This window comes from Nonomuraea sp. NPDC049758 (genome assembly GCF_040674635.1).
Lineage (GTDB): Bacteria > Actinomycetota > Actinomycetes > Streptosporangiales > Streptosporangiaceae > Nonomuraea.
Window position 1 is genome coordinate 328,484 of record NZ_JBFAMZ010000002.1, and the last position, 222,056, is coordinate 550,539.

At 70.4% G+C, this 222,056-nt stretch carries 226 protein-coding genes, 2 tRNA genes and 3 pseudogenes (2 of these 231 running past the window's edge); 80 read left to right on the top strand and 151 right to left on the bottom strand.

Annotated elements, in window-relative coordinates:
* Positions 1–897, top strand: partial view of a hypothetical protein gene (locus AB0J46_RS05960; RefSeq protein ID WP_364328039.1) — the 3' portion only. Its footprint begins 333 nt before the window's first position; only the last 897 of its 1,230 coding nucleotides appear in the window; the start codon falls outside the window, past its left edge; it ends in the stop codon at positions 895–897.
* Here the strand turns inward: AB0J46_RS05960 and AB0J46_RS05965 are convergent.
* The 4 genes from AB0J46_RS05965 to AB0J46_RS05980 form a co-directional block, all read right to left on the bottom strand.
* On the bottom strand, positions 819–1,709 hold the full coding sequence (locus AB0J46_RS05965; RefSeq protein WP_364327040.1) for a nucleotidyl transferase AbiEii/AbiGii toxin family protein: 891 nt from the start codon (positions 1,707–1,709) through the stop codon (positions 819–821). The two genes, AB0J46_RS05960 and AB0J46_RS05965, sit on opposite strands and share 79 nt — an antisense overlap.
* The gene (locus AB0J46_RS05970) at positions 1,709–2,950 is read right to left on the bottom strand and encodes a hypothetical protein (RefSeq protein WP_364327043.1); all 1,242 of its coding nucleotides are present in this window, start codon (positions 2,948–2,950) and stop codon (positions 1,709–1,711) included. The genes AB0J46_RS05965 and AB0J46_RS05970 overlap by 1 nt, the downstream gene beginning before the upstream one ends.
* Before the next feature lie 250 nt (positions 2,951–3,200).
* A tRNA-Tyr gene (locus AB0J46_RS05975) sits at positions 3,201–3,282 on the bottom strand.
* A gap of 87 nt (positions 3,283–3,369) precedes the next feature.
* Positions 3,370–4,050, bottom strand: coding sequence for a sulfotransferase family protein (locus AB0J46_RS05980; RefSeq protein ID WP_364327046.1), 681 nt, complete (start codon positions 4,048–4,050; stop codon positions 3,370–3,372).
* A 219-nt stretch (positions 4,051–4,269) separates the two neighbouring features.
* Here AB0J46_RS05980 and AB0J46_RS05985 point away from each other — a divergent pair, with 219 nt between their 5' ends.
* Positions 4,270–4,767, top strand: coding sequence for a YajQ family cyclic di-GMP-binding protein (locus AB0J46_RS05985; RefSeq protein WP_364327049.1), 498 nt, complete (start codon positions 4,270–4,272; stop codon positions 4,765–4,767).
* Between the two features lie 102 nt (positions 4,768–4,869).
* Entirely contained in the window at positions 4,870–5,340 is a 471-nt protein-coding gene (locus AB0J46_RS05990) for an NUDIX domain-containing protein (protein WP_364327052.1), read from the top strand.
* Between the two features lie 151 nt (positions 5,341–5,491).
* Here AB0J46_RS05990 and htpX read toward each other — a convergent pair whose 3' ends face one another.
* From htpX to AB0J46_RS06025, 7 genes and pseudogenes are all read right to left on the bottom strand, one after another.
* Positions 5,492–6,343, bottom strand: a complete 852-nt coding sequence (htpX, locus tag AB0J46_RS05995; protein WP_364327055.1) for a zinc metalloprotease HtpX — start codon at positions 6,341–6,343, stop codon at positions 5,492–5,494.
* A gap of 179 nt (positions 6,344–6,522) precedes the next feature.
* A complete protein-coding gene (locus tag AB0J46_RS06000; protein WP_364327058.1) occupies positions 6,523–8,082 on the bottom strand; it encodes an NADH-quinone oxidoreductase subunit N in 1,560 nt (519 codons plus the stop codon).
* Complete coding sequence (locus AB0J46_RS06005) at positions 8,079–9,722, bottom strand: NADH-quinone oxidoreductase subunit M (protein ID WP_364327060.1); 1,644 nt, start codon at positions 9,720–9,722, stop codon at positions 8,079–8,081. The genes AB0J46_RS06000 and AB0J46_RS06005 overlap by 4 nt, the downstream gene beginning before the upstream one ends.
* Positions 9,719–11,662 (bottom strand): NADH-quinone oxidoreductase subunit L, encoded by a 1,944-nt coding sequence (locus AB0J46_RS06010; protein ID WP_364327063.1) that lies wholly within the window; start codon positions 11,660–11,662, stop codon positions 9,719–9,721. Before AB0J46_RS06010 ends, AB0J46_RS06005 begins: the two co-directional genes overlap by 4 nt.
* 146 nt (positions 11,663–11,808) lie before the next feature.
* A pseudogene (nuoK, locus tag AB0J46_RS06015) lies at positions 11,809–12,111 on the bottom strand (NADH-quinone oxidoreductase subunit NuoK); the annotation flags it as partial.
* Positions 12,111–12,671, bottom strand: a complete 561-nt coding sequence (locus AB0J46_RS06020) for an NADH-quinone oxidoreductase subunit J (protein ID WP_364327066.1) — start codon at positions 12,669–12,671, stop codon at positions 12,111–12,113. The pseudogene nuoK (AB0J46_RS06015) and the gene AB0J46_RS06020, both read right to left, overlap by 1 nt.
* The gene (locus tag AB0J46_RS06025; RefSeq protein ID WP_364327069.1) at positions 12,668–14,329 is read right to left on the bottom strand and encodes a 4Fe-4S binding protein; all 1,662 of its coding nucleotides are present in this window, start codon (positions 14,327–14,329) and stop codon (positions 12,668–12,670) included. The genes AB0J46_RS06020 and AB0J46_RS06025 overlap by 4 nt, the downstream gene beginning before the upstream one ends.
* A gap of 153 nt (positions 14,330–14,482) precedes the next feature.
* On the opposite strand from AB0J46_RS06025, the gene AB0J46_RS06030 reads away from it, so the two are divergent.
* The gene (locus tag AB0J46_RS06030) at positions 14,483–15,718 is read left to right on the top strand and encodes a serine/threonine-protein kinase (RefSeq protein WP_364327072.1); all 1,236 of its coding nucleotides are present in this window, start codon (positions 14,483–14,485) and stop codon (positions 15,716–15,718) included.
* A gap of 594 nt (positions 15,719–16,312) precedes the next feature.
* Here the strand turns inward: AB0J46_RS06030 and AB0J46_RS06035 are convergent.
* The 6 genes from AB0J46_RS06035 to ndhC all read right to left on the bottom strand — a co-directional run bounded on the left by AB0J46_RS06035 (position 16,313) and on the right by ndhC (position 20,974).
* Complete coding sequence (locus AB0J46_RS06035) at positions 16,313–17,257, bottom strand: hypothetical protein (protein ID WP_364327075.1); 945 nt, start codon at positions 17,255–17,257, stop codon at positions 16,313–16,315.
* Positions 17,258–17,336: 79 nt separating this feature from the next.
* Positions 17,337–18,278 (bottom strand): NADH-quinone oxidoreductase subunit NuoH, encoded by a 942-nt coding sequence (gene nuoH, locus AB0J46_RS06040; protein WP_364327078.1) that lies wholly within the window; start codon positions 18,276–18,278, stop codon positions 17,337–17,339.
* Positions 18,271–18,813, bottom strand: coding sequence for an NADH-quinone oxidoreductase subunit C (locus AB0J46_RS06045; RefSeq protein ID WP_364327081.1), 543 nt, complete (start codon positions 18,811–18,813; stop codon positions 18,271–18,273). The genes nuoH (AB0J46_RS06040) and AB0J46_RS06045 overlap by 8 nt, the downstream gene beginning before the upstream one ends.
* Positions 18,810–19,283: an NADH-quinone oxidoreductase subunit B family protein gene (locus AB0J46_RS06050; protein ID WP_352322499.1), complete on the bottom strand. Its 474-nt coding sequence runs from the start codon at positions 19,281–19,283 to the stop codon at positions 18,810–18,812. The genes AB0J46_RS06045 and AB0J46_RS06050 overlap by 4 nt, the downstream gene beginning before the upstream one ends.
* Before the next feature lie 129 nt (positions 19,284–19,412).
* The gene (locus AB0J46_RS06055) at positions 19,413–20,558 is read right to left on the bottom strand and encodes a M48 family metallopeptidase (protein WP_364327084.1); all 1,146 of its coding nucleotides are present in this window, start codon (positions 20,556–20,558) and stop codon (positions 19,413–19,415) included.
* Between the two features lie 44 nt (positions 20,559–20,602).
* Complete coding sequence (ndhC, locus tag AB0J46_RS06060; protein WP_357966531.1) at positions 20,603–20,974, bottom strand: NADH-quinone oxidoreductase subunit A; 372 nt, start codon at positions 20,972–20,974, stop codon at positions 20,603–20,605.
* Between the two features lie 85 nt (positions 20,975–21,059).
* Between ndhC and AB0J46_RS06065 the strand changes: the two genes are divergently transcribed.
* The 6 genes from AB0J46_RS06065 (at position 21,060) to AB0J46_RS06090 (ending at position 27,376) form a co-directional block, all read left to right on the top strand.
* Positions 21,060–22,547, top strand: a complete 1,488-nt coding sequence (locus AB0J46_RS06065; protein ID WP_364327087.1) for a polysaccharide deacetylase family protein — start codon at positions 21,060–21,062, stop codon at positions 22,545–22,547.
* Positions 22,548–22,580: 33 nt separating this feature from the next.
* Positions 22,581–22,670, top strand: coding sequence for a putative leader peptide (locus tag AB0J46_RS06070; RefSeq protein ID WP_352322479.1), 90 nt, complete (start codon positions 22,581–22,583; stop codon positions 22,668–22,670).
* A 120-nt stretch (positions 22,671–22,790) separates the two neighbouring features.
* On the top strand, positions 22,791–24,635 hold the full coding sequence (locus tag AB0J46_RS06075) for a 2-oxoacid:acceptor oxidoreductase subunit alpha (protein WP_352322478.1): 1,845 nt from the start codon (positions 22,791–22,793) through the stop codon (positions 24,633–24,635).
* Positions 24,628–25,674: a 2-oxoacid:ferredoxin oxidoreductase subunit beta gene (locus AB0J46_RS06080; protein WP_364327091.1), complete on the top strand. Its 1,047-nt coding sequence runs from the start codon at positions 24,628–24,630 to the stop codon at positions 25,672–25,674. Before AB0J46_RS06075 ends, AB0J46_RS06080 begins: the two co-directional genes overlap by 8 nt.
* 61 nt (positions 25,675–25,735) lie before the next feature.
* Complete coding sequence (locus AB0J46_RS06085) at positions 25,736–26,659, top strand: NAD-dependent epimerase/dehydratase family protein (protein ID WP_364327094.1); 924 nt, start codon at positions 25,736–25,738, stop codon at positions 26,657–26,659.
* Positions 26,660–26,719: 60 nt separating this feature from the next.
* Positions 26,720–27,376 (top strand): class I SAM-dependent methyltransferase, encoded by a 657-nt coding sequence (locus AB0J46_RS06090; protein ID WP_358290033.1) that lies wholly within the window; start codon positions 26,720–26,722, stop codon positions 27,374–27,376.
* A gap of 18 nt (positions 27,377–27,394) precedes the next feature.
* Here AB0J46_RS06090 and AB0J46_RS06095 read toward each other — a convergent pair whose 3' ends face one another.
* The 3 genes from AB0J46_RS06095 to AB0J46_RS06105 form a co-directional block, all read right to left on the bottom strand.
* Complete coding sequence (locus AB0J46_RS06095; protein WP_364327097.1) at positions 27,395–28,789, bottom strand: hypothetical protein; 1,395 nt, start codon at positions 28,787–28,789, stop codon at positions 27,395–27,397.
* A gap of 163 nt (positions 28,790–28,952) precedes the next feature.
* Positions 28,953–29,873 (bottom strand): hypothetical protein, encoded by a 921-nt coding sequence (locus AB0J46_RS06100; protein ID WP_364327100.1) that lies wholly within the window; start codon positions 29,871–29,873, stop codon positions 28,953–28,955.
* Positions 29,870–30,685, bottom strand: a complete 816-nt coding sequence (locus AB0J46_RS06105; RefSeq protein ID WP_358290041.1) for a 2OG-Fe(II) oxygenase — start codon at positions 30,683–30,685, stop codon at positions 29,870–29,872. Before AB0J46_RS06105 ends, AB0J46_RS06100 begins: the two co-directional genes overlap by 4 nt.
* Before the next feature lie 106 nt (positions 30,686–30,791).
* Here AB0J46_RS06105 and AB0J46_RS06110 point away from each other — a divergent pair, with 106 nt between their 5' ends.
* Positions 30,792–31,715, top strand: a complete 924-nt coding sequence (locus AB0J46_RS06110) for a glycosyltransferase family 2 protein (protein ID WP_364327103.1) — start codon at positions 30,792–30,794, stop codon at positions 31,713–31,715.
* Between the two features lie 70 nt (positions 31,716–31,785).
* On the top strand, positions 31,786–32,334 hold the full coding sequence (rfbC, locus tag AB0J46_RS06115) for a dTDP-4-dehydrorhamnose 3,5-epimerase (RefSeq protein ID WP_364327106.1): 549 nt from the start codon (positions 31,786–31,788) through the stop codon (positions 32,332–32,334).
* Here rfbC (AB0J46_RS06115) and AB0J46_RS06120 read toward each other — a convergent pair.
* Genes AB0J46_RS06120 through AB0J46_RS06130 form a run of 3 tightly spaced genes read right to left on the bottom strand, consistent with a single transcriptional unit; the run spans position 32,223 to position 35,227 of the window.
* Positions 32,223–33,617 (bottom strand): O-antigen ligase family protein, encoded by a 1,395-nt coding sequence (locus AB0J46_RS06120; protein ID WP_364327109.1) that lies wholly within the window; start codon positions 33,615–33,617, stop codon positions 32,223–32,225. The two genes, rfbC (AB0J46_RS06115) and AB0J46_RS06120, sit on opposite strands and share 112 nt — an antisense overlap.
* Positions 33,614–34,345 carry a hypothetical protein gene (locus tag AB0J46_RS06125; RefSeq protein WP_364327112.1) on the bottom strand — a complete coding sequence of 244 codons (732 nt, stop codon included), beginning with the start codon at positions 34,343–34,345 and terminating at the stop codon, positions 33,614–33,616. The genes AB0J46_RS06120 and AB0J46_RS06125 overlap by 4 nt, the downstream gene beginning before the upstream one ends.
* A 9-nt stretch (positions 34,346–34,354) precedes the next feature.
* On the bottom strand, positions 34,355–35,227 hold the full coding sequence (locus AB0J46_RS06130) for a hypothetical protein (protein ID WP_364327115.1): 873 nt from the start codon (positions 35,225–35,227) through the stop codon (positions 34,355–34,357).
* Between the two features lie 142 nt (positions 35,228–35,369).
* Between AB0J46_RS06130 and AB0J46_RS06135 the strand changes: the two genes are divergently transcribed.
* Positions 35,370–36,497, top strand: coding sequence for an acyltransferase (locus AB0J46_RS06135; protein WP_364327118.1), 1,128 nt, complete (start codon positions 35,370–35,372; stop codon positions 36,495–36,497).
* Between the two features lie 6 nt (positions 36,498–36,503).
* On the opposite strand, the gene AB0J46_RS06140 is transcribed toward AB0J46_RS06135, so the two are convergent.
* From AB0J46_RS06140 to AB0J46_RS06185, 10 genes are all read right to left on the bottom strand, one after another.
* Complete coding sequence (locus tag AB0J46_RS06140; protein WP_364327120.1) at positions 36,504–37,349, bottom strand: hypothetical protein; 846 nt, start codon at positions 37,347–37,349, stop codon at positions 36,504–36,506.
* Positions 37,350–37,470: 121 nt separating this feature from the next.
* Entirely contained in the window at positions 37,471–38,292 is an 822-nt protein-coding gene (locus AB0J46_RS06145) for a hypothetical protein (RefSeq protein ID WP_364327123.1), read from the bottom strand.
* 7 nt (positions 38,293–38,299) lie between these two features.
* Complete coding sequence (locus AB0J46_RS06150; RefSeq protein ID WP_364327126.1) at positions 38,300–39,178, bottom strand: glycosyltransferase family 2 protein; 879 nt, start codon at positions 39,176–39,178, stop codon at positions 38,300–38,302.
* A gap of 15 nt (positions 39,179–39,193) precedes the next feature.
* On the bottom strand, positions 39,194–40,669 hold the full coding sequence (locus AB0J46_RS06155; RefSeq protein WP_364327129.1) for an oligosaccharide flippase family protein: 1,476 nt from the start codon (positions 40,667–40,669) through the stop codon (positions 39,194–39,196).
* A gap of 8 nt (positions 40,670–40,677) precedes the next feature.
* On the bottom strand, positions 40,678–41,658 hold the full coding sequence (locus tag AB0J46_RS06160) for a hypothetical protein (RefSeq protein ID WP_364327132.1): 981 nt from the start codon (positions 41,656–41,658) through the stop codon (positions 40,678–40,680).
* Entirely contained in the window at positions 41,655–42,920 is a 1,266-nt protein-coding gene (locus AB0J46_RS06165) for a DUF4910 domain-containing protein (RefSeq protein WP_364327135.1), read from the bottom strand. The genes AB0J46_RS06160 and AB0J46_RS06165 overlap by 4 nt, the downstream gene beginning before the upstream one ends.
* A complete protein-coding gene (locus AB0J46_RS06170; protein ID WP_364327138.1) occupies positions 42,917–43,933 on the bottom strand; it encodes an SDR family oxidoreductase in 1,017 nt (338 codons plus the stop codon). The genes AB0J46_RS06165 and AB0J46_RS06170 overlap by 4 nt, the downstream gene beginning before the upstream one ends.
* Positions 43,933–44,580 carry a PIG-L family deacetylase gene (locus AB0J46_RS06175; protein ID WP_364327141.1) on the bottom strand — a complete coding sequence of 216 codons (648 nt, stop codon included), beginning with the start codon at positions 44,578–44,580 and terminating at the stop codon, positions 43,933–43,935. Before AB0J46_RS06175 ends, AB0J46_RS06170 begins: the two co-directional genes overlap by 1 nt.
* Positions 44,577–45,356 (bottom strand): sugar phosphate nucleotidyltransferase, encoded by a 780-nt coding sequence (locus tag AB0J46_RS06180; protein ID WP_364327144.1) that lies wholly within the window; start codon positions 45,354–45,356, stop codon positions 44,577–44,579. The genes AB0J46_RS06175 and AB0J46_RS06180 overlap by 4 nt, the downstream gene beginning before the upstream one ends.
* Positions 45,353–46,558: a class I SAM-dependent methyltransferase gene (locus AB0J46_RS06185; RefSeq protein ID WP_364328022.1), complete on the bottom strand. Its 1,206-nt coding sequence runs from the start codon at positions 46,556–46,558 to the stop codon at positions 45,353–45,355. The genes AB0J46_RS06180 and AB0J46_RS06185 overlap by 4 nt, the downstream gene beginning before the upstream one ends.
* Before the next feature lie 96 nt (positions 46,559–46,654).
* Here AB0J46_RS06185 and rfbC (AB0J46_RS06190) point away from each other — a divergent pair, with 96 nt between their 5' ends.
* The gene (gene rfbC, locus AB0J46_RS06190) at positions 46,655–47,212 is read left to right on the top strand and encodes a dTDP-4-dehydrorhamnose 3,5-epimerase (protein ID WP_364327147.1); all 558 of its coding nucleotides are present in this window, start codon (positions 46,655–46,657) and stop codon (positions 47,210–47,212) included.
* Positions 47,206–48,036, top strand: coding sequence for a glycosyltransferase (locus AB0J46_RS06195; protein WP_364327150.1), 831 nt, complete (start codon positions 47,206–47,208; stop codon positions 48,034–48,036). Before rfbC (AB0J46_RS06190) ends, AB0J46_RS06195 begins: the two co-directional genes overlap by 7 nt.
* Here the strand turns inward: AB0J46_RS06195 and AB0J46_RS06200 are convergent.
* The 15 genes from AB0J46_RS06200 to AB0J46_RS06270 all read right to left on the bottom strand — a co-directional run bounded on the left by AB0J46_RS06200 (position 48,033) and on the right by AB0J46_RS06270 (position 63,266).
* The gene (locus AB0J46_RS06200) at positions 48,033–51,848 is read right to left on the bottom strand and encodes a LamG-like jellyroll fold domain-containing protein (RefSeq protein WP_364327153.1); all 3,816 of its coding nucleotides are present in this window, start codon (positions 51,846–51,848) and stop codon (positions 48,033–48,035) included. The genes AB0J46_RS06195 and AB0J46_RS06200 overlap by 4 nt on opposite strands.
* Positions 51,849–51,917: 69 nt before the next feature.
* Positions 51,918–53,033: a hypothetical protein gene (locus AB0J46_RS06205; protein ID WP_364327156.1), complete on the bottom strand. Its 1,116-nt coding sequence runs from the start codon at positions 53,031–53,033 to the stop codon at positions 51,918–51,920.
* Positions 53,030–53,800 carry a WecB/TagA/CpsF family glycosyltransferase gene (locus tag AB0J46_RS06210; protein ID WP_364327159.1) on the bottom strand — a complete coding sequence of 257 codons (771 nt, stop codon included), beginning with the start codon at positions 53,798–53,800 and terminating at the stop codon, positions 53,030–53,032. Before AB0J46_RS06210 ends, AB0J46_RS06205 begins: the two co-directional genes overlap by 4 nt.
* 52 nt (positions 53,801–53,852) lie before the next feature.
* Positions 53,853–54,812, bottom strand: a complete 960-nt coding sequence (locus tag AB0J46_RS06215) for an endonuclease/exonuclease/phosphatase family protein (RefSeq protein ID WP_364327162.1) — start codon at positions 54,810–54,812, stop codon at positions 53,853–53,855.
* Positions 54,797–55,648, bottom strand: coding sequence for a dTDP-4-dehydrorhamnose reductase (gene rfbD, locus AB0J46_RS06220; RefSeq protein ID WP_364327165.1), 852 nt, complete (start codon positions 55,646–55,648; stop codon positions 54,797–54,799). The genes AB0J46_RS06215 and rfbD overlap by 16 nt, the downstream gene beginning before the upstream one ends.
* 13 nt (positions 55,649–55,661) lie before the next feature.
* Positions 55,662–56,591, bottom strand: coding sequence for a dTDP-glucose 4,6-dehydratase (gene rfbB, locus AB0J46_RS06225; RefSeq protein ID WP_364327168.1), 930 nt, complete (start codon positions 56,589–56,591; stop codon positions 55,662–55,664).
* The gene (locus tag AB0J46_RS06230; protein ID WP_364327171.1) at positions 56,588–57,655 is read right to left on the bottom strand and encodes a glucose-1-phosphate thymidylyltransferase; all 1,068 of its coding nucleotides are present in this window, start codon (positions 57,653–57,655) and stop codon (positions 56,588–56,590) included. Before AB0J46_RS06230 ends, rfbB begins: the two co-directional genes overlap by 4 nt.
* 2 nt (positions 57,656–57,657) lie before the next feature.
* Entirely contained in the window at positions 57,658–59,112 is a 1,455-nt protein-coding gene (locus AB0J46_RS06235; RefSeq protein WP_364327174.1) for a sugar transferase, read from the bottom strand.
* 270 nt (positions 59,113–59,382) lie between these two features.
* Positions 59,383–59,733 (bottom strand): hypothetical protein, encoded by a 351-nt coding sequence (locus tag AB0J46_RS06240; RefSeq protein WP_364327177.1) that lies wholly within the window; start codon positions 59,731–59,733, stop codon positions 59,383–59,385.
* 72 nt (positions 59,734–59,805) lie between these two features.
* On the bottom strand, positions 59,806–60,435 hold the full coding sequence (locus tag AB0J46_RS06245) for a GntR family transcriptional regulator (protein ID WP_358290759.1): 630 nt from the start codon (positions 60,433–60,435) through the stop codon (positions 59,806–59,808).
* On the bottom strand, positions 60,435–61,343 hold the full coding sequence (locus AB0J46_RS06250) for an EamA family transporter (protein WP_364327180.1): 909 nt from the start codon (positions 61,341–61,343) through the stop codon (positions 60,435–60,437). Before AB0J46_RS06250 ends, AB0J46_RS06245 begins: the two co-directional genes overlap by 1 nt.
* Positions 61,344–61,361: 18 nt before the next feature.
* Positions 61,362–61,739, bottom strand: a complete 378-nt coding sequence (locus tag AB0J46_RS06255) for a hypothetical protein (RefSeq protein WP_364327183.1) — start codon at positions 61,737–61,739, stop codon at positions 61,362–61,364.
* A 190-nt stretch (positions 61,740–61,929) separates the two neighbouring features.
* Positions 61,930–62,424 carry a GNAT family N-acetyltransferase gene (locus AB0J46_RS06260; protein WP_364327185.1) on the bottom strand — a complete coding sequence of 165 codons (495 nt, stop codon included), beginning with the start codon at positions 62,422–62,424 and terminating at the stop codon, positions 61,930–61,932.
* Between the two features lie 22 nt (positions 62,425–62,446).
* Positions 62,447–62,806: an MmcQ/YjbR family DNA-binding protein gene (locus AB0J46_RS06265; RefSeq protein WP_364327188.1), complete on the bottom strand. Its 360-nt coding sequence runs from the start codon at positions 62,804–62,806 to the stop codon at positions 62,447–62,449.
* A 40-nt stretch (positions 62,807–62,846) separates the two neighbouring features.
* Entirely contained in the window at positions 62,847–63,266 is a 420-nt protein-coding gene (locus tag AB0J46_RS06270) for a VOC family protein (protein WP_364327191.1), read from the bottom strand.
* Positions 63,267–63,421: 155 nt separating this feature from the next.
* Between AB0J46_RS06270 and AB0J46_RS06275 the strand changes: the two genes are divergently transcribed.
* The 3 genes from AB0J46_RS06275 to AB0J46_RS06285 are packed head-to-tail and all read left to right on the top strand — an operon-like array spanning position 63,422 to position 65,532.
* A complete protein-coding gene (locus AB0J46_RS06275) occupies positions 63,422–63,844 on the top strand; it encodes a hypothetical protein (protein WP_364327194.1) in 423 nt (140 codons plus the stop codon).
* A gap of 32 nt (positions 63,845–63,876) precedes the next feature.
* Positions 63,877–64,548, top strand: coding sequence for a hypothetical protein (locus AB0J46_RS06280; protein ID WP_364327197.1), 672 nt, complete (start codon positions 63,877–63,879; stop codon positions 64,546–64,548).
* A gap of 30 nt (positions 64,549–64,578) precedes the next feature.
* Positions 64,579–65,532, top strand: coding sequence for a helix-turn-helix domain-containing protein (locus AB0J46_RS06285; protein ID WP_358290138.1), 954 nt, complete (start codon positions 64,579–64,581; stop codon positions 65,530–65,532).
* Positions 65,533–65,567: 35 nt separating this feature from the next.
* Here the strand turns inward: AB0J46_RS06285 and AB0J46_RS06290 are convergent, their stop codons facing one another.
* The 3 genes from AB0J46_RS06290 to AB0J46_RS06300 form a co-directional block, all read right to left on the bottom strand.
* The gene (locus AB0J46_RS06290; RefSeq protein ID WP_364327200.1) at positions 65,568–69,311 is read right to left on the bottom strand and encodes a S8 family serine peptidase; all 3,744 of its coding nucleotides are present in this window, start codon (positions 69,309–69,311) and stop codon (positions 65,568–65,570) included.
* A gap of 145 nt (positions 69,312–69,456) precedes the next feature.
* Positions 69,457–70,374, bottom strand: a complete 918-nt coding sequence (locus AB0J46_RS06295; protein WP_364327203.1) for an RNA polymerase sigma-70 factor — start codon at positions 70,372–70,374, stop codon at positions 69,457–69,459.
* The gene (locus tag AB0J46_RS06300; protein ID WP_364327206.1) at positions 70,371–71,582 is read right to left on the bottom strand and encodes an FAD-dependent oxidoreductase; all 1,212 of its coding nucleotides are present in this window, start codon (positions 71,580–71,582) and stop codon (positions 70,371–70,373) included. The genes AB0J46_RS06295 and AB0J46_RS06300 overlap by 4 nt, the downstream gene beginning before the upstream one ends.
* 127 nt (positions 71,583–71,709) lie before the next feature.
* On the opposite strand from AB0J46_RS06300, the gene AB0J46_RS06305 reads away from it, so the two are divergent.
* Positions 71,710–72,312 carry a hypothetical protein gene (locus tag AB0J46_RS06305; protein ID WP_364327209.1) on the top strand — a complete coding sequence of 201 codons (603 nt, stop codon included), beginning with the start codon at positions 71,710–71,712 and terminating at the stop codon, positions 72,310–72,312.
* Here the strand turns inward: AB0J46_RS06305 and AB0J46_RS06310 are convergent.
* From AB0J46_RS06310 to AB0J46_RS06320, 3 genes are read right to left on the bottom strand one after another with little or no spacing between them, the layout of a single operon-like run.
* Entirely contained in the window at positions 72,309–73,505 is a 1,197-nt protein-coding gene (locus AB0J46_RS06310; protein WP_364327212.1) for an MFS transporter, read from the bottom strand. The genes AB0J46_RS06305 and AB0J46_RS06310 overlap by 4 nt on opposite strands.
* On the bottom strand, positions 73,502–73,861 hold the full coding sequence (locus tag AB0J46_RS06315) for a thioredoxin domain-containing protein (protein WP_364327215.1): 360 nt from the start codon (positions 73,859–73,861) through the stop codon (positions 73,502–73,504). The genes AB0J46_RS06310 and AB0J46_RS06315 overlap by 4 nt, the downstream gene beginning before the upstream one ends.
* Positions 73,862–73,887: 26 nt before the next feature.
* On the bottom strand, positions 73,888–74,841 hold the full coding sequence (locus AB0J46_RS06320) for an NAD(P)/FAD-dependent oxidoreductase (protein WP_364327218.1): 954 nt from the start codon (positions 74,839–74,841) through the stop codon (positions 73,888–73,890).
* A gap of 93 nt (positions 74,842–74,934) precedes the next feature.
* Here AB0J46_RS06320 and AB0J46_RS06325 point away from each other — a divergent pair, with 93 nt between their 5' ends.
* The gene (locus AB0J46_RS06325; protein ID WP_364327221.1) at positions 74,935–75,528 is read left to right on the top strand and encodes an XRE family transcriptional regulator; all 594 of its coding nucleotides are present in this window, start codon (positions 74,935–74,937) and stop codon (positions 75,526–75,528) included.
* A gap of 3 nt (positions 75,529–75,531) precedes the next feature.
* Here AB0J46_RS06325 and AB0J46_RS06330 read toward each other — a convergent pair whose 3' ends face one another.
* Positions 75,532–75,921, bottom strand: coding sequence for a PPOX class F420-dependent oxidoreductase (locus AB0J46_RS06330; RefSeq protein ID WP_358290172.1), 390 nt, complete (start codon positions 75,919–75,921; stop codon positions 75,532–75,534).
* A 70-nt stretch (positions 75,922–75,991) separates the two neighbouring features.
* Here AB0J46_RS06330 and AB0J46_RS06335 point away from each other — a divergent pair, with 70 nt between their 5' ends.
* Positions 75,992–76,414: a MarR family transcriptional regulator gene (locus AB0J46_RS06335; protein WP_364327224.1), complete on the top strand. Its 423-nt coding sequence runs from the start codon at positions 75,992–75,994 to the stop codon at positions 76,412–76,414.
* A gap of 20 nt (positions 76,415–76,434) precedes the next feature.
* On the opposite strand, the gene AB0J46_RS06340 is transcribed toward AB0J46_RS06335, so the two are convergent.
* From AB0J46_RS06340 to AB0J46_RS06355, 4 genes are all read right to left on the bottom strand, one after another.
* Entirely contained in the window at positions 76,435–76,716 is a 282-nt protein-coding gene (locus AB0J46_RS06340) for a hypothetical protein (protein WP_364327227.1), read from the bottom strand.
* A gap of 98 nt (positions 76,717–76,814) precedes the next feature.
* Positions 76,815–77,468 (bottom strand): GNAT family N-acetyltransferase, encoded by a 654-nt coding sequence (locus tag AB0J46_RS06345; protein ID WP_364327230.1) that lies wholly within the window; start codon positions 77,466–77,468, stop codon positions 76,815–76,817.
* A gap of 180 nt (positions 77,469–77,648) precedes the next feature.
* On the bottom strand, positions 77,649–77,921 hold the full coding sequence (locus AB0J46_RS06350) for a hypothetical protein (protein ID WP_364327233.1): 273 nt from the start codon (positions 77,919–77,921) through the stop codon (positions 77,649–77,651).
* Between the two features lie 233 nt (positions 77,922–78,154).
* On the bottom strand, positions 78,155–78,457 hold the full coding sequence (locus tag AB0J46_RS06355) for a hypothetical protein (protein ID WP_364327236.1): 303 nt from the start codon (positions 78,455–78,457) through the stop codon (positions 78,155–78,157).
* 488 nt (positions 78,458–78,945) lie between these two features.
* Between AB0J46_RS06355 and AB0J46_RS06360 the strand changes: the two genes are divergently transcribed.
* Entirely contained in the window at positions 78,946–79,401 is a 456-nt protein-coding gene (locus tag AB0J46_RS06360) for a hypothetical protein (protein WP_364327239.1), read from the top strand.
* 162 nt (positions 79,402–79,563) lie between these two features.
* Positions 79,564–80,160, top strand: a complete 597-nt coding sequence (locus AB0J46_RS06365; protein ID WP_364327242.1) for a hypothetical protein — start codon at positions 79,564–79,566, stop codon at positions 80,158–80,160.
* 380 nt (positions 80,161–80,540) lie between these two features.
* On the opposite strand, the gene AB0J46_RS06370 is transcribed toward AB0J46_RS06365, so the two are convergent.
* Positions 80,541–80,987 carry a hypothetical protein gene (locus AB0J46_RS06370; RefSeq protein ID WP_364327245.1) on the bottom strand — a complete coding sequence of 149 codons (447 nt, stop codon included), beginning with the start codon at positions 80,985–80,987 and terminating at the stop codon, positions 80,541–80,543.
* 56 nt (positions 80,988–81,043) lie between these two features.
* Between AB0J46_RS06370 and AB0J46_RS06375 the strand changes: the two genes are divergently transcribed.
* A complete protein-coding gene (locus AB0J46_RS06375) occupies positions 81,044–81,382 on the top strand; it encodes a hypothetical protein (RefSeq protein WP_364327248.1) in 339 nt (112 codons plus the stop codon).
* A gap of 249 nt (positions 81,383–81,631) precedes the next feature.
* On the opposite strand, the gene AB0J46_RS06380 is transcribed toward AB0J46_RS06375, so the two are convergent.
* From AB0J46_RS06380 to AB0J46_RS06405, 6 genes and pseudogenes are all read right to left on the bottom strand, one after another.
* Positions 81,632–82,150, bottom strand: a complete 519-nt coding sequence (locus tag AB0J46_RS06380) for a type II toxin-antitoxin system RelE/ParE family toxin (protein ID WP_364327251.1) — start codon at positions 82,148–82,150, stop codon at positions 81,632–81,634.
* A gap of 3 nt (positions 82,151–82,153) precedes the next feature.
* Positions 82,154–82,462 (bottom strand): type II toxin-antitoxin system prevent-host-death family antitoxin, encoded by a 309-nt coding sequence (locus AB0J46_RS06385; protein WP_237103413.1) that lies wholly within the window; start codon positions 82,460–82,462, stop codon positions 82,154–82,156.
* Positions 82,463–82,518: 56 nt separating this feature from the next.
* Positions 82,519–82,626: pseudogene (locus AB0J46_RS06390) on the bottom strand (peptide-methionine (S)-S-oxide reductase); the annotation flags it as partial.
* A gap of 28 nt (positions 82,627–82,654) precedes the next feature.
* Entirely contained in the window at positions 82,655–83,209 is a 555-nt protein-coding gene (locus AB0J46_RS06395; RefSeq protein ID WP_364327254.1) for a PIN domain-containing protein, read from the bottom strand.
* Positions 83,210–83,212: 3 nt separating this feature from the next.
* Positions 83,213–83,668, bottom strand: a complete 456-nt coding sequence (locus AB0J46_RS06400; RefSeq protein ID WP_364327257.1) for a helix-turn-helix domain-containing protein — start codon at positions 83,666–83,668, stop codon at positions 83,213–83,215.
* 300 nt (positions 83,669–83,968) lie between these two features.
* Positions 83,969–84,844, bottom strand: coding sequence for a GNAT family N-acetyltransferase (locus AB0J46_RS06405; RefSeq protein WP_364327260.1), 876 nt, complete (start codon positions 84,842–84,844; stop codon positions 83,969–83,971).
* Positions 84,845–85,288: 444 nt separating this feature from the next.
* Here AB0J46_RS06405 and AB0J46_RS06410 point away from each other — a divergent pair, with 444 nt between their 5' ends.
* Complete coding sequence (locus tag AB0J46_RS06410) at positions 85,289–85,495, top strand: hypothetical protein (RefSeq protein ID WP_364327263.1); 207 nt, start codon at positions 85,289–85,291, stop codon at positions 85,493–85,495.
* A gap of 13 nt (positions 85,496–85,508) precedes the next feature.
* On the opposite strand, the gene AB0J46_RS06415 is transcribed toward AB0J46_RS06410, so the two are convergent.
* Together AB0J46_RS06415 and AB0J46_RS06420 are read right to left on the bottom strand one after the other, a co-directional pair.
* Positions 85,509–85,985 carry a hypothetical protein gene (locus tag AB0J46_RS06415; protein ID WP_364327266.1) on the bottom strand — a complete coding sequence of 159 codons (477 nt, stop codon included), beginning with the start codon at positions 85,983–85,985 and terminating at the stop codon, positions 85,509–85,511.
* Between the two features lie 251 nt (positions 85,986–86,236).
* A complete protein-coding gene (locus tag AB0J46_RS06420) occupies positions 86,237–87,013 on the bottom strand; it encodes a hypothetical protein (protein ID WP_364327269.1) in 777 nt (258 codons plus the stop codon).
* A gap of 112 nt (positions 87,014–87,125) precedes the next feature.
* Between AB0J46_RS06420 and AB0J46_RS06425 the strand changes: the two genes are divergently transcribed.
* The gene (locus AB0J46_RS06425; protein ID WP_364327272.1) at positions 87,126–87,341 is read left to right on the top strand and encodes a hypothetical protein; all 216 of its coding nucleotides are present in this window, start codon (positions 87,126–87,128) and stop codon (positions 87,339–87,341) included.
* A 788-nt stretch (positions 87,342–88,129) separates the two neighbouring features.
* Here the strand turns inward: AB0J46_RS06425 and msrA are convergent.
* Positions 88,130–88,792, bottom strand: coding sequence for a peptide-methionine (S)-S-oxide reductase MsrA (msrA, locus tag AB0J46_RS06430; RefSeq protein ID WP_364327275.1), 663 nt, complete (start codon positions 88,790–88,792; stop codon positions 88,130–88,132).
* A gap of 170 nt (positions 88,793–88,962) precedes the next feature.
* On the opposite strand from msrA, the gene rarD reads away from it, so the two are divergent.
* Positions 88,963–89,892: an EamA family transporter RarD gene (rarD, locus tag AB0J46_RS06435; RefSeq protein ID WP_364327278.1), complete on the top strand. Its 930-nt coding sequence runs from the start codon at positions 88,963–88,965 to the stop codon at positions 89,890–89,892.
* Here rarD and AB0J46_RS06440 read toward each other — a convergent pair.
* From AB0J46_RS06440 to AB0J46_RS06525, 18 genes are all read right to left on the bottom strand, one after another.
* The gene (locus AB0J46_RS06440) at positions 89,854–90,843 is read right to left on the bottom strand and encodes a polyprenyl synthetase family protein (RefSeq protein ID WP_364327281.1); all 990 of its coding nucleotides are present in this window, start codon (positions 90,841–90,843) and stop codon (positions 89,854–89,856) included. The genes rarD and AB0J46_RS06440 overlap by 39 nt on opposite strands.
* A gap of 11 nt (positions 90,844–90,854) precedes the next feature.
* Positions 90,855–92,444: an NADH-quinone oxidoreductase subunit NuoN gene (gene nuoN / locus AB0J46_RS06445; RefSeq protein ID WP_357966364.1), complete on the bottom strand. Its 1,590-nt coding sequence runs from the start codon at positions 92,442–92,444 to the stop codon at positions 90,855–90,857.
* Complete coding sequence (locus AB0J46_RS06450) at positions 92,441–94,000, bottom strand: NADH-quinone oxidoreductase subunit M (RefSeq protein ID WP_364327284.1); 1,560 nt, start codon at positions 93,998–94,000, stop codon at positions 92,441–92,443. The genes nuoN and AB0J46_RS06450 overlap by 4 nt, the downstream gene beginning before the upstream one ends.
* Positions 94,000–95,850, bottom strand: coding sequence for an NADH-quinone oxidoreductase subunit L (nuoL, locus tag AB0J46_RS06455; RefSeq protein ID WP_364328025.1), 1,851 nt, complete (start codon positions 95,848–95,850; stop codon positions 94,000–94,002). The genes AB0J46_RS06450 and nuoL overlap by 1 nt, the downstream gene beginning before the upstream one ends.
* 73 nt (positions 95,851–95,923) lie before the next feature.
* The gene (gene nuoK / locus AB0J46_RS06460; protein WP_352322504.1) at positions 95,924–96,220 is read right to left on the bottom strand and encodes an NADH-quinone oxidoreductase subunit NuoK; all 297 of its coding nucleotides are present in this window, start codon (positions 96,218–96,220) and stop codon (positions 95,924–95,926) included.
* On the bottom strand, positions 96,217–96,999 hold the full coding sequence (locus AB0J46_RS06465) for an NADH-quinone oxidoreductase subunit J (protein WP_364327287.1): 783 nt from the start codon (positions 96,997–96,999) through the stop codon (positions 96,217–96,219). Before AB0J46_RS06465 ends, nuoK (AB0J46_RS06460) begins: the two co-directional genes overlap by 4 nt.
* On the bottom strand, positions 96,992–97,507 hold the full coding sequence (gene nuoI / locus AB0J46_RS06470) for an NADH-quinone oxidoreductase subunit NuoI (RefSeq protein WP_352357245.1): 516 nt from the start codon (positions 97,505–97,507) through the stop codon (positions 96,992–96,994). Before nuoI ends, AB0J46_RS06465 begins: the two co-directional genes overlap by 8 nt.
* Entirely contained in the window at positions 97,494–98,798 is a 1,305-nt protein-coding gene (gene nuoH / locus AB0J46_RS06475; protein WP_352322507.1) for an NADH-quinone oxidoreductase subunit NuoH, read from the bottom strand. The genes nuoI and nuoH (AB0J46_RS06475) overlap by 14 nt, the downstream gene beginning before the upstream one ends.
* Positions 98,795–101,182: an NADH-quinone oxidoreductase subunit G gene (locus AB0J46_RS06480; protein ID WP_364327291.1), complete on the bottom strand. Its 2,388-nt coding sequence runs from the start codon at positions 101,180–101,182 to the stop codon at positions 98,795–98,797. The genes nuoH (AB0J46_RS06475) and AB0J46_RS06480 overlap by 4 nt, the downstream gene beginning before the upstream one ends.
* Entirely contained in the window at positions 101,179–102,471 is a 1,293-nt protein-coding gene (gene nuoF / locus AB0J46_RS06485) for an NADH-quinone oxidoreductase subunit NuoF (protein WP_352322509.1), read from the bottom strand. Before nuoF ends, AB0J46_RS06480 begins: the two co-directional genes overlap by 4 nt.
* Complete coding sequence (gene nuoE / locus AB0J46_RS06490; protein WP_364327294.1) at positions 102,468–103,124, bottom strand: NADH-quinone oxidoreductase subunit NuoE; 657 nt, start codon at positions 103,122–103,124, stop codon at positions 102,468–102,470. The genes nuoF and nuoE overlap by 4 nt, the downstream gene beginning before the upstream one ends.
* On the bottom strand, positions 103,121–104,446 hold the full coding sequence (locus tag AB0J46_RS06495; RefSeq protein ID WP_358290248.1) for an NADH-quinone oxidoreductase subunit D: 1,326 nt from the start codon (positions 104,444–104,446) through the stop codon (positions 103,121–103,123). The genes nuoE and AB0J46_RS06495 overlap by 4 nt, the downstream gene beginning before the upstream one ends.
* Positions 104,443–105,048, bottom strand: a complete 606-nt coding sequence (locus AB0J46_RS06500; RefSeq protein ID WP_364328028.1) for an NADH-quinone oxidoreductase subunit C — start codon at positions 105,046–105,048, stop codon at positions 104,443–104,445. The genes AB0J46_RS06495 and AB0J46_RS06500 overlap by 4 nt, the downstream gene beginning before the upstream one ends.
* A gap of 98 nt (positions 105,049–105,146) precedes the next feature.
* A complete protein-coding gene (locus tag AB0J46_RS06505; protein ID WP_352322512.1) occupies positions 105,147–105,698 on the bottom strand; it encodes an NADH-quinone oxidoreductase subunit B family protein in 552 nt (183 codons plus the stop codon).
* 2 nt (positions 105,699–105,700) lie between these two features.
* Positions 105,701–106,096, bottom strand: coding sequence for an NADH-quinone oxidoreductase subunit A (locus AB0J46_RS06510; RefSeq protein ID WP_364327297.1), 396 nt, complete (start codon positions 106,094–106,096; stop codon positions 105,701–105,703).
* Positions 106,097–106,160: 64 nt separating this feature from the next.
* Positions 106,161–107,414 (bottom strand): geranylgeranyl reductase family protein, encoded by a 1,254-nt coding sequence (locus tag AB0J46_RS06515; protein ID WP_352322514.1) that lies wholly within the window; start codon positions 107,412–107,414, stop codon positions 106,161–106,163.
* Positions 107,415–107,597: 183 nt separating this feature from the next.
* Positions 107,598–107,759, bottom strand: a complete 162-nt coding sequence (locus AB0J46_RS06520) for a DUF397 domain-containing protein (RefSeq protein ID WP_364327300.1) — start codon at positions 107,757–107,759, stop codon at positions 107,598–107,600.
* Positions 107,760–108,194: 435 nt separating this feature from the next.
* Entirely contained in the window at positions 108,195–108,911 is a 717-nt protein-coding gene (locus tag AB0J46_RS06525; protein WP_364327303.1) for a demethylmenaquinone methyltransferase, read from the bottom strand.
* Between the two features lie 150 nt (positions 108,912–109,061).
* Between AB0J46_RS06525 and AB0J46_RS06530 the strand changes: the two genes are divergently transcribed.
* Entirely contained in the window at positions 109,062–110,267 is a 1,206-nt protein-coding gene (locus AB0J46_RS06530) for a hypothetical protein (RefSeq protein ID WP_364327306.1), read from the top strand.
* Here the strand turns inward: AB0J46_RS06530 and AB0J46_RS06535 are convergent.
* Positions 110,264–110,482, bottom strand: a complete 219-nt coding sequence (locus AB0J46_RS06535) for a DUF4229 domain-containing protein (RefSeq protein WP_352357263.1) — start codon at positions 110,480–110,482, stop codon at positions 110,264–110,266. The two genes, AB0J46_RS06530 and AB0J46_RS06535, sit on opposite strands and share 4 nt — an antisense overlap.
* Positions 110,483–110,739: 257 nt before the next feature.
* Between AB0J46_RS06535 and AB0J46_RS06540 the strand changes: the two genes are divergently transcribed.
* Positions 110,740–110,961 carry a BldC family transcriptional regulator gene (locus tag AB0J46_RS06540; protein ID WP_026214226.1) on the top strand — a complete coding sequence of 74 codons (222 nt, stop codon included), beginning with the start codon at positions 110,740–110,742 and terminating at the stop codon, positions 110,959–110,961.
* 165 nt (positions 110,962–111,126) lie between these two features.
* Here the strand turns inward: AB0J46_RS06540 and AB0J46_RS06545 are convergent, their stop codons facing one another.
* The gene (locus AB0J46_RS06545; RefSeq protein ID WP_364327308.1) at positions 111,127–111,369 is read right to left on the bottom strand and encodes a hypothetical protein; all 243 of its coding nucleotides are present in this window, start codon (positions 111,367–111,369) and stop codon (positions 111,127–111,129) included.
* A gap of 10 nt (positions 111,370–111,379) precedes the next feature.
* The gene (locus AB0J46_RS06550) at positions 111,380–112,357 is read right to left on the bottom strand and encodes a hypothetical protein (protein WP_364327311.1); all 978 of its coding nucleotides are present in this window, start codon (positions 112,355–112,357) and stop codon (positions 111,380–111,382) included.
* A 123-nt stretch (positions 112,358–112,480) separates the two neighbouring features.
* Here AB0J46_RS06550 and AB0J46_RS06555 point away from each other — a divergent pair, with 123 nt between their 5' ends.
* Complete coding sequence (locus AB0J46_RS06555; RefSeq protein ID WP_352322521.1) at positions 112,481–112,768, top strand: PLDc N-terminal domain-containing protein; 288 nt, start codon at positions 112,481–112,483, stop codon at positions 112,766–112,768.
* On the opposite strand, the gene ccsA is transcribed toward AB0J46_RS06555, so the two are convergent.
* The 5 genes from ccsA to AB0J46_RS06580 all read right to left on the bottom strand — a co-directional run bounded on the left by ccsA (position 112,765) and on the right by AB0J46_RS06580 (position 117,264).
* On the bottom strand, positions 112,765–113,724 hold the full coding sequence (ccsA, locus tag AB0J46_RS06560) for a cytochrome c biogenesis protein CcsA (RefSeq protein ID WP_364327314.1): 960 nt from the start codon (positions 113,722–113,724) through the stop codon (positions 112,765–112,767). The two genes, AB0J46_RS06555 and ccsA, sit on opposite strands and share 4 nt — an antisense overlap.
* The gene (locus tag AB0J46_RS06565) at positions 113,714–115,276 is read right to left on the bottom strand and encodes a cytochrome c biogenesis protein ResB (RefSeq protein ID WP_364327317.1); all 1,563 of its coding nucleotides are present in this window, start codon (positions 115,274–115,276) and stop codon (positions 113,714–113,716) included. Before AB0J46_RS06565 ends, ccsA begins: the two co-directional genes overlap by 11 nt.
* Positions 115,276–115,998, bottom strand: a complete 723-nt coding sequence (locus tag AB0J46_RS06570) for a cytochrome c biogenesis protein CcdA (protein ID WP_364327320.1) — start codon at positions 115,996–115,998, stop codon at positions 115,276–115,278. Before AB0J46_RS06570 ends, AB0J46_RS06565 begins: the two co-directional genes overlap by 1 nt.
* Positions 115,991–116,554, bottom strand: coding sequence for a TlpA disulfide reductase family protein (locus AB0J46_RS06575; protein WP_357966320.1), 564 nt, complete (start codon positions 116,552–116,554; stop codon positions 115,991–115,993). Before AB0J46_RS06575 ends, AB0J46_RS06570 begins: the two co-directional genes overlap by 8 nt.
* Positions 116,555–116,625: 71 nt before the next feature.
* A complete protein-coding gene (locus tag AB0J46_RS06580) occupies positions 116,626–117,264 on the bottom strand; it encodes a histidine phosphatase family protein (RefSeq protein WP_358290273.1) in 639 nt (212 codons plus the stop codon).
* A 241-nt stretch (positions 117,265–117,505) separates the two neighbouring features.
* Between AB0J46_RS06580 and AB0J46_RS06585 the strand changes: the two genes are divergently transcribed.
* Entirely contained in the window at positions 117,506–118,366 is an 861-nt protein-coding gene (locus tag AB0J46_RS06585) for a DMT family transporter (protein ID WP_364327324.1), read from the top strand.
* Between the two features lie 31 nt (positions 118,367–118,397).
* Here the strand turns inward: AB0J46_RS06585 and AB0J46_RS06590 are convergent, their stop codons facing one another.
* Complete coding sequence (locus AB0J46_RS06590) at positions 118,398–119,318, bottom strand: LysR family transcriptional regulator (protein ID WP_364327327.1); 921 nt, start codon at positions 119,316–119,318, stop codon at positions 118,398–118,400.
* 183 nt (positions 119,319–119,501) lie between these two features.
* Here AB0J46_RS06590 and AB0J46_RS06595 point away from each other — a divergent pair, with 183 nt between their 5' ends.
* Positions 119,502–120,401 carry an EamA family transporter gene (locus AB0J46_RS06595; RefSeq protein ID WP_364327330.1) on the top strand — a complete coding sequence of 300 codons (900 nt, stop codon included), beginning with the start codon at positions 119,502–119,504 and terminating at the stop codon, positions 120,399–120,401.
* On the opposite strand, the gene hemL is transcribed toward AB0J46_RS06595, so the two are convergent.
* The 7 genes from hemL to AB0J46_RS06630 all read right to left on the bottom strand — a co-directional run bounded on the left by hemL (position 120,343) and on the right by AB0J46_RS06630 (position 127,792).
* Positions 120,343–121,632 carry a glutamate-1-semialdehyde 2,1-aminomutase gene (gene hemL / locus AB0J46_RS06600; protein WP_364327333.1) on the bottom strand — a complete coding sequence of 430 codons (1,290 nt, stop codon included), beginning with the start codon at positions 121,630–121,632 and terminating at the stop codon, positions 120,343–120,345. The genes AB0J46_RS06595 and hemL overlap by 59 nt on opposite strands.
* 48 nt (positions 121,633–121,680) lie before the next feature.
* Positions 121,681–122,310, bottom strand: a complete 630-nt coding sequence (locus AB0J46_RS06605; protein WP_364327336.1) for a bifunctional DNA primase/polymerase — start codon at positions 122,308–122,310, stop codon at positions 121,681–121,683.
* Between the two features lie 128 nt (positions 122,311–122,438).
* Positions 122,439–123,422, bottom strand: coding sequence for a porphobilinogen synthase (hemB, locus tag AB0J46_RS06610; RefSeq protein ID WP_364327339.1), 984 nt, complete (start codon positions 123,420–123,422; stop codon positions 122,439–122,441).
* Entirely contained in the window at positions 123,419–124,924 is a 1,506-nt protein-coding gene (locus AB0J46_RS06615; protein ID WP_358290288.1) for a bifunctional uroporphyrinogen-III C-methyltransferase/uroporphyrinogen-III synthase, read from the bottom strand. Before AB0J46_RS06615 ends, hemB begins: the two co-directional genes overlap by 4 nt.
* Positions 124,925–124,959: 35 nt before the next feature.
* Positions 124,960–125,865 carry a hydroxymethylbilane synthase gene (hemC, locus tag AB0J46_RS06620; RefSeq protein WP_364327342.1) on the bottom strand — a complete coding sequence of 302 codons (906 nt, stop codon included), beginning with the start codon at positions 125,863–125,865 and terminating at the stop codon, positions 124,960–124,962.
* Entirely contained in the window at positions 125,862–127,118 is a 1,257-nt protein-coding gene (locus AB0J46_RS06625) for a glutamyl-tRNA reductase (RefSeq protein ID WP_364327345.1), read from the bottom strand. The genes hemC and AB0J46_RS06625 overlap by 4 nt, the downstream gene beginning before the upstream one ends.
* On the bottom strand, positions 127,115–127,792 hold the full coding sequence (locus AB0J46_RS06630; RefSeq protein WP_352357297.1) for a redox-sensing transcriptional repressor Rex: 678 nt from the start codon (positions 127,790–127,792) through the stop codon (positions 127,115–127,117). The genes AB0J46_RS06625 and AB0J46_RS06630 overlap by 4 nt, the downstream gene beginning before the upstream one ends.
* Positions 127,793–127,905: 113 nt before the next feature.
* Here AB0J46_RS06630 and AB0J46_RS06635 point away from each other — a divergent pair, with 113 nt between their 5' ends.
* Positions 127,906–128,139 carry a glutaredoxin family protein gene (locus AB0J46_RS06635; RefSeq protein ID WP_364327348.1) on the top strand — a complete coding sequence of 78 codons (234 nt, stop codon included), beginning with the start codon at positions 127,906–127,908 and terminating at the stop codon, positions 128,137–128,139.
* A gap of 10 nt (positions 128,140–128,149) precedes the next feature.
* Here AB0J46_RS06635 and AB0J46_RS06640 read toward each other — a convergent pair whose 3' ends face one another.
* Positions 128,150–129,550 carry an antibiotic biosynthesis monooxygenase gene (locus AB0J46_RS06640; protein ID WP_364327351.1) on the bottom strand — a complete coding sequence of 467 codons (1,401 nt, stop codon included), beginning with the start codon at positions 129,548–129,550 and terminating at the stop codon, positions 128,150–128,152.
* 288 nt (positions 129,551–129,838) lie between these two features.
* Here AB0J46_RS06640 and AB0J46_RS06645 point away from each other — a divergent pair, with 288 nt between their 5' ends.
* The 3 genes from AB0J46_RS06645 to AB0J46_RS06655 are packed head-to-tail and all read left to right on the top strand — an operon-like array spanning position 129,839 to position 132,005.
* Positions 129,839–130,402, top strand: coding sequence for a sigma-70 family RNA polymerase sigma factor (locus AB0J46_RS06645; protein ID WP_357966288.1), 564 nt, complete (start codon positions 129,839–129,841; stop codon positions 130,400–130,402).
* Positions 130,403–130,462: 60 nt separating this feature from the next.
* On the top strand, positions 130,463–131,113 hold the full coding sequence (locus AB0J46_RS06650) for a DUF5667 domain-containing protein (RefSeq protein WP_364327354.1): 651 nt from the start codon (positions 130,463–130,465) through the stop codon (positions 131,111–131,113).
* Positions 131,114–131,135: 22 nt separating this feature from the next.
* Entirely contained in the window at positions 131,136–132,005 is an 870-nt protein-coding gene (locus tag AB0J46_RS06655) for an HAD-IB family hydrolase (RefSeq protein ID WP_358290304.1), read from the top strand.
* An 83-nt stretch (positions 132,006–132,088) separates the two neighbouring features.
* Here the strand turns inward: AB0J46_RS06655 and AB0J46_RS06660 are convergent, their stop codons facing one another.
* The 9 genes from AB0J46_RS06660 to AB0J46_RS06700 all read right to left on the bottom strand — a co-directional run bounded on the left by AB0J46_RS06660 (position 132,089) and on the right by AB0J46_RS06700 (position 139,304).
* Complete coding sequence (locus AB0J46_RS06660) at positions 132,089–133,102, bottom strand: LCP family protein (RefSeq protein WP_364327357.1); 1,014 nt, start codon at positions 133,100–133,102, stop codon at positions 132,089–132,091.
* Between the two features lie 2 nt (positions 133,103–133,104).
* Positions 133,105–133,686 (bottom strand): sigma-70 family RNA polymerase sigma factor, encoded by a 582-nt coding sequence (locus AB0J46_RS06665; RefSeq protein WP_364327360.1) that lies wholly within the window; start codon positions 133,684–133,686, stop codon positions 133,105–133,107.
* A 58-nt stretch (positions 133,687–133,744) separates the two neighbouring features.
* The gene (locus AB0J46_RS06670) at positions 133,745–134,530 is read right to left on the bottom strand and encodes an SDR family NAD(P)-dependent oxidoreductase (protein ID WP_364327363.1); all 786 of its coding nucleotides are present in this window, start codon (positions 134,528–134,530) and stop codon (positions 133,745–133,747) included.
* Between the two features lie 71 nt (positions 134,531–134,601).
* Complete coding sequence (locus AB0J46_RS06675; protein ID WP_358290771.1) at positions 134,602–135,471, bottom strand: lysophospholipid acyltransferase family protein; 870 nt, start codon at positions 135,469–135,471, stop codon at positions 134,602–134,604.
* Positions 135,472–135,497: 26 nt separating this feature from the next.
* Positions 135,498–136,493 carry an NAD-dependent epimerase/dehydratase family protein gene (locus AB0J46_RS06680; RefSeq protein WP_358290316.1) on the bottom strand — a complete coding sequence of 332 codons (996 nt, stop codon included), beginning with the start codon at positions 136,491–136,493 and terminating at the stop codon, positions 135,498–135,500.
* Positions 136,494–136,515: 22 nt separating this feature from the next.
* Positions 136,516–136,614 (bottom strand): AURKAIP1/COX24 domain-containing protein, encoded by a 99-nt coding sequence (locus tag AB0J46_RS06685; protein WP_018654693.1) that lies wholly within the window; start codon positions 136,612–136,614, stop codon positions 136,516–136,518.
* 175 nt (positions 136,615–136,789) lie between these two features.
* A complete protein-coding gene (locus AB0J46_RS06690; protein WP_026214222.1) occupies positions 136,790–136,993 on the bottom strand; it encodes a helix-turn-helix domain-containing protein in 204 nt (67 codons plus the stop codon).
* Between the two features lie 312 nt (positions 136,994–137,305).
* Positions 137,306–138,088, bottom strand: coding sequence for a phosphatase (locus AB0J46_RS06695; protein WP_364327366.1), 783 nt, complete (start codon positions 138,086–138,088; stop codon positions 137,306–137,308).
* Positions 138,089–138,140: 52 nt separating this feature from the next.
* Complete coding sequence (locus AB0J46_RS06700; protein WP_364327369.1) at positions 138,141–139,304, bottom strand: acetoin utilization protein AcuC; 1,164 nt, start codon at positions 139,302–139,304, stop codon at positions 138,141–138,143.
* A gap of 205 nt (positions 139,305–139,509) precedes the next feature.
* Here AB0J46_RS06700 and AB0J46_RS06705 point away from each other — a divergent pair, with 205 nt between their 5' ends.
* The 4 genes from AB0J46_RS06705 (at position 139,510) to AB0J46_RS06720 (ending at position 142,928) form a co-directional block, all read left to right on the top strand.
* On the top strand, positions 139,510–140,559 hold the full coding sequence (locus tag AB0J46_RS06705) for a histidine kinase (RefSeq protein ID WP_364327372.1): 1,050 nt from the start codon (positions 139,510–139,512) through the stop codon (positions 140,557–140,559).
* The gene (locus AB0J46_RS06710) at positions 140,556–141,215 is read left to right on the top strand and encodes a response regulator transcription factor (RefSeq protein WP_364327375.1); all 660 of its coding nucleotides are present in this window, start codon (positions 140,556–140,558) and stop codon (positions 141,213–141,215) included. The genes AB0J46_RS06705 and AB0J46_RS06710 overlap by 4 nt, the downstream gene beginning before the upstream one ends.
* A gap of 82 nt (positions 141,216–141,297) precedes the next feature.
* Positions 141,298–142,188: an ABC transporter ATP-binding protein gene (locus AB0J46_RS06715; protein WP_364327378.1), complete on the top strand. Its 891-nt coding sequence runs from the start codon at positions 141,298–141,300 to the stop codon at positions 142,186–142,188.
* Positions 142,185–142,928: an ABC transporter permease gene (locus AB0J46_RS06720; protein ID WP_364327381.1), complete on the top strand. Its 744-nt coding sequence runs from the start codon at positions 142,185–142,187 to the stop codon at positions 142,926–142,928. The genes AB0J46_RS06715 and AB0J46_RS06720 overlap by 4 nt, the downstream gene beginning before the upstream one ends.
* Before the next feature lie 34 nt (positions 142,929–142,962).
* Here AB0J46_RS06720 and proC read toward each other — a convergent pair whose 3' ends face one another.
* Both proC and AB0J46_RS06730 read right to left on the bottom strand, forming a co-directional pair.
* Positions 142,963–143,757, bottom strand: a complete 795-nt coding sequence (gene proC / locus AB0J46_RS06725) for a pyrroline-5-carboxylate reductase (protein WP_352357328.1) — start codon at positions 143,755–143,757, stop codon at positions 142,963–142,965.
* A 39-nt stretch (positions 143,758–143,796) separates the two neighbouring features.
* The gene (locus AB0J46_RS06730) at positions 143,797–144,678 is read right to left on the bottom strand and encodes a proline dehydrogenase family protein (protein ID WP_364327385.1); all 882 of its coding nucleotides are present in this window, start codon (positions 144,676–144,678) and stop codon (positions 143,797–143,799) included.
* 81 nt (positions 144,679–144,759) lie between these two features.
* Between AB0J46_RS06730 and AB0J46_RS06735 the strand changes: the two genes are divergently transcribed.
* The 7 genes and pseudogenes from AB0J46_RS06735 (at position 144,760) to AB0J46_RS06765 (ending at position 153,113) form a co-directional block, all read left to right on the top strand.
* Positions 144,760–145,203: a hypothetical protein gene (locus AB0J46_RS06735; RefSeq protein ID WP_364327388.1), complete on the top strand. Its 444-nt coding sequence runs from the start codon at positions 144,760–144,762 to the stop codon at positions 145,201–145,203.
* Positions 145,204–145,640: 437 nt separating this feature from the next.
* Complete coding sequence (dnaK, locus tag AB0J46_RS06740) at positions 145,641–147,512, top strand: molecular chaperone DnaK (RefSeq protein ID WP_364327391.1); 1,872 nt, start codon at positions 145,641–145,643, stop codon at positions 147,510–147,512.
* Positions 147,512–148,111, top strand: coding sequence for a nucleotide exchange factor GrpE (gene grpE / locus AB0J46_RS06745; protein ID WP_357966251.1), 600 nt, complete (start codon positions 147,512–147,514; stop codon positions 148,109–148,111). Before dnaK ends, grpE begins: the two co-directional genes overlap by 1 nt.
* Before the next feature lie 20 nt (positions 148,112–148,131).
* Positions 148,132–149,313: a molecular chaperone DnaJ gene (dnaJ, locus tag AB0J46_RS06750; RefSeq protein WP_364327395.1), complete on the top strand. Its 1,182-nt coding sequence runs from the start codon at positions 148,132–148,134 to the stop codon at positions 149,311–149,313.
* 3 nt (positions 149,314–149,316) lie between these two features.
* Positions 149,317–149,598: pseudogene (locus AB0J46_RS06755) on the top strand (helix-turn-helix transcriptional regulator); the annotation flags it as partial.
* A gap of 72 nt (positions 149,599–149,670) precedes the next feature.
* A complete protein-coding gene (clpB, locus tag AB0J46_RS06760; RefSeq protein ID WP_358290347.1) occupies positions 149,671–152,241 on the top strand; it encodes an ATP-dependent chaperone ClpB in 2,571 nt (856 codons plus the stop codon).
* Positions 152,242–152,459: 218 nt separating this feature from the next.
* Complete coding sequence (locus AB0J46_RS06765; RefSeq protein WP_364327398.1) at positions 152,460–153,113, top strand: hypothetical protein; 654 nt, start codon at positions 152,460–152,462, stop codon at positions 153,111–153,113.
* Positions 153,114–153,266: 153 nt separating this feature from the next.
* Here AB0J46_RS06765 and AB0J46_RS06770 read toward each other — a convergent pair whose 3' ends face one another.
* Positions 153,267–153,797, bottom strand: coding sequence for a tetratricopeptide repeat protein (locus AB0J46_RS06770; protein WP_352357346.1), 531 nt, complete (start codon positions 153,795–153,797; stop codon positions 153,267–153,269).
* Positions 153,798–153,970: 173 nt separating this feature from the next.
* On the opposite strand from AB0J46_RS06770, the gene AB0J46_RS06775 reads away from it, so the two are divergent.
* Positions 153,971–154,264, top strand: a complete 294-nt coding sequence (locus tag AB0J46_RS06775) for a hypothetical protein (RefSeq protein WP_358290353.1) — start codon at positions 153,971–153,973, stop codon at positions 154,262–154,264.
* Between the two features lie 190 nt (positions 154,265–154,454).
* Here AB0J46_RS06775 and AB0J46_RS06780 read toward each other — a convergent pair whose 3' ends face one another.
* The 3 genes from AB0J46_RS06780 to AB0J46_RS06790 form a co-directional block, all read right to left on the bottom strand.
* Positions 154,455–155,123, bottom strand: a complete 669-nt coding sequence (locus tag AB0J46_RS06780; protein WP_364327402.1) for a TetR family transcriptional regulator — start codon at positions 155,121–155,123, stop codon at positions 154,455–154,457.
* A 493-nt stretch (positions 155,124–155,616) separates the two neighbouring features.
* The gene (locus AB0J46_RS06785; protein ID WP_364327405.1) at positions 155,617–156,690 is read right to left on the bottom strand and encodes a CapA family protein; all 1,074 of its coding nucleotides are present in this window, start codon (positions 156,688–156,690) and stop codon (positions 155,617–155,619) included.
* A 59-nt stretch (positions 156,691–156,749) separates the two neighbouring features.
* Positions 156,750–157,577, bottom strand: coding sequence for a helix-turn-helix transcriptional regulator (locus AB0J46_RS06790; RefSeq protein ID WP_364327407.1), 828 nt, complete (start codon positions 157,575–157,577; stop codon positions 156,750–156,752).
* A gap of 109 nt (positions 157,578–157,686) precedes the next feature.
* Here AB0J46_RS06790 and AB0J46_RS06795 point away from each other — a divergent pair, with 109 nt between their 5' ends.
* The gene (locus AB0J46_RS06795) at positions 157,687–159,096 is read left to right on the top strand and encodes an MFS transporter (protein WP_364327409.1); all 1,410 of its coding nucleotides are present in this window, start codon (positions 157,687–157,689) and stop codon (positions 159,094–159,096) included.
* A 254-nt stretch (positions 159,097–159,350) separates the two neighbouring features.
* On the opposite strand, the gene AB0J46_RS06800 is transcribed toward AB0J46_RS06795, so the two are convergent.
* Entirely contained in the window at positions 159,351–159,575 is a 225-nt protein-coding gene (locus AB0J46_RS06800; RefSeq protein ID WP_364327411.1) for a DUF397 domain-containing protein, read from the bottom strand.
* 56 nt (positions 159,576–159,631) lie between these two features.
* Complete coding sequence (locus AB0J46_RS06805) at positions 159,632–160,495, bottom strand: helix-turn-helix transcriptional regulator (protein WP_364327413.1); 864 nt, start codon at positions 160,493–160,495, stop codon at positions 159,632–159,634.
* Positions 160,496–161,161: 666 nt separating this feature from the next.
* Here AB0J46_RS06805 and AB0J46_RS06810 point away from each other — a divergent pair.
* The 6 genes from AB0J46_RS06810 (at position 161,162) to AB0J46_RS06835 (ending at position 166,771) form a co-directional block, all read left to right on the top strand.
* A complete protein-coding gene (locus AB0J46_RS06810; protein WP_358290371.1) occupies positions 161,162–161,377 on the top strand; it encodes a hypothetical protein in 216 nt (71 codons plus the stop codon).
* A 1-nt stretch (position 161,378) separates the two neighbouring features.
* Positions 161,379–162,029, top strand: a complete 651-nt coding sequence (locus AB0J46_RS06815; protein WP_364327415.1) for a hypothetical protein — start codon at positions 161,379–161,381, stop codon at positions 162,027–162,029.
* A gap of 119 nt (positions 162,030–162,148) precedes the next feature.
* Positions 162,149–164,347, top strand: coding sequence for a molybdopterin-dependent oxidoreductase (locus AB0J46_RS06820; protein ID WP_364327418.1), 2,199 nt, complete (start codon positions 162,149–162,151; stop codon positions 164,345–164,347).
* A gap of 1 nt (position 164,348) precedes the next feature.
* Positions 164,349–164,960: an HD domain-containing protein gene (locus tag AB0J46_RS06825; protein ID WP_352319099.1), complete on the top strand. Its 612-nt coding sequence runs from the start codon at positions 164,349–164,351 to the stop codon at positions 164,958–164,960.
* Between the two features lie 120 nt (positions 164,961–165,080).
* Positions 165,081–165,902 carry a Rieske (2Fe-2S) protein gene (locus AB0J46_RS06830; protein WP_364327421.1) on the top strand — a complete coding sequence of 274 codons (822 nt, stop codon included), beginning with the start codon at positions 165,081–165,083 and terminating at the stop codon, positions 165,900–165,902.
* Between the two features lie 29 nt (positions 165,903–165,931).
* Entirely contained in the window at positions 165,932–166,771 is an 840-nt protein-coding gene (locus AB0J46_RS06835) for an NmrA family NAD(P)-binding protein (RefSeq protein ID WP_364327424.1), read from the top strand.
* Here AB0J46_RS06835 and AB0J46_RS06840 read toward each other — a convergent pair.
* The 3 genes from AB0J46_RS06840 to AB0J46_RS06850 all read right to left on the bottom strand — a co-directional run bounded on the left by AB0J46_RS06840 (position 166,768) and on the right by AB0J46_RS06850 (position 168,860).
* Positions 166,768–166,998: a hypothetical protein gene (locus AB0J46_RS06840; protein ID WP_352319104.1), complete on the bottom strand. Its 231-nt coding sequence runs from the start codon at positions 166,996–166,998 to the stop codon at positions 166,768–166,770. The genes AB0J46_RS06835 and AB0J46_RS06840 overlap by 4 nt on opposite strands.
* Positions 166,999–167,049: 51 nt before the next feature.
* Entirely contained in the window at positions 167,050–167,976 is a 927-nt protein-coding gene (locus AB0J46_RS06845) for an SPFH domain-containing protein (RefSeq protein ID WP_358009675.1), read from the bottom strand.
* A gap of 95 nt (positions 167,977–168,071) precedes the next feature.
* Complete coding sequence (locus tag AB0J46_RS06850; protein WP_352319106.1) at positions 168,072–168,860, bottom strand: ABC transporter ATP-binding protein; 789 nt, start codon at positions 168,858–168,860, stop codon at positions 168,072–168,074.
* A gap of 89 nt (positions 168,861–168,949) precedes the next feature.
* Between AB0J46_RS06850 and AB0J46_RS06855 the strand changes: the two genes are divergently transcribed.
* The gene (locus AB0J46_RS06855; protein ID WP_364327429.1) at positions 168,950–169,666 is read left to right on the top strand and encodes a hypothetical protein; all 717 of its coding nucleotides are present in this window, start codon (positions 168,950–168,952) and stop codon (positions 169,664–169,666) included.
* 5 nt (positions 169,667–169,671) lie between these two features.
* Here AB0J46_RS06855 and AB0J46_RS06860 read toward each other — a convergent pair whose 3' ends face one another.
* Positions 169,672–172,338 carry a serine/threonine-protein kinase gene (locus tag AB0J46_RS06860; protein ID WP_364327432.1) on the bottom strand — a complete coding sequence of 889 codons (2,667 nt, stop codon included), beginning with the start codon at positions 172,336–172,338 and terminating at the stop codon, positions 169,672–169,674.
* Between the two features lie 170 nt (positions 172,339–172,508).
* Here AB0J46_RS06860 and AB0J46_RS06865 point away from each other — a divergent pair, with 170 nt between their 5' ends.
* Positions 172,509–173,165, top strand: coding sequence for a hypothetical protein (locus tag AB0J46_RS06865; RefSeq protein WP_364327435.1), 657 nt, complete (start codon positions 172,509–172,511; stop codon positions 173,163–173,165).
* Between the two features lie 8 nt (positions 173,166–173,173).
* Here the strand turns inward: AB0J46_RS06865 and AB0J46_RS06870 are convergent, their stop codons facing one another.
* Together AB0J46_RS06870 and AB0J46_RS06875 are read right to left on the bottom strand one after the other, a co-directional pair.
* Positions 173,174–173,797, bottom strand: coding sequence for a response regulator transcription factor (locus tag AB0J46_RS06870; protein ID WP_352357384.1), 624 nt, complete (start codon positions 173,795–173,797; stop codon positions 173,174–173,176).
* Positions 173,794–174,912 carry a GAF domain-containing sensor histidine kinase gene (locus tag AB0J46_RS06875; protein ID WP_364327438.1) on the bottom strand — a complete coding sequence of 373 codons (1,119 nt, stop codon included), beginning with the start codon at positions 174,910–174,912 and terminating at the stop codon, positions 173,794–173,796. The genes AB0J46_RS06870 and AB0J46_RS06875 overlap by 4 nt, the downstream gene beginning before the upstream one ends.
* A gap of 112 nt (positions 174,913–175,024) precedes the next feature.
* On the opposite strand from AB0J46_RS06875, the gene AB0J46_RS06880 reads away from it, so the two are divergent.
* From AB0J46_RS06880 to serB, 4 genes are all read left to right on the top strand, one after another.
* On the top strand, positions 175,025–175,681 hold the full coding sequence (locus tag AB0J46_RS06880) for an SDR family oxidoreductase (protein WP_364327441.1): 657 nt from the start codon (positions 175,025–175,027) through the stop codon (positions 175,679–175,681).
* A complete protein-coding gene (locus tag AB0J46_RS06885; protein WP_364327444.1) occupies positions 175,678–176,688 on the top strand; it encodes an S-adenosylmethionine:tRNA ribosyltransferase-isomerase in 1,011 nt (336 codons plus the stop codon). Before AB0J46_RS06880 ends, AB0J46_RS06885 begins: the two co-directional genes overlap by 4 nt.
* A gap of 96 nt (positions 176,689–176,784) precedes the next feature.
* Entirely contained in the window at positions 176,785–177,363 is a 579-nt protein-coding gene (locus tag AB0J46_RS06890) for a hypothetical protein (protein WP_364327447.1), read from the top strand.
* Between the two features lie 79 nt (positions 177,364–177,442).
* Positions 177,443–178,660 carry a phosphoserine phosphatase SerB gene (gene serB, locus AB0J46_RS06895; RefSeq protein WP_352357394.1) on the top strand — a complete coding sequence of 406 codons (1,218 nt, stop codon included), beginning with the start codon at positions 177,443–177,445 and terminating at the stop codon, positions 178,658–178,660.
* Here the strand turns inward: serB and AB0J46_RS06900 are convergent.
* Entirely contained in the window at positions 178,650–179,864 is a 1,215-nt protein-coding gene (locus AB0J46_RS06900) for an FUSC family protein (RefSeq protein ID WP_364327450.1), read from the bottom strand. The two genes, serB and AB0J46_RS06900, sit on opposite strands and share 11 nt — an antisense overlap.
* Positions 179,865–180,191: 327 nt before the next feature.
* On the opposite strand from AB0J46_RS06900, the gene AB0J46_RS06905 reads away from it, so the two are divergent.
* Positions 180,192–180,404 carry a hypothetical protein gene (locus AB0J46_RS06905; protein WP_364327453.1) on the top strand — a complete coding sequence of 71 codons (213 nt, stop codon included), beginning with the start codon at positions 180,192–180,194 and terminating at the stop codon, positions 180,402–180,404.
* 171 nt (positions 180,405–180,575) lie between these two features.
* Here the strand turns inward: AB0J46_RS06905 and AB0J46_RS06910 are convergent, their stop codons facing one another.
* From AB0J46_RS06910 to AB0J46_RS06925, 4 genes are all read right to left on the bottom strand, one after another.
* Positions 180,576–181,043 carry a histidine phosphatase family protein gene (locus AB0J46_RS06910; protein ID WP_364327456.1) on the bottom strand — a complete coding sequence of 156 codons (468 nt, stop codon included), beginning with the start codon at positions 181,041–181,043 and terminating at the stop codon, positions 180,576–180,578.
* Positions 181,044–181,353: 310 nt separating this feature from the next.
* Positions 181,354–183,666 (bottom strand): sodium-translocating pyrophosphatase, encoded by a 2,313-nt coding sequence (locus AB0J46_RS06915; protein ID WP_364327459.1) that lies wholly within the window; start codon positions 183,664–183,666, stop codon positions 181,354–181,356.
* Positions 183,667–185,750: 2,084 nt separating this feature from the next.
* Positions 185,751–186,176, bottom strand: a complete 426-nt coding sequence (locus AB0J46_RS06920; RefSeq protein ID WP_352357402.1) for an ATP-binding protein — start codon at positions 186,174–186,176, stop codon at positions 185,751–185,753.
* A gap of 1 nt (position 186,177) precedes the next feature.
* Positions 186,178–186,528: an STAS domain-containing protein gene (locus AB0J46_RS06925; RefSeq protein WP_043629845.1), complete on the bottom strand. Its 351-nt coding sequence runs from the start codon at positions 186,526–186,528 to the stop codon at positions 186,178–186,180.
* Positions 186,529–186,937: 409 nt separating this feature from the next.
* On the opposite strand from AB0J46_RS06925, the gene AB0J46_RS06930 reads away from it, so the two are divergent.
* Complete coding sequence (locus AB0J46_RS06930; protein ID WP_364327463.1) at positions 186,938–189,259, top strand: DEAD/DEAH box helicase; 2,322 nt, start codon at positions 186,938–186,940, stop codon at positions 189,257–189,259.
* Positions 189,260–189,838: 579 nt separating this feature from the next.
* On the opposite strand, the gene AB0J46_RS06935 is transcribed toward AB0J46_RS06930, so the two are convergent.
* Complete coding sequence (locus AB0J46_RS06935) at positions 189,839–190,297, bottom strand: MarR family transcriptional regulator (RefSeq protein WP_364327466.1); 459 nt, start codon at positions 190,295–190,297, stop codon at positions 189,839–189,841.
* Between the two features lie 63 nt (positions 190,298–190,360).
* On the opposite strand from AB0J46_RS06935, the gene AB0J46_RS06940 reads away from it, so the two are divergent.
* On the top strand, positions 190,361–190,729 hold the full coding sequence (locus AB0J46_RS06940; protein ID WP_357966181.1) for a VOC family protein: 369 nt from the start codon (positions 190,361–190,363) through the stop codon (positions 190,727–190,729).
* A complete protein-coding gene (locus AB0J46_RS06945) occupies positions 190,716–191,579 on the top strand; it encodes an NAD(P)H-binding protein (RefSeq protein ID WP_364327469.1) in 864 nt (287 codons plus the stop codon). Before AB0J46_RS06940 ends, AB0J46_RS06945 begins: the two co-directional genes overlap by 14 nt.
* A 277-nt stretch (positions 191,580–191,856) precedes the next feature.
* Here AB0J46_RS06945 and AB0J46_RS06950 read toward each other — a convergent pair whose 3' ends face one another.
* The 8 genes from AB0J46_RS06950 to AB0J46_RS06985 all read right to left on the bottom strand — a co-directional run bounded on the left by AB0J46_RS06950 (position 191,857) and on the right by AB0J46_RS06985 (position 198,816).
* Positions 191,857–192,405: an Rv3654c family TadE-like protein gene (locus tag AB0J46_RS06950; RefSeq protein ID WP_364327472.1), complete on the bottom strand. Its 549-nt coding sequence runs from the start codon at positions 192,403–192,405 to the stop codon at positions 191,857–191,859.
* Positions 192,406–192,447: 42 nt separating this feature from the next.
* A complete protein-coding gene (locus tag AB0J46_RS06955; protein ID WP_364327475.1) occupies positions 192,448–192,828 on the bottom strand; it encodes a TadE family type IV pilus minor pilin in 381 nt (126 codons plus the stop codon).
* Positions 192,825–193,241: a DUF4244 domain-containing protein gene (locus AB0J46_RS06960; protein ID WP_364327478.1), complete on the bottom strand. Its 417-nt coding sequence runs from the start codon at positions 193,239–193,241 to the stop codon at positions 192,825–192,827. The genes AB0J46_RS06955 and AB0J46_RS06960 overlap by 4 nt, the downstream gene beginning before the upstream one ends.
* Before the next feature lie 148 nt (positions 193,242–193,389).
* Positions 193,390–193,950, bottom strand: coding sequence for a type II secretion system F family protein (locus tag AB0J46_RS06965; RefSeq protein WP_364327481.1), 561 nt, complete (start codon positions 193,948–193,950; stop codon positions 193,390–193,392).
* 425 nt (positions 193,951–194,375) lie between these two features.
* On the bottom strand, positions 194,376–195,089 hold the full coding sequence (locus tag AB0J46_RS06970; protein WP_364327484.1) for a type II secretion system F family protein: 714 nt from the start codon (positions 195,087–195,089) through the stop codon (positions 194,376–194,378).
* 13 nt (positions 195,090–195,102) lie between these two features.
* Entirely contained in the window at positions 195,103–196,266 is a 1,164-nt protein-coding gene (locus AB0J46_RS06975) for a TadA family conjugal transfer-associated ATPase (RefSeq protein WP_364327487.1), read from the bottom strand.
* Positions 196,263–197,303, bottom strand: a complete 1,041-nt coding sequence (gene ssd / locus AB0J46_RS06980) for a septum site-determining protein Ssd (protein WP_364327489.1) — start codon at positions 197,301–197,303, stop codon at positions 196,263–196,265. The genes AB0J46_RS06975 and ssd overlap by 4 nt, the downstream gene beginning before the upstream one ends.
* Before the next feature lie 733 nt (positions 197,304–198,036).
* A complete protein-coding gene (locus tag AB0J46_RS06985) occupies positions 198,037–198,816 on the bottom strand; it encodes an oxidoreductase (protein WP_358290459.1) in 780 nt (259 codons plus the stop codon).
* 392 nt (positions 198,817–199,208) lie between these two features.
* On the opposite strand from AB0J46_RS06985, the gene acs reads away from it, so the two are divergent.
* The 4 genes from acs to AB0J46_RS07005 all read left to right on the top strand — a co-directional run bounded on the left by acs (position 199,209) and on the right by AB0J46_RS07005 (position 203,175).
* On the top strand, positions 199,209–201,182 hold the full coding sequence (gene acs / locus AB0J46_RS06990) for an acetate--CoA ligase (RefSeq protein WP_364327492.1): 1,974 nt from the start codon (positions 199,209–199,211) through the stop codon (positions 201,180–201,182).
* A 186-nt stretch (positions 201,183–201,368) separates the two neighbouring features.
* Positions 201,369–201,809 (top strand): phage holin family protein, encoded by a 441-nt coding sequence (locus AB0J46_RS06995; RefSeq protein ID WP_352321392.1) that lies wholly within the window; start codon positions 201,369–201,371, stop codon positions 201,807–201,809.
* The gene (locus AB0J46_RS07000) at positions 201,799–202,716 is read left to right on the top strand and encodes an alpha/beta hydrolase (RefSeq protein WP_364327495.1); all 918 of its coding nucleotides are present in this window, start codon (positions 201,799–201,801) and stop codon (positions 202,714–202,716) included. Before AB0J46_RS06995 ends, AB0J46_RS07000 begins: the two co-directional genes overlap by 11 nt.
* A 15-nt stretch (positions 202,717–202,731) precedes the next feature.
* Complete coding sequence (locus AB0J46_RS07005; protein ID WP_364327498.1) at positions 202,732–203,175, top strand: DUF309 domain-containing protein; 444 nt, start codon at positions 202,732–202,734, stop codon at positions 203,173–203,175.
* Here AB0J46_RS07005 and AB0J46_RS07010 read toward each other — a convergent pair.
* On the bottom strand, positions 203,172–204,362 hold the full coding sequence (locus AB0J46_RS07010) for a MarP family serine protease (protein WP_364327501.1): 1,191 nt from the start codon (positions 204,360–204,362) through the stop codon (positions 203,172–203,174). The two genes, AB0J46_RS07005 and AB0J46_RS07010, sit on opposite strands and share 4 nt — an antisense overlap.
* An 82-nt stretch (positions 204,363–204,444) precedes the next feature.
* Between AB0J46_RS07010 and AB0J46_RS07015 the strand changes: the two genes are divergently transcribed.
* Positions 204,445–204,957, top strand: coding sequence for a HEAT repeat domain-containing protein (locus tag AB0J46_RS07015; protein ID WP_364327504.1), 513 nt, complete (start codon positions 204,445–204,447; stop codon positions 204,955–204,957).
* Positions 204,958–204,972: 15 nt separating this feature from the next.
* On the opposite strand, the gene AB0J46_RS07020 is transcribed toward AB0J46_RS07015, so the two are convergent.
* Positions 204,973–205,638, bottom strand: a complete 666-nt coding sequence (locus AB0J46_RS07020; protein ID WP_364327507.1) for a CoA pyrophosphatase — start codon at positions 205,636–205,638, stop codon at positions 204,973–204,975.
* Between the two features lie 49 nt (positions 205,639–205,687).
* Entirely contained in the window at positions 205,688–206,410 is a 723-nt protein-coding gene (gene nth, locus AB0J46_RS07025; protein ID WP_364327510.1) for an endonuclease III, read from the bottom strand.
* A gap of 76 nt (positions 206,411–206,486) precedes the next feature.
* Here nth and AB0J46_RS07030 point away from each other — a divergent pair, with 76 nt between their 5' ends.
* Together AB0J46_RS07030 and AB0J46_RS07035 are read left to right on the top strand one after the other, a co-directional pair.
* Entirely contained in the window at positions 206,487–206,915 is a 429-nt protein-coding gene (locus AB0J46_RS07030) for a hypothetical protein (protein WP_364327513.1), read from the top strand.
* A 133-nt stretch (positions 206,916–207,048) separates the two neighbouring features.
* Positions 207,049–207,729 carry a Crp/Fnr family transcriptional regulator gene (locus AB0J46_RS07035; RefSeq protein ID WP_125644033.1) on the top strand — a complete coding sequence of 227 codons (681 nt, stop codon included), beginning with the start codon at positions 207,049–207,051 and terminating at the stop codon, positions 207,727–207,729.
* Here AB0J46_RS07035 and AB0J46_RS07040 read toward each other — a convergent pair.
* From AB0J46_RS07040 to AB0J46_RS07055, 4 genes are read right to left on the bottom strand one after another with little or no spacing between them, the layout of a single operon-like run.
* A complete protein-coding gene (locus tag AB0J46_RS07040; protein ID WP_364327516.1) occupies positions 207,711–208,499 on the bottom strand; it encodes an MBL fold metallo-hydrolase in 789 nt (262 codons plus the stop codon). The two genes, AB0J46_RS07035 and AB0J46_RS07040, sit on opposite strands and share 19 nt — an antisense overlap.
* Positions 208,496–209,314: an NUDIX hydrolase gene (locus AB0J46_RS07045; RefSeq protein WP_364327519.1), complete on the bottom strand. Its 819-nt coding sequence runs from the start codon at positions 209,312–209,314 to the stop codon at positions 208,496–208,498. The genes AB0J46_RS07040 and AB0J46_RS07045 overlap by 4 nt, the downstream gene beginning before the upstream one ends.
* A gap of 49 nt (positions 209,315–209,363) precedes the next feature.
* Positions 209,364–209,822: a RidA family protein gene (locus AB0J46_RS07050; RefSeq protein WP_358290489.1), complete on the bottom strand. Its 459-nt coding sequence runs from the start codon at positions 209,820–209,822 to the stop codon at positions 209,364–209,366.
* The gene (locus AB0J46_RS07055; RefSeq protein WP_352321370.1) at positions 209,819–209,974 is read right to left on the bottom strand and encodes a hypothetical protein; all 156 of its coding nucleotides are present in this window, start codon (positions 209,972–209,974) and stop codon (positions 209,819–209,821) included. The genes AB0J46_RS07050 and AB0J46_RS07055 overlap by 4 nt, the downstream gene beginning before the upstream one ends.
* A gap of 131 nt (positions 209,975–210,105) precedes the next feature.
* On the opposite strand from AB0J46_RS07055, the gene AB0J46_RS07060 reads away from it, so the two are divergent.
* Positions 210,106–211,110: an ArsA-related P-loop ATPase gene (locus tag AB0J46_RS07060; RefSeq protein ID WP_364327524.1), complete on the top strand. Its 1,005-nt coding sequence runs from the start codon at positions 210,106–210,108 to the stop codon at positions 211,108–211,110.
* A complete protein-coding gene (locus AB0J46_RS07065; protein WP_364327527.1) occupies positions 211,107–212,234 on the top strand; it encodes an ArsA family ATPase in 1,128 nt (375 codons plus the stop codon). The genes AB0J46_RS07060 and AB0J46_RS07065 overlap by 4 nt, the downstream gene beginning before the upstream one ends.
* 53 nt (positions 212,235–212,287) lie before the next feature.
* Here AB0J46_RS07065 and AB0J46_RS07070 read toward each other — a convergent pair whose 3' ends face one another.
* Positions 212,288–212,584, bottom strand: coding sequence for a WhiB family transcriptional regulator (locus tag AB0J46_RS07070; RefSeq protein WP_090771382.1), 297 nt, complete (start codon positions 212,582–212,584; stop codon positions 212,288–212,290).
* A 244-nt stretch (positions 212,585–212,828) separates the two neighbouring features.
* Between AB0J46_RS07070 and AB0J46_RS07075 the strand changes: the two genes are divergently transcribed.
* Positions 212,829–215,162 (top strand): transglycosylase domain-containing protein, encoded by a 2,334-nt coding sequence (locus AB0J46_RS07075; protein WP_364327530.1) that lies wholly within the window; start codon positions 212,829–212,831, stop codon positions 215,160–215,162.
* 389 nt (positions 215,163–215,551) lie between these two features.
* Here AB0J46_RS07075 and AB0J46_RS07080 read toward each other — a convergent pair whose 3' ends face one another.
* On the bottom strand, positions 215,552–216,007 hold the full coding sequence (locus AB0J46_RS07080) for a GatB/YqeY domain-containing protein (RefSeq protein ID WP_364327533.1): 456 nt from the start codon (positions 216,005–216,007) through the stop codon (positions 215,552–215,554).
* An 89-nt stretch (positions 216,008–216,096) separates the two neighbouring features.
* Between AB0J46_RS07080 and AB0J46_RS07085 the strand changes: the two genes are divergently transcribed.
* From AB0J46_RS07085 to AB0J46_RS07105, 5 genes are all read left to right on the top strand, one after another.
* A complete protein-coding gene (locus tag AB0J46_RS07085; RefSeq protein ID WP_352321394.1) occupies positions 216,097–216,960 on the top strand; it encodes a metallophosphoesterase in 864 nt (287 codons plus the stop codon).
* Between the two features lie 64 nt (positions 216,961–217,024).
* A tRNA-Pro gene (locus AB0J46_RS07090) sits at positions 217,025–217,098 on the top strand.
* Positions 217,099–217,305: 207 nt separating this feature from the next.
* Positions 217,306–217,926 (top strand): TMEM175 family protein, encoded by a 621-nt coding sequence (locus AB0J46_RS07095; protein ID WP_364327536.1) that lies wholly within the window; start codon positions 217,306–217,308, stop codon positions 217,924–217,926.
* Positions 217,927–218,141: 215 nt separating this feature from the next.
* Entirely contained in the window at positions 218,142–219,128 is a 987-nt protein-coding gene (locus AB0J46_RS07100; protein ID WP_364327539.1) for a hypothetical protein, read from the top strand.
* A 36-nt stretch (positions 219,129–219,164) separates the two neighbouring features.
* On the top strand, positions 219,165–219,701 hold the full coding sequence (locus AB0J46_RS07105; RefSeq protein ID WP_364327542.1) for a hypothetical protein: 537 nt from the start codon (positions 219,165–219,167) through the stop codon (positions 219,699–219,701).
* A gap of 81 nt (positions 219,702–219,782) precedes the next feature.
* Here the strand turns inward: AB0J46_RS07105 and AB0J46_RS07110 are convergent, their stop codons facing one another.
* Positions 219,783–222,056 carry the 3' portion of an AAA family ATPase gene (locus AB0J46_RS07110; RefSeq protein ID WP_364327545.1) on the bottom strand. Its footprint extends 1,464 nt past the window's final position, so 2,274 of the gene's 3,738 nt are visible here — the last part of the coding sequence; its start codon lies off the right edge, out of view; it ends in the stop codon at positions 219,783–219,785.

Below are 222,056 nucleotides of genomic sequence, written 5' to 3' on the forward strand. Positions count from 1 at the left end.
CAGCGGAGCCTTGAGGAGTGGCGCGCCCAACGGCCGAATCCATGTGAACACGAGGTCGCGTCGATGCTCGCAGCGGTGCTGGTCAGGCCCTACGGCGCCCAGGAGGTAGCAGTCGGCGACGGGGATGATCCCCGCTGGCCAGGAGTTCGGCGGGGCGACCGAATCGGGGAGCTTGCTAGCGCGCCGGAAATGCCGTTCTACGTGATCACTGATGTCCATGGCGTTGAGTGGGGGCTGAAGAAGGAATCAGCACCGACTGTCGGGACGAATGCGACAACTTCAGCCGAAGGCAACGCCACACGACTGTTACCCGTGGCACGCGCATGGCTCGCAGCCGAGCGAAGCACAGCCATGACGTTGGACGCGGCGTACAACGACCGCTTGGATCGTGAGCAATCCCTAGCTGTCCACCTCCGCTCTCTCAGTTGTCAGCCAGGGATGCTTTTCGGGACGTTGGGCGACGGCCTCGAAGGGATGGTGCCATCCAAGGATTACTTCAGGACGATCTTGACAGCTACGAATGCCTCCAACGAAGGGCGGCTTCGCAGTGGAGCAGGAGCAGCGAGGGCACAGAAAGCCGATGCGGCAGGTCGGGACGTTGCGCGACGACAGGCTGAGTTCAGCCTCCACGTGACGAAACTGCTCACGCCAGAGGACACACCCTTCGCAGAGTTGCACGTGTTCGGAGAACCCCTGCCAGCCCGCGAAAGCCGAATCGTCCTCGATCGGTTACTGCACCTGCGTGATCACCCCAGTCACCACTGGCATCACGCTCGCCGCCACGCGGACCACTGGCTACGACACCTTCCTCCCGCGTCTCACCGCGAGTTCATCGATGCGCTTGGGACACCTCTCCACCGCCACGAGGCGGAGTCCCAATGGAGCGACGCGCCCTGATAAGAGAGGACAGGATCCCAGAAGTGCGTCAGGCGAGCCGCTGCGGTGCTCAGGGAGCCAAAGGAGGACCTCGACTGGAACGAGTGCGCGTCCCAATAGTCCAGCCACTCTACGGGTGGCTCTGGGAGTGTGGTTGGAATCGTCCGACCCATATGCGAAAACTCGATCTCGACGTCATCCCTCAACACCGACGTATCCAGTTGCGCGGCGGCGGGACTCGATGCCGCCACGAGAAAATCCCACAAGTCCGACCAACGAGTATTCACCCGGTTGTCGCTACGCCGCTTGGTATAGCGGAGCAGCTTCTGCGCTAGGCACCTGCTGAGAGTCGCCGCAGGAGCACACGTTGTGGACGTCGGGAACGTTATGGGTATCACCCGCGTGTCAGCGAGTGCGCCTTCCTCCGGGACCGTCAGGACATCTACGGTGATGAAGGCCACTACTGGGTCGCGCCCCACTCCTAGCAGTACTCGGTACACCTGTGGCTTTGCTCTTGGGTCGCTGAACCGCATGGCCTCAGACCCGAGGATGTCCACTGAACCACCTTCGTCATCCATCAGTGACACGGTGTGACGGAGGAGGGCATCAGCAGCGGGTGCTGCGATGCTGACGTCGAGGTCACGAGGAAGTCTGGCAGTCGGCCCAACATGCGCTAGGAGGGCGGCGGCGCCCTTGACATGCCAAAGGCCGGAAGGCAGCGCATTCGTCAGGCCCTCAATAGCGGACGCATATGCCCGGATGGATGTCCGGCTGATGAGCGGAAGGACCTCGTATTCGTGCTCGCCCCAGGCGGCCGTCTCGGCGGGATACATCACAGCAGAGTTTCCACGCTAGGCAGATCAGCCCCCCGTCCGCTCAACCACCCACTATCCCGTGCCCATGAGGACAGACGCTTCGTAGGCGCGGGCGTGATCCGGCCCTGCTCAAGTGAGGCCCGCCATGCCAGTGCACGTACGGCTACCACATCGGAGTTCGCTGCGTCTTGGACTGTTCGTTTGGGCAAGGTCACGAGAAGGGCCGGATGACGTATCGCCAAGGCAAGCAGTCGTGCCTGAGGCCACGGTGCTGGCTCTCGTTCCAGCCACTGATGGAAGATTTCCATCCCCTTCGTCGTCTCCGCGAAGTGGTCTAGGTAGTGGATCGCACGCGGAAGCAGGTAAGGATGCGCACCTGTTATCGCGACAAGATCTCTCAGGGCGATGGCGTCTCCCAAGGGGCCAAGCCGGGACAGCGCATAGCGCGCCGCCCGTACGTCATCGTGTTCAACGGCGAGACGCCAAACCTCCGCAGGCTGACCAGCAACGTTTCTGGCGGGGCCGGCCAGCGGCCATGCTGCCGACCGGATGCCTGTCTTGGCATCGGAAAGTCTGAGCCCCTGGTTAGCCAGTTCCTCGGCGATGAGTTGACGAACTTGCTGGGCTTCGTCGTCGTCGGTGACGAACACGTGGATGTCGTCCGACCAGCGAACCCATCGAGGCCCTACAGCTCTTTCAAGTGCCGCATCAAGCGGCTCTAGTACGGTGCCACAGAGTCGGTTAGCCCAGATATGGCCTCGCAGGCAACATCTGCCGGCGACAGCGTGAAGGGCGGTGAGTTCCTTGGCAAGCGCCGAAGTCATCCACGGCTGCCGCACCAAGATCTCCAGGGACACCGAGGCGGAGAACCGATGCACATCGGCGTACAGCACAAGCGGGTAACGGTCGTCTGTGGACAACTCTCGAAGACGCGCGGCGCGCTTCCAGTAGCCGGCGTGGTAGTCCGAGTAGCTAGAGCGATAGCTGAATACGCCTGGGGGCGGCAGGTGACCCGTGAGTGCCTCGTCCACGAGCCAGTGCAGGCGAGCACGCAGCATCACGTCGATGATTGCGAGTCGCTCCGAATGCATGGCCATCTGCACCGTGATCTCGTCCGCCTCAACAGGGCTGGCGGAGGGCGTAGAGCCTTCACTCAGTGCACCTACGGCGTCTACGGCACCGATGGCATCAGGTACCCAATCCGTCAAGAGGTCGGCCACAAAGCCGCGTGCCAGAGCACCATGCCGCTGGTCGGTCACGCCCCACCTACTCCGACGCCTTCGATCGCCACTCATTCCATACGCCAGCTCAACGAGGTGAGGAGGCAAGGGGGAGGCCGGCCGCTCACCCAGTTCCTCCTCCCTACTCGCGTCGAATCCGTGCCTAGAACTTGGCCGCGTATTAGCCGTGGCTGCCCGCTAAGTACCGGTGACCGTCGTAGACGGTCGGACACAACGCGAGAGGCCCGTCACCGCGTTTCCGCTGGTGACGGGCCTCTTCCCGCTGGTGTGGCAGGTGCAAGGTTCGAACTTGCGTAGGCTGAGCCGACGGTTTTACAGACCGCTCCCTTTGGCCACTCGGGCAACCTGCCGTGCCATCCGCTCTCGCGGCGACAGACAGAAGAATAGCGGACTTCCGAGGTGTACGTGACACCAGTTTGTCCCCAGCCGGATCGTGGTCACCGGCTGCGCCGGAACAGCATGCGTCCCATCCCGCGTGCGTGCTGGTCGAAGCCTGCCGCGTCGTTGGTTCTGGGGAAGGGTTCGTCCGGGACGGGTACGCCGAGGAAGTCGCACAGCGGCTGCCAGCCCTGGGCGACTTCGAACACCAGCAGGCGGTCCTGGGGGATGGTGGCTTTGACCTCCTCCACGTGTTCGGTGAAGATCTTGAGGGCGAGTTCGGTGTCGGGGATGCCGCCGCCGAAGACGCGCTCGCTCACGACCAACCGGGTCATCCGGATGAATGCCGCGAAGTCCGTGTCGAGGAGGCGGGAGAGCGTGGCCATCGTCCGGCCCGACCAGGTGCGGGCGCGGGCCGACTGCTTGAAGATGGTGGCGTTCATGCTGGCCAGCCAGCGTTCCGGGTCGCGGACGGTGAGGATGACCTTGGCGTCGGTGTAGTGGTGGGCGAGTTCGCGCCAGTACGCGGCGGCCGGCCAGTCGACGCAGGAGTCGTACCCCGACATGAGGGTTTCCCAGGTGACCGGACGGCCTTCGGCGAGGTCCAGCCAGCGTCGGATGTGGACGGGATTCTGGAGCACCTCCGTCATGTGATGACATGGGCCGAAGCCCAGACGTTCCAGCGCGGTCTTCGTGGACAAGGTTCCGGTACGGCCGAAGCCGGCTCCGATGACTCGCATGATCCCTACCAATACGATCGGAAACTGCGAAATGTGGGTCCACAGGCATGATCCGTCGCCAAGGGCCCGGCATCAAGCCGCCTCGCACCCACGTGGACTGCACGGCGCGCCGATGCTGGCTAGGCTCGTTCGCTGGGTCCGCGCATTCGGCGTACGACGGAGCGGTTTCGCGTACGGCGGAGAGGCGGGATCCCGAATAACGCTTTCACAGCCGAGAGGATGGGTGTTTTGGCCGATTCATCTTTCGATATCGTCAGCAAGATCGACCGCCAGGAGGTCGACAACGCGCTGAACCAGACGGCCAAGGAGATCGGACACCGCTTCGACTTCAAGGGCACCGGGGCGAGCATCAGCTGGACCGGTGAGAACATCGAGATCAAGGCGAACAGCGAGGAGCGCGCCAATGCCGCACTCGACGCGTTCAAGGACAAGGTGGTCAAGCGCGGGCTCTCGCTGAAGATCCTCGACGCGGGCGAGCCCAGGCTGTCGGGCAAGGAATACCGCATGCTGGTCACCCTCAAGGAGGGCATCGACCAGGAGAACGCCAAGAAGATCTCCAAGCTGATCCGCGACGAGGGCCCCAAGGGCATCAAGGCGCAGATCCAGGGCGAGGAGCTGCGGGTCAGTTCGAAGAAGAAGGACGATCTGCAGGACGTCATTTCTCTGCTCAAGGGCAAGGATCTCGACATCGCTCTGCAATTCGTGAACTACCGCTAACAGGTCGGCATCCGGGGCACATGGCGGCGTACGCGCCTTCTTGTGCCTCGGGCCTGCATTCGCGGTGGAACGGGCGAATCCGGCATCGTAGGCTCGACCACCGTGACGAAGATCCCCCTGCGCCGCTTCACGGCACGCGTCCTGCCCCTTGATGCGAAAGACCGAGTGCTGCTGCTGCACGGCTTTGATCCGCAACTGCCGGACAAGCCGTTCTGGTTCACCATCGGGGGCGCGGCGGAGGCCGGCGAGGAGCTTCGGCAGGCCGCCGCGCGCGAGCTGTACGAGGAGGTCGGGATCCGGCGGGAGGTGGCGGAGTTCACCGGGCCGTACGGAACGAGCACGATCGAGTTCTGCTGGTCCGATTATGCGATCACACAGGACCAGACCTTCTTCGCGATCCGCGTGCACGACACCGCCGTGTCGTTCGAGCACATGGAGCAGATCGAGAAGGAGACGACGACCGGGCATCGGTGGTGGAGCGCGGAGGAACTCGAGAACACCCAGGAGACCTTCTTCCCGGAGGACCTGCCGGCCATCCTGAGGAGGATCGCTGCGGCCGGAGAGCTCGGGTAGCCCCGACGTCGCCGGAAGGCCCTGATCGCCACAGCAGGACCGCTGAAGGGCACGATGACGGGTGAGCCCCGTTCGGGGCTCACGGTCGATTTCGGAGGCCCTGACGCATTCGGCGCGGACGCGTCCCCCGCACTTCGCCTGGCCGGGAAGGTCAGCGGCGGTAGCCGGCCATGCGCTCCAGCCTCGCCACCCGCTCCGACGTGGGCGGATGCGTCGAGAAGAGGCGGCCGAAGCCGGATCCGCTGAACGGGTTCGCGATCATCATGTGGGACGCCGACGTGAGACGGCTGTTCTCGGGAAGCGGCAGCCTGCGCGCGCCCATCTCGATCTTGCGAAGGGCCGAGGCCAGGGCCAGCGGGTCGCCCGTGAGCCGCGCTCCCGACTCGTCGGCCTGGAACTCTCTGGTGCGGGAGATCGCCATCTGGACCATCCCGGCCGCCACGGGCCCGAGGATCATCATCAGCAGGGCGCCCACGAACCCGGGCCCCTCGTCGTCGTCGGAACCGCCGAAGAAGACGGCGACGTAGCTGAGCCACGTGATCATCGTGGCCAGCGCACCGGCCACGGACGAGACCAGGATGTCCCGGTTGTACACGTGGGACAGCTCGTGCCCGATCACGCCGCGCAGCTCGGACTCGTCGAGCAGCTGGGTCAGGCCGTACGTGACGCAGACGGCGGCCTTCCGCGGGCTGCGGCCGGTCGCGAAGGCGTTGGGCTGGACCGTCGGGGAGATGTACAGCCGCGGCATCGGCTGGCGCGCCTCGGTGGAGAGCTCGCGGACGATCCGGTAGAGCGTGGGGTGCTCGACCTCGCTGACCGGCCTGGCCCGCATGGCCGACAACGCGATGCGGTCGGAGAAGAAGTAGGCGACGCCGTTGCTCACCAGGGCCAGCACGAGCGCGATCTGCAGGCCCGTGCCACCCCCCAGCCACGCGCCCATCACGATGATGAACGCGGACAGACCTCCCAGGAGGATGGCGGTACGCAGACCGTTGTGGTGCAAGGTCTCCCCCCTTCGTGGTCCGGGTTTCACCTCGTCCAACGATGATGACCCGCTCTATCGTTCCCCGGCGTGCTCAGCTGCGGGCGGAGCGCGACTTACCGCCGTGTCCGCCCGGGGAGCAGGCGGGGTGCGGCCCGGCTGCCCGCATGAGGACAGCCGGTGTCATGACCTGCCTACGGTCAGCTCGTGGCCGATAAGGACGTCATGTCCAGCACGAGCTGCGGAGCGACCGAGAAGAGGATCGCCACGGCCAGGGCCAGCCCGACGGCGAGCCACGCCGACGGGGACGAGCCACGCAGGCGCGTCTCCCCGGGAGAGGCGAAGAGGCGGGCCGCCCAGGCGGCGTAGTAGTAGAGGCCGATCACGGTGTTGACGGCCATGACCAGCGCGAGCCAGCCGAGGCCGCCTTCGACGATCGTCCGGAACACGAAGACCTTGGCGAAGAGGCCGGCCAGCCCCGGCGGCAGCCCTGCCAGGCAGACCAGGCAGAAGGCCAGCGCGATGCCGGCCGCCGGGCTGCGGAGGACCAGGCCGCGATAATCGTCGAGCTCGTTGCGCGGGGCGGCCTTGGAGACGAGCATGACGACGGCGAAGGCCCCGAGGTTCATGGCCGCGTAGATGACCAGGTACGCGACGGATGTGCCGGTCGCGGCCTGGGACGGGGCCTGGGACGTGGCCGCCGTGGCGGCGATCGCCAGCGGGGCCAGGACGTAGCCGGACTGGGCGACCGAGGACCAGGCCAGCATGCGGACGGCCGACCGCTGACGCATGGCGAGCAGGTTGCCCACGGTCATGGTCAGCGCCGAGATGACCGCGATCACCGGCCCCCAGGTGGACGACTGGCCGGCCAGCCCGGTGACCAGGACCAGGATGAGCCCCGCGAACCCGGCCGCCTTGGAGATGACCGAGAGCAGGGCCGCCACCGGAACGGGCGCGCCCTGGTAGACGTCCGCCGCCCAGGAGTGGAACGGCACGGCGGCGATCTTGAACGCGAACCCGGCCGCCACGAGGACGACGCCCACCGTGACGACCGCGGGCAGCCCGTGGGCCGTCTCCAGGGCGGTGGAGTGCGTGCCCGCCGCCCCCGGTGCCGGGATCCGGCCGCCCAGGACGGCCGCCACGCGGGACAGGTGGACCGCCCCGGAGACGCCGTAGAGAAGGGAGACGCCGAACAGCATGACGGCCGTGGACACGACCGACACGACGAAGAGCTTGACCGCGGCCTCCGAGGCGCGGCCGTCGTAGCGTCTGAGCGCGGTGAGGGCGAACACCGGCAGCGAGACGAGTTCGAGTGCCACCACGAGCATGATCAGGTCGCGGGAGGCGGGCAGGGTCACCGCGCCGACGAGGGTGCACAGCAGCAGGAAGTACCACTCACCGGCCGGGATGCCGCCCCCGGCCAGCTCCGTCATCGACATCAGCACGACCACCAAGGCCGCGACGAGCACCAGCCCCGCGAAGACCGTCGTGAACCGGTCGGCGACGAACGAGCAGAGCGTGCCCGCTCCCCCGGTCGCGAGGTCCGGCGGCACGCAGAACGTCGCCCGGGACGTGCCGCCTGCGGTCTGCGCGACCACGAATCCGAGGGCCACGACGACCCCCGCCAGGGTCACCAGCCCGAGCGCGGTGCGGGTACGCGTCGAGGCAGGCAGGAACACGTCGAGCAGCAGCACGAGCCCGGCCACCACCGCCAATGCCAGCGGCGGCGCGATCACGAAGTAGTCGATCTGCTGAGTCATGGCAGGGCTCCCAGCAGGGTCTGCGCCACCGGCGTGGTGAGTGAGAGCAGGAGACCGGGCCAGAGCCCGAAGAGCACGATCAGGACCACCAGCGGGGTCCACGCCGCCGCCTCATAGGACCGGAGGTCGTCGATGCGCTGCGTGGCGTTCCCGGCTTCGAGGGTGGCGGTCGCCGGCTGCCCCGGGAACGACTCCTCCGAGCCGAGAGGCACAACGGGACGTTCGTCCGGAGTCGCCCCCTCCGGCGGGGTCTCCCGCCGCCGCGCGGCTCCCGACGGACGGCCGTGGGTGACGCGGGACAGCATGAGCACGAAGTACGCGGCCGTCAGGACCGCCCCCAGGCCGCCGATCACCATGTACGTGCGGAAGAGCGCACGTGGCAGGCCGCTCGCCGGCTGGAACGACCCCAGCAGCGCCAGCATCTCCCCCCAGAACCCGGCCAGGCCGGGCAGCCCGAGGGAGGCGATCGCGGCGAACGTGAGCACCGATCCCAGTCGCGGCATCGTGGCCAGCAGGCCGCCGCCGAGGCTCGGCATGTCGGCCGTGTGATAGCGGTCCTTGATCCCACCGGCGAGAAAGAACAGCAGGCCGGTGATCAGGCCATGGGCGACGTTCGCGAACAGGGCGCCGTTGACGCCGACCGGGGTCAGGGTGGCGAAGCCGAGCAGGACGAAGCCCATGTGACCCACGGACGAGTAGGCGATCATGCGTTTGAGGTCACGCTGGGCCAGGCACGCCAGGGCGCCGTAGACGATGCCGGCCACGGCGAACGCCCCCAGCCACGGCGCCACGGCGGTCGCGCCCTCGGGGAGGACGGGGATGGCGATCCTGGCGAAACCGTACGTGCCCATCTTCAGCAGCACTCCGGCCAGCAGCACCGAGCCGACGGTCGGGGCCTCGGTGTGGGCGTCGGGCAGCCAGGTGTGCAGGGGCCACATCGGCGTCTTGACCGCCAGGCCCACACCGATCGCCACGAACGCCAGGATCTGCACGGACCTGGACATTCCTGCGCCGTGGGCGGCGGCCAGCTCCGCCATGTCGAGCGTGCCGGTCCGCGCCCAGACGAGCAGTAGACCGAGGAGCATCACGACCGAGCCGAGCAGCGTGTACAGGATGAACTTGACCGACGCCGCCCGGCGCCCTGCGCCGCCCCAGATGCCGATCAGGAAGTACATCGGGATCAGCACGATCTCGAAGAAGACGAAGAAGAGCAGCAGGTCGAGGGCGAGGAACGTGCCGATCATGCCGACTTCGAGCACCAGCAGCGTGAACACCAGCGCCCTCGGCCTGTTCCCCAGGAACCGGCTCGGCGTGCGGGGCCGGCCCCAGGACAGGTAGCCGAAGCAGAGGAACGTCAGCAGCGCGGTGAGCACGATCAGCGGCAGCGAGATGCCGTCGACGCCCAGATGGAAGCGGAGCTCCAGGCCGGGGATCCATGGCTGGTCGACCGCGAACTGCAGGCTCGTCGGCCGCCCGTGGTCGAACGTGGCCGCCATGACCAGGGCCAGTGCCAGCGTGACCCCCGAGAGGATCAAACCGTACGTGCGCAGGGCCGGGCGGAGCGCGCCGGGGGCGAGGAGGAGCACGAGCGCGCCGAGCAGGGGCACGGCGAGCAGTGCGACCGACAGCCAGCCCGTCATGTGAGCATCACCGCCCCCACCGCGATCAGGATCACGCCGGCGAGAACGCCGCTGACATAGAGCTGCACGTTGCCGTTCTGGACCAGGCGCAGCCATCCGGACAGGCCGCGGGCGGTGCGGCCCGACCCGCGGACTGCGCCGTCGACGACCACGTCGTCCGTTCTGACGACCAGCCGGGCCAGGGCTGTGATCGGGCGGACGAACAGCGCCGCGTAGACGTCGTCGACGTAGAAGGCGCGCTCGCAGGGCACCCGTAGAGGGCCCAGCAGGCGGGCCGGGTCGGTGACGGGATCGCCGCGCCAGACGGCGTAGATGACGCCCGCGCCGAGCAGCGCGAGCACGACGCTGATCGCGGCCACCGCCAGGTCGACGTGCGGCTGCCCCGCGAAGCCCAGCAGCAGAGCGGGGACCGCGAGGAGCACGACGGGCACGAGCATGGTCTTGGGGGCCTCGGTGACGTCGACGACGTGGGCCGTGCCGGGCTCGGGCTCAGGGAGTGCCACCACGCGCGGCGGCCCGAAGAACGTGCGGAGCCAGGCTCTGGTGGCGTACGCGCCGGTGACGGCGACGGTCGCGAGGGCGCAGCCGTACAGGAGCAGGGCGGCGGCGTCCGTCAGGCCGCCGCCGGCCAGCGCGGCGTCCATGGCCGCCAGGACGCCGTCCTTGCTGAAGAAGCCGCTGGCCGGTGGGAGGCCCATCAGAGCGGCGAACCCCACCGTCATCGTCACGAACGTGACCGGCAGCTCGCGACGCAACCCGCCCATCTGGGTCATCAGGTTGGAGCCGACGTGGTGGATCACCACTCCCGCGCACAGGAACAGCAGTGCCTTGAACGCCCCGTGGGTCACCAGGTGGAAGATCGCCGCCCGGTCGGAGCCCGCGGCCAGGCCGCCGGCCATGTAGGCGAGCTGGCTGACCGTGGAGTAGGCGAGCACCCGTTTCAGGTCGTCCTGGGCGAACGCGGCCAGTGCGGCGCCCAGCATGCCGATCGCGGCGATGACGGCCAGGGCGTCGAGCGTGGGACGGGCGGCGAGGAAGGCGGGAAAGAGCCTGGCCACGATGAAGATGCCGGCGGCGACCATGGTGGCGGCGTGGATCAGCGCGCTGATCGGGGTCGGGCCGGCCATGGCGTCGGGGAGCCAGGTGTGCAGCGGCACCTGGGCGCTCTTGCCGGCGACGCCGCACAGCAGCAGCATGGTGGCCGTCGTCAGGGTGGCCGCGGACATGTCGGGCACCTTCGCCAGCACGTCGGCGACGCGGAAGCTGCCCGCCGCCGTGCCGAGGACGAAGATGCCGAACAGGAAGCCGACGTCGCCGAGCCGGGTGACGAGGAACGCCTTGACCGCCGCGCGCGAATTGCCCCGGTCTTCCCACCAGTGACCGATGAGGAGGTAGGAGCACAGGCCCATGATCTCCCAGCCCACGTAGAGGACCAGGAGGTCGCCCGCGTAGACCACCAGGAGCATGGCGCTGGTGAACAGGCTGATGAACGCGCTGTAGGAGGGGTAGCGGGGATCGTCTTTGAGGTAGCCGACCGAGTAGACCTGCACGGCCAGCGCCACCAGCGTCACCAGGACGCCGAGGACGGCCGACAGGTCGTCGGCCAGCAGGGTCAGCGAGATCGGGACGCCGCCGGTGACGATCGAGCCGTACGTGCGGCCCACGGACGCCGAGGGAGCGCCGCCTTCGAGGAACGTGAAGCCCGGCCCCCAGGCCAGCCAGAGAGCCAGGACGGCCGACGCCGCGGTCGGGATGACGGCGATCCAGGCGGCTCGGGCGTTGGCGCGTTCGCCGGCGGTCTTCTCGGCCGCGGCGAGCCGCGCTTCGACCGGTGGTTGTTCCTGGACAGCGGGGCGGGCGTGCGGCCAGCGGGAGAGCAGCAGGCCGGTGGCGGCGGCGAGGGCGGGCAGCAACACGGCCAGCAGCGGGAACGTCGTCACAGCTCGCCCCCTCTCCGGGCGCGGCGGTCGTCCGAGAGGGGCTGGCCTGGGCCGGTCGGCGAGGCCGGATGGTGGTCGTTGAGAGAGGGCGGGGTGGTGCCGGAGGGGGTGGCGGTCGGGACCAGGTCAGGGCGTTCGTCGGCGGGCTCGGACAGGTCGCGGAGGTGGTCGAGGTCGACGGTGCGGCGGTTGCGGTAGAGCGCCAGGACGATCGCCAGGCCGAGGCCGACCTCGGCGGCGGCGATGACGATGACGAAGAGGGTGAGCACCTGACCGCTGTGCAGCCGGTCGCGCAGCCACACGTCGAACGCCACCAGGTTGAGGTTGACGGCGTTGAGCATCAGCTCGACCGACATCAGCACGAGGATCGTGTTGCGCCTGGCGAGCACGCCGTAGACGCCCACGGAGAACAGCAGCGCGGAGACGACCGCCGGGTAGACGATGTGCACTAGTGGCCCCCACTCTGATCGGGCGGCGAGCCGGGAATGTCCGTTCGGGACAGCACGATGGCTCCGATCAATGCGGCGAGCAGCAGCACGGACAGCGCCTCGAACGGCAGCACCCAGGTGGCGAAGACGCTGGCGCCCAGTTCCTTCGCCGCCCCCTGGCCCGGTGTGAGCGGGGTGTACGCCGTGCGGAAACCGTCGATCACGACCGTGACCAGGACCGCGGCGGTCGCCACCGCCACCAGGGCGGCCACCGGCCGGTTGCCGCTGTCGAGGTCGGCGGAACGACCGATCGGCGCACGGGTGAGCATGATGCCGAACAACATCAGGACCACCACCGCGCCCACGTAGATGAGCACCTGGACCCAGGCCACGAACTCGGCGGTCAGCACCAGGTAGCCGCCCGCGAGCGCGCCGAAGGAGACCACGAGCCACAGGGCGGCGTGGACCAGTTGCCGGGTCGTGACGACGAGCAGCGCCGATCCAACCGCTACCGCTCCCAGCAGCAAGAAGACGATCTCTTGCCCGGTGGGTGACAGGTAGGATGGCACCGCCTCGGTCACGACTCCTCCTCGGACTCCTCTGTGTCGTCAGGGCCGAGCCGCCCCGGCGGTCGGATGGACCTCGGGTCCGCCATCCGGCGCCTGCGGGGGCTCGCGGAAGAAGTCTGCTCGTCCGGGCCGGGTTCCGGAGACGGTTCACCCGCGCCTGTGGAAAACCTGTTCGAGGGCGGCTCGCCTGTGGATGAAGGCGTTCGCGGCGGGTGCTCGTCCGAGGCCGGGGCGTCCTGGTCCCCTGTGGTCGGGCGGTTCGGCTCCTCGCCTGCCGGAGCTGCGGCGTCGTCGTCATGGACGTGCGGCGCGTCGCCCTCCGCCGCGGGGGGAACGTCGCCTTCCGTCACGTCTGATGGGCTTGCCGCTATTGACGGTTTCGGGGTGGTTGTGTCGGACGGGCGGGTGTCTTCCGGCTCATTGTTCTGTGCATCGGCGGACGGTTCGGCCGCTTGCGTGCTGGGCGGGAGAGCGCCTGGAGGACGGATGCCTCGTACGTTGGACATGGGCCTGCGCGTACGCTCCCGGCGGCCCGCAGGGGGCGGGGGCGCGGCAGGGCCCTCACCTGGCGCGGCTTCGGGAGCTTCCGCGGAGCCGGCCTTCTCACCTGCCTGCTCTTCCCGGTCGGCGCCGGCGCGCTCTTCGACGCCTCCGACCGACGGGCCCGCGTCGGTGCGCCCAGAAGGCGGAGTTGCGCCGGCCCGTCCGGCCTCACCCGCTGCGGCCCCCTCGGGGCCAGGGGCGGCTTCCCCGCCTTCGGGACGGCGCGCTGCTTCGGCGCCGGGGGTTGCGCCGACTGCGGGGCCGGTGCCGGGTGTTGCGCTCGCGGCGGAGTCGGGGCCGGGCGTGGATGTGGCGGCGGCCTCGGAGTCGGCGCCCGCGTTCGCGCGGGCGGCAGCCGTCCCCGGCTCTCCGCTCCGCGGGGGCACGGCGCCCGGCTCGGCGGCGCTCGGCTCGGTCACGCCCCCGCCCGGGACGCCCGTCGCTCCCCTGCGGGCACGCTCGCCCTGCGGGCCTACGTCCGGTCGCGCTGTGCCCGTTCCCTGGGGGGCCGTTGACGGTGCTTCGCCCGTGGTGCCCTCCCGCTCTCGCGGGGCGCGGCGGGCGGCTCCGGCGGGGCCGGGCGCTTCAGGCGCTGCTCCGGGGCGGGTGGTTCCGGTACGGGCCGCGGGACGGCGAGGGGCCGCCGTGAGCTCCTTGGGAGGTTCGGCGCCGGGATCGTGGGCGGGCGGCGGCGGGACGGTCTGGGTCCAGGACGCCAGCTTGTCCTTCTCGTGAAGAAGGTTCCGGATGTCACCCTCGGCGTACTCGAACTCCGGAGACCAGAAGAGCGCGTCGAAGGGACAGACCTCGATGCAGATGCCGCAGTACATGCACAGCGCGAAGTCGATGGCGAACCGGTCGAGCACGTTGCGCTGACGGGGACGCCCGCCCTCAGGTGCCGGGATCGTCTCCTTGTGGGAGTCGATGTAGATACACCAGTCGGGGCACTCTCGGGCACATAGCATGCAAGAGGTGCAATTTTCCTCGACGAGGGCGATAACGCCTCGACTGCGCGGCGGAAGAGCCGGCTTGACCTCGGGATACTGCTGGGTGACGGATTTGCGCAGCATGTGGCGAAGGGTGATGGACAGCCCTTTCGCCAGTCCGACTCCCGGTATCCGCGCCATGGTTCAACATCATGACGTACTTGGCGGCGGAGGTGAATGAGCCAAGACCGTTGTCCCCAGTTTTTCCACAGCCGTCCACAGGTTCGGTGGAAGTTATCCACAGGCTGGGTGACTGTCCGATATGAACGACTGCATGGCGATAGTCTCTCGGCCATGCCGTACAGCCATCCGGTCCGTCCCAGCAGCGGGGCGTGGGCGGCCGCCATCGGGTGGGCCAGCCTGGCCCTGATCTCGTGCGGGCTGGCGACCCCGTTCACGATCGGGTTCGCGGCATTCTGGCTGCGGAGCACCTGGCAGGCCATCGGAGCCTGCGTCTACCTGGTCCTGATCGGCTCGTTCGTCATCGCCATCATGTTGTACGACGACTTCGACAACATCCCCGAGCCGATGTCCACTCTGATCTCGTTCGGGTTCGTGATCGCCTGGATCGGCGGGATCGCCCATTCGGCCGTCCTGGTGCCGGCGATGGCCCGGGCGCGGCACCGGCCGCCGGTGCACACGCAGGGCCCTGTGCGCACGCAGGCGCCCATGCACGCGCCCGCGCAGACGCCCGTCCCGCAACACCGGCCCGCCGACCTGCATCAACGGACCACGGCCCCGACCCATCAGCAGCATCGCGGGCAGCCGGAGTGGATCGGGCACTACCGGGTGCTGCACCAGCTCGGGCGCGGCGGGCAGGGCGCCGTCTACCTGGCCATGGCGCCCAACGGGGCGCGGGTGGCGGTCAAGGTGCTGCACGACCTGGTCGACGAGACGGCCCGCACCCGGTTCGCGCGGGAGGTGGACGCGGCTCGGCGGGTCGCCACGTTCTCCACAGCCCGGGTGCTCGATGTGAACATCAACGGGCAGCACGCGTACATCGTCTCGGAATACGTGGAGGGGCCGTCGCTGGAGCAACTCGTACGGCGCCACGGGCCCCGCGACGAGGACGGCCTGACGCGGCTCGCGTTATCCACAGCCGGAGCGCTGGCGGCCATCCACAAGGCCGGGGTGGTGCATCGTGACTTCAAGCCGAGCAACGTCCTGATCGGGCACGACGGGCCGCGGGTGATCGACTTCGGGATCGCCCGGGCGCTCGACCGGATGACCATGACGTCCGGGAAGATGGTGGGGACGCCGCCGTACATGTCGCCTGAACAGCTGACCGGGGAGCCTGTGGGGCCGGCGTCCGACGTGTTCAGCTGGGCGGTCACGATGATGTTCGCGGCCACCGGGCGTCCGGCGTTCGGGGAGGACACCGTGCCTGCCGTCTTCAACCGGGTGCTCACGTTCCATCCAGACCTGTCGCCGTTGCCGCCCGCCTTGCGCGGCGTGGTGGGGGCATGCCTGAACAAGCGCCCCCAGGAACGCCCATCGGCTTCGGACGTGATGGTCGCAATCGTCCACTGACCGCGAACCATCTCCGCACAGGCCGGCAACCACCGCACAACCGACCGCAGGCGGATGGCCGCCGCTTACGCTCGCCCACCGGTGGCCACGGCCGAACGACTGCCTACTGGTAAGGCCACCAAACGACCGCGAACCGATGATCGAATCGACCCACCGCAGACTGGTAACCGCCGCCGAAAACCGGTGGCCGCCGCTGACGAAAGCGGGCCGATGACCATCGCCGCCTGACCGTTTACCAGTGACGCCACTGAACGACTGCGAACCGGTGATCGCCGCCGTCCCTCCGAAGGCCACTGGCAGCCGCCGTACGAGCGCGGACCGGTGATCGCCGCCGAACCACCGAAGGCCAGTGGTCGCCGTCGGGCAACTGCGGACCGGTGATCACCGCCGACCAACCGGCCGCCCATGGGTGACCGCCCGTGGGAGGGCCCTTCCAGCCGGGTCGGGAGGGCTCGAAGCGAGTCGCCCACCACGAAGCGCCGTACGACGCAAGGGGGTCACCCCCTGTCCAAAGGGACAGGACGGGAGATGGAGTAGGGCGCCCCTCACGATCTGGGCGAAGGGTTCGTGGAGGGCGGCCTGATGAGGAGGGGGTCAGGGGAAGGCTTGGCGGGCGTGGGTGGTGAGGGTCAGGTATTCCTCGCGGGAGACCCGGTGCATCGCCAGGCCCAGCCCGTGGCGTTCGGTGAAGCGGTGGAGAGAAGCCGGGGGCCAGCGGCCGGGCAGGTGGAGCAGGGGGTTCCCCGCGGGGTCGAGGAGGAAGACGCCACACAGGTCGTCGTGACGGTACCGGAGGAGACTGCTGCCCGGTTCGACCGGAACTTCGGTGATGACCCCCGAACGGCGGTACACCGTCAACGTCCCGGACGACTTCATCCGCAGATACGGCCCTCCAGGCGGCCCCACGACAAGGCCACGCTTCTCCTGCCACCGATGCACCCCGCCCAGCACAGGCCGCACGACGAGCAACGCGGGACTGAAAGCCACCATCAGCCATTTGGCGTGGAGCAGGTCCGTCAGGAAATGTCCGAAGGTCGATAAGCCGCGCCAGGCGACCCACATTCCGGTGCCCCCCAGATACACCATCAACGCCAGCCCGGCGATTCCCGCGCACACCCCCAGCGCCAGGTTCCATCGGGCCGTCCGCGGCGCCGGGACTCCGCGGATGCGTTCCCAGCCGGGGGCGCGGGCGGCGAGAATCCGGCGCGCCCGCTCGGAGCTGTCGTCCCGGCCGTCCCGGAGCGGGATGCCGGCCTTGGCGGCGAAGTCCCGCAGGTGGGGTGGGTGCCAGTCGCCGGGCAGGTCCAGCAGGACGAGCCCGTCGGGGTCGAGGGCGGCGACCCCTTTCAGGAACCGCGACCTCTTCCCGGAACCGTCTGTCGAATAGTCGTAACGGTAGAGCGACGCGGGCGACAGGGTCGCGGAACGGCCCCTGGCTTCGTCGGTGACGGTCAAGGTGCGGCCGTCGGAGGTGAGACTGACTTTCGGGCAGCGGGCGCCTTTCATCGCACCCGCGACGGGCAGGATTTGCGCGTTCACGAATCGTCCCCTTCATCCGGGGCCCCCTATGCCGGGTATGACGGATAAGAGCGGCATAAAGTTTCCGCCGGCGGGAAATTCAGATGAGGACCTTCACCACTCCGGTGAGCGCGAGCTGCACGAGTGCCAGCGGCACCAGTCCGGCCCAGGCGAGCTTCTGGAGCTGGTCCTCACGCAGCCGCGGATAGGTGACGCGCAGCCAGATCACCACGAACGCCAGCGCGAAGACCTTGATCAGGGTCCAGATCCAGCCGGGCAGGAACGGCCCGTGCCAGCCGCCCAGGAAGAGCACGGTGGTCAGGAGGGACAGGACGACGATCCCGGCGTACTCGGAGAGCATGAACAGGGCGAAACGCATGCCGGTGTACTCGGTCATCGGGCCCATGATGATCTCGGACTCGGCGATCGGCATGTCGAACGGCGGACGGCGCAGCTCGGCCAGCCCCGCCACGAAGAAGACCACGCCGCCGATCGCCTGCCAGGGCAGCCACCACCACTGCCACGCCTCGACGATGCCAGGCATCGACAGCGTGCCCGCCGCCATCGCCACGGACGAGGCCGCCAGCACCAGCGGCAGCTCGTACGACATGAGCTGGGCCGCCGCCCGCATGCCGCCGAGCACCGAATACTTGTTGGCCGACGCCCACCCCGCCATGATCGCGCCGAGCACCCCGACGCCCATGACGGCGAGCACGAAGAACAGCCCGAGATCGAGGTCGACGGCGACCAGGCCGCGGTCGAGCGGAATGACGATCAGGACGACCAGGTACGGGACCAGCGCCACGCCCGGCGCGATCATGAAGACGCGGCGGTCGGCCGCGGCCGGGATGACGTCCTCCTTCTGCATGAACTTCACGCCGTCGGCGATGAGCTGCGCCCAGCCGTGGAAGCCGCCGGCGTACATGGGGCCGAGCCTCGACTGCATGTGGGCCATGACCTTGTGCTCGGTCTGGCCGACGATCAGCGGCAGCACCAGGAACACGATGAGGATGACGACGAAGCTCAGCACCACTTCAAGCATCAGGCGGACCCCAATCGGCCGGTACTCCGGGCGGAAGCGTCTTGCGGCGGCTCGGGGCGCCGTGCCCTGACTCGCCCGGCTCCTTGGCGCCCGGCCACGGCTTGGCCACGCGGGCGGCCAGCACGAAGTCCTTGCGCAGCGGATGGCCCTCGAAGCCGTCGGGCAGGAGCAGCGGCACCAGGTACGGGTGCCCCTCGAAGATCACCCCGAACATCTCGTACGTCTCGCGCTCGTACCAGTTCGCCCCCCGGTAGACGCCGACGGCGGACGGCAGGCGCGGGTCGGCGCGCGGCACCCGGGTGCGCAGCAGCAGCCGCTCGCGGGTGTCCAGGTTGTAGACGTGGGCGACGACGACGAAGGCGTCGGGCGGCTCGTCCACGCCGGTCAGCCAGTCGAAGAAGGCGTGGCCGAGGTCGTCGCGCGCGAAGGTCAGCAGTTCGATCCAGTCGGCGGGGGCGACGTCGACCGTGGTCTCGCCGTAGGACTCGCTGATCTCGGCGCGCTCGCCGAACCGGGCGGCGACGGGGGCGTTCACGCCTGGTCCTCGGAGCCGTGGGAGCGGGACCAGACGTAGCGGTCGCTCAGCTTCTCCCCCGCGATCTTCTCCTGGAGCTTCATGATCCCGTAGAGCAGCGCCTCGGGACGGGGAGGGCAGCCGGGCACGTAGACGTCGACGGGGATGATCTGGTCGACGCCGTTGGTCACGCAGTAGGAGTCCCAGTAGGGACCGCCGGTGTTGGAGCAGGCGCCGAACGAGATCACGTACTTCGGGTCGGGCATCTGCTCGTAGAGGCGCTTCACGGCGGGGGCCATCTTGTCGGTGACCGTGCCGGAGACGATCATCAGGTCGGCCTGACGGGGGCCGTTGGCGAACGGGATGACCCCGAACCGGATGAAGTCGTGCCTGCTCATGGAGGTCGCGATGAACTCGATGGCGCAGCAGGCCAGCCCGAAGTTGAACACCCACAGCGAATAGCGCCGCCCCCAGTTGAGCACGAACCGCATGGGTTTGGGCGCGAGCCTGGAGACAGGTCCGACGGTGGGCATCGGGAGATCCGTTGCTGCCATGTCGCCCATTCTTGCGCGAATCGCAGGTCAGGCAAAGGACGCGCCCGCGGCCGCCCGGCGGCTTCCTCAGTAGTACAGAGCCGACTGGGCGTCTTCCTTGAGGCCGCGCGCCACGCGTTCGGCCGGCAGCGCCAGCTCCTCCTCGATCTCCTCCATGGCCTCCGCCCGCACCCGCGCCTCCATGTACGGCAGCGCCGCCAGATGCTCCTTCCGCAGGTGCGCGGGCGGGTGCGTCCTGTCCACCCGTAGTTCGTCCAGCCCGGCCTCCACGCACAGCCGTTCGATCTCCGCCTCCGAGAGGCCGGCGACGTGGGCCCGCAGTTCCGCCCACAGGTCCTGCCGGCCCACCGCGAGGGTCTGCGTCATCAGGAAATGGTCGGCGGGCACGACCCGGGTGCTCAGGGCGTCCATCAAGGAGAGCGCCGCCTCGGTCCCGCCCACGCGGGCCTGGATGGCGTCGGCCCGGTACTCGGCCCGCTGCGACGACCGATGGACCAGCAGCTCCAGGACGACGATGAGCCCTCGCACCGGCAGCCCGACGACGGCGAGCAGGCATTCGGCGGCCAGCCGGGACAGGCCGTCGCCCGGCTGCCAGCAGAACCGGGTCACCTCCCGCAGCTCGCCCAGCGAGTACAGCGCGCCGCCCACGGCGAGCCCATGCCTGGCGTCGCCGTTGCGCGAGTGGGCCATCTCGTGGGCGATCACCGATACGCGTTCTGCCGGGGTCAGCAGCATCCAGAGGGGGTAACCGATCTCCACCAGGCGGCGTCGGCGCCAGCCGTACGTGGTGAACGCGGCGTTGGCGGCGCCGCTGAGCACGACCAGGTCGGTGCGCGGCGCGCCGACCTCCGCGCCGATCCGGTCGATCAGCTCGTACAGGCGCGGGGCGTTCTGCCGGGTGAGGGTCTCGGCTCCTCCCGGGACGCGCATGACGCGGGGACGCAACAGCCAGGCGACGTCGAGCGCGATCACCCCGAACGGCACGCTGAGGATGGTGAACCTGGTCACCAGGTAGCCGCCGAGGAGGACGAAGGCGAACGGGAGCAGATGGACCAGCGCGGCGAGCGCGTAGCCGGCCGCCCGCGCGGCCCCGGCCAATCCGCCCGCGCAGGCGGCGTCATTCTCGCGGGCGGCTCGCATCACGTCACGGTGGAGGCTGTGGACGACGGCCGCCTGCCGGCGCGCCGCCCATCCCTTGCCGGTGCTCGACACGGCAGACAAATGTGCCGAGGCGGCACGAGAACGTCAAGAGTGATCTACGTCCAGCTGAGGACGCGTTTGCGCCAGGCGTACAGGATGCCGAGGGCGATGAAGCCGAGGAACACGAACATCTCCACCAGCGTCGTCACCCCGTAGCCGGGCGCGTCGAAGATCGTGGCCCACGGGAAGAGGAAGACGGCGTCCACGGCGAAGACGACGTAGAGGTAGGTGAAGACGTAGTAGCGGACCTGCGACTGCGCCCAGCCGTCGCCGACGGGGTCGACGCCGCATTCGTATGTGGTCAGCTTCTCGGGGGTCGGCCTGGTGGGCCGCAGGAGCCGGTTGGCCATGAGGGCCCCGGCGACGATGGCGACACCGATCGCGAACAGCACGGCGACCAGCACGTAGGACCCGAAGTAGCCCTCCATGACGTGATCGTAACCCAGTCAAACCTCAGACCCCATAACCCCAAGACGGGGCAAAAGGTAAGATCCCCCACATACCCTGACAGACATGCACCAAACGCGATTCTTTGCTGGAATCGCTCTGCTGGCCCTCTCGGCCGGGGGTTGCGGACTGGCCGCCGCCGCACCCGAGCGGGACGTGCTGGTCCCGGCAGAGCCGACCGCGATCGACTTCGTCGACCCCGCGACAGTCGTCGGCCTGTCCACCGCGACCATCACCAACGAGGACGACGACCACAGCAGATACGTGCACATCAGCTACCCCGAACTGACCGACGCGCCGGGCCTGAACCGCGCGCTGCGCGCGGACGCCGAGCGGCAGCTGCGGGACTTCCGGGCCGCCAAGAGCGTCAACGGCGACTACCCGCGTCCCGAGCTGAACGTGGACTGGCAGCTTGCCGCCCGTTCCCCGGAGGCCGTCGCGGTTCGGCTGCGCACCGGCGAGTTCCTGGGCGCGAGCTGGGGCAACTCCACCCGTACCTTCTGGTTCGACCCGCGTACCGGCAGGGCGGGCGGGTCCACGGCGCTGCTGGGCGGGCCGCAGGCGCTGGACCGGCTCGCGGTGCTGGTCAAGGAGCAGCTCAAGGGACGCGGGCCGCAGGTCGAGCGGGACGGCGTGCGGGCCGACCCCGGCCAGTTCGACTCCATGGCCTTCAACCGGAGCGGTGACCTGGTGGTCGAGTTCGACGACTGTCAGATCGGGCCGTGCTCGCTCGGCCGGGTCGCGGTGGCCGTCCAGGCTGGACGGGTCACGCCGCTGCTGTCCGAGCTGGGACGCCGGGCGCAGGAGAGCGTGCGGGAGGCCGCCCGCAGCGCCCCTCCGGCCGGGCCGACGACGACGCCGAAGACGGCGCCGACGGCGAGCCCCGAGGCGTCCAGCAACCGGGCCGGGAGCGTGAACTGCGCCAGGACCAAGTGCGTGGCGCTGACGTTCGACGACGGGCCGGGGCCGCGGACCGGGCGGCTGCTCGACCTGCTGGCCGCCGGCAAGGCGCGGGCCACCTTCTTCACCGTCGGGACGAACGCCGTCGCCCAGCCGGGCCTGCTGCGCCGGATGAGCGCGGAAGGCCACCTGGTCGGCAACCACTCCTGGTCGCACCGGGACCTGTCGAAGCAGGCCACCAGCAAGATCGCCGACTCCTTCCGGCGGACCGACGACGCCGTCCGGGCGGCGATCGCGCAGGAGCCCACGCTGGCCCGCCCGCCCTACGGCGCTATCAGCAAGGACGTGCGCGACGTCGCCCGCGACCTGGGACTGGCGCTGGTCGGCTGGGACGTGAACTCCAGGGACGAGCCCGGGGCGACCGCGTCGGAGATCACCGACCGCGTCGTGCGCAAGGCCCATCCGGGCGCGATCATCCTGATGCACGACACCAACCCCGAGTCGATCGACGCGATTCCGGGCATCCTGAAAGAACTCAGCGGGAAGGGTTACACCTTCGTGACCGTTCCAGAGTTGTACGGCTCCGCAGCGATGCGCGCCGGACGCCTGTACGAGTCGGGGAACCAGCAGTCGCGTAAGCAGCCCCTGACGTAGCACACGTGTTGGGGGGACGTATCATTGGCGCTCGTGACCCGAACCGTCCTCTTCGCACGCCTGCATGTAGACCTCTGCAGGCTCGCGTCAGGGCTGTGTCGTCGTTCTCCCGCCTCACCCTGACTTCCGACCGCGTTACCCGCTTTCGCGGCTGGCAAACGCGTGACCTTCCGAGGATCTAGCATGGAAACAGAGAACGCGCCCAACGCAACCGCGCCTTGGCGCGTCGAGGAGGACTGAGCTGTGACGAAGCAGGTCCAGCAACTCGACCGCGTGATCATCAGGTTCGCCGGCGACTCCGGCGACGGCATGCAGCTCACCGGCGACCGCTTCACCGCGGGGACGGCGGAGTTCGGCAACGACCTGTCGACGCTGCCCAACTTCCCCGCCGAGATCCGCGCCCCCGCAGGAACCCTGCCCGGCGTGTCGAGCTTCCAGCTCCACTTCGCCGACCACGACATCCTGACGCCCGGCGACGCGCCCAACGTGCTCGTGGCCATGAACCCGGCGGCGCTGAAGGCCAACCTCGGCGACCTGCCGCGCGGCGCCGACATCATCGCCAACACCGACGAGTTCTCCAAGCGCAACCTGCAGAAGGTCGGCTACGCGGCCAACCCGCTGGAGGACGACTCCCTGAGCGAGTGGCGCGTGCACGCGGTGCCGCTGACCTCGCTGACGGTCAAGGCGCTCGAAGGCTTCGAGATCTCGAAGAAGGACGCCGAGCGCGCCAAGAACATGTTCGCCCTCGGCCTGCTGTCGTGGCTCTACCACCGGCCGACCGAGCAGACGATCTCGTTCCTGCAGCAGAAGTTCGCCAAGAAGCCCGACATCGCCAAGGCGAACATCGCGGCCTTCCAGGCGGGCTGGAACTACGGCGAGACGACCGAGTCGTTCTCGGTCTCCTACGAGGTCAAGCCGGCCCGGCTGGCTCCCGGCGTCTATCGCAACATCTCCGGGAACCAGGCCCTCGCCTACGGGCTGATCGCGGCCAGCGTGCAGTCGAAGCTGCCGCTGTTCCTGGGCTCGTACCCGATCACGCCGGCCAGCGACATCCTGCACGAGTTGTCCAAGCACAAGCGGTTCGGCATCCGCACCTTCCAGGCGGAGGACGAGATCGCGGGCGTCGGCGCGGCGCTGGGGGCCGCGTTCGGCGGGGCGCTGGGCGTGACCACCACCTCCGGCCCCGGCGTGGCGCTGAAGGCGGAGACGGTCGGCCTCGCGGTCACCACCGAGCTGCCGTTGATCATCGTTGACGTCCAGCGCGCCGGTCCCAGCACGGGCATGCCGACCAAGACCGAGCAGACCGACCTGCTGATGGCCATGTTCGGCCGCAACGGCGAGTCGCCGGTGCCGATCGTCGCGCCGCTCTCGCCGAGCGACTGCTTCGACGCGGCCGTCGAGGCGGCCCGCATCGCGGTCAAGTACCGCACACCGGTCATGTTGCTCTCGGACGGCTACCTGGCCAACGGCTCGGAGCCGTGGCGCCTGCCCGAAGTTTCCGACTTGCCCGACATTTCGCAGGAATTTACGACTGAGCCCAACGGTGAGGGCGGCGAGTTCCTGCCGTTCAAGCGTGACACCGAGACGCTGGCCCGCCCCTGGGCCATCCCCGGCACCCCCGGCCTCGAACACCGCATCGGCGGCATCGAGAAGGCCGACGGCACCGGCAACATCTCCTACGACCCGGACAACCACGACCTGATGGTCCGCACCCGGGCCGCCAAGATCGCCGGGATCGACGTGCCCGACCTCGCGGTCGACGACCCCGACGGCGACGCCAAGGTCCTGGTCATCGGCTGGGGCTCGACGTACGGGCCGATCGCGGCGGCCGTGCGGCGTATCAGGCGCGAGGGCGGCAAGGTCGCCCAGGCGCACCTGCGCCACCTCAACCCGCTGCCGGCCAACACCGGCGAGGTGCTCAAGAGCTACGACAAGGTGCTGCTGCCCGAGATCAACCTCGGCCAGCTCGCGCTGCTGCTGCGGGCCCGCTACCTCGTCGACGTGATCAGCTACAACCGCGTGCGCGGGCTCCCGTTCAAGGCCGAGGAGCTGGCCGGAGTCATTCAGGACGTGATCGACAGTGACTGAGCTGGTGAACGGGAAGGGCCTGAGCCTGGTTCCCAAGACCGACGTCAAGCAGAGGCTGAAGGACTTCAAGTCCGACCAGGAGGTGCGCTGGTGCCCGGGTTGCGGCGACTACGCGATCCTGGCCGCGGTGCAGAGCTTCCTGCCCGAGCTGGGGCTGCGGCGCGAGAACATCGTGTTCGTCTCCGGCATCGGCTGCTCCTCGCGCTTCCCGTACTACCTCAACACCTACGGCTTCCACTCGATCCACGGCCGCGCGCCCGCGATCGCGACCGGCCTGGCCGCCTCGCGGCCCGACCTGTCGGTATGGGTGATCACCGGTGACGGCGACGCGCTGTCGATCGGCGGCAACCACCTGATCCACGCCCTGCGCCGCAACGTCAACCTGAACATCCTGCTGTTCAACAACAGGATCTACGGTCTGACCAAGGGCCAGTACTCGCCCACCTCCGAGGTCGGCAAGATCACCAAGTCGACCCCGATGGGCTCGCTGGACAAGCCGTTCAACCCGATCTCGCTGGCCATCGGCGCCGAGGCGTCGTTCGTGGCCCGCACGATCGACTCCGACCGCAAGCACCTGCAGTCGGTGCTGCGCGAGGCCACGGCCCACCGCGGCACGTCGCTGGTGGAGATCTACCAGAACTGCAACATCTTCAACGACAACGCCTTCGAGCAGCTCAAGGATCCGGCGGTGCGCGATGACATCACGCTGCGCCTGGAGCACGGCGAGCCGATCGTGAGCGCGTCCAAGGCCGTCGTGCGCGGCGCGAACGGCGGCATCGAGGTCGTCGCCAGGGACGGCGTGAGCGAGGAGCAGATCCTCGTGCACGACGCCCACAACCCCGACCCGTCGGTGGCCTTCGCCCTCAGCAGGCTCGACGAGCCGGCCTTCGAGCACGTGCCGATCGGCATCTTCCGCCAGGTCGACCGCCCGGCCTACGACGTGCTCATGGCCGACCAGCTGGAGGAGGCCGTGGCGCAGAAGGGCCCCGGCGACCTGAGCGAGCTGCTCATGGGTGGAGACACCTGGCGCATCGGCTAGTTCGTGTATTAGATGGAGCCGTCGGCCCGACGGCTCCATCTTCCACGGAGGTCAATCCACGATGTCGTATTGGCCTGAGGCCGTGGTGCTGGTGACGGGTGCGGCCGGGTTCATCGGATCGCACCTGGCCGCGCGTCTGCGCGTGCTCGGCGCGCAGGTGCACGCGGTCAGCCGGCGGCCCCAGCCGGCCCGCCACGGGGAGATCTGGCACCAGGCCCGGCTCGACGACGCCGGCGACACCGCGCGGCTGTTCCGGTCGGTACGCCCCAACCTGCTGTTCCACCTCGCCGGCGAGGTCACCGGGTCGCGCGGCGACGAGGTCGTCCGGGCCACGCTGGAGAGCAACGTCGTGGGCGCGGTCAACGTGTTGTCGGCCGCGCGCGAGCACGGCGTCCGGACCGTGTTCACCGGCTCGATCGAGGAGCCGCGGCCGGGCAACGACCATGCGCCGCCCTCGTCGGCGTACGCGATGTCCAAGTGGGCCGCCACCGGCTACGCGCGGCTCTACCACCGGCTCTGGGACCTTCCCGTCACCGTGCTGCGTCCCAGCATGGTCTACGGCCCGGCCCAGCCCGACACCACCAAGCTGGTGCCGTACGTGACGCTCAGCCTGCTGCGCGGCGAACGTCCCCGGCTGACCAGGGGCGCCAAGCTCGCCGACTGGATCTACGTGGACGACGTCGTCGACGCGTTCGTGCTGGCGGGCGAGTCCGACAAGGCGGTCGGCCACACGCTCGACGTCGGCACCGGCGTACGGACCGCCGCCCATGAGGTCGTCGAACGGCTCTACCGCATCGCGGGCGCAGGCACGCGGCCCGAGTTCGGCGCCGCGCCCGACCGCCCGCACGACATCACGCAGGTCGCCGACATCGTCCCGGCGGCGGACCGGCTCGGCTGGCGCCCTGCCACGGAATTGGACGAAGGGTTGCGCCGGACGGTCAATTGGTATGCATCCCAAGAATGTCACGAAGAAAGGCCCTCTTAGCCGGACGGGCGAAATTCTGCGAGCATGGGGCTACTTATTCCGGCCGGAGGAGTTGCCTTTATGAGCCGCCTGAACGCCCTGCGCAGTCGTTTCGTGGACGCTCCCGACTCGCTGGGAGCCAAGGCGCGGGCACGCAGGTGGCAATGGTTCGCCGCCCGCTTCCCCGACCTCGACCGGATGAACGTCCTCGACCTCGGCGGCACGGCCGGGGCCTGGATGCGCGCCCCGGTCAGGCCCGCGCACGTGCACATCGTCAACCTCGAACAGCCGCCCGCCGACCTGCCGTCCTGGCTGCGGGCCGACGTCGCCGACGCCTGCGACCTGCCGCCCGCGATCCGCGGCAGCCGCTACGACCTGGTCTTCTCCAACGCCGTCATCGAGCACGTCGGCGGACACCAGCGCCGGCAGCGGTTCGCCGACACCGTGCACGAGATGGCCGATCGCCACTGGGTGCAGACGCCCTACCGGTACTTCCCGGTCGAACCGCACTTCCTGTTCCCCGGCTTCCAGTTCCTGCCGCTCGCCGCGCGGACGACGATCCTGCGCCGCTGGCCGCTCGTCCACACGCCGACCTCCGACCGGGACGCCGCCCGCATGATCGCCATGGAGGTCGAGCTGCTGAGCGTGACCGAGATGCGGCACTACTTCCCGAAGTCGCGGCTGCGCTTCGAGCGGCTGGCCGGGCTGGTGAAGTCGGTCATCGCGGTCCGCAGCTAGCGCTGAGGCTTGCCGGGGTCAGTCCGTGCCCATGATGCTCGCGCCGCCGCCCTCCCAGGAGTTGCCCTTCCAGACGTTGCCCGGCCCGTTCGCGTCCCAGTACGACACCGGGCCGGCGTAGCCGCCCTTCGGCCAGACCCTGCGGCTGAAGACGTTGTCGATCACCTTGATGTTGGACGACTTCCCCTTCGCCCCGGCCCCGGCGTACAGCGACCAGCCGCCGCCGGCCAGGAAGTTGCCCTGGACGGTGACGTTCCTGGTGACGCCGAAGTCCTGGAAGAGGGCGATGGCGCCGGTCTGGTCGAGCGTGTTGATCACCGTGTTGTGCCGGATGACCAGCTCGGTGCCGGGGGCGGCGGTGCCGGTGGACATGATCATGTCGGTGTGGTCGCCGGAGTAGTACTTCGGGTCGTGCACGTAGGAGTCCTCGACCAGCCCCTGGTCGGTGAGGATGCCGTTGGAGATCGTGTGGATGTCCACGCGGCGGATCGTGATCAGCTTGCCCTGGTTGAGGATGCCGAACTGGGTGCGTACCTTGCCGTTGCCGAAGATCTCGCTGTCCTCGACCGTCAGGCCGGAGAAGCCCTCGCGCTGGAGGATGCCCCAGTAGTCGCTCTGGCCGCGGACGCGGGTGTTGCGGATGGTCACGTTGTCGGCCTCGACGGTGATGTCACCGGTGACGTCCCAGCCGTCGATGACCTTGCCGTCCTCCTTGATGACGATCGAGCCGGTCTTCTTGACCAGGTCGGTGCCGTCGGGGACGCCGGTGTTGCCCGCGCCGGGCCAGCCACCGCCGGGGGGCGGGGTGGAGGTGGGGGTCTTGGTGGGCGTCTGGGGTGGGGTTTGGGTCGGCGTCTGAGGTGGGGTCTTGGTGGCCGTGGGGGTCGCCGTATGGGTCGCCGTCGGGGTGCCGGTGGGCGTCTTGGTGGGCGTCGGGGTCGGCGACTCGCTGGGCGGCGTGCCCGTGGGGGTCGGGGTGCGGGTGGCCGTGACGGTCGGCGTGGCGGGAGGGCTCACCGTGGGCGTCGTCGTGGGCGTCCCGGGTGAGGTCGCCGGTGGGGTGCCGGGCAGGGTGCCGGTCGGCGTCGGGCGGTGCGTCGGCCGGTGGGTGGGACGGCGCGTCGGGCGCGCGGTCGGCTTCCTCGTGGGCCGCCTGGGCCACCACCTGGGCTCCTGGCTCCGGGTCCTGGTGGGCCGGGGCTTGTGGGTGGTGGGACGCGGCCGGGCTCGCCGGCCGGCGGCGGCCTGCGGCGAGGCCGCGCTGCTCGCCCCACCGGCCTCCGTCAGGACGGCCCGGGGCTCCAGTACGTCGGAGACGACGAGGCCGTACCCGCCGGCCAGCAGCGCCACCACGGAGACCCCGGCCAGGGATAACCAGCCGGTACGTCTCTTCCCTCTTCGATGCCGCGACACAGGCGACTCCTTCCGATCGTGGCCGAGTCCGAGTCCCCCAAGGGGAGAGAGTAGCCATGCCGAAAGAAGAAGTGATGCCTTTTACCGAAATAAACTCGTTATCCTCCAAATTCACAACAAGCTCATGTTTCTCATCTATCGCGGCAAATCCGGCAGAGAGGCGTCATCCCGGCGACACTGTGCCGCCGTTTTCCCAGGTGTTCCCCTGCCACCGATTTCCGGGCCCGTCTTTATCCCAATATGAAACCGGCCCCGCCGCTCCGCCCTTGGGCCAGACGCGGCGGCTGAAGACGTTGTCGATCACCTTGATGTTGGACGACTTCCCCTTCACCCCGGCCCCGGCGTACAGCGACCAGCCGCCGCCGGCCAGCAGGTTGCCCTCGACCGTCACGTCCTTGACCACGCCGAAGTCCTGGAAGAGGGCGATGGCGCCGGTCTGGTCGAGGGTGTTGATCACCGTGTTGCGCCGGATGACCAGCTCGGTGCCGGGCGCGGGCGGCCCGGTGGACATGATCATGTCGGTGTGGTCGCCGGAGTAGTACTTCGGGTCGTGCACGTAGGAGTCCTCGACCAGGCCCTGCTGGGTCAGGATGCCGTTGGAGATGGTGTGGATGTCCACGCGGCGGATCGTGATCAGCTTGCCCTGGTTGAGGATGCCGAACTGGGTGCGCGCCCTGCCGTTGCCGAAGATCTCGGTGTCCTCGACCGTCAGGCCGGTGCGTCCCTCTCGCTGCAGGATGCCCCACCAGCCCTTGGTGCCGCGCACCCGCGTGTTGCGGATGACCACGTCGTCGGCCTCGACCGTGATGTAGCCGGTCACCTCGACGCCGTCGATCACCGTGCCGTTCCTGGTCACCCGGATCGATCCTGACTTGCGCAGCGCCACCCCCTCGGGCACGCCGGTGTTGTGCGCGCCCGGCCGGCCCTGCTCGGCCGGCTTCGACGGCGGCGGCGTGCCCGGCCTGGACGTGGCCGCGGCGGGCGACCGGGTGACCTCGGGCCCGCCGGGGGACCCGGTGCAGCCGCCCAGCAGCACGACCAGGACCGCGACGAGGCACCAGGCCCCTCGGACGTACGGCCTCACTCGCCCTTGGTCCTCCGGCCGCCGACGAGGTCGGCCAGCGCGGGCGGCGTCCAGCGTTTGGCGACCTGGCGCAGGTTGCTCTTCCACGCCTCGCCGGGCCGCTGCTTGAACAGGGTGGTGTGGTCGTCGGTGACCTCGTCGTCGGGTCTGCCGTTGGAGTAGTAGTAGAGCGCCATCGAGCGGCGGGCCCGGTCGTCCGGGCAGGTGAGCGGGTCGGGGTGGCCGTGGTTGGCGTCGTCGGTCGTGGCGAACAGCACGAACCGGTTGAAGACCGGGAGGATCTTGCCCTCGCACTCGGTCATGTCCTTGTTCCACAGCTGCAGGTGGCCGCCGTAGCTCTCCTGCCAGTCCTTGTTGAGGTAGAGCAGGCCGTTGAGCCGGCGGTCGAGGTTGAGCCGGCGGCTGCGGTTGAAGTCGGCGTGCACCTTCAGGAAGCCGCCGGGCCGGATCTGGTGCAGGCCGCCGCCCTCGAAGTGCGGGTCGGAGACCAGTTGCGTGATGCCGGTCAGCCGCTCCAGGAACTCGACGAACACGCCGCTGTTGAACTCGGCCAGCAGGCGCCGGGTGGCCGGCCCCATGCGCTCGGTGTCGGCCAGCGCCAGCTTCACCTCGCGCGCGCTGTCGAACCGCTGCCAGGTGGCGTCGCGCGGCTCGGGGAACTCGTCGAGGACGGGCTCCAGCACCTCGGGCGGCAGGAAGTCGTCGATGACGACGTGACGGAACGGCGAGGCGGTACGGAACTGCTCGGAGTACTTGTCCGCCAGCGGGAACAGCTCGTCCCGGTGGAAGGTGAAAGCCTGCAGATCCTGCATGGAATGTGTCTCCGTCTCCTACGACACCCGGCCCCTACCTCCTCATCGCCTCATCAGTGCCTTCTGTTACCTGTAACGATCCATTCCCGGCCGCCGATGGCGACATGTGACGCCCGGCCCTCCCCGAGTCGCGATCGTGATCGTGACCTACAACAGCGCGCCGGTCCTCGGCGGTTGCCTGGCCTCCCTGCCCGAGGGTGCGAAGGGGGTCCGGCTCACCGACGTCGTCGTGGCCGACAACGCCTCCAAGGACGACTCGCTCGCCATCGCCGAACAGGCCGCCGGCCTGCCCGTACGGCCCCTTCAGGTGGGCCGGAACGCCGGGTACGCCGCGGCGATCAACGCCGGGGTCGCCTCGCTCGACCTGGACGACCTCGACGCGGTGCTCGTCCTGAACCCGGACTGCCGCCTGCGCCCCGGCGCGCTGGCCGTGCTGGCCGCGGCCCTCGACCGGCCCGGCACCGGCATCGCGGTCCCCCGGCTGGTCAGCACCGAGGGGGTGCTCCACCACTCGCTGCGCCGCACGCCCGCGGTACGCCGCGCGCTGGCCGAGTCGCTGGTCGGCGGCCGGTTGGCGGGCCGGATCGGCACGCTGGGCGAGATGGTCGTCGATCCGGCCCGCTACGAACGTCCCGGGCCGGCCGACTGGGCCACCGGCGCCGCCATGCTCGTCTCGGCCACGACGCTGGCCCGGCTCGGCCCCTGGGACGAGTCCTTCCTGCTCTACAGCGAGGAGACCGAGTACGCGCTGCGCGCCGCGGACGCCGGCTGGACCCTCTGGTACGAGCCCGCCGCCGTGGTCGAGCACATCGGCGGCGAGGCCAAGACCAGCCCGATGCTGGCCGCGCTGCTCACCGTCAACCGCGTCCGGCTGTTCCGGCGGCGCCGGGGCCGGGTCGCGACCGCCGGCTTCTACCTGGCGGTGCTGCTCGGCGAGGCGATGCGGGCGGCGGCCGGGCGGCGTACGGCCAGGGCCTCGGTCGTGGCCCTGCTCAGGCCGTCCCGCCGGCTGCGGGCCCTGCCGGGCTGAACCTCGGGCCCATCCACAGGAGCCGCGGACCGTTGCACAGCCGCGGGCCCTTCCACAGGAGAGGAAAACGATGAGAGTCGAGCGACTGGGGCTCGAAGGCGCGCTGCTGTTCGTGCCGACGCCGAGCCACGACGACCGCGGCCTGTTCACCAGGACCTTCGACGCCGTGATCGCCGCCGAGCACGGGCTGGACCACTCGGCGTTCGTCCAGGACAGCCAGTCGCGCTCGCGGCTCGGCACGATCAGGGGCATGCACGGCCGGTCCGGGCGCGGCGAGGCCAAGCTGGTGCGCGCCGCCCGCGGCGCGGTGCTGGACGTCCTGGTGGACGCGCGGCCCGGGTCGCCGACGTTCGGCTCGCACGTCGCCGTCCGGCTCGACGACGTGACCTTCGCCAACCTGTACGTGCCGCCGGGCGTGCTGCACGGCTACCAGGCGCTGACCGAGCAGGCCGACGTCTGCTACCGCATCGACAGGGAGCACGACCCGGCCGAGGACCTGGCCGTCCGCTACGACGACCCCGACCTCGCGCTGCCGTGGCCGTTGCCGGTGACCGCGATCAGCGAGCGCGACAGGTCGGCGGGCTCGTGGAAGGAGCTCAGGGCCGTCCTGGCCGCCTGATCGCGGCGTTCGAACCGCATCAGCGCCCCGGCCGCGCCGACGAGCAGGAACAGCACGCTGGTGATGCCGGGGAAGGACAGCAGGTCGAAGGTGGCCGCGCCGAGCAGCGGGATCACCAGGCAGGCGGCGATGGTCAGGCCGAGGTTGCGCACGTTCGGGTCGGCGCTCATCCGGCGCACCCGCAGGGCGACGACGATCCCGCACCCGATCACGCCGACGAACCCCAGCACGCCGACCACCCCGGTCTCCACCAGGGACAGCAGGTACTGGTTGTCGAACACCTGGTGCTTGAAGGGGTACCAGGTGCCGAGGCCGCGGCCGAAGAAGGGGCTCTTGGCGAACTCCCGCATCGCGAAGGGGTAGTCGTGGGTGCGGTAGATGACGCTGCTGTCCTCGCCCGCGCCGGCGAACAGGTTGTAGAACGTGCCGATCAGGCCCGGCGCCAGCACCTTCATGAAGCCCAGGAACACCACGAACGCGCCGATGGTGACGATCCGCCGCCGGTTGGACCAGCCGAGCAGCAGGATCAGCCCGGCCCCGCCCAGGCCGAGCACGGCCGTCCTGGAGACCGAGAACATCAGGCCGGCCGCGATGACGGCCGCGCAGATCCACCAGCGGGTCGCGGCCTGGCCCCGGCTGCGCGCCTGGAAACCGAGGTGGGCGGCCAGCGGCAGCAGCATCGCCGACAGCGCGCCGAACTCGATCGGGTGGCCGAGCGTGCCGGCGACCCTGCGCAGGTCGGACCGGGAGATCACGGTCGGCACCTCCTCGACCGAGGAGTGGCGCAGGCCGGGGACGCGCATGTACTCGGTCAGGTCGAAGTCCAGCCGGAACTGCAGCAACGCGACGATCGCGGCGAACGTGCCGCCGATGACGACCGCCTTGAGCACGAAGTCGAGGCGCTCGCGGCTGCCGATGCCGTCGCACATGACCAGCAGCAGGCTCGCGTACCCCAGGTAGAGCACGAGCGTGTGGTCGGCGAGGTTGAGCTCGTCGGAGGGCAGGTAGCGGTAGGTCGTGTAACCGTAGACGGCCAGCAGGAGCATGCCGTAGACGAAGATCGAGGTGCGGACGGGGTTGCCGCCCTTGGCGACGCCGGTCGTGCCGACCATCTGGGCGCACACCCACACCACGCCCATGAACAGGGCCATGATCTCGGCGGGGGTGAGCGAGAGCGGCAGCCCGGCGACCGCCAGGCGGGCCGGCAGGATCAGCAGGAACAGCACGAACAGGCAGGCCAGGGTGGCGCCGTCGGCGCGCCGCGGCAGGACGGCGGCGGTCATCCTTCGTGTCCCGCAGGCGTCCTGGCGCCGTTGGCGAGCGCGGGCTCGAACCGCACGGGACCGCCCCCGGCCCGGCGGCGCGAACGGCGGTGCCGGGCGAAGCTCTCGACGGCGAAGGCGGCGAACAGGCTCATGAAGAACGCCAGCGCGCCGGTGATGACGGCGCTGCGCATGCGGCTGCCCTTCTTCTCGTCGGGCGCGGTCGGCGGCACCACGACGGTGGCGGTCACGTACGTGGTGGGCGGCGCCTTGACCTGCTGCTGCCGGGCCCGCAGCTCCTTCTGGGCCAGGGCGGTGACCTTCACGACGATGCCGTGGGCCACCTCGGCGGTCGGCGCCTCACAGATGATCACGATGAACGGGGTGGCGGGCATCAGCTCGGGGTTGGTGCCACCGCTGGTGATCTTGAGGGTGACGTCGCCGCCGATGGGCGCGCCGACCTCGGCGGCCGTCCGGGGCGTGTTGAGCGCCTGGATGAGGATCGAGGAGGTCATGCTGAGCCCCTGGTCGAAGGAGACCAGGGGGTTGGTGCGCGGGTTGGGGAACTTGGGGTCGCTCGGCACGCTGCCGCCGGTCACCGGCAGGGTCAGCACGAGCGCCGAGCTGGAGATGAAGGTCTTGGGCGCGACGGCGAACACGCCGAGGGCCGTCACGACCGTGAGCAGGAACGCGGGGACCGTCACGTACCAGCGCTTGAACAGGATCCTCGCCGTCGCCCAGAAGTCCATGGCGGGCCCTCACTTCTCGCCGTCGTCCTGGTTCGCCTTCCTCGGCCCCGGGACGGGCGACAGCGGGCCGGCCCGGTAGGCGGGGAACTCCATGGTGGCCGAGCTGTCCTCGTCGAGGACCGGGAGCCCGGCGGACTCGGCCGCCTGGGCCTCGACCGGCTCGGGCGCCGGAACCGGAACCGGAACGGGAGGGGCGACGGGAGGGGCGGCCGGGGCGGCGGGCTCGGGCTGCCGGCGCTGCCGGGGCTCGCGCCGGACCACCACGCCGTAGGCGATGCCGAGGCCCAGGAACAGGGTGAGCAGCGCGCCGCCGATCGCCCCCTGCCAGTTCGCGCTGTGGTCGGCCTCGGGCTTGGACGGCGGCACGATGTCGGTGGAGGTGATGAAGGTGTTCGGCGGCGCGCCGAGCGTCTTCTGCCATTTGAACAGCTCGCTCGCCACGCGCTCGCGGGCCGCCATGAGCACGGTCGTGGCCTGCCGCGGGGACTCGCTGTCCACCCTGATGTAGATGTAGGGCCCGTTGATGTCCAGGACGTTGGGGTTGGTGCGCCCGTCGTCGATGGTGATCTCGGTCGGGCCGTCCTTGGGGGCGCCGAGCTCGGTCCAGACGTCCTGGGTGTTCATCGCGAGGATGACGATGCTGGCGCCGGTCTTGAGCGCGTCGTTGAAGGAGAGGAAGGGGTTGGTCAGCCCTTGCTTGGTCTTGTCGCTGTTGACCGTGCCGCCGTTCACCGGGGTCGCGAGGACGAGGGAGACGTCGGTCGTGTAGTGGGCCGGGAGGACGAGGTACACCACGCCGCCCACCAGGATCGACAGGAGGATCAGCGGCGGGCCTATCAGAATTCGTCGGAGAAGACCAAGAATCGCCTTCCAGAACTCCATTTTGGTACGTTCCCCCGCATCAGCGAACTTGCCCTATAGCGGACCATCGCCCAATCACTGGCAGACGTTACATCCCCCCAGATCGGTTACATCGGACGTGATCGCCGCGATAGACCTACGACTACGGCGACGGGGGCTTCCGGTGGGGCTGACAACTGAGCGTCCGGCGACACGGAGCAGGCTCGCCGGGCTCGACGGGTTACGGGGGCTGGCCGCGCTGTTCGTGGTCCTGCACCACTGCTGGCTGCTGTCGTTCCCCGGGTTCCCGGTCAACGACGCGCCCTGGTGGACGGGGTGGCTGCTCTACGGGCACTTCGCGGTCGTGGTGTTCATCGTGCTGTCCGGCTTCTCCCTCGCGGTCTCGCCCGCCCGGTCCGGTTGGCGGCTGGGCAGCATCCCCACGTTCTTCAACCGGCGGGCCTGGCGCATCCTGCCGCCGTACTGGGCGGCGCTGCTGTTCAGCCTGGTGATCGCCTGGACGGTCATCCCGCAGCCGGGCCAGCAGGCGCCCACCGGGCAGTCGGTGCTCATCTACGGCCTGCTGCTCCAGGACGTCTTCGGCTCCCCCAGCCCCAACGGCGCCATGTGGTCGATCGCCGTCGAGGCGCAGCTCTACCTGGTGTTCCCGCTGATGGTGCTGGTGCTGCGTCGGTGGGGGGCGGCGGTGATGCTGGGCGCGGTGACGCTGGTCGTGGTGGCCGTGGGGGCGCTGGCGCCGTACGTGCCGGCCGTGGAGCTGCTGATGCGGCTGACCCCGCAGTTCGCCGCGCTGTTCGCCGTGGGCGCGGTGTGCGCCGGGGTGGTGCGGGCGTCGGAGCGCACCGGGCGGCCGCCCTGGCACTGGGTGGCCGCGGCGGCCGCGCTGCCGGTGCTCGCGCTGGTCGTGGTGGCCGGTCCCGAGTGGGTGGTCGGGCACTTCTTCTGGGTGGACCTCGCGGTCGGGCCCGCCGCGGGCCTGCTGCTGGCCGGCGTGGCGACGGGCCGGCCCTCCTGGCTCGTCCGGCTGCTCGACACCCGTCCGGTACGGCGGCTCGGCTCGTTCTCCTACAGCCTCTACCTGATCCACGCGCCGCTGGTGGTCATGGTCAACCGGCTGGTGGTCGCTCCGCGCGTGCCGCCGGGGATGCCCGCCTTCCTCCTCACGCTCGCCCTGGCCGTGCCGGCGAGCGTGGGAGTGGCGTGGTTGTTCGCGTCCGTCTTCGAGCTGCCCTTCCAGCGGCACAGAGGCTGGCGGAGCCTGCGCGAGGCCGCGCGGGCGCGGTTCAGGTGACCCGGATCAGGTGATCTTCGCCAGCGCCTCGGCCTCGTAGGCCGCCGCGAGCTCCTCGGGGATGCGCGACAGGTCGTCGGCCCGGTGGAAATCGCGCAGGGTGGTGCCGCGGCAGGCGGCGTCCACGTTGGGGGCGGCGGCGCGCGAGCGGACGTCGTCGATGTGGACGGTGCGGAAGTCGATGCTGAACCGGGTCCTGCCGGAGGTGTTGGCGACGGTGGAGTGCAGGTGCGCCCCGGAGAACAGCATCATGCCGCCCGGCTCCGGGACGAGCCGCAGCTCGGGGTCGAGGTCGAGCGCCTCCTCCGGCTTGGGCTGCTCCCTGGTGTCGCTGTGGACGTGCTGCGCGGCGGTGGGCCGGCTCACCGCGGTCCATTCCGCGTAGTCGTAGCGCCCGCTGCCGTTGAGCACGGGACGGTCGAAGTACTGCGGGTGCAGGGCGAAGACGTTCTCCGGGACCACCTCATAGATGGGCATCCACCAGTTGACCTGGCAGAACGGCGCGGAGTACCAGCAGTCCCTGTGCGCGTGGTAGGCGTAGGAGATGCCCGAGTCGAGGTAGTGGTCGGCGGTCGAGGTGCGCAGCCGCGGCACGTCGAAGTAGGTCTCGTCCAGCGCCATGCCGAGCTCCTCCAGCAGGGCGCCGATCAGCTTCTTGCTGGTGGGATGATGGATGAAGCGGGGCTTGAGCTCGGCGAGCAGCGCGGCGAAGTCCTCCACCCGCATCTCGTACTGGGCGGTCTGCGGGTCGCGTGCTCCGAACGCCTCCTCGATCAGCTCGCGGGCGAACTCGATCAGCTTGGTCGAGGCGGGGGTGGCGGAGTAGAGGAACACGTCCCCTTTGAAGATCATTTTGCGCCGAACATCATCCCGAATTCGGCTATTGATTAATATAACGGACATAGCGAGATTTACCCCCTCGCGTCGTTCTTTTCCTTTCTCTCGCCGGTGCCCGCTTCTTCGTTACAGGGAATTACAGCGGCAATTGTGTCTCGGTGTCCGGACGGGCGACATAGGTCGAGTAGTCGGGGTGGTCGAACCGGTGCAGCGCCTGGATGTTGTCGTTCCAGGGGGCGGGGACCGGGCGCTTGTGCCGCAGGCCGTGGATCGGGGCCAGCTTCATCGCCTTGTTGTCCTCGTTGAACTCGCGGATCGCGCTCAGCTCGCCGACGTAGTCGTTGTGGATGACCTGGTCGTCGTCGCCGACGGTGTCGTCCAGGTAGACGAACACGCGGGGCAGGAAGTAGCGGTGGTCGCCGGCGAACAGCCTGAGCGCCGCCGCCGTCGAGGAGTAGAAGTCCACGTCGATCGAGACGAAGCCGATGGGCGCGGGGTGCTCGCCGTCCAGGAACTCCCCGACGGTGTCCTCGATGTTGCCCAGGATCAGGTGCGCCGCTCCCAGGCGGGCGCGCAGGGCCTCGACGTCCATGACGAAGTCGCCCTCGCGCCAGATGTAGGGCAGGTCGCGGTAGTCGGTGGGCTTGGGCAGGCCGGCGCCGGTGTCGAAGCCGTACACGTCGATCTTGACGCCGGTCGCGGCCGTCGCCAGCGCCGCCATGCGGTTGAGCTCGACCATGCCCGCGCCGCCGGCGACGCCGAACTCGACCACGCTGATCCGGCCGACGCCGAGCCGCCTGGCCAGCTCGGCCGCCTGCTGGACGCCGTACGCGTAGTGCGGCCGCGGATAGAGGTCGAGCGCGCAGCGCAGCTCGTGGGAGCCGAACGGCAGGCGCCGCAGGACGGCCAGCAGGATGCGGCCCGGCTGCATGAGCAGCCGCACGATGCGAATCAGCACGAGGGTTTCACCCTTTCGAGGAGACGAGTCGGGCGGCCAACCCGGCGATCTTGCGGCTGCGGTGCGTCAGCATCTGCTGCTGACGCCGCCAGTACGTGCGCAGCAGCACGGCCCGCGCGCGGGCGCGTTGCTCCGCCGACAGTTCCGTGCCGCCGAGGGCCCGGTGCATGGCCCGGAACTGCAGCGTGGTGGCGAAATGGGCGGTCCAGGCGGGCACGCCGAGCGCCGCGGCGATCCCGGACAGGCGGCGTTCGCGCAGGTTGCGATGGGCCAGCACGCGCGGGACGTGCCCCCAGGGCGCGGTCAGCGCGAGCATGGTGGCGTAGACCTCGTCCTCGCGGATCATCAGCGGTCTCGGCACGGCGGCCACCCGCTCGCGCCGCATCAGCCCGTAGAGGGGGTCGAGGCCGTGGTGCTGGGTCGTGACCACGTCCCACAGCTCGTCGAGGCGGTCGACCGGGTCGTCGGAGAGCATCCGGGTGCCGCGGTAACGCGGCTCGTGGACGGTCCCGTCCGCGCCGGTGTACCGGACGTCGGAGGTGACCAGGATGAGCCGCTCGTCGCCCAGGAACGGCTCCAGCGTGCGCGAGACGTAGTCGGGTTCGAGCAGGTCGTCGTCGCCCATCCAGCGGAAGAACTCGCCGCGCGCGCGGCGCAGCACCTCCACGAAGTTCCCGACCACGTGCAGGTCGTGGGGCTGGCGGTGGTAGGCGATGCGGTCGTCCTGGCGGGCCAGCTCGCGGCAGAGCTCCTGCGTGCCGTCGGTGGAGGCGTTGTCCGAGATCACGACCTCCAGCTCGGCGTGATCCTGGGCGAGCGCGGAGCGCACGGCCGTCTCCAGCCGGTCCGCGCCGTTGCGTACCGGGATTCCGATGGACACCAGCATCGTCTCTCCTCGGGGTCAGCGCGCGCGGGCGGGCAGCAGCCGCACCAGACGGGCGCTCACTAGGTGGAACTGGTCGCGGGTCACCACGACCAGCACGTACGCCAGCAGCCCGCCGCCGCCGGCCAGGACGAGCTGCACGAACGGGCTGCCGTGGGTCAGGCTGGCCAGGCCGACCATGACGGCGGCGCAGACCACCGCCCCGACCGCCGGGCGTACGAGACCGGGCAGCACCGGCCCGAGCCGGACCCCCGCCCGCTGCACGGCGATCATCGCGAGCGGCAGCGCGACCAGCACGGCGGCGGTGGCCTGGCCGATCGCGGCGCCGCGGATGCCGTCGAGGTGCGTGCCGGCGATGACCGCCGGGATCATCGCCGCGGCGTGGCCGAGGTTCATCCAGACGGTCGAGCGGGTGGCGCCCTGGCCGTTCAGGATGTCGAGCGCGAAGGCGGTGAGCATGCGCACCACCATCAGGACCGCCAGGAAGCGCAGCACCCCGGCGGACTGCTCCCACTCCGGGCCGTAGATGAAGATGATCAGCGAGTGCGCCAGCACCGCCATGAACACCGCCAGCGGCAGCACCATGGCGATGAGCAGCGGCACGCTGCGCTGGACGCCGATCGACAACGACTCCTCGTCCCGCTCGGCCAGCCGGGAGAAGCCGGCGATCGACACCATGCGGATGGCGCTGCCGATGATGCCGGGCACCCAGCTCGACACGTTGAACGCCATCAGGTAGAACCCGAGCCACGAATCGCCCATGATGTTGCCGACGATGATGTAGCCCACGTTGAGCAGCAGGACCTCCAGGGCGATCCCGGCCGCCGAGGGGATCCCGAACCTCAGCAGCCGGCCCGCGACGTTCCGGTCGAACCCCAGCCGGTAGGGCAGCCGGGCGTAGATCAGCATGAAGACGCCGGTGACCACGGCCCCGGCGAGCTGCCCCCAGGCGAAGCTGTAGGCCCCGGCGCCGTTGACCGCGAGCACGATGGCCACCGGCGCGTTGACCAGGAAGCCCGCGAGCACCGCCTTGGCGTTCTTGCCGGTGCGGAACCAGCGCAGCAGGGCCGCGCTGCGCACCGCCGTGACCGCCTCGACCAGGATGACCGCGGTGAGGATGCGCACCACGGTGGTGGCCTCCGCGCTGCCGGCCAGCGCCGAGAAGTACGGCGCACCGACCCAGAAGAGCCCGTACAGGCCGAGTGCGGAGATCATCGTGAGCGTCGTGGCCGTGGGCGCGATGTCCTCCAGCCGGCCGCGCCACTGCACGACGGCCGACATGACGCCGACGTCCTTGACCACCATGACGAACTGGGTGGCCGCGAGCGCGACGGCGTACGTGCCGAAGTCCGCGGGTGCGAGGAGCCGGGCCAGGATCAGCCCGAGGATGAACGAGCCCGCACGGGTGACGAGCGTGCCGAGCAGGCTCCACACCGCCCCTCGACCCGCCTTGCGCCCAATGTCACTGATGTCCGGGCTCGCCTGATCCACCATGCTGTGCCCTACTTTTGCTCGTTGACCCGCTCCAGCCAGATCTCCCGCCAGAACGGGATGAACGCGCGGGGGCAGTTGGACTTGTACACACCGTCGCAGATGATTCCGTCCAAGGCGATGCACGGATTTTTCATCTCAAGTAGCTTTCCGGTCTTCTCGTCGATGCAGCGCTCGACCCGCGCGGTGACCCGGGCGACCTTGCCGCACGACCGGGCCATGTCCTCCTCGAAGCCCAGCCCCCGGTTGAACCCCTTGGTGGTGAGCGTGGCGACGATCTCGTCCTTGGACTTGACGCGGACCAGTTCGCCCGGCTGGAGGTCGGTCGTCCCGGTCGGGGCCGGGCCGGTGTGCGGGCCGGGCTGCACGAACCCCCAGTCCAGGCCGCCCCTGAAGCGCAGCGCCCGGGGGAACCTCCTGGACAGCCGCTGGTAGCGGTTGAACAGGCCGAAGAACAACGTCCGGACGGTCGAGGCGATCCCGGCGTTGCCCACCCGGACGTCCGTGACGTACTGGCCCAGGTCGCGGAACGGGAGCAGCTCGGGGGCGGCCCGCAGCAGCTCGGTCGCCTGGCAGCGGAACCGTTCCTCGCCGTCCGGCGCGGGGTCCTTGCGGGTGTTGACCTCCAGCAGCGGCAGCAGCGGCCGCTCGGGACGGACCCGCTCCCCGGCCGTGGGCGGCCCGTCGACCTTCCGCAGCCAGGACGTCTTCCAGTAGAGCAGGCAGGCCGTCTGGCAGCCGCCGTGGGCCGTGCCGTCGCAGCGGGAGCCGGTCAGGTGGACGGCGTCCTCCATCTTCCGCATCCCGGTCCTGGTCATCGTGTCGCAGAGCTTGTTGGCCACCTTGTGGACGGTCAGCCGTTGCCCGCAGAACCGCAGCATCTCCGGCATGAACGGGAGGCTGTCCAGCTCTCCGCGCTCATCGAGGGTCGCCAGGATCTCTTCAGCACTGAGAACCTCGACCACGTCGCCGACTTTCAGCGCCAGGCTCAATCCACCCACTCCTTCAGCAGGCCCGCGTTCTGCAGGGCGTTCGCCGCGTCCGCCAATGCCTGGAACGGCAGGTTCGACCGTTCCGCGATGTCGAGCAGGCTGTGCCGCTCGTCGGAAAGGTTGAGCACCCACAACATCGCCATCTGGGCCTGTTTCGTGTCACTGCGGCCGCCCAGCGAGCCGTACAGGCCGCGCGCCCCGAGCTGGGGCTCGCCGTACGGGCTGAGGTTCTGGTAGCGGCGGTTGCCCTCCAGGACCCGTACGGCGCTCCACAGCGTCTCCAGGGTGTCCTCCATGGCCTCGGGCCGCACGAAGTCCGGATCGTCGGCCGAGGTGTGGTACTCCGGGTAACCCCCGTAGGGCGTCCTGGTCAGCGAGCCCACGGGCAGGTCGAACCCCGGCGAGCAGTACTGCCGCTCGTCGTAGCCGTAGGGCGAGAAGTCCAGGAGGGTGTGCGGCCGGTCCTTGAGCACGTGCGCGAAGACCTGGTCGATCTCGGCGTCGCCGCGCCTGCTGCGCTTGTAGGTGATCGTCCCGGCGTCCCCGGCGCAGGCCAGGGTGAGGCCGTGCCTGATCCGGTCCACGCGCTCGCGGTTGAGCGCCAGCCAGGTGATCGCGCCGATGGTGCCGGGCGCGAACACGAACCGGTAGGTGTACCAGGGGTCGAGGAGCCGCTGGGCCAGCGACACCGCCACCGCCACCCCGGCCAGGTTGTCGTTGGCCAGCGAGGGATGGCACACGTGGCAGGAGATCAGCACCTCCTCCGAGCTGCGGCCCCGGATCACGTGCTCGCCGTAGGTCAGGTGGCCGTCGGCGAGCGTGGAGTCGATCCTGACCTCGTACGGCTCGTCCGCCAGCCCGTCCAGGGTGTTCTGGCTCAGGCAGAAGCCCCAGGTCTCGGCGTAGTAGCTGGTCCGGTACGGCACCAGGTCCGGCTGGCCGGGCAGCGTGTGCAGGCGTCCGCGCAGCTCGGCCAGCGACATGGTGGCCTCGACCGGCGCGCTGTAGCCGACGACGTGCAGGTTGCTTCGCCGGAAGTCGACGACCCGGTTCCCGGCGGCGTCCTTGACGTAGGCGTCGCGGATGTTCCACTCGCGGGGGATCGTCCAGTCGAGCACCTGCGTGCCCGTCGGCACCTCGGTGACCTCCAGCGGGATCGAGCCGCCGATGATCTCCAGGGTGCGGCGCAGGCCGTCGCCGGTGATGCTGCGGCACAACGGGTAGAGGCGCCGTACCAGGTCGTGCATCTCCGGGCCGGTCACGGCCGCAGGGTGGCGTCGACGGTGCCGGCCTCGCGCCGGTCGGCGAGCCGGGCCAGCCTGGTGAAGCGGCGGTCGAAGTCGTGCCGGGTCAGGCCGTGCTCGCGGTAGGCGTCGATGAGCTCGACGGCGCCCGCCTTGACCGTCCAGCGGGCCTCGTAGCCCAGGGCGGACCTGATCCGGGAGAAGTCGACGCGGTAGGAGCGCGGGTCGGCGCCCGTCTCGCCGGTGATCGTCAGCGTCGAGCCGGGGACGGCCGCGACCACCTCGGCCGCGATCTCGGCCACGGTCACGTTGTTGGCCTCGGTGCCCACGTTGAAGGCCGTGGCGTGCACGGCCTCGCGCGGCGCGGTCAGGGCGGCGGCGAACGCGTCGGCGATGTCCCTGGCGTGCACCAGCGGACGCCACGGGGTGCCGTCGGACAACACCCGGACCTCGCCGGTCAGGTGCGCGTGGCCCACCAGGTTGTTCAGCACGATGTCGGCGCGCAGCCTCGGCGAGAACCCGAAGGCGGTGGCGTTGCGCAGGAACACCGGGGTGAAGTCGTCGTCGGCCAGCGCGGTCAGGTCGTCCTCGACCCGCACCTTCGACTCGGCGTACGGCGTGACCGGGCGCAGCGGGGCCTCCTCGTCCAGCAGGTCCGCGCCGCCGGAGGCGCCGTAGACCGAGCAGGTGGAGGCGTACAGGAAGCGGCGCACGCCCGCGTCCTTGGCCAGCCTGGCCAGCCGTACGGAGGCGTGGTGGTTGATGTCGTAGGTCAGGTCGGGCGCGAGCGCGCCGAGCGGGTCGTTGGACAGGGCGGCCAGGTGGATCACCGCGTCGAACCCGGCGACGTGCTCGGGCCCGGCGTCGCGCAGGTCCACGGCGTGCGCCTCGACCGGCTCGGGCTCGGGCCCGAGCACGCACTCGGCGAACAGGCCGGAGTCCAGGCCGACGACCTGGTGCCCGGCCTCGGCCAGGACGGGGGCCATCACGCTGCCCAGGTAGCCCTGGTGGCCGGTGAGAAGTACCCGCATCAGTTCTCCAGATCGACGGTCAGCTTGGACACGTGGAACGCCTCGGCGTACCGCGTGTGGCATTCGATGCCCCGGATGCGGGCCAGGCCCAGGAAAGCCTCGCGGTCGTACCAGGGGCGGTGCCGCTGGGAGGGGTAGTGGCGCTGGAGCAGGTCCACCTTGCGCTCGGCCACCTCCGGCGTGAGCGGCTGGTAGACCGCGGGGGCGGCCAGGTCGCCGTCCCACTTGACGATCTCGTAGCCGAGCGTCAGGTGGTCGCGGAAGGCGGTGGGCACCAGCTCGGCCAGCCCCCGGTGGTCCTGGTGGGCGTCGCCGCGCCAGGGCGCCAGGATCAGGCCGGGCTCGGTGCGGGCGCGCAGCTCCTCGACCGCGGCCTTGGCCTCCTCCCAGCGGGCCGGCAGGTAGCCGTCGGGCAGCTTGAGCACGCTCACCCGCAGGTCCGCGCCGGGGCAGAAGTCGGCCAGCGCGGCGCGCTCCTCGTCCTCCCGCGCGGTCCCGCCGCCGGACAGCACCAGCGCGTCCACGCGCACGCCGGGACGGGCGGCGCAGATCGTCAGCAGGCTGCCGCCGGCTCCGATCGCCAGGTCGTCGCAGTGCGCGGCGAGCGCCACGACGGAGGTCACGCCCCCGGGACGCAGTCCGATCACCGGGACCGTTCCCACAGAGCCCACGGGCGCACGCCGCGCGAGTACGCCTCGTCCAGCTCCATGCGCTGGTTGACGGTGTCGGTGGGCCGCCAGTAGCCGCGATGGGGGTAGGCCAGCAGGCGTCCGCGCTTGGCCAGCTCGGCGCAGCCGTCGGCGACCAGGTCGCCGTTCTCCGGGATGTGCTCGAAGATCTCCTGGGTCAGCACGAAGTAGCCGCCGTTGACCCACACCGGCATCTCACTGACCGGCGAGATGCCGCCGACCAGCCCGTTCTCGCCGACGTCCACGCAGTGGAAGGTCTGGGACGGCGGCACCACCATCATCGAGGCGGCCGCGCCGGACTCGGTGAACCGGTCGATGATCTCGGGCAGCGGCGCGTCGGTGAGTACGTCGGCGTAGTTGGCGAGGAACACCTCGTCGTCGCCCAGATGGCTGCGGACCCGGCGTAACCGCTCCCCGATCGGGGAGTCCGTCCCGGTCTGCACGAACGAGATGGACCAGTCGGAGATGTCGCTCGACAGCAGCTCGACCTTGCCGCCGCGCAGCACGAAGTCGTTGGAGGTGGCCTCCTGGTAGCCGAGGAAGAAGTCCTTGATGTGGTGGGCGCCGTACCCCAGGCACAGGATGAACTCCTTGTGTCCGAAGTGGGCGTAGTAGCGCATCACGTGCCACAGCAGCGGTCGCGGACCGACGAGCGCCATCGGTTTGGGCACCTCGCCCGGCACACCGGTCCGCATCCGGGTGCCGAATCCTCCGCAGAACAAGACAACCTTCACACGACCTCCAGGTGTGGGATCGGGAAGACCAACCGGCCTCCCCATTCGTGCACATAGGAGAGCTGAGCGGTGAGCTCTTCGCGCAGGTTCCACGGCAGGACCAGCACATAGTCCGGGCGGTCCTGGGCGATGCGCTCCGGCGGAGCGATCGGGATCCTGGTGCCCGGCGTGAACCTGCCGTGTTTGTACGGATTGCGATCCACGGTGTAGGCCAGCAGATCCGGCCGGACGCCACAGTGGTTGAGCAGCGTGTTGCCCTTGCCCGGCGCGCCGTACCCGGCGACCGTCTTGCCCTCCTCGGCGGCGGTGATCAGGAATCGGAGCAGGTCGCGGCGGACGCGGGCGACCCGCTCCGCGAACCCCGCGTAACCGGAGAGGTCGTGCAGCCCGGCGGCCTTCTCCCTGGCGAGCACGTCGAGCACCCGGCCGGACGGTCTGCCCGAGGGCCGCGCCCACAGCCGGATCGACCCGCCGTGGGTGGGCAGCAGCTCGACGTCGACCAGGGTCAGGCCGCCGCTCGCCAGCGCCCGCTGCGCGGAGGCCACCGTGTAGTACTGGAAGTGCTCGTGGTAGATGGTGTCGTACTGGTTCAGCTCCACGAGCGTGAGCAGGTGCTGGACCTCGATCGAGACCCATCCGTCGTCGGCCACCAGGGCGCGCAGCCCCTTGGTGAAGCCGATGACGTCAGGGATGTGCGCGTAGACGTTGTTGGCCACCACCAGGTCGGCGGGACCGTTCCCGTCCCGCACCGACGCGCCGGTCTCCGGGGTCAGGAACGCGGTGAGCGTCGGCACGCCCTTGTCCTTGGCCGCCTGCCCCACGTTGGCCGACGGCTCGATGCCGAGGCACCGGATGCCGCGTCCGACCACGTGCTGCAGCAGGTAGCCGTCGTTGCTGGCCACCTCGACCACGAACGACGGCTTCAACCGTTCCACGGCCGTGTCCACGAACCGCCGCGCGTGCTCCACCCAGGAGGCAGAAAATGACGCGAAGTAGGCGTATTCGGTGAATGTCTCTTCCGGTGTGATCAACGGCGGGATCTGGGCCAGCCAGCAGCCCGTGCAAACCCGCAGATGAAGGGGATAGGTGAGCTCGGGCTGATCGAGTTGATCCGCCGTGAGGAAGAGCTCACAGGGCGGTGTCGCCCCGAGATCCACCACGCCGACCAGGTCCGTCGAGCCGCACAACCGGCACGATGTCATCAACAAAGGGCCCCACCCAGAAATGACAAGATTTCCCCCTTTGGAAACCCACAGCCATACTTCGGGTGAGCGGCAATGAGTGTTACAAGTGTCTTCATGAAACGCCTGAGCATCGATGGAGCATTGCTCTACACCCCCCGCATCCTCAGCGATCCCCGGGGCGTTTTCCTGGAAAGCTTCCGCGCCGCCGACCTGCGGGAGGCGACAGGGCGCTCGATCGAGCTGGCCCAGGTCAACTGCTCGGTCTCCGGCCGGGGCGTGCTGCGCGGCATCCACTTCGCCGACGTGCCGCCCGGCCAGGCGAAATACGTCATGTGCGTGGCGGGCGAGGCCATGGACGTCGTGGTGGACGTCCGCGTGGGCTCGCCGACGTACGGGCGGTGGGAGGCGGTGCGGCTGGACGACGTCTCGCGCCAGGGCATCTTCCTGACCGAGGGGCTGGGTCATGGCTTCATGGCCCTCAGCGAGTCGGCCACGGTCGTCTACCTCTGCTCCTCCCCGTACGACCCCGCCCACGAGCACGGCATCCACCCGCTCGACCCCGATCTCGCCATCGAGTGGCCGATCGACGTGGAGCCGGTCCTGTCGGCGAAGGACGCCGCCGCCCCCACGCTCAAGCAGGCCCGCGACGCGGGGATCCTCCCGTCGTGGTGAGCGTCGTGATCCCGGCCCACAACGAGGCCAAGGTCCTCGGCCGGCTGCTGGACGGCCTGCTCGGCGAGGCGGCGCCCGGCGAGTTCGACGTGGTGGTCGTGGCCAACGGCTGCACCGACGGCACGGCGGAGGCGGCCCGGCCGTACGACGTCCGGGTGCTGACCACGCCCGTCCCGTCCAAGAGCGCGGCGCTGCGCATGGGCGACGCGGCCGCCCGCGGCTACCCCCGCCTGTACGTGGACGCCGACATCGAGCTCAGCACGGCCTCGGCGCGCGCGCTGGCGGCCGTGCTGGCCGCGCCGGACGGGCCGCTCGCCGCCGCGCCGGAGCGGGACCTGACGCTGGCCGACCGCCCGTGGCCGGTGCGCGCCTACTACGCGATCTGGACGCGGCTGCCGCACGTCCGCGCCGGGCTGTTCGCCCGGGGCGTGATCGCGGTGAACGGCGCAGGCAACGAGCGGCTGCGCGCGCTGCCGCCGGTGATGGCCGACGACCTGACCGCCTCGCTGGCGTTCACGCCCGGCGAACGCGTGATCGTCGGCACCGCCCGCGCGGTGATCCATCCGCCGCGCACGGTCGCCGACCTGCTGCGCCGCCGGGTCCGCGCCATGACCAGCGTCACCGAGCTGGAGCGGACCTCGGCCGGCGCGGGCGAGCGCACCGGGCCGCGCGACCTGGCGGCCATCGTGGCGAAGGAGCCGCGCCTGGCGGGCGCGGCGGTGGTCTTCGCCGCGATGGCCGTGCTGGCCAGGCGGCGGGCCGCCCGCGCGATCCGCGCGGGCGACTACACCACCTGGCTGCGCGACGAGAGCAGCCGGAGCTAGCTGACCGGCGTGTTCATGTCGGTGCCGATCTGGGCCCGGGTGAGCACCTTGTTGTAGATCCGCACCTCGTCGATCAGACCGTTGAAGTAGTCACCGGAACCGCTGTTCCCGCCGATCCGCAGCGGGCTCGTCCCGATACGCAGGTCGCCGCCCGTGGGGTTGGTGGCCACCTCCACGCCGTTGACGTAGAACCGCAGCGTGGAGCCGTCGTAGGTGGCGGCCACGTGGCTCCAGGCGTTCAACGTCAGGTAGTTCGGCGCCTGCGCGTTCACCCCCGAGGAGGTGTGGATGAAGGCCGACGGGCTGCCATTGCTGCCGCTGCTCATGATCGCCCAGGCGAGGTCCGCGCCGAACTCCTTCATCAGCACCGTCCGCCAGCCGTCCATGCTGGACGGGCGCACCCACGCCTCCAGCGTCATGGCGTCGGTCAGGTGCAGCGAGGCGGAGTCGGCCACGGTCACCCAGCTCGACGTGCCGTTGAACGACAGCGCCTGGCCGTACTTGCCGGCCACCCAGGTCGCCGCGGTGGCGGTGCCGTTGTTGCCGGCGCCGGAGGAGTCGGCGACGGCCGTGCCGCTGCTCGCGTTCATGCCGTACGCGGCCACCAGGCCGCTGACGGCGGGCGGCTGGGTCACGACCGCCGACACCTCGTTGGACGGCGGCCCGGTGTTGCTGGCGGCGTCGAAGGCCACCACCCGGTAGTAGTACGTCCCCGGCGCGACGCCCGAGTCGACGAACGCCGGCCCGGCGGTCGAGCCCACCTGGTTGGCCCCCGACGGCGTGAACCCCGCGGTCGTGGATCGGTGGACGGTGTATCCGGTGACCCCGACGTTGTCGGTCGCGGGCGTCCAGACGAGCTGCGCGCTGCCCGGGCCGCCGGTCGCGGTCAGCGGGCCGGGCGCGGTCGGCGGCGTGGTGTCGGGCGGTCCCTGGGGGCCGACGGGGGTGTTCATGTCGGTGGTGATCTGCGCCGGGGTGAGCGCCCGGTCGTAGACGCGCACCTCGTCGATCAGCCCGCTGAAGTGCTCGCCGGAGCCGCTGTTGCCGCCGATCCGCAGCGGGCCCGTCCCGGTGCGGAGGTTGCCGTACATCGAGGTGCCGCCCACCTCGCTGCCGTTCACGTACAGCCGCAGCCGGCTGCCCTCGTAGGTCGCCGCCACGTGGCTCCACGTGTTCAGCGGCAGGTTGCCCGGCGCCTGCGCGTTCGTGCCCGCGAAGGTGTGGACGAACGCCGCCGGGCCGCTGCCGCCGCTGGCCATGAGCGCCCAGTCCAGGTCGGCGCCGAACTCCTTCATCAGCACCGTCCGCCAGCCCGTCACGCTGGTCGGGCGCACCCACGCCTCCAGCGTCATGCCGCCGGTCAGGTGCAGCGAGGCGGAGTCGGCCACGGTCACCCAGCTCGACGTGCCGTCGAACGACAAAGCCTTGCCGAACCTGCCGCTCGTGCTCCACGTGGTGCTCGCCGCCGTCCCGGCGTTGCCCTTGCCGGAGGAGTCGGCGACCGCCGTGCCCGCGCCCTCGTTCATCCCGTACGCGGCCACGAGCCCGTCGGGCGCCTGGGCCCGCTCGAAGGTGGCCGTGTAGGTCACGCCGGTGGCCGGGGCGGTGATGTCGTGGCTGACCGCGCCGCCGTCGGACCAGGAGGCGAAGGTGTGGGTGAAGCCGTCCGCGCTCTGCGGCGACGGCGCGGAGATCGAGTTGTGCGAGCCTACGATCACCGTCCTGGTGAAGGGGGTCACGGACTGCTCGCTGTTGAAGCCGATCTGCAGGCCGGAGGGCGAGGTCTCGAAGCCGATGTTCACCGTCTTCGGCTGCAGCACCACGCTCTTGATGTCGGTGAGGCCCTGCGCGTCCGTCGCGGTCAGGGAGAGCTTCAGGTAGGAGGGGTATTCGTGGTCGGGCGCGACGAACGTGCCGCTGGTGCCGGTGGTCGAGGTGATCTCGTGCTCGTGGCAGGTGAGCGGGCAGTGCATCAGGCTCAGCTTCCACACCATCCGCGAGCCGGGGATGGTCCCCTCCTGGGCGTCGGTGGCGGTGCCCGAGTAGGCGATCGTGTCGCCGACCGCCCAGGTGAGCCCGGTGGAGGGCGTGTTGATCGTCGCCTGCGGCGAGGTGTTGCCCACGTTGATCGTGACGGTGGCGTCCCCCTGCCCGCCGTGGCCGTCGCTCGCCCGCAGCCGCACGACGTAGGAGCCGCGCTGGCTGTAGGTGAAGGACGGCGTGGTCGCGGTGGAGTCGTCGAGCTCGCCGTCGCCGTCCAGGTCCCACTGGAAGGTCAGCGGGTCGCCGTCGGCGTCGCTGGAGTCGGCGGCGGTGAAGTTCACCGTGAGGGGTTCGACGCCGGTGGTGGCGCTCGCCCTGATGACGGCGGACGGCGGGTGGTTGGCGTAGATGTAGCGGACGATCTGCCCGTTGGTGTAGTCGACCGCGAACAGGTCGCCGCCGGGGCCGGTCTGCACCTCCACGGCGGGCATCCCGGAGTCGAACGTGGTCACCGTGGCCGGGTCGGGCAGGCCGTTCGCGCCCTTGGTCATGACCCAGACGCACGACCTGCTGAAGTCGGAGAAGAACAGCGCGCCGTCGTAGGCGTGCGGGTAGGAGCCGCCCTCGTAGAACGCGACGCCGCTGGAGGACGATCCGCCTGACGGGCACGGGTCGTTCGGCGCGGGCTTGGAGGCGTGGTTCCAGGCGAAGTACGGCTGCGTCACCGCCGACGGGCCCGCCGCGTACAGGTTCTCGCAGAGGGTCAGGTTCAGGTTGTCGTAGCCGCCCTGCCGGGCCGGGCCCTCGTAGCAGGGCCAGCCGAAGTTGCTGACCGGGCCGGTGGGCGAGGCGATCCGGTTGATCTCCTCGTAGGTGTTCCAGCCGACCTCGCCCGCCCAGATCTCGTTCGTGCCGGGCCGTACGGTGATGCGGAACGGGTTGCGCTGGCCGTAGGCGATGATCCGGGCCGCGTTGGGGTCGCTGCTGCCCGCGTTCGGGTTGCCGGGGGCGGCCGCGCCGGTGTCCGGGTCGACCCTGATGATGCTGCCGTTCAGGCCCGCCGGGTCGCCGCCGGTGCGCAGGTCCTGCGAGCGCAGCGCGCCGCCCTCGGCGGCCGGCGGGCTGAGCGCGGTGCCCACGGGCGAGGGCGGGTCGCCGCAGGGGTTGTCCGGGGTGACGTCGGAGCTGGTCACGTTGTCCTGGCCGTAGTCGGCGAAGTTGAAGCTGGCACCGTCGCCGCCGCTGGCGTAGAGCATGCCGTCGGGGCCGAACGCCAGGTCGCCGACGGAGTGGCTGGGGTGCTGCTGGCACCAGCCGGTGATCAGCGGCGTCTCGGCGACCGAGCCGCCCGAGGGCGCCAGCACGGACAACCGCCCGGTGATCAGGCAGCCGTCACCCGTGGCGCCGGGCGGGGTCGGGCACGGATCGGCGCTCACGCCCGCGGCGCCCCAGCGCGGCGCGCTGCCGCCGGGCACCGCGTCGTAGGAGTACAGCACGTAGATGCGCGGGTCGGCCGGGAAGTCCGGGTGCAGGGCCAGGCCGAGGAGCCCGCGGTCCCAGAAGTTGTGCACCTGCGTGCGCAGGTCGGCGTAGATCGTCGGCGTGGTGTCGGTGAGTGAGTCGAAGACCTTGATCAGGCCGCTCTTCTCGGCGACGAACACCCGGCCGTCCGAGGCGAACTCGATGTTGGTCGGATTGGTCAGGCCGCTGAAGACCACCTGTCTCTGAAAGCTGCCCGGCAGTGCCTGCGCGGGCGGCGGCGCGACGATCGCCAGCCCGGTCGTGATCAGCAGGACGGAAAGGAGCGCATGGCGAAGCCGCCGTAACACGGGAACCCCCTTGAAACGGAAAAATCCCCCGAGCCCTGGATCGATCTATCGCACCGATTCAGGGCTAAGTCACGCGCTTTGTCCGCATCTGGCCAGCCACGCGTACAGCAACCACCCCAGCTCGTACGGCCGGCACTCCCGGTCCACGGCGACCGGCGGGTAGACCCGGTCCAGGACGCCGAGCCGCATCTCCCTGTGCACGCCCGTCGCCATCGCCCGCAGCCCGCGCACCAGCTTGCGCGGATCGGCCCTGGCCTCCTTCCGCCAGGTCAGCGCCAGGTCGTCGAGCACGAACGAGGGCCGCTCGATCATCCAGTCGAGCCCCTTGGAGATCTCCGCCACGTACGCCGTGCCGCCCGCGTCGGCCAGGTCCAGCAGCGCCATCGGCCCCATGGAGAGCTGGTGCACGCTGTACACCGGATACCCCTCCACCACCGAGCCGGTACGGGCGTCGTAGTGCCACCACCACTCCCCCTCCGGCCCCTGCGCCGAGCAGATGCCCGCGGCCACCTGCTCGGCGGCCCGCAGCGCCTCGGCGTCCCCGGTGGCGGCGTGCAGCCGGGCCAGCGCCTGGAGCGGGTAGACCTGGTCGGCGAAGCACCCCACGTGGGCGCGGTAGCGCGGCACCAGCGCGCCCCGGCCGAGCGCGTGCGGGTAGAGCCGGTTGCCGGCCAGCCCGCCGAGCAGCCGCTCGCGGGCGCGTTCGGCGCGGCCGTCGCGCACCCCGGCCGCGACCAGGGCGGCCAGCACCCACGCCGCCTCGACGGTGTGGATCTGCCCGCCCGCGTCCAGCTCGGCCAGGCGGCTCAGGGCCAGGTCGAGGTCGGCGTGCCCGGTCTCGGCCGCCGCCCAGCAGATCAGCGCCGCGTCGCCGGCGCCGCGCACCTCGGGAAGCCGCTTGACCAGGTTCCCCACCAGGTCGAGGACGTCGTCGCCGGCCAGCGCCGCCCGCTGCCGGGCCTCCTCCAGGGTGGCCACGCCGAGCGCGACGATCGCGGAGTAGCGGATGCTGCGCCCCTCGGGCACGGCCGTCCACGTGCCGTCGGGCTGTCGCCGGCCCCGGCGGGTGAAGACGAAGCCGCCGTCGGCGTAGCCGGGGGGCAGGCCGCGGACCGACAGGTCCAGCATGCCCCGCACGAAGTCCTGGTGGCCGGAGCTCAGCAGAGCGATCCGGTGATCCGTCACGTCGTCTCCTCGATCCTGCGTCTGACACCGGCCCACTCCCTGACCACCAGGAGCAGGAAACTGCCGTTGGTGCGCACGTAGCGCGGCCCGAGCCGCAGCGGCTCCTGGAGCATGCGGTAGAGCCATTCCAGCCCTGATCGCTGCCAGCGCACCGGCGCCCTGCGGGTACGCCCGGCCAGCACGTCGAACGAGCCGCCCACGCCGTGGATGATCCGCGCCCCGGTGCGCTCGCCCCACTCGCGGATGAAGATCTCCTTCTTCGGCGAGGTGATGCCCAGGAACAGCAGGTCGGCCCGCGAGGCGGCGATCTCGGCGGCGACCTCGGCCGACTCCTCCGGCGCGAAGTAGCCGTCGCGGGAGCCGGCGACGGCCAGCCCCGGATAGCGGGCGCGCACCTCGTCCAGCACCCCGGCCAGCACCTCACCGGTCGCGCCGAGGAAGTAGGCCCGGTAGCCGCGCCGCCCGCCCTCGGCCATCAGCTCGGTGAACAGGTCGATGCCCGCCACCCGCTCGGGGATCCGGTGACCGAGCGCCCGCGCCGCCCAGACCACCGCCTGCCCGTCGGCCAGCACGAGGTCGCTGTCCAGCACCGACTGGCGCAGGGCGGCGTCCGCGCGCATGTTGACGACCTTGGCGGCGTTCACCACGCCGATGGTCAGCCTGCCGCCCTCCGCGACGGCCGCCACGCAGCGGGCGATCACCTGGTTCATGGTGAGGGCGTCCAGCACGGTGCCGAACACCGTCTTCCGCTCCGGCAACCTCGTCATCCGTCCCCCTGGGTGTCCATGACATATCGGTCTCAGCTCCGGAAACGTCACATCAAGGAAGGACCAGCTCGGTGAGCGTGGCCCGGTGGTCGGTCCGCGGCACCCGCAGGGTCTGGAAGCTCCGGACCGCGATCCGCCGGTCGGCCAGCACGTGGTCGATGGCCACCTTCGGGAACAGCCGCGGCTGCTCGTAGTAGGGCCAGGTCATGGAGAGCCCCTTTCCGGTGACGTCGGCGGCGTCCCGGTAGCCGGTGGCGATCAGGTCGCGCAGCACCGCGTGGTCGAGCGTGGAGTTGAAGTCCCCGGCCAGGATCCGCAGGCGGCCGCCGGCGGGCGGCAGCGCCCGGATGCTCGACGCCCAGCAGGCCGTGCGCCAGCCCTCCGAGGGCGCGCACGCGTGCACGGCGACGATCTCGGCCTCCCGCCCACCCGGCAGCGTGACGACGGCGGGCAGGTGGCGCGGGCTCTCCTCGAAGGGCGGCGCCGCGATCGGCGAGTCCGCGGCCCGCAACGGGTACCGCGAGTAGATCGCCGCCCCCGACGAGTCCTCCCCCGGCAGCACGATCCGGTACGGCAGCAGCCGCGTCAGCCCCAGCTCCTCCACCCGCTCCCGCATCAGGCCGGTGAACTCCAGCAGGTGCAGCACGTCGGGCCGCTCGCGCTCGACCGTCTCCACCAGCACCGGCGGCAGCACGGAGGAGTGCAGCAGGTTGACCGCCAGCACCCGCAGCACCGGCCCGGCCACCGGCGGGTTGCCCTCGGGCACCGCGCGCGGCACGACGGCCACCGCGAACGCGCACGTCACGGCGAGCGCGGCGGCGATCAGCGCCCCGGCGCGCAGGTAGAGCGCGAACGCCAGCGGCACCACCGACAGCGCCGCCGCGTACGGCGTGAACGACACGAGCTGCGACCACAGGAACTTCGGCTCCCACCCGAGCAGCCGCAGCCCCGCCCATCCCGCGAGGCCCGCCACCATGAGCCACAGCACCGCGCCGCCTACGCGACGCCGCACCGGCGCCCGCGGGTCAGCACCGGCCAGGCCGCGCGCAGCGCCTGGTGCCAGTGCCGGATCGGCTCTCCCTTCGTGTGCGCGAGCACGCTGTTGGCCGGACGCCGGGCCGGCCGGGGGAAGCCCGCCGAGCTCACCGGGCGCACCCGGTCCGGGTCCAGGCCGAGCAGCGTGAAGATCTCCTTGGCCAGGCCGCACCATGTCGTCTCCCCGGAGCTGGTGCCGTGGTAGACGCCCGGCGGCAGCTCGGAGCGCGCCAGCCGGACCAGGTAGTCGGCCAGGTCGGCGGTCCACGTCGGCTGGCCGTGCTGGTCGTCGACCACGTCCACGGTGTCGCGCTCGGCCGCCAGCCTGATCATGGTCCGGACGAAGTTGGGGCCGGCCGCGCCGTACAGCCAGGCGCTGCGCACCACGTGGTGCCCGTGCTCCAGCGCCGCCCGCTCACCGGCGAGCTTGGTCCTGCCGTACGCGTTCACCGGCGCGGTCGGGGCGTCCTCCGGGTACGGGCCCGGCGCGGTGCCGTCGAAGACGTAGTCGGTGGAGACGTGCACGAGCCGCGCGCCGGCCCGCGCGCAGCTCTCGGCCAGCCAGCCCACCGCGTGCCCGTTGACCTCCAGCGCCTCGTCCTCGTGGGTCTCGGCGTCGTCCACGGCGGTCCAGGCGGCGCAGTTGACCACCACGCCCGGCCGGTAGGCGGCGACGAAGTCGCGCACCGCGCGCCGGTCGCACAGGTCGAGCTCGGACCGGCCGAGCGCGAGCACCGGCTCGCCGGTCAGCGCGGCCCGTTCCAGGACGTCGGCGGCCAGCATCCCGCCGCCGCCCGTGACGAGCCACCTCATGGCAGGCGCCCGGTCACGCGGGCCACCAGTCGCGGTGCTCGGCGTACCAGCGGATCGTGTCCTTCAGCCCCTGGTCGAACGGGATCTCCGGGCGGTAGCCGAGCTTGCGCAGCTTGCTGTCGTCCAGGGAGTACCGGCGGTCGTGGCCCTTGCGGTCCTCGACGTGGCGCACCGAGTCCCAGCCGCGGCCGCAGGCTTCGAGCAGGCGGGCGGTCAGCTCCTTGTTCGTCAGCTCGGCGGTGCCGGCGATGTGGTAGATCTCGCCGGGCTCGCCCTTCTCGGCGACCAGGCGGATGCCGGCGCAGTGGTCCTCGGCGTGGATCCAGTCGCGCACGTTCCCGCCGTCGCCGTACAGCGGGACCGGGCGGCCGCGCAGCAGGTTCGTGACGAACAGCGGGATCAGCTTCTCCGGGTACTGCCGGGGACCGTAGTTGTTGCCGCAGCGGGTGATCGACACGTTCAGGCCGTAGGTGATCGCGTACGAGCGGGCGATCAGGTCGCCGCCCGCCTTGCTGGCCGCGTACGGCGAACGCGGGCGCACCGGCGCGGACTCGTCCCAGGAGCCGATGTCGATCGACCCGTAGACCTCGTCCGTCGAGACCTGGACGACCTTCGGCGTGCCCGCCTCCAGGCACGCCTGCAGCAACGTCTGGGTGCCGAGCACGTTGGTCCGCATGAACTCGGCGGCGGCGCCCTCGATCGACCGGTCGACGTGGGACTCGGCGGCGAAGTTCACCACCAGGTCGTGACCGGGCACGACCTCGCGCAGCAGCTCGGCGTCGCAGATGTCGCCGTGGACGAACTCGTGCCGCACCCCTTCGAGGTTGGCCCGGTTCCCCGCGTAGGTGAGCTTGTCGAGGACCGTGACGTACGCGTCGTGCAGCCCCCGGACGAAGTGGGAGCCGATGAATCCCGCGCCACCGGTCACCAGAATTCTTGTCATGTAGTGATCTGTACCTTGCTGTGATCGCCCAGCACGAGACGGTGGGCTCTGGGCGTGTTGGGCGCTCGGGTGACCTCGACGTCGTGGCCGATCAGTGACGCCTCGATCCGGCCGACGCCGTCGATGGACGCCCTGGGCAGCAGGATCGAGTATTCGATCTCGCTGCCGGTGACCACGCACGACGCGCCGACCGAGGTGAACGGCCCGACGTAGCTGTCCTGGACGCGCGCTCCCCGGCCGATGATCGCCGGGCCGACCACGCGGGAGCGCTCGACCACCGCGTCCGGCTCGACCACGACCCGGCCGATCAGCTCGCTGGCCTCGTCGACCCGCCCGCGCACGCCGGGCTCGACCGACTCCAGGACCAGCCGGTTGACCTCCAGCATGTCGGTGACGTTGCCGGTGTCCTTCCAGTATCCCGAGATCACCGACGACTCCACCCGCAGCCCGGCCTCGATCAGCCACTGGATGGCGTCGGTGATCTCCAGCTCCCCCCGCCACGACGGCTTGAGCTCGCCGACGGCGGCGTGGATCGCCGGGCTGAACAGGTACACGCCGACCAGGGCCAGGTCGCTCTTGGGCCGGGCCGGCTTCTCCTCCAGGCCGACCACCCGGCCCCTCGCGTCCAGCTCGGCGACCCCGAACTGGCCGGGATCGCCGACCCTGGTCAGCATGATCTGCGCGGCGGGCCGTTCCCTGGCGAACCGGTCCACCAGGTCGTTGATGCCGCCGACGACGAAGTTGTCGCCCAGGTACATGACGAAGTCGTCGTCGCCCAGGAACTCGCGGGCGATCAGCACGCCGTGGGCCAGCCCGAGCGGCGCCTCCTGGCGGAGGTAGGTGACCTGCAGCCCGAACGCCGAGCCGTCCCCCACGGCCGTCTCGATCTCCGCCTGCGTGTCCCCGACCACCAGGCCGAGCTCCCGGATCCCGGCCGCCGCGATGGCCTCCAGCCCGTAGAACAGGACCGGCTTGTTGGCGACGGGGACCAGCTGCTTGGCCGAGGTGTGCGTGATGGGCCGGAGCCGTGTGCCCGACCCTCCGGCGAGCACGAGTGCCTTCACTGCTAGTAAGCCCCTTCTCCACGGGTGACGACGGACCAGGTCTTCCACAGGATCTGCAGGTCGAGCAGGAGCGACCAGTTCTCCACGTAGCGCAGGTCGAGCCGGACGGATTCCTCCCACGTCAGGTCGGAGCGCCCGCTGACCTGCCAGAGGCCGGTCATGCCCGGCTTGACCACCAGACGGCGGCGCACGTCGGCGCCGTACCTGGCGACCTCCTCCGGCAGCGGCGGCCGGGGGCCGACGAGGGACATCTCACCACGGATGACGTTGAGCAGCTGCGGCAGCTCGTCCAGCGAGTAGCGGCGCAGGAACGCGCCGACGCCGGTGATCCTTGGATCGTTCCTTATCTTGAACAGCACGCCGTCGAACTCGTTCGCCGCGAGAAGCTGGTGCTTGAGCCGTTCCGCGTCCACCACCATTGTGCGGAACTTCACCACCCGGAACTCCCGGCCGCCCCTGCCCACCCTGGTCTGGTGGAACAGCGCGGGCCCCCGGCTGGTAAGCCTGATCACCAGGGCGAGCGTCAACAGCGGCAGCGCGAGCACCAGCAGCGCCGCGCCGGCCACCAGCCGGTCGAAGGCCGCCTTCACGAGCTGCCGGGTGCCGTCGAACTCCGGGTGCTCGACGTGCAGCAGCGGCATCCCGGCCACCGGCCTGATGCTGATGCGCGGGCCGGCGACGTCCATGAGCGCGGGCGCGACGAACAGGTCGGTGCGCGCGGTCTCCAGGCTCCAGGCCAGCCGGCGCAGCGCCGCGCCGTCCAGCTCGGGGCAGGCCAGGACGGCCACCGCGTCGGCCCCCGAATGCGCCACGACCTCGGCGACGTCGCCGAAGGAGCCCATCACGGGGATGCCGTCGAGGTCGACGTCGAGCGTGTCGTACGGCAGGCAGGCTCCCACCACCTGCATGCCGTGGTGCGGCTGGCGGCGGAACTGCACGACGAGGTCCAGGATCGACTCCCGGTGCCCGACCGCGATCACCTGCCGCATGTACTCGCCGATCGCCCGCCTGCGATGAAGCCGCTTGCGCATGCGGTAGCGGAAGTAGAGCGTGGCCAGCAGCACCAGCGGCAGCATCGCCATGACGAAGCTGCGCGCGATGGCCGTCTGCGTGGCGTAGGCCAGGATGGCCGTGGTGGCCATCAGCCCGATGCCGCCGGTGAAGACGGCCTTGAACTCCTCGGTGCCCTCGCCGTTGGCGCGCTGACGGTACGCGCCCGCCATCATGAGCGCGACCGGCCAGACGACGAGCAGGCCGAGCCCGAGCACGTACTCGGCGATCGGCACGTACACGCCGGAGGCCAGGCGTACGCCCAGCACGCACGCGCACGCGAACAACGCGCACGCCGTGTCCCCGCCTAACAGGAGCCGCAGATACGCCCGGGTCCAGATGTCGGACTCAAGGCGTGGCGCGGCCTCGAGGAGCACAGCAGTGGACTCCCCAGTCCCCACCCTCATAGCACCACCCTGTGATAACTGCTTTCACCGCGATAACAGGACGTTCCTTGTGCCGCATAGGTTGACAATGACCCATGCGTTATCAAGGGCGGCGGCCCCCACTAAAGAGTAAAGATCGATTCCAACCTGGGGAATAACGGGAAATGTCCACAATCGGACGTCGACCTAGGGGTTTCGGGGGTTGACGGAACGATCCAAAAGTGCAGCGCCAGAGCGAGAGAATGTGAGGTTTATGGCGACATTTCGCCAGGTGACCGGGAGGCGAAGCCGCTAGTCGTACTCCAGGTCCGGCAATGCGGACGGCGGATCAGGGCTGCGCCACACGACCACAACTCCGTCACGCGCGGAATCGGCGGCCAGGTTCAGCCGGTCGAGATCGAAATCGGGCAAGTAGCGTAGCCGGGCGACAAAGGTGGCATCAGTCGCGGAACGCGGCACCACGCAGCCTTCACCGTCCCGATCGAGCAGGATGTAGTGGACGTCTTCCCCGGATTCGGTGGCGACACGGACCTCCGCCACGTCCTCCCACGCGAGAGCTTCGACGCTGCCGTCGGCGTAGTGGCGGGTGACGCCCTCTTCGGTGACATATACGTAGGAGTCCGGCATCGGGTTGCCGTGCATGGCCGCGATTCTTGCGAGTTCCGGGGCCGTCCCGCAAGGGTTCGCGCTCAATGACGCGCATGAGCCATCCGTTCAAGGAAGCTCGGGACTGCCCCAGTTGTGGCTGAGATGCGCCGCGACGGCCGCCCGCGCCGCCTCCACCGGACCCGCCGCGATGGCGTCGAGCAGCTCGCGGTGCTCGCGGATCAGGACGTCCCGGTCGCGATAGACCTGGCGCAGGCGCACCATGCCGAGCCTGGTCTCGGCGGCGAGCGTGGCGTAGAGACGTTCGAGCCGCCGGCTGCCGGCCGCCTCGATCAGCGCCTCGTGCAGGGCCATGTGCTCGGCGACGGTCGCCGACCAGGGCGCGTCGGCCGGCAGCTCCGCCCACCTGAGCAGCGCGGCCTCGGCGTCGGGCACCCGGCGGCCGGCCACGGCCTGGGCCATCAGGTCCTCCAGGGGGCGGCGCACGTACATGAGGTCCTGGAGGTCCGAGATCGTCACCTCGGGGACATAAGCGCTGCGGTTGCGCTCCCGCCTGAGCAGTCCCTCGTGCACCAGGCCGGCCAGCGCCTCGCGCACGGTCGGCCTGGCCACGCCGTACGACGCGGCGATCTCCTGCTCGGGCAGCGGCGTGCCCGGCGCGATCTCGCCGGAGAGCACCCGGGTGCGCAGGGCGTCGGCGAGCGCGCCGACCGTGGAGACGGGTTTGAGGGGCAACATCACGGCTGTGATGCTAGTGCCGTTTCCCTGCCCTGCTCCCTGCCCTGCTCCCCGCCCCGGCCCCTGCCGCGTTCCGGCACGGCCACCGCCACCAGCCCGAGCACCAGCATCACCAGCCCGGCGATCGAGAGCGGGGCCAGCCGCTCGCCCAGCACCAGCAGGCCCAGCAGCGCGGCGACGGCCGGCTCGGCCAGCGCCAGCGTCGAGGCCGTGGCGACCGGCGTGGTGCGCAGGCCGCGCCCGTACAGGATGTAGGACAGCGCGGTGGTGCCGAGGCCCAGGTAGAGCACGGCGAGCAGCCCGCGCGGCTCCCCCAGCCAGCCGACGCCGTTGACCAGCAGCACCGGCAGCATGACCAGGGCGGCGCCGCCGAACATCACCCCCATCACGGCGTCCGACCCGGCCCCCTTCTCGATGGCCCTGGCCGCGGAGACCGCGTAGAAGGCGTAGAGCAGGCCGCCGAGCAGCGCGAACAGCACGCCCGACACCATCTGCCCGCCCGCCTGCGCGCCGCCGCCGCCGATCAGCGCCGCGCAGCCACAGACCGCCGCCGTGGTCGCCAGCGCCCACCGCCCGCTCGGCCGCCGGCCGTGCAGCACCCAGGACAGCAGGCCGGTGAACACGGGCCCGCTGCCGATCGCGACCACCGTGCCGATGGCCACGCCCGTGCGGCCGACCGCCGCGAAGAAGCACAGCTGGTACGCCGCCACCGCCAGGGCCGCCGGCACCAGCGCCGGCCGGAACGCCCGCCGCACACCGGCCCGCGCGAGCAGGCCGAGCGCGGCGCCGCCGATGACCAGCCGGGCCGCGGCCAGGGCGACCGAGTCGGCCGAGACCAGCAATCCCGCGGTGCCCGCGGTGCCCCAGAGCGCGGAGGCGCCCACGACGGCGAGAGGTCCGTTCTTCATGCCTACATTGTCAGACAATTAGACAATTTCGTCCAGCAGGCCGTCCAGCATGCGGTCAGCGGGGGCGGTGACGTCGCCCGCGTAGTCGTCCAGGACGGCGAGCGCGTCGTGCACGTTCGGCAGGCTTCTGCGCGGCAGCTCCAGCAGCGGCTCGCCCTCCGCGGTGATCCCGCCCGCCACGTGGAAGGCGTCCCCGGAGACGGTGAGGGACACCTCGAAGCGCACCTCGCGGCCGTCCGGGAGGACGAAGTCGGCACCGGTGCGCACTCCCGAGGGCGGGACGAAGCAGGAGAAGGGACGGCTGCGCACGAAGGGGTGGCGTAAGCCGGCGAGGATCTCGGCCGCCCTGCTCAGGGCCGCCAGCAGCCCGGCCGCGGCCCGGCTCTCGCTGTCCACCCGAAAAAGGGTAGTTCACCCCGCCACCACGTGACCAGCGCACCCGATCACCCGGCCCTCGCGGGCCCTCCGGCCGCCGGCCCCTCCGCGCCGGGACCAGCCGGCCCCCGGCCCTCCGCAGTGGGGCAAAGCCTTCCCCCATGCGAGCGTCGCCCCTCGGGCCCTCCGCGGCAGGGGCGGGCCGGACGGGTCAGTCGGTGGCGAGGCGGGCGTGGCGCTCGACGTCGAGGCGGACGCCCTCGTGGCGGAGCTTGCCGCGCTCGATGCCCTCCGCCCGGAACCCCGCCTTGGTCGCCACCCGGCACGACGCCGGGTTGTCGGTGCGGTGACCCAGCTCCAGCCGGAAGAGCCCGCGCTCGCCGAACGCCCACCGGGCCAGCTCCTCGGTGGCCGCCGTCGCGATCCCGAGCCCCCGGTGCGCGGGCAGGACCCAGTAGGACACCCACCCGTTGTCGTGGGCGTCGATCCCGGCCACGGCCACGTTGCCGACCACCGCGCCACCCTCGACGGTCACCGCGAACGCGTGCCCGACGCCCGTCCAGGACGTGATCCAGCCCACCGCGTCCTTGAGCGTGACGACGGGGAAGGACGACTGGCGGCGCAGATCGGGCGTACGGAACGCGCGCAGCACGGCCGGGGCGTCGTCCTCGCGCCACTCGCGAAGCCTGATGTCGACGGGGGTCACGCTGCCCGAGACTACCGCCGGCTCACGACGGCGCGATCTGGTGCTCCGCCTCGAACGCGCTGACCAGCGGCCGGGGCGCGGTCAGGCACCACGCCTCGGCCATCAGCTCGAACAGCTCGTCGATGTCGATCTTGCCGAGGTGGACGACGACCCACCCGAAGCGCCCGGCGGTGAACTGCACCTCGAACACCTCGGGCCGCTCGGCCACCAGCGCGAGCTGCTCCTCGATCGTGGCCTTGACCCCGACGGTCTCGGTCTTCTCCCACAGGTAGCCGAAGCCCTTGCCGTGGACCTTGAAACCGACCCACTCCGCGCTGGGATGCTCGGTCACCTCCGGCAGCCCGCGCACCAGATCGAGGAACTCGTCGACGCTCACACCCATGCCGACCTGTCTACCAAACCCGACCGACAACTTCGCCGGCTCAGCGGTAGTAGCGGACCTCGATGACGTTGCGGTCCGGGTCGGGGAAGAAGATGGTCTCGGGGGCGATGCCCTGGGCGCCGAAGGAGTTGGAGCCGGTGCCGGTGACCTCGACCCCGTGGTCCTTCAGCCGCACCTTGAGCGCCTCGAAGTCCTCCCTGCTCACCGACAGGCAGAAGTGGTTGATCTGGTGCCCGGCGCTGCCCGTCACCCCCGTGCCCTCCTCCACGCCCTTCGACACGTCGTGCGCCATCAGGTCGATGATCGTCTCCTCGGCGATCCGTACGCTCGGGAACCCCGCTTTGCCCTCGCGGAACTCCTCCCCCCGGACCCCCGGCAGGCCCACCACCTGCTCGTAGAAACGCAGGGCGGCAAGCTGGTCGGAGACCCAGAGAACGAGATGGTCCAGACGCGCATCCATGTAATAGATCCTCCATTCCCGTCCAATATCCGTTGCGCGCATGCCGCTGTCCAATTGAGGGCTCCCGGGACGGAGGATCGTCCCCTGATCGAAAGGCGGGATTCACGCGGGGTTCCCCTGTCCCGGATGGGGGCCGATCCGTCATCATTTGCCCTATGACGGTGACCGTGCGGACCGAGCCGATGCCCTTCGTCGTACGGGCCGCCAGGTTCGTCATGACGCTCCAGGTGGCGTTCGGCATGGTGGGGCTGGTCTTCCTGGGCGGCGTGGCGTTGTCCGGCTTCGCGCCCGCCCTGCTCCTCCTGATCGCATGGGAAGTGGCGTTCCTCTGGTCGGCCAGCTGGCTGATGGGGCGCTTCGGCGGCCGCGGGACGTGGGTGCCCTGGGCGGTCGCCGCCCTGGAACTGCTCGAGGTCGCCGCGTCCGTCGTGATCGACGTGGCCGACTCCGGCCGTCTCGACCTGCTGGGACTGCTCCCCCAGAACGCCGCCGGGCCGCTGCCCGTCGTCGTCCTGCTGCTGCTGCCACCGTCCTGGCGCTGGTTCTCGCAGCGGAAGCGGACGGATGCCCCCTCTTGACAGGAATGGGCGAAGATCGTCCATGATCGGGCATGAACGCGTTGATCCGGGCGGCCCTCGTGGGGGCCGTCGTGGGCCTGGCACAGGCCGTCATCGCCTTCCACGGCCCTGAGGACGCCGCGGGCAACCTGCTGCTGATGTTGTTCGCGACCCTTCCGGCCGGGATGTTGCTCTCCTGGTACGCCATGTTGCGGAACTGGTGGCTCGTGGCGCTGCTGGGGCAGTTCGCCCTCGTGGCGCTGTACGTCGGCCTGACCATGACCGCGCCCTTCCCCGTCCTCGTCGGCTTCGGCTCCTGGCGGGTCGGCCTGATCACCATGGCCGCCGGAGCCTGCGGCTACGCCGTGGGAGCGGGCCTCGCCCTGCCGCTCGCCACGCCGCTGCGCGTCTCGGCGGTCGGCGTGGCCGCGTCCCTGCGCGCCACCGCCACCGTCCTGGTCGACGTCCTGCCGGAGACCATGTCCCCGGAGCAGGCCTGTGACGACGCAGTGGATCTCCAGGAGGACATGACCTGCGTGGAGGCCGCGCCGGACCTGTGGATCCTGAGGAGCGACCACGGCAGCACCGTGTTCACCGCCTACGAGAACACCCTGGTGCGGCTCTCCAGCGGGACCGTGCATGAGAAGCAGTTGCTCGCCGCCGCGCGCTCCCTGCGGCCCGTCGGCCTCTGGGAGCTGGCCGCGCCCGCGTACGAGCGACCGTGATGCCGCGAGGCGGCCGGAAAGTGATGAAAGATGCTGGATAGGCTGGGGTTCAGCGACGAGGAGGAGGTCGTCTACCTGGAGCTCCTGCGCCGCCGCCGGGTGACGATCCCCGACGTGGGCGAGGCGCTGGACCTGCCGGTGACGGCCGTGACGGCGGCCGTGACGCGGCTCGTCGCGCTCGGCCTGGCCAGCCGCGACAACACCGGGTTGTACATGGCCGTGCCCCCCGACGTGGGCCTCGGCACGCTGATCGCCGAGCGCCAGGCCGCGTTGCAGCAGGTGCAGGGCAGGCTGGCCGAGCTGGTGGAGGTCTACCGCACGGGCGCGGCCTCGCCCGCGGGCGAGATCGAGGCGCTCACCACGCCGGAACAGCTCGCCACCTGGCTCGGCAATCTGGAACGCGGCGCCCGCCGGGAGGTGCTGGCCTTCTTCCGGCCTCCGTACGTGCTCGACGTCAACCTCGACGACTCCACCAACGCCCTGGCCACCTACCGCTACGTGTACGAACGCGCCGCGCTGGACGACCCCAGGGCCCCGGCCGAGATCGCCAGGTTCCTGAAGGGCGGCTACGAGATCAGGATCGCCGCCGAGCTGCCCAGCAAGATGATCATCGTGGATCGGGAGGTCGTGCTCCTGCCCGTCCTGCCCGACCAGACGAGCGTGGAACCGGGCTTCCTCCTGGTCAGGGGCCAGTCCCTGGTCCATCTTCTGGTGGAGTTGTTCGAGCGGGTGTGGCAGGCGGCGACCCCGCTGCGGCTCACCGCCACGAGCGTGACCGAAGGGGTCGCGGCCTGGGACGACACCGATGTCGCGCTGATGACGTACCTGCTGTCCGGGATGCCGGACAAGACGGTCGCCAGCCGGCTCGGCACCAGCGAGCGCACCGTCCAGCGCCGGATCCGGCGGCTGATGAAGCTGGCCGGGACCGACAGCCGCATGCAGCTGGCCTGGTACGCGGCCCGGTCCGGCATGATCCCGCTGTGAGGGGCGCCCCTGCCGGGGACGCCCCTCACCTGGAACTATCGGCGTAGCTGGTACGCGCGGGTCACGATCTGCTCGACGGTGCCGCCGTCGGCGTCGGTGGCCTGCACGCGCAGCGACACGAACCCGCCGGGCTTGGCCGGGTTCCTGATCGTGCCGGTGAAGGCCCGCTCACCGGCCCCGGCGAGCCGTACCGGCTGCCAGGTGGCGCCGTCGTCGGCCGAGGTCCACAGGGCGGCCCGGGTGATGCGCGGTCCCGCCAGGCCCTTCGGGTAGCGCAGACCGAGGCCGACGCGGGTGGGGGCGTTGGCGTGGGCGCTGTTGGTCTCGTCCACGTCGAGGTCGTAGTCGATCGACAGGACCGGCAGCAGGTCCTGGGCGGCCACCTGCTGTGAGTGGAACGTCCAGTCGGTGCGCACCTTGGTGGAGGTCGTCCAGAAAGGTGCGTTCCGCTGCACGTCGGTCACCACGCGGTACTGGGCGCGTTCCGGCACCACCGGGAAGGCGACGGCCGCCGACGGCGCGGAGCCCAGCAGCACGCCGTCGCGGTAGACCGTCGACAGCTCCTTGTCGGCGGAGGCGCGGAACAGGTACGTCTGGCCGGGCGCGGTGTCGAACAGCCCGCCCGCGAAGAGCACGCCGATCGCGCCCTCGCGGACCGCCGACTTGTCCACCGCGGCCGGCAGCGCCGTGCGGACCACCGCCTTGTTCCAGTCGCGCGACACCCGCTGACCGGCCTTGAGCACGGACGGCGCGGTCTGCTGCCACGCCTGGCCGCTCTCCCAGACCGTGCCCACCTGCATCGACTCGAAGGTCCGCAGGTCGGCCGTGACGTACTCGGTGAGGGGCCGCGGCGTGATCAGCCGGGTGAAGACCGCGTAGGCCGTGCCCTGCATCGGCGAGACCAGCGACCGGGCGTACCCGGCCTCCGTGGCCGGCGCCGAGGCGTGGAACGACGACTCCACGGTGGCCAACTCGCCGTCGCGCACCTTGTACCGCTGGTCCGCGGGGACACCGCCGTTGCGGTACTTGACCAGCTCGTAGGCGTACGGGCTCACCGCCGTGCCCGAGAGCCGGACCTGGAGCCTGCCCTTGGCCGCCGCCGCGGCCAGCCGGGCGCCCTGCTCACCCGCGAGCGTCATCGCCGGGATCCTGGTCGGCGACGTGCTCCAGTTGTCGGCGCCCCAGTTGTCGGGCTTGTCGTTGTAGATGATGACCGCGCCCGCTCCTGCGGCGGCCGCGTTGTCGACCTGCTGCTGCGGCGTGAGCTCGGCGCTGCGCTTGACCAGCGCGAGCCGTCCCCGGACCGGCTGCCCCGCGTAGTCCTCGGGACGCCCGGTCCCGGCGTCCGCGGCCCGCAGGACCTGGGCGCCGTCGATGCGCGCGGAGCCGGCCCGGCCCCGGAAGTAGGCCGGCTCGATCGGCTCGGCCCCGGCGCCGAGGACCTGGGCCTTCAGCTCCGGCGCGGTGAGCGACCAGGCGACCCGGGACTCGAAGCGGCTGCTGGTGCCCTGGGACGGGACGGAGTACACCTTCGTCTCGCCGTTCATCCACTGTTCGAGGCCGTAGGCGCTGGTGCCGGCCGCGCTCTGGACCGACAGGCCGAGCCGGACCCTGTTCGCCTGGTTCGGCTTCGGGGTGTCCATGGTGACCGGTCCGGCCTTGGCGCCGTCGAAGGTGATGGTCCGGTCGGAGTCGATGACCGCGCCCGGTTCGGCGCCGTAGGTGTACTCCCAGACCCGGTTCCCCTCGGCGGCGTAGTGGAAGATCTCCGCCATGAAGGCGTGCTCGCCCCGGGGCAGCCGGACCTTGGCGGTGCCGTCCGCGCCGATCAGGTAGCTGTCCGGAAGGGCCAGCCTGTCGAGGTTGATGTCGTGCACGACGGCGGCGCCGGTGGTCGGCCTGCCGTCCCGGTCGAGCACCTTGAGGGTGACGTCGAAGCGCTCCACGTCCCGGACGAAGCCGACGGCCGTGGTCACGACCGTCTGGCCGTCGGCGGTGGACGCGGTGACGTGCGCGCCGTGCGCCCCCGCCGGCACGGCCGAGGTGTCGACGGTGACGGCCGCCGACGCGGTGCCGTGCGCCGGCACGGTCACCGCCTGGGCGCCCAGGGTCAGCGCCGCGGCCGGCAGGTCCTCGCCCGCGCCCTTGGCGGCGAGCGTCAGGGTGACGGGCTGGTCGCCGTCGTTGACGTACTCGATCTGCTTGGTGGCCGGCTCTCCGGCGTCCCAGTCGGCGAGCCTGAAGTCGATCACGCCGGAGCCCGAGACGGGCTGGCGTACGGCGCGGCTCACGTCCACGCGGCCGGCGCCCTGGCTGTGCACGGGGGTGCCGGCCGTCGTCCGCGCCGTGCTGACGAGCTGGTTCTTCAGCCTCGCGGCGGTCCAGTCGGGGTGCCGCTGCGCGAGGATGGCCGCGGCGCCCGCCACGTGCGGCGTGGCCATCGACGTGCCGCTCGCCGTGGTGTACGTGCCGTCCACCGGCGTGCCCATCGAGGTGCCCGCGGCGCGGGCGGCCACGATCTTGAAGCCGGGAGCGGTGATCTCCGGCTTGAGCGCCCCGTCGCCGCCGCGGGGACCCCGGCTGGAGAAGTCGGTGACCGCGTCCGCCGAGTCGACCGCGCCGACGGTGAGCGCCGCCTCGGCCACGCCGGGCGAGCCCACCGTGGTCGCCCCCGGGCCGCTGTTGCCCGCGGCGATGGTGAACAGCACGCCCGTCTCGGCGGTCAGCTCGTTGACCGCCACGGCCATCGGGTCGGTGCCGTCGGCGCCCTCCTGGCCGCCCAGGCTCATCGAGACGACCTTCGCGCCCGAGTGGGCCGCCCAGTTCATCCCGTCGAGGATCCACGACTCCATGCCGGCGCCCTCGTCGGCCAGCACCTTGCCCACGATCAGCCGGGCGCCGGGCGCCACGCCCTTGTACTTGCCGCCCGAGCCCGCGCCGCTGCCCGCGATCGTGGAGGCGACGTGCGTGCCGTGCCCGTGGCCGTCCTTCGCCGTCTCGCCGGGGACGAAGCTGCGGCTCTCGGCGATCCGGTCGGCCAGGTCGGGGTGCTCGGCGTCCACGCCGGTGTCCAGGACGGCGACCTTGACGCCGGCCCCGTCGTAACCGGCGGCCCATGCCTCGGGGGCGCCGATCTGCGGCACGCTCTTGTCGAGCAGCGTCTTGACCTTGCCGTCCAGCCAGAGCTTCTCGATGCCGCCGGAGAGCCGGGCCTTGGGCGTTCCCGCCTTGGCGGTGTCGTCGTCCACGGCCTCCCAGAACGCGCCGCCGCGCTTCTTGTCCGCGGCGACGGCCGCTCCCCGGATGCCGGGCAGGGATCGGGTGAGCCGGCCGCCGTCCGGCGGAGCGGCCTTGGCCAGGCCCTTGCCGGAGTAGCGGACGATGGTCGGGATCGACTCGCTGTGGGCGTCGTCGTACCCCTGGGCGATGAGCTGGGTGACGTTGAACAGCCGCTTGTCCACCTGGCCCGAGGCGACCAGCGGCGCGGCCTCGGTCGGCAGCACGTACACGTCGGAGCCGACCGTGTAGGTGCGCAGGTCGCCGGCCGAGCGTTCGCCGGGGGTGACGGTGACCGAGACGGGACGGCCGGCCTGGCTGGCCACGGTGACCTCGTCCCCGGTGATGAGGGTGACCCGCGCGGTGGTGACCGACGACGCCGGGACGCCGGTGACGCCGGTGGCGGGGGCCGTCGCGTCACCGTGGGCGCTTCCGGTGCCGGCCGCGACGAGCGTGGCGGCGAGGGCGGCGCTGAGCAGCGCCGCTCTACGACTGAATGGCATGGCGGTGGCTCTCTTTCTACCGGTTGGGGGGTTGCGCAACCGGCAGAACAAAGTTTCGCCAGAAAGGGACGTACACACCATGACTAGGGCATGGCGGACAACCGACATGTCAGGTCGTCGCCACCGTCCGGGTCAGCAACGGTTGTCAAGGCGCGAGGTCGCGGGCGGTCCCGGCCGCGATCGCGCCCAGCTTGTCGGGGTTGGCGACGTTGTGGACGGCGGTGATGTGCCCGTCGGCGTCGAAGTCGAAGGTCACGGTGGCGACGACCCGGCCCTGACCGCTGAACACCACGCCGGGGCCGCCGTTGATCTCGGCGAGCTCGGCCCGCATGTCGCCCGGCTCGACGCCCTGGTAGGAGACCGTGCCGATCGCGGCGAACCACGCGGCCACCGTCTTCGCGCCCACGACCGGACGCAGCGCCTGGCGCACCTTCCCGCCCCCGTCGGTCCAGAGGGTGACGTCAGGGGACAGCAGTTCCATGAGCGTGTTGATGTCGCCGCCGGTCGCGGCGGCCAGGAAGCGCCGCGTGACGTCCCGCTGCCGCGTCCGGTCCGCCGTGAAGCGCGGCCGCCGGGCCTGTACGTGCTCTCGCGCCCGATGCGCGACCTGGCGCACCGCCGCCTCGGAACGCTCCACCGCCTCGGCGATCTCGGCGTGACTGAACCCGAAGACCTCCTTGAGCACGAACACCGCGCGTTCGAGCGGGCTCAGGGTCTCCAGGACCACCAGCATCGCCGTCGAGACCGAATCGGCGCCCGCGACGTCGTCGGCGGTGTCGCCGCTGGTCAGGATCGGCTCCGGCAACCACGGCCCCACGTACGTCTCGCGCTGGTACTGCGTGGACCGCAGCCGCTGCAGGGCCACGTTCGACACGATCCGCGCCAGGTACGCCTTCGGATCCGCCACCTGCGAACGGTCGTCGGCCGACCACCTGATCCAGGCGTCCTGGACCGCGTCCTCGGCGTCGGCCGCCGAGCCGAGCACGCGGTAGGCCACCGAGAACAGCAGCTTGCGATGCTCGTCGAAGACCTGCTGGTCCTGCTCCGGGTACGCGCGGCTCATCGCCCGGCGCCGATCCGGGTGAACCGGCCGCCACGCGGCCAGAGCGCGCCGGAGACCGGCATCTTCTTCATGCGGAGGTACGTCGGCCAGGGTGCTGCGGTCACCGTCTCCTTATACCGTGCGGCCGTGCGACCGGTGAGATACACCCGGCGCGGGCTGTCGTCGGGGTGGGTGAACTGCACGACCCCGTCGTTGCGGCCGAGGCTCACCGGGGTGTGGTAGTAGCCGAAGCGGAACGGCTTGAGCCGCCGGCCGTCCAGGGCGCGCAGGATCGACATCGCGGCGTGCACGCCGGTCGGCATGCCGCTCTGGCAGGTGCCGTGCATGACGCCGTAACCCTGGCGGATCGCGGCGGCGTCGCCGAGGGCGTACACGTCCGGGTGCGAGACCGAGCGCAGGAAGGCGTCGGTGACGATCCGGCCGCGGTCGTCCACGGTGAGCCCGGCGGCCGCCGCCAGCGGCGAGACCCGCGTGCCGCTCGTCCACAGCACGACGTCGGCGGCGACGCTCTCCGCGTCCGGCCCGCACACCACCTCGACCGATCCGGGCAGCACCTTCGTGACCTCGACGCCGCTGCGCACCCGGACGCCCAGCCGGGCCAGCGCCTTCCTGACGTACTCCCTCGGCCCGGCCGCCATGGCCGCGCCGGGCTCCTGCCTGCCGAGCAGCACGACGTCCAGTTCGGGGTGCCGCTCGGCGATCTCGGCGGCCGACTCGACGCCGGTCAGCCCGCTGCCGCAGACGGCCACCGTGCCCCTGCCCAGGCGGCCCAGCCGGGCGGCCAGCGCCTCGGCGTCCGGCACGCTGTCCAGCGTGTACGCGTGCTCTTCCACCCCCGGCACCGTCACCGTGTCGGCCACGCTGCCCAGCCCGTACACGAGGGTGTCGTAGTGCAGGACCTGGTCGTCGTCGATCCGCACGCTCCTGGCCCGCACGTCCACGGCGGTCACCCAGCCGCGCACGAACCGGGCCCCGGTGCCCTCCAGCAGCTCAGGGATGCGCATCTCGGCGACCTGCTGCCCGCTCGCCACGACGTGCATCCGCAACCGCTCGGTGAACCGCTCCTGCGGATTGACCAGGGTCACCCGGACGTCCGCCCGCCCCTTGGTCCGCGCCGCGAGCTGAATCGCCGCCGCCATCCCCGCGTAGCCCGCCCCCAGCACCAGGACGTGGTGCGGAGCCTTGCCGTTCTCGCGCTGTGTGGTCATCGCCGTGCCCTTTCATCAGGTGCGTCTGACCACGTGATGCAAGACCCCGCCCCATCCGTGACACGCCTTGCTGTGATCCGCGCCACACACCCAGAACCAAGCCGATCCGGGCGGCATCCAACTGTTCATGATCGGCGTGACGCTCTCCCTGCTGCTGGCCCTGTCCCCGGCGGCCGTGACCGAGATTCCGAAGAACTTCCTGCTCACCGAGCGTGAGGCGCGCGTGCCGCTGAGCCCGGACGACGCCGCCGAGCAGGGATACAAGATCAGCGACAGGCTCACCGCGCCCTTCAAGCTGAACCCGTGCGGGCATCGGCGTGCCGTCGACCGCGGCCGGACGGCCGCCCGCACGATCAGCCACTGGACCAGCGGGCCCAGCGTGTCGGCCGAGCAGCTCGTCCTCTACCGGAGCCCGCGGGCCGCCCATGCCGCGCTCGCCGGCCTGCGGGCCGAGGCCGCGCGGTGCGCGCGCAAGGGCGACCCGTCGGCGCCCACGCTCAAGATCCAGTGGCGGACGACCAAGGTGAAGGCGGGGGACGAGGCCGTCGGCATCGGCTACCGGACCCGGCAGGACGGCAACGTGGAGCAGACGATCACGGGGGTCGTCGCGCGCCGGGGCAGCGCGTTGATCATCTACCGGACCGACGAGGGCGACTACGACCCCGGCCGGCTCACCAAGAACGCCAGGAAGATGGCCGTCAAGGTCTGCGGCCTGCCCGGCGTCTGCTAACCCGCCCGGCGCGACGACCACCGGTCCAGCAGGACGGGGACGACCGTGAGCGCGGCCAGCCCCGCGCCGATCCACGGGACGGCGGCGACCCCCGCCCCCGTGTCCAGCACGACGGCGGCCGGCACCGGCACGAGGCTGATGCCCAGCTGGAAGGCCGATACCGTGGTGGCCCCGGCGAGCGCCGGCGCCCCCGACGCGATGGCGAACACCCGCCCGTAGACGGCCGGGTTCAGCACGAACCCGGCGACGCCGAGCAGCAGCACCAGCGGCACGACGGCCGCGACGTGCCGCCCGAGCACGGCCAGCAGCACGGAGCAGGCCGCGATCCCGAGCGCCCCCGCCAGGAGCGCGTGGGTGGGCATCCGGTCGGCGATGCGGCCCCCGACCGACAGCCCGGCGAAGGCCCCCACGCCGAACAGCGTCAGGATCACCGGCACCCAGACCCCGGGCACGCCCGTGACGTCCGTCAGGAACGCCGCCAGGTAGTTGTAGGAGATCATGTAGGCCGCGGTGCTCAGCAGGGTGACGGCGTACACGATCCACAGCTGCGGCCGGCGCATCGTGCGGAGCTCGCCGCGGACGCTCGCCTGCCCGTGCCCGCCGGCGGCGGGCAGCGCCACGAGCGTCAGGACGGCGCCGGCGACGGTGAGCGCGGTCACGGCCCAGAAGCCGCCGCGCCACCCGGTGAAGTAGCTGATCATCGCCCCGGCCGGCCCGCCCGCGATCATCGCCAGGCTCAGCCCGCTGACGACCACCCCGGACGCGCGGGCGGCGCGGTCCGCCGGGACCAGCCCGATCGCGGTGACCGCCGCCACCGCCCAGAACCCCGCGTACGCCAGACCCGAGAGAAAGCGCGTGACCAGCAGCACCGAATAGCTGTCGGTGAGGATGCCGATCGCCACGCAGGCGGCGAAGGCCGCCTGGGCGACCACGAGCGTCGTCCGGCGCGGCCAGCGGAGGGTCATGATGGCCAGCGGCGGCCCGCCGATCACGACCCCCGCCGCGAACGCCGAGATCAGCCCGCCGGCGGAGGCGAGCGTGATCCGCAGGTCCGCGGCGACCGCCGGCAGCACCCCGGCGAGCAGGAATTCCGCGCTGCCCATCGAGAACAGGCTGAACGACAGCAGGTAGACCCCCAGCGGTAACCTGCCGCGGGCGACCGCCGCCGCCCGTCCGGTGGCCGTGGCGCTCATCGGTCCGCCTCCGCCGCGCGCAGGGCCGAGGTGAGGTACTGGTCCAGGACGTGCCGGGGAGCGGCTCCCGTCCAGGAACCGGCGGGCCGGCCGCCGGCGTACACCACGAAGGCGGGTACGGCTGTGATGCCGTGCCGGGCGGCCAGTCCGGGCTGGTCGTCCAGGTCGGCCCGGACGACGTCCACCTCGCCCGCGCGGTCGGCCGCCAGGCTCTCCACGATCGGGGTGACCATCTGGCACGGACGGCACCAGGCCGCCCAGAACTGGATCAGGACCGGACGTTCCGCCTGGAGGACGCGTTCGGTGAAGTTCTGCTCGGTGACGCTGCGCACCGAGCCGGGAACATGCGCGGGCATGACGAAGTCTCCTTGCGTGCGGGGGGCTAACGAGCCGGGACGGAGGTCGCGCGGCGCCGCTCGACGGCGTCCCGCACCTCTTCGTCCACCAGGTCGGCGTTGACGGCGGACGCGGCGGCCGAACCCATCCCCGCCGCCGTGACGACCTGCGCGCGCGGGTCGACGACGTTGCCCGCCGCCCAGACCCCGGGCACGCTGGTCCGTCCCGTCCGGTCGGTGACGACCCAGCCGGCGTCGTCCTTGTCGCAGCCCAGACGGGTGAGCACCTGGTCCTGCGGCACCATGCGCGGGAACAGGAACACGGCGGCGCGCGGCAGCACCCGCCCGTCGGTGAGCTCGACGCCGCGCAGCCGTCCGTCCTCGACGACGAGGTGGTCGATCGGACCCTCGACGATGCGCACGCCGCGGGCCTCCAGCCGGTCGCGGTCCTCCGGCGTCAGGTCGAGGGTGTGGACCAGGAAGACGACGTCGTCGCTCCACTGGCGCAGCAGCAGGGCCTGGTGGACCGCCCCCGGATGCGTGCCGAGCACCGCCAGCGGCCGGTCGCCGACCTCGTGGCCGTGGCAGTAGGGGCAGTGCAGGACGTCCTTGCCCCACCGCTCGCGCACGCCGGGGATGGCGGGCAGCTCGTCGTACAGGCCGGTGGCGACCAGCAGGCGGCGGGCGCCGAGCACCGGGCCGCCCTCCAGCCGCACCGCGAAGCCCGGTTCGACCTCCTCCACACGACCCCGGACGAACCGCACGCCGTACCGCTCGATCTCGGCCCGGCCGAGCTCCAGCAGGGTCGCGGGCGGCAGGCCGTCGCGGGACAGGAAGCCGTGCATGTGCGCGGCCGGGGCGTTGCGCGGCGCGCCCGCGTCGACCACCACCACCTTGCGCCGCGCGCGCCCGAGAAGCAGGGCCGCGCTCAGTCCGGCCGCCCCCGCGCCGACCACCACAACGTCGTACTCGGTGTCCTTGCTGTTCATCGCCGTAGTCATGGCGATCACCTCCGGCCCCGATGGTGCGATCCGGCACGCGGGGATGACAACTTCTGTTGCCGTTTCTGGGAAATCGGAGGTGGAATGGGCCTCATGGAGCAGCAATCCCGGATCGACGCCACGCTGGCCCAGGTCGGCGCCCGGCTCAGACACCTCCGTACCCAGCGCGGCGTGACCCTGTCGGCCCTGGCCGAGGCCACCGGCATCTCCAAGAGCACGCTCTCGCGGCTGGAGTCGGGGCAGCGCCGGCCCAGCCTGGAGCTGCTGCTGCCGATCGCGGAGGCGCACCAGGTGCCGCTGGACGAGCTGGTCGGCGCGCCGGAGGTCGGCGACCCGCGGGTCCGGCTCAAGCCGGTGGTCCGCAACGGCCGGACCGTGCTGCCCCTGACCGCCCAGCCCGGCCCGCTGCAGGCGTGGAAGTCTGTCATCCCCGCCGACCAGAAGCAGCCACAGCCCGTCACGCACGAGGGTTATGAGTGGATGTACGTGCTCTCGGGGCGCGTCCGCCTGATCGTGGGCGACCACGACCTGGTCATGGGGCCCGGCGAGGCCGCCGAGTTCGACACCCACCTGCCCCACTGGTTCGGCCCCGCGGGCGATCATCCGGTGGAGGTGCTCAACCTGTTCGGACGGCAGGGCGAACGCATGCACATGCGCGCCCAGCCCCGCCCCCGGCAGCCGTCCTAGAGGTCACTGGCTGGTGCAGCGGGTGGGCCGCACCACGATGACCACCCTGCGCTCGGCGTCGCCGACCGGACGTGCGTAGTCGAGGCCGTACCGCCTGGCCAGCACGTCGAAGAAGTCACCCTGGGGGTCGGGTTCGACCCGCTCCACCGTGCCCCGCACCTCCAGGTAGCGGTACGGCTGCTCCGGATCGTTGACCGAGATCGCCACGTGCGGACGGGCGCCGGCGTTGCGCCCCTTCTGCCGGTCGTTCGTGGTGGTGAAGCGCAGGAACTCGCCGTCCCAGATGGTCCACACGGGCGTCACCTGCGGGGTGCCGTCGGGCATCAACGTCGCCAGATGGACGTACAGGGGACGGGTCAGCAGGTCGAGATGGCTCTCCGGAATCACAGACATGCGCGGAACACTATCAAAGCTTTTATATCCATACGAGTTTTGAGCGCCTGCCGACTTGTAGGCTCCAGGCATGGACATGCCCCCGGAGGAGCGGCTCGGCCTCGACGTCAAGCGCGCCGAGCAGCGACTCATGGCGGCCAAGCACGCCGCGGTCAAGACCGCGGGACTGACCGTGCCCCAGTACGCCGCCCTGCTGGCCCTCCACGCCAACCCGGGCATCTCTGCCGCCGCCCTGGCCAGGGAATGCCTGGTCACGCCGCAGGCCATGAACGTCGTACTGAAGAACCTGCTCGAACACGGCCTGATCGAGCGTTCCCCCCATCAGTGGCACCGCACCATGCTGGAAACCCACCTCACGGACGCCGGCCGCGAGGCGCTGCGGGTGGCGGACCAGGCAGCCGTGATCATCGAACGCCGCATCTCCACCGCCTTCACCCCCGAGGAACGCGCCACCCTCCGCACCCTCCTCACCCGCTTCACCGACGCGATCTGACCGGGCGCCGGGCGAGCTCCTCATCCGGCCGGGGAGCCACCGAGGATCAGGTCGGCCATCCGCAGCAGCCGGTCCACGTACGTCCTCGCCTCCCGGCCACGCGCTCGCCGCCGGATCCAGCGCAGGTCGCGGGCGCTGCTGATGAGCCGCTCGCGTAGCTGGTCGGTGAGCGCCTTGCCCTCATTACGGACGTACCAGAACATGACACCCGCGACTCCGTCGTCCGCCAGGACCAGGTCCGCGAACAGGTCCCGATCGGCCAGCCCGGGAAACGGAATGTGCCGATGCTCTTCCCAAAGCACGGACACTTCTTCGAACACCTCTGGCGACACTTTGCCCACGCGCCAAAGATACGGTCACCGCTCCGCAGAGATACGGTCACCGCTCCCTAGAGATACGGTCACCGCTCTACGCGAAGGCTCACCTGTGACCCCAGTTCGCGGAACCCGAGAGCCCGGGCCACCCGCCGCGACGCCTCCGGACGCGCCCGCCACTGCGGCAGCAACCCCGCCCCGAGCGCGTCGGCCACCGCCGCCGACGCCACCGCCCGAGCCAGCCCCTGCCCCCGAAACCCCTCGGCAGTCAGTACGGACAGATGCGCCGCCATGTCCAACCACGTCCGATATCCGGCGGCGGCGACCACATCACCGCCCGCACGAACCACCCAGACCGCCGAACCGACCTCCGACAGCCCGCTCTCGTCGGCGTCCTGCTCGCTCGCCGCAGCCAGCAGCCCGCCGACGTCCCGATCCCCCACCGCCAGCCGTTCGACATCCGCCCCGGCATGGCAAGGGACGAACTCCTCGGCATCGACGTACGCGAGCGTCGCCGGCCCCAGAACCTCCCGGACCTCCACCCGCCCGGACTCCCGCTCAGACAGCCGCCCGGACAGCCGCGCGAGGTCGACGCCGTCCTCGACGAGAGCGCCGCGCAGGGCGTCACGCAGCGGCTCGGCCAACCCGGCGTCAGGCACCGTGACCAGCGCCCCGCCGTCCAGCACGACGATCCCCGTCCATCCGGGCGGGCCCAAAGCCGACCCGGAGGAGACGACCACCGCGACCTCTCCCCGCCCGGGAAACCTGACAGGCACCCGAGCCAGGTCCGCCCACAACCGCCCCACCGCATTTCGCACCACACTCAATGATCTCAGACAGCGTGGGACATGACCCTCCTGTCGCGTAGACGAAGACGGCGTCTCTCCCTACAGGAGGTCTTTCCAACCGGCACCGGCCCGTCAGTTGCTCTCCGGTCGTTGCCGAACGTCCGGACGGCGCAGGAGACCGCACCCATGGCCGTTGATCTGGCGCCGCAGCCCGGTGATCTCGTCCGCCAGGGCCTCGTAATCTTGTCTCAGCTCGGCCTGGAAGGCAGCGAGTTCGGTCATCATCAGAACGATGCTGATCATGGTGAGGTCGTCCGCGGTGCGGGTGCTCGTCTCAAGCGCCTTGACGCGTAGCATCACCTCAAGGATCTGCGCCTCTAGGTTCACGGCTCCTGCCTGTTCCACGCAGGGAAGACGATGCCGCACCGGTGGCCCGGCACGTGCGCTGACGTGAGCACAGTGACAGGTGGAAGGCAAAGAACCGAGCCGCGGCGCAAGGCGAGGTGTGGTTCTTTCTCCCCCCGCCAAACGTCTTTCCTCTCCGGGATGTAGTTTCTCGTCAGCCCCGCCGACCACAAACACGCCCGAACAGGCGGAAAGCGGGATCCTCTGCGGCCCGCTCTACCAGCCAGCGGCCCTCAACCTCGCCGAGCCCCTTCGGGCCGGATCACCCGGACGGAGATCCCCCGCCGCCGGGCCTCGGCCACCACGTCAGCCGTGCCGCCATGGCCTCGGGCCGGCTGCCCGTCCCAGACGGCGAACAACACATCGGCGTCATCCAGCATCCGCTCACTGGCCGCCATGTGGGCCTCCGCGGTGGACTCCACGAACTCCAGCCTGTGAGCCCGGCCTGCCCGGCCCAGCAACTCGTCGTACGCGGCACGGCACTCGCCCGGCAGCCCGTCCCGATACCGCTCGGCCGGGATCACGACCTCCAGCACACCACCGAGATCGAGTACCGCACGAGCGAAGATCTGATCAGCCCCGTCCGACCGAGATCGGGAAGGTACTCCACAAGAGCCTCACGTATCGCCTGATCGACCAGTACAGCGGTCTCTCCCGACAAGCCCCTGTGCCCCGACACAGCGACGCGCACCACGATCACCTCCGGGCGCCGGCAGCCGGTTCCCTACAGGTGGAACCAGTGAATCCGCCGACAAGTGGTACAGACGAAGCAGGTCGCGTCCCGGTTGGCCCAGTCCAGGCCCATGAAACTCATTCCGGTCGTCTGCAGCTTCCACTGACGGGACTCGAAAATCTCGCTCTGGCATGTGTCGCACCTGAGGTTCTGCCCGTGCGGGAGCCTTACGGTGGTGGCCTCGTCCATGTTCACGATGCTATGCGAGACGATCCGCCCCGCGCCTCACCAGAAACAGGTCCGGCACCGGCAGACCGAGATTGTCGGCGCCGGACTCTACGCTTCGCGCCCATGACCAGAGAAGAGTCTCCCGTCGCGCACACGAAGCGGTTTGATGTGGAGGTCGCAGACTGCGGTCAGGTCTATCTCCTGGACGAGGGAGACTACGAGCCCAAAGACAGGCCAGACGACTCACCGACCCATTCGGTCGGGCTCGTCACAACGGAGAGAAGCGGCTTCGCCAGCCTGAACATCGCCACACTTTGGGGGCTGATTCCCTTCACCGTGACGATCGCCGACCGGGATCCGGGCGCTGACCTTGACGGCTATGAGGACATCGTGGAGATCAGTTTCGACTCCCCGTCGGGCCAGGTCTTCCTGGCCGGATGGCTCATAAATTGGGACGACGAAAAGGCGCACGACCTTTCCCCGTTGCTTTCCGGTCCAGGCACATATCGTCTGCGATATCACGTCCGAGGAATGGCTGAAGAGCGCTGCTCCGTAGATGACCACTACCTTCAGATATAGCCTGCGGGACAGCACGATCCCGCCGTACTGAAAATCACGAGCATCCCCTTCCAGCACATGCTGAAAGCCGACAGGGCCGCGGGGTGAGCGAGAGAACGGCGCCCGTGTCTCTCAGGAGAGTGGCACAGTGGGCATCAGTTATCGAGGAGGAGTTGACGGACCATGGGTGACTACTTCGAGCGGATCGTCGATGTCGAGGTGACCGGCCAAGAGGCTGAGTCACTCGCAGAGCGGATGGTCGACTGGATGGTTTCCGAAGGGCTGATCACGCGCGAAAGATCCAGCGACGGCATGTACAGCCTGCAAGTGGACGACGGGTACGAGCCCGGCCCCAACTGGCGACGGGCAGTGGCCGACTCCTCGGACCCGTCGTGGATACCGGGACCGGTGGCGGTCATCGTCGGGCGGGATTACCACGTCGGAGGCCAGGGGACGAGCGAGGCGGACTCCGCGACCTGCCCGCGATGTGACGCGACCACCGTGATCATCGACTACCCGAACGCGTGGGAGGCGGACCAGGCGGCTTGGCAGCCGTTCAGCGACGGCATCGACGCCTGGAAGGAGACCGGTGAAGGAAGTGTCACCTGCTCCTCGTGCGGAGCCTCCGTCCCGGTCACCGAGTGGCTGTTCGGGTCCGGCTTCGACCTCGGAGCGCTCGCCTTCGACTTCTGGGGCTGGCCCCCTCTCAGCGTCAGCTTCCACACGGAGTTGAGCAAGCACCTGGGACACCGCATAGAGGTACAGTCAGGCAAATTCTGACCCCCACCACAAGCACTGAACCGGGTGCCGACGCAAGCAGCCGTGATCGTCCGCGCCCCCGCCCGTCCTGGCACAGATCCGACACGCCCCAGAAGGCCTCACCTCCTTCGATCGATCAGCCGGTGCTGAGGAACAAAGCCTCGGACCGTCGACCCACGGCGCGCCCAACTTCACGAAGCAATGCCTACCTACTCCGTGTCCTTCGGGTGTCGAGGTGATGCATAGATCACCCAGACGGTACGAACGGTGTCATCGATGACATACCGCACCCGCCCACCGCTGGTGATCGATGTGATGCGAGATCGCCACGGAGACGATGTTGTCGATCACGACTGGCACCCGTGCGCGGATCAAGGCGCAGGATCTCATAGCATTCGGGCTCATACGGAAACCTGCACCGGCCCGAAGTCGCCGCTCGTGGCCTTACGAGCCTCGGCGTAGTGGGCAGGATCCGCCTTGATCCTCGCAGTGGCTCGCCAGCCCGCTATGACCTCTTGGCTGGTGGCGTCGACATCCAGTTCAGCCGCATCCGAGAGCGCCTCGACCAATTCCAGCGTGAAGGCACGCAGTTCGGTGGACGACAGGTGGCGAACCCACGGGAAGACCTCTGGCATGGCGATGACGAGGGCGCGTGCGGTGGGATCGTGCTTGATCAACGCAAGGAACAAGCCCGAGGCGGTGGCCAGCGTCCGTTCCCGCTCTTCTTCACGATCAGCTGCGGTGAGGTAGAAGTCCGAAGCGTCTCGATGCGTGACTCGTACCCGTCCAAGACGTGCGGCCCGTTCCGCGACCGCTCGCGGATTCCTCGACAGATCAGAGAAGGTCACTTCGTCGGCATGACTAGTGCTCACTAACTTTGCGGATCGATGCGCGAACCGTCCAGGTGATCGCCGATGGGGTGCTGGTGCGCACCAAGCCGTTCCCGCTGGCCCCGGCGCAGCGCGGACGCTTGCACGGCGTACGGCTGACCAGCACACCTCCAGCCGCTCCTGGCCGCTTCCCGCGGGTGGAGCGGGTGGTGTCCAGCAACGGGAGCCTGAAGGTGGCCGGCTGCAAGGTCCAGGTCGGCCAGGTGCACCGGGGCAAGGTCGTCACCGTTGTCCTGGAGAAGACGCAGTTGCGGGTGCTGTTCGAGGGCGAGCTGCTGTCGGCCCACCCGCGCACCATCGTCAAGGAGGTCAACCGGCTGCGAGCCAGCGGCCACATCGACTACGAGATCTAGGCACGGTGTGAAGCATCAACCGATGCCAAACCGTCAAGCATCAACTGAAGGTTGACAGACGACTCTGTCCCGTGATCGACGCGGGATGTGCCGGGCGATCACGGGCCAGGATCGAGCCATCTCCGCAGGTTGCGCCTCGCCGGAGGTCAGGCCCACCGGACAGGCCACGCCCGTGCCGCAGTAGCCGTTGGGGACTTTGTACAGGTACTGCTGGTGGTAGCGCTTTGCTTCAGGCGGTAGATGCGCGACCTAACGAAGCTTGGACCGGTACTCAGCCCACGTGTCGACCGCCTCTTCAAGGTCAAGAGCGGCAACATCCTCACGCGCCATCCCGACCGTGTAGATCAAGCGGTCTGCGAGCCAGTCTGGAACGGGTTCCCTGGGAGATGCTTTCTCCACCCGAATGTGATCGGCCAGTGCGCCGAGGCGTTCGATCACCTGGCCGAGCTGGACGATCTCGGGACGACCTGCACCCGCCTCCCGGACTCTCGCCGTCGCCTCCTCGTACACTTCGGCGTCGGCACGTTCACCGACAGCCCACACCTCGCAGATCTCCACCGACTTGTCCTCGGTGATGCGGTAGACGACACGCCAGGTGTTGCGACCGACCACCAGCTTCCGGAAACCGGTCAGTTCCCCGCCAAGCGGATAACCAGCTTCAGGGTTGTCCAGCAGGAGAAGGATCTTCTTGAGCACCTTGGGTACCGCGTCTGGGCCGATCCGCCGAAGGTCGTCGACCGCCGGCGCCGTGAAGGCGACGTCGGACACGATTCACTCATCGTCCGGGATGGCGGACAGCGACTCGCGAGTATGCCCGAAAGCAGCAAGCACCTCATCGAGTGAGACCCGCTCCCCCGTGTCCGTAACCGACCGGGCGAGCACCAGCGCCAGATCACGCAGATCAGCCGCCGCCTCCTCCAGCTCATTGAGCCGGCGGATACTCACCACGGCCGCCACTGGCTGACGCCGACGGGTGACCACCAGATCGGTCCCCTGCTCCGCATCAGCCACTAGGCGGGCAACCCCTCGCTGGGCCGCCTCTGTGACGCTCAGCTCAGTAGCGTCGTGCAGAACAGTCATACATGAACTGTATATCTATCTGCACAGAAGTGCGACGCCTGGGCCTGACGTTCGGCTCACGCCTCGCCGGACGTCAGGCCGACCGGGCAGGCGACGCCCGTTCCGCCGATTCCGCAGTAGCCGTTGGGGACTTTGTACAGGTACTGCTGGTGGTAGCGCTTGGCTTCGCGCCACAGATCCAGTTGGGGGACTTCAGCCGGCCCGAAGGGCAGCGACCGCTTCGACGAGGCCCGCCGCCTCCAAAGCGTCGAGCACATCATCAACGGTCTCCGGCGGGCTGGTCCGTGAGTCCGCGATCTGCTGCACACAAGCCCAGACGACCCTTCCGTCCAGGTCGATTTGGTCCAGCACGAAGTCATCGGGTGACTTCACCTCGATATCCCATGGAGCCAAGTAGGCGGCAGGGAAGTCCTTGAGATTCGACGTAACGATGACCTTCGCGCCCACCTTGATCGCCGCAGCCAGCACATGCCTATCATCGGAGTCGGGTAGTTTCAGCCCTTCGATCAGTGGCTCATATCCCTCGACGAGGCAGTCTCGGACAGCGGAGTTCATCAGGCAACGGAGCTTGTCGAGCTTCTCCGCAGGAATGTCGGGCCGGTTGGCGGCGAGGTTGCGCTGCATCTCGTCAAGGATGCCGTTGGTCCACCTGGCTTGCACCCGTCCTGTCATGGCGAGACGAATGAGCAGGTCACGCAGGGTGTTGCCGTACAACACGTTCGCGTCGTAGACCACCACGAATGTCATGGCTCAGATGCCCAACTCTTGCCCCAGCGCAGCGAGTTCGTCGGCCGCGGTCCGGCGCTTGGCGTCATCGCGACGCTTGTACTCCTGGAGATCCTCGTTCTTGATTCGGCGGTGCTTGCCGATCAACCGGAAGGGAATTTCTCCCGTCTCCAGAAGTTTGATGACGTACGGGCGTGAGACGTTCAGCATGTCCGCCGCTTGCTGTGTCGTCAGCTCAGCATGCGATGGAATCACCGTGACTCCGCGCCCTTCCGCTGCTTGGGCAAGGATGAAGGCAAGCAGAGTCACTGCTTCACGAGGCAGGATCAAGGGGTCCTCTCCCCCGTGCTCGCCAACGACCTGCACGGTCGGCTGCTCGGGATACCGCATGAGGTAATCCTTGATCCGGCGGACCGCACGAGCGGCCACCTCGGCATCGATGCTTCCCGGCTGAACTCGCTTGGCCTGCACGTCAGTCATGACGTCACCCCCTCTTCGCAGTATCCGCAACAGACGAAATAAACGCAAGCACGATCGCTAGCAGCCCGGCACCGCCCTGCCCCTGCGATGAAGGCTGTCGCCGAAGACGGCGCTGACCCATGATCTACGCCGGGCGTGCCGGGCGACCATGGGTCAGGATCTAGCTTTCTCTGCAGGTCTACGCCTCGCCGGAAGTCAGGGCGACCGGACAGGCACGCTCGTGCCGCCGATGCCGCAGCAGTAGCCGTTGGTGGCTCTGTACATTGCTCTTGGTAGTGCTCCGCCCCCGGCAACAAGTCCTCAGGACTGGAGGTCGTTGGAGAGGTTGATCCGGATCTCCGTGTTGCGGTACCCGGCGCGCAGGAACGCGGCCGCCATCGGCGCGTTGCCCACGTCGGTGGTGGCTGTGATGCGCGCCTCTCCGTTGGCCGCATGCATGCGGGTGATCTCGGCGAGTACCTCGTCCACGTATCCGCGCCCCCGGAACTCCGGGACCACCCCGAGATATCCGACGTTCACGCTGTACGGCGTCGCCGAGGGGATCGCCATGCCTGCCACCTCGCCCTCGTACGTGTAGGCGATCCGCCACCACTCCCGCTTGCCTGGCGCGCCGAGATAGAAGTCCATCTCTTCGCGCGCGGTCGCGTCCACGCCTTTGGCCGCCACGTTCGTTCGGGTCTGAAAGTCCAGACTGCCCTCGGCGATTCTCCTGAACACCGCCAGGAACTCCTCATCGGACGCCTCGGCGAACCGCAGCGCCCCAGCCACTGGGGGCACCCCGTCGGTCGGCGCCCACTCGAACTGCAGCCGCTCGACCTCCCGGGTGAGGCCGGCCGCGTGTGCTGCCGTTCGCCGCCATTCCACAGCCGCCGAGGTGACCGGATCGTCACGCCAGCCGCCGGACGCCTTGATCGCGTACTGCACCGGCTGCGGGAACACTGCCAGTGCGGCCCTCATCAGTTCGGTGGCGACGACGATGCGCTCACCCACTGCGGGATCCACGTCCAGGCAGTCGAGCGCGACCGGGTACGCGCTGCCCCTCGGCCCCCACCACAGCGCACGTCCCACGACCCGGTCACCGACCTCGGCGATCCACGTCCACTCCGACCGGTACATGTTCTCGGCCAGTTCTGCGAGGTAACGGTCGGCGGAGATCCAACCGACGGGCTCCGTCACGACCCACGAGGTCACACGGTCCAGCTCCGCAGGGACGATCGCACGGCAGGAAATCACCGGAAGAGCTTAGTTGACCTTTTGTCCACCCGTGGGCGACTCAGCATGGGGCAGGTCACGCTGATCACGCCATCGGACGTCAGCCCAACCGGACAGACGCCACCCTTGTCGCCGATGCCGCAGTAGCCGTTGGTGACTGTGTACAGGCACTGCTGTCGATAGCGCTTCGGTGCAGGCGTCGGCGCGTCCTGTGGTGCAAGACCGAAGCGGGCGGCACCCTTGACAGTGCTTCGGCGGCCTCGGCTCGGCAGATCAGCCAGACAATATGCGGCAGATCTGCCAAGAGGTGTGCGGCAAATCTGCCATCAGAGCATGTCGGTGTGGAGTAATCTCCGCTCCGGACACGGACGAACTCACGGTCTTCCTCGTCGCGCGGAGGCCATGGCGATGGAAGCCCTCACCGACACCCATGCAGTGGTGATCAATGGCGCCCGGCATGTCGACAAGAGCACTCTGGTCCAGGCGATCGTGCGTCAGACGGCAGGGGCCGGCGAGAGCCACCTGGATCAGGCAGCCGTATGCGCGGCGGCACGACAGGATCCCGATGGGGTCGTGCATCATGACGGACTTCTTCTCATCGATGCAGGCACCTAGCGTCTAGAGGCTCCTAATCTCGCTGGGCCCCATCAGGCCAGATCACCCGCACAGGCATCTCCCGCCGCCGCGCCTCGGCCACCACGTCAGCAGTCCCGCCATAACCTCGGGCAGGCTGCCCGTCCCAGACGGCGAACAACACATCGGCCTCGTCCAGCATCCGCGCACTGGCCGCCATGTGCGACTCCGAGGTGGACTCCACAAAGTCCAGCCTGTGAGTTCGGACCGCCCGGCCCAGCAACTCGTCGTAAGCAGCCTGGCACTCGCCCGGCAACCCATCCCGATACTCCTTGGCAGGGATCACGGCTTCCAGCACGCCGCCGAGGTCAAGTACCGCGCGAGCGAAGATCTGATCAGCCCCGTCCGCCAGACAGGACAACCCGGCGACTTCAGGACCGTACTCCGCGAGCGCCTGGCGTACCGCCCCGTCGATCAGTACGGCGGTCTCCTCCGGCAAGCCCCGATGGCCGGACACAGCGATGCGAACCATGATCCCCCTAGATCAGAGTGGTGTGAAGACGCTCGTCGAACGAGCGCAAAGCGCTGGACGACGGCCCCGCATACGATCGCCGGAAGTTCTCGGCCCGGTGCAGGAAACGCTCAGAGCCGGAGGTCTTAGCCATAGTGAGCGCATTGGACGCCAGACACCTCACGAGGGGAGCGGGACCACGCTCGATATCCGCTCCCACCTGGTACTGCGGCCCCTCGGTTCCAAGGCCGTCCGAGCCGATTGTCGCTCAGTTAGTCACCCAGGATCGGGCCTGCGGGCTGGGGCTGCTGCCACACGTCGCGGCCGTTGCCCCACAGCTCAGAGGCATGGTAAGCAAACCGATCGAACAGGCCGTCGTCCTGAAACCGCCGCAAGTGCAACATGGGCGAGTCGTGACCGACGAGCTTCGCCAAGTGCGGCGTGACGAGCATTTCCGAGTCGAACCGGAACACGCTCATGGCGATGTGCTCGTCACCGAACCGGGCCTCGACACCGGCAACGTCGCGTAGCTGATCGATTTCCGACAGAGTGATCCGGATGCGCGTGGAGACGGTCAGCGGAACGTTCTCCACGTCCTCGCGGTGGCGCGTCACCTCACTCTCCGGATCTCCGACGAGGAACCGGATCTTGCAGCCCTGCTGCGCCTTCCGCTTGAGCACCTTCGCGAGATTGGGGTGTTCCAGCCACAGGAAGTAGTTGGTGTAACCGGCGAAGACGATCTCGTTGCGCGCCGAGCTGATGAGATTGCGCCAGATTGATTTCGGACATGCGGAGCGATACGGATAGACGGTCAAGACTTCCTTATCCGGCCCAGTTTTCACCGTATTGCGAATTGCATCCGGCCATAGCACGGCTGTCTCAACTCCTAGTGCCTCTGCGGCTGCCCATTGGTGCCGCATGTGCGGAACGCGGGTTTCGTCCTGCAGCCAGCGTTCCACCGTCTTGACGTCCACGCCACACCGGTCGGCCAAGTGCTGGTTCGTGACCTGGGCGTTCAGCATGGCGCTGCGCAGGGGGACGTTGGCCACGGCACACCTCGAACTGGAGGACGTCAGGGACGTTCGGAGCGTAACGCTGTAACGTCCTGGACGTCTTGATAACGCGGTGGGTTTGTCACGCTCAGGTAAGCACGCTGATCGCATGTCCACTCCGGTGATTCTCGAAGACCTCCAAGCGGCATTTCCCGGTTGGTGCATTTGGCGTAGTTCTGCGGGCCGTCTCTGGGCCACCCGGAACGGTCGTCGCCTGTCCCCGCGCGAAGTAGATCACGGCCTGTCCCAGACGATCGACGCGGACGACATCGTCCATCTCGCCGAGCAGCTGAAGGAGCAGGAGACAGCAGAGGAGGCGTTGTGAGCCGCCCTTCGCTCGCACCGGAGACTCACGCCGCCGCCGCCCTGGCCAACGCCCTCGCCGCCCGGGGAGTCTCCGCAGACGTGCACGACGGCTACGGCCTGGCGCTGGTGTCCGTCTGGGTCGGATTGGTCGTCTGGTGTCACGACGGGCGCTACTGGTGGCGATCGGCATGGGATGCGAGACGACAGCGAGTCATCTACGCCTGGCACCCCTCCACCGAACCCGCTCGGGCCGCTCACCGAATCGCTCTCCGCTACGCCCAACTACGGGGGTCTCAGCAAATCTGTACGCCGCTCGCCGGAGCGCACCCGTGCCCATGACCTTGGCGAAGCTGATCGCCCAGTACCCGGCATGGAAGGTTCAGGACATGGCCGCAGGCTGGGTGGCCATTCGGAAGCAGCCCGTGCCCTGTGCAAGCGGACTGTCCAACGTCCGTTGCGGGGCGACGTTGGATGAACTGGCCGCGAACCTACAGGCGGAGACCAGACAGGGGAGGAGGAAGCACCTTCGAAGCGCCTGACACGGCCACGAAACACGCCAGCCTCCACCACAGGGAGCAACCCGGGTAGATCGCTGGCAACCCGACCCGGAGCGCAGGGCCCCCAGGCCCGAGCACCCGAAGCGGGACGGCAGAAACTTGAAGCTCATCGTCGGGGCCGCCGGCCCCGTGGCCGGCGCAGCGAGCCCTTGAACCTGTGAGGAAGGTTGTCGCCGAAGACGGCTCTGGCCCATGATCGACGCCGGACGTGCCGGGCGACCATGGGCCAGATCTAGCTATTTCCGCAGGTCTACGCCTCGCCGGAGGTCAGGCCGACCGGACAGGCCACACCCGTTCCACCGATTCCGCAGTAGCCGTTGGGGACTTTGTACAGGTACTGCTGGTGATAGTCCTCGGCGTAGTAGAAAGGCTTGGCTTGGGCTATTTCGGTGGTTATGGTGCCGTAGCCGGCGTGGGTGAGGACCTGCTGGTAGGCGGCGCGGGACGTCTCCGCCGCCTTCTCCTGCTCCGGCGAGTGGTAGTAGATCGCCGACCGGTACTGCGTGCCGGTGTCGTTGCCCTGCCGCATGCCCTGGGTCGGGTCGTGGTTCTCCCAGAAGACCTTCAGCAGCTCCTCGTACGACACCTGTGCCGGGTCGAACACCACCCGGACGGCCTCGGTGTGCCCGGTGAGGCCGCTGCAGACCTCCTCGTACGTCGGGTTGGGGGTGTAGCCGCCCTGGTAGCCGACGGCTGTCGTCACCACCCCGGGCGTCTGCCAGAACTTGCGCTCGGCCCCCCAGAAGCAGCCCAGCCCGAAGTCGGCCACCTCCAGGCCCGAGGGGTACGGCGGGGCGAGCGGGGCGTCGAGGACCGCGTGCCGCGCGGGCACGGGCATCGCCTCCGAGCGGCCCGGCAGAGCGTCCTCGGGACGGACCATCGATGTCTTGTTACCGCCGAACAGCCAGCCCATCGTGCCACCTCCATCAGGTGTCTCCACCCTACGCAAGCGCCGCGGGCGGCGGCGTGGCGTGGGTGGCGGGATTGCGCCTACACAACGCCCGAACAGTTAAGGACGCCTAAACATTCCCGTATAGTGACACACATTTGTATTTAAGCTGGTAAGGCCCGAAAATGGGTTACATGCCTGACCTTCGGCGCGGTGTACTGTTCGGGATCGCCGCCTACACCATGTGGGGGCTGTTCCCCCTGTACTGGCCGCTGCTCAAACCGTCCGGAGCCGTGGAGATCCTGGCTCATCGGATGGTCTGGTCCCTGGTCGCCGTCGCCGTCGTGCTGGCCGTGCGCCGGCACTGGAGCTGGTTCAGGGAGCTGGCCCGGCAGCCGCGCAAGCTCGTCCTGCTGACGATCGCCGCCATCGTCATCACCGTCAACTGGGGCACCTACATCTACGCGGTCAACACCGGCCACGTGGTCGAGAGCGCCCTCGGGTACTTCATCAACCCGCTGGTCAGCGTGCTGTTCGGGGTGCTGGTGCTGCGGGAGCGGCTGCGTCCGCTGCAGTGGACGGCGGTCGGCTTCGCGGCGCTGGCGGTGGTCGTGCTGACCCTGGACTACGGCAGGCTCCCCTGGATCGCGCTCACGCTCGCCGTCAGCTTCGGCGTGTACGGGCTGGCCAAGAAGCAGGCGAACGTGGCCGCCACCGAGAGCCTGGCCGTCGAGACGCTGGTGCTGCTGCTGCCGGCGCTCGGGTACCTGATCTATCTGGAGTTCGCGGGGCAGGCCACGTTCGGGCAGCAGGGCCTCGGGCACGCGCTGCTGCTGGTGGGGGCCGGGATCATCACGGCCGTGCCGCTGATCTTCTTCGGCGCGGCAGCCATCCGGGTGCCGCTGAGCACCGTCGGGGTGCTGCAGTACATCGCGCCGATCCTGCAGTTCATCGTGGGGGTGACGATCGCCGGCGAGGTCATGCCGCCCAGCCGGTGGATCGGGTTCTCGATCGTGTGGCTGGCCCTGGCCATCTTCACCTACGACAGCCTCCGGGCGGCACGGACGGCCGCCCGGGTCAGGCGGTCAGCCCGAACGCTCGACCACGTAGTCGCAGAGAGCTAGGAACGCCGCCCTGGCCGGGATGTCGGGCAGGGCGGAGAGGTCGACGCGGGCCCGGTCGACCCACGCGGTCAGCTCGGCGCGGGCCCGCTCCATGGCCGGGTGGCCCCGCAGCAGGGTGAGCGCCTCCTCCACGTGCTCCTCCGGCACCGGGCCGGACAGCAGCTCGGTCAGCCGCGACTGCTCGCCGCTGGTGAGCGCGTAGAGGACCGGCAGGGTGTGGACGCCCTCACGCAGGTCGGTGCCGGGGGTCTTGCCCGACTGGGCGCCCGAGGAGGCCACGTCGAGCAGGTCGTCGCCGAGCTGCCAGGCCACGCCGACGGCCTCGCAGGCGCGGCTCAGCCGCTCCTCGACGTCGGCGGGGGCGCCGGACAGCAGCGCGCCGAACCGGCCGGAGGCGGCGATGAGGGAGCCCGTCTTGTCGGCCAGGACGCTCAGGTAGTGGCCGACGGGGTCCTCGCCGTCGCGCGGGCCGATCGTCTCGCGGATCTGCCCCTGGACGAGGCGGGAGAACGTCTGGGCCTGGATGCGGATGAGCTCGGGGCCGAGGTCGGCCAGGAGGTCCGAGGCCTGGGCGAACAGGTAGTCGCCGGTGAGGATCGCCACGGTGTTGTCCCACCGGGCGTTGGCCGAGGGCGAACCCCGGCGCACGGGGGCCTCGTCCATGACGTCGTCGTGGTAGAGCGAGCCCAGGTGGGTCAGCTCGATGACCACCGCGCCGGGCACGACACCCGGCGCGGACGGGTCGCCGAACTGGGCCGCGAGCAGCACCATCAGTGTGCGGAACCGCTTGCCGCCCGCCTCGATGAGGTGCTTGGACGCCTCCGTGACGAAGGCGTCCTCGCTCTCCACCGACGAGCGCAGGAGCTTCTCGACCGCGGCCAATCCGGTGGCCACGTCCTGCGCCAACCGTTCGTCCTCAATGGGAAGGTCAACCACGGGCGGCGCAGACATACGAGATCCCCTTATCTAATGAACAGAGCCGAAGCGGCGTCGTTGGCGACACCGAGGAGGGTCTCCGGGTAGAGCCCCACTCCTACGGTAACCAGCAGGGAAACGGCGATGACGGCCACGGTCCCCATACTGGGCACCGAGATCGCCGGGCCGTCGGCCGCGGGCTCGCTGAAGAACATCAGCACGATCACCCGGACGTAGAAGAACGCGGCGATGGCCGAGGCCACCACGCCCACCACGACCAGGCCGGCCATCCAGCCGCCCATCGAGTCGCCGGGCTGCGTGCCGCTGTTCAGCGCGGCCGCGAACACGGCGTACTTGCCGAAGAAGCCGCTGGTCAGCGGGATTCCGGCGAAGGCGAGCAGGAAAAAGGCGAACACCCCGGCCAGCACCGGCGAACGCTTGCCGAGCCCGGCCCAGCGCGACAGGTGTCCTGCCTCGCCGCCGGGGTCGCGCACCAGCGTGACCACCGCGAACGCGCCGACCGTGGTGATGCCGTAGACCGCCAGGTAGAACAGGATCGACTTGAGCGACTGGGCGTTCTGCCCGGCCGAGCCGAACGTCGCCATCACGCCGACGAGCAGGAAGCCCGCGTGCGCGATGGAGGAGTAGGCCAGCATGCGCTTGATGTCGGTCTGCGTGATCGCCAGGATCGAGCCGACGATCATCGTCAGGGCCGCGACGGCCCAGATGACCGGCCGCCAGTTCCAGTCCAGGTTGCCCAGACCGACCCAGAACACCCGCAGCAGGGCGCCGACGGCCGCGACGAGCGTGCCGGAGGCCATGAGAGCGGTGATGGGGGTCGGGGCGCCCTGGTAGACGTCGGGCTTCCACGCCTGGAAGGGCGCGGCGCCGATCTTGAACAGCAGGCCGACGCCGAGCAGCGCGAGCCCGGCCATGAGCAGCGGGTCGAGCAGCGCGCCCTTGGCCAGGGCGGCGTTGATCCCGGGCAGCGAGACGGTGCCCGCGTAGCCGTAGATCATGGCGGTGCCGTACAGGAAGAACGCCGAGGAGAACGCGCCGAGCAGGAAGTACTTCATCGAAGCCTCCTGCGACAGCAGGCGGCGCCGGCGGGCCAGGCCGCACAGCAGGTACAGCGGCAGCGACATGACCTCAAGGGCCACGAACATCGTCAGCAGGTCGTGCGAGGCCGGGAAGAGCAGCATGCCGCCGACCGCGAACAGCACCAGCGGGTAGACCTCGGTCTGCCCGGCGCCGTTGTCGGCCGCCTCGGCCTCCTCCTCGTCCGCGCTGCCCGGCACCGCCGCCGCCGAGGCCACGAAGTGGCCCTCGTCGTTGATCAGCAGCACCGTCACGAACGACAGGACGATGATCACGCCCCAGATGAACAGCGCGGGACCGTCCACCGCGACCGCGCCCATGGCGGCGGCCTGGGTGGGCACGCCGCGCATGACCTGGAGGATCACCAGGGCGAACGCGCCGATCAGGCTGAGCAGCGTGAGCGGGACGTGGATGGACTTGCGCAGGTAGCGGGGCGCGAACGCCTCGACGAGCACGCCGATGCAGGCAGCGCCAAAGATGATCAGCAACGGCGCCAGCGTGCCGTACTCGATCGTCGGCGCTGGGATGACGTCGTTCACTGACCTGTCCCCTTCTCAGCGATGGTGGCAGTGGGTACGTGCACGTTGGTCAGCGTCTGCTGCACGGACGGGTTGATCACGTCGAGCAGCGGCTTGGGGAAGAAGCCGAACCCGATGATCAGCGCGACCAGCGGCGCCAGCACCCAGATCTCCCGGGCGTTGAGGTCCTTGAACGCCTTGACCGGCTCGGCGGTCGGGCCGTTCAGCGTGCGCTGGACCATCCACAGGATGTAGACGGCGGCCAGGATCACGGCCACCGCGGAGATGATCGCGGCCACCGTCAGCGCGCCGGAGCCGTGCGCCTCGCTGGAGTACGTGCCGATCATCACCATGAACTCGCTGACGAAGGACGACAGTCCGGGCAGCGAGAGACCGGCCAGACCGGCGACCAGGAAGAAGCCGGCGAGCACCGGGGCGACCTTCTGGACGCCGCCGTAGTCGGCGATGAACGGCGAGCCGCGCCGGGCGATGAGGAACCCGGCGGCGAGGAACAGCGCGCCCGTGGCGAAGCCGTGGTTGACCATGTAGAGGGCCGCACCGGACTGGGCGACCGACGACATGGCGAAGACGCCGAGCACGATGAAGCCGAAGTGCGAGATCGACGTGTAGGCGATGAGCCGCTTCATGTCGGTCTGGCCGATGGCCACGATCGCGCCGTAGATGATGCTGATGACCGCCAGGACGACGATCGGCATCGTGAACGCCTTGGCCGCGTCGGGGAACAGCTCCAGGCAGAAGCGGAGCATGCCGAACGTGCCGACCTTGTCGAGCACGCCCACGAGCAGCACGGCGGCGCCGGCCGGGGCCTGGGCGGCCGCGTCGGGCAGCCAGGTGTGCACCGGCCAGAGCGGCGCCTTGATGGCGAAGGCGATGAAGAAGCCGCCGAACAGCCACTTCTGCGTCGTCGGGTCCTTGATGGCCCCGACGAGCGGCTCGAACATGAACGTGCCCTTGTTCGCCAGCACGTACAGGCCGATGACCGCGACCAGCATGAGCAGGCCGCCGAAGAGCGAGTACAGCAGGAACTTGACGGCCGCGTACGACCGCTGGGCGCCGCCGTACGACCCGATCATGAAGTACATCGGGATCAGCATGGCTTCGAAGAACACGTAGAAGAGGAAGACGTCGGTCGCCGCGAAGACGCCGATCATCATCGTCTCAAGGACGAGCAGCAGCGAGAAGTACGTCTTGACCGACCGCTTGGGCGTGACCAGCGTGCCGTCCGCGGTCCTGACGCCGTCGGCGTCGTGCCAGGAGGCCAGGACGACGATCGGCACCAGCACGACCGACAGGGCGATCAGCACCAGGGCGACGCCGTCGACGCCGACCCCGAACTTCACGCCGAAGCTCGGGATCCAGTCGTACTCCGCCTTGAACTGGAAGCGCTCGCCACCGGGCTTGAACCCGGCGGCCATGACGCCCGTCAGCACCATCGTCAGCAGCGAGACCGCCAGCGTGACCTGCTTGGCCAGCTTGTCGCCGCCCTTGGGAAGCAGGGCCACCACGATGGCGCCCACAACGGGCACCGCCATGATTATCGGGAGCCAGGGTGACATCAGATGTTCCCAACGAGGAGCAGGGCGCCGGTCAGCAGGGCGGCACCGATCAGGATGGACAGCGCGTACGTTCGCGCGAAGCCCGTCTGGAGCCTGCGCAGGCGACCCGAGCTCCCGCCGATGCCTGCCGCCAGACCGTTGACCAGCCCGTCGACGCCGCGGTTGTCGAAGAACACCGCGATGCGGGTCAGCCACTGGCCGGGGCGCATGAACAGGGACTCGTTGAGGGCGTCGCCGTAGAGGTCACGGCGGGCGAACGTGGTGAGGACGGAGCCGCGCGGCTGCACCACCGGCACCTGCGCGCGGCCGTAGCGCATCCACGCGTAGGCCGCGCCGATGGCCACGAGCACGAGCGTCGCCAGACCCACCGTCGTGGTGCTGAACACGTGGAACGCCGGCAGCTTCTCGGGCAGGCCGACGGCCGGCGAGAGGAACTTCATCAGGCGGTTGTCGTTGATGAGGAAGTAGCCGAGGACGACCGAGCCGACCGACAGCAGGATCAGCGGCAGGGTCATCACCGCGGGCGACTCGTGCGGGTGTGCTTCCTTGTCCCAGCGCTTCTCGCCGAAGAACGTCATGAAGATCATGCGCGACATGTAGAAGCCGGTGATGCCCGCGCCCAGGACGGCCAGCCAGCCCATCCAGGCGCCGTGCTCCATGGCCGTCTCGATGATCCCGTCCTTGGTGTAGAAGCCGGACAGGAACGGGAAGCCGATGATGGCGAGGTAGCCCACCATGAACGTGACGAACGTGATCGGCATGAACTTGCGCAGGCCGCCGTACTTCCTCATGTTCACCTCGTCGTTCATGCCGTGCATGACCGATCCGGCGCCGAGGAACATGTCGGCCTTGAAGAAGCCGTGGGCGATGAGGTGCGCGATGGCGAAGGCGTAACCCGCCGGGCCGAGGCCCGCGCCGAGCATCATGTAGCCGATCTGCGACATCGTCGAGCCGGCCAGGCCCTTCTTGATGTCGTCCTTCGCACAACCGATGATCGCACCGGCGAGCAGCGTGGCCACGCCGACGATCGTCACGACCAGCGAGGCGACGTCGGACGCCTCGAAGAACGCGCCGGACCGCACGACCAGGTAGACGCCGGCGGTGACCATGGTCGCCGCGTGGATCAGGGCCGAGACCGGGGTCGGGCCCTCCATGGCGTCCAGGAGCCAGGACTGCAGCGGGAGCTGCGCCGACTTGCCGCACGCGCCGAGGAGCAGCAGCAGTCCGATCGCCGTGAGCGTGCCGTCGCCCTGGCCGGAGACGACCGCGTGCGTCAGCTTGCCGAAGCTCAGCGTGCCGAACGTGGTCCAGATGATGAACATGCCGACCAGCAGGCCGAAGTCACCGACGCGGTTGACGACGAACGCCTTCTTCGCCGCGACCGCCGCCGAGGGCTTGAACTGCCAGAACCCGATCAGCAGGTAGGACGCGAGACCCACGCCCTCCCAGCCGATGAACAACCCGACGTAGTTGTCGGACAGCACCAGCAGGAGCATCGCGGCGACGAACAGGTTCAGGTACGCGAAGAACCTGCGCCGGTGCTCGTCGTGCGACATGTAGCCGATCGAGTAGATGTGGATCAGCGATCCGACACCAGTGATCAGAAGGGCGAAGCTGATCGACAGCGGGTCGATGAGCAGCCCCATGTCGACCATGCCGGGGATGAACTCGTACAGATGCACGGCCTGGCGACGCTGATCGTCCCCGAGTCCGAGGATTTCGAAGAACGCCAGCACAGCCACGACGAACGAGGCGAGGGACATGGCCACGCCCAGCAGGTGGCCCCACCGGTTGGTGAACCGGTTGAACACCAGGAGGATGAACGCCCCCAACAAGGGGAGAGCGATCATCAACCAGGAGACCCCGATCGCGCCACCGGCGGTGTGCTGGACGATCTCAGCAGGAGATTCCACCAGTCACCTCTTAGTACTTCAGCAGGTTGGCGTCGTCGACGGACGCGGACCTGCGGGTTCGGAAGATCGTCACGATGATGGCCAGGCCGACGACGACCTCGGCCGCGGCCACCACCATCACGAAGAACGCGATGATCTGGCCCTCCAGGTTGCCGTTCTGCCTGGCGAAGGTGACGAACGCGAGGTTGCAGGCGTTGAGCATGAGCTCGACGCACATGAACACCACGATCGCGTTGCGCCTGATCAGCACGCCGAGCGCGCCGATCGCGAACAGCACACCCGACAGGATCAGGTAGTGGGTCGTCACTTGGTCACCTCGTTGGTCGTCTCCTCGGCGTCATCCTCGGCCGTGTGCTTGATGGCCTCGGCGAGCTTCGGGTCCTCGGGGAGGTGGCCGTGCTCGACGTCGTAGCGGGCGATGTAGCGGTTGACCGACGACTCCGCGACCGAGCCGTCGGGCAGCAGCGCCGGCATGTCGATGGCGTTGTTCCTGGCGTAGGTGCCGGGGCCGGGCAGCGGCGAGGGACGCTCGCCGAGGAACCGGGCGCGCGAGAGGTCCTTCTGCGTGGCCTTCTCGGTGAACTTCTCCCGGTGCGCCAGGACCATCGCGCCCAGGGCGGCGGTGATCAGCAGGGCCGAGGTGACCTCGAACGCGAAGACGTACTTGGTGAACAGCAGCAGCGCGATCGAGCGGACGTAGCCGCCCTGCGCCGTGGCCTGTGCCAGGCCCGCCTCACCGGAGAAGACCGCGTTGCCGACCGCCAGGATGATCAGGACGGCGAAGCCGAGGGCCGCGAGGGCGCCCCAGAAGCGCTGGCCCCTCAGCGTCTCCACGAAGGAGTCGGAGGAGTCCACGCCCACCAGCATGAGCACGAACAGGAACAGCATCATGATGGCGCCGGTGTAGACGATGATCTGCACCGCGGCGAGGAAGGGCGCGTCCTGGACGGCGTAGAGCACCGCGAGGCAGAGCATCACGGTGCCGAGCATCAGCGCTGAGTAGACGGCCTTCCTGTTGAAGACCATGCCGAGCGCCGCGCCGACGGATACGACGGCGAGAACCCAGAATGTGATGGTCTCACCCATTGGTTCGTCCCAGCCGGTAGTAGTCCTCTTCGGTCTCGCCGAGACGCATCGGGTGGGGCGGCTGCTCCATGCCCGGCGTCAGGTCCGCGAGGAGCATCTCCTTGGTGTAGATGAGGCTCTCGCGGCTGCTGTCGGCGAGCTCGTACTCGTTGGTCATGGTGAGCGCGCGGGTCGGGCAGGCCTCGATGCACAGGCCGCACAGGATGCACCGCAGATAGTTGATCTGGTACGTGCGCCCGTAACGCTCACCCGGCGAGAAGCGCTCCTCGTCGGTGTTGTCCGCGCCCTCGACGTAGATCGCGTCCGCCGGACACGCCCACGCGCACAGCTCGCACCCGACGCACTTCTCCAGCCCGTCCGGCCAGCGGTTGAGCTGGTGACGACCGTGGAAGCGAGGAGCCGTCGGCTTCTTGACCTCCGGGTAGTTGGTCGTGACGGGCTTCTTGAACATCGTGTGGAAGGTGACCCCGAAGCCCTTGACGGGGTTCAGCCAATCAGTTAGTCCCACTGGGAATCTCCTTGTGCTGCACCCCGTGGTAGTGCGGCAGATCGAGCGGCGGCACAGGGAAGCCGCCGGCCGTCGGCTCGTCGGACAGTTGCTCGAACTCGGCCTCCACCTCGGCCTTGCGCGCCTCCTTGCGCCGCTGGTTGACGGTGTCGAACCGCATCCAGATGGCCAGCGCGCCGACCACGATGACCGCGCCGATCACGATGCCGACCGTCTTGTTGCCCTCGTTGACGACCACGTTGCGAGCCGCGGCGACGAGCAGGATCCAGGCCAGGTTCACCGGGATCAGCACCTTCCAGCCCAGGGACATGAGCTGGTCGTAGCGCACGCGCGGCAGCGAGGCACGCACCCACACGATGAAGCTGAAGGTCAGCACGAACTTGATGAAGAACCACAGCACCGGCCACCAGCCCGTGTTGGCGCCGTCCCACAGGGAGATCGGCCACGGGGCCCGCCAGCCGCCCAGGAACAGGGTGACCGCGATGCCCGAGGCGGTGAAGGTGTGCAGGTACTCGCCCATCATGATGAGGGCGAACTTCAGGGACGAGGAGTACTCGGTCTGGAAGCCGCCGACCAGCTCGCCCTCGCCCTCGGGGAGGTCGAACGGGATTCGGGCGGCCTCGCCGAACATGCAGATCACGTAGATCACGAACGACGGGATCAGCAGGAAGACGAACCAGCCCTGCTCGCCCTGCGCCTTGACGATCTCGGAGGTGGACAGCGTCCCGGCGAACAGGAAGATCGCCACGAACGACAGGCCCATCGCGATCTCGTACGAGACCACCTGCGCCGCCGACCGCAGACCGCCCAGCAGCGCGTACGGCGAGCGCGACGACCAGCCGGCCAGCACCACGCCGTAGACCGAGATGGCGCCCATGGCCAGCATGAACAGCACCGCCACCGGCAGGTCGACGAGCTGCAGCGGCGTCTGGACGCCGAACAGGTTGACCATCGGCGCGAACGGCACGATCGAGAAGGCCAGGAACGCCGGCACGACCATGATCACAGGGGCCAGCAGGTAGAGCACCTTGTCCACGGTCCGCGGGAAGATGTCCTCCTTCAGACCCATCTTGATGCCGTCGGCCACCGACTGGAGCAGACCGAACTTGCCGGCCCGGTTGGGGCCGTAGCGGTGCTGCATCCGCGAGATCAGCTTGCGCTCGTACCAGACGCCGAACAGGATGCCCAGCATCAGGAAGGCGAACAGCATCACGGCCTTGATGATGGTGATCCACAGCGGGTCCTTGCCGAAGTCGGCAAGGGTGGGATCGGCCGCGAGAACGTGGGTCATGATGCGCTCCCGATCGTGACGATGTCGCCGGCCAGCGCGCGCAGGTCGCGCGTGACCGAGCAGCCGCCGGAGTTCGCCGGCACCCAGACCACCCGGTCGGGCAGGTCGGCGACGCGGACCGGCAGCGTGACCGCGTTGGGGCCGGGGCCGCCGACGACGAGCTTGTCGCCGTCGATGACGCCGATCTCGGCCGCCGTGGCCGCCGACACCAGCGCCTCGGTGGCGCGGGCGGTGCCGGCCAGGTACGGCTCGCCGTCCTGGAGCCTGCCCTCGTCGAGCAGCAGGTGCCAGGTCGCCAGCAGGGCCTCGCCGGCCGCCGGGGCGGCCTGGGCGCGGGTGGCGGTGCTCGGCGCGGCGACGCGGACCCCGCGCCAGGCGCCGAGGCTGGCCAGCTCGCGCCGGACGGCCTTGGCGTCCGGCAGGCCGAGGTGCACGTCCATGCGGTCGGCGAGGTTGCCGATGACGGCCAGGTCGCTCTGGAGGCCGGGCACGCGCAGCGGCGCCTCGAACGAGCGGCCCCTGCCCTCCCAGTTGACGAACGTGCCGCTCTTCTCCTGCACCGCCGCGACCGGCAGCACCACGTCGGCGCGGTCGGTGACGGCGCTGGCGCGGATCTCCAGGCTGACGATGAACGGCGTGTTCTCCAGCGCCTCCAGCGCGGCGGCCGGGTCGGCCAGGTCGTGCGGGTCGACGCCGGCCACGACCAGCGCGTCGATCTCGCCGGCGCGGGCGGCGGCGATGATGCCGTCGGTGTCGCGGCCGGGCACGGCGGGCAGCGAGCCCACGTTCCAGACCCTGGCGACCTCGGTCCTGGCGGCCTCGTCGTCCACGGGACGGCCGATCGGCAGCAGGTTGGGCAGCGCGCCGGCTTCGAGCGCGCCGCGCTCACCGGCCCTGCGCGGCACCCAGGCCAGCCGGACGCCGGAGCCGGCGCCGAGGCGGACCAGGGCCGACAGCGCGCCCGGCACGGTGGCCAGCCGCTCGCCGGCCAGCACGATCGTGCCCTCGGCCAGCGTGCCGACCAGGTCGCCGATCGCGTCGGCCTCGGCGCCCGGGGCGGTGGCGATGAGCGTGCCGCCCATCTTGGCCAGCCCGGCGGAGGCGAACGGCGCGATCGCGGTGACCTTCAGCCCCTTCTTCTGCCACGCCTTGCGCAGGCGCAGGAAGACGATCGGCGACTCCTCCTCGGGCTCGAACCCGACGAGCAGCACGGCCGGAGCCTTCTCGAGGTCGGTGTAGCTGATCTCGATGCCCTTGCCGGCGACCGCGTGCGCAAGGAACTGCGCCTCCTCGGCGGAGTGCGGACGGGCGCGGAAGTCGATGTCGTTGCTGCCCAGCGCGACCCGGGCGAACTTGCTGTAGGCGTAGGCGTCCTCGACCGTGACCCGGCCGCCGACCAGCACGCCGGCCCTGCCGCGGGCGGCGGCCAGACCTTCGGCGGCGACCGCCAGCGCCTCCGGCCACGAGGCGGGCACGAGCACGCCTTCCTCGTTGCGCACCAGAGGCGTCTTGAGCCGGTCGGGCTGAGTGGCGTAGGAGAAGGCCCAGCGGCCCTTGTCGCAGTTCCACTCCTCGTTCACCTGCGGGTCGTTGCCCGCCAGGCGGCGGGTCACCCGGCCGCGCCGGTGGTCGGTGCGCAGGGAGCAGCCCGACGCGCAGTGCTCGCACGCGCTGGGCGTGGAGACCAGGTCGAACGGGCGCGCCCGGAACCGGTAGGCCGCGCCGGTGAGCGCGCCGACCGGGCAGATCTGCACCGTGTTGCCGGAGAAGTAGGAGTTGAACGGCTTGCCGTCGGCGACCCGGACCTGCTCCTTGGCGCCGCGCTCGAAGAACTCGATGAGCGGGTCGCCGGCGATCTGGTCGGAGAAGCGGATGCAGCGGGCGCACTGGACGCAGCGCTCACGGTCGAGCAGCACCTGCGTGGACAGCGGCAGCGGCTTGGGGAACGTGCGCTTCTGCTCCTGGAACCGCGACTCGCCCTGGCCGTTCGACATGGCCTGGTTCTGCAGGGGGCACTCGCCGCCCTTGTCGCAGACCGGGCAGTCGAGCGGGTGGTTCATCAGCAGCAGCTCCATGGCCCCGCGCTGCGCCTTCTCGGCGACCGGCGAGGTGAGCTGGGTCTGCACGACCATGCCCTCGGCGACCTCGATCGCGCAGGACGGCTGCGGCTTGGGGAAGCCGCGGCCGTTGCCCGCGTCGGGGATGTCGACGAGGCACTGGCGGCAGTTGGCCGCCGGGTCGAGCAGCGGGTGGTCGCAGAACCGGGGGATCTGGATGCCCAGCAGCTCGGCGGCCCTGATGATCAGGGTGCCCTTGGGGACACTGACCTGGAACCCGTCGATGGTGAGGGTCACCAGGGTGGTTTCTGTTTCTACGACGGTCACTGCTCACCCCAGAGAGTGGACTTCTTCGGGTCGAACGGGCAGCCGCCGATCTCGAAGTGCTTGAGGTACTCCTCGCGGAAGTACTTCACCGAGGAGTGGATCGGGCTGGTCGCGCCGTCGCCGAGGGCGCAGAACGAGCGGCCGAGGATGTTGTCCGCGATGTCGGTGATCGTGGACAGGTCCTCCTCGGTGCCCTGGCCCTTCTCCAGGCGCTTGAGCACCTGCTTGAGCCAGTACGTGCCCTCGCGGCACGGCGTGCACTTGCCGCAGGACTCGTGGGCGTAGAACTCGGTCCAGCGCAGCACCGTGCGGACCACGCAGGTGGTCTCGTCGAAGATCTGCAGCGCGCGGGTGCCGAGCATCGAGCCCTTGGCGCCGACGGCCTCGAAGTCGAGCGGCACGTCGAGGTGCTCGTCGGTGAAGATCGGCGTGGACGAGCCGCCCGGGGTCCAGAACTTGATCTGGTGCCCCTCGCGGATGCCGCCGGCCATGTCGAGCAGCTCGCGCAGCGTGATGCCGAGCGGGGCCTCGTACTGGCCGGGCCTGGTGACGTGGCCGCTGAGGGAGAAGATGCCGAAGCCCTTGGACTTCTCGGTGCCCATCGAGGCGAACCAGTCGGCGCCGTTGCTGATGATCGAGGGAACACTGGCGATCGACTCGACGTTGTTCACGACAGTCGGCGAGGCGTACAGGCCCGCCACGGCCGGGAACGGGGGCTTGAGTCGCGGTTGACCTCTGAAGCCCTCCAGCGAGTCGAGCAGCGCCGTCTCCTCGCCGCAGATGTACGCGCCGGCGCCGCTGTGCACGACGAGTTCCAGGTTGTACCCGGAGCCGAAGATGTCCTCGCCCAGGAAGCCCTTCTCGTACGCCTCGCGCACGGCCGCGTGCAGCCGGCGGATGACGTGCAGCACCTCGCCGCGCACGTAGATGAAGGCGTAGTTGGCCCTGATCGCGAACGCGGTGATGATGACGCCCTCGACCAGCGAGTGCGGGTTGGCCATCATCAGCGGGATGTCCTTGCAGGTGCCCGGCTCCGACTCGTCGGCGTTGACGACGAGGTAGTGGGGCTTGCCGTCGCCCTGCGGGATGAATCCCCACTTCATGCCGGTGGGGAAGCCCGCGCCGCCGCGGCCGCGCAGGCCGGAGTCCTTGACCGCCTGGATGACGGCGTCGGGGTCCATGCCCAGCGCCTTCTTGGCCGCCTTGTAGTCACCGCCGTAGCCGTCGAGGGTGAAGGAGTCGGCCTGGTCCCAGTTGGCGGTCAGGACCGGGGTCAGTGTGGTGCTCATGCCTCGGGGGCCTTCCATCCGTTGGCCTTGGCCACCTTCAGGCCCTCCAGCGAGGGGCCGGCGGCCGATGGGCCGTCGCCCGCCTGGTCGTCGGGCAGGCCCGCGAGCACGCGCGAGGCCTCCTTGAAGGTGCAGAGCTTCTTCGGTCCGCGGGTCGGCCGCACGTCCTTGCCGTCACGCAGGTCGTCTACGAGCTGCTTGGCCGAGTCTGGGGTCTGGTTGTCGAAGAACTCCCAGTTGACCATCATGACCGGGGCGAAGTCGCAGGCCGCGTTGCACTCCAGGCGCTCCAGCGAGATCTTGCCGTCGCCGGTGGTCTCCTCGTGGCCGACGCCGACGTGCTCGGACAGCTCGTCCCAGATCTCGTCGCCGCCCATGACGGCGCACAGCGCGTTGATGCAGACGCCGACGTGGTAGTCGCCGGCCGGCTTGCGCTTGTACATCGTGTAGAAGGTGGCCACGCCGGTGACCTCGGCCTTGCTCAGGCCCAGCATCTCGGCGCAGAACTCCTTGCCGTCGTCGGAGACGTAGCCGTCGGCCGACTGCACGAGGTGGAGCAGCGGCAGCAGGGCGGACCGCGTCTTGGGGTAGCGGCCGATGATCTCCTTGGCGTCCTGTTCGAGACGCTCGCGGACTTCCGGTGAGTAAGTCACCGGTCCACACCTCCCATGACGGGGTCGATAGAAGCCACCGCGGCGATCACGTCGGCGACCTGGCCGCCCTCCGCCATGGCGGGGAAGCCCTGCAGGTTGCAGAAGGAAGGCTCGCGGAAGTGCACGCGGTACGGGCGGGTGCCGCCGTCGCTGACGACGTGCGCCCCGAGTTCGCCCTTGGGCGACTCGATGCTCGCGTACGCCTGGCCGGCCGGGACCCGGAAGCCCTCGGTCACCAGCTTGAAGTGGTGGATCAGGGCCTCCATCGAGCTGCCCATGATGTGCGCGATGTGGTCGGGCGAGTTGCCGAAGCCGTCGGGGCCGAGCGCGAGCTGCGCGGGCCAGCCGATCTTCTTGTCCTCGATCATCACCGGGTCGCCCTTGAGCGGGCCGGCGATGCGGTCGAGAGCCTGCTCGATGATCTTGAGCGACTCCTCCATCTCCCGCATGCGCACGAGGTAACGCGAGTAGACGTCGCAGCCGCGCTCGGTGGCGACCTCGAACTCGTACGTCTCGTAGCCGGAGTAGGGCTGCGACTTGCGCAGGTCCCAGGGCAGCCCGGCGGCGCGCAGGATCGGGCCGGTGATGCCGAGCGCCATGCAGCCGGTCAGGTCGAGGTAGCCCACGTCCTTGGTGCGGCGCACGTAGACGGGGTTCTCGTCGAGGAGCTTGCGGATGTCCTTGATCCGCTTGGGCATCTCCTTGAGGAACTCGCCCACCTTGTCGACCGCGCCCGCGGGCAGGTCGACGCTGACGCCGCCCGGCCTGACGTAGGCGTGGTTCATGCGCAGACCCGTGATGTACTCGAACAGGTCCATGATCATTTCACGGTCGCGGTAGCCGAACAGGAACGGCGTGGTCGCGCCCAGCTCCATGCCGAACGTGCCCATCGCGACCAGGTGCGAGGCGATGCGGTTGAGCTCCATCATCATCACGCGGATGGCCTGCGCCCGCTCGGGCACGCGGTCGGTGATGCCGAGCAGCTTCTCCACGCCCATGCAGTACGCGGTCTCGTTGAAGATCGGCGAGAGGTAGTCCATGCGGGTCACGAACGTGGTCCCCTGGGTCCACGTCCGGTACTCCATGTTCTTCTCGATGCCGGTGTGCAGGTAGCCGATGACGCTGCGCGCCTCGGTGACCGTCTCACCGTCGAGCGTCAGGACCAGGCGGAGCACGCCGTGCGTGGACGGGTGCTGCGGGCCCATGTTGACGACCAGGCGCTCTTCCTCGGTGTCGCGCGCGCCGCCGACGACCTCGTCCCAGTCTCCGCCGGTGACCGAGTAGACCTTGCCCTCTGTCGCCTCGTCATAAGCGGTGCTCATGAGTAAGACCTCCTCTGGTCCGGCGAGGGGATGGTGGCGCCCCGGTACTCGACCGGGATGCCGCCGAGCGGGTAGTCCTTGCGCTGCGGGTGACCGTCCCAGTCATCCGGCATCATGATCCGGGTGAGCGACGGATGGCCGTCGAAGACGATTCCGAAGAAGTCGTACGTCTCCCGCTCATGCCAGTCATGACCAGGGTAAACGCCCACGGTCGATGGAATGTGCGGGTCCGTGTCCGGTGCGCTGACCTCCAGGCGCACGCGCCTGTTGTGGGTGATCGAGCACAGGTGGTAGACGGCGTGCAGCTCCTCGCCCTTCAGGTGCGGGTAGTGCACCCCGGAGACGCCGAGCGACAGCTCGAAACGCAGGGCCGGGTCGTCGCGCAGCTTCTGCGAGACCTCCACCAGGCGCTCGCGGCGGACGTGCAGAGTCAGCTCGCCGCGGTCGACCACGACGCGCTCGATGGCGTCGTCGAGGGCGAGGGCGTCGACCAGCTCGTCGAAGTAGCCGCCGTACGGGCGGGGCGTGGAGATCTGCGGCGCCCGGCGGACGACGAGACCGCCGTAGCCGGAGGTGTCGCCGGAGTCGTGCGCGCCGAACATGCCGTGCCGGGCGACGGGCGCCTCGGGGACGGCCGGGACCGAGGCGGCCTCGGGGGCCTCCCCGCTCTCCGGGCTCCCGGGAAGGTGGTCGGGCGAGGTCACTTTCCGGCCCCCTGGTCGATCAGCGGCAGCGTGCGCAGCGCCCGCAGTTCGAGGTCCTCGATCTGCTTGGCGCGGTGAGCGCCGAACTTCATGTTCTGGATCTTGTCGTGCAGCTTCACGATCGCGTCGATCAGCATCTCGGGCCGCGGCGGGCAGCCGGGCAGGTAGATGTCGACCGGCACGACGTGGTCGACGCCCTGCACGATGGCGTAGTTGTTGAACATGCCGCCGCTGGAGGCGCACACGCCCATGGCGATGACCCACTTGGGCTCGGCCATCTGGTCGTAGATCTGCCGCAGGACGGGCGCCATCTTCTGCGACACGCGCCCGGCGACGATCATGAGGTCGGCCTGGCGGGGAGACGCCGAAGCGCGCTCCATGCCGAAGCGCGCCAGGTCGTAGTGGGGGCCACCGGTGGCCATCAGCTCGATGGCGCAACACGCGAGGCCGAACGTGGCCGGCCACACCGAGCTCTTCCGCGCCCATCCTGCGGCGGCTTCGACCGTGCTGAGGATGAACCCGCTGGGGAGTTTCTCTTCAAGTCCCATTTTCAGTCCCAGTCCAGACCCTTGCGGCGCCACACGTACGCGTATGCGACGAGCACGGTGACGATGAACAGCAGCATCTCGACCAGCGCGAACAGCCCGAGGCCGGACGCGATGACGGCGCCCGCGTCGTTCTTCAGCGGCGCGAAGGAGACCGCCCACGGGTAGAGGAAGATGATCTCGATGTCGAACACGATGAAGAGCATCGCGGTGATCATGTATTTGAGCGGGAACCGTCCGCCACCGACCGGCTGGGGCGTCGGCTCGATGCCGCATTCATAGGCGTCAAGCTTGGCGCGGTTCCAGCGCTTGGGTCCGGTGAAGGGAGCGATGGCGACCGAGAAGATCGCGAAGCCCCCCGCGAGAACGGCGAGCACCAGGATGGGCACGTAAAGGTCCATCGCTACGCCTCCTCTGGAGTCGCCGCGCGCGCGGGCGCGCAGCTTGATGTGTCTGTCGTGGGAATCATGCTGGTGGGGCGACCTTCGAGAGAGCGTTGATGATCATGTCGGACGCATCGCCTCGCCGGTCGGTGAGATTACCAAGGAGCTTGAGCGCGAAGCGCATCAGCCTCGGGTGTGGCAGGCCGTGCCTGGTCCCGAAGCTCATCACACCCGGCTTCCCAATCGCCTCGACGAACAACCTCCCTAGTGTGAAGTAGCCGCCGTAGGCGTCCTTCATCACCTGGGGGTAGGTCCTCAGGATCCGCTCACGCTGTGCGGGAGTGGTGTCCTTGAGTGCCTTCGCGATGATCTCGGCGGCGATCTCGCCGGTCTCCATGGCGTAGGCGATGCCCTCGCCGTTGAACGGGTTGATGGACCCGCCGGAGTCACCCACGAGGATAAGACCCCGGGTGTAGTGCGGCTGCCTGTTGAAGGCCATCGGGAGAGCGGCGCCGCGGATGGGGGCCGTCATGTTCTCCTCGGTGAAGCCCCAGTCGGCCGGCATGGCCCTGCACCAGCGCTTCAACAGGTCGCGGTAGTCGATGTTGCCGAACTGGGCGCTGGTGTTGAGCAGCCCGAGCCCGACGTTGGCGGTGCCGTCGCCGACCCCGAACACCCAGCCGTAGCCGGGCAGCAGGGTGTCGCCGTCCCACAGCTCCAGCCAGGTCTCCAGGTAGTCGTCGTCGTGGCGGGGGCTCTCGAAGTAGGTGCGGACGGCCACGCCCATGGGCCGGTCCTCCCGCTTGTGCAGGCCCATGCCGATCGCCAGGCGGGTGCTGTTGCCGTCGGCCGCCACGACCACCCGGCTGCGGTACGTCGCGCCGTCCTTGGTGCGCACGCCGACGATGTGCCCGCTGCGGTCGTCGAGCACCGGCCCGGTCACGGTGACGCCCTCCATGAGGCGCACGCCGTTCTTGACCGCGTTGGCCGCGACGATCTGGTCGAAGTCCTTGCGGGTGCGGACCAGGCCGAAGTCGGGGAAGCGCTCCAACTGCGGCCAGTCGAGCTCGAAGCGGAGGCCGCCGCCGACGACGCGCAGGCCCTTGTTCCTGATCCAGCCGGGCGCGTCGATGTCGACGCCCATGTTGAGCAACTGCTTGACGGCACGTGGCGTCAGGCCGTCGCCGCAGACCTTCTCGCGGGGGAACCTGGTCTTCTCCAGGAGCAGCACGTCGAGACCGGCCTGAGCGAGGTAAAAGGCGGTTGCGGAACCGGCGGGACCGGCGCCGACGACGATGACGTCGGCGTCAGCCTGTATGGCTGGTGGCACGGTCACTGGACTGTCCTGTCCTACACGCTCGAAGGCCTCGGGGTCTTGCGCCTTCGTTCCTTTGTGAACCCCTTCACAAACTTGTCGGCCCGCAGTCTACTGCTTTTCCTGTACATAGTGGCAGTCGGGGTACGGATCCTGGACACAAGAAGGCCCTCCGTCGTCAACGAAGGGCCGGGCACGGGAACGTCAGACTTCGAACTCGGCGATGCGCACTCCGCCCGAGGGGTCTTTCGAGTCACGCGACAGCGCGTCGCCGGTCGCGCTCCGGGCGAACTCGACGCACTCGCCGCCGGCCGCGCTGAGACTGCTCTTGCGCCATCCGTCCGGCGAGACAGTGGGGCCGCTCATCGGACGGACTACCTCCCGAGTCTCATTGGTCTGGACCAATGACGGTAGCCAACAGAAGATCGGCCGGACTTGCAAGACACGCCGCGATAACCATGTCGTTACAGTTGATCTGCCAACGCGCGACGAATTCGCGCGATTCCCCCTCGTCCATGGCGGTGTCCCGAAGCGCCGGCGCGGCACGGCCTCGTCGAGCAGGGTCGAGCAGCGCAGCGGCGGCTGCTCCGTCAGCAGGCGGCGGGGCCCCTTCCGAGAAATCGAGAGATATGCCCACAAAGTGCGATGGCAATCCTCGCCCCTGGTTTCATCCAGGAAAGAGGCCCCGTCGTCACCCCAGCGGGAATTGCACGGGGCTTCCCTCCGATACATCAAAGCCGGAACGGGCGGAAAGGGGGAAAACGATTTCAGGAACTCTCACCATGGCCGCCCGCCCGCGGCTCAGGCGGGCTTGAACGCCCGGTGGACGGCGACGATGCCCATCGTCAGGTTGCGCCAGGCCACCCGCTCCCAGCCGGCGTCGCCGATCGTCCGGGCCAGCGCCCGCTGGTCGGGCCAGTCCCTGATGGACTCGGCCAGGTAGTCGTAGGAGTCGTCGTTGGAGCCGAACACCTTGGCCACCTTGGGCAGGGCCCTCATCAGGTATTCGCGGTAGACCAGGTCGAACGGCCCGAACGTGACGTGCGAGAACTCCAGGATCACCAGCCGGCCGCCCGGCCTGGTCACGCGGAGCATCTCGCGCAGCGCCTGCGAGGTGTCGTGCACGTTGCGCAGCGCCACCGAGATCGTCACCGCGTCGAAGACGTCGTCGGCGAACGGCAGCCGCATCGCGTCGCCGGCCACGAACGGGATGCCGGGCCCGCTCAGCGCGTTGCCGCCGTGCCGCTGCACGCCCGTGCGCAACATGCCGAGGGAGAAGTCGGAGGCCACGGCGCGGGCGCCGAGGCCGGTGAAGCTGTCGGTGGAGGTGCCGGTGCCGGCCCCCAGGTCGAGCACGACCTCGCCGGGCCCCGCGTCGACGGCGGCGGCCACGGCCTTGCGCCAGAGCCTGACCTGCCACAGCGAGGCCACGTCGTTGACCAGGTCGTAGCGCCGGGCGGTGCGATCGAACATCGCGGCGACCTCGTCCGGCTGCTTGTCCAACTGAGCGCGCGTCATGCGGACAAGAGTACTCAGGCGGCCCGTGCGGTATTCGCCGGGCGTTACGGCCTTTGACCAGCCACCACCGGGCCGCCGGCGAGCCCGGCCCTTGCGGCAATTGACGCAAAGTAGCGGCACCGCTACCGAACGTCTGCTAGATGTTGGTGAATGCTTGCCCGTGTCGCCCTTGCGGCGATCATCGCCTCGGCCCCCGTCGCGCACTCCCGCGTGGTCTCGGCCGACCCGGTCGACAACACCCCCCACGTCCTCGACGGCATCGTCAACGCCATCGCGCTGGTCGGTGGCACCGTCGTCGTCGGCGGCTCGTTCAGCGAGGTCAGCGACGCCGGGCGCACGTACACGCTGCGCCGGGCCAACCTGTTCGCCTACGACCTGGCGACCGGCCGCATCCTGCGCGGCTTCGCGCCGTCCGTCGCCGGGCCGGTCTACGGGCTGGCCGCCGGCGACCACGGCACGGTCTACGTGGGCGGCGCCTTCCCCGGCGTCAACAACGTCGGCGCCCGCGCGCTCGCCCGCATCAACGTCGCCGACGGGCAGCTCGTCGACGGCTTCATGCCCCGGATCGACGGGGGCATGGTCACCACCGTGGTCAGGAACGGCTCCAGGCTCTACGTCGGCGGCGACTTCGTCCGGCCGCGCGTCGCCCTGGCCGGGCTCGACGCCGCGACGGGCGTGGCCGACCCCGGCTTCGCCGTCACGCCGGGCGAGCCGCTGACGCCCAGGGTGAAGGTCCAGGCCCTCGCCCTGTCGGGCGGCCGGCTGGCGGTCGACGGCTCGTTCACCACGCTCGGCGGGCGGTCCCGGCCGCAGCTCGGGCTGATCGACGTCAGCGGGCCCGTGGCCAGGGTCGCCGACTGGCGCACCGAGGTCTACGCCCAGCGCTGCGCGGAGGCGTTCCCCTCCTACGTGCGCGGCCTGGACTTCGCCCCCGACGGCCGCTCCTTCGTGGTGGTCACGACCGGTGGCCCGAAGGGCCGCATGTGCGACACGGCCGCCCGGTTCGAGACGTACGCCGCAGGCCCGGACGTCAGGCCGACCTGGACCAACGCCACCGGCGGCGACTCGCTCTACGCGGTGGCGGTCACCGCCTCAGCCGTGTATGTCGGCGGCCACCAGCGCTGGCTGGACAACCCGCAGGGCCGCGACTCGGCCGGCCCGGGAGCGGTGCCCCGCGAGGGCATCGGCGCCATTCATCCGCGTACGGGAAAGGCGCTCGCCTGGAATCCCGGCCGGGAGCGGGGCATCGGCGTGAAGGCATTTCTGGCGCACAAGACCGGCCTACTAGTCGGTAGTGACACAACGCGACTCGGACGGGAGTACCATGCCCGGATTGGCATGTTCCCCCTGCCCTAGTCGTCCTGCGGCTCCGGCCGGTCGATCCGGCCGCTGAGGCGTGCGCTGACGGCGTCACGCTGCCTCGACAGCAGCACGTAGCTGGCTATGCCGCTGATCACGAAAGCGGCTGCGAGCAGGAACAGCGGGTTTTGCAGGCCGACGAGGTACAGAACACCCAGGGTCACGACAAACAGGCCGATCCGCGACGCGGTGTAAACGAGAACGGGATGCACGGGTTCGAGGTTACTCGTCCCTGCGTAGCGGTCGCTCTTCGCATCGGACGCGAGCGCTGCTACTGTTCCCAGTAAGGGTGTTTCGTAAAGAAACACCCACGAGAGCCCCAAAGAGGCTCTATCATATAACAATCGGGCAGTCAGCTGATAACAACCCGTGATCTTTGTCGAAAACCACGGATAAATCAGGCTTCGCTCGACACACTGGTTACCTGTCCGCCCGCTGGCAGGAAGCGGGATGCGAGGGGGAGAGATTGGTGGAGAGTAGCAGCGAGCGTCTGCTGACCCCAGGAGAGGTTGCCGCCCTCTTCCGGGTAGACCCAAAGACGGTTACGCGCTGGGCTGCGGCAGGCCGCATCAGCAGTATCCGCACCCCCGGAGGGCACCGGCGCTTCCGCGAGTCGGAAGTGCACGCCCTTCTTCGAGGCGAGGACGTTCTCACGGCCGACAGGCCAGCAGGTGAGTCCCCGCGCGTCTGACGTTCCGTCTAGTCGGTGATCCTGAGATCCGCCAGGATCACCGCTGGCGGGACCTCAATCCGCCTCACGTCGTGAGGCCGTGGTCGAGCGTGCCTGCGGGCCACACTTCCCGACGGCAGGCACGGGGCGGCGCCAACCGCCGACCGCGGCTGGCGCCGGTCCTTCTCAGGCGTCCTCCTGGCTGGCCTTGAAGGCCAGGAACTCGCGTTCGAGGTCGTCGTTCTCCTCTTCCCAGCGACTGCGGCGCTCGGCCGCCTCCTCCTCGGTCAGCGACTCGGGCAGCCACTTGTCGTAGTCGGGCTCGCCGGGCTGCACGTCCACGTACGCGTTGCCGATCAGACGCCCGTCTTCGCTGGTCAGGCTCTGCGGCACGCGCAGGGTCCCGTCAGCGAGCCGGATGACGTACATGGCTGATCACCTAGATTCCGTAGCGCCGGTTGAAGAAGAGCATGACGTCGAGCGCCATCCGTGTGTCGCCGCCGAGCATGTCGACCAGGGCCGGGCGCTGGCGGGCGGCGATGGCGGCGAAGGCGTCGGCGAAGAACTCCTTGCGGCCCAGGCCGTTGCCCTGGCGGTGGAAGGTCGAGGCCAGCTTGGGGAAGGCGTTGTCGTAGAGCCGGACGAACTCCGGCGAGTCCGACACCCATTCGCCGTGGAAGGAGTCCAGGTCGTCGATGGCGTGGCCGACCTCGTGCATCATCACGTCCGGCGTGGGTGAGGGGCGGTCGCCCACCACGATCTTGCGGTCGCCGTACGCGCCGGCGCAGATGTCCCAGGTGGCCCGGCCGGACGGGAGCGGCGCGCCGCGTAAGTAGCCCATGTCGTCGAGGTCGGGGACGCCGCCGGGGCCGACGTAGATGCCTTCGAGACCGGCGGCCAGCAGCTCCTTCAGCCGGTCGGGCAGCCGGGCCAGGCTCTCCACTGCGCGTACGGCGTCCTTGGAGGGCGGGCCGTGCCGGGCGTCCCACTGGCGGTGGAGGATCTTCTCCAGCTTGCCGCAGTGGCGCAGTCCGTCGCCGATGGAGGGGGCCTCCGGCCTGTTGGGCTGGGCCCTCGGCGGCGTGTCGTCGAGCTCGAAGTCGTACCAGGTGTAGCGGGGGCGTTCGGCGACGGCGGCGGGCAGGCGTGGCGCGCGCTCGCGCAGCGAGAGGCCGTCCCAGGTGACCTCGCGCCGCTGGGGGCCGCCGGGACGGGCGAACCGCTCCGGCTGCTGCTCCCTGCGCCGCTCGGCGCCCTTGAACTGCTCTCTCGGGGCCTCCGGGCGGCTCTCCTTCCGCCGGGACCAGAAGGAACGATCCGCGTCCGGAGGAGCCTCGTCACGCCGCGAGAACAGGTACGACCCGCGGCGCCACCAACGGCCGCGCCGATGTCGGCCCTTGTCGTGAGAAAAGGCCATCGCACCCCTTCACGCCGCGTCCATGGCGAACCGGGTTCCACGGTACGACGCCGATCTTCCCGAGTCATCCGAAACGGGACATCGTCCGACACGATCACGTCGCGGATGGCTTACAGTTCGGGCATGGCAGGTGTTCTGATCGGCCTGGCGTTGCTGGCCTTCTGGCTCTTCTCGCTCTTCGACGTCATCACCGCACCCGAGGAAGAGGTCAGGAACGTACCAAAGGCGCTGTGGGTGCTCATCGTCGTGCTGGTCCCGCTGCTCGGCGGCGTGATCTGGATGCTGCGCGGGCGGCCCAGGGCCGAGCGCGACCCGTGGCCGGTGCCGCCGGGCCCGGGCGCGCCGAAGGGCCCGGACGACGACCCCGACTTCCTGAGAGATCTCGACCGGCGGATGCGCGGCGAGGACTAACCGCTGACGTCGGCGTAGCTGTGCAGGCCGGAGATGAAGATGTTGACGCCGACCAGGTTGAAGATCAGGCACCCGAACGCCAGCAGCTGCACGATCATGGCGGCCCTGCCCCGCCAGCCGGCCGTCACCCTGGCGTGCAGGTAGGCCGCGTACGCCACCCAAGTGATGAACGACCAGACCTCCTTGGGGTCCCAGCCCCAGTAGCGGCCCCAGGCGCGGTCGGCCCAGAGCGCGCCGGCGATGACGGCGAACGTCCACAGCGGGAAGGCCAGCACGATCGCGCGGTGGGCCACCCGCTCCAGGTCGTCGCGGCTGGGCAGGCGCGAGAGCCCCTCGCCGCGCACCAGGAACAGCACGCCCGACACGCCGGCCAGCGTGAACAGCCCGCTGGCCAGGATCGCCGCGGTGACGTGGATCGCGATCCAGTACGAGTTCAGCGCCGGCACCACGGGCCCGGCCGCCGTGTAGAGCACCTTGACCGCGAACCCGAGCCCGAGCGTGGCGGCGATCATGACGAACGCGCCCAGGAACCGCACGTTCTGGCGGACCTGGGTGAACAGGAACGCGGTCACGGCGGCGAAGCAGATGGCCACCACGAACTCGTACATGTTGCCCCACGGCCACCGGCCGACCGCCAGGCCGCGGGTGATGATGGCGCCGAGGTTGGCGGCCCACCCGATCCAGGCCAGCACGAGTGCGACCCGCCCGGCCCTGGCCCCGCCCGCCATGACGGGCGCGGGATCGGCGACGGGCGCCTCGGCCTCGGGCCCGGCGTCGCCTTCCGAGGGGGCGCCGACCGTGACGGGCTGCCGGGCGGCCCGTTTCACGGCCGCCTTGCCCAGGACGGCCCTTCCGAAGGCCAGCTCCATCGCGAAGCCCACCATGGCGATGATGTAGAGCAGGACGGCGCCGACGACGAAGTTGTCGCTCAGCCCGGCCAATTGCTCAGCGGACATGCTGTTCTCCTGCTGATAGAGCCTTGACGATCTCGGCGAACTCCTCGGCGAAGCCCGCCGCGGAGCCCTCGGTACGGGTCAGGCCGCCCACGTCGACCCGCCCTTCCCTGACCCGCACCCAGACGCGCCGGCGGCGGATCATCAACGACAGCGCGATGGCGACCACCGCGACGGCCGCGGCGATCAGCGCGGGCACGCGCCCGGGGTCGTAGGCGGTCTGGAGCGTGATCCACTCCTTGACGCCGGTGAACTCCAGCTTCCCCGCCCCGCCGGGCAGCTCGGTGGACTCCCCCACCGACAGCGGCTTGGTCGCGAACGATCCCCGCACGACGGGCACGACCTTGCCGTCGAGCTCGTCCGGCAGGATCTTGTAGACCGACTGCGGCTTGCCCGACCGCATGCCGAGGTCGCCCACGTAACCGCCGAGGAGCTGCACCTGCGGCTGGAGCTCGCCGGGGAAGGCCGAGGCGTAGTTGCCGTCGGTCAGCGGCACGCTGGTGGGCAGGAAACGCAGCAGGAACCCCAGCTGGGACGGCTGCGCGTCGGGCGCCTTGACGACGCACGACGAGGTCAGCGTGGCCTTCTGGTCGATCAGGCAGGCCACGGGCCCTTCGTAGGCGACCTGGCCCTTGCCGTCGGTGACCTTGAAGACGGGCGCGTAGCCGTGGCCGATCAGGTACGTCTGCGTCCCGTCGACCTCCAGCGGGTCGTTGACCTTGAGCTCGTAGTCGCGGGCGGGCGCGCCCGGCTCGTCGTGCACCTTCAGGTAGGCGGAGTAGTCGAGCTCCTGGCCCTTCTTGTCGCCCTCGACCTGGTAGGTGGCCTTGAAGTCGGCCAGCTCGAACGAGAACGGCTGGAGCGACTCGGCCGAGACCCGGCTGCCGGGGATGAACCTGTCGTAGGCGGCCACGGTGTTGGCGAAGCCGTCGCCCTCGACGACCAGGACGTTGCCGCGGTAGCCGTACAGGGAGCCGAAGCCGACCGCGAGCAGGATGCCGATCAGCGCGACGTGGAAGAACAGGTTGCCGGTCTCGCGCAGATAGCCCTTCTCTGCGGCCACCCAGCCGTCGCCGGTGACGACGCGGAAACGCATCTTGCGCAGCCGCCCGGCGGCCTCCTCCACGGTGAGGTCGCCCTCGAAGGAGTCGGAGTGGGGCAGCCGGGACAGGTTCTTGGGCGCGGCGGGCGGCTTGCGGCGCAGCTCGCGCAGGTAGGTGGCGGTGCGCGGGATGATGCAGCCGACGAGCGAGGTGAACAGCAGCAGGTAGACGGCGGCGAACCAGACCGAGGTGAACACCTCGAAGAGCTGGAAGCGGTCGTACCACTCGGCCAGGGTGGGGTTCTGCTGGTAGAGCTGGGCCACCTTGTCGGGTTCGACGCTGCGCTGGGGCACCAGCGAGCCCGGGATCGAGCCGAGCGCCAGCAGGAAGAGCAGGATCAGCGCGGTCTTCATCGAGGTGAGGGTGCGCCAGCCCCACCGGAGCCAGCCGACCGGCCCCATGCCGGCCTGCCGGGGCTCGCGCTCCTCGCGCACCAGCTCGTCGACGCTCATCAGATCACCGGCTCGAACGCGCCGATGAGCCCCTGCATGGCCGCGATCATCGCACCCCACAGTCCGGTGACGAGCAGCAGCCCGACGGCCACCATCATGCCCCCGCCGATCCTGGTGATCAGCCGGGTGTGCTTGCGCACGGCCTGGAACGTGCGCAGGGCCTTGCTGTAGGCCAGGGCGGCGGCCACGAACGGCAGCCCGAGGCCCAGCGCGTAGGCCACGGCCAGCAGCGCGCCGCGCGAGGCGCTGCCCTCGTTGAGCCCGAGCGTGAGCACGACGGCCAGCGTGGGGCCGATGCACGGCGTCCAGCCGAGGCCGAACACCACGCCGAGCAGCGGCGCGCCGGCCAGGCCCGCGGCCGGCAGCTTGTGGATGCGCACGTCGCGCATCAGGCCGGGCAGCACGCCGAGGAAGGCCAGCCCGAGCAGGATCGTCAGGACGCCGAGCACCCGCGTGATGACCTGGGCGTTGCCCAGCATGATCGAGCCGAGCCCGCCGAACAGCGCGCCGCTGAGCACGAACACCAGCGCGAACCCGGCCACGAACAGCACCGTGCCGAGCACCAGCCGCCCCCGCTTGGGGTCGGCGCTCATGCCCGTCACGTACGACAGATAGCCCGGCACCAGCGGCAGCACGCACGGCGACAGGAACGACACCACCCCGGCCAGCAGCGCGATCGGCACCGCGAGCAGCAACGAGCCCGAGGCGACGACGTCACTCATCGCGCACCTTGGTCACCGTGTTCATCAGGTCGGTGTACTTGACCGCCCCGAGCGCCCTGGCCGCGATGCGGCCCTGCTTGTCGATGACCAGCGTGGACGGGATCGCCGCGGGCGGCACGGTGCCCTGGAAGGACAGCGCGACCTTGCCGGGCTGGTCGAAGATGTGGGAGTAGCCGGTCTGCTCGGTGCGCTCGAAGGCGAGGGCGTCGGCCTGGCGGTCCTTGAAGTCGATGCCGATGAACTGCACGTCGCCCTTGGTCTTGGCGGCGACCTCCTTGAGCACCGGCGCCTCGGCCCGGCACGGGCCGCACCACGAGGCCCAGAAGTTGATCACCACGACCTTGCCCTTGTGGGCGGCCAGCGAGGCCGTGCCGCCGTCGAGCGTGGGGCCCTCGACCGGCGGGGCCGCCTTGCGGTCGGCGGCGTCGAAGACCTGCATCTTGCCGTCGCCCGCGACGAACCGGGTGTCGCCCACCTGGGGCTGCCCGCTCTGGTTTGCCGCGCAGCCCGCGGCCAGCGCGGCCAGGAGAACGAGGGAGATGGACGTCGCGCGCACGGAGGATGATCTCCTTGTACTACAACCGGTAGAGCTTGCAACTCTACCGGCGGGCAGACACGGCCCGGACATCAGGCCCCTGGTATCGACGGCCCCGAACTCAGCGACCCGGCCGGCTCGCTGTAGCCGACGCTGACCAGGCGGTCGCCCTCGAAGGTGAAGGTGGTGAGGCTGGCCAGCGCGCACTGCCTGCGGCGCGGGTCGTGCCAGAGCCGGCGGCCCTCGGCGGCCATCCTGATCGTCCAGATCGGGAGCTGGTGGCTGACCAGCACGGCCTCGTGCCCGCGCGCCGCCGCCCTGGCGTCGTCGACGGCCGCCTTCATGCGCGCCACGATCGCCGGGTACGCCTCGCCCCACGACGGGCGCAACGGGTTCCAGAAATATCGGTAGTTGCGCGGGTTGCGAAGGATGGCCAGCCCCTGGCCGACCGGACGGCCCTGCAGCATGTTCGCCGCTTCGAGCAGGCGGTCGTCCTTGGTCACGTCGAGGCCGAGCTTGTCGGCGAGCGGGGCCGCGGTCTCCAGCGCGCGTTCGAGCGGCGAGCTGTGGACGGCGACGATGTCGCGGCCGCCGACGGCCTTGGCGACCGTCTCGGCCATGAGCCTGCCGGTGTCGGACAGGTGGTAGCCGGGCAGCCTGCCGTACAGGATGCCGCCGGGATTGTGCACCTCACCGTGGCGCAAAAGGTGGACGACGGTGGTTTCAGCCATGGTGTGCCACAGCCTATCCGTTTCGATGCCGGTCATAGTCAGGGGCTGCCTGGTCCGGCATTTCGCGCGGAGGTATGGTCGGGACGACTGCGCCTAGGGTTCCGCGTCCGGTCCGCCTCCCCCGTCACACAACCAGGGCCGGAAGACAGGTCCGAGCGGCGCCGCGGCCCGCCGGGCCGTACAGCTGACGGGACAAAAGCCTGGAGGCTCCTCTCCGTCACCCCTGGAAGGAGTCGCCCGGATGAGCCCTTGGGCGCTGGTCCTCATTCTCGTCGCCGCCGTCGCGCACGCCACCTGGAACCTGCTGAGCAAGAAGGCGGCCCAGGCCGACGGCCTCGTCTTCCTCTGGCTGATCGGGGTCGTGGCCACGGTGGTGTGGAGCCCGCTGTTCGCCGGGTTCCTGCTGGTCACGGGCGCCCGGCTGTCGTGGGGCGACCTGGCGGTGATCTGCGGCAGCACGGCCCTGCACCTGGGCTACTTCGTGCTGCTCCAGCGCGGCTACGGCGCGGGCGACCTGTCGCTGGTCTACCCCGTCGCCCGCGGGACGGGGCCGATGCTGGCCAGCCTGGTCGCCGTGTTGTTCCTGGACGAGCACCCGGCGCCGGCCGGCGTGGCCGGGATCGTGCTCGTCGGGGTCGGGGTGTTCATGATGAGCGGCGGCGCGGCCGGGCGGGGCGACCTGCGGGGGCTGGTGTCGGGGCTGGTCGTGGGGCTGTTCATCGCCGGGTACACGGTGTGGGACTCGCAGGTGGTCAGCGCGTTCGCGGTGGCGCCGATCATGCTCAACTACCTCGGCGAGGTCGGGCGGGCGCTGGCGCTCACGCCGTTCGTCGCCGGGGCCAGGCGGCGGCTGGTCGGGTCCGTGTGGCGGGAGCACCGGTCGCGGATCGTGGGGGCGGCGTTCCTGATCTTCCTGTCGTACCTGCTGGTCCTGATCGCGTTCACGATGGCGCCGGTGAGCGTGGTGGCGCCGGCGCGCGAGGTGAGCGTGCTGATCGCGGTGCTGCTCGGCGGGCGGCTGCTGGCCGAGGGCGACCTGCGGCGGCGGCTGCTGGCGGCGGGCGTGATCCTCGGCGGCGTGGTGGCGATCGCGCTCAGCTGAGCGCGGCCCGGCCGGGTGCGCGGCCGGATGCTCAGCTGACCGCCCAGGCGTTCTCCTGCTCGCGGCTGACGCCGATCAGGGCCTCGACCGTGGCCCTGATCGCCGGACGGCGGGCCGCGTCGGTGCGCCACACCGCGTAGATGCGGCGCGTCTGCCGCGGCATGATCGGGACCAGCCGCACGCCTTCGGGCACGCAGTCGCGGCCCAGGCGCGGCACGATCGCGCAGCCGAGCCCGGCGGCGACCAGCGCGAGCTGGGTGGGGTACTCGTCGGCCATGCACGCGATCTCCGGCTCCAGCGAGGCGTTGCGCAGCGTGAAGACCAGCCAGTCGTGGCAGACCGTGCCGGGCGACGAGCTGATCCACCGCTCGCCGTGCAGCTCGGCCAGCCCCACCTCCCTGCGCCCGGCCAGCGGATGGTCGGCGGGGATGGCGACGTCGGCCACGTCGTCGAGCAGCGTGGCCCTGGACAGGCCCTCGGGCATGGCGATGGGCCGGTTGAGCCAGTCCTGCATCACGCCCAGGTCCAGCTCGCCCCTGGCCACCTCGCGCAGCACCCGCTCGGGCTCGCGCTCGTAGAGCTGCACGTGCAGGTCGGGGTGGTGCCTCTTGAGCTGGACGAGCGCGCCGGGCATCAGGCCGCGGGTCGCGGTGGCGAAGGCGGCGATGCTGAGCCGGCCGACGACCTCGCCGCGCAGCGCCTCGAAGTCCGCCTCCGCGGTCTCGACCAGGGCCAGGATGCGCTCGGCGTGCTCGGCGAGCAGGCCGGCGGCGTCGGTCAGCCGCACGCCCCGGCCGCTGCGCTCCATGAGCCGGGCGCCCGTCTCCCGCTCCAGCTTGGCGATCTGCTGGCTGACGGCCGACGGCGTGACCATGAGCGCGTCGGCCGCGGCGCCGACCGACCCGTACACGTGCACGGCGTGAAGTGCCTTGAGCCGGTTCAGGTCCAACATGTAAGCCAGACTAAAGGGTTTAGCGTAGAAAGTCTCGCTTGTCCTTGTATCTGAAGCAGATGAAAATATATGCATGCGAATCATTAAGAGCAGGAAGCCCGAGACCCGTTCCACCTCGTACCTGAAGGTCCTCGCCGAGCAGGCTCGCGAGCAGCGCAACAGGTACCAGAAGACCCGCTCTGCGTGAGCCCCCGCCACCTCGCCCTCGCCGTCGGCCTCGCGGCCGTGTGGGGCTTCAACTTCGTCGTCATGCAGGTCGGCCTGAAGCACTTCCCTCCCCTGCTGTACGCGGGGATCAGGTTCACCCTGGCGGCGTTCCCCGCCCTGCTGATCGCGGGGCGGCCGGGAGTCCCGTGGCGCTGGGTCGCCGGGGTGGCGGCCACTCTCGGAGTGGGTCAGTTCGGCCTGTTGCTGGTGGGCATGCGAGCGGGCATGCCGGCCGGACTGACCTCTCTCGTCCTGCAGATGCAGGCGTTGTTCACCGTGCTGTTCGCGGTGACGCTGCTCGGCGAGCGGCTCACCGCCCGCCGCGTCCTCGGCCTGGCGGTCGCCTTCGGCGGCCTGGCCCTGGTCGCGTTCGACTTCGGGGTGTCCGGCCCGCTGGGCGCCTTCGCCCTGTGCGTGGCTGCCGCCGCGGCCTGGGGGCTCGGCAACGTGGTGCAGCGCAGGGCCGCGCCGCCGGACTCGCTGCGGTTCATGGTGTGGGTGAGCGCCTTCTCCGCGCCGCCCCTCCTGCTGCTGTCGCTGCTGGTCGAGGGGCCGCCCGTGCTGACGGCCCCCGCCGAGGGCTGGTTGTCGCTGGCCTACGTGGCCTTCGTCTCGACGCTCGGCGGGTTCGGCGTGTGGGGCTGGCTGCTGCGCCGGTACGACGCCTCGACCGTGGCGCCGTACACGCTGCTGGTGCCGGTGTTCGGCATGTCGTCGGCCGCGCTGGTGGCCGGCGAGCCCCTCTCCTGGACCGAGGTCCTGGCCGCGGCCCTCATCGTCGCCGGCGTGCTGTACGCCGGCACCAGGCCGCGCCGGGCTACAGAACCGCCGCGGCCGCCTTCGCCGCTGCCGGCAGGGCCTCGGCGATCCGGTTGAGCGCCTCGTCGTCGTGCGAGGCCGACAGGAACCACGCCTCGTACGCCGACGGCGGCAGGTAGACGCCCTGGTCGAGCATCGCGTGGAAGAACGCGGTGAAGGCCGCCGTGTTCTGGGCCTTGGCCTGGTCGAAGTCGCGCACCTCGCCCTCGGCGAAGAAGATCGAGAACAGGCTGCCGGCACGCTGCAACCTGTGGGGCACGCCCGCCTTCGCCAGCGCCTCGGCCGCCGCGTCGCCCACCGCGAGCGCCGCGGCGTCGATGCGCGCGTAGGCGTCGGCGTCGAGGGCGCGCAGGGTCGCCAGGCCGGCGGCGCACGCCAGCGGATTGCCGGACAGCGTGCCCGCCTGGTAGACCGGGCCCTCCGGAGCCAGGAAGGCCATCACGTCGGCCCGGCCGCCGAACGCCGCCGCGGGCAGGCCGCCGCCCATGACCTTGCCGAACGTCATCAGATCGGCGTCGACCGGGTCGAGGCCGTACCAGCCGGCGGACGAGACGCGGAAGCCGGTCAGCACCTCGTCGACGATGAGCAGCGCGCCGTTGGCCGTGCACAGCTCGCGCAGCCGGGCGTTGAACCCGTCGCGCGGCGGGACGACCCCCATGTTCGCCGGGCACGCCTCGGTGATCACGCAGGCCACCTCGGCGGCCGCGAACGCCTCCGCCACCGCCTGGATGTCGTTGTACGGCAGCACGATCGTGTCGGCCGCCGACGCCCCGGTCACCCCGGGCGTGTCCGGCAGCCCGAACGTCACCACCCCTGACCCGGCCGAGGCCAGCAGGGCGTCGACGTGCCCGTGGTAGCAGCCGGCGAACTTGATCACCTTGGACCGCCCGGTGAAGCCGCGCGCCAGGCGCACCGCGCTCATCGTCGCCTCGGTGCCGGAGCTGACCAGGCGCACCTTCTCGACCGGCGCCATCCGGGAGACGATCTCCTCGGCCAGCTCGACCTCGCCCGGCGTGGCGGTGCCGTAGGAGAAGCCGTGGGCGACCGCGCCGGAGACGGCCTCGACGACCGCGGGATGCCGGTGGCCGAGGATCATCGGGCCCCAGGAGCAGACCAGGTCGACGTAGCGGTTGCCGTCGACGTCGGTGATGTACGGCCCCTGGCCCGAGGCCATGAAACGCGGCGTGCCGCCCACCGCGCCGAACGCGCGCACAGGCGAGTTGACGCCGCCGGGCACCACTTCCCTGGCGCGGGTGAAAAGACCTTCGGAGTTCTGTGTACGGCTCACCCGACCCAGGTTAGTCCCGCAGGTCCGTGCCCCCGCCGCGGGGCGTGCTCAGTCGGCGAGCCATTCCAGGATGCGCAGGGGGTCGGGCAGCGGACGGCCGTCCGGGGGCCGCAGCCAGGAGACCGGCTGGCCCGAGGGCAGCATGGAGGGCGGCGCGAGCACGTAGCTGTCGCGGCAGTGCCAGCGCAGGCCCGGCGTGTCGTCGATGGTGGCCGGGTCGCAGTCGAGCTGGCAGGACCACCACTCGTCCTCGTCCTCGGGGTTGCCGCGGGTGGCCACATAAAACAAGACCCGGTCGCCTTGAGCGGCGACCGGGCCTGGGTGGGCTCCGGCGGCGTCGATCCTGGTGAGGGCCGACAGGCCGGAGGCGAGCGGTACGTCGAACACGTCGAACACGCGCCCTGTGGGCAGGATCACGTTGGCCTCCGGCTCGCTCTCCCACCAGCGGGTCAGCAGCGTCGTGTCCGTCGTGGCCTGCAGGTGCCAGGCGGGCGAGAGCGGATGGGCGCCGGGATCGGGACAGCCGACGCGGTCGCACGAACACGCGCGCGGGCCCTGACGCAGCGGAAAGGCACCCGGCACGACGGGCCAGCCCAGGGACGCGTACTCCAGCACGGAATCGATGCGTGTCGGCCGCGACCGCTTTCTGGTACGCCGAGCCAGTGGTACCCCCACCATGGTGTCTCCCGTCGAGTCAGCGCCTGAGGAGGTCCCGGCTCCGGGCCGTTCGCACACCGCGGGACACACCAGCACTTGTCATCGCACTCTAACGCACACGCCTCAGGAGTTGACGGGAAACCCCTTGGTTAGAGCTGTCGCGCCACTTCCGTCGCCCAGTACGTGAGGATCATGTCGGCGCCGGCGCGCTTGATGGCGACCAGCGATTCCATGATCGTCCGGTCGCGGTCGATCCAGCCGTTGGCCGCCGCCGCCTCGACCATCGCGTACTCGCCGCTCACCTGGTAGGCCGCCACCGGCACGTCGACCGCGTCGCGCACCCGGGTGATGACGTCGAGGTAGGCCAGCGCCGGCTTGACCATGACGGCGTCGGCGCCCTCCGCCAGGTCGAGCCTGACCTCGCGCAGCGCCTCCTCCAGCGGACCGGCCGGGTCCTGCTGGTGGGTGCTGCGGTCGCCGAACTGCGGCGCGCACTCGGCGGCCTCGCGGAACGGGCCGAAGAAGGCGGAGGCGTACTTGACGGAGTAGGACAGGATCGGGACGTCGGCGTGGCCGGCCCCGTCGAGCGCGGCGCGGATGGCGCCGACCTGGCCGTCCATCATGCCGCTCGGCGCGATCATCTGGGAGCCGGCGGCGGCCTGGGCCAGCGCGATGGAGGCGTAACGCTCCAGCGTGGCGTCGTTGTCCACCTCGCCGGACGGGGTCAGGATCCCGCAGTGGCCGTGGTCGGTGAACTCGTCGAGGCAGGTGTCGGCCATGACCACGAGGGCGTCGCCGACCTCGGCGGTCACCTCGCGCAGCGCGACCTGGAGGATGCCGTCGGGGTCGTCGGCCGCCGAGCCGGTCGCGTCCTTGACCGCGGGGATGCCGAACAGGATCAGGCCGCCCACGCCCGCCTCGGCCGCGTCGTGCGCGGCCTTGCGCAGCGAGTCGCGGGTGTGCTGGAAGACGCCCGGCATGGACGACACCGGCTGCGGCGCGTCGATGCCCTCCTTGAGGAACAGCGGCAGGATCAGGTCCGCGGCGTGCAGCCGCGTGCCCGACACTATCCGGCGCAGCGCCTGGCTGCGACGCAGACGCCGGGGACGTGCGACGGGGAACTGGGCGCTCACTTGGCTCTCCTCCTGGCGCCACGGCGGTTCTGGGAGGGCCTGCGCGGGCTGTCACCCGCGGCCACGGCCGCCTGGCGCTGCTTGGCACCGAACTCGGCCAGCGCTGCGGCCAGGGCCGATGCGGATGGCTTGTCGGACATGACGTCGACCCGGAGCCCGAACTCCTCGGCCGTCTTGGCCGTCTGCGGCCCGATCACCGCGATCACGGTGACGTTGTGCGGCTTGCCCGCGATGCCGACCAGGTTGCGCACGGTGGAGGACGAGGTGAACAGCACGGCGTCGAAGCCGCCGCCCTTGATCGCCTCGCGGATGGGCGCGGGCGGCGGCGCGGCGCGCACCGTCCGGTACGCCGTCACGTCGTCGCACTCCCAGCCCAGCTCGGTGAGCCCGGCCACCAGCGTGTCGGTCGAGATGTCGGCCCGGGGCAGCAGCACCCGGTTGATCGGGTCGAGCATCGAGTCGTAGGGCGGCCACTCGGCCACGAGCCCTTCGGAGGACTGCTCCCCCGAGGGCAGCAGGTCGGGCTTGACGCCGAACTCGACCAGGGCCCGCGAGGTGGCCTCGCCCACGGCGGCCACCTTGAGCCCGGCGAAGGCCCGCGCGTCGAGCCCGTACTCCTCGAACTTCTCGCGCACCGCCTTGACGGCGTTGGCGCTGGTGAAGGCCACCCACTCGTAGCGGCCGGTGACCAGGCCCTTGATGGCGCGGTCCATCTGCTGCGGCGTGCGCGGCGGCTCGACCGAGATGGTCGGCACCTCCTCGGGCACCGCGCCGTAGGCCACGAGCTGCTCGGACAGGCTGCGGGACTGCTCCTTCGTCCGCGGCACCAGCACCCGCCACCCGAACAGCGGCTTGGTCTCGAACCACGACAGCCGCTCGCGCTGCCCCACGGCCTCGCCGACCACGATCAGCGCGGGCTCGGTGAACCCGGCGTGCTTCAGGTCGGCCTGCAGCCGGCCGAGCGAGGACACGACGGTGTACTGCTCGGTGGTGGTGCCGCCGCTGCTGACGGCGACCGGCGTGGTGTCGGGCTTGCCGCCGGCGATCAGCGCCTTGCCGATGGCGACGGCCTCGGTGATGCCGTTGTAGATCACCAGCGTGCCGCGGGTGGCGGCGTGGGACGACCAGTCCTGCTCCTGAGCGGCGTCGACGACGCGGAACTCGGGCACGGCCGTGGCCGCCGGGATGCCGGCGTAGGTGAGCACCGCGGTCGCGGGCGGCACGCCGGGCACGATCTCGAAGTCCACCTCCGCCGCCACGCAGGCCGCGACCTCGTCGTCGATCGAGGAGAACAACATGGGGTCGCCCGCGCACAGGCGCACCACGAGCTGCCCGGCCTTGGCCCGCTGGACGTAGTCGCCCTCGGCGACCTCGACGCCCTCGCGGCAGTGCTTGAGCAGCGGGCCGGACTGCTCGTCGTCGAGCACGACGGCGTCCGCCTTGCCGAGAAGTTCGGCGGCGCGGAGCGTCAGCAGGTTGGGGTCACCGGGACCCGCCCCCACGAAGGCGACGAAACCGGAGGTTGGACTATCGGAGCTCAATGGGATTGCTCCCCCATCAATCTGTCGGCCCCTTCGGCGATCATCTCGGCCGCCAGGAGGCGGCCCAGCTGTGCAGCCTCCGAAGGAGAACCGGCGGCGGACTTGCGGACCGCTTCGCGGCCGTCGATGGAGACGACCACTGCGGTCAGGTTCAGAGTGTGCCCGTGATCGGCCGCGAAAGCACCCACGGGTGCGGCGCAGCCCGCTTCCAGGGCGGACAGCACGGCGCGTTCGGCGGTCACCGCGCTGCGCGTGCGCGGGTCGTCGAGCACGGACAGGGTCTCGATCAGGTCGGTGCGCGCGGCCAGGCACTCCACGGCCAGCGCGCCCTGGCCGGGGGCCGGCAGCAGCTCCTCGACCTCGAAGATCTGCGCGATCTCGCCGCCGCGGCCGAGCCTGGTGAGCCCGGCGCTGGCCAGCACGACGGCGTCGAGCTCGCCCGCGGCGATCTTGCCGATGCGCGTGTCGGCGTTGCCGCGGATCGGGACGTACTCCAGGTCGGGGCGGAGCGCGCTCAGCATGGCGACGCGGCGCGGCGAGCCCGTGCCGACCCTGGCCCCGGCGGGCAGGTCGGCGAACTTGTGCGAGCCGACCAGCGCGTCGCGGTGGTCGTGGCGCTCGGGGAGCGCGGCCAGCGTGAAGCGCGGGTCCTGCTTGGTCGGCAGGTCCTTCAGCGAGTGGACGGCGAAGTCGATCTCGCCCTCGACCAGCTTGTCGCGCAGCGCGCTGACGAACACGCCGGTGCCGCCGAGCTGCGCCAGGTGCGCCTTGGTCACGTCGCCGAAGGTCGTCACGCCCACCAGCTCGACCGGGTGCCCGGTGCGCGCGGTGAGGGCGTCGGCCACCATCTGGGACTGCGTGGTCGCCAGCATGCTGCGGCGGGTGCCCAACCGCAGGTTCACAGCTCCACCTCCCTCACGGCCGCGGGCATCTTCGGATCGAGATTGAACAACTCACGCAGGGCTTCCGCATAATGATCGCCCCCTGGACCGGCGGCGAGCTGCTTGACACGCACAGTCGGCTCGTGAAGCAGTTTGTCAACGACCCTCTGCACGGTCATGGCGATTTCGTCCCTGGCCTTGTCGTCGAGATCGGGCATGCGCATCATCAGTCGGCCCAGCTCGGACTCCACCACGCCCGCCGCCTTGCTGCGCAGCGCCACCACGGTCGGGGTGACGCGGGCGGCGCGGGCGGCGTCGAGGTAGGCGCTCAGCTCCTCGGCCACGAGCGCGCGGACGGACTCGACGGCGTCGCCGCCGCGCGAGCCGACGCCGGACTCCTGGATCGTCTCCAGGTCGACCAGCGTGACGCCGGGCACCTCGCGCACGGCCGGGTCGATGTCGTGCGGCAGCGCCAGGTCGAGCAGGAACACGCCCCTGGTCAGCATGTCGGAGGTGATGACGTGCCGCCCGGCGCCGGTGCAGGTGATCACGATGTCGGCGCCGGCCAGCTCCTCGCGCACGGCGGCGAACGCGACGGCCCGGCCGCCGACCGACTCGGCCAGCCGCGCGCCCCGCTCGTACGTGCGGTTGGCCACGACGATGTCGGTGACCCCGGCGCGCTGCAGCGTGACGGCGGCCAGCGAACTCATCGAGCCCGCGCCCACCACCAGCGCCCGCCGCCCGGCCAGGTCGCCGGCGAGCGCGAGGCCCGCCGAGACCAGCGAGGGGCCGGCCTGGTCGATGCCGGTGTCGGTGTGGGCGCGCTTGCCGACGCGCAGCGCCTGCTGCGTCAGCTCGTTGAGGGTCGCGCCGACCGTGCCGTGCTTCTGGGCGAGCTTGAGCGCCTGGCGGACCTGGCCCAGGATCTGGCCCTCGCCGACGGCCATGGAGTCGAGGCCGCACACCATCGAGAACAGGTGCTCGACGGCCCGCTCCTCGTAGTGCACGTAGAGATGCGGGGTCAGCTCGTCGGCCGGCACGCCGGAGTGGACGGCCAGCAGCCCGCTGATCGAGGTGACCGCGGCGTGGAAGCGGTCGACCGTGACGTAGATCTCGACCCTGTTGCAGGTCGAGATCACCATGGCCTCCGCGACGCTGGTGTCCTGCTGCACGTCGTGCAGCAGCTTGACCAGCGCGTCACCGGTCACCGAGACGCGTTCGAGAAGCGCCACCGGAGCCGTCCGGTGGCTGAGTCCGATCGCCAGAACACTCATTGACCGTCCACCGCCATGAGTGGCCCCCCAGCCTTGCGTTGCTCGTGGAACGCGAGAATCTGCAGTTCGATTGATAGGTCGACCTTCCGGACGTCGACGGTGTCCGGAACGGTGAGAACGACTGGGGCGAAGTTCAGGATGCTGGTCACGCCCACGGCGACAACACGATCGCACACTTCCTGCGCCGCTGCCGCCGGTGTCGCCAGTACCACGATCGAGACTCCACGCCGCTTGATGACGGCTTCCAGTTCGTCGATGTGCTCCACATTCAACCCCGCGATGGTGTCGCCCACGACTTCGGGGTCGGCGTCGAAGAGCGCGGCCACGCGGAAGCCCCTGGAGACGAAGCCGCCGTAGTTCGCCAGGGCGCGGCCGAGGTTGCCGACCCCGACGATCGCGACCGCCCAGTCCTGGGTCAGGCCGAGTTCGCGGGAGATCTGGTAGACGAGGTACTCCACCTCGTAGCCTACGCCGCGGGTGCCGTACGAGCCGAGGTGCGAGAGGTCCTTGCGGAGCTTGGCCGAGTTCACGCCCGCGGCCACGGCCAGGTCCTCCGAGCTCACGGTCGCGACCCCGCGCTCCGCCATCCCGTGCAGCGCCCGCAGGTACAACGGAAGCCTGGCGACCGTCGCCTCGGGGATGCCGCGGTCACGGGACTGGGACGGGCTCTTCACGTGCCGGAGCTCCAGGGAACGGGCGGTGGGGACCGCTGAACGGATTAGAACCGTCTTTCAGGTTAATCCCTTTGTGAACCGATGCACAAAGTAGGGGCGCTACGGTTGGGGACATGCATCGCATCACCTTGCTCGGCAAACCCGGCTGCCACCTCTGTGACGACGCCCGCGCGGTCATCGCCAGGGTGGCCGGAGAGCTGGGCGTGCCGTGGGAGGAGGTCAGCATCGACTCCTCCGAGGAGCTCAGGGAGAAGTACTGGGAGATGATCCCGGTGACGCTGATCGACGGCGTGCAGCACGACTTCTGGCGGGTCGACGAGGCCCGCCTGCGCGCCGCCCTGACCTAGAACATGACAGTCAGAACATGACGGTGGGCAGCGGCACCACCTTCGCGGCGTTGACGTTGAGCTCGATGACGTTGGTGGCCAGCACCATCGCCTGACGCTCGTTGAGGAACCGCTCGACGTGCGGCTGGCGCTGGTGGTCGCGGTAGGCGACCTCGTCGCGGTAGAGCTCGTAGACGATGCGCTGCAGGGGCGCCGACTTGACGGCGTGGCAGGCGTAGACGAGCGTGTCGGGCTCGCCGCGGCGCACGGCCTCGACCGTGGCCTCGGCCAGGCGGTCGAACGCGTCGCCGGCGCCGTCCATGATGGTGAAGACGGTGAGCAGGCCGTAGATGCTGGGCGAGGGCCGGCCGCCCGCCTGCTGGGGCTGCGACGGGGTGAACAGCTCGGCGCCCGGGTAGGCCACGCCGGTGCCGGGCATCGAGTAGTCGGGCCGGGAGGGCTGGGCGTCCATGCGCGGGGAGGTGTCCATGCGCGGGGGCGGGGAGCCGTTCATGATGTAGCCGGTCGCGGGGCCCGAGTCGGGTGCGGCCCCCATCCGGGCGGCGTAGTCGACCTGCTGGTCGCCCGCCCGGTACTCGGCCACCAGGTCGCCCAGGCCGGGTGAGCGGCGCGGAGGCGCCACGGGAGGCGGCTCGGCGGCCGGCACCGGCACGGGCTCGGGCGCGGGCGCGGGCGCGACCCGGCGGCCCGGCCGGCGCTCCACGTCGTCGTGCGGCGTCTCCAGGTCGTCCTCGTCGTCCTCGTACGGCGCCAGCGGGCGCAGCACGGTGTACCAGATCGCCGCCGCGCCCACCGCGAGCAGCGCGGTGGTGAACAGCGGCGGCACCGAGAACCGCATGGCCCCCACCAGGGCGATGCTCGACGGCGCGATGACCAGGACCGCGTGGAGGTTGTCGGTGTCGTACTCGTCGCCGCCGCGCCACTTGAGCCCGGCCACCACCACGCACGCCAGCAGGACGAGCACGTCGATGGCGTGCACGCCGATGAGCAGCTTGTCGGGGATGAGCTGCCACATGGCCGACCCGGGCGGCAGCGCCTTGCCGAAGTCGGTGGACTTGAGCGGGTCGAAGACGAGGATCGCGACGGAGACGACCGTGAGCGCGATGCCGAACAACCACGCGAGGAACCTCGGCGGCACCTTGTCGGCCAGGAGCTGGATCAGGCCCACGGCCAGCCAGAGCGGCGCGAGCAGCGACCCCGTCACCTGGTAGACGCGGAACGTGGCCGGCCCGAACCCCAGGACGGACCCGACGCCGATCGCGGCCAGCGACAGGCACAGGGCTCCAGCTGCAACGGTCCAGGCGATCAACCACCCCTCGGGCTCGTCGCGCAGCCGGCGGATCAGGGCTCCGGTCGCGACCGCGGCGAGGAGCGCACCGGCAAGGGCTATGACAGCAACGAGGATCTCCATGGTGACTCCAATGCTGCCGGACGATGCCTCCCGGCCGGTAGCCGAAGAGGAAACAGGCGCTCCATGAGGGGCTTCGCCGCAGGCTGTGGGGTATGCGCCTATACGGTATAGGGCGATTACTCGTAGCCAGGCCAGCAGGCGCGGATTGTGGAATTTCCAGTTGATTTCTAGAGTATTCGAGCACGCCGCACCCCTTACCCCTAGGGATACCGGATGCCTGATTCGTGGCCGTTCGCCGGGCTGCTTGCTCCAGCGGTCGCTGGACCTGCCCGGACGGGCGAGCTTGGCGTGCGCGAAGAAGTGCCCGACGACATCCGCACGCTGGTGCTGCACGCCAAGAACGGATGCACGGACTCCTTTGGCACGCTCTACGACCGCTATGTGGACCTCGTCTACCGCTACATCTACTTCCGGGTCGGCTCCCACCAGCTCGCCGAGGACCTGACCAGCGAGACCTTCCTGCGCGCGCTGCGCAGGATCGGCGACTTCACCTGGCAGGGGCGCGACTTCGGCGCCTGGCTCGTCACCATCGCCAGGAACCTGGTGGCCGACCACTTCAAGTCCGGCCGCTACCGACTGGAGATCCCGACGGGAGAGCTGATCGACGTGCCGCTCGAAGGCGCGCACATCCCGGAGAACGCGGTGGTCACGGCCATCATGAACGACCGGGTGCTGCGCGCCGTCCGCGATCTCAATCCCGACCAGCAGGAATGCGTGGTGCTGCGCTTCCTGCACGGCCTCTCGCTCGCGGAAACCGCGTTGATCATGGGGAAGAAGAGTGGAGCGATCAAAGCGCTGCAGTTTCGGGCCATTCGAACGCTCGCCAGGGCACTCAAGCACGACCTGGCGTAACCTCTCCCACCCGCACCTCGTTAGGCCAGTTGGCACGGCTGGATCCCTCAGGGAGCTGTCATGAGTAGGGCGCGCAGGCGGCGGGAGCTCGTCATCGAGCGTCTCACGGAGCTGCGCGGCCCGTCTCTGGGCGGCGGGCCCGAGGCGGCGTTCCGCGAGCGCCTGCGCGAGGACCTGGTCTCCGGCCGCCTGCTGCTGACGGCCCCCGACGAGGAGCGCGCGCCGGGCCCGGCCGTCCCGTCCGTACGCCGCCGACGCCGTCCGCTGCTGTCCCAGGTCGCCACACTGGGCCTGGCGGGGGCCATGATGGTGGCGTCCTTCGCCACGTACCAGGCGGTCCCGGGCGACACGCTCTACCCGCTCAAGAGGGCCGCGGAGAGCACCCTCGTGCACCTGAGCACCGACGACGCCCAACGCGGCGAGCGTGAGCTGGCCTCGGCCGAGACCCGGGCCAAGGAGGTCGCGAGCCTGCTCGGCTCGTCCACCGACAGCCCGCTGGTCGGCCAGACGCTCAAGGACATGGAGGACTCCACCCGTTCCGGGATCAGCCGGTTGACGCGGACGCAGCCCCGCTCGTCCAAGATCAAGAAGTTCGCCCAGAAGCAGCGGGAGACGGTCGAGCCGATGCTGGACCACCTCAACGAGGCACAGAAGGGACAGGCCGCCGGCTACCTCGACTACATCGAGGGGCTCGTGGCACCGGCTAGGTAAGCTGAACCGCATGTGGCGGCTAATGCGACGACGACACGAGGTTGGGGCCGAGGCCGCCGGCGAGGCCGCGGCGCGGGCGGCGGTCACCGTCGCGCCTACCGAGCCGGTCGAGCCGGACCTGGAGGCGGCGGCCTTCTTCGACGTCGACAACACCATGATGCGCGGCGCGTCCATCTACCACTTCGCCCGCGGGCTGGCCACGCGCGGCATGTTCACCACATCCGATCTGCTGAAGTTCGCCGTCGGCCAGGCCGTGTTCCGGCTGCGCGGCAACGAGAACCCGGAGCACATCGCGGTCGCCCGGGAGACCGCGCTCGCCTTCGTCGCGGGCGCCAAGGTCGACGACGTCGTCCGCCTCGGCGAGGAGATCTACGACGAGGTCATGGCCGACCGCATCTGGGGCGGCACCCGCGCGCTTGCGCAGAGCCACCTCGACGCCGGCCAGCGCGTCTGGCTCGTCACGGCCACGCCCGTCGAGCTGGCCCGGGTCATCGCCCAGCGGCTCGGCCTCACCGGCGCGCTCGGCACGGTCGCCGAGACCGCCGGCGGCGTCTACACCGGCCACCTGGTGGGCGACCTGCTGCACGGCCCGGCCAAGGCGGAGGCGGTGCGCGCGCTGGCCCGCCGCGAAGGGCTCGACCTGACCCGCTGCACGGCCTACAGCGACTCGGCCAACGACCTGCCGATGTTGTCGCTGGTCGGCAGCGCGGTGGCGATCAACCCCGACAGCGAGCTGCGCGAGCACGCCAGGAAGCACGACTGGCCGGTGAAGGACTTCCGCACCGGCCGCAAGGCCACCATGACCGCCCTGCCGATCGCGGCCGGGGTCGGCGCGATCGCGGGCGGCGTCGCGGCCGGCATCGCCCTGCGCAGGCACTACCGCTCCCACTGACCGCCCGCGGACGAGGCCGCCGGCGCGGCCCGGCGGCGTGGACGGCTCCTTGACGTCCACGGCCGGGCGCGCGCCGGCGCCGGTCATCTCAGGCGTTCGAACAGCTTCTGGGCGTCCGGCTGCCGCCACTCGATCCGGTTGGGGTCGTCCTGGGCCGGTTTCCACGGCACGGTGACGAACGCCACCTGCGTCGCGGACGTGGCCCTGGCCAGCTCGACCATGGCCTCCAGACTCAGGTCCGTCTTGACCGACTTGCGCACCTCGCCGAGGAAGCCGCGCAGCCGGGCCGGGTCGGCGGCGGCGCTCCTCGCCTTCTTCAGCATCGCCAGCAGCAGGATCTGCTGCCGCTTGATCCGCTGGACGTCCGAGCCGTCGCCGTAGCGGCGCAGGCGGGCGTAGCCGAGGGCGCTCTCCCCGTTGAGCATGACCTTGCCCGCGGGCAGTTTCAGCTTCGACGCCTTGTCGTCCACGGGCGACCTGAGCGTGATCTGCACGCCGCCGAGCGCGTCCACCATGCCCTTGAAGCCGGTGAAGTCGACCTCGACCGTGTGGTCGATGCGGACGTCGGTGAGCTTCTCCAGCGTCTTGACCAGACAGCCCGCTCCCCCGGTGTTGTACGCCGAGTTGATCATGTCCTTCCGCGCCGGGTCGGACCCGCACGACGGGATCTGCACGATCGAGTCGCGCGGCACGCTGACCCCGACGGCCTGGCCGCGGTCGGCGGGCACGTGCACGAGCAGGATGGTGTCGGAGCGCCTGCCGCCCTTGTCGGGCGTCCTGGCCATGGCGGGGCCGTAGTCGGCGTTGCCCGGCCCGCCGCGCGTGTCGGAGCCGATCACCAGGATGTTGCGGGCGCCGGTGATGTCGACCGGCCGCACGCCCGTCGACGGAGCGGCCACGATGTTGCCGTTGACCAGCATGGTCGGCACCGCGACGGCCGCCGCCGTGCCCACGGCGACCAGGCCGGCCGTCCAGTAGGCGTTCCATCTGCGGCGCGGGCGCTCCCGCAGCAGGCGGTCGCGCTGGCGGACGAGCGTCGGTGGCGGCTCGTGCTCCAGTTCCCCGCCGAAGTCGCGGAGCATCCGCAGGTCGTCCATGGTCACTCCTCCGCCAGCATGGGGTTGGTGTCGCCGAGCGCGGCCCGCACCTTCCGCCTGCCCCTGTTGAGGCGGGAGCGCACGGTTCCGATCGGGATGCCGAGCGCCCGGGCGACCTCTTCGTAGGTGAGGTCGCCCCAGGCGATCAGCAGCAGGACGTCCCGGTCCTTGGCGGGCAGCGCGGCCAGCGCGCCCGCCAGGCGGGGACGGGCGGCCTGCGCCGTGACCCCCGCGGCGACGCGGTCGGCGGGCGACTCCACGTCCTGGTCGAGAGGGGCACGCAGGAACGCCCGGTACCGCGCCGCCTCCTTGCGGTGGTGGCGGGAGATGAGCTTGGTGAGGATGCCGAAGAGCCACGGCCTGGCGTCGGGGCAGGACAGGTCGTAGCTCTTGCGGCGGGAGAACGCGACGAGGAACGTCTCGCCGACGAGGTCCTCGGCGGGCTCAGGGCCGAGGCGTTTGGAGACGTACCGGTAGAGCATGGCGGAGTAGCGGTCGAACAACTCGGCGAACGCCTCCGGCTCGGTCAGGGAGGCGCTCACGAGCTCCGAGTCCGCCCCCCTGGTGGCGGGTTGCGTGATCATCTCCGCCCTTCTGTGGAGAATCGGTCACGGATGTCTTGCCACAACCCGCCGAAAGGGTTCAGATCTCCTTCAGGAACCCGCCGTCCACGGCGATGTCGGCGCCGGTGGTGCTGCCCGAGCGCGGCGAGACCAGCAGGGCGACCATGTCGGCGATCTCCTGCGGGCTCACCAGGCGTCCGGTGGCCAGCTTCATCATGCCGGGGGCGACCTGGGCGATGACATCCTCCTTCGAGGCCCCGGCCATCCCGGCGATGACGTCGGCGGCGCCGCCGTCCTTGGTCCACCAGTCGGTCAGCACCGGGCCGGGCGAGATCGTGTTCACCCGGACGCCCTGCGGGCCGTACTCCTCCGAGACGGCCTTGCTCACGTGGTTCATGGCGGCCTTGGCCGCGCCGTAGTCCACGTTCATGGCCCCGGGCTGGCGGGCCGAGCCGGAGGAGATGTTCACGATCGAGCCGCCGCCGCGCTCCACCATGAGGGGCACGGCCGCGCGGATCATGCGTACGGCCGCGAACAGGTTGAACTCGAACATGGCCTGCCAGTCGTCGTCGCCCGGCGCCATGAACCCGATCCGGGGCAGCGTCACGCCGGGGGGCGGCCCGCCGGCGTTGTTGACCAGGATGTCCACCCCGCCGAACTCCTCGACGGCTCGGGCGATCACCGGGGCGGGCGCCTGCGGGTCCATCAGGTCCACCGCGACGTGCGTCACCTTGGCGTCGGGCGCGGTCCGCGAGGCCGCCACGACGTGCACGCCCTCCTCCGCCAGGGTGCGCGCGACGGCCAGGCCGATGCCCTTGGACGCGCCGGTGACGACGGCCACACGGCCGGAAAGCTGGAGATCCATGGAAGAGGTTCCTCTCGGGTGTCAGTGACTACACCCGCAGAACACCGGCCGGGCGCGGCCGGTTGCACCCTTCACAGGAACGGTGGGAAGGCCGGCCCCCTGCGCAGCCGCAACTCGTTGAGCATCTGCTGGACGACCTCGCGCACGTGGTCGGTCAGGTTGAACACCAGCATCGGGTCGTCGGCCGCGGCGGGCTCGTACTCGTCGGTGCGGATCGGCTCGCCGAACTCGATCATCCACTTGGACGGCAGCGGCACCAGCCCGAGCGGCCCGAGCAGCGGGAAGAACGGCGTGATCGGCAGGTAGGGGACGCCGAGGATGCGGGCCAGGAACTTCAGGTCGCCGATCTTCGGATAGATCTCCTCGGCCCCCACGATGGCCGTGGGCACGATCGGCACGCCCGCGCGGATCGCCGAGGCCACGAACCCGCCCCGGCCGAACCGCTGCAGCTTGTAGCGCTCGGAGAACGGCTTGCCGACGCCCTTGAAGCCCTCGGGGAACACGCCGACCAGCTCGCCCTTGCGCAACAGCCGGTCGGCGTCCTCGGGGCAGGCCAGCGTGTGGCCGGTCTTGCGGGACAGGTGACCGAGCAGCGGGAGCTGGTAGACCAGGTCGGCCCCGAGCAGGCGGACGGCCCGGCCCGCCTCGTCGTGCAGGGCGACCTGCATCATGAGCGCGTCGATCGGCAGCGTGCCGGAGTGGTTGGCCACCACCAGCGCGCCGCCCTCGGCGGGCACGTTCTTCAGCTCGGCCGTCTCGACCCTGAACCAGCGGTGGTAGAGCGGCCTGATCAGCTCAAGGAGCACCTTGTCGGTCAGCTCGGGGTCGTAGCCGAACTCGTCGACCTCGTACTCGCCGGTGATGCGCCGGCGGACGAACGCCAGCAGCCGGGCCAGCGGGTCGGGCTCCTCGTAGGACGGCGCGGCGCTGATCGGGATCACCCGGCCTTCCTCCTCGTGCGGCACGCTCACGGACGCACACCTCCGAACGGATGCATACCCCGTGAACGCACGAAGTCGTCGAAGGCCGCCGCGGTGGTGTACTTGGGCCGCCAGCCCAGCTCGGCCTCCAGCCTGGCGGTGTCGACCGCCCGGCCGTAGCTCATCAGCCGCAGCTGCTCGGGCGAGTACTCGACGAGGCCGAGCCTGCGCACGGTGTTGCCGAGCGTGCGGAAGACGGGCGCGAGCAGCGGCAACGACGCCCGCCCGGCCCGGCGCGCGCACTGCGACAGCAGCAACACGCCTGCCCCGGCCACGTTGAACGTGCCGGGGTGGTCTTCGTTCGCCATCCTGCGCAGCACCTCGACCGCGTCGTCCTCGTGGACGAACTGCAACCGCGGGTCGAAGCCGAACACCGTCGGCAGGACGGGCTGGGTGAAGTACCGCGTGAGCGGCGAGTCGACGCCCGGACCCATGAAGTTGGCGAAGCGCAGCAGCGACACCGTCACGTCGGGGCGGCGGCGCGCGAAACCGCGCACGTAGCCCTCGACCTCCGCCGCGTCCTTGGCGTAGCCGTGGACCGGACCGACGTGCGGCTCCAGGTCCTCGGTGAACACCGCGGGATCGCGCGGGGACGAGCCGTAGACGGCGGTGGTGGAGCGCACCACCACGCGCCGCACGGTCGACGACCGCTGGCAGGCACCGAGCAGTTGCATGGTGCCGATGACGTTGTGCTCCTTCATGGCGGCCCTGCCATCGCCCTTGGACGGGGCGCTGACCAGGCTCATGTGCACAACGGTGTCGATGTCCGCGGCCGCGATCACCTCGGCGATGTCGGGGCTGCGCAGATCGACCCGGACGAACTCCGTCCGGCCCAGAGTGATGCCGCCGTCCCGCGTCAGCGAGGGGGGCGGCACGGTGTCCACTCCGATGACGCGGCTGATCTCCGGGTCAGCCGCGAGGACGCTCGCCACCCGGGCGCCTATGTGGCGCGAGACCCCGGTGACAAGCACGGTGTGGGTCATCAGCGCCTCGCAGCTGCGTCGGTTACTTCTTGTTACGCCGCTGGATGCGCGTCTTCTTGAGCAGCTTGCGGTGCTTCTTCTTGGCCATCCGCTTGCGGCGCTTCTTGATCACAGAGCCCACGGGACCCCCAGGTACTGATAGCAAGTCTGAATCGATGTGCGAGCGCACACCGGGTGACAGACTACCGGCGATCGGGGGTGGATCGCCCCTTGGGGGGTGAAAGCCCGGCCTCGTGGTGCGCAGGCCGGGCTTCTCCCGCGACCGAATTCACGGCGCGTTCGGGCGCGCCGCTACTTCAACCTGCCTCGATGTAGGCCTCCCGCAGATAGTCGTGGACCGCCTGCTCGGGCACTCTGAACGACCGGCCGACTCGGATGGCCGGCAGCTCCCCTGAGTGGACGAGCCGGTACACCGTCATCTTGGACACCCTCATGACCGTCGCGACTTCAGCCACGGTCAGGAACTTCACCTCGCTGAGAGGTCTTTCGCCTGCACCCATCGGACGCCTCTTCCGCACGTGTTTCCGGGTTATCCCCACTGGTGCCATTGCTCACGCACGTGTACTGCCGTCAGCGTAAGTCGGGACTCCGGGTGCGCAAACCCCCTATTTTCTCAGTCCGCGGAGCCACCTGTCAGCCGGACCAGTAAAGTCGCTGGTTAGCAGCCAGGCCGAGCACCTCGCCTGGACCTTGGAACTGTCCAAGTTGCCACACATAAGAGTCGCCCAAGCCCCATCAAAAGTTGGCAAAGGGACAGCGAGCCTCTTGGAATGCAGGCGCGAAAAGACGGTATGGGGAGGGCCGTTTTCGACTCAAAGGGCTCGTGAGACCAGAGTGACCAATCGCTCGGTCAGCGGAGCGTAATAGCGGGGTAGCACATTGTCGTCGAGTGGCACGACGACGTCGATCTTTCCCTCGGCCTCGCCGAGGAACAGGCCGGGGTCGTTGCTGTCGGCGAAGGCCACCGTCGGCACGCCCGCCTCGCCCGCCGCCCCCGCCCAGCCGTGGTCGGCGATCACCAGGTCGGGCAATCCGCCTTCGAGCTCGTCGAGCATGTGCCGCATCGGGGCCGAGTCGTGGGTGTGCACGAAGCCGCCGCGGTCGTCGAGCATGGCGACGTCCTGGAGGTAGCGGATGCGGCGCGGACGGCCGAAGCCGGAGCCGGCGTACGTCCAGCCCTCGGCCGGGGTGAGCAGGGTCGCGCCGCGCTCGACGGCGAACCTGGCCAGCGGCAGGTGGACGGCGAGCAGCCCGGTCGGGTGGCCGGTGGCGAACAGCACCCGCGGGGACGGCCGCGACAACACCGACGCGATGCGCGCCGCCATGGCGTCGATCGCGTCGATCGTCAGGTCGGGGTCGATGGTGTCCTGGCCGCGGCGGTGGCCGGGATCGGCGACCACGCCGGCCGACTTGGCCATCAGGTCGAGGACGTCCCGGAAGGTCCACGGCTGCTCGAACGTCAGGCCGAGCATGTAGTACGGGTCGCGGTTGGCCAGCGAGCTGTAGTGGTCGAGGTTGTTCTCGCGCGACGTCGCGACGTCACCGGCGATGCGGCTGTGGATCAGGTGTCGGCGGAATTCGTCGCGGCTCAGCACAGGTCTTCCTCATCAGGGGCATCGAGGACGTCGAGCGTCGTCGGGGCGGTCGTCAGGGCATCGGGTCGAGGCCGTGCAGAGGGAACACCGCCTGCCGGGTCGCCATGACCGCACGGTCGATGGGGTCCGCTGGGTCATAACCGCCGGAGATGTCATGAAATTCCGGGTTACGTCCGTCGGTCATGGTCAGCGGGGGCGCCTCGCCGGTGCGCTCCCTGACGTACCGGCGCCAGGCGTCGGGGGTGGGCGTGGCCGGATCGACGGGATGGCCGGCGGCCTCGGCGATGAGGTGCGTCCAGATGCGCGGCACGACCTGGACGAGCTCGTAACCGCCGCCGCCCACTGCGATCCACCGGCCGCCCGCCGTCTCGTGCGCCAGGTCGTGCAGGGCGGCGTAGGCGGCGCGCTGGCCGTCGATGCTGAGCATGAGGTTGGCGAGGGGGTCGAGCGCGTGGCTGTCGCAGCCGTGCTGGGTGACCAGGATCTCCGGGCCGAACTCGCGCAGCAGCGGCGGCACGACCGCGTGGAAGGCGCGCAGCCAGCCGGAGTCGCCGCAGCCGGCCGGGAGCGCCACGTTGACGGCCGTGCCCTCCGCGCCGGTCTCGTGCGGGAAGCCGGTGCCCGGGAACAGCGTGCGCGGGCTCTCGTGCAGGCTGATCGTCAGCACCCGGGGGTCGTCGTAGAAGACGGCCTGCACGCCGTCGCCGTGGTGCACGTCGACGTCGACGTAGGCCACCCGCGTGGCTCCCTGCTCCAGGAGCCAGGCGATGGCCAGGGCCGGGTCGTTGTAGACGCAGAAGCCGCTGGCCGCGGCCGGCATGGCGTGGTGGAGCCCGCCCGCGACGTTGACCGCGTGCTCGGCCGCGCCCTCCCAGACCGCGCGCGCCGCCGCCAGGGACGCCCCCGCGATCAGCGCCGACGCCTCGTGCACGCCCTTGAAGGCCGGATTGTCGGTGGTGCCGAGCCCCGCCCGCAGGTCGGGCACGCCGGCCACGGAGACGCCCTTGACCGCCTCGATGTAGCCGCGGTCGTGCACCATGGCCAGCTCGTCGTCGCCGGCGGGCGCGCACCCGGCCATCTCGACCTTGTCGAGGACGCCGAGCGCGCGGGCGAGCGCGATCGTCAGCTCGACCCTGATGGGCGCCAGCGGGTGGCTCGGGCCGAAGTTGTAGGAGGTGAGAGCGTCGTCCCAGATGACTCGTGCCGTTCGGCTCATGCCCCGCCCTCCGCGCGTCCCTCACCTTGCGCCGACGTTACCGCAGCGCCCTGTTCTGGTTGTAGCCCGGGTGATCGTCGGGGATGGCCTCGGTCGCATCAGAAATTTCGTGACTTAGTGTTTTATGGTGCGCTGGGCGCGACCTTTCCGCAGAATCTTCCATTTCTTCCGACGTCCCCGGGTTTTCGACACCACGATCGTGGTCGTGCTCGCCCTGTTCGCGGGCCTCGGGGCGATCGTGTCGTCCGTCCAGACGGGGGCCGAGGGGGCGCTGGGGTCGGCGCACTTCCTGCTGACCAGCGTGCTGCTGCTGGTCCGCCGGAGCAGGCCGGTGCTGGTGGCCGGGGCCGTCACGGCGTTCGACGTGGTCGGCATCGCGGCCGGACTCGTGACGTCGGCCACCATCCCGGAGGGCATCGCCTTCTACAGCCTGGCGCGTCACTCCTCCGGCCGCCCGTCGCTGGTCATGACGGTCGCGGGGATCATGGCCTACGGCACGGTGATGGAGATCAGGGGGCCGGGCATCGGGCAGTTCCTGGCCGGCGCCTTCGTCGTCGCGATCCCGGCCGGCATCGGCGCGCTGGTCAAGGCCAGGGCGGAGCTGAACGAGCGCGGCAGGCTGGAGGCCGCCGACGCCGCCGTACAGGCCGAGCGGCGGCGGATCGCGAGGGAGCTGCACGACGTCGTCGCGCACCACATCACGGTGATCAACGCCCTGGTCGGCGGCGCGCGGGCGACGCTCGCGCCCGAGCAGGAGGTCACCCGCGAGGCGCTGGAGAGCGCCCAGCAGACCGCCCGCCAGGCGATGTCGGAGATGCGCCGGCTGCTGCACGTCCTGCGGGCCGACGGCAACGACGGCCCGGACGCCGCGACCGGCGTGGGGGCCGACCGGCTGCCCGCGCTCATCGGCGAGGCCAGGAGCGCCGGGCTGCCCGCCAGCCTGACCGTCACGGGCGAGCCGGTGACGCTGCCCTCGGCCGTGGACCACGCCGTCTACCGGATCGTGCAGGAGGCGCTGACCAACACCCGCAAGCACGCGGCCGGCGCCAGGGCCAGCGTGCGCCTGACCTACGGGTCCGAGGCGGTGGAGGTCGAGGTGCTCGACGACGGCGTGCCGCAGCAGGGCGGCGCGCCGGGGTTCGGGCTGGGCGGCATGGCCGAGCGGGTCGCGTTGTGCGGCGGCCGGCTTTCGACCGGCCCGCGTCCCGGGGGAGGATTCCGGGTGCACGCCCGCATCCCCTTGGAGGCAACATGATCACGGTGCTGCTGGTCGACGACCACGAGCTGGTCCGCAAGGGGTTCCGGCTGATGCTCGACGCGCAGCCCGACCTGTCCGTGGTGGGCGAGGCCGGCGACGGCGAGCGGGCCGTCGAGCTGAGCCGGCGGCTGCGTCCCGACGTGGTGCTGATGGACCTGCACATGCCGGGGCTCGACGGCGTGCGGGCGACCGAGCTGATCACCTCGGAGCTGCCGGGCGTGCGGGTGCTCGCGCTGAGCACGTTCGACCTGGACGAGAACGTGGTCGCGGCACTGCGGGCGGGCGCCGACGGCTTCCTGCCCAAGGACGTCTCCCCCGAGGAGCTGATCGAGGGCGTGCGCGTGGTGCACCGGGGCGAGTCGGCGGTCGCGCCGCGGCTGCTGACCCGGCTGATCGGCACGTTCGTGCGGGCGTCGAGGCCGCCGGCCGCGCCCGCGCCGCCCGTGCTGGACGCGCTGACCGAGCGCGAGCGGGAGATCCTCGTGCTGATCGCCAGAGGCCGGTCGAACACCGAGATCGCCGGGCAGCTGGCCGTCTCCCCCTCGACCGTCAAGAACCACGTGACCAGCCTGTTCGCCAAGATCGGGGTCAGGGACCGGGCGCAGGCCGTGATCGTCGCCTACGAGGCGGCGCTGATCAAACCTGGAGACTAGGACCAGGCTCCCAGGCCGCGCCCGGCAAGAACGTCCTCACGGCCGAAGAGAACGGCAGGCCCCGGGCGGCACGCTTGGTGGCATGACGGCGATTCGCGCAACCAACCTGAGCAAACGCTACGGCGCCACCCATGCCGTCGCGGACCTGTCGTTCGACGTCGAGCCCGGCCAGGTGACCGGGTTCCTCGGGCCCAACGGCGCCGGCAAGTCCACGACCATGCGGATGATCCTCGGCCTCGACCGGCCGTCGGGCGGGTCCGTGCTGGTGGACGGGCGGCCGTACCAGGAGCATCGGCACCCGCTGCGCAAGGTGGGCGCGCTGCTGGACGCCAAGGCCGTGCACGGCGGCCGCAGCGCCCGCAACCACCTGCTGGCCATCGCCCAGAGCAACGGCATCCCGGCGGGCCGGGTGAACGAGGTGCTGGAGGCCGTCGGCCTGCGCGAGGTGGCGCGGCGGCGGATCGGCGGCTTCTCGCTCGGCATGTCGCAGCGCCTGGGCATCGCGGCCGCGCTGCTCGGCGACCCCGAGATCCTGCTCTTCGACGAGCCGGTCAACGGGCTCGACCCCGAGGGCATCCTGTGGATCCGCACGTTCATGCGCAAGCTGGCCGCCGAAGGGCGGACGGTGTTCGTCTCCAGCCACCTCATGAGCGAGATGGCCCAGACGGCCGACCACCTGATCGTCATCGGCCGGGGCCGGCTGATCGCCGACACGAGCGTGCAGGAGTTCATCGGGCGCAGCTCGCAGGGCTACGTACGGGTGCGCTCCCCGCGCCTGGCCGAGGTCGCCGACCTGGTCAAGGTGGGCGACCTGTACCCCGACCACCTGCGCGTCACCGCGATGAGCACGCTGGAGATCGGCACCCTGACCGCTCGGGCCGGGATCCCCCTGGAGGAGCTGACGTTCGTGCAGCCTTCGCTCGAAGCGGCGTACATGGAGCTCACCAAGGACAGTGTGGAGTACTCGTCATGACCGACATCCTGAGGTCCGAATGGACCAAGATCCGTTCGGTGCGTTCGACGGTGTGGACGCTCGCCGTCACCGCCGTGCTCCTGATCGGCCTGGGCGGGCTGCTGTCGGTCGCGTCCAAGGCCACGGCCGACGGGCAGCCCATCACCGGTGACCAGGCCGTCATGACGAGCCTGACCGGCATCATGTTCGCCGCGCTGTCCATGGCCACGCTGGGCGTGCTGGTGATCTCCAGCGAGTACCGGACCGGCGGCATCCGCACGTCGCTGCTGGCCGTGCCGAGGCGGCTGAAGCTGCTCACCGGCAAGATCGTGGTGTTCACCGTGACGGCGCTGGTCGTCTCCACCGTCGCGGCGGCCGCCGCGGTGGCCGTCGGCGTGGCGATCCTCCGGCCGGGCTCGGTCGACGTGGGCACCGCGGCGCAGTCGGTGTTCGGGGCCGGGCTCTACCTCACCGCCTGCGGCCTGTTCGGGCTGGGGCTCGGCACGCTGATCCGGCACACGCCGGGCGCGATCGTCTCGGCCATCGCGCTGATGATGGTGCTGCCGCAGCTCACCAGCGCGCTGCCCGGCGAGTGGGGCAAGGCCGTCTCCGACCACTTCACCACCAACGCCGGCATGGAGATCGTGCTGGACCAGCCAGGGAACCCGCTGGGGCCGTGGAGCGGGCTCGGCGTCTACGCGCTGTGGGTCGCCGTCGCGGTGGTGGCGGGGGCCGTGCTCCTGCAGCGGCGGGACGCCTGAGCCGCACCCGGCGGCCGGGCTCCCCCGCCGCCGGTCAGCCCGAGGCGAGCTGGCGCCCCCGGTCGCGGGCGGCCTCGATGGCGGCCAGGAAGGCGGCGCGCACGCTGTGGCGCTCCAACTCGGCGATGGCCGCGATGGTGGTGCCGCCCGGCGAGGTGACGGCCTCCCGCAGGATCACCGGGTGCTCCCCGGAGTCGCGCAGCATCACGGCCGCACCGACGATCGACTGGGTGACCATGTCGAGCGCGGCGGCCCGCGGCATGCCGAGCAGGATGCCCGCGTCGACCATGGCCTCGACCAGGTAGAAGAAGTAGGCGGGGCCGCTGCCGGACAGCGCGGTCGCGGCGTCCTGCTGGGACTCGGGGATGCGCAGCACCTTGCCGACCGGCTTGAGCAGGCCCTCGGTGAGCTTGAGGTGCTCCTCGCCGGCGTGCGCGCCCGCCGAGATCACGCTCATCGCCTCGTCGAACTTGATCGGCGTGTTGGACATGACCCGGACCACCGGCACCTCGACGCCGAGCCGCTGCTCGACGAACGCGGTGGTGATGCCGGCCGCCGCCGTGATGACCAGGCGGTCGGCCGGGACGTAGGGGGCGATCTCCGCCAGCAGGGTCGCCATGTCCTGGGGCTTGACGGCCAGGATCAGGGTGTCGGCCGACTTGGCCGCCTCGGCGTTGTCGACCGTGCGCACGCCGTACGTCTCGCGCAGCGCCTGCGCCCGCTCCGGACGGCGGCTGGTCGCCATGATGTCGCCCGGCTTGAACCCGGCGCGCAGCAGCCCGGACAGCAGGGCCTCGCCCATCTTGCCGGTGCCCAGAATCGCGATCATCTCGACCTCTCGAAGGGGAACGGACGCCGGCCCAGCCTACTAGCCCCGCGACAGCAGCGATCTGAGAAAGAACGCCAGGTTGCGGGGGCGTTCGGCCAGGCGGCGCATGAGGTAGGCGTACCAGTCGGCGCCGTACGGGACGTACACGCGCACCTGGCCGCCGAGCCCGGCCAGACGGCGCTGCTCGCCGGGGCGCACGCCGTACAACATCTGGTACTCGAAGCCGTTGACGTCACGGCCGTCGAGCACGGCCAGCGTGGAGGCGATCTGGATCATCCTGGGGTCGTGCGTGGCGATCATGGGGTAGCCGGTGCCCGCCATGAGGATCTTGAGGCAGCGCACGAACGAGCGGTCCACGTCGGCCGGCCTGCTGTAGGCGCCGGGGGCGGTGTAGGCGCCCTTGCAGAGCCGCACGCGGGCGCCGGCCAGCTTCTCGCAGCGTTCGAGCGCGTCGGGCAGGTAAGCCTGGACCACGATCCCGACGTCGGGGTGCTCCTTGCGCAGGGTGGCGTGCACGAAGTGCAGGCCGCCGATCGTGTCGTGCTCCTCGGCGTCGAGCGTGACCGTGATGCCGCGCGCCGCCGCCACCTCGCAGATGGTGGCCGCGTTGTCGAGCGCGACCTGCTCCGACAGCCGCAGCCCGAGCGCGGTCAGCTTGACCGAGGCGTCGCTGCCCGGCGGCAGCCGGTCGAGCAGCGACAGGTACTCGCGCACGGCCGCCTCGGCCTGTCTCCTGTCGGTCACCTCTTCGCCCAGGTGGTCGACGGTCACGAGCAGGCCCTCGTGGGCCAGCCCGCGGATGACCTCGCCGACGTCGTCGGCGACGTATCGCTTGACCACGTCCCTGGTCAGCGGCGATGTGGTGATGACGCGTTCGGCGCGTTCGCTCTTGGAGACGGCGAGCATTGCCTGACGGAGCACGTGACCCACACTAACCGCCCACTTCCCGGGTATATCGCTGAACCGCGGACCTGCCCTTTTCGTCTTATGGATATGCGCACAATGACGACAGCGACTCTTCTCGCCGGTTCTCTGGTGCTCGCGACGAGTTGTGCCACATCGCCGCCGGCCGCCCGTCCGCTGCCGCAGACGCCCGCCGAGCACGTCGTGACACCGGTCACCACCGCCCCCAGCAAGGCCCCCGAGCCGGTCAAGCCCACCGGCGACGCCATCAACGTGCACAAGGTCCGCTGGACCAAGGCCACGGCCCTCTCACGCGGCAAGCAGGTCAGGCTCACCTGGTGGTCGGGCGTGGAGCCGTGCACCGTGCTGGACAAGGTCAAGGTCAAGGAGACCGCCAAGAAGGTCACCATCACCCTGTACGAGGGCACGTCGCCCAAGGCCAAGAACGTCTCCTGCATCATGCTGGCCGTGGAGAAGACCACGACCGTCAAGCTCAAGCACGCCCTCGGCAAGCGCAAGCTCGTGGACGGCGCGAAGCCCTAGCGTCCGAAGCTCCGGCACCTCGGGAACGGCCGGGCGCACGTCGGTCCAGCCGTTCCCGGCAGGCACGTCACGTCCCCCGCGGCCCCGGCCTTGGGCAGGGTGGGCGAACTGGCCGAGGCCGTACGTCAGGAACTGCTCGAACGACCACTCGGAGCCCAGCTCGCGGTTGCGGGCGTGCAGCTCTCCTCCCCGCCGTGCAGCGCCGCGACGTCCTCCGGCGCCCTCATGGACTCCGGGCTCGCTGCTGATCGGGTGGAACCACCGAGCGCCCGTCCCCGTTACGCGGGTTGTGGCGAATCCCGGTTTGGTGCCCGATTGTCGGGAATGCTGGCACGCTCACAGGGGTTGAGTCGGGTAGGCTCAAGTCGTTTGACAAAGACGACACGAATCCGTAGCTTGAGTCCAACCGACTCAACTTTGACTACAAGGACGTACTCATGGCACGTGCGGTAGGTATCGACCTTGGGACGACCAACTCCGTCGTCTCGATCCTCGAGGGCGGTGAGCCCACCGTCATCGCCAACGCGCAGGGCTCGCGGACCACGCCGTCCGTGGTCGCCTTCGCGAAGAACGGCGAGGTCCTGGTGGGCGAGGTCGCCAAGCGGCAGGCCGTCACCAACGTTGACCGGACGATCCGCTCGGTCAAGCGCGAGATGGGCACCAACTGGTCCCAGGAGATCGACGGCAAGAAGTTCTCCCCCCAGCAGATCAGCGCCTTCGTGCTGCAGAAGCTGAAGCAGGACGCCGAGGCGTACCTGGGCGAGAAGATCACCGACGCGGTGGTCACCGTCCCGGCGTACTTCAACGACGCCCAGCGCCAGGCCACCAAGGAGGCCGGCACGGTCGCGGGCCTCAACGTTCTGCGCATCATCAACGAGCCGACCGCCGCGGCCCTCGCCTACGGGCTCGACAAGGAGCAGGACCAGACGATCCTGGTCTTCGACCTCGGCGGCGGCACCTTCGACGTCTCGCTGCTCGACGTCGGCCAGGAGGACGGCCACGGCTTCGTCGAGGTCAAGGCCACCTCCGGCGACAACCACCTCGGTGGCGACGACTGGGACCAGCGCGTCGTCGACGAGCTGGTCAAGCGCTTCCAGAACGCCCACGGCGTCGACCTCGCCAAGGACAAGATGGCCCTCCAGCGCCTGCGTGAGGCCGCGGAGAAGGCCAAGATCGAGCTGTCCAGCCAGGCCGAGACCAACATCAACCTGCCCTACATCACCGCCTCCTCCGAGGGCCCGCTGCACCTCGACGAGAAGCTGACCAGGGCCGAGTTCCAGCGCCTGACGGCCGACCTGCTCGAGCGGACCAAGGGCCCGTTCCACCAGGTCATCAAGGACGCCGGCATCAAGGTCTCCGACATCGCGCACGTGGTGCTCGTCGGCGGCTCGACCCGCATGCCCGCCGTCACCGAGCTCGTCCGCGAGCTGACCGGCGGCAAGGAGCCCAACAAGGGCGTCAACCCCGACGAGGTCGTCGCCATCGGCGCCGCTCTCCAGGCCGGCGTGCTCAAGGGCGAGGTCAAGGACGTCCTCCTGCTCGACGTGACCCCGCTGTCGCTGGGCATCGAGACCAAGGGCGGCATCTTCACCAAGATCATCGAGCGCAACACGACGATCCCGACCAAGCGCTCGGAGGTCTTCACCACGGCCGAGGACAACCAGCCGTCGGTGCAGATCCAGGTCTACCAGGGCGAGCGCGAGATCGCCTCGTACAACAAGAAGCTGGCCACCTTCGAGCTGACCGGCATCGCCCCGGCGCCGCGCGGCATCCCGCAGATCGAGGTCACCTTCGACATCGACGCCAACGGCATCGTCAATGTCTCCGCCAAGGACCTGGGCACGGGCAAGGAGCAGACGATGACCATCACCGGCGGCTCCGCGCTGCCGAAGGACGACATCGAGCGCATGATGCGCGAGGCCGAGTCGTACGCCGAGGAGGACAAGAAGCGCCGCGAGGAGGCCGAGGTCCGCAACAACGCGGACGGTCTGGCCTACCAGACGGAGAAGTTCCTCCGCGAGAACGACGACAAGGTCCCCGGCGACATCAAGACCGAGGTCAACGACGCCCTGGCGGAGCTGAAGAAGGCTCTTGAGGGCACCGACACCGACGTCATCCGCACCTCCGCGGAGAAGCTCGCCACGGTCAGCCAGAAGATGGGCTCGGCCATCTACGCCGCGAGCCAGGGCCAGCAGGCCGGCCCCGAGGGCGCTCCGCAGGACGCCTCGGCCGGTCAGGGCGCCAAGGCCGACGACGACGTGGTCGAGGCCGAGATCGTCGACGAAGACCAGCCGAAGAAGGACCAGTGATGCCGGCGCGCGACAACGGGCACGAGGAGCCGGTGATCCGCGACAAGCGCAAGATCGACCCGGAGACGGGCGAGGTTCGGGAGACCTCGGGCGAGCAGCCCGAGGCGCCCGCCGAGCAGGCGCCGGCGGCGGCCCACGACGGTGAGCTGGCGGCCCAGCTCGCCGAGCGGACCGCCGACCTCCAGCGCCTCCAGGCGGAGTACACGAACTACCGCAGAAGGGTCGAGCGCGACAGGGTCGCGGTCCGCGAGCAGGCCGTCGCCGGCGCGCTGACCGAGCTCCTCCCTGTGCTCGACGACATCGGACGGGCCCGTGACCACGGCGAGCTGACCGGTGGCTTCGCGAAGGTGGCGGAGTCGCTGGAGTCGGTGCTCACCAAGCTGGGCCTCAGCGCCTACGGCCAGAAGGGCGACCCGTTCGACCCGACGGTCCACGAGGCGCTGATGCACAGCTACTCGCCCGACGTGACCGAGCCCACCGCGATCGAGGTGCTGCAGCCCGGTTACCGGATGGGCGAGCGGGTGCTGCGCCCGGCGCGGGTGGCGGTGGCCGAGCCCGAGGACGCTCCTCCCGCGTCCAATGACGACGAAGCAAACTGACAAAGGACGAAGGGCCGTAGATGAGCACCAAGGACTACCTGGAAAAGGACTACTACGCCGTCCTTGGTGTGCCCAAGACCGCCACCGCCGACGAGATCAAGAAGGCGTACCGGAAGCTGGCCAGGCAGTACCACCCGGACACCAACCAGGGCGACGCCGCCAAGGAGACCAAGTTCAAGGAGGTCTCGGAGGCGTACGACATCCTGTCCGACAGCAAGCGCCGCAAGGAGTACGACGAGGCGCGCACGCTGTTCGGGTCCGGGGTGGGCGGACAGCGCCCCGGCGGTGGCGGTTTCCCGTTCGACTTCGGCGACCTGTTCGGCGGCACCGCCGGCCAGCAGGGCGGGGGCGCCGGTGAGCGGCTCGGCGACCTGTTCGGCGGGCTGTTCAACCGCGGTGGGGCGGGGGGCTCCGCCCGCACGACGAGCGCGACCAGACCGCGCCGCGGCCAGGACGTCGAGTCCGAGGTCACGCTCTCGTTCACCGAGGCCGTCGAGGGCACCACGGTCTCGCTCAGGCTGACCAGCTCGGCCGCCTGCACCGCGTGCAGCGGCACCGGCGCCAAGGCGGGCACGACCCCCCGGGTCTGTCCCACCTGCGAGGGCACCGGCGCGGCCAGCCGCAACCTGGGCAACTTCGCCTTCTCCGAGCCCTGCCGCGACTGCAAGGGCCGCGGGCTGCTCGTGGACGACCCCTGCCCCGTGTGCGAGGGCAACGGCCGGGCCAAGAGCACCCGCACGATCCAGGCCAGGATCCCCGCCGGCGTGGCCGACGGGCAGCGGGTCAAGCTCAAGGGCAAGGGCGCGCCGGGCGAGAACGGCGGCCCGGCCGGCGACCTCTACATCCTGACGCACGTCAAGCCGCACCACGTGTTCGGCCGGACGGGCGACAACCTCACGATCACGGTTCCCGTGACGTTCTCGGAGGCCGCGCTGGGCGCCGAGATCAAGGTGCCGATCCTCAAGGGCATGCCGGTGACCCTGCGCGTCCCGGCGGGCACGCCCAACGGCCGCACGTTCCGCGTGCGGGGCAGGGGCGTCACCCGCAAGGACGGCACCAAGGGTGACCTGCTCGCCAGCGTCGAGGTGCTCGTGCCGAAGACGCTCGACGACAAGTCGCGCGAGCTCCTCACCGAGTTCAACACCGCGACCGCGGGCGACGACCCGCGCGCCGATCTCATTCAGCGAGCCAGAAGCGAGTAGCCGATGGACGCCAACTACTTCGACCTGTCCGACGACACGCCTGTTTATGTGATTTCGGTGGCCGCGCAGCTCTCCGGGCTCCATCCGCAGACGCTGCGCCAGTACGACCGGCTCGGCCTGGTCAGCCCGGGCCGCACCGCCGGGCGCGGCCGCCTCTACTCCACAAGAGACATCATCCAGCTCCGCGAGGTCCAGCGGCTCTCCCAGGAGGAGGGCATCAACCTCGCGGGCATCAAGCGGATCCTCGAGCTCGAGAACGAAGCTCTGCGGCTGCGTGAGGAGGTTCACCGCCTGCGCGCCGAGATGCGGATGGTCAGGGCGCTGATCCGCTACGAGCTGCCACCGGGGGCCTAGGTTATGGACTACAAGCTCACCCAGAAGAGCCAGGAAGCTCTCTCGGGTGCCATGCGGCGCGCCGCCGCCGAGGGCAACCCGGAGATCTCTCCGGCCCATCTGCTCTCCACGCTGCTCTCCCAGACGGGCGGCACGGCCGTGCCGCTGCTCGAAGCGGTCGGCGCCGACTGGCGCACGCTGCGGGCGCGCGTCGAGGAGCAGCTCGCGGCGCTGCCGAAGGCTCAGGGCGCGACAGTGGGCGCGCCGTCGAGCTCGCGGCAGCTGCTCACCGTCATGAACACCGCCGCCCAGCACGCCAACCGCCTCGAAGACCTCTATGTCTCGACCGAGCACCTGCTCGTCGGCCTGGCGGCCGACGGCGGCCCGATGGCCGAGCTGCTCAAGGCGCAGGGCGCGACCCCGCAGGCGCTGCTCGACGCCTTCGAGAAGGTACGCGGCCACGCCCGCGTCACCAGCGAGACGCCCGAGGACACCTACCAGGCGCTGGAGAAGTACGGCGTCGACCTGACCGAGCGGGCCCGCGGCGGCGGCCTCGACCCGGTGATCGGCCGCGACTCGGAGATCCGCCGCGTGGTCCAGGTGCTCAGCCGCCGCACCAAGAACAACCCGGTGCTGATCGGCGAGCCCGGCGTCGGCAAGACCGCCGTCGTCGAGGGCCTGGCCCAGCGCATCGTGGCCGGTGACGTGCCCGAGTCGCTGCGCAACAAGCGGCTGATCTCGCTCGACCTGGGCGCGATGGTGGCCGGCGCGAAGTACCGCGGCGAGTTCGAGGAGCGTCTCAAGGCCGTCCTCTCCGAGATCAAGGAGAGCAACGGGCAGATCGTGACGTTCATCGACGAGCTGCACACCGTCGTCGGCGCGGGGGCCGCCGAGGGCGCCATGGACGCCGGCAACATGCTCAAGCCCATGCTGGCCCGCGGCGAGCTGCGCATGATCGGCGCGACCACGCTCGACGAATACCGCGAGCGCATCGAGAAGGACCCCGCGCTGGAGCGCCGCTTCCAGCAGGTCTACGTGGGCGAGCCCACGGTCGAGGACACGATCGCGATCCTGCGCGGGCTCAAGGGCCGCTACGAGGCGCACCACCAGGTGCAGATCGCCGACGGCGCGCTGGTCGCCGCCGCCGCCCTGTCCGACCGCTACATCACCAACCGCTTCCTTCCCGACAAGGCCATCGACCTGGTCGACGAGGCCGCCTCGCGGCTGCGCATGGAGATCGACTCCCGTCCCGTGGAGATCGACCAGCTCCAGCGGAGCGTCGACCGCATGAAGATGGAGGAGCTGGCCCTGACGAAGGAGACCGACGAGGCGTCGGTCCAGCGGCTCGACCGCCTGCGCCAGGAGCTGGCCGACCGCCAGGAGGAGCTCAACGCCCTCGTCGGCCGCTGGGAGCACGAGAAGGCCGGGCTCAACAAGGTCGGCGAGCTGAAGAAGCAGCTCGACGAGGCCAGGGGCGCGGCCGAGCGGGCCCAGCGCGACGGCGACTTCGAGGCCGCCTCCCGGCTCATGTACGCCGAGGTGCCCCGGCTGGAGCAGGCCCTCCAGGCCGCCTCCGACGCCGCGCCGCCGGACAACGCCATGGTCAAGGAGGAGGTCGGCGCCGACGACATCGCCGAGGTCATCTCCTCCTGGACGGGCATCCCCGCCGGCCGCCTGCTGGAGGCGGAGACGGCCAAACTGCTGCGGATGGAGGAGGAGCTGGGCCGGCGGCTCATCGGCCAGCAGCAGGCCGTACAGGCCGTCTCCGACGCCGTGCGCCGCAGCCGGGCCGGCATCGCCGACCCCGACCGTCCCACGGGCTCGTTCCTGTTCCTCGGGCCCACCGGTGTGGGCAAGACCGAGCTGGCCAAGGCGCTGGCGGAGTTCCTGTTCGACGACGAGCGGGCGATGACCCGCATCGACATGAGCGAATACTCCGAGAAGCACAGCGTGGCCAGGCTCGTCGGCGCGCCTCCCGGCTACGTCGGCTACGAGGAGGGCGGCCAGCTCACCGAGGCCGTCCGGCGGCGGCCGTACACGGTGGTGCTGCTGGACGAGGTGGAGAAGGCGCACCCGGAGGTGTTCGACATCCTCCTCCAGGTGCTCGACGACGGCCGGCTGACCGACGGCCAGGGCCGCACGGTCGACTTCCGCAACACGATCCTGATCCTGACCTCCAACATCGGCTCGCAGTTCCTGGTCGATCCGAAGCTGGAGAACGACGCCAAGCGCGAGGCCGTCATGGGGGCGGTGCGCGGCTCGTTCAAGCCGGAGTTCCTCAACCGGCTCGACGACGTCATCCTCTTCGACGCGCTCGGCTCCGAGGAGCTGGCCCAGATCGTCGACCTCCAGGTCGACCGCCTGGCCCAGCGTCTGGCCGACCGCCGCCTGACGCTGGAGGTCAGCCCCGCCGCCCGCGAATGGCTCTCGCTGACCGGCTACGACCCCCTGTACGGCGCCCGCCCGCTGCGCCGCCTGGTCCAGTCGGCCATCGGCGACAAGCTGGCCAAGGCCGTGCTGTCCGGCGAGATCGCCGACGGCGACAAGGTCAGGGTGGAGCTCGGCGACGACGAGCTGCTCATCCAGCGCGGCTGAGGCGGTGCCATCGAGCCCGGAGATCCCCGCGGATCTCCGGGCTCCGGCATGTCATGCCAGGGTCATATCCCGTCGCCGCGGGGTAAGGTTCCCGCCACCCTTCGGACAAGCCGCACGCGCCCGGCCGGACACATGGCTAGCTTCGGCGTTCGTCAGATCACCGATTCCGATCAGAGGGACGTGCGGTGTCATCTCGTAAGATCCGAAGCATCCTCACGGTGGCCGTTCTGACCGTGGGCGTCACCTGGCCGGTCGCCGGTCCTGCGGTGGCCGACACCTGCCGGCCGCGATCCGAGGCGGTCGCCTCGTACTGCGACGGCCACGCCAAGCTCCAGCTCAACGAGGGCAGGACGAACGGCCACCGGGTCGTCACCGAGGAGGTCGGCAAGCTGGCCATGGCCGCCGGTGACATGGCCAGGCGGCTCGGCCTGACGGGTCTGGCGGCCGCCAGGTCCGCCATGGGCCCGCTGGCCGACCTCGGCGGCGTCGGGGCCACGTGGGGCATGCCGTCGCTGAACAGCGCCTCGCCCGCGCTGTTCCCCGCGGCCTCCGGCAACAGCGGGATGCGTGATCTGGCCACGACGCTTCAGGTGCCCGCGCTGCCCGCCCTCCCCGCGCTGCCGCAGACGCCCGTCGCGGCCCGGGTGCCGGCCGAGACGACGCTCGGCGAGAGGCCGACCACCCCCGCCTCGGCCCGCGCCGCGAAGTCGCCGGGCCGGGCGCGGCAGCCGGTGCGGGAGGTCGGCGGCGATCTGATCTCGAACCTGCTGCCCAGGGCCGTGGAGAGCATCGAGGGCGCGTCGGCGCTGCCCGGCGGCTACCCCGCGATCGACGGCTTCAGCCGCCTGCTGCCCGGTCTCGACCTGCACTGAGCCAATGTGTCCGGGCGCGGGTCGTGCCTGCCGCGCCCGGCTTCCTCAACCGGAGGGGCCGTGGCCGCGCACTGTCGCGGCCCCTCCGGCCCGGCTTCGCGGGCACGCGACAAGCCGGGCCCCGCGCGGGGGCCCGCCGGCCGGCCCCCGCGACTACGAGACGAGCTCGTCGAGCTCGTCCTCCGGAAGGCCGAGGTCGACCCTGATCCGGTATCGCGTCCGCAGCAGCGCCACCTGCTCGGGGTCGCCCTCCTCGCAGCCCAGCACGGCCTGGGTGGCCCATTCGAGGCCGCCCCGCAGATCGCCGTAGGCGACCAGGGTCTCCGCGATGGTGTGGGCCGTCGCCGTGGAGACGTCGCCCTCCGCGCGGATGGTCTCGATGAGCTCCCGGGCCTCGTCGGGCCGTTCGAGCTCGAAGAGGGTGTCGGCGATGCCCGCGCGCGGGTCGAAGCCCGCGTCGCCGCCGTCCTCCACGGCGCGCTGGAAACACTCCATCGCGCGTGCGGGCTGTCCCGCCGCTCGCCACTCCTCGGCGGCGAGGACGAGGATGGACGCCCTGGAGACGTCGCCGGACGAATAACCGAGCGCGACGTCGTAAAGCCGACTGGCCAAGGAACTGTGGTCGTCGGCCAGCAGGGCCTGCTCCAGCAGACGATCAAGGTGCTCTCGGGTCACATGCGCCACACCCGCGAGACTACCGAGCCGCCAGGCGGTTTGCCCGGTCAATGCGCATCGCCGGTCACATGCAAATTCGGCAACGTCTCGTCCAAGGCTGGTCACGCTGCGCGTGTATGTGCAGGTCAGCGGGCATATACGGCATGCTTTGCGGTACGCGGGCGGAGGGGGCTGTAATGGGCATGTCCAGGCAGATGACCTTCACGCTGGCTTGCGCCGTCGTTCTCTCGGCCCTCGGGCCCGGCGTGGCGGGGTATCTGTCGGCCCGGTTGGAGGCGATCCGCACGGCCGAACGCAACCTGCACGCGCTGCAGGCCAGGCTCGACGTCCGGCAGGCCCGGGACGTCCGGCCGGTGTCGTTCCCCCTGCCCTGCCTGCGTACGCCGGTGACGCCGCGCATCCAGCAGGTGCCCGAGGCGCGGCAGCGGGCCGCGCCCGGCGCCCGGCGGCCGGTCATCGCCGGTACGGCCCGGTGATCCGGCCGGCGACCACGGACCGCACGGCCCGGGCGAGCCCGAGCGCGACGCGGACCGGCCCACGCCTGTGGCGGGGGTCGAAGGGGGCACTGCGCTTGAAGGCGGACGGCGGAAGATCGTTCATCTTCACCTCCGGAAGACCCGTGACGGACAGTGACGATCGCTCGTCGCTGTCATGCCCAGATCTCGGTCAGCGTCCCACCTCGCCCTCGGTCAGCACGTGCGGCGACCACGACTTGAGCTGACGCGACAGGAACCCCCGCATCAGGTGCTTGGCGGCGTCGATGATGTCGGGCGCGCCGGCGGGGTCGCGCCGGAAGGCCAGCTTGAGCACCGCGTCGCCGGCCTCGACCGCGACCAGCACGGCCAGGTCGAGCGTCTCGCTGTCGGCCAGGCCGAACTCCTTGAGCAGCAGGCCGCGCAGCCTGCCCGCGATGACCGTGTTGTTCTCGGAGTCGGAGTCGAGCAGGTTGAGGTCGACGACGTCGCCGAAGTGCAGGCTCCGGAAGCCGGGGACCGTGCGGTGCATGTCGACGTACTCGTCGATGATCGCGTCGACGGCCTCCCACCAGCCGCGGTACTCCTCCTCCATGAACCGAAGCCCCACCCGCGCCACGAACTGCTCGACGTTGCGCCGGGTGAGCTCCTGGGTGATGGCCCGCTTGTCGGGGAAGAACTGGTAGACCGAACCGATCGCGACGCCTGCCCGCTCGGCTATGCGGGTGGTGGACAGGGCCTCGTAGCCGGTCTCGTCGAGGAGTTCGGCGCAGGCGTCGAGCATGCGCTCGACGCGCCGGGCGCTGCGGCGTTGGGCCGGCTGCCGCCGGAGAGCTTTGGGGTGGACGCAGTCATCATCCATTTGCGGCGAAGACACGGATTCATCTTCTCTCGTCTGCACGATCGTTACCTACTCATTTGCGGGATTTCTCGGATGACTGTCCGCCGCGTCGTCCGTGGCGAAATCCACGGGCCGGCATAACCGAATTTCCGTACTGGTCGGCGCGCCGAATCCGGCCCGGCCCGCGACCCGCGGCCCAGCGCGTACGGCTGACGGCCCGGCGCGGCCGACTGGGGATGCGGCCCTGGATAACACCCCGCCGATGATATGTTCGATAAACGTTCCCCGATGGGGACCGTCATATTGTTCGGCACAATCCCGGCACACTATATTGCGAGACGATATTTCGCGAATAATCTTCAATTCGAGCGATATCAGCGCCGCCGCGCCGCGCCGATGTGCCAGGAACGGGCGAGCCGCCCGAGCACGTCGCGCCGCCCGCCGTGCCGCATGAAGTGGGACATCTGCCGCATGGCGACCTCCTATTGGACGGGCTGTCCAGAGGATGGATCGATCATGGCCGCGCGGCCAGCCCCGAGCACGTGCGCAGCGCCTTCCAGTCGTTCACGGCCTGGGTCCTGGCCGTGCCCGTCATGGGGATGGGGATGCCGCCCTGGATCGTGGCCGGGGTCCACTGGTCCTTGAGCACCTTGCGGCCGTTGATCGTCAACGTCAGCACGCCCGTCCTGCCCGTGGTGCCCGGGGTGGAGTTGTAGAAGACGAAGTTGCCCATGCCGTAGCTGACGTAGGCGTTGTCCAGGTACCCGGCGCCGAGCAGGATGTGCGCGTGCCCGCCGACCACGACGTCGGCGCCCGCCGCGACCAGCTTGGGGGCGAGCGAGCGCTGGGCCTCGTTGGGGCACTTCTGCATCTCGGTGCCCCAGTGCAGGTGCACGATGACGGTGTCGGAGTTCTTGCGCGCCTGGCGTACCGCCTTCAGCAGGCTCGCCTCGTCCTTGGCCGAGGCCAGTCCGCCCTTGTCGGCCGTGGCCGTCCACGACTGGATGAACTCGGCGTCGAGCACCTGCGTCGCGCCGATGATCGCCACCCGGTTGCCGTTCACCGTCTTGCGGAAGGGTCTGTAGGCCTGCGCGGCGTTCGCCCCGATGCCCACGATCGGGAACTTGCTGCGCTTGATGGCCGCCAGCGAGTCGGCCAGGCCGCTCTCCATGTAGTCCATGCCGTGGTTGTTGGCCATGGAGGCGACGTCCACCCCGGCCGCCTTGAGCGCGTTGAACGCGGTCGCCGGCGCGCGGAAGGTGAACTGCTTGCCGGGCGCGGGCGTCCCGGCCGTGGTGATGGCGGTCTCCAGGTTGACCATCGTCAGGTCGGCCTTGCGCAGCACGTTCGCGATGGGCCCGAGGGCGGTGCCCGGGTTGGCGAGCCTGCCGCGCAGCACGCCCTCGAAGTGCACGTCGCCGCCGAAGGAGATGGTGAACGGCCGCCGCGCGGGCTTCGGCTTCGAGCTCGGCGACCCGGCCGCCTGCTGCTCGACCTGCTTGCTCTGCGGCTCTTTGTCAGGTGCCGACGAGCATGCCGCGAGGGAGGCGGCGACGACCAGCACCGGTAGGACACGGGGGAGTCTCATCTACCGCCATTTCCGCTCGATCCAGACTTTTACGGATCGAGCATTCTATGGGCGGCAGATTAGGACTTGGTACCCATCAACCAGGTCAAAGCGGACCTGGTGGCGTCGTCCTTGGGGCTGTAGACGATGAGCCGCGTCTCCGGGGTGGCGGAGACGTTCAGGCTGGTCGTGCTGAAGCGGAGGTCACCGGCGACCTCGTGCTTGAAGACCTTCACGCGGGGGCCCGGCTCGGCAACGTCCTGCCTGGCCCACATGCGGGCGAACTCGGCGCTCTCCGCGCTCAGCCGCCGCACGAAGTCCTGCCAGCAGGGGTCGTCGGCGTGCCGGCTGTAGGCGCCCCTGAAGACCGCGACCGCGCGCGGCAGCTCCGACTCGCGGTTGACGAGGGTGGTCGCGGCCCGCGTGTTGACGAACGTCTGCCACAACGAGTTCCGCTCGCCGTCCGGGGCCCCGACGACGTGCGGGAACAGGGTGGCGTAGGCGGCGTTCCAGGCCAGCACGTCAGAACGGCTGTTGGTGACGGACGCGGGCATGTCGCCGAGCTGGTCGAGGATGCCCTGCATCTCGGGCGGCATGCGGCTGGCGTCGGCGACGGCGGGGGGCTCGGCCTGGCCGGTGAGCCGGTAGAGGTGCTGACGCTCGGCGTTGTCCAGCATGAGCGTACGGGCGACGGCGTCGATCACCTGGCCGCTGACGTTGATCGGCCGGCCCTGCTCCAGCCACGTGTACCAGGTGACGCCCACCCCGGCGAGCTGGGCGACCTCCTCGCGGCGCAGCCCCGGCGTACGCCTGCGGGGGCCCGGCGCCAGGTTCACCATCTCGGGCGTGATGCGCGCCCGGCGGGTCCGGAGGAACGCCGCCAGATCCGTACGTCTTGCCTCGGTCACGGTCACACCTCCACTATGGGGGCATCCGCGCACACTTATCCAGGTGCCGCCAATACCAGTATAAAGGGACTCTCGTTACTGGTATCGGATTCGCACAATAATGAAACACATGACCGAATCCGCCACTGTCACCTCTCCTGTCCAGGTCACCCCACCGGACAGGGCCAAGGCCAGCGGTCTGCTCCTCGCAGTGATCCTCGTCGGGCAGTTCCTGGCCATCCTCAACGTCAACATCGTCAACGTGGCCACCCCGACCATCGAGGCGGACCTGCACTCCTCCGGCGCGGGGCTGCAGATGATCGTCGCCGGTTACACCATTGTCTATGCCGTCCTCTTGATCACCGGCGCCCGGATCGGCGACCTCTTCGGTTATCGCAACGCCTTCCTCGGCGGTCTGGCCGTGTTCACCCTCACCACGCTCGGCGCCGGCCTCGCGCCCTCGACGGGCTGGCTGATCGGCTTCCGCCTCGCCCAGGGCGCCGGCGCGGCCCTGATGATGCCGCAGGTGCTGACCCTGATCCAGCGCAACTACCAGGGCGCGGCCCGCGGACGGGCGATCGGGCTCTGGTCACTGGTGATCAGCGGCGGCATCGTCGTGGGCCAGGCGCTCGGCGGCATCCTGCTCGGTTTCGGCGCCGGCTGGCGGGTGGTGTTCCTGGTGCTCGTGCCGGTCGGGGCGGTGCTGCTCGGCATCGGGTTCCGCGCCCTGCCCGCCGACGAGGGCGGCGGCAGGACCGGGCTCGACCCGTGGGGCCTGGTGACCCTGTCGGCGGCCGTGCTGCTGTTCGTGGTGCCGCTGGTGCTCGGACGTGACCTGGGCTGGCCCGTCTGGGGCTGGGTGTCCATGGGGCTCAGTGTCGTGATGTTCGTGACGTTCGTCCGGGTCGAGCGCTGGGTGACCGGCCGGGGCGGGCGCCCGCTGGTGGACGCCAAGGTGCTGGCCGCGCCGGGCATGCGTCCCGGCCTGGCGATCCTGCTCTTCGGCCCGGCGACGTGGGGCGCCTTCCTGTTCACCTCGGCCTTGCACCTCCAGGGCGACCTGCACCTGTCCCCGCTCGGCTCGGGCATGATGCTGGTGCCGTGCGCGCTCGCCTTCGGCATCGTCGGCCTGCTGTGGCCGCGGCTGCCCGCGGGGCTGCAGCGCCCGCTCGTCCCGGTCGGCTACGTGGTGGCCGCGCCCGCCTACCTCGGCCTCGGCCTCGCCGCCGACGGCGGCGTCCTGTACGCCGTCATGAGCGCCCTCATCGGCGCCGGGCTCGGCGTGCAGGTGGCGGTGACCAACATGGCGACCGAGCAGGTGGACGGCGCGTACGCGGCGGACGCGAGCGGCGCGCTGCTCACCGTGATGCAGCTCGGCCAGGTCATCGGCGTCTCGACCGTGGGCACCCTGTTCATCTCGCTGAGCCAGGGCCACGGCACCGTCTCGGCCTCCCTCATGGCCGCCGTCGCGATGGCGGGCCTGGCCGTCCTGGCAGGCCTGAGCAGCCTCTTCCTGATCCGCCGCCGGGCCACGCGCTGACCGTCGGACCGGTGCACGGGCGTACGCGAGGCTTCGGGGAGGGAGGGGCCCTGGGGCTCGGCGGCGCAAGGGCCAGGGACGTTCGTCACCCCGGGCGGGCGCAGACCTTGATCACCCGGGTGATCCTCATGCGATGATGCAGGCGTCTTCACTGCTCACAAGCTGGGCGACCGAAGTACGGTCGCGGCCGTCTCGGCCTCGTCCGGAGCGGCCCTGGGCTAGAGGTTGTGCCACCAACGCGCCAGGGCCGCTTTTCACGCGCTGGCGGCCAGGGAGTCCAGATCGAACTCACCGTCGCGCACGCCGGCCGTGAAGGCGGCCCACTCGGACGGCGTGAAGACGAGCACCGGGCCGTCCTGCACCTTGCTGTCCCGCAGGGCGACGTTGCCGTCGCCCAGAGGTGCGACCTCGACGCAAGAAGACGCTCCGTTGCAGAAGCTGCTCTTCCGCCAGGCCCGGATCGTAGTAGTGGTGTGCATTTTCTCCCCAAAAGGTATAGGCAGGCCCCATTGCCCGCCTACTGGGACCGCGCGCTCTAGCGTCGCCACAACATGGCTTTGCGTTGGATGAGTACGCGGGATTCGTCCTCGTCGAGTGCCTCTGCCCACATGTGGTCAAAAGCGTTCTCATAGCCGGCGACTCGTTCGAGGTCCTCTACGAAGTGAGCAGTGTACAAGTGCTCCAAATAGACGACATCGTCGAAACCGGTGAACTTCAGGTGAATGAACGCCCCGGTATTGACCGGATGGAGCGAGTCCAGCGGCAACACCCGGACGTTGACGTGCGGCAACAGGGAGACCTCGATGAGGTGTTCCATCTGCTCCCGCATGACCGAGGGCTCCCCGAAGCGCCGCATCAGCACCGCTTCGTCGAGCACCACGTTGAGGTGGCATGGATCGGGCCGGTGCAGAACCCGTTGCTGCCGGTCGAGGCGGGCCTCGACGCGACTGCGCACGCCGCTGTGCGTGATCCGGACGATTCCGCGCGCGGAGAGGATGACCTCTCGCGCGTAGTCCTCGGTCTGGAGGAGACCGGACACCAACTGGGGTTCCCAGTTGCGCTGAACCGTCGCCTCCGCCTCCAGCCCGAGAAGCCTGATGTACTCCTCGGGAAGGGAGTCTTCATAATCTTCCCACCACCCACGCTGCTCCGCATCTCGCAGGAGGCCGAAGAGTTCGTCAAGTCTGTCGCCGTCGAGGCTGTAGAGCTCACCCAACGCCTTGATGTCGGCGGCGCTGGGCATGGTCTTCGCGGCTTCGATGCGGCTGACCTTGCTGGCCGACCAGCCGAGCTCGCGCGCCGCCCGGGCCCCGGTGAACTTCCGTCGTTCGCGAAGGAGGCGCAACTCCTGGCCTAGGCGGAGCCTGCGCACTGTCGGACTGCCCTGCTGCGATGGCACCGTCCACTCTCCTTGTCGGGAATGAAGGTGTGGCGGGAACGGATCGTTTGGCAACCCGGTTTGTGGGCCGTTCACTCAATCTTACACTGCAACTTGCACGAACTCTGCCGCATGGGGTTGCCCGAAGGCTTTCACGGAGAGAGCGTGGGAGCAAGACAAGGCTTCACGTAGGTATAGAGGTCAGGGGGAGGATTTACGGCCGTCCCGAAGGTCTCCTGCGCCCTGACAGAACGCATGCAACTTGCACAGCAACTGGAACGGCAATCTGCGAAGAAACTTAATTCTTCCCTTGCTCGATGTATTGCAGCATCACCGAACGCGGAGGACGATCGAGCCAGGAGGGTTCTCGACCGACGAGGGGAGGCCGGGATGACGAAACGGCCCCGCACGTCGGGCTCTCCGCTCACGATCGGGCGCCCGCGCGAGGGCCGCCTCACCGGCAACGGAGCCGTCCCGGATACGAATGTCCACCCAAGGGAGGCCGCTTGCCGGAAGGACCGTCCCATCGCCTGAAAAGCGTGTCGCTCATCGGAGCACGAAGAAATTGCCGGGCCGAGACCGGATCCGCGTTCGCCGCATATGGGCTGCCACCCTGCGGCGGGACGGGACCCGACCTGCGACCCGGCGAAGAAGCCACCTCTGGAAATGCCGCGAAAGGGGTCTTCTATGTACTCACAAGGTACCAAGGGGCTCGGCCGAATCAAGTCCCGGATCCGGGATCTGATCGCATGGACGGACCGCGAGATCTGCATGGAGCCGGACGAGTTCGCCATCTACCGGGGCTGGACGGTCACCAGGACGGGCTTCGGCGCCCGCGCCTACCGCGACCCGCGTTTCGACCAGCTCACGGTGGCGTCACGGGTGCCCGAGGAGGTGTCCTGACGTGTCGAGGAACCCGCGCAACCAGATCTACCCGGCCGTCGAGGACCTCCCGGGCGCGGGCGGCGGGGGCCCGCTGACGCGGATCTGGCGCGTCCGCAGCGAGCTCATGGTGCTCGGCGGGCTGGGGCTGTTGGTCCTGGCTCTGCTGGGCGCCGCGCGGGGCGGCCACTGGGTGCCGTTCGTCCTGCTGAGCAGCGCCGTCTCCGTGCCCGCCGCCACCAGGACCGGCCGCAACCGGGCCCTCGCCCACTTCTGGTGTGTGGTCTCCCGCCACCGCCTGCAGCGGGTCTGCCTGGAGACGACCATGCACACCCGGTCGGGACGCATCCCGCTGGTGCTCTGGATCACGCCGTCGACCAGGGGCGAGAAGGCGCTGGTCATGACGCGGGCGAGCATCTCGGCCGAGGAGTTCGACGCGTACGCCGAGGAGATCGCGGCGGCCTGCTGGGCCAGGAGCGCGACCGTCCACAGGCACCGCGACCGGGCCCACCTGCTGCTGGTGGAGATCGTCCGGCGGGACGAGCTGCCCGGCGCGACCGCTCCCGGCCTGGAGCGCCTGTACGGCCGCCGCTCCTGGACGCCGCTGCGGTCCGACCTTGAGGAGCCGCACGATCCGCGCACGCCGCTGGCGTTGCCGCAGGTCGTCCGATGACCTAGGGAAAGCGGGACATCTCCCTAGGAACGGCCCCGGGGACCGCGGGGGCTCCCGGGGCTTTCCCATGCGCACGGGACGGGCCAAGATGAGTTCACCTGGCGAACTCAGGAGTCGCGATGACCTCGACCGTCCACCGCACCTGTCCCCTCTGCGAGGCCGTCTGCGGCCTGACGCTCACCCTCGACGACGGCGGCCACGTCACCGGCGTCCGCGGCGACCGGGACGACCCTTTCAGCAAGGGGTTCATCTGCCCCAAGGGCGCCAGCCTGGGCCGCCTCGACGAGGACCCCGACCGCCTGCGCATGCCGCTGATCCGCGAGGGCGACCAGTGGCGCGAGGCGAGCTGGGAGGAGGCGTTCGAGGCCGTCCGGCAGGGGCTGGCCCGCGTCACCGAGCGGTACGGACGCCGGTCGGTGGCGGTCTACCTGGGCAACCCCAACGCTCACACGATGGCCGGCGGCCTCTACGCCGGGCCGCTGGTCAAGGCGCTCGGCACCCGGAACGTCTTCACCGCCGCCACCGCCGACCAGATGCCCAAGCACGTCGCCAGCGGCCTGATGTTCGGCCACCCGCTGGCCGTCCCGGTCCCCGACCTGGACCGGACCGACTTCCTGCTGATGCTGGGCGCCAACCCGCTGGAGTCGAACGGCTCGCTGTGCACCGCCCCCGACTTCCCCGGCCGGCTCAAGGCCCTGCGCCGGCGCGGCGGCAGGCTCGTCGTGGTGGACCCGCGCCGGACCAGGACGGCGGCGCTGGCCGACGAGCACGTCTTCGTCCGGCCGGGCTCGGATGCGTACCTGTTGTTCGGGATCGTGCACACGCTGTTCGCCGAGGACCTGGCCAGGCCGTGGCACGAGGTCAACGGGCTGGCCGAGGTGCGCGAGGCGGCCAAGCACTTCCCGCCGGAGGCGGTCTCCCGGCGTACCGGCGTGCCGGCCGCGACGATCGTCCGGCTGGCCAGGGAGCTGGCCGGCGCGCGTACGGCCGCCGTGTACGCCCGGATGGGCACGTGCACGACCGAGTTCGGCACGCTGGCCCAGTGGCTCGTGGACGTGCTCAACGTGCTCACCGGCAACCTCGACCGGCCGGGCGGGGCCATGTTCCCCAAGCCGGCGACCGAGTTCGGGGCGCGGCGGCGGCCGTACGCGGTGGGCCGGTGGCGCAGCCGGGTGCGGGGGCTGCCCGAGGCCAACGGCGAGCTGCCCGTGGCCACGCTGGCCGACGAGATCGAGACGCCGGGCGAGGGCCAGGTCAGGATGCTGGTCACGATCGCGGGCAACCCGGTGTTGTCCGCGCCGCACGGCGACCGGCTGGAGGCGGCCTTCGCCGGGCTCGACTTCATGGTGAGCGTCGATCCGTACCTGAACGAGACCACCCGGCACGCGCACGTGATCCTGCCGCCGCCGCGCGTGCTGCAGTCGGGCCACTACGACTTCGCGCTGCTCGGGTTCGCCGTACGCAACTACGCCCGTTACTCGCGCCCCGCGCTGCCGCTGGACGGACGGCCCAGCGAGGCCCGGATCCTGGCCAGGCTGGCCGTGATCGCGTCCGGCCTGGAAGGGCCGGCAGCGGACCTGGACGAGTTCCTGATCGGCAAGATGCTGCGCAAGGCCGTGCAGACGCCCGGCTCCGGCGTCGAGGGGCACGACGTGGCCGCGCTGCGGGCCGCGCTGGAGGGCGAGACGGGCGCCGAGCGCAGGCTGGACCTCATGCTCAGGCTCGGCCCGTACGGCGAGTGGGCCGGCAAGGGCGACCTGTCGCTGCGCAAGCTGCTCGACCACCCGCACGGCCTGGACCTCGGCGCGCTGGAGCCCCGGCTGCCGGAAGTGCTGAAGACCGCCTCCGGCGTGATCGAGCTGGCCCCGCCGCAGCTCCTCGACGACGTCGAGCGCCTGCGCGGCGGGCTGGCGGCGGAGCCGCCGGACATCGTGCTGATCGGGCGGCGGCACCTGCGCTCCAACAACAGCTGGCTGCACAACGTGGGCCCGCTGGTCGGCGGCACCAACACCTGCACGCTGCAGATCAACCCCGCCGACGTGGCCAGACTGGGCCTGACCGGCCAGGCCGTGGTCACCTCGGCCGCCGGAAGTCTCACGGTGACGCTGGAGCCCACCGACACGATCATGCCCGGCGTGGTGAGCCTCCCGCACGGCTGGGGGCACGCGGGCAGCACGCAGCAGGTGGCGGCCCAACACGCCGGTGTCAACACGAACGTGCTGACGGACGAATCCGCCCTGGATATCCCAAGTGGTAACGCAGTGTTCAACGGAGTTCCGGTCACGATTTCACCAACCGGGGTGATCACCGCACATTAGGGTGTCGCGCGTGACTATCGCGCCAGAAGAGGACCGCCTGTACGCCCAGATCGCGTTCGCCGTCGAGATCGACAAGTTGAAGCGGATCATCCGCCGCAACCATCTGATCGACGGGTCGCGGCGGGAGAACTCCGCCGAGCACTCCTGGTACGTGGGCACGCTGGCGATGGTCCTCGGCGAGCACGCCCCGCCCGGAACGGACCTCCAGCGGGTGGTGGCGATGTTACTCGTGCACGACTTGGTCGAGATCGACGCCGGCGACACCTTCGTCTACGACCACGTGGCGGTCGCCGCCCAGGCCGCCGCAGAGACCGCCGCGGCCGACCGCATCTTCGGCCTGCTCCCCGCGGAGCAGGGCGCCCGGCTTCGGGAGCTCTGGGACGAGTTCGAGGCCAGGCAGACGCCGGAGGCCAGGTTCGCCAAGGCGCTCGACCGGTTCGCACCGATCCTGGCCAACCACCACACCGAGGGCGGCACGTGGCCGCTGTTCAAGGTGACGGCCGGCGAGGTCAGGGAGAAGGTGCGGATCATCCAGGAGGGATCGGCCTCCCTCGGCGCGTACGCGCTGGAGCTGGTAGAACTCTCCGTGGCCAGGGGACACCTCTCCGAGTGATCCCGTCAAGGCCGGGGTAGGGGACTTGTCGTGAAAGAGACAGTGCGAGCGAGACGTCGGCAATTGCGGGGTTTCGTCGGTCCGGTTGACCTCGCCGATCGACTTGAGAAGTCGAAGGCGATGGACAAACCGATCCGGGGGCTGGCCAAGGTCGTCCGCGAGCGCCTGCGTCAGGGCACTCTGCGCGACCTGCTGCACGGCGTGCCCACGGGGAAACCGCTGCACCCGCCGCTGGCCACGGTCACCCTCGGCTGCTGGCTGTCGGCCGCCGTGCTCGACCTGGCCCACGCCGACCCCAGGGCGAGCAGGTTGCTCCTCGCCACGGGCATCGCCAACGCGCTGCCCACGGCGGCGGCCGGGCTGACCGACTGGTCCTCGCTCCACCGCGAGCAGCAGCGCGTGGGCTTCGTGCACATGGCCGCCAACATGACCGCCCTGGGCCTGATGTCGGCCTCGCTGGCGGCCCGGCTGCGCGGCGCCGAGCGGGCCGGGCGCGTGTTGTCCTACGTCGGGCTCGGGCTGGGCGGGCTGGGCGGCTACCTCGGCGGCCACATGGCCTACCGCCAGGCCGCGGGGGCCAACCACGCGCCGCAGGTCGCCCATCTCGTACCGCTGGGCTGGCACGACCTGTGCCCGCTCAAGGACCTGCCCGACGGCAGGCCGGTCGCGCGCCGGCTCGGCTACATCCAGCTCTTCGTGCTGCGCCAGGGCGACGGGGTGACCGTGCTGGCCGACCGCTGCCCGCACCTGGCCGGCCCGCTGCACCAGGGCCGCCTGGTCATGGAGGACGGCGAGGCGTGCGTGGTCTGCCCGTGGCACAGCAGCACGTTCCGGCTGGCCGACGGCTCGGTCAAGCACGGTCCCGCGACCGCGCCCGCGCCCATGTTCGAGACCCGCATCCGCCGCGACGGCACGATCCAGGTACGGCCGGGATTGACCTGAACTTAACTTGAGGTCCTACCGTCGGGGCCATGAGCAAAATTCTGGTGACCGGCGCGACCGGCAATGTGGGCAAACATGTGGTCTCCCAGCTCGCGGAGGCGGGCCTGGACGTGCGGGCCCTGGTCAGGAACCCCGACAAGGCCCGGCTCCCCGAGGGCGTGGAGGCCGTGCGCGGCGACCTGACCGTGCCCGAGACCCTTGAACCGGCGCTGCGGGACGTCGAGAGCGTCTTCCTGCTGTGGCCCGGCTACTCCGAGGCGGCGACCGCGGGCGCGGTGACGGCCATCGCCAGGCACGCCCGCCGCGTGGTCTACCTGTCCGCCGACGTCGAGGACCTGGCCGACGGCGAGGAGCCGACGCTGTTCCACCAGAGTGTCGAGCGGCTGATCCGGCATTCCGGCCTGGCCTGGACGTTCCTGCGGCCCGGCGGCTTCGCCGCCAACACGCTGGGCTGGGCCGCCCAGATCCGGCAGGGGGTCGTGCGCTGGCCGTTCGGGCAGGCGGTCAGGGCGCTGATCCACGAGAAGGACATCGCCGCGGTGGCCACGCACGTGCTCACCTCGGCCGGCCACGCGGGCGGCAAGTACGTGCTCTCCGGCCCCGAGCAGCTCACCCAGGCCGAGCAGGTGCGGATCATCGGCGAGGTGGCCGGGCACGAGGTGCGCTGGGAGGAGCAGCCGCTGGACGAGGCCCGCGAGCACCTGACGGCCGCCTGGGGCGATCCCGGCTTCGTGGAGGCCGCGCTGAAGGGCTGGGGGGCGGCGGTGCACAACCCCGAGCGGGTGACCGGCACGGTGGAGCGGCTGCTCGGCCGGCCCGCGCTGACCTTCCGCCAGTGGGCCGAGGACCACGTGGCGGACTTCCGCTAGTCGTCCCCCGCGGCCTCGTCGGCCGGATGCTCCACGAGGGCGAGGATCCGGCTGGACATGAAGCGGGCCGTGCGCACCGGCGTGCCGCTCCGGGTGACCTCGCTCACCTCCACCAGCCCGCGCCGGTTGGCCACCTCGACGCGCCGGCCCGCGCGGGTGGCCGTGACCTCGTAGGTTCGCGGGGAGCCGCCCGCGTCGATGACGATCTCCACCCGATCACCCTTCATGTACTGATTTATACCCACTTAGGCCGGTATTTATCCGCACATGTGTTTGAGTTATCCCTCGGGGTTCTTCGGCGCGGGCGGGGCGAACAGCCCGCCCAGCCCTTCCAGCACCTTGCCCATCTCCGAGGGCACGATCCAGACCTTGTTGGCGTCGCCCTTGGCGATCTCAGGCAGGGTCTGGAGGTACTGGTAGGCCAGAAGTCGCTGGTCGGGCTTCCCGTCGTGGATGGCCTTGAAGACCATGCCGATCGCGTCCGCCTGGCCCTTGGCGCGCATGGCCTGCGCCTCGGCGTCCGCCTGCGCCCGCAGCACGGCCGCCTCCGCCTCGCCCCTGGCGCGCAGCACGGCGGCCTGCTTGTCGCCCTCGGCGGCCAGGATCGCCGCCTGACGCTGGCCCTCGGCGGCCAGCACGGCGGCGCGCTTGTCCCGGTCGGCGCGCATCTGCTTCTCCATCGAGTCCTGGATGGAGACGGGCGGGTCGATGGCCTTCAGCTCGACCCTGTTGACCCGGATGCCCCACTTGCCGGTGGCCTCGTCGAGGCTGCCGCGCAGCTCGGTGTTGATCTCCTCGCGCGAGGTCAGCGTGCGTTCCAGGTCCATGCCGCCGACCACGTTGCGCAGCGTGGTGACGGTGAGCTGCTCGACGCCGATCAGGAAGTTCGCGATCTCGTACGTGGCCGCCTTGGGGTTGGTGACCTGGAAGTAGATCACCGTGTCGATCGACACCACCAGGTTGTCGGACGTGATCACCGGCTGCGGCGGGAACGAGACCACCTGTTCCCGCAGGTCGATCAGGTCCTTGATGCGGTCGACGAACGGGACCACCATGTTGAGCCCGGGCGTCAGCGTGCGGTGGTAGCGGCCCAGCCGTTCGATGATGGCGGCCGTGGCCTGCGGGATGATGCGGATGCTGCGGGCCACCACGAAACCCATCGCCGCGACCACGACGAGGGCGACGATGAGCTGCTCGGTCGACATGGCGAAGCTCCGGAGTCGAGGGGACCGACTCGGTGCATGATATTTCGTTTCACCTTTAGGCGACCGATATCCGCATAAATGGTGATCCAGTGAGGTCAGTGTGCCCTGGCGTACCAGCGGCCCTCGGCACTCCGGTCGAGCGTCAGCGGCACCCCGAACGTACGGGACAGGTTGTCGGCCGTCATCACGTGGTCGAGCGGCCCCTGCGCCACCACGGACCCGTGCCGCAGCAGCAGGCCGTGCGTGAACCCGCTCGGCACCTCCTCGACGTGATGCGTCACCAGCACCAGCGTCGGCGAGCGGTAGTCGCCGGCCAGCGCCGACAGCCGGCGCACCAGGTCTTCCCGGCCGCCCAGGTCGAGGCCGGCGGCCGGCTCGTCGAGCAGCAGCATCTCGGGGTCGGGCATGAGCGCGCGGGCGATCTGCACCCGCTTGCGCTCGCCCTCCGACAGGGTGCCGAAGCGCCGCCTGATCAGGTGGGCCGCGCCCATCATGTCGATCAGCTCGACGGCCCTGGTCACGTCGTTGGAGTCGTACTCCTCCGTCCAGCGGCCCATGATGGCGTACGAGGCGGTCAGGACGAGGTCGATGACCTTCTCCTCCGGCGGGATGCGCTCGGCCAGCGCGGCGCTCGCCAGCCCGATGCGCGGCCGCAGGTCGAACACGTCGGTCTGCCCCAGCCGCTCCCCCAGCACCTCGACCACGCCCTCGGTCGGATAGAGCAGCGTCGCGGCGACCTGCAACAACGTGGTCTTGCCCGCGCCGTTGGGACCGATGACGACCCAGCGCTCGTCCTCGTTGACCGTCCAGTCGATGCCGCGCAGCAGGGCCGCTCCGTCGCGCCTGACGGCGACGTCCTGGAGCCGCAGCACCTGACCACCCATCCCCGTTCCCTCCTTTGGAGTCACCCTGGAGACCTTTGGAGTCACCCTGGGGACAAACCTATTGCAGGGCGAGCGCTTATCGTGGATCGGTGCACCCTGAATCACCTGTCTGTCCCTCGCTCGTCGCCTGGGGCAACGCGTGGCTCTCCGGTCACGTCGGCCTCGACGAGGCGGCTGACCACGTGGAAGCCGTCGCGGGGCCCGTCGTCGCCGGTGACGTGCCGCTGCGTAAATACCTCGCAAACCTGCGATCCGACGGCCTGCACGAGTTCCGGCTCGCCCTTCCCGCGCCCGGCGACCCGCTGGGGCTGTCCGGGCCGGCGACGTTCAACTCCTCCGCCGTCGACGCCGGGCAGGCCGCGGTCGCCGTGCTGCGCGACCGGCGGCTCGGACTGGTGCCCGTCCCCGACCGGCGCGGCTCCTCGTACGTGGGGACCCGCCTGGAGGTGCACGACGCCGGGCCCGTACGCCAGGACCTGCCCTCGCTGGCCGAGGCCGAGCACGAGCTGTCGTCGGCCATGCGCGCCGCCACCGAGGCGCTGACCGGCGTCGAAGGGCCGGCCCAGGCCCGGCCCGACCGGCCCCAGCGCGGCGGCGAGCTGGCCCCCGGCTACCCGGCCCGCGCCCACCGCGTCTCCACGCTGGCCACCCGGCTGGCCGCCGTCCTCGTCCTGGCCGACGACCGCGGGCTCACCTCGACGCAGGTCGCGGCCAGGGCCACGGCCCTGCGGGAGCTCGACCGGGCCGTCCGCCGCGCCCTGGTGGCCGCCCATCACGCCATCTTCGAGCCGGTACGCCACTCGTAGGCGGCTCAGGACCCGGCCTCCTCCTTCGGCTTCCAGACGCGGATGACCTTGTCCTTGCCGGCCGACACGACGACCGGCCCGCCGTCCGAGGGGACGATCCCGACCGCGTACACGCCGCGCTTGTGGGCCTTGACCGGTTTGCCCAGAGGCTTGTGTGTGTCGGGGTCCCAGAGGCGGATGGTCCCGTCGGTCGAGCCGGACAGCAGGACCGTGCGGCCGCCCAGCGTGCCGAAGGACAAGGAGTAGATGATCTTCTTGTGACCCGACAGGGGCGAGCCGATGGTCTTGCCGGTCTTCGGGTCCCAGATCCGGATCTTCCGGTCCTTGCCGCCGGACGCGACCACCGTCCGGTCTCCGAGCCTGCCGGTGGTCACCGCGTACACGCCCTTCGCATGCCCCTTGTACGTCTTTCCGTACGGCTTGTGGCGGGCCACGTCCCACAGGCGCAGGGTCGCGTCCTCGCCGGCCGAGACGACGATCGCGCGGTCGCCGAGATGGGTGGCGTTGAGCCAGTTCACGGACGTGCGATGGGCCTTGACGGCCCTGCCGGTGGCCTTGCGCTTCTTCAGGTCCCAGAAACGCAGCCAGCCGTTGGCGTCCCCGGTCACGGCGATCCACTTGCCGCGCGCCTTGGTCAGCGCGACCGAGTAGACGGCGTCACCGTGCCAGCCGAGGACCTTGCCCTTGTGCGTCTTGAGGTTCCACAGGCGGACGCTGCCGTCGTAGCCGCCGGACACCGCCATGGGGGTCTTGCCCATCATGACGGCGGCCACGGCGTACACCTCCTCGCTGTGGCCCCTCATGGTGGCCAGCGGCTTGTGCCTGCCCAGGTCCCACAGGCGGACGCGGCCGTCCTGGCCACCGGACACCAGCCAGGTCCTGCCGTCGCCCAGGGACAGGGCGGAGATCGTCTGGACGCCCTTGGTGTGGCCCTTGAGCGACTTGCCGTCCTGCTTGCCGAGGGCGGCGACGGTCTGCGGCGGCGGGACCGTCTGTGTGGGCACGGGGGTGACGGTGGGGCTCGGGACCGGCGTGGACGGCGGGGTGGCGGTGGCGGGCAGCGTCGCCGTGGGCCGGACGGTGGGCAGACCGGGGCTCGGGGCCAGAGACGTGGTGGCCTCGGCCGCCGCGCCCGGGCTCGGCGGGGTTTCCTGGCCGAACATCCTCGGCCCCAGGAACAGCACGCCGCCGGCCAGCGCGAGGGCCACGGCGAGAGCACTGGACACCATGATCGCGCGCCTGCGCCTGGCCTTGACCTCACCGGGCGGCTCGACGGCGGGGGCGTGCCTGAAGAACGCGTCGTTGCCGCTCCCGGCCGGCGCCTGCCGCGGCCCCATGGGGTACGGCGGCGGAAGCCGCGGCGGCTGCCCGTAGGGTCCGGCAGGCGCCTGCCGGACGTTTCGCGTGACCCCCTCCTGCCCGCCACCCGCCCCAGGCCCTCCGAACGGCACCCCGGGACCGGCCGGCCCTCCCTCGGCCCCACCCGCCCCCGGCCCTCCGAACGGCGCCTGCTGACCCGGCGGCGCTCCCCCGGCCCCACCCGCCCCAGGCGGGCCCTGGAGCGCCGGGCGGGCGGCGGGCGGCGGCGGGGCGTAGGACGCACCGGACGGATTGGCCCAGCCGGTCGGCGCGGGCGCCCCCTGCGGCCCCCGAGCCCCTACCGGCCCCGGATCCCTCACCCCGCCGGCGGGCGCGGGCCCGGACGGCCCGGCGCCCGAGGGCCGGGAACCCGAAGGCGGCGGACCCGAAGGCGGCGGGCCCGAAAGGCCGGGGCCGTCGGCGGCGGGGTGAGGGTGGGGGTGGTCGGCGGCGAGCTGGGAGCCGGTGTTGAGGGCGACCTCGGCGTCCCGCTGGGCCGCCGCCCCCTGGTTCTCCAGCAGGGCGAACAGCGCGTCCGCCGCCGTGGGCCGCTCCTCGGCGCGCTTGCTCAGGCACGCCTGCACCAACGGCCGCAGCTCGCCGGGCAGCGCCGACAGGTCGGGCTCCTCGTTCATCACCCGGTAGATGACCGCGGGCAGGCTGTCCTGGCCGAACGCGGGCCGCCCGGTGGCGGCGTACAGCATGGTGAGCGCCCAGCTGAACATGTCGCCGGCGGGCCCCACACGCTCGCCCGAGATCTGCTCGGGCGACATGTACGCCGGCGTCCCGACCACCCCGCTGCTGATCGTCATCGCCGAGTCCAGCGCCCTGGCGATGCCGAAGTCGATCACGCGCGGCCCGTCCGGCCCCAGCAGCACGTTGCTCGGCTTGAAGTCCCTGTGGACGATCCCGGCCCGGTGGATGGCGGCCAGCGCGGTGACGGTGCCGACGGCCAGCCGGTACAGCGCCCCGCCCTGGCGCGGCCCCTCCCGCTGCACCACGACCTGGAGGGACACCCCGTCGACCAGCTCGCTCACGATGTACGGCTGCTCGCCGTCCAGGTTGGCCCCCAGCACCTGCGCGGTGCAGAACTGGGCGACCCGGCGCGCGGCGGCGACCTCGCGCAGGAACCGCTCCCCATCGAGTCCGGGCCGGTCGAGCAGCGTGTTCAGCAGCTTGATAGCGACGAGCCGCCCGTCGGGCCCCGCCGCCTTGAAGACGACCCCCTGGGCCCCCTTGCCGAGGCGCTCCAGCAGCCGGTAGGCGCCCAGAGATCGCGGATCGCCGGGCTGTAATGGGTGCGTCTCCGGCACCTGGTCCTCCCCCTTGCGCTGAGACCCCCGATCGAAGCGTGATGAACCATGCGAAAAGCCCGCAAGCCATCCCAAGTCACGAAAGATCATCGCTCTTTGCGAAAAATTTGCCCTACGCAATAATCACGGAGAAGATCGGGGATTTCCAGCACCGTACGGGGAGCCGTCACATGCGCAAGAGCTTCAGCCTGTTCTTAGTCAGCGGCCTGGCCGCCGTGCCGTTGGTGGCCCCGGCCCAGGCGGAGGCCATGACGACCGCGACAACCGCGACGACGCGGGCCGTCGCCGCCACGGCCAAGCCGTTCTCGAGCTTCCAGATCTCCGTTAAGTACAACAACCGCACCAGAAGCGGCGGAAAGATCACTTACTACCTCAAAGCGAAGAATCTGGGGCCGTACTACGCCGACTATTACTGGATCGGCGGACAGGTGCCCAAGGGCGTGGTGCCCACGCTGCGCTGGGGGGCGTCGAAGGGCACGAAGTGCACCTGGGAGGGCCGCTGGTTCTGGTGCTGGGGCAAATTCGTCCTGCCGAAGGGCAAGACGGACTGGCTGAACTTCCAGGTCACCATGAAGAAGGGCACCAGGGGCGTGGCCGTCGCCAAGCTCGGCGTCATCGCGTACGACGTCGACCAGGGCATGGAGAACATCGACAAGGAAGAGCTCAAGCGCCTCGGCATCAAGGGCTACTCCTGGCTCAAGACGGCCAAGACCAGGATCGTGGTCCCGCCGCGCAAGCCCACCAAGCGCTGGACGCCGCCGCCGCCCGTCAAGGAGTACAACCCGCCGGCCAGCCACGAGGAGTCCAACCAGAAGAAGGACACCTGACCGGCTGATCAGGCCAGGCCGTGCCGCACGGCGTACAGCGCGGCCTGGGTCCGGTCCTGGACGCCCAGCTTCATCAGCACGTTCGACACGTGGGTCTTGACCGTCTTCTCCGCGACGGCGAGGCTGCGCGCGATCTCCCTGTTGGACCGCCCGGCCGCGATCAGGGCGAGCACCTCGCGCTCGCGCTCGGTCAGCGGCGCCGGCCCCGGCACGGCGGCCACGGGCGCCGGGGCGGACAACATCGCCTCGGCCGCCTCCGGCGCGAGCAGCACCTGACCGTTGTGCACCGCCCGCACGGCCTGGACCAGCGCGGACGGATCGACGTCCTTGTAGAGGAAGCCCGCGGCCCCCGCCCGCATCGCCGGGCCCACGTCGGACCGGTCGCTCACGGACGTCAGCACCACCACCCGCGTGGCCGAGCCGGCCAGCCGCTCCAGCGCGCCGAGCCCGTCGAGCACCGGCATCTTCAGGTCGAGCAGCAGCACGTCGGGCGTCAGCTCGCCGACCAGCTCGACGGCCTGCGCGCCGTCGGCCGCCTCGCCGACGACGGTGATGTCGTCCTGGAGGTCGAGGAACGTCCGCAGCCCCTGCCGGACCACCGGATGATCGTCGGCGATCAGCACCCGGATCACACGCCCACCTCCACGCGTACGGTGGTCCCCTGGCCGGGGGCCGAGGAGACCGTCATCGCCCCGCCGACCGACTCCGCCCGGTCGCGCATCGACACCAGGCCGAGGCCGCGCGACTCGCCCTGCTCGAAGCCGTCGCCGTCGTCGTGGACAGTCAGCGCCAGCGTCCCCCCGTCGAGGACCAGGCGGACGGACACCCGCAAGGCCCCGGAGTGCCTGAGCGCGTTGTGCAGCGCCTCCTGGGCCACCCGCAGCACGGCCACCTCCACCGCCGAGTCGAGCGGCGGCAGCTCGTCGCACTCGAAGGTGACCAGCGAGGGGTGGAGCCGGTCGAGCATGCGCACGTGCTTGCGCAACGTCTCGGCGAGCCCGTGGCGGTCGAGCTCGGCCGGGCGCAGCTCGACGATCACCGCCCGCAGCTCCGACAGCGCCTCCCCGGCCAGCCGCTGGACGCGTTCGAGCTCGGCGTGCGCCTTGTCGGGGGCCTTGTCCAGCATGGTGGCGGCGGCCTGGGCGGTCAGCCGGAGCGAGAACAGCTTCTGGGTGACCGCGTCGTGCAGCTCGCGGGCCACCCGGTTGCGCTCCTCCAGCATGGCCAGCTCGCGCCCGCGCTCGTAGAGCCGGGCGTTGGTGAGCGCGATGGCGGCGTGCGCGGCGAACAGCGTCAGCAGCTCCTGGTCCTCCTGCGTGAACCCGCCGGGGGTGCGCTTGTTGGCCAGGAAGATGATGCCGATCACCTGGTCGGCGTCGCGGATCGGGACGCCGAGGAAGTCCTTCATCACCGGGTGCGCCTTCGGCCACCACTCGAACCGCGGGTCCTCCCGCAGGTCGGGCAGCCGGGCCGGGGTGCCTTCGCGGAGCATCGCGCCTAGCATGCCGTGCTGCCTGGGCATCGGGCCGATGGCCTCCCACTGCTTGTCGGTGATGCCCTCTGCGACGAACTCGGCGAACGAGCCGTCGTCGTCGGGCACGCCGAGCGCGGCGTAGCGGGCGTCGAGGAGACGCTGAGCCGACCGTACGATGACCTGGAGCACCTCGCGGACCGACAGATGGCGGGTGACCGCGAGCACGGCGGAACTCACCGCCTGCAGGATCTCGTCTCGGTCCGGTGAGCTCACGGACCCACTCTAGGGTCCCGCTCCAGGGGCGGAGTCCTAGGACGATGTGCCCAGGGGGGAGCGGGCCCTGCGCCCGATGCCGGCGCGGCGCGCCGATCCTAGCGTCGATGTCATGACGAACACCGCTCTCATCACCGGCGCCTCCCGCGGCCTCGGCCTCGCCCTGGCGAGGTCCCTGGCGGAGGCGGGCTGGACCCTCGTGCTCACCGCCCGCGGCGCCGACGAGCTGCGCCGGATCGCCGACGAGCTGGGCGCCACCGCGATCCCCGGCGACGTGACCGACCCCGAGCACATCGCCCGGCTGGGACGGGCCGTGCCCGAGCTGGACCTCCTGGTCAACAACGCCAGCGACCTCGGGGTGACCCCGCTGCCGCCGCTGGCGGGCTACCCGCTGGAGGCGTTCCGGGTCCTGCTGGAGACGAACGTGACCGCGCCGCTCGCGCTCATCCAGGCCACGCTGCCCGCCCTGCGCGCGGCCGGCGGGGCCGTGGTCAACATCACCTCCGACGCCGCCACCGGCGCCTACGCGGGCTGGGGCGGCTACGGCGCGACCAAGGCCGCCCTGGAGCAGCTGTCGAACGTGCTGGCCGCCGAGGAGCCCGGCCTGCGGGTCTGGTGGGCCGATCCCGGCGAGATGAACACCCGCATGCTCGCCGACGCCGTCGGGGCGGAGGAGGCGTCGTCGGCCACCGACCCCGCCAAGGTGGCCGCTGCGCTGCGCGACCTGGTCACGTCCCGGCCGGCCGGTGGGAAGGTGAGCCTGCAATGACGGCGCTGCTGGACTTCGCGCTGCCCGACGACCTGTCGGCCCACGAGCCGCCCGAGGCGCGCGGGCTGACCAGGGACGCGGTGCGCCTGATGGTCTCGCGCGGCGAGGCCGAGCCCGCCCACCACCGGTTCGGCGACCTGCCCGGACTGCTCGACCCCGGCGACCTCATCGTGGTCAACAACTCGGCGACGCTGCCCGCGGCGGTCCGGCTCGACCGGCTCGCGGTGCACTTCTCCACCGCCCGGGAGGACGGCACCTGGCTGGTCGAGCTGCGCCGCAGGACGGCCAAGGCGTCCGAGCCGTACGGGGGCGGGGAGCCGGGCGAGTGGCTGCCGCTGCCCGGCCGGGCCACGCTGCGGCTGATCGAACGGGAGACGCCGCGGCTGTGGCGGGCGCGGCTGGACCGGGACGTGCTGCCGTACCTGCGCGAGCACGGCCGTCCGATCCGCTACTCGTACGTGCCGGCCGACTGGCCCATCGACGCCTACCAGACGGTGTTCGCCACCGTGCCGGGCAGCGCCGAGATGCCGAGCGCGGCCCGGCCGTTCACCTCCGAGCTGGTCACCGCGCTGGTCTCGCGGGGCGTGACGATCGCGCCCGTCACGCTGCACACCGGCGTGGCCTCGCCGGAGAAGGACGAGCGGCCCTACGCCGAGCGGTACGAGGTGCCCGCCGCCACCGCCCGGCTGGTCAACCTGACCCGGCGGAACGGCGGCCGGGTGATCGCCGCGGGGACGACCGTCGTGCGCGCCCTGGAGACCGCCGTGGGTCCGGACGGCCAGGTCGGCGCCGCCTCCGGCTGGACCGGCCACGTCGTCACCCCGGCCGCCGGCGTACGGGCGGTCACCGGGCTCATCACCGGCCTGCACGAACCTCGCTCCAGCCACCTGCTCATGCTGACGGCGATCGCCGGCGAGAAGGCGCTGGCCCGCGCGTACGAAGAGGCGCTGCGGAAGGGATATCTGTGGCACGAGTTCGGCGACACGCACCTGATTCTGGATAAATAAGCTTTACACACATTTTGCCGTCGTGATAGGAACAGCCGACATTTACGGGGGCTTGTTCAAGCGCGTCCCCGTGCCACTTCCTCTCCGGAGACGTTAATGCGCAACTCCCTCACTAAGGTCGCCTCGCTGGCTTTGCTGGCCGGTGCGCTGATTGTTCCGGCGGTGCCCGCGTCCGCCACGACGACCACCGCCCACACCGCCACGGCCGCCAAGGCCGACGACGCCTTCGCGGTCTTCGACATCAAGTTGAAGGCGTCCAAGACGGCCAAGGCCGGCGGCCAGATCAAGTACAGCCTCCAGGCGACCAACACCGGCCCCTACTCGGCCGACGCCTGGTTCGTCGGCGGCCAGTTCCCGAAGGGCGTGGACCTCCGGAAGATCCGCTACCGCGCCCCCAAGGGCACCGTCTGCGCCCTCGACGGCCGCGCCCTGTACTGCAGCGTCCCCTACGTCATGGAGAAGGACGACTGGGTCCGCCTCGACTTCTACGCCCAGCTGAAGAAGAGCGCCACGGGCACGCAGAAGGCGACCCTCGGCGTGGTCACCTACGACGTCCAGCAGGGCATGTGGGACCAGGAGAAGGGCACGTGGTCACTGGCCCAGGAAGAGCTCGAGCGCCTCGGCATCCCCGAGCACGGCTACGCCAAGTCCGCCACGACGAAGATCGTCCGCTAGTCCCGCGGCCGCTGCGCCCGTGTCCGAATGGCGAGCCTGCTGCGCGGGCACCGGACCGGGCGCAGTACCGTGGCTGGATGTGGACCAGCGCACCCTCCTGATCACCCTGACCGGCCCCGACCGGCCCGGTGTCACCTCCAGGCTCTTCTCCGTGCTGTCCGGGTTCCCGGTGACGGTCGCGGACATCGAACAGGTCGTCATCCGCGGCAGACTCACGCTCGGCGTGCTCGTCGCGTACGCCGGCGGCCCGTCCACCGGCACGGGCACCACCCTCGGCGCGATGTGGACCGCCGTCGAACGGGTGGCCGAAGACCTCGGGATGGAGGTCGAGCTCTCCACCGGCTCCCAGGCCAAGGAACAGCGCCGCCGCGGCCGCCTGTCGGTCAGCGTGCTGGGCGCCACCCTCCAGCCCGCCGCCATCGCGGGCATCGCCGGCCGCATCGCCGCCGCCGGCGCCAACATCGACCGCATCGAACGCCTCGCCCAGTGGCCCGTCACCTGCATCGAGCTGTCGGTCTCCGGCGCCAACCCGACCGCCCTGCGCGTCGAGCTGGCCGCCGAGGCCGCCGCCCAGGAGGTCGACGTCGCCGTCCAGCGCACCGGCCTGTCCCGCCGGGCCAAGCGGCTCATCGTCATGGACGTCGACTCCACCCTCATCCAGGGCGAGGTCATCGAACTGCTGGCCGCGCACGCCGGCTGCCTCGACGAGGTCGCCCGGGTCACCGAGCAGGCCATGCGCGGCGAGCTCGACTTCGCCGAGTCGCTGCGCCGCCGGGTCGCGCTGCTCGAAGGGCTGCCGGCCGAGGTGTTCGAGCAGGTGCGCCAGGAGGTCGTGCTCACCCCGGGCGCCCGCACCCTCGTCCGCACGCTCAAGCGCCTCGACTACCGCTTCGCCATCGTCAGCGGCGGCTTCACCCAGATCACCGACGCCCTGGTCGAGGAGCTGGGCATCGACTACTCGGCGGCCAACGTCCTGGAGGTCATCGACGGCAAGCTCACCGGGCGGGTCGTCGGCGAGATCGTCGACCGGCCGGGCAAGGCCCGCGCGCTCGAGCGGTTCGCCAGGGAGGCCAGGCTGCCCATCTCCCAGACGGTGGCCATCGGCGACGGCGCCAACGACCTCGACATGATCGCCGCGGCCGGGCTGGGCATCGCCTTCAACGCCAAGCCCGTCGTCCGGCAGGCGGCCGACACCGCGGTCAACACGCCCTACCTCGACTCGATCCTCTACCTCCTGGGCATCTCCAGGGACGAGGTCGAGGCCGCCGACGCCGAGGACGGCGTGCTCACGTCCTGAACCGGGCGGTGACCTCGGCGGCCAGGTCGAGCGCGTCCTTGCAGAGCGACCTGAGCGCCGGGTGGGCGGTCACCGCGTCCAGCACGCCGGCGGTCGCGTCCGAGCCGGGTTCGGCCCCGCGCAGCACGGCGCCGAGCAGGATCGCGTCGTCCCTGAGCTTCCGGGCCAGCGTCAGCGCGGCCCGCAGCTCGGCCGGGGCCCTGCCGCCCGGCTCCTTGTCCAGCTTGTCCAGCGACTCGCGCAGCCGGTCGGCCGCCGTCCCGGCCGACTCCGTACGGTCGGGCAGCCGGTCCAGGTCGCCTTCGGCCAGCGCGCGGACGAGGCAGGCGTGCTCGCGCAGCAGCTCGGCGGCCAGGCCGCGGAGCCGTCCCGCCTGGCCGCGCGGCCACAGCAGCCGGGCCGCCGCCAGCGCCAGCACGCCGCCGCCCGCGGTGAGCGCCAGCCTAATCCCCGCCGCCTCCCAGTCGAGCCGGGTCGAGAAGTCGGTGAGCATCATGGCCAGCGGCGTCGCGAAGATCGACCAGTAGCCGTAGCTGACCTCGCGCAGGGCGAACCCGAGCGTGCCGAACACCAGCACCGTCCCCACGATCGTGTACGGCCCCGGCACCGCCGCCAGGATCAGCGCCGCCCCCGCGGCCCCCGCCACGGTGCCGGCCACCCGCAGCACCACCCGCTCGACGGTGTCCCCGTAGGTCGGCCGCACCGCCAGCAGCACGGTGAACACGAACCATTTGCCGTACTGCTCGTGCACCCCCAGCATCAGCGCCATCGCCACGGCGGCGGTGAGCCCCAGCCGCCCGGCGTGCTCAGGCCCCGAACCGCCCGGCGGCGGCTTCCACGGCAGCCGGGCGAACAGCCGGCGCCCCGCCACAGGCTTCCCAGGCAGCCCGGGCAGCAGCCCGCGGCCGGCTGGGGGCACGTGCCGGGCGGCCAGGAGGCCGACCGTGCGCACTCCCACCGCGATCCGGTCCAGGCAGCGCCGGGCCTGCCCGAGCACCGCGCCGCTGCGCAGCGCCGCCGGGTCGGCGCCCGGCTCGCGCGCGCCCAGGCGCTCGGCGTAGTCGGCGGTGACGGCCAGCGCCTCCACCACCCCGGCCCGCCGCCCGTCCGCGGCCTCCCGCAGGTCCGCGGCCAGCGTCGTGGCCACGTCGTCGATCCCGTCCTGCTCGTCCGGGGCCGCCGCGCGCAAAGCGCGCAGCGCCACCGTCTCGTGGAAGAGCCGGACCAGCGCCTCGACGTACGCGGCGGCGGACCGGCCGGCCGGCCGCGTCCATGCTCTCGAACGACGCCGACGCCGTGGCCGCGGTCTCCAGGGCCTTGGACGCGCGTTCCCTGCGGTCGTCCCAGTCGTCGCAGGCGAGCCCGTCGAGCAGCCCGGCCACGGCGCGGACGGCCTCGCCCAGCACCGTCGCCAACGGGTCGAACCGGCGCAACGGCCACAGGGCCAGGGCGAGCACGGCGTACAGGAGGCCCGCCGAGCACCATCAGCTCGGGCGGCCCGAATCCCGCGGGCACCGCCAGGTAGAACCCGGTGACCAGGGCGAACGCGGGCGGCGTCCCGACCGTGCGCCACCGGCCGCCCGCCGCGGCGACCGCTCCGAGCGCCAGCACCGCCCACCAGGGCCGGTCCGCCAGGTACAGGCCCAGCCAGCACCCGCCGGCAATCAGCACGATCTTGATGGCCATGGACCGCGCCCGCGCCGCGTACGGCTGCCCGTACATGTCCCCGAACGCCGTCAGGTAGGCCCCGAGGGCCAGGAACGCCCCCGACTGCGGCCGGCCCGCCAGCACCCCGGCCAGCAGCGGCCCGGCCACCGCGAGCCCGCACAGCAGCCCGTACCCCCAGGGCGGGCGCGGGCAGCGAGAAGCCGTCACGCAGCGCTCTGGCGGCCCCCCGCATAGGCGTCGTCCCCGGTCAGTGCTCCTTGGGATCCCAGTGCGTGACCAGGCGTCCCTCCCCCGGCCACAGGTCTACCCACGCCGCCTCCACCCGGATCACCGCGAACGCCCCCGGCCGGAAGCCGTAGTCGCCGCCGCCCAGTTGCAGGGCCAGCTCGTGCACCGCGGGATTGTGCCCGCACAACACGACCGTGCCCAGCTCCGGGTCGGTCCTGCGGAGCAGTTCGAGCAGCTCTTCGGGATAGGCCTGGTAGATGTCGCGTTCGTAGCTGATCTCCATGCCCGGGAAGGCCAGCTCGGCGGTGCGCCTGGTCCGCAGCGCCGGTGAGCAGAGCACCGCGTCGGGGGTCAGCCCGGCCGCCCTGATCTCGTCGCCGGCCCGGCCGGCGTCCCGCTCGCCGCGCTCGGTCAGCGGACGTTCGCGGTCGGCCAGACCGGGCACCTGCGCGGCCTTGGCATGGCGGAGCAGTATCAGGGTCCGCATCACGTCTTCACCTCGGCACGTCATCCCCTCGACACGTCATCACCCGGCATGTCGTCACCCGACACGCCATCACCCGACACGCCATCACCCGGCACGTCATCCCTTCGACGCCCAGATCCCGAGCCCAATGATCACGCCCAGGATGACCAGCATCGCCAGCAGGATCAGGCCCAGCGTCTTCCCGCCCGAGGGCCGGTTGTCCTCTTCCACCCGCCCAGTTTCCCACCGCGCCCCCGCCGTCCCCCGCGCCACCCACCCGCATGCGAAGACGCCCGCCCCTGGCCGGGACGGGCGTCTCGTCGATCGGTCGTTACGAGGCCACGGGCTCGTGCTCGCGGTCGTTGTTGGCCGGCTCGCTCGTCACCGACCTGCGCTTGGAGACAATGATGGCCGCCACGACCACCGCCACCGCCACCACCGTGATGCCGACCCGCAGCGGGGCGTTGCCCGCGTACAGGACGACGGCCGGCGCGACCAGCAGCGCCACCAGGTTCATCACCTTGATCAGCGGGTTGATGGCCGGGCCCGCGGTGTCCTTGAACGGGTCGCCTACCGTGTCGCCGATGACCGTGGCGGCGTGGGCCTCGGAGCCCTTGCCGCCGTAGTGCCCGTCCTCGACCAGCTTCTTGGCGTTGTCCCAGGCGCCACCGGAGTTGGCCAGGAAGACGGCCATCAGGGTGCCGCAGGCGATCGCGCCGGCCAGGAACGCGCCGAGCGGCGCGTAGCCGAGCGCGAACCCGACCGCGATCGGGGTCATCACCGCCAGCAGGCCGGGCGTGGCCAGCTCGCGGAGCGAGTCGCGGGTGCAGATGTCCACGACGCGGCCGTACTCGGGCTTCTCGGTGCCGTCCATGATGCCCGGCTTGTTGCGGAACTGGTCGCGTACTTCGAAGACCACCCGCATGGCCGCGCGGCCGACCGCCGAGATCGCCAGGCCGGAGAACAGGAACACCACCGCGGCGCCGACGATCAGCCCCACCAGCACGTTCGGCTGGTCGATGCTGAGGCTGAAGGTGGAGAAGGCGCCGAGCGCCGCCTTTATGTCCTGGCCGGCCTTGGAGAGCTGGTCCTCCACCGCCGTGCGGAACGCGCCGAACAGCGCCGTCGCCGCCAGCACGGCCGTGGCGATGGCGATGCCCTTGGTGATGGCCTTGGTGGTGTTGCCGACGGCGTCGAGGCTGGTGAGCACCCGCGCGCCCTCGCCCTCGACGTCGCCGGACATCTCGGCGATGCCCTGGGCGTTGTCGGAGACCGGGCCGAAGGTGTCCATGGAGACGATGACGCCGACCGTGGTCAGCAGGCCGGTGCCGGCCAGGGCCACCGCGAACAGCGCGATCGTGACGTTCCCGAACCCGAGCAGGAACGCCCCGTAGACCGCGCCGCCGATGATCAGCGCCGAGTAGACGGCCGACTCCAGGCCGACGCTGATGCCGGCGAGGATGACGGTGGCCGGCCCGGTGGCCGAGCTCTCGCCGATCTCGCGCACCGGACGGCGGTTGGTCTCGGTGAAGTAGCCGGTCAGCAGCTGGATGGCGCTGGCCAGGACCAGGCCGATCAGCACCGCGCCCACCGCGATCAGGCGCGGGTCGGCGTCGGAGGTGACGGTCGAGCCCGACAGGGCGCCGAAGCTGCTGGGCAGATACCAGAAGGCCGCCGCGGCGACCAGCACCGCCGAGATCCCGGCCGAGATGAAGAAGCTGCGGTTGATCGCCGCCATGCCGCTGCGGTCGCGGTCGCGCAGCCCGGTGACGAAGATGCCGATGATCGCCGTCAGCACGCCGATCATGGGCACGATCAGCGGGAAGATCAGGCCCTGCTCGCCGAAGGCCACCTTGCCCAGGATGAGGCTGGCGACCAGCATGACCGCGTACGACTCGAACAGGTCGGCCGCCATGCCCGCGCAGTCGCCGACGTTGTCACCGACGTTGTCGGCGATCGTCGCGGCGTTGCGCGGGTCGTCCTCGGGGATGCCCTGCTCGACCTTGCCCACCAGGTCGGCGCCGACGTCGGCGGCCTTGGTGAAGATGCCGCCGCCGACTCGCATGAACATCGCCAGCAGCGCCGCCCCGAACCCGAAGCCTTCGAGAACGTGGGGCGCCTCGCCCTGGTAGATGAAGACGACCACGGCCGCACCGAGCAGCCCGAGGCCGACGGTGAACATGCCGGCGACGCCGCCGGTGCGGAAGGCGACGCGCATGGCGCGCTTCTCGCCCGACTCGTTGGCCGCGGCGGCGACGCGCACGTTTCCGCGCACCGCCAACCACATGCCCATGAATCCGGTCAATGCGGAGAACACCGCACCGACCACGAAGAAGATCGAGCGACCGACGCGTACGTCCATTTCGCCCGGCAGCAAGAGCAACAGGAAGGGAATGACGATCACGAAGACCGCCAGTGTGCGGAATTGGCGCGTGAGATAGGCAGCCGCGCCTTCCTGCACGGCTCGCGCGATGTTCTGCATGCGTTCGGTGCCCTGGCCGGCGGACAGCACCTCGCGTACGAGGCCGCCGGCGACGGCTAGCGCGATCAGCGCGACCGCGGCGACCACGATCACGATGGTGAGATTGTTACCGCTCAGGGACAGATTGGGCGCTGGCGCCAATGCCAGCATGTGCCTGCTCATCGTTCTCCTCGGCAAGACCGGTCGTCCTGCCCGAACGGTGCTGCGAATTTCTCGGCGGGCGGGTGCGGCACCATCCGGGTTGTGGGTGCCGCTTCCGGTTGAATCCGCGGTTCCGCCGGATCACCTTGGCCGGTGCCGGGAGTCTACGCAGGCACTGAACGGATATGAAGGCTCTCGGGGCGGCTATTTGCGCGGGCGTTCAGTAATCCCCTGACAGCGGGCCGGTTTGAGATCTGACAGGCGAAATTTCCTCAGGTTTACGGGCATGACAACCCCACAAATCGGACCGCCCGAAACCCAGATTTAATCCCGCACGACACGCCGACCCACCCCACCACACACCCGCCCCGGCTCCCCACCGGCCATCCGAGCCCCACCACCATCCCGGCACCACCGCTTGACAGCACCTCCAGGCGCGCCCCCCAGGCGCGCCCCCCAGCCGCGACGGCCGGGTGCGACGGCCGGGTGCCACCTCCCCGCTACTTCCGCGCCACCTCCGCGCGCCACCTCCCCGCTACCTCCGCGCGCCACCTCCGCAAGATGCGGCGGAGCGCCACGACCGGCGGACGCGCCCCAGTAACACGGCCCGCCAAACGCGCCCCGACCGACGCGGCCCGATGACACGGCCTCGTAGGGACACCCGGCCAATGCAGCCCCATGAGATGGCCCGCCGGAGCTGCCCGGCCGCCGCGCCTCCCGCGACACGCCCTGCCGGACGCGGCCAACCGGCGCGGCCGCAACGACCCGGCCACCCACCGTCTCCTGGAGACTCCTGGAGCCGTGCGCCGTCCCTTACCTCCGGCCGGGCGCCACTCGGACCCCTGGCCGACACCGCCACGCCCCTCCAGACCACCTCCACGACAGCCCGGCGCCTCCCAGCGCCGTACGCCACCCTTGACCTCCCGGTAGGGCACCACTCGGACCCCTGGCCGACACAGCCCCGCCCCTCCAGGCCACCTCCACGACAGCCCACAGCTCTCGCGTCGGCCCCGGAGGGGCTACACCGCCTCAAAGCCCCTACAGCGGCCGGGAAGCTACGCCGGCCCAATAGCCTCAATCTCGGCCTGGAGCTCCCACGCGGCCCTCCGGATATCGGTCCTGACAGCCCCATGCGCAGCCGCCATACCTTCCTTGCAGCAGTCGCCGCCAGTCACCCACCTCAACCCCATGCCCCTGCCGCCCCACGGCGAGACCTTCCGGCGACCCGGCCGACTATCCCCCGCCCATCCACAGCCTGTGGATAACTCTCATCGGCTTCCAACAGACACCACTGGGGGAGCAAGATCCTATGGCGCAGTCGCGTCACTCCACCAGAACGCGCCCCAAGCAGGCCCAAGCCGTACTTCGCCGCCCTGGCCTTCGACCCTCAGTCGCGACCGCGCCATGCGGAGCCTTTGCAGCGACTGAGCCTTCAGCCCCAGCTCCGGCACTCGCCGCACTGACCTTTGTCCTTTAGCTTCCAGCGTGCGCCGCCGTAGACCTGGGCCCCCAGCCGTTGACCCCCGCCATGCGGAGCCGCCTGCACGGCCGGCCCCCAGTCCGTCGCCTGAGCAACCGTCCGACCGGAACCTGGGCGTCTCGCCGCACGACACAGCGGTTTGAACGTGCGAAGCCGGGCTCTGGCCTGCCCTGAGGCCGAAGCTCCGTAAGCGTGCGGTGTAGAAGCGTCAGGCGTAGAGGCGTGCGCCCCTCACACTGCTTCGACGCCATGCCAGACCCCGCGCCAGACCGCAGGATTCGGCCGCGCCCCGTGCGAAGCTCGGCGAGGTCCGGTGCAGGGGCCCGGTGCCGCAGGCACTCGGCGTGTACCGGCCGAAGCAGCTCAGGGCGGGCCGGGCCTCCGACGTCCGTGCGCACACGCGCTGCCGCTTGCCGCAGAGCGGCGCAGGCCGTCCGGGCATGCCAGCAGGACGAGGCACTCAGCGGCCTCGTCAGGACACGCAGAAATGTGGTGCGACTCGACAGGGAGGAAGGCATGCCACAACCGGACATCCCCTCATCCCCGTCTATCGCCCCTAAAACCACACCCGACCAGCTCGAACACGCCCCCAGGGAGACAAGGGACCGATCCAAGCGATGTCAGGTCAGGAACCCGCCCCGTTGGAGGCGGGCCAGCTCATCCGGATGTTCGTCCCCTTGGGGCTGGGGAAGACCTCGACGTCATCGGCCAGACCCGAGATGACGGCGATGCCGAAGCCTGACATGAACGAGTCAGAGAGCATGCCCAGATCGAGCGGCTGCTCCTGCTTGATCTCGTCACTGGGGGCCAGATCGCTGACCGTGACCTCGAAACGCCCGGAGTCGTCACGTAGCTCGATGCGGATGGGCTCGCCCGGGCAGTGAAGTCGATGCGCCTCGACCGCCCGGGAGCATGCCTCACCCACGGCGAGCCTGACTTCGTCCAGCAGCGATTCCTCCACGCCGGTACGACGGGCGATCGCCGTGGCCACCAGCCGCGCGGTCCGCACATGCGCGGGGAGAGCGCTGAACGTCAGTTCGACGGTAGCCATGCTACTTGTCTTTGCCGTGAGCTTCCTTGGCCTCGTCGACGGAAGCGTAAATCCCGAAGACCTTGGTCAGACCGGTGATGCGGAAGATCTTGAGGATGCGCTCCTGGGTGCACACCAGCTCAAGCGAGCCGTCGTGCGCCCGGACCCTCTTGAGCCCTCCGACGAGCACTCCCAACCCCGTGGAGTCGAGGAAGTCGACCTTCTCCATGTTCACCAGAAGGTGGAAGTTGCCCTTGTTCACCAGGTCGATGAGGAGCTCACGCAATCTCGGCGCCGTGTAGACATCGATCTCACCCTCGACCTCCACGATGGTGAGTCGGTCTTCGGTGCGGTGATCCAACTTCAGATCCACAGATCCTCCAGCGCCTCGCCTGCGAAAGTACTCTTGCGGGCCTGGCAATCTGGAGCGTGGCCCCAGACTGTCCGACCCTGACGCGCGGCATTCAACCACGCGTCTGGCTTGTGTCTATACGAAATCACGATTCCCGGCGACTTTGCCCATCGATGCAAGACTGGAAACAGTGACTTCCTCGGCATCCTCCCCACAACAGGCAGGTCCACTCCTCGCCCACCTGCTCGGAGTTCCCGCACGTCATGAGCGTGTCACCCATGTGGAGCATGTTCCAGCACGTCAGGCGGGTCAAGCCCGTTGGCCGGACTGGGCTCCGGAAGTCCTGGTTACGCGCTTGGCGAACCGTGGAGTTACAGGACTCTGGCCCCACCAGTACGAAGCCGCCGACCTGGCTTTCCGTGGCCGAAACGTGATCATCAGTACGGGAACGGCCTCGGGCAAGTCCCTGGCGTACCTCACGCCGGCGGTCGCCTCCTGCCTCGACGGCGGCACCGTCCTGTACCTGACGCCGACGAAGGCCCTGGCCGCCGACCAGCTCCGCGGCCTGCGCGAACTACGCATTACACAGGTGCGCGCCGCCTGCTTCGACGGCGACACCCCCTTCGAGGAACGTACGTGGGTCCGCCAGCACGCCAACTACGTCCTGACCAATCCGGACATGCTCCACCGCGGCGTCCTGCCCCGGCACGCGCAGTGGTCCTCGTTCTTCCGCCGCCTCCGCATGGTCGTTGTGGACGAGTGCCATGGATACCGCGGCGTCTTCGGCTCGCACGTGGCCCAGATCCTGCGCCGCCTGCGCCGGGTCTGCGCCCGGTACGGCTCGCGCCCCACGTTCGTGCTCGCCTCGGCCACGGCGAGCGAGCCCGGCGTGTTCGCCATGAGGCTGACGGGGCTTGAGATGGACGAGGTGACCAAGGATGCCTCGCCGAAGGGTTCCACGACCATCGCGCTCTGGGAACCGCCCCTGACGGATCTGCGGGGCGAGGGAGGGGCTCCTGTGCGCCGCACGGCCACCGCGGAGACCGCCGACCTCCTCGCGGACCTGGTCCTGGCGAACGTACGGACGCTCGCGTTCGTGCGTTCACGACGCGGCGCGGAGACGGTCGCCCTGTCCGCCCGCGCCAAACTCGCCGACGTCGCCTTCTCCGTCACCGCGCCCTGGCCTCCCCAAGCCACCCCCGAAACCGCGCCCTGGCCTGCGCACACCACACCCGAAGCCGCGCCCGCGGACTTCTCGCCCAGCGCCGAGCCCTCGCCGCTCGCCTCCCCCTCCACCCCTCAGGACTCCGCCTCACCCTTCGGAAGCGCCACCTCCGACGCCCAGGACCCGCGCCATCCCATCCCCGCGAGCCCGCTCACCTGGGCCATCCCCGACGACGTCCAAGATCTGGCCGCCCTCCCCGACAAGGTCGCCGCCTACCGCGCCGGCTACCTCGCCGAGGACCGCCGCCTCCTGGAGAAGGCCCTGCGCGCTGGCACCCTCATGGGCCTGGCCACCACGAACGCCCTCGAACTCGGCGTGGACGTCTCGGGCCTGGACGCCGTACTGATCGCCGGCTGGCCCGGCACCCGCGCCTCCCTCTGGCAGCAGGCCGGCCGGGCGGGCCGCGACGGCCAGGACGCCCTCGCCGTGCTCATCGCCAGGGACGATCCCCTGGACACCTACCTCGTCCACCACCCGCAGGCCCTGTTCGGACGGCCGGTGGAGGCGATCGTCCTGGACCCGGACAACCCGTACGTCCTGGGCCCCCACCTGTGCGCCGCCGCCGCCGAGATCCCGCTGACGGACGACGACCTGCCCGTCTTCGGCACCACCACCCCCGACGTCCTGGAAGACCTGGTCGCCCGGAACCTCCTGAGACGCCGTCCCGCGGGCTGGTTCTGGACCCGTCGCGAACGCGCCACCGACCTCGCCGACATCAGAGGCGGCGGCGGCGCCCCGATCCAGGTGGTCGAGTCCTCGACCGGCCGCCTGCTCGGCAGCGTGGACGAGCCGTCCGCCCACACCACGGTTCACACCGGCGCGGTCTACATCCACCAGGGCGAGACCTTCCTCGTGGAGACCCTCGACCTGGACGCCGGAGTCGCCCTGGTCGAGGCCGCCAACCCCGACTACTCCACGTTCGCCCGCGACATCACCGACATCTCCATCCTGGCCACCCAGCGCTCCCGCCCCCTCGGCCCGGGAACGCTGCACTTCGGCGAGGTGGAGGTGACCAGGCAGGTGGTCTCGTACCTGAAAAGGCGCCTGCAGTCAGGCGAGATGCTCGGCGACGAACCCCTCGACCTGCCGCCCCGCACCCTCCGCACCCGTGCGGTCTGGTGGACCCTCCCCGCCACGGCGGTCGCGCCGCTCGCGGCGGCGGACATCGACCTCGGCGGCGCCGCACACGCCGCCGAGCACGCCTCGATCGGCCTGCTCCCCCTGTTCGCCACCTGCGACCGGTGGGACATCGGCGGCGTCTCCACCGAGCTGCACGCCGACACCGGCCTGCTCACCGTCTTCGTGTACGACGGCCACGAAGGCGGCGCGGGCTTCGCCGAACGCGGCTACGCGCGGGCCACCGACTGGCTGACGGCCACGCGTGAGGCGATCGCGTCCTGCGAGTGCGAGCGCGGGTGCCCGTCCTGCATCCAGTCCCCGAAGTGCGGCAACGGCAACGAGCCCCTGCACAAACGCGGCGCGCTCCAGCTCCTGGACATCCTCCTCACCCCCGCCCCCCTGTCCTGACTGTCACCTTTCTCCGGCCGACGCCCCCGCTCTTCTTCGTTGTGGTCATCGTCTTCGTCGGAGGCCCAGAAGTCGCCGGCGCCCGGCAGCGGACGCTCCCAGAAGCCGCTGTCCTCCATGCACCTGGGCAAGGGGGCAGGTGGTCGTCCCATCGCTACTCCAGGGGGGTGGCGGGTGGGACAGCGGGCCGGGCTCGGGAACGTCCGTGACAGCCGGGCTGGGCAATGCGATGCGCGGCGGCTCCTGCCGCGCATCCCGCCCTGTCTCCCCCGCCGTTTCCCGGCCCGCTTCCGGCCGAGCCCCATGACGGGCTGACTCCTGTACTTCCTGGGCCGCGCATAAGTCCTGCACGCTCAGATGGATCAGCAGAACAACCGGCACCTGCCCCGACACCTCCGCCACCCCGGGCTCCGCCTCGCCCCTGCAGCTTGTGCCACACGGCCTTCACTGATTCGCTCGCCTGACGATCTATCGGCTCAATCGCGGAACAAGGTGCCGGTTCTTCAAGGTCACTCGTACAGATTTCCACGCCCGGCCGCGTACCTGCCCCGACGCGGCGAATCGTGCACCGAGAAACGACTATGCACCATCGTCACCATCGCGCAGCCCATGAATCATGCTCTGCAAAATCCGGAACGCGTCCGACTGCTCGGCCTCGGTCATGCCGGCCAGCATTCTGACCTCGACGGACCGGACCGCCGCGCTCGCCTTCTCCAGACTCCGTCGTCCGCGAGGCGTGAGCCGGGCCGGAAGGGCCTTGCCGACGGGCGCCTCCGCGGGCCTGGTCACGTAGCCGTCTCGTTCCAGGGTCTGGAGCAGCACGTTCATCGACTGCCGGGTCACGAACGCGCCACGCGCCAGCTCGGAGTTCGACAAGCCCGGCCGTTGAGCCAGCAACTCCAGGCAGGAGTAGTGCGTCACGGTCATCCCGAGTGGCCGCAGCACCTCCTCCATGGCTGCACGCAAGGCGCTCGAAGCCTCTTTCAGCAGGTAGCCCAGCGATCTGTCCAGGTCGACGCCGGCACCGTTTTGACTCATGTCAGTATTCTGACATACATTGCCACGTGTCAGCTAACTGACATGAGGACAAGGAGCATCACCATGCCCGTCACCGGCCCCGACTTCATCTCGCTGCAAGCGCGCGACCTCGACGCTTCGCAGGCGTTCTACGAGCAGTACCTCGGCCTCGTCCGCTCGCAGGCCGGCCCTCCGCACGCCGTCGTCTTCGAGACGAAGCCGATCGCGTTCGCACTCCGCGAGGTCGTTCCCGGCACCGATCTCGCCTCCGTCGCCCAGCCCGGCATCGGTGCCGCCATCTGGCTCCACGCCACCGACGTCCAGGCCATCCACGACGCACTCGTCGCCGACGGTCACACCATCGTCTCCGCACCGATCGACGGCCCCTTCGGCCGCACCTTCACCTTCGCCGACCCCGACGGCTACCAGATCACCCTCCATGACCGCGCCTGAGGCGAGCACCCTGGTCTTCGGGGCCACCGGGGCACTCGGTCGCCACGTCCTGGACGCGCTGGTCGCTCGGGGGAATAGGCCCGAAACGATCACAGCAGCCGGTCGGAACCAAGCACGCCTCGGGGAACTTGCTGCCGCCGGGTTCAGCACCGCCGCCGTCGACCTGTCGGATTCGGCCAGCGTCGCAGCGCTGGTTGCCAGGCACTCCGACGTCGTGTTGATCTCGGGCAGAGACCCGAACCGCCTTGCTCAGCACGAGTCGGTCGTCAAGGCGGCGAAGAACGCCAAGGTCCGACACGTCTACTACACCAGCGGAGTCCGGGCCGACGACGACCGGTTCGAGATCAACGCCGACCACAGAGCGACAGAGGACGCTCTCACCGCTTCCGGCGTGACGTACACGATCCTGCGGAACACCTGGTACATCGAGAACTACATCCAGGCGCTGGCAGGCCCCCGCTTCTCCGGCGCTCTGGCCGCCGCGACCGGCAACGCCGTCGTTGCCCCAGCCAGCCGGAAGGACCTGGCCGAGGCATTGGCCACCGTCGTCACCACAGACGGGCACGACAACGTGACTTACAGCCTCTCCGGCGACACGAACTTCACCTACGCCGACATAGCCAAAGCAATGTCGGTCGTCCTGAAGCGCGAGGTCACCTACCGGCCTGTCACTCCCGAAGAATTGCAGGCAGCGCTCATCAACGCGGGGATGGACAGCGAGCTGGCCGGCTTCTTGGCACGTCTCGATGAGACCATCGCCGCCGGGGTCTTCGCTCGGGTCGGTGACGATCTTCCTCGACTCCTCGGCAGGCCAACTACCGGCCTGGTCGCGGGACTGACAGCAGAGTGAACACCGGGGCTGGCGCAGGCGAGTCGACATCTCGGCTCGCGCCGCCCCTTCTCCCGATCAGCGCGTCTGGAGCAACGCCGTCAGTTTGGATCACGTCGAAGCGGGCGGCCACGGAGGCTGCACGCAGGTGGGCCACGGCGCCGGAACGCGTTTCTCAGCCTGAAGAGCCGATCGCCGGACTCGCGCGACACGTCCCCAGGCTTGCACATGTCGCGGTCGGTCACGCGCCCCCAAGGCCCAGGACGGTGGCCTGACAACCGACTGCTGCAACCAGCTGCTACCCAGGTGACATCGTGACCGGCCCCGCGCGAGACCTGCCTGTAAGGGTGTGTGCCCCGGCGATCGGCAAGGTGATCGACAAAGAGGTCCGGACATCCGCGATCTCTCCCGTGATCTCACAAGCCGCCAGCCGGACGCCGTTCCTTCTGGCCAGCGCGGCCGCCCTGCCGCAAGCGCCCTCCGGGTCGACGATCGCCGCTCTGGCCGCGGCCAGAGCGCTCAGATCGGCCGCGCTGTCAACCCGATGTCGAGCCACGCGAACCGCCCCCACGGAGGCCAACCCTCCGGCAACCGCCATCAGGAGCCCCATGAGGGCCACTCCCCATAAGGTCGCCGACCCTCGTTCCTTGTGCTTGATCATCCTTGTCCTCGGAGTGATTGATCGGTGAAAGCTCGTCGCTTCGCCCAGCTTTGAGACGCTTCTATGTCTCCCGCGCGGACGATCTCCGTGCCGCGTTGCGGAGTTGTTGTCTCTTCTTGTGGGTAGAAGACGCCGTAGGGGTTGGAGATTTCGCCCCCCGACTGCCAGGAGGACACGAGGGCTCATGTCCTCCTGGCAGATCTCATTTCGACAGGCACCTGCGTGACGTCATGGTTCTGTGGCGGCTGTCGCCGCGGCCGACACGGGGACGGCCGGCAGCGAAACGCCCCAAGCTGGTCGTACATCTACTGCGATCTCTACGTGGGTGAATTCCGCGTCGCGGGTGATCTCTACGTGGGCGTCTGGGCGAGTGGCCGAGCGGGCGAGCTCGCGGACCTGGTCCAGCGGCTCACCTCGGGCTGCGGCGCGCACTGCCGCTCGGGCTGCGTCTACGCATTCCAGTTGGACGTTCACCGCTTGTATGGCCCAGAGCGCGGCTGCCAGGACGATCATGAGCGCGGGCAGCATGGCGGCGGTCTCGGCCGTCACCGAGCCGCGTGATGCCGACCGTTGCCTGGTGGCGGCGTTCCGCGTCTGGCGGAGGGTCATCCGGTCATCTTGAGCGCTCGGTCTATGAGGGACTTCAGCATCTCCTGAACCTCTGGGCTGCTGACCACCTTGAACAGGAGCGCAGCGAAGGCGCAGGCCGCGATGGTGCCGACTGCGTATTCGGCTGTGGACATGCCGCGCTCTCTGTTCGCGACAGCGCAGGTGATCCACTTGCCCGGGTACCAGCGTGAGCCCTGCCCGGCGGGCCCGCCGGGAGGTGCGGAGGTGGTCGAGGAAGCGCGGCCGGCTTCCGTCTCGACGTTGGAGGAGTCGTCGGCTTCGAGGGGCGGCGCGGGGGTGGCCGGCTCGGCGCAGGCGGTGGGCCGGGGTGAAGCGGTGGGCCGGGGTGAAGTGGCGTACGCGTGAGCTGGAGTGGGGCTGAGGGTGCCTGGCATGGTGGCGGGACCTTGCATGGTGCCTCCAGGTGATCGGAGCCGGGTCTTGTCCGGCGGGAGTCCAAGATTCGCCGAGAAGGCCCAGCCGCCGTCAGGCCGAACGGCGTTCTGGGGATTGTCCAGCGGGGTCGGCCCTCAGGCTGTGGACAACCCCGCCGTCGGGACGTCACGGCAGGACGATCGTGGAGGCGAGGCCGGCGATCACCGGGATGATGCCCAGCAGGACGAAGGCCGGCAGGAAGCACAGGCCCAGCGGGGCGACCGCTTTCACGCCCACGGTCCGGGCGGCGGCGAGTGAGGCGGCTCTGGCTGTGTCTCTCGCGTCGTCGGCCAGGCGGGTCAGGACGTCCGCCAGCGGGGCGCCGGTCTGCGCGGCCCGGCTCATGGCTCTCGACAGCTGGCTCAGAGCCGGGTCCTTCGCCAGGGTTGCCCAGGTCGGCTCGGGGTCGGCGCCCAGGCGGAGTTGGCTGCCCACCCATGCCAGACGCTGACCGAGGGGGCCGCCGATCGTGGTCGCGGCCAGGTCGGCGGCGGCGGTCACCGGCTGTCCGGCGAGAAGGCAGGCGGTCATCAGGTCGGCGGCGAAGGGGAGATCGGCGGTGATCTGCTCGCGCTCCTGGCGGGACCGCGGGGGTTCCTTCCTGTGCAGGATCAGGGCGGTGACCGGGGTCAGCAGCAGGGCCACCGCGATTCCTGGGAGGCCGCCGACCAGGAGGGCGGTGATCACGCCGGTGATGGCGGCGGCGGTGACGGTTCTGCGGGTCGGGGGGCGGTGGTGGGGGTCCTTCTTGTCAAGCCAGTCGGGCTGGGCGGGGGTGTCCGTCGGAGAGATGGCGGGGCTCGACGGCGGGTCGGGTGAGGGCAGGAGGCGGGTGAGGCGGTCTACGGGGGTGCGTGGGGCCGACCACAAGAAGGCGGCAAGGGCTGCGCAGAAGGCGGACAGCAAAGGGAGCATCGGGCGGATCCAGTGGTTCAGGCGGGCGTGGATGAGGACGACTCGGACGGGCGGGGATGAGCGCGGCTCAGGGAGGACGACTCGCCGGAATAGGGCCTACAGGCTTCCCTGGAGTGCTGGCCTACAGGACTCGCATGAGTACTGAGCCTTAGGACTCGCCGGAGCCCTGGCCTACAGGTGTTCGGGGACGGGGCGGGTCAGGGTTGGGCCTTGGTGGCCATGCGGTGGGTCCACCACAGGCCGCAGGCGTCGAGGGCGGTGCCGGACAGGAGGCAGAGCAGGCCCGGCAAGGTGCCGAACAGGAAGCTCAGCGGGTGCATGTTGAGCGCTCCCGCCATGACCAGGCCGAGAACGGGCAGGGCCGCGAGCATCCGGGCTGTCGTGCGGGGGCCGGCCAGTTGGGCGGCGACGTCCTGGCGGTGGGCCTGGGCGGCGCGGAGCGTGCCGCCGACTCGTTCGACCAGTCCGGACATGCCGGCGCCCACGGTGAGGCTGACGTCCCAGCAGGCCGCGAGCCGGCGGAGGCCCTCGCCGCCCTGAGCCGGCGCCGCTGCCGTGAGGGCAGCGGAGACGTCGCCGCCGTCTCGTGCGGCGGCCAGGGCCGGGCGCAGGGCTTCCGGGTCGGGGAAGTCGACTGCCGCGATGGCCCGGGTCAGGGCTTCACCGGGGGTGCGGCCCGCGGCGAGCTCGGCCGAGAGCGACTGGCACAGCTCTATGGAGGCCCGGCGCCAGGAGTCGGCGCGGCGGGTGGGGCCGGGGCGGGTGAGGGTGGCCCGGAGCAGGTGCTGCCATGGGAGACGGCGGTGGCGAGCGGTCAGGAGCGCGTGCAGGCGGAGGGCGGGCGTGGCGGGGCCGGTCCACAGCCAGATGGCACAGGCTGTGGACAGCGCCGAGATGATCGCGGCGGTCATCGGCCGGGGGCCTTCATGATGTCCTGCGCAACAGGGATTCGTAGCCGGGGCCGGTGTGGGAGGAGCCGTTCGGGGCGAAGGTGAGGGCGGGGACCGACTCGACGAGGCCGGCCGGGGTTCTGGAGAGCAGGCAGATCTCGGCGACGCGCCTTCGGCCGTCGGTGCGGGCGCGGGTCAGGTGGACGACCACGTCGAGGGCAGCGGCCAGCTGGCTGTGCACGGCCTCCCTGGTCAGGCCGGCCGCGCAGCCGAGGGCTTCCAGGCGGGGTGGCACGTCGGCTGCGGCGTTGGCGTGCAGCGTGCCGCAGCCGCCCTCGTGGCCGGTGTTCAGGGCGGCGAGCAGGTCGACGACCTCCGCTCCCCTGACCTCGCCCACCACGAGCCGGTCGGGACGCATGCGCAGCGCCTGGCGCACCAGGTCGCGCAGGCCCACTCCGCCCGCTCCTTCGAGGTTGGCCGGGCGGGTCTCCAGTCGGACCACGTGGGGGTGCAACGGGCGTAGCTCGGCGGAGTCCTCCACCAGCAGGAGGCGTTCGGCCGGGTCGGCCTGGGACAGGAGGGCCGACAAAAGCGTGGTCTTGCCCGTGCCGGTGCCGCCCGTGACGAGGAAGGCGAGCCGGGCGTCGACCATCGCCGTCAGCACCGTGACGGCCGCCGGGGCGATCGTGCCGGCCGACACCAGGTCGGACAGGGTGAAGGTGCGGCGCGGCGGCAGGCGCAGCGACACGCAGGTGCCACCGGACGCGATCGGCGGCAGGACGGCGTGCAGCCGGACGCCGCCGGCCAGCCGCGCGTCCACATAAGGCGATGCGTCGTCGAGCCGGCGACCGGCGGCGGCCGCGAGGCGCTGGGCCAGCCTGCGGACCGCTCCGTCGTCGGTGAAGGTGACGGAGGTGCGGCGCAGGCCGCCGCCGTCGTCGATCCAGACCTCGCGTGGGCCGTTGACCAGGACGTCGGTGACGTCGGGACGGGCCAGGAGCGGCTCCAGCGGGCCGGCACCGATCAGGTCGGCGCACAGGGCGCGGGCGACCGCCAGGATCTCGGCGTCTCCGTAGACCGAGCGTTCGGCCCGGAGCGCCACGGCCACCTGGGCCGCCGTCGGCTCCACACCGGCGCGCGCCAGCCGGACGCGGACGGCCTCCACGAGCTCCGGTGAGACCTCCTCCGCGGCGCTCATGCCGGAAGCAGGTCGCGGAGGAGGGCGGCGCAGAGGGTGCCGAGAACCGTGCGCGGGCCGAGCCTGGGCAGCTCGCCGCGGTTGAGGGTGGCGGTGAGCCTCGGATGGTCGGGCAGGTGGGCGGCGACGGGGATGCCGAGGGACGCCGCGGCCGTCTCCTCGTCGAGGACGCCGGGACGGAGGACGGCCCGCACGTCGGAGGTGTGTTTGCGCAGCTCGCCCAGGACCTGGACGGTGGACAGGATGCCGCGCAGGTCCGCCGTGGTGACCGTCAGGGTCGTGGTCGCCCTGGTGAGGGCTTCCACGGCGGCCGGGTCGAGATGGCGCGGCAGGTCGACGACGATCAGGTCGAAGCCGCGCCGGCCCGCTTCCAGGACCGAGCGCATGGCCTGGGGCGGGATCGCGGCCACCTCACCGCGGTGGAAGGACAGGACGGCGAGGTCGCCGAACGACGGGAGCGCCGCCTGCAGGGCGCTGGAGCTGATCCTTCCCTCCCTCGCCACGAGGTCGCCCCAGCGGGCGCCCGCCGACTCCTCGTGGCCGAGCAGCGCGTCGATGCCGCCGCCCAGCGGGTCGGCGTCGATCAGCAGCGTACGGAGGCGGTCGCCCGAGGCGCGCAGGGCCAGGCAGGCGGCGACCACGCTCGCGCCCGCCCCGCCGTGGCCGCCGATGACGCAGGTCACCGCGCCGGACCGGGGTTCGGGCTCCATGGCGTCGGCGAAGCGTTCCACGAGGTGGCGTTCGTCGCCCGGGAGGCGTACGACGGCCTGGGCTCCCACCGCCACGCATTTTCGCCAGGTGTCGGGGTCGTCGGGGGCGCGGGTCACCAGGAGCACCTGGTCGCGGGCGGGAGGCGAGGTGGCGGAGAGGGCGTCGGCCTGGTCGGGGCCGACGGCGACCACGGGGGCGAGGTTCCAGTAGGGGCGCGCGCCGGCGGGGGTGTGGGCCACGTCGAGCTGGGCGCCGGCGGCGGCCGCGATGCGGACCAGGTCGTCGAGGAGGTCGTGGTCCTCGGTGATGACCAGGGGGCGGTGCACGGGGTCCTCCTCTTGCGGGGGCGTGGGAGGCCAACCCTGCCGGGGAGGACGGACGTCGCGAGAAGGCGAACGGGATTCTGGGGACGGCGGCGCGGAGGCGCGGGCCGCCTGTGGACAACCGGTGGGCCCAGCACGACTTGGGGCGGAAAAAGGGCGACCCCCGCCGGGGGGGAGAGCGGGGGTCGCCTGATCGGTCCGGCTCCGGGGGGGTAGAGCCGGTCCCGTTTCAGAAGAAAGCTTTCATCACTTCACCGGAGCATGGCAAGAGACTTGCAAAGCAATCCCTCACACAGCCGCTCCAGTTTCGGGCGATACCACCGTATGCTGCCCGATCCACTCGAGTTTCGTCGAGCAGTAATCTGGCATTTTCGCCAAGTTTTTTCGCCACCCCATAACAATCACATAAAGGCGATCACTGTCTGTAATCGTCACAGGTAGATAACGGGTTGGCGTTCGCGGGTGCCGCAACGGGACCCTCCCGGCCGCTCCACGGCTCGGTAAAGGTCTTGCCCCAAGGGGTTCCCATCAGGGGGGATCCGACGTAGAAAGGTGTTACGGACCACTTGTCCGGGTGCATCAGCCGGGCACCCACGCGCGACCAGCCGCGGGAGGCGCGTCGTGACGGGCTTGACCCGCTCCGACGGATTGAGGTGCACGCTTGGTAACCCGGTGTGATGCACCGGCGGACGGCGTCTCGGACGAGACGCCGTCAGCTATGTGACCAGCCCGTCCGTCAGCCCCGCTGCATCGCTTCGCAGATCGCGGTCGTCTCCCGTACCCCCAGGCTTACCGCCGAGGCACAGTGTTGTACCCACTGGCCGACGCCCTCCGGCGTCCCGGTCAGGTACGCCCGCAGCGCCTCCGCGTACGGCAGCTCCAGGTGCCCGATCTCCACGACGACCAGCGATTTCGGGTCGAGCCCGTACTCGACCAGGGTCAGCCGCTCCGCGGAGCGCGCCACGACGCCGTCGCACGTACCGAACGGACGCAGCACCGCCAGCTCGGCGTGCACCACGGCGGCCAGCACGATCGCGGGCGCCTTGCCCGCGCCCTCCAGCAGCCGGAGCAGGGCCTCCATCCGCGTCGCGGTCTCCGCGGCCCCCGGCGCGGGGCCGAGCCCGAGCGGGTCGGGGGCGGAGTCGTCCGTACGGGGACGTCCCAATGCGGGCTGGTCGGCGAGCCCCGCGGCGGCGACGGTGTGCAGGCGGGCCAGCACCTGCCTCGGCGCCTTCCGCCAGGTGGCACCGAGCCGGCCCATCTCCGCGGACGCCCGCAGCGCCCCCTGGACCAGCGGGTCGTGCACCTCGTCGCGGCGCAGCGCGTCCAGCGGCACGTCGGCGCCCTCGATCGCGGCCGAGGCCCGCGCGCCGCGCAGGGACGACTCGGTGGACACCGCCGGGCTCGCCCGGCGCAGGACGCGATGCCGATAGAGCCTGTCGACGGCCTGCCGCGCCTCGTCAACCGCCTCGGACACGCCTGGGAACCGCGCGATGACGGCCAATGGGTCACTCACGGAAACCGACCTTACCGGCGGGTACACCATGCCCCGCCATGGGCCACACCGCCGCCGGAAAAGGCACCACGCCGGGCCCCGCCGGACACCGCTCCGCCGCCGCACAAGGCACCGCGGGAGCGCGACATAAGGTCCTACACCGCCCCCGCCATGGACCGGACCGCCGCCGGATTAGGCGCTACGGCGACCCCCGCTTTTTCCCGCCACGCCGAACCGCATATTCTCCTGATTTCAGGATGACAACAGTTCAATTGCGTTTGTCATGCGAGCTGATAATCATGCGGCCACCCACGCGAATCGGTACAGACCTGTCTAGACCTCTTGTGTGGGGAGGCCGTGAGCTGGTGAAGTGGGACCCGACCTATCCCACCTGGCCATAGAAGGAGCACGAAGTGGCCCCGGAGACCCCTGGCAACGAGACCCAGGCGCTGTCCAACCTGCTGCAGGAGAACCGCCGGTTCGCACCACCGGCTGAGCTGGCCGCGGCCGCGAACGTGACCGCCGCCGCCTACGCCGAGGCCGACGCCGACCGTCTCGCCTTCTGGGAGCGCGCGGCCGAGCGGCTGACCTGGGCCAGGCGGTGGGACACGACGCTGGAGTGGAACGCCCCGTTCGCCAAGTGGTTCGTCGGCGGCGAGCTCAACGTCGCCTACAACTGCGTCGACCGGCACGTCGAGGAGGGACGCGGCGACAAGGTCGCCTACCACTGGGAGGGCGAGCCCGAGGGCGACAGCCGCACGCTCACCTACAACGACCTCAAGACCGAGGTCAGCAAGGCCGCCAACGCCCTGCAGGAGCTCGGCGTGGGCAAGGGCGACCGGGTGGCCATCTACATGCCGATGATCCCCGAGCTGCCGATCGCGATGCTGGCCTGCGCCCGCATCGGCGCGATCCACTCGGTGGTGTTCGGCGGCTTCTCCGCCGGCGCGCTCAAGAGCCGCATCGACGACGCCGACGCCAAGCTCGTGATCACGGCCGACGGCGGCTACCGCCGCGGCAAGCCGAGCGCCCTCAAGCCCACCGTGGACGAGGCCGTCGCCGAGTGCCCGCAGGTGGAGAACGTGCTCGTCGTACGGCGTACCGGCCAGGACGTCGCGGTGGGCGAGAAGGACGTGTGGTGGCACGACCTGGTCGAGCGCCAGAGCGACCAGCACACCGCCGAGCCCCACGACGCCGAGGACCCGCTGTACATCCTCTACACCAGCGGCACCACCGGTAAGCCCAAGGGCATCCTGCACACGACCGGCGGCTACCTCACCCAGACGGCCTGGACGCACCACGCGGTCTTCGACCTCAAGCCCGAGACCGACATCTACTGGTGCACGGCCGACATCGGCTGGGTCACCGGCCACTCCTACATCGTCTACGGCCCCCTCGCCAACGGCGCGACCAGCGTCATCTACGAGGGCACCCCGGACACCCCGCACCGCGGCCGGTTCTGGGAGATCGTGCAGAAGTACAAGGTCACGATCCTCTACACCGCTCCCACGGCGATCCGGACGTTCATGAAGTGGGGCGACGACATCCCCGCCAAGTTCGACATGTCCAGCCTGCGCGTCCTGGGCTCGGTCGGCGAGCCGATCAACCCCGAGGCCTACGTCTGGTACCGGGAGAACATCGGCCACGACCGCTGCCCGGTCGTGGACACCTGGTGGCAGACGGAGACCGGCGCGATCATGATCAGCCCGCTGCCGGGCGTCACCTCGGCCAAGCCGGGCGCGGCGATGCGGCCGCTGCCGGGCATCAACGCCGACGTGGTCGACGACCAGGGCAACAGCGTGCCGAACGGCGGCGGCGGCTTCCTCGTGGTGCGCGAGCCGTGGCCCGCCATGCTCCGCACGATCTGGGGCGACGACCAGCGCTACATCGACACGTACTGGTCGCGGTTCGAGGGCATGTACTTCCCCGGCGACGGCGCGAAGAAGGACGAGGACGGCGACCTGTGGCTGCTCGGCCGCGTCGACGACGTCATGCTCGTCTCCGGCCACAACATCTCCACCACCGAGGTGGAGAGCGCGCTGGTCAGCCACCCCAAGGTCGCCGAGGCGGCCGTGGTCGGCGCCACCGACCCGGTGACCGGCCAGGCCATCGTGTCGTTCGTGATCCTGCGCGGCAGCGTGGAGGAGAGCGACGACATCGCCGCCGAGCTGCGCGACCACGTGGCCAGGACGCTGGGCCCGATCGCCAAGCCGCGGCAGATCCTGGTCGTGCCCGAGCTGCCGAAGACCCGCTCCGGCAAGATCATGCGCCGCCTCCTGCGCGACGTGGCCGAGAACCGCAGCATCGGCGACGTCACCACGCTGGCCGACAGCACCGTGATGAACCTCATCTCCGAGAAGCTGCCCGCGGCCAAGTCCGAGGACTGATCAGGCCGCAAGTCAGCTGAGGCGCATGCCCGAACCGGGCATGCGCCTCAGCTGTCTCCACCGGACGGCGTTATCGTGGGCGATCGGGTAGTTCTGTGAGTAGCAGCGTCCTCGGCGTGTTCGGTGGCGCCCAGCCGTCCGTACGGGATGTTTGACACGGCCACCAGGCCTCGATAGGAGACGTTCATGCCGCAGACTCCCGAGGAAGAATCCCTGGGCTCGCTGGTCGCCCAGGCCAGCAGCCATATCTCCGACCTCGTCCGCTCCGAGATCGAGCTGGCCAAGGCCGAGTTCAAGTTCGACGCCAAGCGGGTGGGCATGGCCGCTGGCCTGTTCGCCGCCGCCGCGTTCATGGCGCACCTGTGCCTGATCCTGGCCTCGTTCACCATCGCGTACGTACTGGCCCAGTGGCTGCCCAACTGGCTGGCCTTCCTCATCGTGACCGTCTTCTACCTGGTGGCCGCGGGCCTGCTGGTGCTGGTCGGCGTGCGCAGGCTGAAGGGTCTGGCCGGGATGAAGCGCACCGCCAGGTCGATCAAGGGCCTCAAGGAGATCGCGACGCCGGAGGAGCAGCCGCTTCCCGTGCCCAGCCCCGAGGGCCAGCCGGTGAGTCGTGATGGCACCTGACGAGTCGGTCGTCCAGATCGACGGCCCGTGGACACACCGGGCCGTGCACGCCGGCGGCACCCGCTTCCACGTCGTGGAGGCCGGTGAGGGGCCGCTGGTCCTGCTCCTGCACGGGTTCCCGCAGTTCTGGTGGACCTGGCGCAACCAGCTCACCTCCCTCGCCCAGGCCGGTTTCCGGGCGGTCGCCGCCGACCTGCGCGGCTACGGCGGCAGCGACAAGCCGCCGCGCGGCTACGACCTGCCCGCCCTGGCAGCCGACGCCACCGGGCTGATCCGCGCGCTGGGCGAGACCGGCGCGGTCGTCGTCGGGCACGACTGGGGCGGCCTGCTGGCCTGGACGATGGCCGTGCTCGACCCCAAGTGCGTGCGCCGGCTGGTCGTGGTCTCGGCGCCGCACCCACTGCGGCTGCGCAACGCGCTGGTGACCGACCCCGCCCAGTTCAAAGCCGGCCGGCACGCGCTCGGCTACCAGCTCCCGCTGCTCCCCGAACGCCGGCTCACCCGGCACGACGCCGCCCTGGTCGGCCGGATCCTGGCGGGCTGGTCGGCGCCCGGCTGGCCCGACGCCGAGACCGCGCGCACCTACCGGGAGGCGTTCCGGATCCCCGCCGTGGCCCACTCGGCGCTGGAGTACCACCGCTGGTTCGGCCGTTCCCAGCTCCGGCCCGACGGCCGCCGCTACGCCAGGGTCATGCGTACCGAGATCGAGGCGCCGACGCTGCACCTGCACGGCGCGCTCGACCCGTGCGTGCTCCCGCGCACCGCCCAAGGCTCCAGCCGGTACGTCGCCGCCCCCTACCGCTGGCGGCTGTTCGAGGGCGCGGGCCATTTCCCCCACGAAGAGATCCCCGACGTGTTCGACACCGAGCTGCTCGGCTGGCTGGCCGACCCCGAGCCCGACCGATAGGAAGCCCCGCGAGCGATGAGAGACCGCGACCCCCAGGGCAAGCCGCGCAACGCCAGGCCACGCGACGCGTACGGCAGACCGCTCCCCTACGGCTCGCCCGGCGTCGACCGGGTCCCCGACGACTACGCCCCCACCGCCGACCAGGCGCTCGCCGACGCGCGGCGCTTCCTGGCCGAGGGGCTGCCGTTCAACGCGCACGAGGTCTTCGAGGGCCGCTGGAAGTGCGCGCCCGAGGAGGAGCGCGAGCTGTGGCAGGGGCTCGCGCAGATCTGCGTCGGCCTGACGCATCTCCAGCGCGGCAACGGCCGCGGCGCGGTCACCCTGTTCAGCCGCGGCGCGGCCAGGGCGCAGGCGTACGGCGGCGACTACGACGCGGTCGGCAGGGCGGCCACCGGCCTGACCCAGGACAGCGACCCCGTCGAGGCGATCGCCCTGATCCTGGGCGAGCTGCCCGGCTAGTCGCACTCCTGGGTGCTGGCCGCGGTGGTGTCGTTCCTGCCCTGGCCGGCGTCGGGCGCGACCTCCTCGGCGGTCAGCACGTAACCGGTGTCCTTCTCGCTGACCGCGGCGGCGAAGATCACGCCGTAGACGCGGCCGTCGACGGTGAGCAGCGGGCCGCCGGAGTTGCCCGGCAGCACCTTGCCGCGGATGGCGTAGACCTTCCGCCGGACGTTGCTGCCGTGGTAGATGTCGGGGCCCTCGGCGTCGAGGCGGCCGCCGATGCGGGCCGGCTCCGCGGTGAAGCCCTTGCCCCTGGGGAAGCCGGCGATGATCGCGTTGGCGCCGCGCTTGCCGTCGGCCTCGAAGCTGAGCTGCGGCAGGTCGAGGCCGGGCACGTAGAGGATCGCGATGTCGCGCTGGGGGTTGTAGCGCACGACCTTGGCCGGGTGGCGCACGTTCTTGTAGTCGATGACCTCAAGGTCGCGGGTGACGCCGGCGACGACGTGGGCGTTCGTCATGATCCGGCCGTCGGCGTAGACGAAGCCGGTGCCCTCGATGTGCTTGTTGCAGCTCTCGGCGTTGCCCTGGACCTTGACGATGGCCCGCTGGGCCCGGCCCAGCTTGGCGCCCTGGAGGATGCTCTGCGCGGGCGGCGGCACGTCGATCAGCGTGTCGGCGCCGATCGCGTCGAAGACGGGCGGGAACTCCGACCTGTCCACGAACTTCTTGAACGGCTGCTGCCAGTTGCGCGCGGCCTGCGGGATCGCGTCGTCGACGGTGGTCAGCAGCGCGGAGTTCTTGACCTGGTCGACCAGCGGGGTGAACGTCGTGGAGACGATCAGCGACCCGATCAGCCAGGCGATCACCAGCACGGACAGCGCGCTGGCGAACGTGCCGCCCACCGCGTCGGCCATCTTGGCCGGCTCCCACGTCACGTGGCTGCGCACGACGGCGCCGACCGTGGAGGAGGCGAACTGGCCGATCGTGGCGGCCAGGAAGACGATCACGATCGCGAGCAGCGCCTGCGGGGTGTCGCCGTCGACGACGGCCTTGGCGACCGGCGGAGCGATGAAGATGCCGAGCACGGCGCCGCCCACGAACCCCACGAAGCTCATCGCGCCGATGATGAAGCCCTGTCGGTAGCCGGATACGCCGAAGGCGATCACGAGGCCGATCAATATGAGGTCAAGCAGATCACCGCGCACGCTTCAAAGGTAACCAGCGATACGGTCAAGTGTGCACGTCTTCCGCCAGGACGGCGTCACCCGCCTGGCTATCTTGAGCGGTATGCCGCCGGCCGAGGGAACAGTGCGCGATCTCATCCAGGCAGCTCTCAGCGACACCGATCCGGACGGCCCGCTGCGCTGGCACGTGATCTGCCAGCTGCGCCAGCGGGCCGACCTGGAGTCGTTCATCGAGGCACGCCGCCTGTGCGCTGCGGACAACGTGGCCGAGCGCCTGCTCGGGGTGGACATCATGGGCATGTTGCGGCCGTTCGTGGACCGTACGCTGCCGGTGCTGCGCTACCTGGCCGCCAGCGAGGACGACGCCATGGTCCTGTACTCGGTGCTGATCGCCTTCGGCCACCTGGCCGACCCCCGCTCGCTGCCTTCGGTGATCGACCTGGCCTGTCACGGCGACGCGAGGGTGCGGTACGGGGCGGCGTACGCGCTGCAGCACGTGCTCGGCGATCCGCCCGACCGGGCCGGCATGGAGATGCTGCGCACCCTGGCCGCCGACGACGACGCCGACGTGGCCAACTGGGCCTCCCTGGGCGTCTCGCTCAGAGCCCCGGAATGACGCGGGCGTCCTGCGTCAGGGCGCCGGAGTGGTCCGCTCGCGCAGGCCCAGCCGGACGACCTCGGCCGGCAGGTCCTCCAGCCGCGCCTGGTCCCAGGGACGTTCGAGGCCGCCCTCGCGCAGCACGGCGTCGAGCACCATCGCGGTGAACCCCCACACCAGCATGCCCCGGACGTGGAAGGCCGGGCCGGCGAGCCCGCTGGGATGCCGCAACATGACCCGGTTGCCCGGATCGACCAGCTCGGCGATCGGCACCCGCTCCACGGACTCCACCTCGTCGGGCGAGGCCGCGTGCACGGCGGACGGCGTGTGCCACCAGCCGAACACCGGGGTGACCCGGTTGTCGCTGTGGTCGAGGTAGAGCTCGGGCATCGTGCCGAGGACGCGGACGCCGCGCGGATCGACGCCGGTCTCCTCCTCCGCCTCGCGCAGGGCCGCGCCGACCGGGCCGCCGTCGCCGGGATCGACGCCGCCGCCGGGGAAGGCGGGCTGGCCCGCGTGCCTGCGTCCGCGTGAGCTGCGCTGGATGAGCAGCACGTCGGGGCCGAGCGGACCCTCGCCGAACAACATCAGCACCGCGGCCAGGCGCCCGCCGTCGGCCGGGGGACGCAGGTATCGGGGGACCGTGATGCGCGCGGCCTGCGCCGCCAGCCGTTCGAGCCAGTCGGGCACTTCTGTCACGCCAACCTCCAACACGGCACGGCCTGGATCACTTCCCGCGACTCGGGGATCAGGAGAAGGGGCCGGGCCTGACCAGCTTCTCGGCCTCCGCCTCGCCGGTGGGCCCGGTGCCGAAGGAGGGGCACAGGTTCGCCAGCGGGCACACGCCGCAGGCCGGGCGGCGGGCGTGGCAGATGCGGCGGCCGTGCCAGATCACCCGGTGGGAGAAGATCGTCCACTCGCGGCGGGGCAACAGCTCGGCCACGATGTGCTCGATCTTGACGGGGTCGGTCTCCTCGGTCCAGCCGAAGCGGCGCACGAGCCGCTGGAAGTGCGTGTCGACGGTCAGCCCCGGCACGCCGAACGCGTTGCCGAGCACCACGTTCGCGGTCTTGCGGCCCACGCCGGGCAGGGTGACCAGGTCTTTGAGCCGGCCGGGCACCTCGCCGCGGTAACGCTCGCACACGGCCTGGGCCATGCCGATGATGCTGTTGGTCTTCGCGCGGAAGAAGCCGGTCGAGCGGATGATGTCTTCCATCTCGGCGCGGTCTGCGGCGGCGTAGTCCTCGACGGTGGGGTATTTGGCGAACAGGGTGGGGGTCACCATGTTCACCCGCTTGTCGGTGCACTGGGCCGACAGGATGGTGGCGACCAGGAGCTCCAGCGGGTTGCGGAAGTCGAGCTCACAGTGGGCGTCGGGGTAGGTCTCGGCGAGGACGCGGTTCATCTTGCGTGCCCGCCGTACCAGGGCGAGCTGGGTCTCCGGCTTGCGCCCCGCCGCGTTCGTGGCCATGCCGCAAGACTATGGGAACGGTTGAACCTTCTACGCCGCGTTCGCGTACAACCTGGCGGCTTGGAGGGCGGCGACCATGGGCGATCGGCACAAGGGCGAGTCACTGACCGAGTTCGTCCGCGCGGGCGGACCGTTGCGCGGCGCGGCGCTGCACCGGCTGGCGCTGGGCAGCGCGGCCGCCATGGCCAGGATGCACGCCCATGGCGTGACCGGCCTGCGGCTCACTCCGGACAACGTCGCGCTCGGCACGCGCGGCCAGGTGCTGGTGGGCGTGCAGGGCTCGCCCGGCCGCGGCGGCCAGGCCGCCGACGTGCGGGACTGGGCCGAGCTGGTGAGGTTCGCGAGCGGGTCCGGCGTGCTGCCGCAGCCGCTGCGCGGCGTCGTCGAGCGGTGCCGCCGTCCGGAGCCGGCCGGCCGCCCTTCGGCGGCCCATGTCGTACGCGTCCTGCTGGGCCACACGATGGCGACGGCGGTCGCCTCCGTGGACGACCTCCTGCGGAAGTAAGCAGGTCACCCGATTTGTTCATACACTTCAGTGCGCAACACAACAGGGCAATCCCGGGCTAACCCGGGCATTCCCATAGCCTGTGTGTGCCGCCCGGAGTGGGGTGAGTCACAATGGCAGCAGAGGAGGCAGAGTGAACACCGAAGATGTGCTGGGCAAGGCCCCCCTGTTCGCCGCGCTCGACCGCGAGAGCGCCGCGGCGCTGCGGACGAGCATCACCGAGGTCCAGCTGTCCAAGGGACAGACCCTCTTCCACGAGAACGAGACCGGCGACCGGCTCTACGTCGTGCTCGAAGGCAAGATCAAGCTTTCCCGCACCTCGCCCGACGGCCGCGAGAACCTGCTGAGCGTGCTCGGCCCGAGCGAGATGTTCGGCGAGCTGTCGCTGTTCGACCCGCGTCCGCGCACCGCCACGGCGACGGCGCTGACCGACGTGCGCCTGGCCGGGCTGGGCCACGACGACCTGCGCCCGTGGCTGACCGGCCGCCCCGAGGTGGCGCTGCACCTGCTGCGCGCGCTGGCCCAGCGGCTGCGCCGCACCAACGACGTGCTGGCCGACCTGGTCTTCACCGACGTGCCCGGCCGGGTCGCCAAGCAGCTCCTCGACCTGGCCGAGCGGTTCGGCACCAAGACCGACGACGGCATGCGCGTGCACCACGACCTCACCCAGGAGGAGCTGGCCCAGCTCGTCGGGGCCTCGCGCGAGACGGTGAACAAGGCCCTGGCCGACTTCGCCCAGCGCGGCTGGCTGCGCATCGAGGCCAAGGCCGTGGTCATCCTCGACATGGACCGGCTCTACAACCGTTCCAGGTAGTCGAGCTGGGCCCGCACGGAGACCTCCGCCGCGGGCCAGAGCGACCTGTCGACGTCGGCGTACACGATCTCGACGACCTCCCGCGGCGTGCGCGCGCCCTGCGCCTGCGCCGTTCTGATCTGGTCGAGCCGCTGCCGCCGGTGGGCGATGTAGCCGTCGAGGGCCGCGATCGGGTCGGGCAGCACCGGGCCGTGGCCGGGCAGCAGCGCCCGCGCCCCCAGGCCCTCGGCCGCCGCCCGCAGCCGGTCGAGGCTGCGCAGGTAGTCGCCGAGGCCGCCGTCCTGGGCGATGATCGTGGTCCCCCGGCCGAGGACGGTGTCGCCGGTCAGCATGGCCCGGTCCTGGGGCAGCCAGAAGCACAGCGAGTCGAACGAGTGGCCGGGCGTGGCGTAGACGTGCAGCTCCAGGCCGTCGACCGTGATCACGTCGCCGTCGCCGAGCCCTTCGTCGCCGAGCCGGTGGCGCGGGTCGAGGGCGCGTACGGGGGCGTCGACCAGCTCGGCGAACCGTTTGGCGCCGCCGCTGTGGTCGGCGTGGCCGTGCGTGAGCAGGATCTGGGTGACCCGCCGCTCGCCCAGATGGTCGCGTACGCGCAGCAGGTGCGCCTCGTCGTCGGGCCCGGGATCGACCACGACCGCGTCGCGGGTGCCGATGACCCAGGTGTTGGTGCCGTCGAGCGTCATGGCGGACGGGTTGGGCGCCAGCAGGTTCTCGGCGTGCTCGGTACGGGAGCCGTCGGGCGTGCCGAGCGGGATGTGCAGGCCGCTCACGGCGTCATCAACCTCATCTCCCCCTCGACCTCCACGGCCGTCGGCAAAATCGCGGTGATCCGCCGCTCCTCGGCCAGCACGGACGCCACGCTGTCGTGCCCGGCCAGCTCGTTGAGCGTGTGGGAGGTGGGCGGCATCAGGAAGATCTCACCCGCGCGCCACAGCTCGATCGCCTCGGCCGGCCGCCGCCACACCACGTGGTCGGCCTCGCCCCCGACGTCGCGCGTGCGCTGGCCCTCGGGCAGCACCGCCACGAAGAACCGGGTGTCGAACCTGCGCTGCTCGATCTCCGGCGTGATCCAGTGGGCCCACGGCTTGAGCAGGTCGGACCGCAGCACCAGGCCCCGCTTGGCCAGGAAGTCGGCGAAGGCCAGGCTGCGGTCGATCAGCGCCAGCCGGTCGGCCTCCCAGTCGTCGCCCGTGGTGTCCTCGACCACGCTGTCCGGCCCCGGCCCCGCCAGCAGCACCCCGGACTCCTCGAACGTCTCCCGCACGGCCGCGCACACCAGCCCGCGCGCCACGTTCTCACTGGCGTGGAAGACCTCGCCCCACTCCTTGGGGGACGGCCCGGCCCAGGCCACCGCCTGGTCGGTGTCGCGGGGATCGACGGAGCCGCCGGGGAAGACGTAGGCGCCCGCCGCGAAGGCCATCGTGGACTTCCGCCGGAGCAGGTAGACCTCGGGCCCGCCGCGCGGGCCCGAGCCGCGCAGGATCACCACCGTGGCGGCGTCGCGCGCCGGGACGGGGGCGAGCCGCCCGGCGATGATCTCTCTGGCTCGCGCGGCGAGCTCGTCGGGAAGGGGAAGACCGGCCACCTGACCTCCTACTAGAACATCACTCGGTCATGGTGACACATCCTGATGGTCAGGAGACCTCCGCGATCAGCTCCACTTCCACGGGGGCGTCCAGCGGCAGCGCGGCCACGCCCACGGCGCTGCGGGCGTGCTTGCCCGCCTCGCCGAACACCTCGGCCAGGAAGTCGCTGGCGCCGTTGGCCACCTGGGGCTGCTCGGTGAAGCTCGGCGCGCTGGCCACGAAGACCACGACCTTGACGATCCGCCGCACCCGGGACAGCTCGCCCAGCTCGGCCTTGAGCGCGGCCAGCGCGTTGAGCACGCAGATGCGCGCCTGCGCCTTGCCCTCGTCGACGCCGAGGTCGACGCCGAGCTTGCCGGTCTGGTGCAGCTTGCCCTCCAGCATGGGCACCTGGCCGGAGGTGTAGACGAGGTCACCGGTACGAACGGTCGGCACGTACGCGGCCAGCGGCGTCACCGGCTGGGGCAGCTCGTACCCGAGCTCGGCGATCCGCTCCTCGGGGCTCACGCCTTCTCCCGCTTGAAGTAGGCGACGAGCTGCTCGGGCGAGGCGCCCTGGACGATCTGGACGAGCTCCCAGCCGTCGGACCCGAAGTTGTCGAGGATCATCTTCGTGTTGTGGATCAGCACCGGAGCGGTGAGGTACTCCCATTTCTTCATGGCATGACGATCTCATGGAAAGCCGCTTCCCGGCCTGTCACCCCACCCATACGGGGGGCGGTGACCACAATGTGAGCAATCAAACGGTGGCCGTCGGGTTTCGACAAGTAACCGTTCGGTAGCCTCGAAACGTGGACTCTCCGGACACGGATTGGGGCGACGTGCGGCTGCACGTCGTCACCGGCAAGGGCGGCACCGGCAAGACGACCGTCGCCGCCGCCCTCGCCCTCGCACTGGCCGCGGGCGGGCGCAAGGTGCTGCTCGTCGAGGTGGAGGGCAGGCAGGGCATCGCCCAGATCTTCGACCTGCCGCCGCTGCCCTACGAGGAGCGCAAGATCGCCGTCGCGCCCTCCGGCGGCGACGTGTACGCGCTGGCCATCGATCCCGAAGAGGCCATGCTCGAATACATGGAGATGTTCTACGGCATGCGCAGGGCCGGACGCGCGCTGACCAAGATGGGCATCGTCGACTTCGCCACCACCGTGGCCCCCGGGTTCCGCGACGTCCTGGTCACTGGCAAGACGACCGAGGCCGTGCGCAGGCGGGGCAAGAACGGGCGCCGGGTCTATGACGCCGTCGTCCTCGACGCGCCGCCCACCGGCCGCATCACGCGCTTCCTGAACGTCACCCAGGAGGTCGCCGGCCTGGCCAAGGTCGGACCGATCAAGAACCACTCGGAACTCGTGAACGGCGTCGTGAAGTCCAGGGAGACGATGGTGCACTTCGTCACCCTCCTGGAGGAGATGCCGGTGCAGGAGACCCTCGACGGGGTCGCCGAATTGCGCTCGGCCGGGCTTCCCACAGGTTGCGTTTTCATCAACATGGTCCGTGAATCACTGCTTCCACCGGCCGCTCTTGACATGGCTGTCAAGGGCCGATTCGACGTGGGCGAGCTGGCGCTCGGGCTCAAGGCGGCCGGCCTCGCCGACACCTCCGACGCCGCCGCGATGGCCGAGGCGCTCGCCGAGGAGGTCGTCGAGCACGCCCGCCGCACCGAGCTGGAGCACTCCGAGCGCGAGTCGCTGGCCGAGGCCGGCCTGCCGCGCGTCGAGCTGCCGCTGCTGGCCGACGGCGTCGACCTGGCCGGCCTGTACGAGCTGGCCGAAGTCCTCCGCACCCACCGGGGAGCAGTGTGAAGAAGCCCATCCCCCTCGACGTCGACGCGATCCTCGACGACAAGGGCACCCGGATCATCGTCTGCTGCGGCTCCGGCGGCGTCGGCAAGACCACGACCGCCGCGGCCCTCGGCCTGCGCGCGGCCGAACGCGGCCGGTGCGCGGTGGTGCTGACCGTCGACCCGGCGCGCCGCCTGGCCCAGTCGATGGGCCTGACCGAGCTGGACAACACCCCGCGCCTGGTCAGCTCGCCCGAGGGCGGCGGCCAGCTCTTCGCCATGATGCTCGACATGAAGCGCACGTTCGACGAGATCATCGAGGCGCACGCGGACCCCGAGCGGGCCCGCCAGATCCTGTCGAACCCCTTCTACCAGTCGCTGTCCTCCAGCTTCTCGGGCACGCAGGAGTACATGGCGATGGAGAAGCTCGGCCAGCTCCGCCGCTCCGACGAGTGGGATCTGATCATCGTGGACACGCCGCCCTCGCGGTCGGCGCTGGACTTCCTGGACGCGCCGGAGCGGCTCGGCCGTTTCCTCGACGGGCGGTTCATCCGGCTGCTCACCGCCCCCGCCAAGGCGGGCGGGCGCAGCGCGTTCCGGCTGCTCAACGCCGGGTTCGGGTTGATGGCCGGAGCGATGACCAAGCTGCTCGGCGCGCAGGTGATCAAGGACTTGCAGACGTTCGTGTCCGCCCTGGACGCCGTGTTCGGCGGGTTCAGGCAGCGGGCCGAGATGACGTACCAGCTGTTGCAGGCGCCGGGCACGGCCTTCCTCGTGGTGGCCGCGCCGGAACGCGACGCGATGAGGGAGGCGTCGTACTTCGTGGAACGGCTCGCCGAGGAGCGCATGCCCCTCGCCGGGCTCGTGGTGAACCGGGTGCACGTGTCGCCCGGCTCGGCGCTCTCGGCGGCACGCAGCGCCGCCGCGGCCGAGGACCTGGAGTCGAGGGGCGAACACGAGTTGACGGCCGCTGTGCTGCGGCTGCACACCGGCCGGATGCAACTCGCCACTCGCGAGAGCCGCGAGCAGGAGCATTTCGTCTCGGCTCATCCCACGGTGCCCGTGGCACAGGTACGTGCGATGTCCGGAGATGTCCACGATCTAGCCGGACTGCGGCAGATCGGGAACCTGTTGGCGAGCGCGTAGAGAAAGCACGGCCGACGGGCGGCGCCGGCCGTGCTCTCCCGCCGCGGGCCAGATCAGCCCGCGATCAGCTCATTGGTCCGTTCGTACTCTTCCTTCGCGGACTCGAGCAGGTCGCGCCACGAGTCCACGTCGGGCCGGCGCCTGAGCAGCGCACGGCGTTCGCGTTCGGTCATACCGCCCCACACCCCGAACTCGATGCGGTTGTCCAGCGCATCGGCGAGGCATTCGGTACGGACCGGGCATCCTCGACAGATCAGCTTCGCCCTGTTCTGTGCGGCGCCCTGGACGAACAGCGCGTCCGGGTCCGCACCCTTACAGGCGGCACGGGAGGTCCAATCCGTGATCCACATTTTTCGACCCCACTCCCCTTAGGTGGTCAGTCGTCATTTGGGGCCGACGGGCGCGGGCGCCGAGCCTCCGTATTCAGTTGCCGCAGAGGATGAACGTACGCAACTTCACGTTCGGGCCGACAGACCCCAGAGGACCAATTTCTCGCCGGACTGTTGACCGGGAATGACTAGTCACCCCTCCCAGTCAAGGCGAAATGGTGTCGTGTTACCGATAAGGACAGTGTTTCGACGTACCCTTGGGAGCGTGCAAGCGAAGGGCAAAGACCGCTCCCACCCGCTCCTCAGCGTCCTGCGTCTGATCATCGCCGGGACGGCGGCGGGTGTGCTGGCGGCGGCGGTGGCGCTGCCGGCGGTCGGCGGGGCGGGCGTGTCGGCCAAGACCGCCATGGACGGACTCGAACTCAAGCCCAGGGAACTCGACGAACCCCCGCTGCCGGAACGCACGAAGCTGGTCGACGCCAACGGCAAGCAGATCGCCCAGTTCTACTACGAGAACCGGCAGTCCGTGACCCTCGACAAGGTCGCGCCCATCATGCAGACCGCGCTGATCGCGATCGAGGACTTCCGCTTCTTCGAGCACGGCCCGATCGACGTCGAGGGCACCGCCCGCGCCCTGGTGAAGAACCTCACCGGCGGCGGCGTCATGCAGGGCGGCTCCTCGATCACCCAGCAGTACGTCAAGCAGGTGCTGGTCAACAAGGCCGAGACGCCGGAGGAGCAGCAGGCGGCCATCGCCCCGACGATGTCCCGCAAGCTCCAGGAGCTGCGGTACGCCATGGCGATCGAGCGCAAGTACAGCAAGCAGCAGATCCTGGAGAAGTACCTCAACATCGCCTACTTCGGCGCGGGCGCGCACGGCATCCAGGCCGCGGCCAGGCGCTTCTTCGACAAGCCCGCCGCCGAGCTCGACCTGTCGGAGGCCGCCACGCTGGCCGGCGCCGTCCAGAACCCGGCCCGCACCGACCCCAACGTCGGCCCCGAGTCGCGCGAACGGCTGCTGATGCGCCGCAACACCGTGCTCGACCGGATGGCCGAGATCCACAAGATCACGCGGGCGGAGGCCGACGCGGCCAAGGCCGAGAAGCTCGGCTACAAGGACGTCAAGTTCCCCGGCGGCTGCGAGGCCAGCAAGTTCCCGTACTTCTGCCTCTACGTCCAGTACGAGATCCTCAACAACGACGACTTCGGCAAGAACCAGGACGAGCGCAGGAAGCTGCTCCAGCGCGGCGGCATGACGATCAAGACCACGCTCGATCCCAAGATGCAGAAGGCCGCCGAGAAGGCCATCAAGAAGTACGTCAGCCCCAAGGACAAGCCCGTGGCCGCGCAGGCCATGGTCGTGCCCGGCACCGGCGAGATCAAGGCGATGGCGGCCTCGCGCAAGTTCGGCGGCAGCAAGAAGAAGAACGAGATGAGCTACAACGTCGTCGCCGACGCCGCGCACGGCGGCGGGCGCGGGTTGCAGCAGGGCTCGACGGCCAAGGCGTACACGCTGGCCACCGCCCTGGAGGAGGGCCTGAAGTACGGCGACGGCTTCCCCTCGCCGGCCGGGTTCACCGCGAGCGGCTACAACTCGTTCAAGGACTGCAAGGGCGACAACGTCGGCGACCCCTCGCACACCGCGCACAACTCCAGCGAGGGCGGCGGCGGTTTCAAGACCCTGCAGACCGGCACGTGGGGCTCGGTGAACACGTTCTTCCTCAGGCTGGAGCAGGAGGTCGGGCTCTGCAAGGTCGTCAAGCTCGCCAAGCGCCTCGGCGTCAAGCGGGCCGACGGCGGCAAGCTGCGCGAGGTCGAGACGTTCACGCTGGGCGTCAACGAGGTCGACCCCGTGACGATCGCCAACTCCTACGCCGTGTTCGCCTCGCGCGGCCAGTACTGCAAGCCGCTGGCCATCACCGAGATCAAGGACAGGAACGGCGCCGCCAAGCAGTACAAGCCGAAGTGCTCGCAGGTCATGGAGGAGGAGGTCGCCGACGCGGTCAGCGGCATCCTGTCGGGCGTGTTCACCAAGGGCACGATGAGCGGCGTGGGCGGCATCGGTCGTGACGCGGCCGGCAAGACCGGAACGACCGACGACTACATGTCCGCCTGGTTCGCCGGTTACACCCCGAACCTGTCCTCGGCCGTGAGCCTCGGCGACCCGCGCGGCGCCTCCACCCACAAGCTGATCGGGGTCACGATCGGGGGCCAGTACTTCCCGTACGTGTACGGCGCCTCGATCTCCGGGCCCATCTGGAAGCAGGCGATGATGCAGGCGCTCAAGGGGGTGGAGCCGGCGGAGTTCACGCCGGTGGACCACTCCCGGTTCGGTGGCTGCTCCGACAAGTGCGCGCCGAAGCCCAAGAAGAAGAAGCGCGGCGGCGACGAGGGGCCCGGGGACGGCGATCCGTTCGACAACTTCTTCGGCGACCACAACGACCGCGGCGACGGCGGCGGGGACGGGCGCGGGCCGGGCGACTGGCAGCGGCCGGGCAACGGGTTCGGCGGCGGGGGGCCCGGCGACGGGCTCGGCGACGGGCTCGGCGGCCAGGCCAACCTCGGGCCCACAGCCCCGGCGGCCCGAACCCGGCGCTGAGAGACACTGGGCGGCCCCGAACGGCCTTCGCCACCGATTGCCCTTCACGGCCGCCCAGCCCCTCGCACAACGCCTCCAGAGGCTCCGTGAGGACGGCCCTCGCTCAGCCGCCCCCGGCCACCTCCCACAACACCCCTCAGCCAGACGCCGCAGCCCGGTCGCCGCGGCCGCCCGGGCGAACCGGCACCGCCGCTCCCTCGGACCGCCGCCGCCATATAGGACCGCCAGCGCCACGTCGGACCGTCGCCGCCACCGCGGACCACTTCCGTCGTCCTGTGGGGCCGCTACCGCTCCCAAGGCTGGTGTCCCGAGGGAGGTGTCCCGAGGCTCGGGGCGGCGTTCCGAGTGAGGGTGTCCCGCGCGAGTGTGGCGATCGGTGGGGGCCGGGGTCAGGCGGTGAGGCGGGCGCGGACGGCGGCGGCGACGCGGCCGCCTTCGGCCCTGCCCGCGACCTTGGGGTTGACCACCTTCATGACCTGCCCCATGGCCTGCGGCCCCGACGCGCCGGTCTCGGCCACGGCCGCGTCGACGATCTGGGCCAGCTCCTCGTCGGAGAGCTGCGCCGGCAGGTACTCCTCCAGCACCGCCTGCTCGTCCAGCTCGGCCTGGGCCTGCTCGGTGCGTCCGGCGTTCTGGAACGCCTCGGCGGCCTCGCGCCGCTTCTTGGCCTCCTTGGTCAGCACCTTGATGACCTCGTCATCGCTGAGCTCCCTGGCCGTCTTGCCCGCCACCTCCTCGACGTTCACGGCCGCCAGAGCCATGCGAATCGTCCGGAGACGGACTTCGTCCCGGCTCTTCATCGAGGCCGTGAGATCGGCCTTCAGCTTGTCCTTCATTGCGCTCATGCGGTCCATCTTGCCGTCTGCCGGGACGGCTCGTGCCCGTTGTCAGGCATCATGAGTACGTGAGGAAAGCCGTCGCAGTGCCCCTGTCCATGATCGGTCTCGGCCTGGCCGGGCTGGGCTACGCCTCCGTCGTGGAGCGCAACTGGTTCCGCCTGCGCCGCTTCGACGTGCCGGTGCTGGAGCGCGGGCGGCGTCCCGTACGCGTGCTGCACCTGTCCGACCTGCACCTGACCCCCAGGCGCACGATGCTCATCAACTGGGTGCGCTCCCTGGGCGCCCTGGAGCCCGACCTGGTGGTCAACACCGGCGACTCGATCGCCCACCCCGAAGCGGTCCCCGCGCTCCTGCACGCCCTGGAGCCGCTGCTGTCCCGTCCCGGTCTGTTCGTCTACGGGTCCAACGACCTCTACGCCCCCCAGCCGAAGAACCCGGCCCGCTACCTCTGGCGTACCTCGAAGAACGACCGCCGCCAGCACATCCCCAACCTCCCGTGGGAGGAACTGGGCGCCGGCATGGCCGCCGAGGGCTGGCTGGACATGAACAACACCACCGCCCGCGTCAAGATCGGTGACCTCGACGTCGCGGTGGCGGGCATCCACGACTCCCACATCTCCCGCGACCGCTACGACCTGGTCGCCGGCCCGGCCCCCGCCGACGCCGACCTCCGTCTCGGCGTCATGCACTCCCCCGAGCCCCGCAACATGACCCGCTTCGCCGAAGACGGCTACCAGCTCCTGCTCGCCGGTCACACCCACGGCGGCCAGCTCTGCGTCCCGTTCTACGGCGCCCTGGTCACCAACTGCGGCATCGACCGTGCCCGCGTGAAGGGCCTGAGCCGGCACGAGAACGCCTGGCTGCACGTGTCGGCCGGCCTCGGCACCTCGCCGTACGCACCGGCCCGTTTCGCGTGCTTCCCGGAGGCGACGTTGCTCACGCTGGTTCCGCGACGCTGAGGCGGTCACGAGTACCCGCGAAGTCCGCTAGACTTTCTCAAGCACGCGCAAGACGGGCGTGCACCGGGGTGTAGCGCAGCTTGGCAGCGCGCTTCGTTCGGGACGAAGAGGTCGTGGGTTCAAATCCCGCCACCCCGACACAGTTTGACCAGGCAGAGGGTCTGATCCGCTAAGCGGATCGGGCCCTTTTCCATTTCCGGAAGTCGACGGAAGCCATCTCATTGGCGTGCTTACGAGGTTCAGCCTCGCCGCGCCACCGAGACGGCACCGAGTCCCGCCTAGCAGTGGAAATTCAGCGAACTGCCCGTCATCGGGCGATTTGGGCCTCTCGCTACGATACGCGGCGTGAGTGATGACTCTTCCGTGATGAGCACCGGGCGCCTGGAGGCGTTCAGCGACGGCGTTTTCGCCATCGCAATCACGCTGCTGGTGCTTGAGATCCGGCTGCCCGAAGGCTGGGAAGAGGACCTCGGGGGCGCCCTGATCGGCCTGTGGCCGTCCTACCTCGCCTACATGGTGACGTTCCTGCTGGTGGGGATGATCTGGATGAACCACCATCGGATGTTCCACTTCATCCAGAGGACTGACGGCCTGCTGCTGGCCCTCAACGTGCTCCTCCTGATGGATGTCGCCTTCTTGCCGTTTCCCACGCATGTGCTGGCCGAGTCGCTGCACGCCGACCACGGCACCCAGATGGCCGCCGTCTTCTATGGCATCGTGCTGGTGATCGGCGGCATCTTCTACAACGCCGTGTGGTGGTACGCCTCGTCAGGGCACCGCCACCTCGGCGGGCACATCACTCCGGCCGAGGCGCGCTCGTTGCGCTTTCGCTGGGGCATGGGGCCGGTGCTCTATCTCGTCGCGACCGTCATCGGCGCCCTCAGCGCGATTGGCGCGCTCGTGTTCTACGTGTTGCTGCTCATCTTCTACATGTTCGACATGCGCCCCAGGCGACTGACTGCGTAGCACCTCTCGGAACGATCCGGCCGTCCGCCCTGCGCAGCAAGGGCGAAGGCACGCCTTCGCGGCCCACGCGGGCCTGATCTCCATTTCGCAGCACGTTGGGCACGCTGGTGCGGAAGAGAAGTGAGGGAGGGCGATCAGGTTTGTCCGGGGTGGCGGATGGGGGTGCCGGACAATTCTCCGGCGGCCGAGACTGAGGGTCGTGAGAGCGCCGGCCCGTGGCGCGGCGCTCGCTGCGCAGCCCGCGTCCGGGCGGCTTCCCGCGCATCCCCTTCCTCCAGAAAGGCCGCCGCCATGCCCCTGAGCATCCCGCGCCCCGCGCCGCGGCCGGGCCGATGAGTCCGTCCTCGCGGTGGCGGCGGTGGCTGGCCTTCGCGGGCGTGCTGGCCACGGTCGCCGCCGGCTCGGGGGCCGCGGTCCCGACGGCGGCCTTCACCGCTCCTCGTGATCCCACGCCGCAGGAAGAGGCACTGTTGCACGACGCGGAAGAGCTCCTCATCCAGCGATGCATGCGACAAGGAGGTTTCGCCTACTGGGTCGTCGAGTACGCGCCACCCCCCGCGTTCCCCTACGTCGTGGACGACGTGAGCATGGCCGGCGCCCGAGGCTACGACACCGGCGGAGCGCGTGGCGGCTCACCCCATCCCAACCAGGTCCACGGGATGAGCCTCCCGCCGGAGCGGCGGCACGCCTGGCTCCTCGCCATCCACGGCAGCCTGACGGACGAGCAGTTCGAGGCGAGTCTGCCGTCGGGCGGACGCGTACGTCACAGCTCGCGCGGCTGCACGTCCCAGGCCCAGCAGCAGCTGTACGGCGACGCCCGGACGTGGTTCCGCGTCAAGGAGATCAGGACGAGCCTGCGGGCGGTCCGGTACGAGGCCGTCAGCGGCGATCCGGCCTTCGCCACGGCCATGGCCGGGTGGGCGGGCTGCATGCGCGGCCAGGGGCAGCCGTTCGGATCCCCCGGGGAGATCCGGGTCGCCCTCGACAACACCCGCCAGAACGGGACGGAGGCCCAGTGGCGCCGGACCGCCGCCGCCGAGGCCACCTGCGCCCTGCGGACGGGCTTCGCCGCCACCGCGCACCGCCTGGACCGGCACTACGAGCAGCGTATCCACGCCCGACACCGCGAGGAGCTGGCAACCTGGCGCCGCCTGGCGCTCTCCGCGCTTCCGCGAGCCCGAACCCTCATCGAGTCCCCCTGACTGCCCGTCTTCCGGCAGCCCCGAGAAAGGATCACCATGCGCACCGTCATCTCCGTGGCCGCGGGACTGGCCATCGCCGGCCTGGCCGCCGTCCTGCCGGCCGGCCAGGCCGTGGCCGACGACACCGCCCCCGCCGCGACCACCTCGCCCACCTCGCCCACCTCGCCCACCGCTCCCGCCGACGGCGCGGCGGAGGAGGCCACGCCCGCGAACCTCCTGATCCCTGACGGGTTCTTCTACGCAGCCGAGCATCCGAACGGGGTGGGCAAATACTGCAGGTGGATCATCTACGACGCCTCCTGGGCCGACTGCCTGAACGGCGAGAACCAGACCATCAGCATGGAGAACCAGGCTTCCCAGATGTTCAACAACGGGTTCCCGGGCAGTTACAGCATCGTCAAGCTCTACTGGGGCCGCAACTTCACCGGCGCCTGGCGCTGCCTGGCGAGCGGCAACCACTGGGACAACCTCTCGCTGGGACGCGAGACCTTCAACCGCGGCGCCGGCCTGTCCGGCTACGGGCAGTCCCTCAACGACAACGTCGCCTCGCACAAGTGGGTCGACGCCTGCTAGGACGTTCGCGAAGGGTCCGCCGCGGCCCTGAGCCGGGCCGTCCAGGCGAGCGGCTCCACTCGCGCGTCCGGCGAGAACTCCTCATCGGGAGTCACGGCCACAGGTGGGTTGGAAGGGGTAGCCCGGGAAGTAGGCGGCCCAGCTCTCCGGTGTGAGGCCTCCGCCTGCCCGTTGGCAGACGCCGGCGGCCGCGGCCGCCGGCGTGAGGTCGTAGCGCAGGAGGGGGGCGCGCACGCCGGCCACGTACAGATTCTCGTTGTCCACCCTCAGCGCCAGGACCGAGCCGGCCGGGGTGCGGATGGGTGCTCCGATCGCCTGCCGTTCGGCCATGTCCCACAGTTGCACGTCACCGTTGAGCCTGCCGGCGGCGAGGACCCGCCCATCCGGGGAGAACGCGAGCGCGGTGACGGACCCCGAGGCCAGGGCAGGGATGAGCGTGCCGAGTTGGCGTCGCACATCGCCGTCCCACAGGTCGATCCGACCCGCCGCGTCGCCCACGGCGAGGAGGCGTGCGTCGCCGCTGAAGGCCAGGGCCGTGCCCGGGCCGGGACCGGTGGTGCGCGGGATCACCCGGCCCGTGGCCAGATCGGCGACGTTGCCCTTCGAGGTGACGAGGACGCGTTCGCGTGGATCGACGATGATGACGTCCCCCGCGAGGCCGGGCGTGTTCACGGCCGCCGTGCCGGCGCCGATGTTCCACGAGGTGAACGTCATGAAAGGTGCGGTCGGGGCGTCACTGACGAGGAGAGTGCCACCTCCGCCGGCGAATGCGAAGCCGCCTGCGGAACGGATGGCCGGAGAGGTGGCGGTGACGCGCTGTTGCGTGAGATCCCATACCTTCGCCCTGAACGGCTGGCCGAAGCGGTCGCCGTAGGCGAGGGCCTGGCCGTCGCGGCGGAATCCGGCGATCATCCAGCAGCGAGGAATGAAGAACGTGCCTCCCGCGCAGGGCACCCCGGGCGGTCCTGGCAGGCGTCGTCCGGACTTGACGTCGCGCAGCTCGACCCGGTCCCGGTACACGGTGGCCAGCTTGTCGCCCGCAGGGCTGAAGATGGCTGACGCCGGCCTCTCGTCGTTCTGGGGGGCGTCCGGAGCGGTGCTCAGCTGAAGTGTGCGCACGGTCGCCGGCCATCCGATCCCGCCGCGCGCGCCGACGATGAAGCGGACGCGGTTGGCAGCCGGGTCGAGGTACAGGCTCGCGGTATCGGCGCCGCTGTTGGGGTAACGGAAGAGCGGACTGTCGAGCTGGCTCGTCCTCAGTACTACGTACCCATCGACACCGGTGGCCAGCAGGTAGGCCCCGTCGGCGCTGAAGCTGACGTCGTGCACGGCCAGCTCGTCCACGTAGGGCTCCTCCTTGCCCGACGGCAGTTCCCACTGGCGGATCTTGGTGTCGGTGATCAGCAGCAGCCGCCGTCCGTCCGGCGCGAGGCTCACCCGTTCGTCCCGGCACTGCTGCCCTGAGAGGACGGGGGCTCCTGGCAGATCGTGTCTGCGTCCTGAGGGCAGATCCCACAGTTGCAGCGGCGCACCGGGCACACAGAGCGCGAGGGTCCGGTCGTCGGCGCTGAGCGTGGCGTCGGGAGTGTCTCTCTCGCTCCCATGACGACCGGAATGCTTCTCACGCGCGATGGCCAAGCCATTGACGAAGGTCTGCTTCCGCGCGGCGGGCTCGTCTCTCCTCGGTGTACTCACCCGCAGGACGAGTCGCCGGGTGTCCGGGTCCCACACGCTGACCCGGTAGCGGGAGCCGGCGGCGTGGTAGGTGATCAGGTAGTGGCCGCTCGAGGTGATCTCGCTGCCCTGGTTGGCGGTGTCCAGCGGGCGTAGGTCGTGGCGGCCGTTCACCAGGTCCCACAGGGTCACCTGGGCGGTGGCTCGGTCGATGACAGGCAGCCGGCGAGCGTCGCCGCTGCCCGTCCCTGTGTTCGGCAGCAGCGCGCCGAGCCCGGGCGCGACGGACAGACGCTCATGCCTGTCCAGGTCCCAGCGGGTGACCTGGGTGGCGCCGACGCTGATCAGTGTGCGGCCGTCGGCGCTCAGCCAGCGCATTGTCTCCTCCGCCTGGTCGGGGTCGGTGAAGGTGTCCTGCTCGGGTTGCATGCCGGCCGTACGCAGTGCCGCGCGGGTCTCGGGGAGGTCGGCCAGGCGCCAGGCGGCCAGCCCGAGCTGCATCGCCAGGCGCGGGTCGGACTGGCGCAGGCTCTCGGCGGTGCCGAGCATCTGGCGAGCGTACGCCTCACGCTGCTGCCGGCTGCTGACCGTGTTCTGCTGCCAGGCCAGTGACGCGGCCACCAGTGCCAGCGTCGCCACGACCGACAGGACCAAGATGCGCAGACGGCTCCGTCGGCGTGC

What these genes read in the sequence shown, in the direction of transcription:
- AB0J46_RS06385 (WP_237103413.1), bottom strand. Translation starts at nt 82,462, where the DNA reads ATGACTGTTCTGCACGACGCTACTGAGCTGAGCGTCACAGAGGCGGCC.
- AB0J46_RS06450 (WP_364327284.1), bottom strand. Translation starts at nt 94,000, where the DNA reads ATGTCACCCTGGCTCCCGATAATCATGGCGGTGCCCGTTGTGGGCGCC.
- AB0J46_RS06400 (WP_364327257.1), bottom strand. Translation starts at nt 83,668, where the DNA reads ATGACTGACGTGCAGGCCAAGCGAGTTCAGCCGGGAAGCATCGATGCC.
- nuoF (WP_352322509.1), bottom strand. Translation starts at nt 102,471, where the DNA reads ATGAGCACCACACTGACCCCGGTCCTGACCGCCAACTGGGACCAGGCC.
- AB0J46_RS05980 (WP_364327046.1), bottom strand. Translation starts at nt 4,050, where the DNA reads ATGCGAGTCATCGGAGCCGGCTTCGGCCGTACCGGAACCTTGTCCACG.
- AB0J46_RS07080 (WP_364327533.1), bottom strand. Translation starts at nt 216,007, where the DNA reads ATGAGCGCAATGAAGGACAAGCTGAAGGCCGATCTCACGGCCTCGATG.
- AB0J46_RS05965 (WP_364327040.1), bottom strand. Translation starts at nt 1,709, where the DNA reads ATGTATCCCGCCGAGACGGCCGCCTGGGGCGAGCACGAATACGAGGTC.
- dnaK (WP_364327391.1), top strand. Translation starts at nt 145,641, where the DNA reads ATGGCACGTGCGGTAGGTATCGACCTTGGGACGACCAACTCCGTCGTC.
- AB0J46_RS06295 (WP_364327203.1), bottom strand. Translation starts at nt 70,374, where the DNA reads ATGAGCCGCGCGTACCCGGAGCAGGACCAGCAGGTCTTCGACGAGCAT.
- AB0J46_RS06820 (WP_364327418.1), top strand. Translation starts at nt 162,149, where the DNA reads ATGACCTCGACCGTCCACCGCACCTGTCCCCTCTGCGAGGCCGTCTGC.
- AB0J46_RS06920 (WP_352357402.1), bottom strand. Translation starts at nt 186,176, where the DNA reads ATGGCTACCGTCGAACTGACGTTCAGCGCTCTCCCCGCGCATGTGCGG.
- AB0J46_RS06580 (WP_358290273.1), bottom strand. Translation starts at nt 117,264, where the DNA reads ATGGCTGAAACCACCGTCGTCCACCTTTTGCGCCACGGTGAGGTGCAC.
- AB0J46_RS06120 (WP_364327109.1), bottom strand. Translation starts at nt 33,617, where the DNA reads ATGACCGCCGCCGTCCTGCCGCGGCGCGCCGACGGCGCCACCCTGGCC.
- AB0J46_RS06590 (WP_364327327.1), bottom strand. Translation starts at nt 119,318, where the DNA reads ATGTTGGACCTGAACCGGCTCAAGGCACTTCACGCCGTGCACGTGTAC.
- AB0J46_RS06570 (WP_364327320.1), bottom strand. Translation starts at nt 115,998, where the DNA reads ATGAGTGACGTCGTCGCCTCGGGCTCGTTGCTGCTCGCGGTGCCGATC.
- AB0J46_RS06285 (WP_358290138.1), top strand. Translation starts at nt 64,579, where the DNA reads ATGCTGGATAGGCTGGGGTTCAGCGACGAGGAGGAGGTCGTCTACCTG.
- rarD (WP_364327278.1), top strand. Translation starts at nt 88,963, where the DNA reads ATGCCTGACCTTCGGCGCGGTGTACTGTTCGGGATCGCCGCCTACACC.
- AB0J46_RS07055 (WP_352321370.1), bottom strand. Translation starts at nt 209,974, where the DNA reads ATGAAGAAATGGGAGTACCTCACCGCTCCGGTGCTGATCCACAACACG.
- AB0J46_RS06440 (WP_364327281.1), bottom strand. Translation starts at nt 90,843, where the DNA reads ATGTCTGCGCCGCCCGTGGTTGACCTTCCCATTGAGGACGAACGGTTG.
- AB0J46_RS07105 (WP_364327542.1), top strand. Translation starts at nt 219,165, where the DNA reads ATGCGCACCGTCATCTCCGTGGCCGCGGGACTGGCCATCGCCGGCCTG.
- AB0J46_RS06940 (WP_357966181.1), top strand. Translation starts at nt 190,361, where the DNA reads ATGCCCGTCACCGGCCCCGACTTCATCTCGCTGCAAGCGCGCGACCTC.
- AB0J46_RS06555 (WP_352322521.1), top strand. Translation starts at nt 112,481, where the DNA reads ATGGCAGGTGTTCTGATCGGCCTGGCGTTGCTGGCCTTCTGGCTCTTC.
- AB0J46_RS06640 (WP_364327351.1), bottom strand. Translation starts at nt 129,550, where the DNA reads ATGGAGATCCTCGTTGCTGTCATAGCCCTTGCCGGTGCGCTCCTCGCC.
- AB0J46_RS06320 (WP_364327218.1), bottom strand. Translation starts at nt 74,841, where the DNA reads ATGACTACGGCGATGAACAGCAAGGACACCGAGTACGACGTTGTGGTG.
- clpB (WP_358290347.1), top strand. Translation starts at nt 149,671, where the DNA reads ATGGACTACAAGCTCACCCAGAAGAGCCAGGAAGCTCTCTCGGGTGCC.
- AB0J46_RS06310 (WP_364327212.1), bottom strand. Translation starts at nt 73,505, where the DNA reads ATGAGCGCCACGGCCACCGGACGGGCGGCGGCGGTCGCCCGCGGCAGG.
- ccsA (WP_364327314.1), bottom strand. Translation starts at nt 113,724, where the DNA reads ATGTCCGCTGAGCAATTGGCCGGGCTGAGCGACAACTTCGTCGTCGGC.
- AB0J46_RS06250 (WP_364327180.1), bottom strand. Translation starts at nt 61,343, where the DNA reads ATGAAGAACGGACCTCTCGCCGTCGTGGGCGCCTCCGCGCTCTGGGGC.
- AB0J46_RS06710 (WP_364327375.1), top strand. Translation starts at nt 140,556, where the DNA reads ATGATCACGGTGCTGCTGGTCGACGACCACGAGCTGGTCCGCAAGGGG.
- AB0J46_RS06300 (WP_364327206.1), bottom strand. Translation starts at nt 71,582, where the DNA reads ATGACCACACAGCGCGAGAACGGCAAGGCTCCGCACCACGTCCTGGTG.
- AB0J46_RS06835 (WP_364327424.1), top strand. Translation starts at nt 165,932, where the DNA reads ATGAGCAAAATTCTGGTGACCGGCGCGACCGGCAATGTGGGCAAACAT.
- AB0J46_RS06290 (WP_364327200.1), bottom strand. Translation starts at nt 69,311, where the DNA reads ATGCCATTCAGTCGTAGAGCGGCGCTGCTCAGCGCCGCCCTCGCCGCC.
- AB0J46_RS06210 (WP_364327159.1), bottom strand. Translation starts at nt 53,800, where the DNA reads ATGACGAGGTTGCCGGAGCGGAAGACGGTGTTCGGCACCGTGCTGGAC.
- AB0J46_RS06865 (WP_364327435.1), top strand. Translation starts at nt 172,509, where the DNA reads ATGCGCAAGAGCTTCAGCCTGTTCTTAGTCAGCGGCCTGGCCGCCGTG.
- proC (WP_352357328.1), bottom strand. Translation starts at nt 143,757, where the DNA reads ATGATCGCGATTCTGGGCACCGGCAAGATGGGCGAGGCCCTGCTGTCC.
- AB0J46_RS06525 (WP_364327303.1), bottom strand. Translation starts at nt 108,911, where the DNA reads ATGACGCGCGCTCAGTTGGACAAGCAGCCGGACGAGGTCGCCGCGATG.
- AB0J46_RS06635 (WP_364327348.1), top strand. Translation starts at nt 127,906, where the DNA reads ATGCATCGCATCACCTTGCTCGGCAAACCCGGCTGCCACCTCTGTGAC.
- AB0J46_RS06955 (WP_364327475.1), bottom strand. Translation starts at nt 192,828, where the DNA reads ATGACCCTCCGCCAGACGCGGAACGCCGCCACCAGGCAACGGTCGGCA.
- AB0J46_RS06910 (WP_364327456.1), bottom strand. Translation starts at nt 181,043, where the DNA reads ATGCGGACCCTGATACTGCTCCGCCATGCCAAGGCCGCGCAGGTGCCC.
- AB0J46_RS06660 (WP_364327357.1), bottom strand. Translation starts at nt 133,102, where the DNA reads ATGGACGACCTGCGGATGCTCCGCGACTTCGGCGGGGAACTGGAGCAC.
- AB0J46_RS06410 (WP_364327263.1), top strand. Translation starts at nt 85,289, where the DNA reads ATGGAAGCCCTCACCGACACCCATGCAGTGGTGATCAATGGCGCCCGG.
- AB0J46_RS06945 (WP_364327469.1), top strand. Translation starts at nt 190,716, where the DNA reads ATGACCGCGCCTGAGGCGAGCACCCTGGTCTTCGGGGCCACCGGGGCA.
- AB0J46_RS06315 (WP_364327215.1), bottom strand. Translation starts at nt 73,861, where the DNA reads ATGCCCGCGCATGTTCCCGGCTCGGTGCGCAGCGTCACCGAGCAGAAC.
- rfbC (WP_364327106.1), top strand. Translation starts at nt 31,786, where the DNA reads ATGAGAGTCGAGCGACTGGGGCTCGAAGGCGCGCTGCTGTTCGTGCCG.
- AB0J46_RS06510 (WP_364327297.1), bottom strand. Translation starts at nt 106,096, where the DNA reads ATGGACCTTTACGTGCCCATCCTGGTGCTCGCCGTTCTCGCGGGGGGC.
- AB0J46_RS06975 (WP_364327487.1), bottom strand. Translation starts at nt 196,266, where the DNA reads ATGAGCGCCGCGGAGGAGGTCTCACCGGAGCTCGTGGAGGCCGTCCGC.
- AB0J46_RS06650 (WP_364327354.1), top strand. Translation starts at nt 130,463, where the DNA reads ATGAGTAGGGCGCGCAGGCGGCGGGAGCTCGTCATCGAGCGTCTCACG.
- AB0J46_RS06690 (WP_026214222.1), bottom strand. Translation starts at nt 136,993, where the DNA reads ATGGGTGCAGGCGAAAGACCTCTCAGCGAGGTGAAGTTCCTGACCGTG.
- AB0J46_RS06700 (WP_364327369.1), bottom strand. Translation starts at nt 139,304, where the DNA reads ATGAGCCGAACGGCACGAGTCATCTGGGACGACGCTCTCACCTCCTAC.
- AB0J46_RS06330 (WP_358290172.1), bottom strand. Translation starts at nt 75,921, where the DNA reads ATGTCTGTGATTCCGGAGAGCCATCTCGACCTGCTGACCCGTCCCCTG.
- AB0J46_RS06170 (WP_364327138.1), bottom strand. Translation starts at nt 43,933, where the DNA reads ATGCGGGTACTTCTCACCGGCCACCAGGGCTACCTGGGCAGCGTGATG.
- rfbC (WP_364327147.1), top strand. Translation starts at nt 46,655, where the DNA reads ATGAAACGCCTGAGCATCGATGGAGCATTGCTCTACACCCCCCGCATC.
- AB0J46_RS06240 (WP_364327177.1), bottom strand. Translation starts at nt 59,733, where the DNA reads ATGCACGGCAACCCGATGCCGGACTCCTACGTATATGTCACCGAAGAG.
- AB0J46_RS06935 (WP_364327466.1), bottom strand. Translation starts at nt 190,297, where the DNA reads ATGAGTCAAAACGGTGCCGGCGTCGACCTGGACAGATCGCTGGGCTAC.
- AB0J46_RS06395 (WP_364327254.1), bottom strand. Translation starts at nt 83,209, where the DNA reads ATGACATTCGTGGTGGTCTACGACGCGAACGTGTTGTACGGCAACACC.
- AB0J46_RS06625 (WP_364327345.1), bottom strand. Translation starts at nt 127,118, where the DNA reads ATGAGTGTTCTGGCGATCGGACTCAGCCACCGGACGGCTCCGGTGGCG.
- AB0J46_RS06775 (WP_358290353.1), top strand. Translation starts at nt 153,971, where the DNA reads ATGTCCAGGCAGATGACCTTCACGCTGGCTTGCGCCGTCGTTCTCTCG.
- AB0J46_RS06150 (WP_364327126.1), bottom strand. Translation starts at nt 39,178, where the DNA reads ATGCTGGTGTCCATCGGAATCCCGGTACGCAACGGCGCGGACCGGCTG.
- AB0J46_RS06970 (WP_364327484.1), bottom strand. Translation starts at nt 195,089, where the DNA reads ATGACCGCCGCGATCATCTCGGCGCTGTCCACAGCCTGTGCCATCTGG.
- AB0J46_RS06840 (WP_352319104.1), bottom strand. Translation starts at nt 166,998, where the DNA reads ATGAAGGGTGATCGGGTGGAGATCGTCATCGACGCGGGCGGCTCCCCG.
- nth (WP_364327510.1), bottom strand. Translation starts at nt 206,410, where the DNA reads ATGGCCACGAACGCGGCGGGGCGCAAGCCGGAGACCCAGCTCGCCCTG.
- AB0J46_RS06780 (WP_364327402.1), bottom strand. Translation starts at nt 155,123, where the DNA reads ATGGATGATGACTGCGTCCACCCCAAAGCTCTCCGGCGGCAGCCGGCC.
- AB0J46_RS06415 (WP_364327266.1), bottom strand. Translation starts at nt 85,985, where the DNA reads ATGGTTCGCATCGCTGTGTCCGGCCATCGGGGCTTGCCGGAGGAGACC.
- AB0J46_RS07085 (WP_352321394.1), top strand. Translation starts at nt 216,097, where the DNA reads ATGATCGGTCTCGGCCTGGCCGGGCTGGGCTACGCCTCCGTCGTGGAG.
- AB0J46_RS06245 (WP_358290759.1), bottom strand. Translation starts at nt 60,435, where the DNA reads ATGTTGCCCCTCAAACCCGTCTCCACGGTCGGCGCGCTCGCCGACGCC.
- AB0J46_RS06325 (WP_364327221.1), top strand. Translation starts at nt 74,935, where the DNA reads ATGGAGCAGCAATCCCGGATCGACGCCACGCTGGCCCAGGTCGGCGCC.
- AB0J46_RS07070 (WP_090771382.1), bottom strand. Translation starts at nt 212,584, where the DNA reads ATGTGGATCACGGATTGGACCTCCCGTGCCGCCTGTAAGGGTGCGGAC.
- rfbB (WP_364327168.1), bottom strand. Translation starts at nt 56,591, where the DNA reads ATGACAAGAATTCTGGTGACCGGTGGCGCGGGATTCATCGGCTCCCAC.
- AB0J46_RS06960 (WP_364327478.1), bottom strand. Translation starts at nt 193,241, where the DNA reads ATGCAAGGTCCCGCCACCATGCCAGGCACCCTCAGCCCCACTCCAGCT.
- AB0J46_RS06130 (WP_364327115.1), bottom strand. Translation starts at nt 35,227, where the DNA reads ATGGAGTTCTGGAAGGCGATTCTTGGTCTTCTCCGACGAATTCTGATA.
- AB0J46_RS06520 (WP_364327300.1), bottom strand. Translation starts at nt 107,759, where the DNA reads ATGAGCGGCCCCACTGTCTCGCCGGACGGATGGCGCAAGAGCAGTCTC.
- AB0J46_RS06025 (WP_364327069.1), bottom strand. Translation starts at nt 14,329, where the DNA reads ATGGCGCGGATACCGGGAGTCGGACTGGCGAAAGGGCTGTCCATCACC.
- AB0J46_RS06265 (WP_364327188.1), bottom strand. Translation starts at nt 62,806, where the DNA reads ATGGGTGTGAGCGTCGACGAGTTCCTCGATCTGGTGCGCGGGCTGCCG.
- AB0J46_RS06065 (WP_364327087.1), top strand. Translation starts at nt 21,060, where the DNA reads ATGCACCAAACGCGATTCTTTGCTGGAATCGCTCTGCTGGCCCTCTCG.
- AB0J46_RS06545 (WP_364327308.1), bottom strand. Translation starts at nt 111,369, where the DNA reads ATGTACGTCATCCGGCTCGCTGACGGGACCCTGCGCGTGCCGCAGAGC.
- AB0J46_RS07015 (WP_364327504.1), top strand. Translation starts at nt 204,445, where the DNA reads ATGCCGCCGGCCGAGGGAACAGTGCGCGATCTCATCCAGGCAGCTCTC.
- AB0J46_RS06005 (WP_364327060.1), bottom strand. Translation starts at nt 9,722, where the DNA reads ATGACGGGCTGGCTGTCGGTCGCACTGCTCGCCGTGCCCCTGCTCGGC.
- AB0J46_RS06050 (WP_352322499.1), bottom strand. Translation starts at nt 19,283, where the DNA reads ATGCGGTTCGTGCTCAACTGGGGGCGGCGCTATTCGCTGTGGGTGTTC.
- grpE (WP_357966251.1), top strand. Translation starts at nt 147,512, where the DNA reads ATGCCGGCGCGCGACAACGGGCACGAGGAGCCGGTGATCCGCGACAAG.
- AB0J46_RS06880 (WP_364327441.1), top strand. Translation starts at nt 175,025, where the DNA reads ATGACGAACACCGCTCTCATCACCGGCGCCTCCCGCGGCCTCGGCCTC.
- nuoH (WP_352322507.1), bottom strand. Translation starts at nt 98,798, where the DNA reads ATGACCCACGTTCTCGCGGCCGATCCCACCCTTGCCGACTTCGGCAAG.
- AB0J46_RS06335 (WP_364327224.1), top strand. Translation starts at nt 75,992, where the DNA reads ATGGACATGCCCCCGGAGGAGCGGCTCGGCCTCGACGTCAAGCGCGCC.
- AB0J46_RS06125 (WP_364327112.1), bottom strand. Translation starts at nt 34,345, where the DNA reads ATGGACTTCTGGGCGACGGCGAGGATCCTGTTCAAGCGCTGGTACGTG.
- AB0J46_RS06275 (WP_364327194.1), top strand. Translation starts at nt 63,422, where the DNA reads ATGACGGTGACCGTGCGGACCGAGCCGATGCCCTTCGTCGTACGGGCC.
- AB0J46_RS06800 (WP_364327411.1), bottom strand. Translation starts at nt 159,575, where the DNA reads ATGCACACCACTACTACGATCCGGGCCTGGCGGAAGAGCAGCTTCTGC.
- AB0J46_RS06000 (WP_364327058.1), bottom strand. Translation starts at nt 8,082, where the DNA reads ATGACTCAGCAGATCGACTACTTCGTGATCGCGCCGCCGCTGGCATTG.
- AB0J46_RS06670 (WP_364327363.1), bottom strand. Translation starts at nt 134,530, where the DNA reads ATGGATCTCCAGCTTTCCGGCCGTGTGGCCGTCGTCACCGGCGCGTCC.
- AB0J46_RS06235 (WP_364327174.1), bottom strand. Translation starts at nt 59,112, where the DNA reads ATGAGGGTGGGGACTGGGGAGTCCACTGCTGTGCTCCTCGAGGCCGCG.
- AB0J46_RS06155 (WP_364327129.1), bottom strand. Translation starts at nt 40,669, where the DNA reads ATGGTGGATCAGGCGAGCCCGGACATCAGTGACATTGGGCGCAAGGCG.
- AB0J46_RS06845 (WP_358009675.1), bottom strand. Translation starts at nt 167,976, where the DNA reads ATGTCGACCGAGCAGCTCATCGTCGCCCTCGTCGTGGTCGCGGCGATG.
- AB0J46_RS06085 (WP_364327094.1), top strand. Translation starts at nt 25,736, where the DNA reads ATGTCGTATTGGCCTGAGGCCGTGGTGCTGGTGACGGGTGCGGCCGGG.
- AB0J46_RS06785 (WP_364327405.1), bottom strand. Translation starts at nt 156,690, where the DNA reads ATGAGACTCCCCCGTGTCCTACCGGTGCTGGTCGTCGCCGCCTCCCTC.
- AB0J46_RS06280 (WP_364327197.1), top strand. Translation starts at nt 63,877, where the DNA reads ATGAACGCGTTGATCCGGGCGGCCCTCGTGGGGGCCGTCGTGGGCCTG.
- AB0J46_RS06565 (WP_364327317.1), bottom strand. Translation starts at nt 115,276, where the DNA reads ATGAGCGTCGACGAGCTGGTGCGCGAGGAGCGCGAGCCCCGGCAGGCC.
- nuoH (WP_364327078.1), bottom strand. Translation starts at nt 18,278, where the DNA reads ATGCTTGAAGTGGTGCTGAGCTTCGTCGTCATCCTCATCGTGTTCCTG.
- AB0J46_RS06810 (WP_358290371.1), top strand. Translation starts at nt 161,162, where the DNA reads ATGTACTCACAAGGTACCAAGGGGCTCGGCCGAATCAAGTCCCGGATC.
- AB0J46_RS06655 (WP_358290304.1), top strand. Translation starts at nt 131,136, where the DNA reads ATGCGACGACGACACGAGGTTGGGGCCGAGGCCGCCGGCGAGGCCGCG.
- AB0J46_RS06090 (WP_358290033.1), top strand. Translation starts at nt 26,720, where the DNA reads ATGAGCCGCCTGAACGCCCTGCGCAGTCGTTTCGTGGACGCTCCCGAC.
- AB0J46_RS06425 (WP_364327272.1), top strand. Translation starts at nt 87,126, where the DNA reads ATGTCCACTCCGGTGATTCTCGAAGACCTCCAAGCGGCATTTCCCGGT.
- AB0J46_RS06950 (WP_364327472.1), bottom strand. Translation starts at nt 192,405, where the DNA reads ATGAGCCCTCGTGTCCTCCTGGCAGTCGGGGGGCGAAATCTCCAACCC.
- AB0J46_RS06550 (WP_364327311.1), bottom strand. Translation starts at nt 112,357, where the DNA reads ATGGCCTTTTCTCACGACAAGGGCCGACATCGGCGCGGCCGTTGGTGG.
- AB0J46_RS06665 (WP_364327360.1), bottom strand. Translation starts at nt 133,686, where the DNA reads ATGATCACGCAACCCGCCACCAGGGGGGCGGACTCGGAGCTCGTGAGC.
- AB0J46_RS06030 (WP_364327072.1), top strand. Translation starts at nt 14,483, where the DNA reads ATGCCGTACAGCCATCCGGTCCGTCCCAGCAGCGGGGCGTGGGCGGCC.
- msrA (WP_364327275.1), bottom strand. Translation starts at nt 88,792, where the DNA reads ATGGGCTGGCTGTTCGGCGGTAACAAGACATCGATGGTCCGTCCCGAG.
- AB0J46_RS06105 (WP_358290041.1), bottom strand. Translation starts at nt 30,685, where the DNA reads ATGCAGGATCTGCAGGCTTTCACCTTCCACCGGGACGAGCTGTTCCCG.
- AB0J46_RS07005 (WP_364327498.1), top strand. Translation starts at nt 202,732, where the DNA reads ATGAGAGACCGCGACCCCCAGGGCAAGCCGCGCAACGCCAGGCCACGC.
- AB0J46_RS06500 (WP_364328028.1), bottom strand. Translation starts at nt 105,048, where the DNA reads ATGTTCGGCGCGCACGACTCCGGCGACACCTCCGGCTACGGCGGTCTC.
- AB0J46_RS06715 (WP_364327378.1), top strand. Translation starts at nt 141,298, where the DNA reads ATGACGGCGATTCGCGCAACCAACCTGAGCAAACGCTACGGCGCCACC.
- AB0J46_RS06605 (WP_364327336.1), bottom strand. Translation starts at nt 122,310, where the DNA reads ATGGTGGGGGTACCACTGGCTCGGCGTACCAGAAAGCGGTCGCGGCCG.
- AB0J46_RS06305 (WP_364327209.1), top strand. Translation starts at nt 71,710, where the DNA reads ATGATCGGCGTGACGCTCTCCCTGCTGCTGGCCCTGTCCCCGGCGGCC.
- AB0J46_RS06720 (WP_364327381.1), top strand. Translation starts at nt 142,185, where the DNA reads ATGACCGACATCCTGAGGTCCGAATGGACCAAGATCCGTTCGGTGCGT.
- AB0J46_RS06915 (WP_364327459.1), bottom strand. Translation starts at nt 183,666, where the DNA reads ATGAGCAGGCACATGCTGGCATTGGCGCCAGCGCCCAATCTGTCCCTG.
- AB0J46_RS06585 (WP_364327324.1), top strand. Translation starts at nt 117,506, where the DNA reads ATGAGCCCTTGGGCGCTGGTCCTCATTCTCGTCGCCGCCGTCGCGCAC.
- AB0J46_RS06680 (WP_358290316.1), bottom strand. Translation starts at nt 136,493, where the DNA reads ATGACCCACACCGTGCTTGTCACCGGGGTCTCGCGCCACATAGGCGCC.
- ndhC (WP_357966531.1), bottom strand. Translation starts at nt 20,974, where the DNA reads ATGGAGGGCTACTTCGGGTCCTACGTGCTGGTCGCCGTGCTGTTCGCG.
- AB0J46_RS06140 (WP_364327120.1), bottom strand. Translation starts at nt 37,349, where the DNA reads ATGATCTTCAAAGGGGACGTGTTCCTCTACTCCGCCACCCCCGCCTCG.
- rfbD (WP_364327165.1), bottom strand. Translation starts at nt 55,648, where the DNA reads ATGAGGTGGCTCGTCACGGGCGGCGGCGGGATGCTGGCCGCCGACGTC.
- dnaJ (WP_364327395.1), top strand. Translation starts at nt 148,132, where the DNA reads ATGAGCACCAAGGACTACCTGGAAAAGGACTACTACGCCGTCCTTGGT.
- AB0J46_RS06465 (WP_364327287.1), bottom strand. Translation starts at nt 96,999, where the DNA reads ATGGGTGAGACCATCACATTCTGGGTTCTCGCCGTCGTATCCGTCGGC.
- AB0J46_RS06360 (WP_364327239.1), top strand. Translation starts at nt 78,946, where the DNA reads ATGACCAGAGAAGAGTCTCCCGTCGCGCACACGAAGCGGTTTGATGTG.
- AB0J46_RS06505 (WP_352322512.1), bottom strand. Translation starts at nt 105,698, where the DNA reads ATGGGACTTGAAGAGAAACTCCCCAGCGGGTTCATCCTCAGCACGGTC.
- AB0J46_RS06795 (WP_364327409.1), top strand. Translation starts at nt 157,687, where the DNA reads ATGACCGAATCCGCCACTGTCACCTCTCCTGTCCAGGTCACCCCACCG.
- AB0J46_RS06185 (WP_364328022.1), bottom strand. Translation starts at nt 46,558, where the DNA reads ATGACATCGTGCCGGTTGTGCGGCTCGACGGACCTGGTCGGCGTGGTG.
- AB0J46_RS06735 (WP_364327388.1), top strand. Translation starts at nt 144,760, where the DNA reads ATGACGACAGCGACTCTTCTCGCCGGTTCTCTGGTGCTCGCGACGAGT.
- AB0J46_RS06995 (WP_352321392.1), top strand. Translation starts at nt 201,369, where the DNA reads ATGCCGCAGACTCCCGAGGAAGAATCCCTGGGCTCGCTGGTCGCCCAG.
- AB0J46_RS07030 (WP_364327513.1), top strand. Translation starts at nt 206,487, where the DNA reads ATGGGCGATCGGCACAAGGGCGAGTCACTGACCGAGTTCGTCCGCGCG.
- AB0J46_RS06270 (WP_364327191.1), bottom strand. Translation starts at nt 63,266, where the DNA reads ATGGATGCGCGTCTGGACCATCTCGTTCTCTGGGTCTCCGACCAGCTT.
- AB0J46_RS06830 (WP_364327421.1), top strand. Translation starts at nt 165,081, where the DNA reads ATGGACAAACCGATCCGGGGGCTGGCCAAGGTCGTCCGCGAGCGCCTG.
- AB0J46_RS06530 (WP_364327306.1), top strand. Translation starts at nt 109,062, where the DNA reads ATGCTTGCCCGTGTCGCCCTTGCGGCGATCATCGCCTCGGCCCCCGTC.
- nuoL (WP_364328025.1), bottom strand. Translation starts at nt 95,850, where the DNA reads ATGATCGCTCTCCCCTTGTTGGGGGCGTTCATCCTCCTGGTGTTCAAC.
- AB0J46_RS06495 (WP_358290248.1), bottom strand. Translation starts at nt 104,446, where the DNA reads ATGAGCACCGCTTATGACGAGGCGACAGAGGGCAAGGTCTACTCGGTC.
- AB0J46_RS06885 (WP_364327444.1), top strand. Translation starts at nt 175,678, where the DNA reads ATGACGGCGCTGCTGGACTTCGCGCTGCCCGACGACCTGTCGGCCCAC.
- AB0J46_RS05985 (WP_364327049.1), top strand. Translation starts at nt 4,270, where the DNA reads ATGGGTGTTTTGGCCGATTCATCTTTCGATATCGTCAGCAAGATCGAC.
- AB0J46_RS06890 (WP_364327447.1), top strand. Translation starts at nt 176,785, where the DNA reads ATGCGCAACTCCCTCACTAAGGTCGCCTCGCTGGCTTTGCTGGCCGGT.
- AB0J46_RS06365 (WP_364327242.1), top strand. Translation starts at nt 79,564, where the DNA reads ATGGGTGACTACTTCGAGCGGATCGTCGATGTCGAGGTGACCGGCCAA.
- AB0J46_RS06850 (WP_352319106.1), bottom strand. Translation starts at nt 168,860, where the DNA reads ATGGGTGGTCAGGTGCTGCGGCTCCAGGACGTCGCCGTCAGGCGCGAC.
- AB0J46_RS07000 (WP_364327495.1), top strand. Translation starts at nt 201,799, where the DNA reads ATGGCACCTGACGAGTCGGTCGTCCAGATCGACGGCCCGTGGACACAC.